Annotated in this window: 215 protein-coding genes, 3 tRNA genes, 2 pseudogenes and 2 riboswitches (2 of these 222 only partly in view); of the genes and pseudogenes, 110 read left to right on the forward strand and 110 right to left on the reverse strand. The window is 70.6% G+C overall.

Annotated features, from left to right (window positions below):
• The 3 genes in view from fdhF to GY170_RS13130 are tightly spaced (at most 10 nt apart) and all read left to right on the forward strand, a layout consistent with a single transcriptional unit that may run on beyond the window.
• Positions 1–630: the final stretch of a formate dehydrogenase subunit alpha gene (gene fdhF, locus GY170_RS13120; RefSeq protein WP_163894364.1), read on the forward strand. Its footprint begins 2304 nt before the window's first position; 630 of the gene's 2934 nt are visible here — the last part of the coding sequence; its start codon lies off the left edge, out of view; it ends in the stop codon at positions 628–630.
• Positions 631–640: 10 nt separating this feature from the next.
• The gene (gene fdhD, locus GY170_RS13125) at positions 641–1420 is read left to right on the forward strand and encodes a formate dehydrogenase accessory sulfurtransferase FdhD (protein WP_163894366.1); all 780 of its coding nucleotides are present in this window, start codon (positions 641–643) and stop codon (positions 1418–1420) included.
• The gene (locus GY170_RS13130; protein ID WP_163894368.1) at positions 1410–1631 is read left to right on the forward strand and encodes a formate dehydrogenase subunit delta; all 222 of its coding nucleotides are present in this window, start codon (positions 1410–1412) and stop codon (positions 1629–1631) included. The genes fdhD and GY170_RS13130 overlap by 11 nt, the downstream gene beginning before the upstream one ends.
• A 317-nt stretch (positions 1632–1948) precedes the next feature.
• Here GY170_RS13130 and GY170_RS13135 read toward each other — a convergent pair whose 3' ends face one another.
• Positions 1949–2410, reverse strand: coding sequence for an Lrp/AsnC family transcriptional regulator (locus GY170_RS13135; RefSeq protein WP_163894370.1), 462 nt, complete (start codon positions 2408–2410; stop codon positions 1949–1951).
• 138 nt (positions 2411–2548) lie between these two features.
• Here GY170_RS13135 and GY170_RS13140 point away from each other — a divergent pair, with 138 nt between their 5' ends.
• The 7 genes and pseudogenes from GY170_RS13140 to GY170_RS13170 all read left to right on the forward strand — a co-directional run bounded on the left by GY170_RS13140 (position 2549) and on the right by GY170_RS13170 (position 8820).
• Positions 2549–3583 carry an NAD(P)-dependent oxidoreductase gene (locus GY170_RS13140; protein ID WP_163894372.1) on the forward strand — a complete coding sequence of 345 codons (1035 nt, stop codon included), beginning with the start codon at positions 2549–2551 and terminating at the stop codon, positions 3581–3583.
• On the forward strand, positions 3580–3879 hold the full coding sequence (locus GY170_RS13145; RefSeq protein WP_163894374.1) for a DUF2849 domain-containing protein: 300 nt from the start codon (positions 3580–3582) through the stop codon (positions 3877–3879). Before GY170_RS13140 ends, GY170_RS13145 begins: the two co-directional genes overlap by 4 nt.
• Before the next feature lie 5 nt (positions 3880–3884).
• Positions 3885–5549 (forward strand): nitrite/sulfite reductase, encoded by a 1665-nt coding sequence (locus GY170_RS13150; protein WP_163894376.1) that lies wholly within the window; start codon positions 3885–3887, stop codon positions 5547–5549.
• Positions 5539–6258 (forward strand): annotated as a pseudogene (locus GY170_RS18560) (phosphoadenylyl-sulfate reductase); the annotation flags it as partial. The gene GY170_RS13150 and the pseudogene GY170_RS18560, both read left to right, overlap by 11 nt.
• Before the next feature lie 168 nt (positions 6259–6426).
• Entirely contained in the window at positions 6427–6756 is a 330-nt protein-coding gene (locus tag GY170_RS18565; RefSeq protein ID WP_268895096.1) for a DUF934 domain-containing protein, read from the forward strand.
• Between the two features lie 98 nt (positions 6757–6854).
• Complete coding sequence (locus GY170_RS13165) at positions 6855–7691, forward strand: ferredoxin--NADP reductase (RefSeq protein ID WP_163894380.1); 837 nt, start codon at positions 6855–6857, stop codon at positions 7689–7691.
• 280 nt (positions 7692–7971) lie between these two features.
• Positions 7972–8820 (forward strand): pentapeptide repeat-containing protein, encoded by an 849-nt coding sequence (locus GY170_RS13170; protein ID WP_163894382.1) that lies wholly within the window; start codon positions 7972–7974, stop codon positions 8818–8820.
• Positions 8821–8872: 52 nt separating this feature from the next.
• Here the strand turns inward: GY170_RS13170 and GY170_RS13175 are convergent, their stop codons facing one another.
• Together GY170_RS13175 and GY170_RS13180 are read right to left on the reverse strand one after the other, a co-directional pair.
• Positions 8873–10330: an NAD(P)(+) transhydrogenase (Re/Si-specific) subunit beta gene (locus GY170_RS13175; protein ID WP_163894384.1), complete on the reverse strand. Its 1458-nt coding sequence runs from the start codon at positions 10328–10330 to the stop codon at positions 8873–8875.
• 12 nt (positions 10331–10342) lie between these two features.
• Positions 10343–11914 (reverse strand): Re/Si-specific NAD(P)(+) transhydrogenase subunit alpha, encoded by a 1572-nt coding sequence (locus tag GY170_RS13180; RefSeq protein ID WP_163894386.1) that lies wholly within the window; start codon positions 11912–11914, stop codon positions 10343–10345.
• A 213-nt stretch (positions 11915–12127) separates the two neighbouring features.
• Here GY170_RS13180 and GY170_RS13185 point away from each other — a divergent pair, with 213 nt between their 5' ends.
• The 3 genes from GY170_RS13185 (at position 12128) to GY170_RS13195 (ending at position 13631) form a co-directional block, all read left to right on the forward strand.
• Positions 12128–12589: a MarR family winged helix-turn-helix transcriptional regulator gene (locus tag GY170_RS13185; protein WP_163894388.1), complete on the forward strand. Its 462-nt coding sequence runs from the start codon at positions 12128–12130 to the stop codon at positions 12587–12589.
• Positions 12590–12739: 150 nt separating this feature from the next.
• The gene (locus tag GY170_RS13190; RefSeq protein WP_163894390.1) at positions 12740–13141 is read left to right on the forward strand and encodes a DUF2177 family protein; all 402 of its coding nucleotides are present in this window, start codon (positions 12740–12742) and stop codon (positions 13139–13141) included.
• A gap of 100 nt (positions 13142–13241) precedes the next feature.
• Positions 13242–13631 (forward strand): hypothetical protein, encoded by a 390-nt coding sequence (locus GY170_RS13195; RefSeq protein WP_163894392.1) that lies wholly within the window; start codon positions 13242–13244, stop codon positions 13629–13631.
• On the opposite strand, the gene xseA is transcribed toward GY170_RS13195, so the two are convergent.
• The gene (xseA, locus tag GY170_RS13200; RefSeq protein WP_163894394.1) at positions 13628–15193 is read right to left on the reverse strand and encodes an exodeoxyribonuclease VII large subunit; all 1566 of its coding nucleotides are present in this window, start codon (positions 15191–15193) and stop codon (positions 13628–13630) included. The two genes, GY170_RS13195 and xseA, sit on opposite strands and share 4 nt — an antisense overlap.
• A 120-nt stretch (positions 15194–15313) precedes the next feature.
• Positions 15314–15874 carry a type 1 glutamine amidotransferase domain-containing protein gene (locus tag GY170_RS13205; protein WP_163894397.1) on the reverse strand — a complete coding sequence of 187 codons (561 nt, stop codon included), beginning with the start codon at positions 15872–15874 and terminating at the stop codon, positions 15314–15316.
• A 161-nt stretch (positions 15875–16035) separates the two neighbouring features.
• On the opposite strand from GY170_RS13205, the gene purD reads away from it, so the two are divergent.
• On the forward strand, positions 16036–17298 hold the full coding sequence (gene purD / locus GY170_RS13210) for a phosphoribosylamine--glycine ligase (protein WP_163894399.1): 1263 nt from the start codon (positions 16036–16038) through the stop codon (positions 17296–17298).
• Between the two features lie 106 nt (positions 17299–17404).
• On the opposite strand, the gene GY170_RS13215 is transcribed toward purD, so the two are convergent.
• The 5 genes from GY170_RS13215 to GY170_RS13235 form a co-directional block, all read right to left on the reverse strand.
• Positions 17405–17914: a CarD family transcriptional regulator gene (locus GY170_RS13215; protein WP_163894401.1), complete on the reverse strand. Its 510-nt coding sequence runs from the start codon at positions 17912–17914 to the stop codon at positions 17405–17407.
• Positions 17915–18135: 221 nt separating this feature from the next.
• Entirely contained in the window at positions 18136–18471 is a 336-nt protein-coding gene (fdxA, locus tag GY170_RS13220) for a ferredoxin FdxA (protein WP_163894403.1), read from the reverse strand.
• Positions 18472–18544: 73 nt separating this feature from the next.
• The gene (locus GY170_RS13225; protein ID WP_163894405.1) at positions 18545–18847 is read right to left on the reverse strand and encodes an RNA-binding S4 domain-containing protein; all 303 of its coding nucleotides are present in this window, start codon (positions 18845–18847) and stop codon (positions 18545–18547) included.
• Positions 18848–18872: 25 nt separating this feature from the next.
• On the reverse strand, positions 18873–21770 hold the full coding sequence (locus GY170_RS13230) for a helicase-related protein (RefSeq protein WP_163894407.1): 2898 nt from the start codon (positions 21768–21770) through the stop codon (positions 18873–18875).
• Positions 21771–21816: 46 nt separating this feature from the next.
• On the reverse strand, positions 21817–22284 hold the full coding sequence (locus tag GY170_RS13235) for a tetratricopeptide repeat protein (protein WP_163894408.1): 468 nt from the start codon (positions 22282–22284) through the stop codon (positions 21817–21819).
• Positions 22285–22452: 168 nt separating this feature from the next.
• Here GY170_RS13235 and GY170_RS13240 point away from each other — a divergent pair, with 168 nt between their 5' ends.
• From GY170_RS13240 to GY170_RS13250, 3 genes are all read left to right on the forward strand, one after another.
• Entirely contained in the window at positions 22453–22743 is a 291-nt protein-coding gene (locus GY170_RS13240) for an SCP2 sterol-binding domain-containing protein (RefSeq protein ID WP_163894410.1), read from the forward strand.
• A gap of 10 nt (positions 22744–22753) precedes the next feature.
• Positions 22754–23683 (forward strand): alpha/beta fold hydrolase, encoded by a 930-nt coding sequence (locus GY170_RS13245; protein WP_163894412.1) that lies wholly within the window; start codon positions 22754–22756, stop codon positions 23681–23683.
• Positions 23684–24602: 919 nt separating this feature from the next.
• On the forward strand, positions 24603–26441 hold the full coding sequence (locus tag GY170_RS13250) for a M3 family oligoendopeptidase (protein WP_163894414.1): 1839 nt from the start codon (positions 24603–24605) through the stop codon (positions 26439–26441).
• Between the two features lie 433 nt (positions 26442–26874).
• Here the strand turns inward: GY170_RS13250 and GY170_RS13255 are convergent, their stop codons facing one another.
• The gene (locus GY170_RS13255; protein ID WP_163894417.1) at positions 26875–27987 is read right to left on the reverse strand and encodes a S1C family serine protease; all 1113 of its coding nucleotides are present in this window, start codon (positions 27985–27987) and stop codon (positions 26875–26877) included.
• Positions 27988–28062: 75 nt separating this feature from the next.
• On the opposite strand from GY170_RS13255, the gene GY170_RS13260 reads away from it, so the two are divergent.
• Positions 28063–28866 (forward strand): lytic murein transglycosylase, encoded by an 804-nt coding sequence (locus GY170_RS13260; RefSeq protein WP_163894419.1) that lies wholly within the window; start codon positions 28063–28065, stop codon positions 28864–28866.
• A gap of 25 nt (positions 28867–28891) precedes the next feature.
• On the opposite strand, the gene GY170_RS13265 is transcribed toward GY170_RS13260, so the two are convergent.
• Entirely contained in the window at positions 28892–29455 is a 564-nt protein-coding gene (locus GY170_RS13265) for a TetR/AcrR family transcriptional regulator (protein WP_163894420.1), read from the reverse strand.
• A gap of 152 nt (positions 29456–29607) precedes the next feature.
• Between GY170_RS13265 and GY170_RS13270 the strand changes: the two genes are divergently transcribed.
• Entirely contained in the window at positions 29608–30852 is a 1245-nt protein-coding gene (locus tag GY170_RS13270; RefSeq protein WP_167803318.1) for an efflux RND transporter periplasmic adaptor subunit, read from the forward strand.
• A gap of 6 nt (positions 30853–30858) precedes the next feature.
• Positions 30859–34083, forward strand: a complete 3225-nt coding sequence (locus GY170_RS13275) for an efflux RND transporter permease subunit (protein WP_163894425.1) — start codon at positions 30859–30861, stop codon at positions 34081–34083.
• Between the two features lie 149 nt (positions 34084–34232).
• Here GY170_RS13275 and GY170_RS13280 read toward each other — a convergent pair whose 3' ends face one another.
• The 3 genes from GY170_RS13280 to GY170_RS13290 form a co-directional block, all read right to left on the reverse strand.
• A complete protein-coding gene (locus tag GY170_RS13280; protein ID WP_163894427.1) occupies positions 34233–35372 on the reverse strand; it encodes an iron-containing alcohol dehydrogenase in 1140 nt (379 codons plus the stop codon).
• Positions 35369–36730 carry a glutamine synthetase family protein gene (locus tag GY170_RS13285; protein WP_235937846.1) on the reverse strand — a complete coding sequence of 454 codons (1362 nt, stop codon included), beginning with the start codon at positions 36728–36730 and terminating at the stop codon, positions 35369–35371. Before GY170_RS13285 ends, GY170_RS13280 begins: the two co-directional genes overlap by 4 nt.
• A gap of 81 nt (positions 36731–36811) precedes the next feature.
• Positions 36812–36961, reverse strand: a complete 150-nt coding sequence (locus tag GY170_RS13290) for a hypothetical protein (RefSeq protein WP_163894429.1) — start codon at positions 36959–36961, stop codon at positions 36812–36814.
• A gap of 108 nt (positions 36962–37069) precedes the next feature.
• On the opposite strand from GY170_RS13290, the gene GY170_RS13295 reads away from it, so the two are divergent.
• Positions 37070–38206, forward strand: coding sequence for an aromatic ring-hydroxylating oxygenase subunit alpha (locus tag GY170_RS13295; RefSeq protein ID WP_163894430.1), 1137 nt, complete (start codon positions 37070–37072; stop codon positions 38204–38206).
• 106 nt (positions 38207–38312) lie between these two features.
• Here the strand turns inward: GY170_RS13295 and GY170_RS13300 are convergent, their stop codons facing one another.
• From GY170_RS13300 to rlmB, 3 genes are all read right to left on the reverse strand, one after another.
• On the reverse strand, positions 38313–38738 hold the full coding sequence (locus GY170_RS13300) for a CoA-binding protein (RefSeq protein ID WP_163894432.1): 426 nt from the start codon (positions 38736–38738) through the stop codon (positions 38313–38315).
• A 214-nt stretch (positions 38739–38952) separates the two neighbouring features.
• Positions 38953–39408, reverse strand: coding sequence for a YHS domain-containing (seleno)protein (locus tag GY170_RS13305; RefSeq protein ID WP_163894434.1), 456 nt, complete (start codon positions 39406–39408; stop codon positions 38953–38955).
• Positions 39409–39617: 209 nt separating this feature from the next.
• Complete coding sequence (gene rlmB, locus GY170_RS13310) at positions 39618–40403, reverse strand: 23S rRNA (guanosine(2251)-2'-O)-methyltransferase RlmB (protein WP_163894436.1); 786 nt, start codon at positions 40401–40403, stop codon at positions 39618–39620.
• 114 nt (positions 40404–40517) lie between these two features.
• On the opposite strand from rlmB, the gene GY170_RS13315 reads away from it, so the two are divergent.
• The 4 genes from GY170_RS13315 (at position 40518) to GY170_RS13330 (ending at position 43330) form a co-directional block, all read left to right on the forward strand.
• Positions 40518–40601: transfer RNA gene (locus tag GY170_RS13315), tRNA-Tyr, on the forward strand.
• A 143-nt stretch (positions 40602–40744) separates the two neighbouring features.
• Complete coding sequence (locus tag GY170_RS13320) at positions 40745–41635, forward strand: mechanosensitive ion channel family protein (RefSeq protein ID WP_163894439.1); 891 nt, start codon at positions 40745–40747, stop codon at positions 41633–41635.
• A 1-nt stretch (position 41636) separates the two neighbouring features.
• Positions 41637–41894, forward strand: a complete 258-nt coding sequence (locus GY170_RS13325) for a hypothetical protein (protein ID WP_163894441.1) — start codon at positions 41637–41639, stop codon at positions 41892–41894.
• A 77-nt stretch (positions 41895–41971) separates the two neighbouring features.
• Complete coding sequence (locus GY170_RS13330) at positions 41972–43330, forward strand: diguanylate cyclase domain-containing protein (RefSeq protein ID WP_163894443.1); 1359 nt, start codon at positions 41972–41974, stop codon at positions 43328–43330.
• Here the strand turns inward: GY170_RS13330 and rpiA are convergent.
• The 3 genes from rpiA to metZ all read right to left on the reverse strand — a co-directional run bounded on the left by rpiA (position 43327) and on the right by metZ (position 46920).
• Positions 43327–44115, reverse strand: coding sequence for a ribose-5-phosphate isomerase RpiA (gene rpiA / locus GY170_RS13335; RefSeq protein WP_163894445.1), 789 nt, complete (start codon positions 44113–44115; stop codon positions 43327–43329). The genes GY170_RS13330 and rpiA overlap by 4 nt on opposite strands.
• 398 nt (positions 44116–44513) lie before the next feature.
• On the reverse strand, positions 44514–45638 hold the full coding sequence (gene folE2, locus GY170_RS13340; protein ID WP_163894447.1) for a GTP cyclohydrolase FolE2: 1125 nt from the start codon (positions 45636–45638) through the stop codon (positions 44514–44516).
• 79 nt (positions 45639–45717) lie between these two features.
• On the reverse strand, positions 45718–46920 hold the full coding sequence (metZ, locus tag GY170_RS13345) for an O-succinylhomoserine sulfhydrylase (protein ID WP_163894449.1): 1203 nt from the start codon (positions 46918–46920) through the stop codon (positions 45718–45720).
• A 64-nt stretch (positions 46921–46984) separates the two neighbouring features.
• A riboswitch (SAM riboswitch) is annotated at positions 46985–47062 on the reverse strand.
• Positions 47063–47206: 144 nt separating this feature from the next.
• On the opposite strand from metZ, the gene GY170_RS13350 reads away from it, so the two are divergent.
• A complete protein-coding gene (locus GY170_RS13350; RefSeq protein ID WP_163894451.1) occupies positions 47207–48082 on the forward strand; it encodes an alpha/beta hydrolase in 876 nt (291 codons plus the stop codon).
• Between the two features lie 462 nt (positions 48083–48544).
• Here GY170_RS13350 and GY170_RS13355 read toward each other — a convergent pair whose 3' ends face one another.
• Together GY170_RS13355 and GY170_RS13360 are read right to left on the reverse strand one after the other, a co-directional pair.
• Positions 48545–49159: an inner membrane-spanning protein YciB gene (locus GY170_RS13355; protein WP_163894453.1), complete on the reverse strand. Its 615-nt coding sequence runs from the start codon at positions 49157–49159 to the stop codon at positions 48545–48547.
• Between the two features lie 9 nt (positions 49160–49168).
• Positions 49169–50071, reverse strand: coding sequence for a DMT family transporter (locus GY170_RS13360; RefSeq protein ID WP_163894455.1), 903 nt, complete (start codon positions 50069–50071; stop codon positions 49169–49171).
• Positions 50072–50181: 110 nt separating this feature from the next.
• On the opposite strand from GY170_RS13360, the gene GY170_RS13365 reads away from it, so the two are divergent.
• Complete coding sequence (locus tag GY170_RS13365) at positions 50182–50685, forward strand: MgtC/SapB family protein (RefSeq protein ID WP_163894457.1); 504 nt, start codon at positions 50182–50184, stop codon at positions 50683–50685.
• 204 nt (positions 50686–50889) lie between these two features.
• Positions 50890–51447 carry an EF-hand domain-containing protein gene (locus GY170_RS13370; protein WP_163894459.1) on the forward strand — a complete coding sequence of 186 codons (558 nt, stop codon included), beginning with the start codon at positions 50890–50892 and terminating at the stop codon, positions 51445–51447.
• Between the two features lie 125 nt (positions 51448–51572).
• On the opposite strand, the gene ftsY is transcribed toward GY170_RS13370, so the two are convergent.
• Positions 51573–53012 (reverse strand): signal recognition particle-docking protein FtsY, encoded by a 1440-nt coding sequence (gene ftsY / locus GY170_RS13375; RefSeq protein ID WP_163894461.1) that lies wholly within the window; start codon positions 53010–53012, stop codon positions 51573–51575.
• Positions 53013–53335: 323 nt separating this feature from the next.
• Positions 53336–56791, reverse strand: coding sequence for a chromosome segregation protein SMC (smc, locus tag GY170_RS13380; RefSeq protein ID WP_163894463.1), 3456 nt, complete (start codon positions 56789–56791; stop codon positions 53336–53338).
• Positions 56792–57037: 246 nt separating this feature from the next.
• On the opposite strand from smc, the gene GY170_RS13385 reads away from it, so the two are divergent.
• The 12 genes from GY170_RS13385 (at position 57038) to GY170_RS13440 (ending at position 70109) form a co-directional block, all read left to right on the forward strand.
• Complete coding sequence (locus GY170_RS13385; RefSeq protein WP_167803319.1) at positions 57038–57511, forward strand: hypothetical protein; 474 nt, start codon at positions 57038–57040, stop codon at positions 57509–57511.
• 158 nt (positions 57512–57669) lie between these two features.
• Positions 57670–57892: riboswitch (cobalamin riboswitch) on the forward strand.
• A 31-nt stretch (positions 57893–57923) separates the two neighbouring features.
• Complete coding sequence (cobW, locus tag GY170_RS13390; protein WP_163894467.1) at positions 57924–59027, forward strand: cobalamin biosynthesis protein CobW; 1104 nt, start codon at positions 57924–57926, stop codon at positions 59025–59027.
• Positions 59024–59485 (forward strand): GNAT family N-acetyltransferase, encoded by a 462-nt coding sequence (locus GY170_RS13395; RefSeq protein ID WP_163894469.1) that lies wholly within the window; start codon positions 59024–59026, stop codon positions 59483–59485. The genes cobW and GY170_RS13395 overlap by 4 nt, the downstream gene beginning before the upstream one ends.
• 121 nt (positions 59486–59606) lie before the next feature.
• Entirely contained in the window at positions 59607–63290 is a 3684-nt protein-coding gene (gene cobN, locus GY170_RS13400; protein ID WP_163894471.1) for a cobaltochelatase subunit CobN, read from the forward strand.
• Entirely contained in the window at positions 63287–63895 is a 609-nt protein-coding gene (locus tag GY170_RS13405; protein WP_163894473.1) for a nucleotidyltransferase family protein, read from the forward strand. Before cobN ends, GY170_RS13405 begins: the two co-directional genes overlap by 4 nt.
• A 189-nt stretch (positions 63896–64084) precedes the next feature.
• A complete protein-coding gene (locus GY170_RS13410) occupies positions 64085–64471 on the forward strand; it encodes a GFA family protein (protein ID WP_163894475.1) in 387 nt (128 codons plus the stop codon).
• A complete protein-coding gene (locus GY170_RS13415) occupies positions 64429–64926 on the forward strand; it encodes a GNAT family N-acetyltransferase (protein ID WP_235937847.1) in 498 nt (165 codons plus the stop codon). The genes GY170_RS13410 and GY170_RS13415 overlap by 43 nt, the downstream gene beginning before the upstream one ends.
• Before the next feature lie 152 nt (positions 64927–65078).
• Positions 65079–65690 carry a cob(I)yrinic acid a,c-diamide adenosyltransferase gene (gene cobO / locus GY170_RS13420; RefSeq protein ID WP_163894477.1) on the forward strand — a complete coding sequence of 204 codons (612 nt, stop codon included), beginning with the start codon at positions 65079–65081 and terminating at the stop codon, positions 65688–65690.
• A gap of 3 nt (positions 65691–65693) precedes the next feature.
• On the forward strand, positions 65694–66431 hold the full coding sequence (locus tag GY170_RS13425) for a class I SAM-dependent methyltransferase (RefSeq protein ID WP_163894479.1): 738 nt from the start codon (positions 65694–65696) through the stop codon (positions 66429–66431).
• Between the two features lie 186 nt (positions 66432–66617).
• On the forward strand, positions 66618–67928 hold the full coding sequence (gene aptA / locus GY170_RS13430) for an omega-aminotransferase AptA (protein WP_163894481.1): 1311 nt from the start codon (positions 66618–66620) through the stop codon (positions 67926–67928).
• Between the two features lie 336 nt (positions 67929–68264).
• Positions 68265–69446 (forward strand): kynureninase, encoded by a 1182-nt coding sequence (gene kynU / locus GY170_RS13435; RefSeq protein ID WP_163894483.1) that lies wholly within the window; start codon positions 68265–68267, stop codon positions 69444–69446.
• A 96-nt stretch (positions 69447–69542) separates the two neighbouring features.
• A complete protein-coding gene (locus GY170_RS13440; RefSeq protein WP_203531322.1) occupies positions 69543–70109 on the forward strand; it encodes a GNAT family N-acetyltransferase in 567 nt (188 codons plus the stop codon).
• A gap of 64 nt (positions 70110–70173) precedes the next feature.
• Here the strand turns inward: GY170_RS13440 and GY170_RS13445 are convergent, their stop codons facing one another.
• The 5 genes from GY170_RS13445 to GY170_RS13465 all read right to left on the reverse strand — a co-directional run bounded on the left by GY170_RS13445 (position 70174) and on the right by GY170_RS13465 (position 73436).
• Positions 70174–70860, reverse strand: coding sequence for a D-lyxose/D-mannose family sugar isomerase (locus GY170_RS13445; RefSeq protein WP_163894485.1), 687 nt, complete (start codon positions 70858–70860; stop codon positions 70174–70176).
• 152 nt (positions 70861–71012) lie between these two features.
• On the reverse strand, positions 71013–71240 hold the full coding sequence (locus GY170_RS13450) for an N-(5'-phosphoribosyl)anthranilate isomerase (protein ID WP_163894486.1): 228 nt from the start codon (positions 71238–71240) through the stop codon (positions 71013–71015).
• Positions 71241–71275: 35 nt separating this feature from the next.
• Entirely contained in the window at positions 71276–72049 is a 774-nt protein-coding gene (locus tag GY170_RS13455; RefSeq protein WP_163894488.1) for a gamma-glutamyl-gamma-aminobutyrate hydrolase family protein, read from the reverse strand.
• Between the two features lie 141 nt (positions 72050–72190).
• The gene (locus tag GY170_RS13460) at positions 72191–72667 is read right to left on the reverse strand and encodes a TspO/MBR family protein (RefSeq protein WP_163894490.1); all 477 of its coding nucleotides are present in this window, start codon (positions 72665–72667) and stop codon (positions 72191–72193) included.
• 82 nt (positions 72668–72749) lie between these two features.
• Positions 72750–73436 (reverse strand): SIMPL domain-containing protein, encoded by a 687-nt coding sequence (locus GY170_RS13465; protein WP_163894492.1) that lies wholly within the window; start codon positions 73434–73436, stop codon positions 72750–72752.
• 198 nt (positions 73437–73634) lie between these two features.
• On the opposite strand from GY170_RS13465, the gene GY170_RS13470 reads away from it, so the two are divergent.
• A complete protein-coding gene (locus GY170_RS13470; RefSeq protein WP_163894494.1) occupies positions 73635–77606 on the forward strand; it encodes a hypothetical protein in 3972 nt (1323 codons plus the stop codon).
• A 241-nt stretch (positions 77607–77847) separates the two neighbouring features.
• Positions 77848–79779, forward strand: a complete 1932-nt coding sequence (locus GY170_RS13475; RefSeq protein ID WP_163894496.1) for a monovalent cation:proton antiporter-2 (CPA2) family protein — start codon at positions 77848–77850, stop codon at positions 79777–79779.
• 118 nt (positions 79780–79897) lie between these two features.
• Here the strand turns inward: GY170_RS13475 and GY170_RS13480 are convergent, their stop codons facing one another.
• The 4 genes from GY170_RS13480 to purE form a co-directional block, all read right to left on the reverse strand.
• On the reverse strand, positions 79898–80509 hold the full coding sequence (locus tag GY170_RS13480) for a (d)CMP kinase (protein ID WP_163894498.1): 612 nt from the start codon (positions 80507–80509) through the stop codon (positions 79898–79900).
• A gap of 319 nt (positions 80510–80828) precedes the next feature.
• Complete coding sequence (gene aroA / locus GY170_RS13485) at positions 80829–82181, reverse strand: 3-phosphoshikimate 1-carboxyvinyltransferase (RefSeq protein ID WP_163894500.1); 1353 nt, start codon at positions 82179–82181, stop codon at positions 80829–80831.
• Positions 82182–82268: 87 nt separating this feature from the next.
• Entirely contained in the window at positions 82269–83354 is a 1086-nt protein-coding gene (locus GY170_RS13490) for a 5-(carboxyamino)imidazole ribonucleotide synthase (protein ID WP_163894502.1), read from the reverse strand.
• Positions 83347–83823 carry a 5-(carboxyamino)imidazole ribonucleotide mutase gene (gene purE / locus GY170_RS13495; RefSeq protein WP_163894504.1) on the reverse strand — a complete coding sequence of 159 codons (477 nt, stop codon included), beginning with the start codon at positions 83821–83823 and terminating at the stop codon, positions 83347–83349. Before purE ends, GY170_RS13490 begins: the two co-directional genes overlap by 8 nt.
• Before the next feature lie 116 nt (positions 83824–83939).
• On the opposite strand from purE, the gene pgeF reads away from it, so the two are divergent.
• The 3 genes from pgeF to GY170_RS13510 all read left to right on the forward strand — a co-directional run bounded on the left by pgeF (position 83940) and on the right by GY170_RS13510 (position 86007).
• Entirely contained in the window at positions 83940–84707 is a 768-nt protein-coding gene (gene pgeF / locus GY170_RS13500) for a peptidoglycan editing factor PgeF (protein WP_163894505.1), read from the forward strand.
• A 113-nt stretch (positions 84708–84820) separates the two neighbouring features.
• Positions 84821–85003 carry a hypothetical protein gene (locus GY170_RS13505; RefSeq protein WP_163894507.1) on the forward strand — a complete coding sequence of 61 codons (183 nt, stop codon included), beginning with the start codon at positions 84821–84823 and terminating at the stop codon, positions 85001–85003.
• 320 nt (positions 85004–85323) lie between these two features.
• Positions 85324–86007: a Hint domain-containing protein gene (locus GY170_RS13510; protein ID WP_163894509.1), complete on the forward strand. Its 684-nt coding sequence runs from the start codon at positions 85324–85326 to the stop codon at positions 86005–86007.
• A 514-nt stretch (positions 86008–86521) separates the two neighbouring features.
• Here the strand turns inward: GY170_RS13510 and GY170_RS13515 are convergent.
• Positions 86522–87016, reverse strand: coding sequence for an Lrp/AsnC family transcriptional regulator (locus tag GY170_RS13515; protein ID WP_163894511.1), 495 nt, complete (start codon positions 87014–87016; stop codon positions 86522–86524).
• Positions 87017–87214: 198 nt separating this feature from the next.
• On the opposite strand from GY170_RS13515, the gene trxB reads away from it, so the two are divergent.
• The 3 genes from trxB (at position 87215) to GY170_RS13530 (ending at position 90479) form a co-directional block, all read left to right on the forward strand.
• Positions 87215–88207 (forward strand): thioredoxin-disulfide reductase, encoded by a 993-nt coding sequence (gene trxB, locus GY170_RS13520; RefSeq protein WP_163894513.1) that lies wholly within the window; start codon positions 87215–87217, stop codon positions 88205–88207.
• The gene (locus GY170_RS13525; protein ID WP_163894515.1) at positions 88204–88635 is read left to right on the forward strand and encodes an RES family NAD+ phosphorylase; all 432 of its coding nucleotides are present in this window, start codon (positions 88204–88206) and stop codon (positions 88633–88635) included. The genes trxB and GY170_RS13525 overlap by 4 nt, the downstream gene beginning before the upstream one ends.
• A gap of 125 nt (positions 88636–88760) precedes the next feature.
• Entirely contained in the window at positions 88761–90479 is a 1719-nt protein-coding gene (locus tag GY170_RS13530) for a bifunctional sulfate adenylyltransferase/adenylylsulfate kinase (RefSeq protein ID WP_163894517.1), read from the forward strand.
• A 121-nt stretch (positions 90480–90600) separates the two neighbouring features.
• Here the strand turns inward: GY170_RS13530 and GY170_RS13535 are convergent, their stop codons facing one another.
• From GY170_RS13535 to GY170_RS13550, 4 genes are read right to left on the reverse strand one after another with little or no spacing between them, the layout of a single operon-like run.
• The gene (locus GY170_RS13535; RefSeq protein WP_163894519.1) at positions 90601–90903 is read right to left on the reverse strand and encodes a DUF1648 domain-containing protein; all 303 of its coding nucleotides are present in this window, start codon (positions 90901–90903) and stop codon (positions 90601–90603) included.
• 14 nt (positions 90904–90917) lie between these two features.
• The gene (locus GY170_RS13540) at positions 90918–91409 is read right to left on the reverse strand and encodes a cytochrome b (protein WP_163894521.1); all 492 of its coding nucleotides are present in this window, start codon (positions 91407–91409) and stop codon (positions 90918–90920) included.
• Between the two features lie 18 nt (positions 91410–91427).
• Positions 91428–91652 (reverse strand): DUF1150 family protein, encoded by a 225-nt coding sequence (locus tag GY170_RS13545; protein ID WP_163894523.1) that lies wholly within the window; start codon positions 91650–91652, stop codon positions 91428–91430.
• Positions 91649–92086, reverse strand: a complete 438-nt coding sequence (locus GY170_RS13550) for an Hsp20 family protein (protein WP_163894525.1) — start codon at positions 92084–92086, stop codon at positions 91649–91651. Before GY170_RS13550 ends, GY170_RS13545 begins: the two co-directional genes overlap by 4 nt.
• Positions 92087–92252: 166 nt before the next feature.
• Between GY170_RS13550 and GY170_RS13555 the strand changes: the two genes are divergently transcribed.
• The gene (locus GY170_RS13555) at positions 92253–92474 is read left to right on the forward strand and encodes a YdcH family protein (protein ID WP_163894527.1); all 222 of its coding nucleotides are present in this window, start codon (positions 92253–92255) and stop codon (positions 92472–92474) included.
• Between the two features lie 81 nt (positions 92475–92555).
• On the opposite strand, the gene GY170_RS13560 is transcribed toward GY170_RS13555, so the two are convergent.
• Positions 92556–93605 (reverse strand): class I SAM-dependent methyltransferase, encoded by a 1050-nt coding sequence (locus GY170_RS13560; RefSeq protein ID WP_163894529.1) that lies wholly within the window; start codon positions 93603–93605, stop codon positions 92556–92558.
• Entirely contained in the window at positions 93602–94489 is an 888-nt protein-coding gene (lgt, locus tag GY170_RS13565) for a prolipoprotein diacylglyceryl transferase (RefSeq protein ID WP_163894531.1), read from the reverse strand. Before lgt ends, GY170_RS13560 begins: the two co-directional genes overlap by 4 nt.
• A gap of 99 nt (positions 94490–94588) precedes the next feature.
• Here lgt and GY170_RS13570 point away from each other — a divergent pair, with 99 nt between their 5' ends.
• Positions 94589–94840, forward strand: coding sequence for an accessory factor UbiK family protein (locus tag GY170_RS13570; protein WP_163894533.1), 252 nt, complete (start codon positions 94589–94591; stop codon positions 94838–94840).
• Positions 94841–94855: 15 nt separating this feature from the next.
• On the opposite strand, the gene GY170_RS13575 is transcribed toward GY170_RS13570, so the two are convergent.
• Entirely contained in the window at positions 94856–95713 is an 858-nt protein-coding gene (locus GY170_RS13575) for a LysR substrate-binding domain-containing protein (protein ID WP_163894535.1), read from the reverse strand.
• 113 nt (positions 95714–95826) lie between these two features.
• Between GY170_RS13575 and GY170_RS13580 the strand changes: the two genes are divergently transcribed.
• From GY170_RS13580 to trmB, 3 genes are all read left to right on the forward strand, one after another.
• Entirely contained in the window at positions 95827–96666 is an 840-nt protein-coding gene (locus tag GY170_RS13580; protein ID WP_163894537.1) for an EamA family transporter, read from the forward strand.
• Positions 96667–96851: 185 nt separating this feature from the next.
• Positions 96852–97355: a type III secretion system chaperone family protein gene (locus GY170_RS13585; RefSeq protein ID WP_163894538.1), complete on the forward strand. Its 504-nt coding sequence runs from the start codon at positions 96852–96854 to the stop codon at positions 97353–97355.
• 57 nt (positions 97356–97412) lie between these two features.
• A complete protein-coding gene (trmB, locus tag GY170_RS13590) occupies positions 97413–98171 on the forward strand; it encodes a tRNA (guanine(46)-N(7))-methyltransferase TrmB (RefSeq protein WP_163894540.1) in 759 nt (252 codons plus the stop codon).
• 4 nt (positions 98172–98175) lie between these two features.
• Here trmB and GY170_RS13595 read toward each other — a convergent pair whose 3' ends face one another.
• From GY170_RS13595 to GY170_RS13605, 3 genes are read right to left on the reverse strand one after another with little or no spacing between them, the layout of a single operon-like run.
• Entirely contained in the window at positions 98176–99177 is a 1002-nt protein-coding gene (locus GY170_RS13595; RefSeq protein ID WP_163894542.1) for a YcjF family protein, read from the reverse strand.
• Positions 99174–99608, reverse strand: a complete 435-nt coding sequence (locus GY170_RS13600) for a GNAT family N-acetyltransferase (protein WP_163894543.1) — start codon at positions 99606–99608, stop codon at positions 99174–99176. The genes GY170_RS13595 and GY170_RS13600 overlap by 4 nt, the downstream gene beginning before the upstream one ends.
• Entirely contained in the window at positions 99605–101014 is a 1410-nt protein-coding gene (locus GY170_RS13605) for a YcjX family GTP-binding protein (RefSeq protein WP_163894545.1), read from the reverse strand. Before GY170_RS13605 ends, GY170_RS13600 begins: the two co-directional genes overlap by 4 nt.
• A 96-nt stretch (positions 101015–101110) precedes the next feature.
• Here GY170_RS13605 and truA point away from each other — a divergent pair, with 96 nt between their 5' ends.
• From truA to GY170_RS13630, 5 genes are all read left to right on the forward strand, one after another.
• Positions 101111–101878: a tRNA pseudouridine(38-40) synthase TruA gene (truA, locus tag GY170_RS13610; RefSeq protein WP_163894547.1), complete on the forward strand. Its 768-nt coding sequence runs from the start codon at positions 101111–101113 to the stop codon at positions 101876–101878.
• Between the two features lie 191 nt (positions 101879–102069).
• On the forward strand, positions 102070–103182 hold the full coding sequence (locus GY170_RS13615) for a DNA polymerase III subunit delta' (RefSeq protein ID WP_163894549.1): 1113 nt from the start codon (positions 102070–102072) through the stop codon (positions 103180–103182).
• 23 nt (positions 103183–103205) lie between these two features.
• Complete coding sequence (locus GY170_RS13620; RefSeq protein WP_163894551.1) at positions 103206–103979, forward strand: TatD family hydrolase; 774 nt, start codon at positions 103206–103208, stop codon at positions 103977–103979.
• Positions 103979–104782, forward strand: coding sequence for an MBL fold metallo-hydrolase (locus tag GY170_RS13625; protein WP_163895375.1), 804 nt, complete (start codon positions 103979–103981; stop codon positions 104780–104782). Before GY170_RS13620 ends, GY170_RS13625 begins: the two co-directional genes overlap by 1 nt.
• The gene (locus tag GY170_RS13630) at positions 104779–105708 is read left to right on the forward strand and encodes an AEC family transporter (RefSeq protein ID WP_163894553.1); all 930 of its coding nucleotides are present in this window, start codon (positions 104779–104781) and stop codon (positions 105706–105708) included. The genes GY170_RS13625 and GY170_RS13630 overlap by 4 nt, the downstream gene beginning before the upstream one ends.
• 312 nt (positions 105709–106020) lie before the next feature.
• Here GY170_RS13630 and GY170_RS13635 read toward each other — a convergent pair.
• The 13 genes and pseudogenes from GY170_RS13635 to GY170_RS13695 form a co-directional block, all read right to left on the reverse strand.
• A pseudogene (locus tag GY170_RS13635) lies at positions 106021–106866 on the reverse strand (ABC transporter permease); the annotation flags it as partial.
• A gap of 67 nt (positions 106867–106933) precedes the next feature.
• Positions 106934–108544 (reverse strand): ABC transporter permease, encoded by a 1611-nt coding sequence (locus GY170_RS13640; protein ID WP_163894556.1) that lies wholly within the window; start codon positions 108542–108544, stop codon positions 106934–106936.
• Between the two features lie 99 nt (positions 108545–108643).
• Positions 108644–109753 carry an extracellular solute-binding protein gene (locus tag GY170_RS13645; protein WP_163894558.1) on the reverse strand — a complete coding sequence of 370 codons (1110 nt, stop codon included), beginning with the start codon at positions 109751–109753 and terminating at the stop codon, positions 108644–108646.
• 89 nt (positions 109754–109842) lie between these two features.
• Positions 109843–110940: an ABC transporter ATP-binding protein gene (locus GY170_RS13650; RefSeq protein WP_163894560.1), complete on the reverse strand. Its 1098-nt coding sequence runs from the start codon at positions 110938–110940 to the stop codon at positions 109843–109845.
• Between the two features lie 188 nt (positions 110941–111128).
• Complete coding sequence (locus tag GY170_RS13655; RefSeq protein WP_163894562.1) at positions 111129–112625, reverse strand: calcium-binding protein; 1497 nt, start codon at positions 112623–112625, stop codon at positions 111129–111131.
• A gap of 156 nt (positions 112626–112781) precedes the next feature.
• Positions 112782–113933: a calcium-binding protein gene (locus tag GY170_RS13660; RefSeq protein ID WP_163894563.1), complete on the reverse strand. Its 1152-nt coding sequence runs from the start codon at positions 113931–113933 to the stop codon at positions 112782–112784.
• A 132-nt stretch (positions 113934–114065) separates the two neighbouring features.
• Positions 114066–114452, reverse strand: coding sequence for a Na+/H+ antiporter subunit G (locus tag GY170_RS13665; RefSeq protein WP_163894565.1), 387 nt, complete (start codon positions 114450–114452; stop codon positions 114066–114068).
• 10 nt (positions 114453–114462) lie between these two features.
• Complete coding sequence (locus GY170_RS13670; protein ID WP_163894567.1) at positions 114463–114732, reverse strand: K+/H+ antiporter subunit F; 270 nt, start codon at positions 114730–114732, stop codon at positions 114463–114465.
• Complete coding sequence (locus GY170_RS13675; protein ID WP_163894569.1) at positions 114729–115220, reverse strand: Na+/H+ antiporter subunit E; 492 nt, start codon at positions 115218–115220, stop codon at positions 114729–114731. The genes GY170_RS13670 and GY170_RS13675 overlap by 4 nt, the downstream gene beginning before the upstream one ends.
• Complete coding sequence (locus GY170_RS13680; protein WP_235937848.1) at positions 115217–116884, reverse strand: monovalent cation/H+ antiporter subunit D; 1668 nt, start codon at positions 116882–116884, stop codon at positions 115217–115219. Before GY170_RS13680 ends, GY170_RS13675 begins: the two co-directional genes overlap by 4 nt.
• A complete protein-coding gene (locus GY170_RS13685) occupies positions 116881–117303 on the reverse strand; it encodes a Na+/H+ antiporter subunit C (protein ID WP_163894571.1) in 423 nt (140 codons plus the stop codon). Before GY170_RS13685 ends, GY170_RS13680 begins: the two co-directional genes overlap by 4 nt.
• Positions 117304–120201 (reverse strand): monovalent cation/H+ antiporter subunit A, encoded by a 2898-nt coding sequence (locus GY170_RS13690; protein WP_163894573.1) that lies wholly within the window; start codon positions 120199–120201, stop codon positions 117304–117306.
• A gap of 489 nt (positions 120202–120690) precedes the next feature.
• Positions 120691–123150: a heavy metal translocating P-type ATPase gene (locus GY170_RS13695; protein WP_163894575.1), complete on the reverse strand. Its 2460-nt coding sequence runs from the start codon at positions 123148–123150 to the stop codon at positions 120691–120693.
• A gap of 70 nt (positions 123151–123220) precedes the next feature.
• Between GY170_RS13695 and cueR the strand changes: the two genes are divergently transcribed.
• Positions 123221–123613, forward strand: a complete 393-nt coding sequence (gene cueR, locus GY170_RS13700; RefSeq protein WP_163894576.1) for a Cu(I)-responsive transcriptional regulator — start codon at positions 123221–123223, stop codon at positions 123611–123613.
• Here cueR and GY170_RS13705 read toward each other — a convergent pair.
• Together GY170_RS13705 and GY170_RS13710 are read right to left on the reverse strand one after the other, a co-directional pair.
• Positions 123610–124446 carry a protein-methionine-sulfoxide reductase heme-binding subunit MsrQ gene (locus GY170_RS13705; protein ID WP_163894577.1) on the reverse strand — a complete coding sequence of 279 codons (837 nt, stop codon included), beginning with the start codon at positions 124444–124446 and terminating at the stop codon, positions 123610–123612. The two genes, cueR and GY170_RS13705, sit on opposite strands and share 4 nt — an antisense overlap.
• A 762-nt stretch (positions 124447–125208) precedes the next feature.
• Positions 125209–125295, reverse strand: a tRNA-Leu gene (locus tag GY170_RS13710).
• Positions 125296–125521: 226 nt separating this feature from the next.
• On the opposite strand from GY170_RS13710, the gene GY170_RS13715 reads away from it, so the two are divergent.
• The 4 genes from GY170_RS13715 to GY170_RS13730 all read left to right on the forward strand — a co-directional run bounded on the left by GY170_RS13715 (position 125522) and on the right by GY170_RS13730 (position 129515).
• Entirely contained in the window at positions 125522–126334 is an 813-nt protein-coding gene (locus GY170_RS13715; protein WP_163894578.1) for a LytTR family DNA-binding domain-containing protein, read from the forward strand.
• On the forward strand, positions 126327–126986 hold the full coding sequence (gene lipB / locus GY170_RS13720; protein ID WP_163894579.1) for a lipoyl(octanoyl) transferase LipB: 660 nt from the start codon (positions 126327–126329) through the stop codon (positions 126984–126986). Before GY170_RS13715 ends, lipB begins: the two co-directional genes overlap by 8 nt.
• A 265-nt stretch (positions 126987–127251) precedes the next feature.
• A complete protein-coding gene (locus tag GY170_RS13725) occupies positions 127252–128928 on the forward strand; it encodes a cytochrome c oxidase subunit I (protein ID WP_163894580.1) in 1677 nt (558 codons plus the stop codon).
• Positions 128928–129515, forward strand: coding sequence for a DUF2244 domain-containing protein (locus tag GY170_RS13730; protein ID WP_163894581.1), 588 nt, complete (start codon positions 128928–128930; stop codon positions 129513–129515). Before GY170_RS13725 ends, GY170_RS13730 begins: the two co-directional genes overlap by 1 nt.
• Before the next feature lie 171 nt (positions 129516–129686).
• Here GY170_RS13730 and GY170_RS13735 read toward each other — a convergent pair whose 3' ends face one another.
• Complete coding sequence (locus GY170_RS13735) at positions 129687–130145, reverse strand: GatB/YqeY domain-containing protein (protein WP_163894583.1); 459 nt, start codon at positions 130143–130145, stop codon at positions 129687–129689.
• 233 nt (positions 130146–130378) lie between these two features.
• Between GY170_RS13735 and carA the strand changes: the two genes are divergently transcribed.
• Together carA and GY170_RS13745 are read left to right on the forward strand one after the other, a co-directional pair.
• A complete protein-coding gene (carA, locus tag GY170_RS13740) occupies positions 130379–131554 on the forward strand; it encodes a glutamine-hydrolyzing carbamoyl-phosphate synthase small subunit (protein ID WP_163894585.1) in 1176 nt (391 codons plus the stop codon).
• 62 nt (positions 131555–131616) lie between these two features.
• On the forward strand, positions 131617–133353 hold the full coding sequence (locus tag GY170_RS13745) for a glycosyltransferase (RefSeq protein ID WP_163894588.1): 1737 nt from the start codon (positions 131617–131619) through the stop codon (positions 133351–133353).
• Positions 133354–133443: 90 nt separating this feature from the next.
• Here the strand turns inward: GY170_RS13745 and GY170_RS13750 are convergent, their stop codons facing one another.
• Entirely contained in the window at positions 133444–134100 is a 657-nt protein-coding gene (locus GY170_RS13750) for a GntR family transcriptional regulator (RefSeq protein ID WP_163894590.1), read from the reverse strand.
• 115 nt (positions 134101–134215) lie between these two features.
• Between GY170_RS13750 and GY170_RS13755 the strand changes: the two genes are divergently transcribed.
• Positions 134216–134890 (forward strand): pyrimidine 5'-nucleotidase, encoded by a 675-nt coding sequence (locus GY170_RS13755; RefSeq protein ID WP_163894592.1) that lies wholly within the window; start codon positions 134216–134218, stop codon positions 134888–134890.
• Positions 134891–134899: 9 nt separating this feature from the next.
• A complete protein-coding gene (locus GY170_RS13760; protein ID WP_163894594.1) occupies positions 134900–136078 on the forward strand; it encodes an FAD-dependent monooxygenase in 1179 nt (392 codons plus the stop codon).
• 349 nt (positions 136079–136427) lie between these two features.
• Here GY170_RS13760 and GY170_RS13765 read toward each other — a convergent pair whose 3' ends face one another.
• Both GY170_RS13765 and GY170_RS13770 read right to left on the reverse strand, forming a co-directional pair.
• Positions 136428–136883 (reverse strand): Lrp/AsnC family transcriptional regulator, encoded by a 456-nt coding sequence (locus GY170_RS13765; RefSeq protein ID WP_163894596.1) that lies wholly within the window; start codon positions 136881–136883, stop codon positions 136428–136430.
• On the reverse strand, positions 136880–137335 hold the full coding sequence (locus GY170_RS13770; protein ID WP_163894598.1) for an Lrp/AsnC family transcriptional regulator: 456 nt from the start codon (positions 137333–137335) through the stop codon (positions 136880–136882). The genes GY170_RS13765 and GY170_RS13770 overlap by 4 nt, the downstream gene beginning before the upstream one ends.
• 129 nt (positions 137336–137464) lie before the next feature.
• Between GY170_RS13770 and ilvC the strand changes: the two genes are divergently transcribed.
• On the forward strand, positions 137465–138487 hold the full coding sequence (ilvC, locus tag GY170_RS13775; protein WP_163894600.1) for a ketol-acid reductoisomerase: 1023 nt from the start codon (positions 137465–137467) through the stop codon (positions 138485–138487).
• 109 nt (positions 138488–138596) lie between these two features.
• On the opposite strand, the gene GY170_RS13780 is transcribed toward ilvC, so the two are convergent.
• The 4 genes from GY170_RS13780 to GY170_RS13795 all read right to left on the reverse strand — a co-directional run bounded on the left by GY170_RS13780 (position 138597) and on the right by GY170_RS13795 (position 142669).
• Positions 138597–139907: an ABC transporter permease gene (locus tag GY170_RS13780; protein ID WP_163894601.1), complete on the reverse strand. Its 1311-nt coding sequence runs from the start codon at positions 139905–139907 to the stop codon at positions 138597–138599.
• Positions 139900–140628, reverse strand: coding sequence for an ABC transporter ATP-binding protein (locus GY170_RS13785; RefSeq protein ID WP_163894604.1), 729 nt, complete (start codon positions 140626–140628; stop codon positions 139900–139902). The genes GY170_RS13780 and GY170_RS13785 overlap by 8 nt, the downstream gene beginning before the upstream one ends.
• A 10-nt stretch (positions 140629–140638) precedes the next feature.
• Entirely contained in the window at positions 140639–141070 is a 432-nt protein-coding gene (locus GY170_RS13790; RefSeq protein ID WP_163894606.1) for a twin-arginine translocation signal domain-containing protein, read from the reverse strand.
• Between the two features lie 99 nt (positions 141071–141169).
• Positions 141170–142669, reverse strand: coding sequence for an alkaline phosphatase (locus GY170_RS13795; RefSeq protein WP_163894608.1), 1500 nt, complete (start codon positions 142667–142669; stop codon positions 141170–141172).
• A 229-nt stretch (positions 142670–142898) separates the two neighbouring features.
• On the opposite strand from GY170_RS13795, the gene GY170_RS13800 reads away from it, so the two are divergent.
• Genes GY170_RS13800 through GY170_RS13810 form a run of 3 tightly spaced genes read left to right on the forward strand, consistent with a single transcriptional unit; the run spans position 142899 to position 146077 of the window.
• The gene (locus tag GY170_RS13800) at positions 142899–144122 is read left to right on the forward strand and encodes a putative DNA modification/repair radical SAM protein (RefSeq protein WP_163895379.1); all 1224 of its coding nucleotides are present in this window, start codon (positions 142899–142901) and stop codon (positions 144120–144122) included.
• 3 nt (positions 144123–144125) lie between these two features.
• The gene (locus tag GY170_RS13805) at positions 144126–145535 is read left to right on the forward strand and encodes a UdgX family uracil-DNA binding protein (protein WP_163894610.1); all 1410 of its coding nucleotides are present in this window, start codon (positions 144126–144128) and stop codon (positions 145533–145535) included.
• Entirely contained in the window at positions 145532–146077 is a 546-nt protein-coding gene (locus tag GY170_RS13810; RefSeq protein ID WP_163894612.1) for a uridine kinase family protein, read from the forward strand. Before GY170_RS13805 ends, GY170_RS13810 begins: the two co-directional genes overlap by 4 nt.
• Positions 146078–146083: 6 nt before the next feature.
• Here the strand turns inward: GY170_RS13810 and GY170_RS13815 are convergent, their stop codons facing one another.
• Entirely contained in the window at positions 146084–146683 is a 600-nt protein-coding gene (locus GY170_RS13815) for a TetR/AcrR family transcriptional regulator (protein ID WP_167803320.1), read from the reverse strand.
• 58 nt (positions 146684–146741) lie between these two features.
• Here GY170_RS13815 and GY170_RS13820 point away from each other — a divergent pair, with 58 nt between their 5' ends.
• The gene (locus GY170_RS13820; RefSeq protein ID WP_163894615.1) at positions 146742–147212 is read left to right on the forward strand and encodes a cupin domain-containing protein; all 471 of its coding nucleotides are present in this window, start codon (positions 146742–146744) and stop codon (positions 147210–147212) included.
• Between the two features lie 73 nt (positions 147213–147285).
• Here GY170_RS13820 and rpsD read toward each other — a convergent pair whose 3' ends face one another.
• Both rpsD and GY170_RS13830 read right to left on the reverse strand, forming a co-directional pair.
• Positions 147286–147906, reverse strand: a complete 621-nt coding sequence (gene rpsD / locus GY170_RS13825) for a 30S ribosomal protein S4 (RefSeq protein WP_163894617.1) — start codon at positions 147904–147906, stop codon at positions 147286–147288.
• A gap of 254 nt (positions 147907–148160) precedes the next feature.
• Positions 148161–148607 carry a cupin domain-containing protein gene (locus GY170_RS13830; RefSeq protein WP_163894619.1) on the reverse strand — a complete coding sequence of 149 codons (447 nt, stop codon included), beginning with the start codon at positions 148605–148607 and terminating at the stop codon, positions 148161–148163.
• Positions 148608–148741: 134 nt separating this feature from the next.
• On the opposite strand from GY170_RS13830, the gene GY170_RS13835 reads away from it, so the two are divergent.
• From GY170_RS13835 to GY170_RS13855, 5 genes are all read left to right on the forward strand, one after another.
• Entirely contained in the window at positions 148742–149485 is a 744-nt protein-coding gene (locus tag GY170_RS13835) for a TVP38/TMEM64 family protein (RefSeq protein WP_163894621.1), read from the forward strand.
• Positions 149473–150879, forward strand: a complete 1407-nt coding sequence (locus tag GY170_RS13840; protein ID WP_163894623.1) for a dihydrolipoyl dehydrogenase family protein — start codon at positions 149473–149475, stop codon at positions 150877–150879. The genes GY170_RS13835 and GY170_RS13840 overlap by 13 nt, the downstream gene beginning before the upstream one ends.
• Positions 150880–150891: 12 nt before the next feature.
• The gene (locus GY170_RS13845) at positions 150892–152289 is read left to right on the forward strand and encodes a sensor histidine kinase (protein ID WP_163894625.1); all 1398 of its coding nucleotides are present in this window, start codon (positions 150892–150894) and stop codon (positions 152287–152289) included.
• Entirely contained in the window at positions 152286–153347 is a 1062-nt protein-coding gene (locus tag GY170_RS13850; protein WP_163894627.1) for a glycosyltransferase family 61 protein, read from the forward strand. Before GY170_RS13845 ends, GY170_RS13850 begins: the two co-directional genes overlap by 4 nt.
• A 51-nt stretch (positions 153348–153398) precedes the next feature.
• Positions 153399–153475 (forward strand) — tRNA-Arg (locus tag GY170_RS13855).
• A gap of 160 nt (positions 153476–153635) precedes the next feature.
• On the opposite strand, the gene GY170_RS13860 is transcribed toward GY170_RS13855, so the two are convergent.
• On the reverse strand, positions 153636–153947 hold the full coding sequence (locus GY170_RS13860; protein WP_163894629.1) for a cupin domain-containing protein: 312 nt from the start codon (positions 153945–153947) through the stop codon (positions 153636–153638).
• Between the two features lie 146 nt (positions 153948–154093).
• Between GY170_RS13860 and GY170_RS13865 the strand changes: the two genes are divergently transcribed.
• The 9 genes from GY170_RS13865 (at position 154094) to GY170_RS13905 (ending at position 164980) form a co-directional block, all read left to right on the forward strand.
• A complete protein-coding gene (locus GY170_RS13865) occupies positions 154094–154519 on the forward strand; it encodes an Lrp/AsnC family transcriptional regulator (RefSeq protein ID WP_163894631.1) in 426 nt (141 codons plus the stop codon).
• A gap of 736 nt (positions 154520–155255) precedes the next feature.
• Positions 155256–156002 (forward strand): hypothetical protein, encoded by a 747-nt coding sequence (locus GY170_RS13870; RefSeq protein WP_163894633.1) that lies wholly within the window; start codon positions 155256–155258, stop codon positions 156000–156002.
• Positions 156003–156006: 4 nt separating this feature from the next.
• Positions 156007–158382 carry a UDP-forming cellulose synthase catalytic subunit gene (gene bcsA, locus GY170_RS13875; protein ID WP_163894635.1) on the forward strand — a complete coding sequence of 792 codons (2376 nt, stop codon included), beginning with the start codon at positions 156007–156009 and terminating at the stop codon, positions 158380–158382.
• Positions 158379–160631, forward strand: coding sequence for a cellulose biosynthesis cyclic di-GMP-binding regulatory protein BcsB (locus GY170_RS13880; RefSeq protein ID WP_163894637.1), 2253 nt, complete (start codon positions 158379–158381; stop codon positions 160629–160631). The genes bcsA and GY170_RS13880 overlap by 4 nt, the downstream gene beginning before the upstream one ends.
• Complete coding sequence (locus tag GY170_RS13885; RefSeq protein ID WP_235924176.1) at positions 160628–161740, forward strand: family 8 glycosyl hydrolase; 1113 nt, start codon at positions 160628–160630, stop codon at positions 161738–161740. The genes GY170_RS13880 and GY170_RS13885 overlap by 4 nt, the downstream gene beginning before the upstream one ends.
• A complete protein-coding gene (locus tag GY170_RS18415) occupies positions 161725–163305 on the forward strand; it encodes a hypothetical protein (protein ID WP_203531323.1) in 1581 nt (526 codons plus the stop codon). The genes GY170_RS13885 and GY170_RS18415 overlap by 16 nt, the downstream gene beginning before the upstream one ends.
• A 79-nt stretch (positions 163306–163384) precedes the next feature.
• Complete coding sequence (locus GY170_RS13895; RefSeq protein WP_163894640.1) at positions 163385–163573, forward strand: hypothetical protein; 189 nt, start codon at positions 163385–163387, stop codon at positions 163571–163573.
• 201 nt (positions 163574–163774) lie between these two features.
• On the forward strand, positions 163775–164485 hold the full coding sequence (locus tag GY170_RS13900) for a hypothetical protein (RefSeq protein ID WP_163894642.1): 711 nt from the start codon (positions 163775–163777) through the stop codon (positions 164483–164485).
• Positions 164486–164488: 3 nt separating this feature from the next.
• Positions 164489–164980, forward strand: coding sequence for a hypothetical protein (locus GY170_RS13905; protein ID WP_167803321.1), 492 nt, complete (start codon positions 164489–164491; stop codon positions 164978–164980).
• Here the strand turns inward: GY170_RS13905 and GY170_RS13910 are convergent.
• The 7 genes from GY170_RS13910 to ubiA all read right to left on the reverse strand — a co-directional run bounded on the left by GY170_RS13910 (position 164977) and on the right by ubiA (position 171129).
• A complete protein-coding gene (locus GY170_RS13910) occupies positions 164977–165786 on the reverse strand; it encodes a division plane positioning ATPase MipZ (RefSeq protein WP_163894646.1) in 810 nt (269 codons plus the stop codon). The two genes, GY170_RS13905 and GY170_RS13910, sit on opposite strands and share 4 nt — an antisense overlap.
• A 285-nt stretch (positions 165787–166071) precedes the next feature.
• On the reverse strand, positions 166072–166500 hold the full coding sequence (locus GY170_RS13915; RefSeq protein WP_163894648.1) for a hypothetical protein: 429 nt from the start codon (positions 166498–166500) through the stop codon (positions 166072–166074).
• A gap of 20 nt (positions 166501–166520) precedes the next feature.
• Positions 166521–166742 carry a 50S ribosomal protein L31 gene (rpmE, locus tag GY170_RS13920; protein ID WP_163894650.1) on the reverse strand — a complete coding sequence of 74 codons (222 nt, stop codon included), beginning with the start codon at positions 166740–166742 and terminating at the stop codon, positions 166521–166523.
• An 11-nt stretch (positions 166743–166753) separates the two neighbouring features.
• Positions 166754–167140, reverse strand: a complete 387-nt coding sequence (gene rplS / locus GY170_RS13925; RefSeq protein WP_163894652.1) for a 50S ribosomal protein L19 — start codon at positions 167138–167140, stop codon at positions 166754–166756.
• Positions 167141–167749: 609 nt separating this feature from the next.
• Positions 167750–168076 (reverse strand): hypothetical protein, encoded by a 327-nt coding sequence (locus GY170_RS13930; RefSeq protein ID WP_163894654.1) that lies wholly within the window; start codon positions 168074–168076, stop codon positions 167750–167752.
• 39 nt (positions 168077–168115) lie between these two features.
• The gene (locus tag GY170_RS13935) at positions 168116–170119 is read right to left on the reverse strand and encodes an OmpA family protein (protein WP_163894656.1); all 2004 of its coding nucleotides are present in this window, start codon (positions 170117–170119) and stop codon (positions 168116–168118) included.
• 56 nt (positions 170120–170175) lie between these two features.
• Complete coding sequence (gene ubiA, locus GY170_RS13940) at positions 170176–171129, reverse strand: 4-hydroxybenzoate octaprenyltransferase (RefSeq protein WP_163894658.1); 954 nt, start codon at positions 171127–171129, stop codon at positions 170176–170178.
• Between the two features lie 29 nt (positions 171130–171158).
• On the opposite strand from ubiA, the gene GY170_RS13945 reads away from it, so the two are divergent.
• The 4 genes from GY170_RS13945 (at position 171159) to GY170_RS13960 (ending at position 175055) form a co-directional block, all read left to right on the forward strand.
• A complete protein-coding gene (locus GY170_RS13945) occupies positions 171159–171881 on the forward strand; it encodes a 16S rRNA (uracil(1498)-N(3))-methyltransferase (RefSeq protein ID WP_163894659.1) in 723 nt (240 codons plus the stop codon).
• The gene (locus GY170_RS13950; RefSeq protein ID WP_163894661.1) at positions 171878–172729 is read left to right on the forward strand and encodes a GNAT family N-acetyltransferase; all 852 of its coding nucleotides are present in this window, start codon (positions 171878–171880) and stop codon (positions 172727–172729) included. The genes GY170_RS13945 and GY170_RS13950 overlap by 4 nt, the downstream gene beginning before the upstream one ends.
• Positions 172722–173246, forward strand: coding sequence for a hypothetical protein (locus tag GY170_RS13955; protein WP_163894663.1), 525 nt, complete (start codon positions 172722–172724; stop codon positions 173244–173246). The genes GY170_RS13950 and GY170_RS13955 overlap by 8 nt, the downstream gene beginning before the upstream one ends.
• A 438-nt stretch (positions 173247–173684) precedes the next feature.
• The gene (locus GY170_RS13960; protein WP_163894664.1) at positions 173685–175055 is read left to right on the forward strand and encodes a glutamate--cysteine ligase; all 1371 of its coding nucleotides are present in this window, start codon (positions 173685–173687) and stop codon (positions 175053–175055) included.
• A gap of 109 nt (positions 175056–175164) precedes the next feature.
• Here GY170_RS13960 and GY170_RS13965 read toward each other — a convergent pair whose 3' ends face one another.
• The 3 genes from GY170_RS13965 to GY170_RS13975 form a co-directional block, all read right to left on the reverse strand.
• Positions 175165–175860, reverse strand: a complete 696-nt coding sequence (locus GY170_RS13965) for a midas domain-containing protein (protein ID WP_163894666.1) — start codon at positions 175858–175860, stop codon at positions 175165–175167.
• 90 nt (positions 175861–175950) lie between these two features.
• Positions 175951–176400, reverse strand: a complete 450-nt coding sequence (locus GY170_RS13970; RefSeq protein ID WP_163894668.1) for a DUF805 domain-containing protein — start codon at positions 176398–176400, stop codon at positions 175951–175953.
• Positions 176401–176432: 32 nt separating this feature from the next.
• Entirely contained in the window at positions 176433–177431 is a 999-nt protein-coding gene (locus GY170_RS13975; protein ID WP_163894670.1) for a polyprenyl synthetase family protein, read from the reverse strand.
• A 75-nt stretch (positions 177432–177506) separates the two neighbouring features.
• Between GY170_RS13975 and GY170_RS13980 the strand changes: the two genes are divergently transcribed.
• The 3 genes from GY170_RS13980 (at position 177507) to GY170_RS13990 (ending at position 178757) form a co-directional block, all read left to right on the forward strand.
• On the forward strand, positions 177507–177716 hold the full coding sequence (locus GY170_RS13980) for a putative signal transducing protein (protein WP_163894672.1): 210 nt from the start codon (positions 177507–177509) through the stop codon (positions 177714–177716).
• Positions 177700–178467, forward strand: coding sequence for a tRNA1(Val) (adenine(37)-N6)-methyltransferase (locus GY170_RS13985; RefSeq protein ID WP_163894674.1), 768 nt, complete (start codon positions 177700–177702; stop codon positions 178465–178467). Before GY170_RS13980 ends, GY170_RS13985 begins: the two co-directional genes overlap by 17 nt.
• Before the next feature lie 122 nt (positions 178468–178589).
• Complete coding sequence (locus GY170_RS13990) at positions 178590–178757, forward strand: YdcH family protein (RefSeq protein ID WP_163894676.1); 168 nt, start codon at positions 178590–178592, stop codon at positions 178755–178757.
• 226 nt (positions 178758–178983) lie between these two features.
• Here the strand turns inward: GY170_RS13990 and GY170_RS13995 are convergent, their stop codons facing one another.
• The 4 genes from GY170_RS13995 to GY170_RS14010 all read right to left on the reverse strand — a co-directional run bounded on the left by GY170_RS13995 (position 178984) and on the right by GY170_RS14010 (position 181566).
• On the reverse strand, positions 178984–179427 hold the full coding sequence (locus GY170_RS13995) for a molybdenum cofactor biosynthesis protein MoaE (RefSeq protein ID WP_163894678.1): 444 nt from the start codon (positions 179425–179427) through the stop codon (positions 178984–178986).
• Positions 179427–179672: a molybdopterin converting factor subunit 1 gene (gene moaD, locus GY170_RS14000; protein WP_163894680.1), complete on the reverse strand. Its 246-nt coding sequence runs from the start codon at positions 179670–179672 to the stop codon at positions 179427–179429. The genes GY170_RS13995 and moaD overlap by 1 nt, the downstream gene beginning before the upstream one ends.
• A complete protein-coding gene (gene pgsA, locus GY170_RS14005) occupies positions 179669–180334 on the reverse strand; it encodes a CDP-diacylglycerol--glycerol-3-phosphate 3-phosphatidyltransferase (protein WP_163894682.1) in 666 nt (221 codons plus the stop codon). The genes moaD and pgsA overlap by 4 nt, the downstream gene beginning before the upstream one ends.
• 80 nt (positions 180335–180414) lie before the next feature.
• Complete coding sequence (locus tag GY170_RS14010) at positions 180415–181566, reverse strand: WD40/YVTN/BNR-like repeat-containing protein (RefSeq protein WP_163894684.1); 1152 nt, start codon at positions 181564–181566, stop codon at positions 180415–180417.
• Between the two features lie 160 nt (positions 181567–181726).
• Here GY170_RS14010 and GY170_RS14015 point away from each other — a divergent pair, with 160 nt between their 5' ends.
• The gene (locus tag GY170_RS14015; protein WP_163894686.1) at positions 181727–182179 is read left to right on the forward strand and encodes a hypothetical protein; all 453 of its coding nucleotides are present in this window, start codon (positions 181727–181729) and stop codon (positions 182177–182179) included.
• Entirely contained in the window at positions 182176–183078 is a 903-nt protein-coding gene (locus tag GY170_RS14020; protein ID WP_163894688.1) for a cation diffusion facilitator family transporter, read from the forward strand. The genes GY170_RS14015 and GY170_RS14020 overlap by 4 nt, the downstream gene beginning before the upstream one ends.
• A gap of 88 nt (positions 183079–183166) precedes the next feature.
• Here the strand turns inward: GY170_RS14020 and GY170_RS14025 are convergent, their stop codons facing one another.
• The 5 genes from GY170_RS14025 to GY170_RS14045 all read right to left on the reverse strand — a co-directional run bounded on the left by GY170_RS14025 (position 183167) and on the right by GY170_RS14045 (position 187344).
• The gene (locus GY170_RS14025) at positions 183167–183463 is read right to left on the reverse strand and encodes a hypothetical protein (RefSeq protein ID WP_163894690.1); all 297 of its coding nucleotides are present in this window, start codon (positions 183461–183463) and stop codon (positions 183167–183169) included.
• A 139-nt stretch (positions 183464–183602) separates the two neighbouring features.
• Positions 183603–184508 carry an ornithine cyclodeaminase family protein gene (locus tag GY170_RS14030; protein WP_163894692.1) on the reverse strand — a complete coding sequence of 302 codons (906 nt, stop codon included), beginning with the start codon at positions 184506–184508 and terminating at the stop codon, positions 183603–183605.
• On the reverse strand, positions 184505–185131 hold the full coding sequence (locus GY170_RS14035; RefSeq protein WP_163894694.1) for an HAD-IA family hydrolase: 627 nt from the start codon (positions 185129–185131) through the stop codon (positions 184505–184507). Before GY170_RS14035 ends, GY170_RS14030 begins: the two co-directional genes overlap by 4 nt.
• Positions 185128–185559 carry a (R)-mandelonitrile lyase gene (locus GY170_RS14040; protein ID WP_163894696.1) on the reverse strand — a complete coding sequence of 144 codons (432 nt, stop codon included), beginning with the start codon at positions 185557–185559 and terminating at the stop codon, positions 185128–185130. Before GY170_RS14040 ends, GY170_RS14035 begins: the two co-directional genes overlap by 4 nt.
• A 279-nt stretch (positions 185560–185838) precedes the next feature.
• Positions 185839–187344 (reverse strand): ABC-F family ATP-binding cassette domain-containing protein, encoded by a 1506-nt coding sequence (locus tag GY170_RS14045; protein WP_163894698.1) that lies wholly within the window; start codon positions 187342–187344, stop codon positions 185839–185841.
• Between the two features lie 372 nt (positions 187345–187716).
• Between GY170_RS14045 and rsfS the strand changes: the two genes are divergently transcribed.
• From rsfS to GY170_RS14080, 7 genes are all read left to right on the forward strand, one after another.
• Positions 187717–188124 carry a ribosome silencing factor gene (rsfS, locus tag GY170_RS14050; protein ID WP_163894700.1) on the forward strand — a complete coding sequence of 136 codons (408 nt, stop codon included), beginning with the start codon at positions 187717–187719 and terminating at the stop codon, positions 188122–188124.
• Complete coding sequence (gene rlmH, locus GY170_RS14055; RefSeq protein WP_163894702.1) at positions 188124–188588, forward strand: 23S rRNA (pseudouridine(1915)-N(3))-methyltransferase RlmH; 465 nt, start codon at positions 188124–188126, stop codon at positions 188586–188588. Before rsfS ends, rlmH begins: the two co-directional genes overlap by 1 nt.
• 569 nt (positions 188589–189157) lie before the next feature.
• A complete protein-coding gene (gpmI, locus tag GY170_RS14060) occupies positions 189158–190753 on the forward strand; it encodes a 2,3-bisphosphoglycerate-independent phosphoglycerate mutase (protein WP_163894704.1) in 1596 nt (531 codons plus the stop codon).
• On the forward strand, positions 190750–191961 hold the full coding sequence (locus GY170_RS14065) for a murein hydrolase activator EnvC family protein (protein ID WP_163894706.1): 1212 nt from the start codon (positions 190750–190752) through the stop codon (positions 191959–191961). Before gpmI ends, GY170_RS14065 begins: the two co-directional genes overlap by 4 nt.
• 39 nt (positions 191962–192000) lie before the next feature.
• A complete protein-coding gene (locus GY170_RS14070; RefSeq protein WP_163894708.1) occupies positions 192001–193365 on the forward strand; it encodes a S41 family peptidase in 1365 nt (454 codons plus the stop codon).
• A complete protein-coding gene (locus tag GY170_RS14075) occupies positions 193362–193829 on the forward strand; it encodes an RNA pyrophosphohydrolase (RefSeq protein WP_163894709.1) in 468 nt (155 codons plus the stop codon). Before GY170_RS14070 ends, GY170_RS14075 begins: the two co-directional genes overlap by 4 nt.
• Positions 193826–194323: a hypothetical protein gene (locus GY170_RS14080; RefSeq protein WP_163894712.1), complete on the forward strand. Its 498-nt coding sequence runs from the start codon at positions 193826–193828 to the stop codon at positions 194321–194323. The genes GY170_RS14075 and GY170_RS14080 overlap by 4 nt, the downstream gene beginning before the upstream one ends.
• 23 nt (positions 194324–194346) lie before the next feature.
• Here the strand turns inward: GY170_RS14080 and GY170_RS14085 are convergent, their stop codons facing one another.
• From GY170_RS14085 to GY170_RS14115, 7 genes are all read right to left on the reverse strand, one after another.
• Positions 194347–194604, reverse strand: a complete 258-nt coding sequence (locus GY170_RS14085; RefSeq protein ID WP_163894714.1) for a spike base protein, RCAP_Rcc01079 family — start codon at positions 194602–194604, stop codon at positions 194347–194349.
• A gap of 99 nt (positions 194605–194703) precedes the next feature.
• Positions 194704–196152 (reverse strand): mannose-1-phosphate guanylyltransferase/mannose-6-phosphate isomerase, encoded by a 1449-nt coding sequence (locus tag GY170_RS14090; protein ID WP_163894715.1) that lies wholly within the window; start codon positions 196150–196152, stop codon positions 194704–194706.
• Between the two features lie 331 nt (positions 196153–196483).
• On the reverse strand, positions 196484–198658 hold the full coding sequence (locus GY170_RS14095) for a GumC family protein (protein WP_163895383.1): 2175 nt from the start codon (positions 198656–198658) through the stop codon (positions 196484–196486).
• A 256-nt stretch (positions 198659–198914) separates the two neighbouring features.
• Positions 198915–199736 carry a 3-deoxy-8-phosphooctulonate synthase gene (kdsA, locus tag GY170_RS14100; protein WP_163894717.1) on the reverse strand — a complete coding sequence of 274 codons (822 nt, stop codon included), beginning with the start codon at positions 199734–199736 and terminating at the stop codon, positions 198915–198917.
• Positions 199733–200521 (reverse strand): 3-deoxy-manno-octulosonate cytidylyltransferase, encoded by a 789-nt coding sequence (locus tag GY170_RS14105; RefSeq protein WP_163894719.1) that lies wholly within the window; start codon positions 200519–200521, stop codon positions 199733–199735. The genes kdsA and GY170_RS14105 overlap by 4 nt, the downstream gene beginning before the upstream one ends.
• The gene (locus tag GY170_RS14110) at positions 200518–201504 is read right to left on the reverse strand and encodes a KpsF/GutQ family sugar-phosphate isomerase (protein WP_163894721.1); all 987 of its coding nucleotides are present in this window, start codon (positions 201502–201504) and stop codon (positions 200518–200520) included. Before GY170_RS14110 ends, GY170_RS14105 begins: the two co-directional genes overlap by 4 nt.
• Before the next feature lie 48 nt (positions 201505–201552).
• Entirely contained in the window at positions 201553–202500 is a 948-nt protein-coding gene (locus GY170_RS14115) for a LysR family transcriptional regulator (protein ID WP_163895385.1), read from the reverse strand.
• Between the two features lie 95 nt (positions 202501–202595).
• Between GY170_RS14115 and metF the strand changes: the two genes are divergently transcribed.
• Positions 202596–203456, forward strand: coding sequence for a methylenetetrahydrofolate reductase [NAD(P)H] (gene metF, locus GY170_RS14120; RefSeq protein ID WP_235924177.1), 861 nt, complete (start codon positions 202596–202598; stop codon positions 203454–203456).
• A 329-nt stretch (positions 203457–203785) separates the two neighbouring features.
• On the opposite strand, the gene GY170_RS14125 is transcribed toward metF, so the two are convergent.
• Entirely contained in the window at positions 203786–204736 is a 951-nt protein-coding gene (locus GY170_RS14125) for a T6SS phospholipase effector Tle1-like catalytic domain-containing protein (protein WP_235924210.1), read from the reverse strand.
• A gap of 97 nt (positions 204737–204833) precedes the next feature.
• The gene (locus GY170_RS14130) at positions 204834–207125 is read right to left on the reverse strand and encodes a xanthine dehydrogenase family protein molybdopterin-binding subunit (RefSeq protein WP_163894727.1); all 2292 of its coding nucleotides are present in this window, start codon (positions 207123–207125) and stop codon (positions 204834–204836) included.
• Between the two features lie 236 nt (positions 207126–207361).
• Between GY170_RS14130 and mobA the strand changes: the two genes are divergently transcribed.
• Complete coding sequence (mobA, locus tag GY170_RS14135) at positions 207362–207952, forward strand: molybdenum cofactor guanylyltransferase MobA (protein ID WP_163894729.1); 591 nt, start codon at positions 207362–207364, stop codon at positions 207950–207952.
• Positions 207949–208527 carry a GNAT family N-acetyltransferase gene (locus tag GY170_RS14140; protein ID WP_163894731.1) on the forward strand — a complete coding sequence of 193 codons (579 nt, stop codon included), beginning with the start codon at positions 207949–207951 and terminating at the stop codon, positions 208525–208527. Before mobA ends, GY170_RS14140 begins: the two co-directional genes overlap by 4 nt.
• A gap of 66 nt (positions 208528–208593) precedes the next feature.
• Here GY170_RS14140 and GY170_RS14145 read toward each other — a convergent pair whose 3' ends face one another.
• From GY170_RS14145 to GY170_RS14155, 3 genes are all read right to left on the reverse strand, one after another.
• Positions 208594–209499, reverse strand: coding sequence for a LysR family transcriptional regulator (locus tag GY170_RS14145; protein ID WP_163894733.1), 906 nt, complete (start codon positions 209497–209499; stop codon positions 208594–208596).
• Between the two features lie 146 nt (positions 209500–209645).
• Positions 209646–211637, reverse strand: coding sequence for an NADPH-dependent 2,4-dienoyl-CoA reductase (locus GY170_RS14150; protein WP_163894734.1), 1992 nt, complete (start codon positions 211635–211637; stop codon positions 209646–209648).
• A 345-nt stretch (positions 211638–211982) separates the two neighbouring features.
• Entirely contained in the window at positions 211983–212735 is a 753-nt protein-coding gene (locus GY170_RS14155) for an SDR family oxidoreductase (RefSeq protein WP_163894736.1), read from the reverse strand.
• Between the two features lie 137 nt (positions 212736–212872).
• Between GY170_RS14155 and GY170_RS14160 the strand changes: the two genes are divergently transcribed.
• From GY170_RS14160 to GY170_RS14170, 3 genes are all read left to right on the forward strand, one after another.
• Positions 212873–214399 carry a DUF2125 domain-containing protein gene (locus GY170_RS14160; protein WP_163894738.1) on the forward strand — a complete coding sequence of 509 codons (1527 nt, stop codon included), beginning with the start codon at positions 212873–212875 and terminating at the stop codon, positions 214397–214399.
• A gap of 84 nt (positions 214400–214483) precedes the next feature.
• Complete coding sequence (locus tag GY170_RS14165) at positions 214484–216040, forward strand: DUF2125 domain-containing protein (RefSeq protein WP_163894740.1); 1557 nt, start codon at positions 214484–214486, stop codon at positions 216038–216040.
• The gene (locus tag GY170_RS14170) at positions 216037–217389 is read left to right on the forward strand and encodes a TldD/PmbA family protein (RefSeq protein WP_163894742.1); all 1353 of its coding nucleotides are present in this window, start codon (positions 216037–216039) and stop codon (positions 217387–217389) included. Before GY170_RS14165 ends, GY170_RS14170 begins: the two co-directional genes overlap by 4 nt.
• A gap of 7 nt (positions 217390–217396) precedes the next feature.
• On the opposite strand, the gene GY170_RS14175 is transcribed toward GY170_RS14170, so the two are convergent.
• Entirely contained in the window at positions 217397–218203 is an 807-nt protein-coding gene (locus GY170_RS14175) for a protein-disulfide reductase DsbD domain-containing protein (protein WP_235937850.1), read from the reverse strand.
• A gap of 93 nt (positions 218204–218296) precedes the next feature.
• Here GY170_RS14175 and GY170_RS14180 point away from each other — a divergent pair, with 93 nt between their 5' ends.
• The gene (locus tag GY170_RS14180; protein ID WP_163894744.1) at positions 218297–218971 is read left to right on the forward strand and encodes a YqgE/AlgH family protein; all 675 of its coding nucleotides are present in this window, start codon (positions 218297–218299) and stop codon (positions 218969–218971) included.
• Positions 218972–218980: 9 nt separating this feature from the next.
• On the opposite strand, the gene rnc is transcribed toward GY170_RS14180, so the two are convergent.
• The 6 genes from rnc to GY170_RS14210 form a co-directional block, all read right to left on the reverse strand.
• Positions 218981–219670: a ribonuclease III gene (rnc, locus tag GY170_RS14185; protein ID WP_163894746.1), complete on the reverse strand. Its 690-nt coding sequence runs from the start codon at positions 219668–219670 to the stop codon at positions 218981–218983.
• On the reverse strand, positions 219667–220503 hold the full coding sequence (gene lepB / locus GY170_RS14190; RefSeq protein WP_163894747.1) for a signal peptidase I: 837 nt from the start codon (positions 220501–220503) through the stop codon (positions 219667–219669). Before lepB ends, rnc begins: the two co-directional genes overlap by 4 nt.
• A 146-nt stretch (positions 220504–220649) precedes the next feature.
• Positions 220650–221060: a holo-ACP synthase gene (gene acpS / locus GY170_RS14195; protein ID WP_163894749.1), complete on the reverse strand. Its 411-nt coding sequence runs from the start codon at positions 221058–221060 to the stop codon at positions 220650–220652.
• A 64-nt stretch (positions 221061–221124) separates the two neighbouring features.
• A complete protein-coding gene (locus GY170_RS14200; protein ID WP_163894751.1) occupies positions 221125–221424 on the reverse strand; it encodes a Dabb family protein in 300 nt (99 codons plus the stop codon).
• Positions 221421–221882, reverse strand: a complete 462-nt coding sequence (locus GY170_RS14205; RefSeq protein WP_163894753.1) for a hypothetical protein — start codon at positions 221880–221882, stop codon at positions 221421–221423. The genes GY170_RS14200 and GY170_RS14205 overlap by 4 nt, the downstream gene beginning before the upstream one ends.
• 35 nt (positions 221883–221917) lie before the next feature.
• Positions 221918–222091, reverse strand: coding sequence for a hypothetical protein (locus GY170_RS14210; RefSeq protein ID WP_163894755.1), 174 nt, complete (start codon positions 222089–222091; stop codon positions 221918–221920).
• A 95-nt stretch (positions 222092–222186) separates the two neighbouring features.
• Between GY170_RS14210 and GY170_RS14215 the strand changes: the two genes are divergently transcribed.
• Positions 222187–222583: the 5' end (the start) of a LysR substrate-binding domain-containing protein gene (locus GY170_RS14215; protein WP_163894757.1), read on the forward strand. Its footprint extends 512 nt past the window's final position; 397 of the gene's 909 nt are visible here — the first part of the coding sequence; the start codon lies at positions 222187–222189; its stop codon lies beyond the right edge, outside the window.

Below are 222583 nucleotides of genomic sequence, written 5' to 3' on the forward strand. Positions count from 1 at the left end.
TCCCAGGTCATGGACGAGATCGCCTTCACCACCCCGGGTTTCGCCGGCGTGAACTACGAGATGCTGGAGGAGCGCGGTTCTGTCCAATGGCCCTGCAACGAGGCGGCGCCCGAGGGCTCGCCCGTGATGCATGTCGATGGCTTCGTGCGCGGCAAGGGCCAGTTCATCCACACCGAATACGTGGCGACGGATGAGAAGACCGGCCCGCGGTTCCCGCTCCTGCTCACCACGGGACGCATCCTCAGCCAGTACAACGTCGGCGCCCAGACGCGGCGGACGCAAAACGTGCGCTGGCACGAGGAGGACCGGCTGGAGATCCACCCCTTCGATGCCGAGAACCGCGGCCTGAAAACGGGCGACTGGGTGCGCCTCGCCTCCCGCTCCGGCGAGGTCTCCCTGCGCGCCGAGGTGACGGACAGGGTGGCGCCGGGTGTGGTCTACACCACGTTCCACCACCCCTCGACGCAGGCTAATGTGGTGACGACCGACTATTCCGACTGGGCCACGAACTGCCCGGAATACAAGGTGACGGCAGTGCAGGTCGGCGCCTCCAACGGGCCGACGGACTGGCAGGAAAGCTACGAGGCCGAGGCCGAGCTGGCCCGGCGCATTCTGCCGGCGGCGGAGTGACGGGGCCCGCATGAGCCTGCCGCCGGTCAGCCGCGTCGTCGCCGGGCGCCCCCTCGCCGAGGAGGTGCCCGTCGCGCTCGTGTTCAACGGCACGACGCAGGCGGCGATGATGGCGACCCCGGCTGATATCGAGGACTTCGCCACCGGATTCGCCCTGACGGAGGGGCTGGCGGCGCGGGAGGAGATCGGCGAGGTCGAGGTCATCACCCAGCCGAACGGCCTCGAGGCCCGCCTCTGGCTGCCGGAAGAGCGCGCCGCCGCCCTCGCCGCCCGCCGCCGCGCCATGGCCGGCCCGGTCGGCTGCGGCCTCTGCGGCATCGACTCGCTGGAGCAGGCGGTGCGCCCCCTGCCCCGCCTCGCCGCGGGCACCCTCTCCCTCTCCACCGCCGAGGCCACCTCTGCGCTCGACGCGCTCCGCCAGCTCCAGCCGCTCCATGACGAGACCCGCGCCGTCCATGCCGCCGGCTTCTGGCACCCCGACTCGGGCGTCACGCTGGCGCGCGAGGATGTCGGCCGCCACAACGCGCTCGACAAGCTGATCGGCGCGCTCCTCCGCTCGGGAGCGGAGGTCTCCACCGGCGCCCTCATCGTCACCTCCCGCCTGTCGGTGGAGATGGTGCAGAAGGCGGTGATGGCGGGCGCGCCGCTGCTCGTCTCCGTCTCCGCCCCCACCGCCCATGCGGTGCGGCTGGCGGAGGAGGCCGGCCTCACCCTCGTCAGCCGCGCCGGCGGCCGCCTGACGGCCTTTTCCCATGCCCACCGCTTCAGCGAGGACGCCCATGCAGGGTGAAAACAAGCAGGCCGAAAAGCTCGTCCGCATGACCAACCAGATCGCCACCTTCTTCGCCACCCAGCCCTCCGGCGACCCGGCGGAGCGCACTGCGGGCCATCTGCGAGACACCTGGTCCCCCCAGATGCGTCGGGACCTCAAGGCGATCCTCGCCGAGGGCGGCGAGGGCCTGTCGCCCGTCGCGAAGGACGCCGCGGGCCGGCTGGCCTAGGAGGGGGCGCTGCCCCCGCTGCCTGCGGCAGCCCCCCGGAGTATTTGCAAAAGGGCGAAAGCAAGGAAGCTCGCCCCGCCTCGACCGCTCATCGAGCTCGAAGCGGGGCGCGCCCTTTACGGCCACCGGCTCTCCAGCCTGTCCCGCGAGTCCCAAGTTGCCCGATGTTGGTTATCAACGCGTAAACGCTACCGTCTGCTTGCTTTCGCCCTTTCTCAAATACCTCTCGGGGGGGTCGCCATTGAGTGCGCCATTGGTCCGAGCACCAATGGCGACGGGGGCAGACAGCCCCCCCGGCCTCTCCACCCGCGCCGTGGTCACAGCGGCAGCGCCACCGTCGACTTGATCTCTTCCATCGACAGCAGCGCCGTCACGTTGTGGATCTTCACCTCCGAGATCAGCGCCTGGTAGAAGGCGTCGTAGGCGCGGGCGTTCGGGACGCGGACCTTGAGGATGTAGTCGATGTCGCCCGCCAGCCGGTGCGCCTCCTGCACCTCGGGGCGCTCCTTCAGGGCCTTGAGGAACTTCTGCTGCCACTCCGCCTCATGCTCGGCGGTGCGGATCAGCACGAAGAAGCAGGCCTCGAACCCAAGCGCCTCGGCATCGACCAGCGCCACCTGCGCGCCGATCACGCCCGCCTCCTTCAGCTTGCGTATGCGGTTCCACACCGGGGTCTTGGAGGAGCCGACGGCACGGGCGATCTCCTCCAGCGGGCGGGAGGCGTCGCGCTGCAATTCGGCAAGGATTTTCCTGTCGGTCTCGTCGATGCGGAATGCCATTCCGGCTTGTCCTCCTCTTTGGGACATCCGGCCTGCAGCGCACTCCGGCCGAAACGAGCGTCCTTATTTCCTGCCAGACGTGGCGCGCGAAGGGAACAGCGTTCTATATTGCCACTCAACGAGAACGGAGACGCCGCAATGCAGCACTTCCCGATCTACCTCGATCTCGACAACCGCCGCGTCGTCCTCTCCGGCGGCGGCGAGACGGCGCTCGCCAAGCTGCGGCTGATCCTGAAGACGACCGCGCAGGTGGAGGTCTTCGCCGAAACGGCCAAGCCCGACCTGCAGCGGCTCGCCCGCGCCGGCAAGCTGACGCTGCATTTCCGCCGGATGACGGCCAACGACGCCGCCGGCGCCGCGCTCGTCTATGCCGCAGAGGATGACGCCACCCTCGATGCCGAGACGGCGCGGCTGGCCCATGCCTCCGGCGCCATGGTCAATATCGTCGACAACCTCGAGGCCTCGGACTTCATCACGCCCGCCATCGTCGACCGCGACCCGGTGACCATCGCCATCGGCACCGAGGGCGCCGCCCCCGTGCTGGCGCGGATGATCAAGGAGGATCTGGAGGCCCGCCTGCCCAGCGAGCTCGGTCTGATGGCCCGCGTCGGCAAAGCCTTCCGCGCCATGGCCGACCGGCTGCCCATGGGCCGCAAGCGGCGGGACTTCTGGGCCGAGTATTACCAAGAGATCGGCCCGCGCCTGTCCGAGGGCGGCGCCGCGGCGCTGGAGGGCGGGCTCGAGACCCTCCTCGACAAGCACCTCGCCGCCGAGGAGCGCAGCGGCCACCTCGATCTCGCCGGCACCGGGCCGGGCGACCCCGAGCTGATGACGCTCGCCGCGCGCAAGGCGCTCGACGCCGCCGACCTCGTCATCCACGCCCCCGGCACGCCCGGCGGCGTGCTGGAGCTGGCGCGCCGCGAGGCGTGGCGCGTCGAGGCGACCGACGAGGAGGCCGCCGTCGCCCGCGCCGGCCGCGCCATCGCGCGCGGGCTGCAGGTCGTCTGGCTGGTGCCCGGCGCCCCGCCCCGCGCGCTGGCCGCAAGGCTGGCGGGCGAGGGCTGGTCGTTCCGCCTCATCCCCGGTATCGCCGCGCCGGTGCAGGCCCGCACGCCCGCCAACCAGCCGGGCCGCCCGCCCGCCTCCACCACAGACAGAGAGACCGCACGATGAGCCGCCGCTTCACCCCCAAGGTCGTCACCGCCAACGCCCTGCTGGAGGGCGATGCAGTCTGGCTGCGCGCCGATGGCGGCTGGAGCCGCGACATGCACGACGCGCAGCTCTTCGAGGAGGAGGAGCTGGCGAACGAGGCGCTCCGCCACGCGCTCGCCCAGCCCGATCTCGTCGTCGGCGCCTACCTCGCCGATGCGAAGGCCGGCCCCGAGGGCCCGGTGCCCACCCATTTCCGCGAGGATTTCCGCACCCGCGGCCCCTCGAACTACCATCTTGGCAAGCAGGCGGAGGCCTGACCCTTATGTATCGCTACGACGATTTCGATGACGCCTTCGTGCGCACCCGCGTCGCCCAGTTCCGCGGCCAGGTCGAGCGCCGGATCGACGGCTCGCTGACGGAGGACGAGTTCAAGCCGCTGCGGCTGATGAACGGCCTCTACCTGCAGCTGCACGCCTACATGCTGCGCGTCGCCATCCCCTACGGGACGCTGCGCGCCGAGCAGATGCGCCAGCTCGGCATGATCGCCGAGCGCTGGGACGAGGGCTACGGCCACTTCACCACGCGGCAGAACATCCAGTTCAACTGGCCGAAGCTGAAGGACGTCCCCGACATCCTCGAGGCGCTGGCGGACGTGGAGATGCACGCCATCCAGACCTCCGGCAACACGATCCGGAACGTCACGGCCGACCATTTCGCCGGCGCCGCCGCCGACGAGATCGAGGATCCGCGCCCCGCGGCGGAGCTGCTGCGCCAGTGGTCGACCGACCACCCGGAATTCCAGTTCCTGCCCCGCAAGTTCAAGATCGCCATCACCGGCAGCCCGAACGACCGGGCCGTGGTGAAGGCGCATGACATCGGCCTCAGGATGATCCGGAACGAGGCCGGCGAGCCGGGCTTCGAGGTGCTGGTGGGCGGCGGCCTCGGCCGGACGCCGATGATAGGCAAGGTCATCCGGGATTTCCTGCCGAAGGAGGATCTCCTCCCCTATTGCGAGGCCATCGTCGCCACTTACAACCTGCTTGGCCGGCGCGATAACAAGTACAAGGCCCGCATCAAGATCACCGTCCACGAGAACGGGATCGACACGTTCCGCGACCTCGTGGAGCAGAAGTTCATCGAGACGCGCGCGGCCTTCGGCGGCGCCGACCAGGAGCTGCTGCGCGAGATCGAGGCGGCGTTTGCGCCGCCCGCTTTCCGGGCCGTGGACACGGCCCCGTTCGAGGCGGCGCGCGAGGCCGACCCGGTCTTCCGCGCCTGGGCGGATACCAACCTCGCCGAGCACAAGGACGCCGGCCACGCCATCGTCACCATCAGCCTGAAGAAGCCGGGCGCCACGCCGGGCGACGCCACGGCCGAGCAGATGCGCGTGATGGCAGACCTCGCCGACAAGTACTCCTACGGCGAGCTGCGCGTCAGCCATGAGCAGAACATCATCCTGCCGCACGTCGCCAAGGACGATCTGCCCGCCCTGCACGACGCGCTGAAGAGCGTTGAGCTCGCCACGGCGAACCTCGGGCTGGTGAGTGACATCATCGCCTGCCCCGGCATGGATTACTGCGCCCTCGCCACCGCCCGCTCGATCCCCATCGCGCAGGAGATCGCCGAGCGCTTCGAGGAGCTGAAGCTGGAGCACGAGATCGGCGAGCTGAAGCTCAAGATCTCCGGCTGCATCAATGCCTGCGGGCACCACCATGTCGGCCATATCGGCATCCTCGGGCTCGACCGGGCGGGGGTGGAGAACTACCAGATCACCCTCGGCGGCGACGCCACCGAGACTGCCGCCATCGGCGAGCGGGCCGGCCCGGGCTTCCCGGCGGAAGAAATCGTGGGCGCCATCGAGCGGCTCGTGCTCGGCTACCTCGACGTGCGCGAGGGGCCGGAAGAGACGTTCCTGCAGGCCTACCGCCGCCTCGGGCCCGATCCGTTCAAGGCCGCGCTCTACCCGGACACCAAAGATGCCGCTTGATGCCCCCATAGGTGAGCGGGTGGCGGCCCTGAACGGCCGCTACCGCCACCACGGCGCCACCGCCGTGCTCGGCCATGCGCTGAAGGACCCAGACGTGGGCCGCGTTGCCCTTGTCTCCTCCTTCGGGGCGGAGTCGGTGGTGCTGCTGCACATGGTGGCGACCCTGCAGCGCGACCTGCCGGTGCTCTTCATCGACACCGAGATGCTCTTCCCCGAGACGCTGGAATACCAGCGCGAGCTCTCCGAGCGGCTGCACCTGACCAACGTGCAGGTCATCAAGGCCACGGAGGCGGAGATCGAGAAGCGCGATCCCTTCGGCCTCCTCCACAAGGCCAATCCCGATGCCTGCTGCGACCTGCGAAAGACGGTGCCGCTCGAGACGGCGCTCTCGCAGTACGGCGCATGGATCACCGGGCGGAAGCGCTACCAGGGCGGCAAACGGGTGACGCTGGACTTCTTCGAGGAAGAGGACGCCAAGCGGATCAAGATCAACCCGCTCGCCCATTGGACTCCGAAGGACGTTCAGGAGTACATCGCCGAGAACCGCCTGCCCCGGCATCCGCTGGTCGCGCAGGGCTACCCGTCGATCGGCTGCGCGCCCTGCACCAGCCGCGTCGCCGACGGGGAGGACCCGCGGGCCGGGCGCTGGCGCGGGCGGGACAAGGATGAATGCGGCATCCATTTCATCGGCGGCAAGCCGGTGCGCGGCATCCCCGCGCCGGGCGAAGAGCCGCATGAGGAGATGTCGGACGAGGGCGTCGAAGTCCTCACCACCGAGTATGAGGCCGAGGGCGGCGAGCACGCAGCCGAGGAGACCAGCATGAACGTCATCGTCACCGATACCGGCTTCGGCCCCGAGACCTACAATGACGAGCCCATGGATCTCGGCTCCGACACCAACCCCGCCGAGCTGCCGGAGGGCTGGGAGCAGGCGGGGATGATCCGCATCGCCTTCCCCTCCTTCAACGACGGGCGCGGCTTCACGCTGGCCTCGGGCCTGCGGGCGAAGGGCTACAAGGGTCGCCTGCGCGCCGCGGGCCATGTCATCGCCGACCAGTACGCGATGGCCCGCCGCTCGGGCTTCGACGAGGTGGAGATCTCGCCGGAGCTGGCCGAGCGGCAGCCGGAGGCGCAGTGGCTCGCCCGCGCCGACTGGCAGGCCCACAACTACCAGGCCCGCCTGCGCGGCCGGCGCCCCGCCGCCTGAGCCCCCCGGAGCCCGAGCCGAGACCGCCGACGCGACACCGCCACACCCCAAGGAAACCCGCCAACAGGCGCCCATTCGGGGCGCGAGCCGAGAGAGCCATGACCGACCAGACCGCCGCCAGCCAGCCAGCCCCCGCCGCCAAGATGGCCCTGCCCGATGCGCAGACCGTCACCTCTGTGCGCCATTACACCGACCGTCTCTTCGCCTTCCGCGTGACGAGGCCGGCCTCCCTGCGCTTCCGCTCGGGCGAGTTCGTGATGATCGGCCTGCTCGGCGACAACGGCAAACCCCTGCTGCGCGCCTATTCCATCGCCTCGCCCTCCTGGGACGAGGAGCTGGAGTTCTATTCGATCAAAGTGCAGGACGGTCCGCTGACCTCCAAGCTCCAGCACATCCAGCCGGGCGACCAGGTGATCCTGCGGCCGAAGCCCGTGGGCACGCTGGTGCATGACGCGCTGCTGCCCGGCAAGCGGCTCTACCTCTTCTCGACGGGCACGGGCTTCGCCCCCTTCGCCTCGCTCCTGCGGGACCCGGACACCTACGAGCGCTTCGAGGAGGTCATCGTCACCCACACCTGCCGCGGCGTGGACGAGCTGACCTATGGCCGCGAGATGATCGAGGGCCTCAAGAGCGACGAGCTGATGCAGGAGCTGCTCGGCGACGGCCTCGACAAGCTGCGCTACTACCCGACGACGACGCGCGAAGAGAGCGCCAAGATGGGCCGGATCACGACGCTGATCGAGAACGGCGAGCTCTTCGACGACCTCGGCGTGCCGCCCCTGAACCCGGAGACGGACCGTGCGATGATCTGCGGGAGCCTCGCGTTCAACGTCGACCTGAAGGCGCTGCTGGAGAAGGCGGGCCTGACCGAGGGCGCCAACTCCGACCCGCAGCAGTTCGTGGTCGAGAAGGCGTTCGTGGGCGAGGGGGTCTGAGGAGGCGCCGGCGGCTAGGGGGAACGCAAGGTGGGTTGAAAACCCACCCTACGTAGGGTGGGTTGGTAACCCACCATCCGGCCTTCCCTCACCTCGCCCGCCTGCGGGCCGTGGTGAGGCCACACGACCGCCGCACCGGCGTAGGGTGGGTTTATAACCCACCTGCCGGTCGCCCCTCCTCTGCTGCCGGACCGGACACCGTAACGCGCCAAGGCCGCATCCGTCGCACTCCCCACCCCAAACCCTTGATCCGGCGGCCCTGCCCGGTCCAGCATCTGTCATGCTCTGGATCGCCCTCGCCGCCACCGCCGTCGCTCTCCTCACCGTCACCTGGCTGATCCTCCGCCCCGCCTGGATGGGCCTGTCCGGCCGGACGATGTGGGACTGGATCAGCCTCCTTGCCGTGCCCAGCATGGTGGCGCTCGCCACCGTCCTTCTCACCACCGCGCAGTTTCGCAGTGAGCAGGATCGCGCCGCCGAGGAGGCGCTGCTCAGCTACGTCGAGAGGATCAGCACGCTCGCCCTTGCCCGGCCGGAGGGCCTCGATGTCGCCGGCGCCGCGGTGGCGCGGGCGCAGACGGATGTGATCCTGCACCTGCTGGAGGGCGAGCGCGCCGGGCGGGCGATCTCCTTCCTCGCCGAACTCGGCGTGCTGGGGCTCGTGCGCCCCCGGCTGGAAGAGCGCGCGCTGGCCGGGGCTGATCTGAAGGGGCTCGACCTGACCGGGGCGGATCTGGAGGGCTCCGACCTGACCGGCGCCGAACTGGAAGAGGCAGTGCTGGCCGGGGCCGACCTGGAGTCGACCGATCTCATGGGCGCCGACCTCAAGGATGCCGATCTCCGCGCTGCCGAGCTGGCCCATGCCCGGCTCGCCCGCGCCAACCTCGACCATGCCGATCTGCGCGGCGCCGATCTGCACCTCGCCTCCGGGCTGACCCGGTCGCAGCTCGCCGTGGCCTGCGTCGATGCCTCGACCCGGCTGCCGGACAGGTTCGACCGCCCCCAGGGCGCCAGCGCCGGCTGCAGCGGCCGCGCCGAGGCGACGGACATCATCGACCTCCCGGAGGATGATGACGACGACGATGATGATGACGATGATGATGACGATGATGATGATGACGACGACTGAGGCCGCCTCATGAAGCCGGCGGGGCAGCCCTAAGCCGCCCCGCCGCGAACGCCTAGCTGATCTTCGTCAGCAGCTCTTCGACGCTCTTCTTCGCGTCGCCGTAGAGCATCCGCGTATTGTCCTTGTAGAAGAGCGGGTTCTCGATCCCCGAGTAGCCCGTCCCCTGCCCGCGCTTGGAGACGATGACGTCCTTCGCCTTCCAGACCTCCAGCACCGGCATGCCGGCGATGGGGGAGTTGGGGTCGTCCTGCGCGGCCGGGTTCACGATGTCATTGGAGCCGATGACGATGGCGACGTCCGTCGAGGGGAAGTCGTCGTTGATCTCGTCCATCTCCATGACGATGTCGTAGGGCACCTTCGCCTCTGCCAGCAGCACGTTCATGTGCCCCGGCAGACGGCCCGCGACGGGGTGAATGGCGAAGCGCACCTTCTTGCCCTTGGCGCGCAGGCGGCGCGTCAGCTCCGCCACCGGCTGCTGGGCCTGCGCCACGGCCATGCCGTAGCCCGGGATGATGATGACGCTGTCGGCGTCCTCCAGCAGCGAGGCCACGGCATCGGCATCCGTCGCCACCATCTCCCCTTCCACCGCCTGCGCGGGGCCGGAGGTGCCGCCGAAGCCGCCGAGGATGACGGAGACGAACTTGCGGTTCATCGCCTTGCACATGATGTAGCTCAGGATCGCCCCGGAGGAGCCGACGAGCGCCCCCGTCACGATCAGGAGGTCATTGCCCAGCGTGAAGCCGATCGCCGCCGCCGCCCAGCCGGAATAGCTGTTCAGCATCGAGACGACGACGGGCATGTCCGCCCCGCCGATCCCCATGATCAGATGCCAGCCGATGAAGCCGGCGAGCAGCGCCATGAGCAGCATCGTCCAGATGCCGGCGCCGGCGACGAACATAATCAGCAGGACGAGGCAGAGCACCGCCGCCGCCAGGTTGAGCATGTGCCCGCCCGGCAGCTTCGACGGCTTGCCGTCAACCCGCCCGGCCAGCTTGCCGAACGCGACGACGGAGCCGGTGAAGGTGACGGCGCCGATGAAGATCCCCAGCGCCACCTCGACGCGGAAGATGTTCAGCTCCGCCGCGTCCTTCAGCCAGAGCGCAGCGCCGAAGGCGGTGATGTCGCGGCCCAGGATAAGCACGTCGAGGTCGGCGCCCGACAGCTGCAGGTTCTCCACCCGCGTCAGCATGATGTCGGCCGAGAGGCCGATGAAGACCGCCGCGAGGCCGACGAAGGAGTGCAGAGCAGCGACGAGCTGCGGCATCTCCGTCATCTGCACCCGGCCGGCGACGACGTAGCCGGCATAGGCGCCCGCCGCGATGGCCACGAGAATGAGGAGGACGTTGTAGACCCCCGGCGCGAAGATGGTGGCGAAGACCGCCACCGCCATGCCGGCGATGCCGTACCAGATGGCGCGCTTGGCACTCTCCTGACCGGAGAGGCCGCCGAGCGACAGGATGAAGAGGATGGCTGCGATGAGGTAGCAGGCCGAAACGAAACCGATGCTCATGGGTGCGGCTCCTCAGGACTTCTGGAACATGGCGAGCATGCGCCGGGTGACGAGGAACCCGCCCACGATGTTGATCGAGGCGATCAGCACCGAAACGAAGGCGAGGATGACGACGATCCAGTTTCCGGATCCGATCTGCAGGAGCGCGCCGAGGATGACGATGCCCGAGATGGCGTTCGTCACCGCCATCAGCGGCGTGTGCAGCGCGTGGGAGACGTTCCAGATCACCTGGAAGCCCACGAAGCAGGCGAGTGCGAAGACGATGAAATGCGCCATGAAGCTCGCCGGCGCGAAGGCGCCGATGATCAGCATCACCAGCGCGCCGACGGCGAGCACGGTGATCTGCGTCTTGGTCTGCTGCTTGAAGGTGGCCAGCTCCTTCGCACGCTTCTCCTCGGGCGTCGGCTCCTTCACCTTCTCCTTCGGGCGCGCCGCGATGGCGGGCACCTTGGGGGGCGGCGGCGGATAGGTGATCTCGCGCTCGCGCACCACCGTGGCGCCGCGGATCACGTCATCCTCCATGTTGTGGTTGAGCGCGCCGTCTTTCCCGGGCGTCAGGTCCGTCAGCATGTGGCGGATGTTGGTGGCGTAGAGCGTGGAGCTCTGCGCCGCCATGCGGCTGGGGAAGTCGGTGTAGCCGACGATGGTGACGCCGTTCTCGGTCGTGATCTTCTGATCGGCCACCGTCAGCTCGCAATTGCCGCCCCGCTCGGCGGCAAGGTCGACGATGACGGAGCCGGGCTTCATCGCCTCCACCATGTCCTTCGTCCAGAGCACGGGCGCATCCCGACCGGGGATCAACGCGGTGGTGATGACGATGTCCATGTCCGGCGCCAGCTCGCGGAATTTCTTCAGCTGCGCCTCGCGGAATTCAGGCGACGAGGGCGCGGCGTAGCCTCCGGTGGCGGCGCCGTCCTGCGAGGCTTCCTCGAAATCGAGGTAGACGAACTCGGCGCCCATGCTCTCGATCTGCTCGGCCACCTCGGGGCGCACGTCGAAGGCATAGGTGATGGCGCCGAGCGAGGTCGCCGTGCCGATGGCGGCAAGGCCGGCGACACCGGCGCCGACGACCAGCACCTTGGCGGGCGGCACCTTGCCGGCGGCGGTGACCTGCCCGGTGAAGAAGCGCCCGAAGTTGCTGCCCGCCTCGATCACGGCGCGGTAGCCGGCGATATTGGCCATGGAGGAGAGCGCGTCCATCTTCTGCGCGCGGGAGATGCGGGGGACCATGTCCATCGCGACGATGGTGGCGCCCTTCTCCCTGGCGCGCTCCATCAGCTCGCCGTTCTGCGCCGGGTAGATCATCGAGATCAGCGTCTGCCCCTCGCGAAGGCGGTCGACCTCCGCCTCCACCGGCGGGCGCACCTTCACGACGACGTCGGCGGCCGCGAAGACCTCCTCAGCGCCCGGCAGCACCTCGGCACCAGCCTCGCGGTACGCCTCGTCGGTGAAGCCGGCCTTCAGCCCCGCCCCCGCTTCGATCAGCGGCGCGTGGCCGAGTTTCGCGAGGTCCTTCGCGGAGGCGGGCGTCATCGCAACCCGCGCCTCGCCCTCGTGCGTTTCCTTCGGTGCCCCGATTTTCATGCGGCGCCTCCCCATTGCGGCATCCAAGTTGGCGCGGAGGATAGAGCCTTGGAGGGGTTTCACAAGCCGAACCCTCGGCGGGACAAATTCCGGACTTTTCAACGCCTTCTTGCGCGGCGGCGGAAAAGGGGCGCGCCGCCCGCCGCGCCTGCGACGGACCGTCATATGCCGCGCCCCGTTGACGACTTGCGTTGATATTAACATGTAGACCGGATGGCTAACCCCCGCCCTCCCGATCACGCCGACACGCTGGAGGTTCGCGACCGCTGCCTCTGCCTGCATGCCCAGCGCGCCGCCCGGGCCCTCGCCCGGCGCTTCGACCTCGCCTTCCGGCCGCTGGGGCTGACCAACGGGCAGTTCTCGCTGCTGATGGCGCTCAACCGCCCCGAGCCGCCCCGCATGGGCGATGTCGCCAACCTGCTGGCGATGGACCGCACGACCCTCACAGCGGCCCTCAAGCCGCTGGAGCGGCGCGGCCTCCTCGCCGTGGAGCCCGACGATAGCGACCGCCGCGCCCGCCGCCTGCGGCTGACGCAGGAGGGCCGCATGCTCCTCGGCGAGGCGCTGCCCATCTGGCGGGAGGAGCATGCCTCCCTCGACGCACAGGTGGACGCGCCGGGCCTCGTCGCCACCCTCATGGCCGTCACCGCGGCAGCCGACCGGGGCGAGGACTGACGGCGCCCGCGCCCACCCCGCCCGGGCCCGGGCGCGCGGGGTGGGCGGGCGGGAGCGCGGCCGGGGCCCGAGCGGGGTGGGCGCGTGGTGGGCGCGCAAAGTGATCCAGCGGCGGCGCCGGCACGTCTGGCAGGCAAAGGAGCTTGTCCCATGACCGCCGTCGTCCTCTACGCCGCCACCGCCGCGATCTTCCTCATCGCCGATGCGCTGATGCTGTCGCTCGTCATGCGCCCGCTCTTCGAGCGGCATCTGGGGCCGGAGCTGCGGGAGAATATCCGCATCGCTCCCGCCGCGCTCTTCTACCTCGCCTATGTCGCCATCCTCGTCTGGATCGTCACCTGGCCGGCGCTGCGCGACGAGACCAGCCTCGGCTCCGTCGCGCTGACCGCGGCGCTGATGGGCTTCTTCGCCTATGGCACCTACGAGTTCACCAGCTTCGCCGTCATGTCGCGCTGGCATGTCTCGATGCTGATGACCGATCTCGCGTGGGGCACGCTCCTGACCGCCGGCTCGGCCACCGCCGGCCTCTGGATCGCGCGGCTGCTGACCTGAGCGGCCGGGGGCTGAGGCACCCCCGTCACCGGCCCCCGTCACCGTGACGTGACCGCGCGCCTCCCTTCCCGGGGGGCGCGAATTCTGCAAGTCTGAGCGCATGAGACACCTCGCCCCCTTCGCGCTTCTCGCCCTCCTCGCCGCCCCGGCCGCCGCGCAGGAGGCGCTGACGGCGGAGGAATTCGAGGACTTCGTCACCGGAAAGACGCTGGGCTATGCCCTAGGCTCCGAGCCCTACGGCGTGGAGCGCTATACCGAGGGGCGCCGGGTGCTCTGGGCCTTCGTTGGCGATGAATGCGTCGAGGGGGAGTGGTATCCGAAGGGCGAGGATATCTGCTTCTACTATCCCGATTACGAGGACGAGCAGTGCTGGCGCTTCTCCTTCGCCGCCGACGGCGGCCTGCAGGCGCGCTTTAGCGGCCCCGGCAGCAGCGACGTGCTCTATTCCCTCAGTGAGGTGCCGCTGATTTGCCCCGGTTACGGGGTCTAGAACAGGCTTCCCTGCTCCGGCGGCTTCGGCGCCGGCTTGCGCCTGGGGCTGCCGCCTGATCCGCCGCTATCCGAACCACCCCCGTCGCCCTCGGGCACGAAGCGGCCATCGGCAAACTCGATTTCCAGCCGCTCGGCAGTCGCCGCAGCGGCGGTCGTGGTGATCACCCGCTCGCCGTCGCGCACCACGGCATAGCCCCGCTGCAGCGTCGCCTTGTAGCTCAGCGTCTCGAGCAGCCGCGCCGCGCTCTCCAGCCGGCCTTGCCGTCGCTCAGCCAACCGCCGCTCCGCCCCCTCCAGCCGTTCCGCGGCGCGGGCGAGGCGCGCGCGGCCGTCCGTCACCTGCCGCTCCAGCGGCTGGGGCGAGAGGCGGAGCCGCTCCAGCCGGTGCCGCCGCGCGGTGACGACCGTCTGCAGGCCGGGCGCGAGGCGGGAGGAGACGCGATCCAGCCGCGCCGCCGCTCCCTCGCGCACCCGCGTCAGCAGGCCGGGGGAGAGGGGCACGCGGGCGAGGGCGAGCTGCTTGCGGTCCACCACCCGCGTCAGGGCTCCGGGCAGGCGCTCTCCGGCGATGTCGAGCCGCTGGCGGGGCGTGGCGAGCAGCGCCTCCGGCCGGGGCAGCGCGCGGGCGATGTCGGCCAGGCGCTGGCGGCGGCGGGTGACGGCCGCCTCGGTGCCGGCGGCGAGGCGCAGGCCCAGCTGCTCCACCGCGCGCATCAGGTCGGCGCGCACCGGCACCGCCATCTCGGCGGCGGCGGTGGGCGTCGGCGCGCGGCGGTCGGAGGCGTGGTCAATCAGCGTGATGTCGGTCTCGTGCCCGACGGCGGAGATCAGCGGGATGCCGCTCGCCGCCGCTGCCCGCACCACGGCCTCTTCGTTGAAGCCCCAGAGATCCTCCACCGAGCCGCCGCCGCGGGCGACGATCAGCACGTCGGGCCGGGGAATCGGCCCGCCCGGCTGCAACGCGTTGAACCCCTCGATGGCCCGCACCACCTCCGGCGCGCAGGTCTGCCCCTGCACCGCCACGGGCCAGACGAGCACGTGGCGGGGGAAGCGGTCGGCCAGCCGGTGGAGGATGTCGCGTATGACGGCGCCCGTGGGCGAGGTGATCACGCCGATCACCTGCGGCAGGTAGGGCAGCGGGCGCTTGCGCTCCGCCGCGAAGAGGCCCTCCCCCTCCAGCGACTTGCGCCGCTTCTCCAGCATCGCCATCAGCGCGCCGGCGCCGGCGGGGGCGATATCCTCCACCGTCAGCTGGTAGCGCGACTGCGGGCCGAAGGTGGTGACCTTGCCGGTGGCGATGACCTCCATCCCCTCCTCCGGCATGTGGGAGAGGCGGGCGACCTGGCCCTTCCAGCTCACCGCCGAGAGGGTGTTCCGCTCATCCTTGAGGTCGAAATAGAGATGCCCCGACCGGGCATGGGTGACGCGGCCGACCTCGCCGCGCACGCGCACGCGGCCGAACTCACCCTCGATCACCCGCTTCACGGCTCCGGTGATCTCTCCCACCGAGTAATCGTGGGCGTTGCCGGGGCCCGGCCCTTCGTCTTCGAACAGCTCCATGCGCCCCTTTTCGCCCGCCGCCGGGGCGCCTGCAAACGAAAACGGGCGGCCCCGAGAAGGGACCGCCCGTGCAAGAGCCTAACAGGACTGAGGGAAGACTCTCGCTCGTACTCGCGCGCCTTACGCGGCGCGCTTCTCGTGCTTGCCCTCGGCAATCTCCTCGATCATCTTCGCGCAGAATGCGTCGAGGTCACCGGGGTTGCGGGAGGTGACGAGCGCCTGGTCGCAGACGACCTCGCTGTCTTCCCAGAGCCCGCCGGCGTTGATCACGTCGGTCTTGATCGACTTGAAGGACGTCACGTGACGGCCCTTCACGATGCCCGTCTCGATCAGGAGCCACGGGGCGTGGCAGATCGCGCCAATGGGCTTCTTGGCCTCCCAGAACGTCTTGACGAAGGCCAACGCGTTTTCATCGACACGCAGGACGTCGGGGTTGATCTGGCCGCCCGGCAGGACGAGCGCGTTGTAGTCGGACGCGGAGACGTCAGAGAGCTTGCGGTCGACCTTCACGGGATTGCCCCAGTCGGTCTTGTCCCAGCCCTTGATCTCACCCTCCTCAGGCGAGACGACGTGGACTTCCGCGCCCGCGGCGCGCAGTTGCTTCAGCGGCTCCTCGAGCTCGGATTGCTCGTAGCCGTGGGTGGCGAGGATAGCGATGGTTTTCCCGTTGAGCGTCGGCATGGTTGCCTCCTTTCGTGGGTCATGTGCTGTTTGGTGGGTCAACACGCGAGGAGCGGTTCGGGTTTCGTGATTGACGGCGCGTCGGGCATTCTCTTGCCTCACGTTCCCGTGCCTTCTAGACGGCGCCGTGAGCAGTCAGCGGTGACGGCAAGGGAGCGGCCATGAACATCCTCATCCTCGGCTCCGGCGGGCGCGAACACGCTCTCGCCTGGGCGGTGAAGCAGAACCCCAAGTGCGACCGCCTGATCTGCGCCCCCGGCAATGCGGGCATCGCCGCAATTGCGGAATGCCCCGCGCTCGACATTCTCGACGGTGACGCGGTGACCGGCTTCGCGGTGGAGAATGCGGTGGATCTGGTCATCATCGGCCCCGAGGCGCCGCTGGCCGCGGGCGTGGCCGACGCCTGCCGGAATGCCGGGCTTTCCGTTTTCGGACCGTCCGCTGCCGCGGCGGAGCTGGAAGCCTCCAAGGCTTTCACGAAGTCGATCTGCGACGCCGCCGGCGCCCCCACCGCCGCCTGGGCGCGCTTCGACGCGCTGGAGCCGGCGGAGGCGCATGTGCGCCGCGAGGGCACGCCCATCGTCATCAAGGCCGACGGCCTCGCCGCCGGCAAGGGCGTGACCGTGGCGATGGACGAAGAGGCGGCCCTCGCCGCGCTGGAGGAGTGCTTCGGCGGCACCCATGGCGGCGCCGGCGCGGAGGTGGTGATCGAGGAGTTCATGGCCGGCGAGGAGGCGAGCTTCTTCGTGCTGGTCGACGGCGAGGAGGTGCTGCCCATCGGCACGGCGCAGGACCACAAGCGCGCCTTCGACGGCGACGAGGGGCCGAACACCGGCGGCATGGGCGCCTATTCCCCCGCGCCGATACTTACACCCGAGCTGCAGGAGCAGGTGCTGGCGGAGATCATCCGCCCCACGATGGCAGAGATGGTGCGCCGCGGCACGCCCTACCAGGGCGTCCTCTACGCCGGCCTGATGATCGAGAACGGGCGCGCCCGGCTGGTGGAGTACAACTGCCGCTTTGGCGACCCGGAGGCGCAGGTCCTGATGATGCGCCTCGGCGCCCAGACGCTGGACCTGATCCAGGCCGCCGCCGAGGGACGTCTGGCGGAGGTGGCGCCGAGCTGGGCCGACGATCACGCGCTGACGGTGGTGATGGCGACGAAGGGCTACCCGGGCAGCTATGACAAGGGCAGCGAGATCCGCGGCCTCGCCGCCCTGCCCGAGACCTCCCGCGCCTATACGTTCCACGCCGGCACACGCGCGGAAGGGGGGCGCATCCTCGCCGCCGGCGGTCGGGTGCTGGCCGTGACCGCGCGGGGCGCGAGCCTGCAGGAGGCACGTGATACCGCCTATGAGCTGGTCGGGCAGATCGACTGGCCGGAGGGCTTCTACCGCTCCGACATCGGCTGGCGCGCGCTCTGAGCGGAGCGCGACGCCGGGCTGGCCGGCGCTGGCAGAGAGGCCTCAGACGCAAAAAAGCCGCGGCAGATCCGCGGCTTCCTTGTTGTCCTGAAGAGGGGCGGGGTGCTCAGGCGGCGCGGCCGACCAGCACTTCGTCGATCTCGCGGGCGGCCTGCGTCTCGTCATTGCCGAGGGCGGCAGCGATCTCTCGCGTCAGCCGCTCCAGCGCCGCCTCGTAGAGCTGACGCTCGGAATAGCTCTGCTCGCGCTGGTCGTCCGCCCGGTGCAGGTCGCGAACCACCTCGGCGATGGCAATGAGGTCACCGGAATTGATCTTCTGCTCGTATTCCTGCGCCCGGCGCGACCACATGGCCTTCTTCACCTTGGCCTTGCCCTTGAGCGTCTTCATCGCGTGGGCGACGACGTCGGGAGAGGAGAGCGCGCGCAGCCCGGCCTCGGTGGCCTTCTGCGTCGGCACGCGGAGGGTCATCTTGTCCTTCTCGAAGGAGATCACGAAGAGCTCCAGCTTGAAGCCCGCGACCTCCTGCTCCTCGATCGAGACGATCTTGCCCACGCCGTGCGCCGGGTAGACGACGAAGTCATTGGGACGAAACTCGTTTTTCTTGGTCTTGCTCATGGTGTCCTTTCCGGCCGACCCACGCCTCACCCACCCGGACGGACGAAACCCGGCGGAAACCACGGGTTCCGTCGGGTTGGGCGGCCTCTTGGGCGATGTCAGCTATTCGGCAGCATTTTGCAGACCCTACCACAAAACAGGCACGTCTGGAAGTCGCATCGCGGAAGCGATTGATCGTGCGGCAGAAACAGGCGCCGCAGGCTACGGCACGGGGGCGCGAATCAGCCGCCCTCGCCGGCCGCCTCGGAGAAGAGCTCCATCTTGCCCTGCTTGCCGTCCATCTCCTCGGCGCCGGGCAGCGGATCCTTCTTGGTGACGATGACGGGCCACATCTCGGAGTACTTGCGGTTGAACTCCACCCACTTCTCCATGTCCGGCTCGGTGTCCGGGCGGATGGCATCGGCGGGGCATTCCGGCTCGCAGACGCCGCAGTCGATGCACTCGTCGGGGTGGATGACGAGCATGTTCTCGCCCTCGTAGAAGCAGTCGACGGGGCACACCTCCACGCAGTCGGTGTATTTGCAGGCGATGCAATTGTCGTTGACGATGTAGGTCATATCGCTCGCTGCCCGTCTCTTGGTTGTGCCTGTCTTCCGCTCCGGCCCCACTTAGTCCGGGCTGCCGGATCATTCAAGCGGAGGTCTTGCCGCCCTCCGGCCCCGTCTCCCCCAGATCCTCGTAGAGCGCCGCCGCCTCGCTCGCCGGGCCGCGGCGCTCGCCGCAGGCGAGGACGCGGACGACACGGATGTTGCCGGCCTGCGGAAAGGTCAGGACGTCGCCGGCGCCGATGGCGCGGGCGGGCTTGTCCGTGCGCTGGCCGTTGACGCGGCACTTGCCGGCGGCGGCAAGCGAGGCGGCGAGGCCCCGCGTCTTGAAGAAGCGGGCCTGCCAGAGCCACTTGTCGAGGCGGATCGTCTCCCGCCCGCCGCTCAAGAGCGCCCCGCGGAGGGAGCCGCCGTCACTTCGGCTTGAAGCCCGAGAGGGCCGCGGCGAAGGGGTTGTCGGGGTCGATCTTCTGCTCGCGCTTGGGTGGGCGAGCGGAGGCGGTCTTGGGGCCGCGATCCTCCGGCTTGCCCTTCTTGCCACGCTTGGGGCCGCCCTTGCCTGGCTCGCCCCGCGGACGGCCACCGCCGCCCTCGCGGCGGGGCTTGCCGCCGCCGGTCTGGCGCCGGCCACCCCAGGTGAAGGTGTAGAAGGTCTCGATTTCCGGCTCGGCCTCGCCTTCGGCGGCGGGCGCTCCGGGCGCCGGCTCTTCGCCCCCTTGCGGGGCCACCTCGCCTGCCGCATCCGGCGTCGCCTCCACCTCCGACGCGCCCTCGGCGCCGGGATCGGCCGCGGGCGCCTCGGCGGCATCGGGCGTCGCTTGCGTCTCCGCAGCGCCCTCGGCGCCGGGTGCCGGCTCCTCCGCCGCTTCGGCGGGGGGCTGCTCGGGGGCAGCGTCAGCCTCGGAGGCCGGCGTCGGCTCGGGCTTCTGCTTGGGGCGCTCGCCCTTCTCGGCCTTGTAGCCGAGGCCCTCCATGAGGCCGGCGAACTGCTCCAGCGTCAGGCCGGTGATCGAGAGCATGTCGGGGTTGGCCTCGAAGCCGCTGCGGCTGTCCTTGTCGCGCAGCATGTCGGCGAGGCGCTCGGCCATGTCGATGCGGATCGCCCGCTCGCCGGCGCGGCGGTAGCCCTGCATGGCATCCTGCCCCTCCGGCCCCTGCTGCGCGGGGATGGTAACGAGGCCCGGCGGCGGCGAGGAGGGGAAGTCGTCGAGCCCGTTCCAGAGCGACCACAGCACCAGCCGCAGGCGCGTCGGCGCCGGCTTGAGGAGCAGCGGCATGAAGATCGTGTACTGGCCGAAGCGCACGCCATGCTTGCGCAGGGCGCCGCGGGCATCCTGATCGAGCGACTTGACGTCGTCGGCCACCTTGGCGCGCGGAATGACACCGAAGGCCTCCACCAGCCGATATGCGAAGCCCTTGGCGAGGCCGGAGAGCGCCTCGTCCTTCTGCAGCGCCACCAGCGGCTCGAAGGCGGCGGCGATGCGGCGGTCGATGAAGTGCTGCAGTCGGCGCTGCACCTTGGCGGCGACATCCGGGCCAGCCTCGTCATCGACGAAGGGGACGACCTCGGGCCGCAGCGCTTCGGGACCCTTGGCGAGACGTCCGACCGCGGCGTCGCCCCACATGAGGCCGCCCTGCTCGGTCACGTCGATCTCGCCATCGGGCGCGTTGTAGAAGCGATCCGCCCGCAGGTTGAACAGCGGCGCCAGCGCCTCGCGCGCGGCGCGGGCGATCGTCTTCTGCTCATCGGGGCTGCCGGCCTTGTCAGCCCGGAAGCGGAACCCCTCCAACCGGCCGACGAACTCGCCCTCGACCGTCACTTCACCGCTTTCCGTCACCTCGGCCACGAGGCTCTCCTTCTCTTTCAGCCGCCGGGCGAGCACGCTCGTCCGCCGGTCGACAAATGCAAGCGTCAGGGCGCTGTGCAACGCATCCGACAATCGGTCTTCTACCGCGCGGGTCTCCCCCCGCCAATGGCCTTCGTCCTCGAGCCACCCGGCCCGCTGGGCCACGTATGTCCATGTCCGGATGTAGGCGAGGCGTTTCGACAATGTGTCGATGTCACCCTCCGTCCGGTCGATCCGGTGCACCTGTTCGGCGACCCACGAGGTGGAGACATGCCCGTACTCGTGCAGATCGTTGAAGATACGCGCGAGCAGCGTCGCATGTTCCCCGCGGGAGATGCCTCGGAAGTCCGGCACCCGGCAGACATCCCACAAAAGCCGCACCGAGGGGCCGTCGGTGGCGCGCGCCGTGACCTCCGCCTCGCCCGACAGCGCCTTGAGCGCGGCGAGGTCGTCGGATTCGCGGACCCGGGAGAGCCAGGGATTCTCCGTGCGCTCCTCCAGCCGGCGGATGAGGCGGGTGGGCGAGCCGAACTCCAGGTTGGCATTGCGCCACATCAGCCGGCGGACGGGGGAGAAGCGGTGCTCCTCGATGGCCTCCACCACCTCGGGCTCCAGCGGCTGCGCCTCGCCCGTGGTGCCGAAGGTGCCGGGCCGCTGGTGGCGCCCGGCGCGGCCGGCGATCTGCGCCAGCTCGTCCGCGGCAAGGGGCCGCATGCGGTGCCCGTCGAACTTGGTGAGGCCGGAGAAGGCGACGTGGTTGATGTCGAGGTTGAGCCCCATGCCGATGGCATCGGTGGCGACGAGGTAATCGACGTCGCCGTTCTGGTACATCTCCACCTGCGCGTTGCGCGTCCGCGGTGAGAGGGCGCCCATCACGACGGCCGCCCCGCCCCGCACCCGGCGCAGCAGCTCGGCGATGGCATAGACATTGTCGACCGAGAAGCCGACGATGGCGCTGCGCTCGGGCATGCGGGAGAGCTTCTTGACCCCTGTGTAGGTCAGCGTCGAGAAGCGCTCGCGCCCCATGATCTCGATGCCCGGTACCAGCGCGGAGACGGCCGAGCGCATGGTGGCGGAGCCGAGGAAGAGCGTCTCGTTCCGGCCGCGCGCGTTCAGCAGCCGGTCGGTGAAGACATGGCCGCGCTCGGGATCGGCGCAGAGCTGGATCTCGTCGACGGCGAGGAAATCGGCGCCCATACCCTCGGGCATCGCCTCCACCGTGCAGACCCAGTACTGCACGCGCGGCGGCACGATCCGCTCCTCCCCCGTCACCAGCGCGACGACGGAGGGGCCGCGGAGGGCGACGATGCGGTCATAGACCTCGCGGGCGAGGAGGCGCAGCGGCAGGCCGATAATGCCGCTGCGATGGGCGAGCATCCGCTCGATGGCGTAATGCGTCTTGCCCGTGTTGGTGGGGCCCAGCACGGCGGCGATGCGGCCCTGCCTGTTGTTCGGCGCGTTCATTGGGATGTGCTCGCTCCGCTCCGCCCCGGCCGGGGCGCCGGACTTGTCAAAGGCTCTGGCCGCCCAGCATCTGCTCCAGCCGGTCGATCGACTGCTCGGACTCAGCATCGCCCGGATAATACTCCAGCACAACGCGATAGACCTCGAGCGCCTCCTCCGGGCGATCCAGCTCCTCCAGGATGACGGCGAAGCCGCGCATGGCGATGAACTGGTCGGGATTGATCGACAGGGCGACCTGAAGGTCCGCAAGCGCCGGGCCGACATGGCCGAGGTAGTAGAAGGCCTCCGCCCGGGCATGGTAGGCCTCGGCGAAGTCCGGGTCCCAGTCGATGGCGGCGGTGAAATGCTCCACCGCGCGCTCCGGCTCGCCGGCGGAGAGGGCGTCGCGGCCGCGCTGCAGCAGCAGGTCGATCGTGGGGGAGCCGGACTTGGACCATTCGGTCACCAGCTCCTCCAGGATCCGCCCTTCCTGCCCGTGGGGTGCCTCGCGCAGGGCGGCGAGGAGATCGTCCACCTGATCGGCGAAGGAGGGGGCCGGTAAGGAAAACCCGACTGCGAGCGCGAGCGACGCAGCGATACGTTTGATCGGAGTGAGGCACGCTTCCATATCATCGGAGTGTAAGCTGGGACTCGTCCGAAACAAGGACGGGTCCTTCACAAAGATGATGGAAGGGAAGAGAGCATGAGCGACGTTGTGACCAAGGCCGTGGCCGCCTTGAACGAGAAGATGGGCGGCGAGGGCCTCGACGGCACCGCCAAGTTCGTCATCGAGGACGAGGGGACCATCATCGTCGACGAGGCCGGCGCCCGCGAAGCCGATGGCGATGCCGACGTGACGCTGACCGCCTCGGCCGAGACCTTCGACGCCATCGTCTCCGGTGACGAGAACCCGACCGCCGCCTTCATGTCCGGCAAGCTCGCCGTTGACGGTGACATGGGGATGGCGATGAAGCTGTCCAGCCTCCTTGCTTGACGCGGCACCGATGAAGGCCCCGTTCTACGCGGACGTGGCCGATGCCCCCGAGGGGGTGTCCTGCCACTGGCTGACGACCTCCGACGGCGTGCAGATCCGCGTCGCCTCCTGGCGGGCGGAGGGTGAGCGCGGCACCGTCCTGATGATGCCGGGGCGGACCGAGTACATCGAGAAATACGGGCCCCTCGTGGGCGATCTCGTGCGGATGGGCCTGTCGGTCATCGTGGTCGACTGGCGCGGACAGGGCATCGCCGAGCGGCTGCTGCCGAACCGGGCGCTCGGCCACGTCAAGCGCATGTCCGACTACCAGCTCGACGTGGCGGCGATGATCGCCCATGCCGACGAGATCGGCCTGCCCCGGCCGCATTACCTGCTGGGGCATTCGATGGGCGGCGGCATCGGCTTCCGCGCGCTGGAGGAGGGGCGGGACATCGCCGCCGCCGCCTTCACCGCGCCGATGTGGGGCATAAAGCTCTCCGCCGCCATGCGCCCGGTGGCATGGGGCCTGTCGAGCCTCGCCCGGCCGTTCGGCCTCTCCGCCCTTCTGGCGCCGACGCAGCAAGCGAAGGCCTACGTGCTGCGCGTTGCGGCCGAGGAGAACACGCTGACGACGCACTTGCCGAGCTACGAGCGCCTGACCCGCCAGGTCGTCGCGCACCCCGATCTCGCACTGGGCGGGCCGTCCCTGCACTGGCTCAACGAGTCGCTGCGCGAGATGCGCCGCATCCAGATGGCGCCGGCGCCGAAGGTCCCCTGCCTGACATTCATCGGGGAGCTGGAAGCCATCGTCGACCCCGCCGACATCGCCCGCCGCGTCGAGCGCTGGCCGGGCGCGGAGCTCGTCATCTGCCCCGGCGCGAAGCACGAGCTGCTGATCGAGCGCCCGGAGATCCGGCAGGACATCCTGAGCCGCCTCGACCAGCATTTTCGGCCGCACTGAGGGGGCGGGTTTCCCCTTCCGGGCGCTATGGCCTCGGTAGGAAGAACGGGTCGGCCGCCATACCAGCGGGTGAGTTGGGGCCGGGGAGCGCCCCGCGCCTCCTCGCCCCGTAGGGTGGGGTTCCACCCCACCGCCGCCGCGCACCACGCTTGAAGGCGCGGGGCGAGCGCCGGCTCGTGGGGTGGCGCCCCAACGCTGGCCGCCGTGCGCTTTATCTTGCAGCCACTTCCCTGCTCCCAGCTCCACGCAAATGGCAACAGAGCGCCAGCCCGCGGGACGGGCCGGCGCTCGCCCTGCGCCTTTGGCGCGTACCGGGCGGGGGAAGAGCACGAGCGTTTCGCTCATGGCGTCTTGCGAGAAGCGACTTTTCTTCCATGCCGTCGATACGCGTGAAGGCCGGGAAGGTGGGGTAAAACCCCGCCCTACGAGGATACCACTCTCTGCCCTGGTTCGGCCCGCGGAGCCGTTTCCACTCGCACGAACACTGCAGGCACCGCACGGGCCGGCCGTCCCCCATAGGGTGGGTTTCCAACCCACCTTCCCCGTTCGCCATCCACACCTTCGTTCGCCGGCGCAGGGTGAGCGCCTGCCCGTGGGGTGGCGCTCCAACCGTCCCGCTGCGCGCTTTATGCCGGCCACGCCCCTCCCCGGCCCGAGCCGATCACCTTGCTTCGCCAGAGCGCCAGCCCGCCGGGGCGGGCAGGCGCTCGCCCTGCGCCTTTGGCGCGTACAGGGCGGGGGAAGCTCCGACCGGAGCTCCTCGCTGGAGGAAAGGGAAGCGACCGCATCGCCCCAGCCAGCCTGCACCCGCCCGGGTCCCGTCCCCCCACCCTTTCCCCCGCGGGCGGCCCGGCTTATCTAGGCCGCACCACCGTGCCCCGAGGGGCCGCCGCGCCTCGCCAGGTGAAAGGATCGCCAGATGACCGCCATACGCCCCGCCACCGCCCGCCGCCCGCTCCTCGATGCCGCCGCCGAGAAGGGCTCCAACGCCTTCGGCCCGCTGCCGGAGTGGGACCTGACGGATCTCTACCCCTCCATCGACGCGCCGGAGCTGCAGGAGGACATGGCCTTCGTCAAATCCGCCTGCGCCGACTTCGCCGCCCGCTACCAGGGCAAGCTGGCCGATCTCGATGCCGCCGGCATGCTCGGCGCCGTGGAGGCCTACGAGGAGATCGACATCAAGGCCGGGCGCGTGATGTCCTACGCCGGCCTCGCCTATTACCAGCGCACCACCGACGCCCAGCGCGCCAAGTTCCTCTCCGACTGCCAGGACAGGATCACCGAGGACACGACGCCGCTGGTGTTCTGGAGCCTCGAGGTCAACCGCCTCTCCGACGATCACGTCGATGCGCTCTTCGCCGCCAATGACGATCTTGCCCGCTACCGGCCGGTCTTCGAGCGCATGCGCGCCATGAAGCCCTACCAGCTCTCCGACGAGCTGGAGCGCTTCCTGCACGATCAATCCGCCGTCGGCGCCGCGGCGTGGAACAAGCTCTTCGACGAGACGATCGCCGGCATGACCTTCGAGGTGCAGGGCGAGCGGCTCGGCATCGAGGGCACGCTCGACCTTCTGTCCGAGCAGGACCGCCCGCGCCGCGAGGCGGCCATGCGTGCGCTGGCCAAGGGCTTCCAGAAGGACCTGAAGATCTTTGCCCGCGTCCACAACACGCTGGCCAAGGACAAGGAGATCGAGGATCGCTGGCGCGGCCTGCCGACACCGCAGACCGGCCGCCACCTCGCCAATCATGTCGAGCCGGAGGTCGTGGAGGCCCTGCGCGACGCGGTCGTCAACGCCTACCCCCGCCTCTCCCACCGCTACTACGCGCTGAAGGCCAAGTGGATGGGCCTCGACCAGCTGGAGGTGTGGGACCGCAACGCCCCGCTGCCCATCGAGGAGATGCGCACGATCCCCTGGGACGAGGCCTGCGACATCGTCCGCCAGGCCTACGCCGGCTTCTCTCCCGAGATGGCCGAGCTAGCGGAGCCCTTCTTCACCGAAGGCTGGATCGATGCGGGCGTGAAGGAGGGCAAGGCCCCCGGCGCCTTCGCCCACCCGACGGTGACGACGGTCCACCCCTACGTGATGCTCAACTACCTCGGCAAACCGCGCGACGTGATGACGCTGGCCCACGAGCTCGGCCACGGCGTCCACCAGCGCCTCGCGGCGGGCCAGGGCGAACTGCTCTCCGCCACGCCGCTCACGCTGGCGGAGACGGCGAGCGTCTTCGGCGAGATGCTGACCTTCCGCAAGCTGCTGGCGGAGGCGCCGAATGCGACGGCGAAGAAGGTCCTCCTCGCCGGCAAGGTCGAGGACATGATCAACACGGTCGTCCGCCAGATCGCCTTCTACGATTTCGAGTGCAAGCTGCATGACGCCCGCCGCCAGGGCGAGATGACGCCCGACGACATCAACGCGCTCTGGATGTCGGTGCAGGCGGAATCGCTGGGGCCGGTGTTCAACTTCGCCGAAGGCTACGAGACCTTCTGGGCCTACATCCCGCACTTCGTCCACTCGCCCTTCTACGTCTACGCCTACGCCTTCGGCGACGGCCTCGTGAACGCCCTCTACGCCGTCTACGAAGAGAGCGGCCCGGCCTTCCAGGAGAAGTACTTCGACATGCTGAAGGCCGGCGGCTCCAAGCACCACAAGGAGCTTCTGGCGCCCTTCGGTCTGGATGCATCCGACCCGGCATTCTGGAACAAGGGCCTGAGCATGATCGAAGGCTTCATCGACGAGCTGGAGGCGATGGAGGACTGAGTCTCTTCCCGCCCGGTCCCACCGGGCGGGGATGACATGACGGCACGTCGGTCATGGCTTGCAAAGCCCGCCCCGGCGAGACTTCGTAGGGTGGGTTTCCAACCCACCGACACACTCGCCACCCGTCACCCCACCTGCACGCGGGGCGAGCGCTGGCTCGTGGGGTGGTGCTCCGACGGTCCCGCCAAGGCGCTTTATGCCCGCCACCCTCCTCCCTGCTCGCCGCTGAGCACGAAGCCCCGCCAGAGCGCCAGCCCGCGGGACGGGCCGGCGCCCGCCCTGCGCCTTTGGCGCGCACCGGGCGGGGGCAGCAGCTCGGGCGTGTCGAAGGTGGGTTACAAACCCACCCTGCGCGGCCCGTTGGGTGGATTTCCAACCCACCGCTCCGTCACATCCCGCACCACCGCTGCACCGGGGAACGATCCGCCCCCCCTCACCCGCCCGGCAACAGCTCCAGCGTCACGTCCCGCTCGCGGCGGCCGCGGGAGACGGTGATCTCCACCTCCTCGCCCACCTCGCGGCGGTCGATGGCGCTCATCAGGTCCTCCAGGCGGGTCACCGGCATCCCCTCGACCGCCACCACCACGTCGCCCGGCGCGATCCGGCCGGAGGCGCTCAGGCGGGCCGGCTCGAGGCCCGCGGCCTCCGCCGCCGTGCCCGGCTCGACGTAGAGCACCAGCGCGCCCTCCAGCCCCTGCCGGTTCACCGCCGCGTTGATGCGGGGGTCGAAGGTTATGCCCAGCGAGGGCGGCGTGTAGCGGCCCGTCTCGATCAGCTGCGGCACGACGCGCTTCACCACATGCGCGGGAATCGCCAGCCCGATGCCGGAGGAGGAGCCCGAGGGCGAGAGGATCGCCGTGTTCACGCCGATCATCTGCCCCCGCATGTCCATCAGCGGCCCGCCGGAGTTGCCGGGGTTGATCGCCGCATCCGTCTGGATGAGGCCGGAGATGGTGTATCCCGTCGCCTCCTGCAGATCCCGGTCGAGGGCGGAGACGATGCCGGTGGTCAGCGTCCAGTCCAGCCCGAAGGGGTTGCCGATGGCCATGACCCCCTGCCCCACCCGCAGCGCCGCGCTGTCGCCCACGGGCAGCGGCGCCGGCAGATCCTCCTCGGCGATCTTGAGCACCGCCAGATCGTGCGAGGGATCCGTCCCCACCAGCTGGGCATCCACGCTCCGCCCGTCGGCGAGGCTGACGGAGACAGTGCTGGCGCCGGAGAGGACGTGGGCATTCGTCACCACGTGCCCCGCCTCGTCCCAGAGAAAGCCGGAGCCGGAGGCGAGCGGCGCATCGACGCGGGCGCGGGTGAATGGGTTCAGCCGCTGCTCCGCCGTGGCGATGGCGACAACCGAGTCGCGGGCCGCCTCGAAGAGACCGATGAGATCGGCCTCCTCCTCCGACAGGATGATCGGCGCCGGGGGCACCGGCTCCGGCGCCTGCGCCTCCGACCAGCCATAGCCGATGAAAACGCCGAGCGCGCAGGAGAGCAGGAGCCCGGGCACGACGAGGGCGCCGCCGAGGGATCTGTGCCGTCGCCGTGCCATGTCTCACCTTGTTGGTTGCGCCGCCCCGGGCATGGTAGAGACCAGCTAGACCCAAGACGGCCCGTTCTCAAGGAGATGTCCCCCGTGTTCACCCGTATCGCTTTCGCCCTGTCCCTGCTCTCCGCCGCTCCGCTGGCCGCCGCGCCCTGCGGCAACGATGGCTCCGGCTTCGCGGCCTGGAAGAGCGCCTATGCGCAGGAGGCCTCCGCTCAGGGGGTCGGCGCCGCCGGCCTCTCCGCGCTGGCGAATGCAAGCTACGCACAGGCCACCATCAACGCCGACCGCAATCAGACCGGCGTGCGCTACTCGCTCGACGAGTTCATGCGCATCCGCTGGTCCGACGCCTACACCAGCCAGGCGCGCGGCTACCTCGCCCAGTACCCCGACTTCTGGGCCTCGCTGGAGAATGCCTATGGCGTGCCGCCGGAGGTCATCCTCGCCATCTGGGGCATGGAGACGGGCTTCGGCGGCAACTGGGGCAATGCCAATGTCGTCAACGCCATCCTGACGCTCGCCTATGATTGCCGCCGGCCGGAGTTCTTCGGGCCCCATGCCATCGCGGCGCTGAAGCTCGTGGACCGCGGCACGATCTCCGCCGGCTCCATCGGGGCGATGCATGGCGAGCTGGGGCACACCCAGTTCCTGCCGGGCAACATCCTCGCCTACGGTGTGGATGGCGACGGCAACGGCCGGCTCGACATGACGAACATGACCGACGCGCTCGCCTCCACCGCCAATTACCTGCGCCAGAAGGGGTGGCAGCCGGGCCAGCCCTACCAGGAGGGCACGGCCAACTTCCGCGTCATCGAGGAGTGGAACGCCGCCACCGTCTACCAGCGCGCCATCGCGCTGATCGCCAGCCGCATCGCCCAGGGCTGAGTCGCCACGAACCGACTGGCCGCGGTCATTCCGCCGCGGCCAGCTCCTCCGCCGAGCCCTCGAAGATCGGCGCCAGCACGGCGATGTTGGCGGCGGTCATCTCTTCCGGGGTCTCGCCCTCGCCGTCGATCCACCGCTCGAAGGCATTGCGGATCGCCGCCGTGGTCAGCGCCGCCATCAGGCTGGCCCGCGCGCCGCCGACATGACCGCCCCGCGCGTGGAAGAGCTGCGTCAGCTGCTCCTCCACCTCGCGCAGGAAGTCGAAGTTCATCGCCATCAGGCGGGAATTCTCGCTGGCGATGAGCTTGCACATGCGCAGCATCTCGCGGTTCTGCGGCAGGTTGGGCCGGGCCGCCTCCATCAGCTGCAACAGGTCCTCCGCCACGGTGCCCCGCGCCTCGCAGAAGCGGCGGCGGTCCTCCTCCGGCAGCACGATGCGCGCGGGGATGAAGGCCGCCTCCTTGAAGGGGAAGTAGTTGAAGAAGGTCCGCGGGCTGATCCCTGCCTCGGCAGCGATCATTTCGGTCGTCACCTGCTCGAATCCCGCCTTTTCGGCGAGCGTCAGGGCGGCGTGCTGGATCGCCTCCATCGTCCGCCGCCTGTTTTTCTCTCTTAAACTTGACAAGGGTTAGTCCTGCACTTAGGTCGCCTGCAACTGCACATAGTGCAAATATTGCATAGAGTGCAATCTGCAAGCGTCCTCCTCTGGACAAGACTCTCGGAAAGTCGCCCATGCGTGCTTTGAAATCATACGGCCTCGCGTTCCTTCTGGTTCTCATTGGAGCCGTCTGGCTCTCCACCGGCGTGTTCGTGCAGGGCGGGCAAGGCCCGCATGACAGCGAAATGACCGTCGCCCAGCTCATCGATGGCGAGGATGGCGGCCCGGTGACGGAGATGGTCGACGCCACCGGCATCGCCCGCGACGTCGAGCACGAGGGCGGCCCGGAAGACCCGGCGCTCTCCATCGCCGAGCGCAACGCGATGCTGGAGGAAGAAGACCCGGAGGCTCGCTCCGTGCGCACCGTGCTCTACCCCCTCAAGCAGATGTCGCTCGACGTCACGCTGCGCGGCACAACCCGCACGCCGGCGACCCGCGACGCGGTGGCGCAGACCTCCGACACCGTGGCCGAGATGCATGTTACCGAAGGGCAGCGCGTCCAGGCCGGCGACCGGATCTGCACGCTGAGCACCGGCACCCGCGAGGCCGCCGTCGAGCAGGCCGCCGCGCAGGTGGCGCAGGCCGAGGCGGCGCTGAACCAGGCGCAGACGGATTACGACACCAACACGCGCCTGCGCGAGAGCGGCATCGCCAGCCCCAACTCGGGTGAAGCGGTGGCCTCGCAGCTGCGCCTCGCCGAGGCTAACCTCGAGAGCGCCCGCGTCGCCTACCGCCGCGCGCAGGACGATCTCTCCCATACCGAGCTGACGGCCTCCGCCGACGGCGTGGTGCAGCGCCCCGTCGCCAACGTGGGCGACCTGATCCCCGTCGGCGGCTCCTGCGCGCAGATCGTGCAGCTCGACCCGATGCGCTTCACCGGCTCGGTGCCGCAGGCCTATATCGACCGCGTCTATCTCGGCCTGCCGGCCGACATCCGCACCATCAACGGGCAGGAGGCCCTCGGCGAGATCACCTATGTCGCCGTCTCCGCCGACCCGGCCACCCGCAGCTTCGAGGTGGAGATCGAGTTCCCCAACCCCGGCGGCGAGATCCGCGACGGGGTGACGGCGGAGGCCGATGTCTCCCTCGGCGAGGTGCCGGCGCACCTTCTGCCGCAATCGGCCCTCACCCTTGACGAGGAGGGGCGGATGGGCGTCCAGATCGTGGAGGACAACGTCGCCCGCTTCGTGCCGGTGGAGGTGCTCAACGACACGACCGAAGGCATCTGGGTTGGCGGGCTCCCCGCCGAGGCTCAGGTAATCACCATCGGGCAGGAATATGTTACGGATGGACAGGTGGTGAACGCCACTCTGGTCACTGAGGGGTAGGCCCTTATGGTCGATTTCATCGAAAAGCTTCTGCGGATGCCGCGGGCCGTGCTCACGATCATGGTCCTGCTCATCATCGGCGGCGTCTCCGCCTACACGTCGCTGCCGAAAGAAAGCTTTCCGGCCATCGACGTGCCGTATTTCTACGTCTCCGCCACCCAGACGGGGATCTCCCCCGGCGATGCCGAGCGCCTGATCGCCAAGCCCATCGAGGACCGGCTGCAGGATCTCGACGGGCTGGAGGCGGTGACGTCGACCTCCACGCAGGGGCACGTCTCCGTGTTCCTGGAGTTCAACGTCAACACCGACAAGGACGAGGCCTACTCGGACATCACCGACGCGCTCGACGGGGTGACGGCCGAGCTGCCCTCCGATGCCGATGACCCCACCGTCCACGAGATCGCGCTGACGGACGTCCCCGTCCTCTCCGTGGCCCTCTACGGCGACGTGACCGAGCGGACACTCATCAACCGCGCCGAAGAGCTGCAGGAGGCGCTGGAGAACATCGAAGGCGTCCGCGAGGCGGAGCTGCGCGGCATCCGCGACGAGGTGCTGGAAGTCACCATCGACCAGCTGACGATGGAGGCCTACAACCTCACCGCCCCCATGCTGGTCAACGCTCTCCAGCAGAACAACACGATGGTCCCCGGCGGCACGCTCGACACCGGTCAGGGCTCCTTCAACGTGCAGGTGAACGGCCTCGTCGAGACGGCGAGCGACGTCTACAACATGCCCGTGAAGACGGAGAACGGCACCGTCGTCACCTTCGGCGACATCGCCACCGTCACGCGCACCTTCGAGGACGCGCAGGAATACAGCTACGTCAACGGCTCCCCCGCCATCACAATCGAGGTGAAGAAGGAGCTCGGCTCCAACATCATCGAGGTGGCGGACGTGGTGCGCAGCGTCACCGCGCAGACGACGGCCGACTGGCCGGACGGCGTGCAGACGGCCTTCCTGCTCGACCAGTCGGTCTCCACGCTCAACCTCTACCGCTCGCTCGAGGCGGCGGTGCTGACGGCCGTGGCGCTGGTGCTCATCATGTGCGTGGCCACGCTCGGCCTGCGCCCGGCGGTGCTGATCGGCATGTCGATCCCGCTGTCCTTCATGATGGCGTTCCTCGTGCTGCAGATCATGGGCATCACGGTCAACATGATGGTCATGTTCGGCCTCGTGATCGCCGTCGGCGTGCTCGTCGACGACCCGATCGTGGTGGTGGAATACGCCGAGCGGAAGCTGGCGGAGGGCGTCTCGCGCAAGGAGGCCTTCATCATGGCCGCCCGCAAGATGTTCGTCCCCGTCGTCTCTGCCACGGCGACGACGCTCTCGGCCTTCGTGCCCCTGCTCTTCTGGCCGGGCATCATCGGCAAGTTCATGAGCTACCTGCCCATCGTGGTCATCGTCACCATGGTCGCGTCGCTCGTCTCCGCCCTGCTCTTCATGCCGATCATCGGTGCCTTCATCGCCAAGAACGAGACGACGGAGGAAGAGCGCGAGGCGGCCGACATCGTCATGTACCCCGAGAAGTTCCACCCCTCGAAGGTGCCGGGCGTGATCGGCGTCTACGTGCGGATGATGAACAAGCTGCTGCACCACCCGGTGCTGACGCTGGTGGCCGGCTTCGCCATCATCGGCGCCATCTTCATGCTCTACGTCAAGAACCCGACTGGCGTGGAAGCCTTCCCCTCGATGGAGCCCGAATACGGCACCGTCTCCGTCGTCACCCGCGGCAACTACTCGCCAATCGAGGTGCGCGACATGCTTCTGGAGGTGCAGGACGAGGTGCTGCAGGTGCCGGGCATCCAGGAGGTCGTGCTGGCCTTCGGCGGCGGCGACAGCTCCCCGCCCGACACCATCGGCAACCTCTCGCTGCAGCTGCAGCCGTGGTCGCAGCGCCGCACGGCGGACGAGATCTTCACCGAGATCCGCGAGCGCACGGCCGACATCTCCGGCCTCGAGATCCAGATCTCCGAGCAGGAGAGCGGCCCGCCGGCCGGCAAGGCCATCAACCTGCGGGTCGAGGGCTCCAGCTACGAGGAAGTGGAACAGGCCGTCGGCGTCGTCCGCGCCCATCTCGAAGAGATGGAAGGCACGGTGGACATCGAGGATGGCCGCCCCGCCCCCGGCATCCAGTGGGATCTGGAGTTCGACCGTGCGGAGGCGTCCAAGTACGGGCTCGGCCTGCGCGACATCGGCCCCTACATCCAGCTGGTGACCTCGGGCGTCACCATCGGCTCCTACCGGCCGGAGGATGCGACCGACGAGATCAACATCGTCGTCCGCCTGCCCGAGGCCGACCGCACGCTGCAGACGCTCGACGAGCTGCGCATCGTCACGCCGCAGGGGCAGGTGCCCGTCTCCAACTTCGTCACCCGCCGGGCCGAGCCCAGCGTGGGGGAGATCCAGCGCCGCAACGGGGTCTACGCGATCAGCGTCGCCGCGAACCTGCTGCCCGGCTACGACACCGCCGCCTCGGTGGATGCCGTGCAGGCGTGGGACCAGTCGCAGGACTGGCCGGGTGACATCGAGCTGATTTACGGCGGCGCCGAGGAGCAGATGGGCGACACCAACGCCTTCATGGTGCAGGCCTTCACCGCGGCGATGTTCCTGATCTTCCTGGTGCTGCTGCTGGAGTACAACTCCTTCTACCAGGTGATCGTGACGCTCTCGACCGTGCTCATGTCCATCGCCGGCGTGCTGCTGGGGATGGTGGTCACGGGCATGTCCTTCTCGGCCATCATGTCCGGCCTCGGCATCGTCGCCCTGACGGGGATCGTGGTGAAGAACGGCATCGTGCTGATCGACACCTACAACCACTACCACCGCGACGACGGGGTGGATGCGATCACCGCCATGCTGCTTACCGTGGCCCAGCGGATCCGCCCGGTGCTGCTGACGGCGACGGTGACGGCGCTGGGGGTCATCCCGATGGCGCTGAACGTGGAGTTCGATTTCATCCGCCGGGAGATCCAGGTGGGCGGCCTCGCCGGCCAGTTCTTCATCCACCTCTCGGCGGCGCTCGTCTCGGGCCTCTTCGTCTCCACCCTGCTGACGCTGGTCATGGTGCCGGTGATGGTGACGGCGCCGACCGTCATCCGCGACGGCGCGGTGCGCGGCTGGCAGCGCATCCGCGGGCGCAAGCCCGAGCCGGAAGCGGAGGAGGAAGAGCGCAAGGAACCCTTCCGCCTCGGCCCGGAGCACAAGCCGGCGCCCCCGCTGGCAGCGGAATAGAGCAGGACGAGAACGCCCCGGCCCAGCGCCGGGGCGTTTCGCTTTTGGGGGGAAAGAGGTGGGGGCTCTGCCCCCACGCCCCCGAGGGTATTTTCGGCCAGATGAAATGGCATCGAGGCGCTGCCCGGAGCATGGCGCGCGCGAGGAGGCTACATCGCTGCCTCGAAGAGGGCATGGAGGCCCGGCGCATCGAGCGGCACGGGGTTGCCGCCGCAGGACGGGTCCGCGAGCGCCATCTCGGTGAGGCGCGGCAGGTCCTCCCGCTGCACCCCCATCGCCCCGAGGCCGGAGGGGAAGCCGAAGGCGGCGTTCATCTCCTCCACCCGCGCCAGCAGCCCGTCGAAGCCGCCCGCCACGCCGAGATAGGGCGCCGCCTCCGTCAGCCGCGCCTCCACCGCCGGGCGGTTGAAGCGCAGCACCGCGGGCATGACGACGGCGTTCGTCGTCCCGTGATGGGTGCCGTAGACCGCGCCGACGGGATGGGAGAGTGCGTGGATCGCACCCAGCCCCTTCTGGAAGGCGACCGCCCCCATCGCGGCCGCGGCCATCATCTGCCCCCGTGCTTCGATGTCCGCCCCGTCCGCAAAGGCGCGCGGCAGGTAGGTCAGCGCCAGCCGCATCCCTTCCAGCGCGATGCCCTGGCTCATGGGGTGGAAATGCGGGCTGCAGAAGGCCTCGAGGCAATGGGCCAGCGCATCCATCCCCGTCCCCGCCGTCAGCGCCGGCGGCAGGCCGAGCGTCAGCTCGGGGTCGCAGATCACCGCCGCGGGGAGGAGGCGGGGGTGGAAGATGATCTTCTTCTCATGGCTTTCAACCCGCGTCAGCACCCCGGCGCGACCGACCTCCGAGCCCGTGCCCGCCGTCGTCGGCACGGCGACGATGGGGGCGATGCCCTCCAGCTCCGCCCGCGTCCACCAGTCGCCCACGTCCTCGAAGTCCCAGACCGGCCGGTGCTGCGCCACCATGAAGGCGACCAGCTTGCCGAGATCGAGCCCCGAGCCGCCGCCGAAGGCCACCACCCCGTCATGCCCGCCGGCGCGGAACGCCTCCACCCCGGCCGCGAGGTTCGCCTGCACCGGGTTGGCATCGACCTCGGCGAAGAGCCCGGCCCCCAGCCCGCCGCCGCGCAGCACCTCCGTCGCCCGCGCAGTGATCTCGGCCCCGGCGAGCCCCCTGTCCGTCACCAGCAGCGGCCGCGCCATCCCGGCGGCCCGCGCCACCTCCGCCAGCTCTGCAATGCGGCCGGCGCCGAAGCGGATGGCGGTGGGGTAGGACCAGTCGCCCCTCATGCCCGCTCGAAGCCCCGGCGCAGATCCCAGTCGGTCACCACGCGGTCCGTCTCGGCGATCTCCCAGCGGGCGGCGTGGAGGTAATGCGCCACCACCTCGTCCCCGAAGGCGGCGCGGAGCATGGTGGAGCCATCAAGGCACTCCGTCGCCTCGCGCAGCGTCCTCGGCACCTCCGGCACGCCGCTGGCGCCGTACATGTCCCCCGTCTGCTCCGGCGCCAGCTCCAGCCCCTCCTCGATGCCGGCGAGCCCGGCCGCGAGCAGCGCCGCGAGGGCGAGGTAGGGGTTGAGATCGGCGCCGCCGATCCGGCACTCGACCCGCACGCCCGGGCCCCCGGCGCCGACGACGCGGAAGGCGGCGGTGCGGTTGTCGGTGCTCCAGACAACCTTGGTGGGCGCGAAGAGCCCCTCGGTGAAGCGCTTGTAGCTGTTGACGTAGGGCGCGAGGAACACCGCCACCTCGCGCGCGTATTTCAGCTGTCCCGCAAGGTAGCTGCGCATGATGGGCGACATCGCCCCGGCCTCACCCGGCGCGAAGAAGGCAGGCCCCTCCTGCCCCGCCAGCGACTGGTGGACATGGGCGGAGGAGCCGGCCCTGCCCGTTGCGTACTTGGCCATGAAGGTGGCGGCGCGGCCATGCGCCTCGGCGATCTCCTTCACCGCCAGCTTGGTCAGCGCGTGGTTGTCGGCCACCTGCATCGCCGGCCCGTAGCGGGAGTTGATCTCGTGCTGGCCGACCTCCGCCTCGCCCTTGCTGTTCTCCACCGCCACGCCGGCGCCGTAGAGCCCGTTGCGGATCGCCCGCATCACCGGCTCGTCCTTGCCCGTGCCCTGCAGCGAGTAGTCGATGTTGTGGCGCACCGTCGGCTGCAGCCCCCGCCAGCCGGCGGCGGCGTGGGCCTCGTAGCCGCCCTCGAAGAGAAAGAACTCCAGCTCCGTCGCCATCATCGGCTCGAAGCCCATCTTCCGCGCCCGCGCCACCTGCCCGGCCAGCATCGAGCGCGGCGCGATCGGCACCGGCGCCCCCTCCGGCCCGAGGAAATCGCAGAAGACCAGCGCCGTGGCCGGCTGCCACGGGATCAGCCGCAGCGTCGAGAGGTCCGGGCGGTGCGCGTAATCGCCGTAGCCGCCCTCCCAGCCGGTGGAGGCGTAGCCCTGCACCGTCTCCATCTCCAGATCCGTGGCGAGCAGATAGTTGCAGCCGTGCGAGCCCTCCTCGGCGACGTCGAGGAAGTGGGCGGCGTGGAAGCGCTTGCCCATCAGCCGGCCCTGCATGTCGGCGACGGCGGTGAGCACCGTGTCGATCTTGCCGTCCTCGACGCGGGCTCTCAGCCCCTCCGGCTTCAATGGTTCCTGCACGCCGCGCTTCCCTGCCTCTGCGCCGGCACGCCAGCCGGCGGCGCCATGATGGCGGAGCGCGGCAGCAAACGGAAGGCGCCGTCAGCCGCGCCGGCCGCTGCCGCCGCCCGGTTGCGGCTCGCCCTCGAAAGGGCGGGTCTGGGCGGTGCGCGTGGCGCGGTAGCCGAGGTAGGCGCCGAGCGAGAAGAGCAGCACGAAGCCGAGGATGGCGATGAGGATGATCGTCGTCACGTGGCGCGGCTCCCTGTGGTGCGGTGGGCGAACCCGGCGGGCGCCCCCTCGACTTTCCGGCAAAAAGACCAAAGTCTTGCGCCGAAGACTAGGCGGGAAGGACCCCTGATGAAAGACTCTCCGTCGCAGCCCGCCGCGCTGGAGGAGCTGCGTGCCACACTCGCCGCCCCCTTCGAGGAGGGGCGGGCCATGCCCAAGAGCCTCTACACCTCCCCCGAAGTGCTGGCGCTGGAGCAGGAGCGGCTCTTCGCGCGTGAGTGGGTCAGCGCCGGCCGCGCCTCGCGCCTCGCGGTGCCGGGCGACTACCTGACGATGGAGATCGCGGGCGAGCCGGTCATCGTGCTGCGGGATAGGGAGGGGCGCCTGCACGCCCTCTCCAACGTCTGCCGCCACCGCATGGCCCTGCTGCTGGAGGGGGAGGGCAACACCCGCACGATCACCTGCCCCTACCACGCGTGGAGCTACAACCTCGACGGCACGCTCCGCGGCGCGCCCGGCATGGGCCGCAACGCCGCCTTCTCGCGCGAGGGGATCGCCCTGCCCGAGATCGCTTGCCAGGAGTGGAAGGGCTGGATCATGCTCTGCCTCGACCCGCAGACGCCGCCCCCCTCGGAGCGGCTGGGCGCCCTTGATGATCTCATCGGCCACTACCGCATGGAGGATTACGTCGAGCTCTTCCACGAGACCTTCCGCTGGAAGACCAACTGGAAGGTCCTCGGCGAGAACTTCATGGAAAGCTACCACCTGCCCGCCTGCCACGCCGGCACCATCGGCGGCGCGGTGGACCTCGAAGAGATGACCTGCCCGCCGGGGGAGGAGGGCTTCAACTATCACTGGATCCTGAAGGACGAGACCGCCCGCCTCGCCCTCGCCCACGACAAGAACACCTGGCTCACCGGCGAAGACCGCCGCAAGACCTGGCTCGTCTCGATTTACCCCTCACTCTTCATCACGCTGACGCCCGGCTACTTCTGGTACCTCTCCCTGACGCCCGTGGCGCCCGGCGAGGTGGACGTCCTCTACGGCGGCGGGCTAGCCCCCGAGTTCCTCGGCGAGACGGAGGCGGAGGAGAACTTCACAGCCCTCAAGACCCTGCTGGACGAGGTGAACATGGAGGACAAGGCCTGCACCGAGGCCGTCTATCGCGGCCTCTCCTCCCGCCTCGGCGCCCCCGGCCCCCTCAGCCACCTCGAGCGTCCCAATTGGGATTTCGCCCGCTACATCCTCTCCCGCCTCACCGACTAGCCGCGCGCGCCCCCTCGCTTTTCCCGAAATATTCCTCGGGGGGGCCAGCCCAGCCGGCGGGGGGCAGACAGCCCCCCTTCTACCGCTCGCCTCCCCGCGGAGACGGTCAGTCCATGAGCCGCGGGATCTCGATGGCCGGGCAGCGATCCTGCACCACCTTCAGCCCCTTGGCCCGAGCCACCTCGGCGGCGGAGAAGCTGGTGATGCCGAGCTGCATCCAGATGCTCTTGAGCGTCTTGAAATGCGACATGGCGGCGAGCGCGACGGAGGGGACGTCCTCCGACTTGCGGAAGATGTCGACCATGTCGACCTCCTCCTCCACCTCGCGGATGTCGCCGTAGACCGTCTCGCCCAGCAGCTCCTTGCCGGCGATGCGCGGGTTGACCGGGATCACCCGGTAGCCGCGCGATTGAAGGTAGCGCATCACCCGGTGCGACGGGCGATCCTCCTTGTCGGAGGCGCCGACCATGGCGATCACCTTCGCTTCGGTCAGGACCTCGCGGATGTAATCATCGGGCTGAATCAAGCGCATGGGTCTCCTCCCTCTCTCCCTTTCCACCGGTGTTCAGAAAAAAGCGCCCGAAGCCAAGAGGCCCGGGCGCAAAGGTGTGGAACGAGGGACAGTGATCGAAAGCGCGCATGTTCCATTGAGGCGCCTTCATGAGACAATATTGGCACAGGCAAGAAGAAAGGAAAGGGCGCTCAGAGAATCGTGATCACTGTGGCCGCTCGGCCGCCCTTGCCGCTCAGCCGAGGATGGTCGGCCAATGCTGGTTGGCCGCGGCGATGTTCCCCTCCGCATCGGTCCGCCAGCGGGCGCGGATATCCAGCGAGTAGTTCAGGTAGAGCCGCCCCTCGTGGATCGTGAAGGCGTCCGGCACCGTGGGCGCGAGGGCGCCCTTGGCCAGCGCGAAGGCGCAGTAGCCGCCGTAGCGAGGGGCATAGCGGGCCGGGTTCATCTCGAAGGCGGCGCGGGAGGCGTCGGAGGCGAAGTGCCAGACCGCGCCGCGCCACATCAGCGCCGCGCGCGGAGAGCCGGAGCGCGGCCCCCCGTCGGTGAAGTAGGAGACGGGATCGGTGCCGCCAATGGCGATGCCGCCGGGCGCGTAGATCTCCGCCGTGCCGGCGAGGGCCGGACGGGCGGCGGCGAGGGCGAGCGGGCTGAGCGCGAGCGAGTGCAGCAGGTGGCGGCGCGTGGGCATATCTGTCCTCCGTTGCGCCGAGAATGTGCCGCCCGGGCGCATCCGACCAGCCCCGCTCGCGCGGAGGTGACAGGGGGCCGGCGTGGCGGCGAAGCGGCGCGCCCGGAGATTCGCTTGCGATGCAGGGGGTTGTGCTGCCGCCCCGCCTGCCGCCCCTCGCGGGATCGTGCCCGGCGGATGGGCGGGGCGGTAACAATTCGCCCCCGGGGTCAGCCGGCCCCTTGCGCAGCACTGGCGGCGTAGAGCGCCACCGCGGCGGCGTTGGAGACGTTGAGCGAGCCGAAGGTGCCGGCCGCCTCGATCCGCACCAGCGTGTCGCAGAGCTCGCGGGTCCGCTCACGCAGGCCCGGCCCCTCGGCGCCGAGCACCAGCGCCACTTTCTCCGAGGGCCCTTTCGACAGCGCGGCGGCGAGGCTTACCTCCCCCTCCCCGGCGAGGCCGAGGAGGAGCCAGCCCTCCTCGCGCAGCCGCTCCATCGTGTCGGCGAGGTTGCGCAGCCGCAGGTAGGGCTGCCGCTCCAGCGCGCCCGAGGCCGTCTTGGCCAGCGCCCCCGTCTCCGGCGCCGAGTGGCGGGCGACACCGATCACGGCGCGCGCCCCGAACACCTCCGCCGAGCGCAGCACGGCGCCGACGTTATGCGGGTCGCTCACCCGGTCGAGCAACACGAGGAGGCCCGGCCCCGGCTTCGCCAGCACGTCATCCAGCCCGCCCCAGTCGAGCGGCTTGGCCTCAAGCGCCGCGCCCTGGTGGACGGAGGAGGGATCGAGCGGCGCATCGAAGCGGCGGGCATCGACGATCTCCGGCTCGATGCCGGCGGCGGAGACCGCGTCCCCCAGCCGGTCTGCGGCGTTCTGGGTGAGCATCAGCCGCAGCTTCTCTCGCGCGGGGTTCATCAGGGCATCGCGCACGGCGTGCAGGCCGAAGAGCCACACGGTCTCCGCCGCCGACGCCCGGCGCGCCCGTTCCTTCTCGATGACCCACTTCGGCTTCTTCATGCGCCCTGACTGCCTTGCCCCGCGCGCCTCCGCAAGGGCCTGCAGGGGCGGGCGCTGCCGCCGCCAAAACCTTGTTGACCTCTCGCCGAGGGCCGACTATTCCGCCCCAGCGTCGGGCGACGAGCTGCAAGGTGCGGCAGCGGACTGTAACTCCGCCGGGGAGACCCACGCCTGGTTCGATTCCAGGGTCGCCCACCACCTCCCCCCCGTTTTTCCCAGCACCGAGCCCTCGTTGCTCTCCACGCTCGATGAGCGTCCCGCCGCCCGGTTGCTCCTCCGCCAGGGCCACCCGAGCGCAATCGTCCCTTGCCTCGCGCCCTGCCCCGCAACAGATTTGCCCCATGTTCCAAGACTTCAGATGGCCGCGTCTGCCCTTCGATCCGGCGCTCCTGCCGCATGTCGACCTGCTCGTGTCGCTGCTCCTCCTCCTGCTGCTCTGGGTCGCGCGGAAGATCGTCGTGCGCTCCATCCGCGCGCGGGCGGAGCTGGCGCCGCAGGATCAGCGGCGGCTGCTCACCTCCACCCGCAACGCCTTCCTGCTGCTGCTGCTGATCGGCCTCGTGATGATATGGGCGCCGCAGCTGCGCACCTTCGCGCTGTCGCTCACTGCCGTGGCCGTGGCCATCGTCGTGGCGACCAAGGAGCTCATCCTCTGCCTCTCGGGCGCCGTCCTGCGCGCCACGACCGGCGCCTTCGCGGTGGGCGACTGGATCGAGGTGGGGGACAACCGGGGCGAGGTGACCGACCACACGGTGCTGGCGACGACGCTGCAGGAGTTCGGCGCCGGCCCCTATGCCTACGTGCCGACCGGGCGCACCATCGTGTTCCCCAACAGCCTGTTGCTGACCACCCCGGTGCGCAACCTCTCCGCCATGCGCGAGGCGACCTACCACCGCTTCACCGTCACGCTCGATCCGATGCCCCGCATCGAGGGCGCCCATGCGGCGCTCTCGCAGATCGTCGCCCGCCACTACGAGCCCTTCCGCGAGAGCGCCGCCCGCGTGAACGCCGCCATCGAGCGCCGCACCCACACCGACCTGCCCGACCCGGCGCCGCTGGTGCGGCTGCGCACCTCCGATCTCGGCAAGCTGCGCGTCGAGGTGACGCTCTTCTGCCCGCCGCAGGCCGCCGAGCGGCTGGAAAGCGAGATCACCGCCGAGATCCTCGCGGCGATGGATGCCGAGCGACAGAAGGGCGCCGCCGGCACCGTCGAGCCGACAGAGGCGGAGTGACATGCTCTACCACCTGCTCGACCTCGCCGCGATCGTCAGCTCCCTCCTCGCCGCCGGGCTCTGGTACCAGGCCGGCGCGCGGACCATCCGCCGTGTCTCGCGGTTCGAGACGCTGGATCACGCGGACCTCAACCGCATGGTCGTCGCCATGAACCGCAGCGCCATCCTCAACCGGCGGGCGGCACTCGCCTCCGCGGCGGCGGCGATCTGCATCGCGTTGCGCTTCGCGGCCTCGCTCGTGCTGGATGCATCGAGTTGACGGCGCCGGCTGGACGCGGCGACCCGCGCTGACTATCCGCTTGGCGATTGTTTGCCTTTGGCAGGGGGAGACCGGGCATGGCTGAGGGGCATCACGGGGGCCTGCGGGGCTGGTTCCGCAGCCTGTCGCTCCGCACCTGGCTCATCGTCGGCATGGGCGTCGCGCTCCTGCCGATCTTCATCGTCGGCGCGCTGACCTTTGCCACCTACCACAGCCAGATCGCCCAGCCTTTCCGCGAGGTGCTGAATACCCAGCACCGCATCCTGCTGCCGCTGGAGCGCCTGCAGGGAGAGATGTGGGGCCTCTCGGCGGCCGTCAACGACTTCGCCGAGACGGGGGAGGAGGCCTACCGCAGCACCTTCGAGGCGACGGAGCGGCAGATCGCCACCCACCTCGCGCAGCTGGAGCTGGCGGCGGGCAGCTCCCCCGCCTTCCGGCCCATCCTCGATGCCGCGCTGCAGGACTGGGCGCTACTCGTGCAGGTCGCCGCCGAGGTCGCGCCCGGCACCGCCTCCAGCGCTGATCCCGCCCTCCTGCGCTTCGAATCGCTCGTCGCCGAGACGGGCCGGGCGCTGGAGGCGCTGTCGGAGACGCTGCGCCAGCAGAGCGAGCAGAGCCATGCCGAGGCGCTGGCGGCGATGCGCCGGCTGGAGATCATCGCCGCCGTGGCCGTGGCGCTGACGCTGCTCTTCACCTTCCTCGCCATCCAGATCATCGACCGGGCGCTCATCAACAGCACCGACGAGCTGGTGGCCGGCGCCATGAGCATCACCGCCGGCGACCGGGAGCGGCAGATCGACGTGCAGGTCCCGCCGGAGCTGGCGGCGGTGGCGAGCGCCTTCAACAAGATGACCAAGCAGATCCTCGAGCAGGAGCGGGCACTCTCCCTCGCCGCCAGCACCGACAGCCTCACCGGCCTGCGCAACCGGCGGGCGTTCGACCGGGAGCTCGCCGCCTGCCTCGACATCGCCGAGCAGAGCGGCCAGCCCGGCGCACTGCTGATGATCGACGTCGACAACTTCAAGGAATTCAACGACGCCCACGGCCACCTCGCCGGCGACGCCGCGCTCCGCCAGATCGGCGAGGCGCTCACGGGCGCGGCGCGCGAGGGCGACCTCACCTTCCGCTACGGCGGCGAGGAATTCGCGATCCTCGTGCCGAACATCACCCCCGCCGACGCTCTCGCCGCTGCGGAGCGGGCGCGGGCGGCGGTGGAGCGGCAGGGCGTCTCGCTGCCGACGGGCGAGGAGCAGCGCATGAGCGTCAGCATCGGCGTCGTCACCTTCGGCGGCCATGCCCGCGGGCAGGAGGTCGTCGGCCGCGCCGACGTGGCGCTCTACAAGGCGAAGGCGGCGGGGCGCAACAGGGTGCGGCTGGCCGGGTCCGGCGCGGGCGCGCGGGGGCCCAGGGGCGCGGGCGAACCCGCGGAGGCCTAATCGGAGATGTCGGTGAAGACGTTGCCGTCGTCGAGGAAGTCGTAGCGATCCTCGCTGACGAGCCCGGCGGCGAAGTCCCGCACCTCCACCCGGCCGTCGCCATGGCCGAGCACCACCTTGTCGCAGATGTCGATGAAGAGCCCGTTCTCCACCACACCCGGGATCTGGTTGAGCACGAGGGAGAGCTGCCGGGCATTGCCGATGCGTTTGAGGTGCAGATCGAGGATGTGGTTGCCCTCGTCGGTGACATAGGGCGCGTCGCCGTTCATCCGCAGCTGGGTGGTACGGCCGAGCACGTCGAGGCCGATCAGCGTCTCCTCGACGAGCAGCTTGGTGGTCTGCCAGCCGAAGGGGATGACCTCCACGGGGAGCGGGAAGGCGCCCAGCGTCTCCACCTCCTTGCCGCTGTCGGCGATGACGATCATCTGGTCCGACGCGGTGGCGACGATCTTCTCCATCAGCAGGGCGCCGCCGCCGCCCTTGATGAGGTTCATCTTGCCGTCGAGCTCGTCGGCCCCGTCGATGGTGAGGTCGAGCCAGCGGGCCTCGTCGAGGCTGATCACCTCGATCCCCACCTCGCGCGCCAGTTCGGCGGTGCGGGTGGAGGTGGGCACGCCGGTGATCTTCAGCCCCTCCTCGCGGACCATCTCCCCAAGGCACTTCACCAGCCAAGCGGCGGTGGAGCCGGTGCCGAGCCCGACCCGCATTCCCGATTCGACAAACTGCGTGGCCCGGCGGGCGGCCACGAACTTGGCCTTGTCGATGGGGGAGAGATCGGCTGCCATGAGAGAGGTCCTTTCCGCGGCGCCTCCTTATAGGAAGAACGGCCGAAGAGGGCGAGAGGGGACTTAGGGCTGCGTGGCCCCCGACCGGACGCCCCTTCGTAGGGTGGGTTTCCAACCCACCGCCCCACCCGAACCCAGGCGATCCCCTCGCAGGCGCAGGGCGAGCGCCGGCCCGTGGGATGGCGCTCCGACGGTCTTGCTCTGCGCTTTATACCGGCCAAGCCCTTCCCCGACCGGAGCGGAGCACCAAGCCCCGCCAGAGCGCCAGCCCGCCGGGACGGGCAGGCGCTCGCCCTGCGCCTTTGGCGCGCACCGGGCGGGGCGAGGCTCAACCCGGGCGCAATTCCGGGCCGCCCCTAGGCCGGACTTCAGCTTGGCACCGCGCCGCCTGCCCCCACTCACCCCCGGTGGTGCAATGTCCCGAACAACTGCGGGTCGAGGCTCTCCGCCGCGAAGGTCGGGCCTTCGGTGAGGATCGAGACGGCGTCGTGGCTATGCAGGCTCTCCTGATGGCTCGCCACCACGCGGAAGTCGCCGATGCGCGGCTCGTCCTTCAGCTCGGCGGCGAAGAGGCGCACCGCGTCCTCCACGAAGATCGGGTTCGCGGCGTTGAGCTCAGCGAACGCCTGCTCGTCCTCGCGCTTGACCATCACCTGCGTCTCCGTCGGCACGGCCCGGCGCGCCAGGCCGATCAGGTCCTCGAACCAGAGCCGATCCCCGGCATCCAGCGCCTCCACCGATATCCGCGCCACCGAGCGCTGCGAATGCGGAGTCGCCAGCTGCCCGCGGGAGGCGCGGGCATGCTCGGAGAGCTCCAGCGAGCAGGGGCAGGTCGAGGAGTAGACGTAGTCGAGATGCATGATGCGCTTGGGCACCCCCGCCTGTTCCACCAACTCCAGCGCCAGGTCGTAATATTGAAAGCCGGTGAGGCCGGAGCGCAGGGATTTGACCCGCTCGGGGTAGGAAAAACGCATCTGGATGCGGGCGTCGAAGGTGTCGTGATCGGTCTTGTAGATGTTCAGCGCCTGCTGGATCACGTCGAAGCTGAAGGCCTCCTCCGCATGGGCGTAGAAGCTGCGCATGATGCGGCTCATGTTGATGCCCTTGCGGTTGGCATCGAGGCTGACGGTCCCCGTCACCGAGGTCTCCAGCGTGATCTCCCCGCCGCCCTTGGTGCGAAAGCGCACCGGCAGGCGGAAGTTGGAGATGCCGACATGCTGGATCGGCGCGCGGGCGCCGCGGATTAGGCTCTCCGGCCCGTTCTGAAGATCCGGCAGGGTGGCGAGGTAGTCGGTATCCGCCTCGAACTCCTCGGGGTATGCGCGGGCCAGCGCGGGGTAATTGCCCCGCGTCGGGTCGGCGATGAGGCGGGAGATGGCGGGGTCGAGATCCGCCACCTCCTCCGCCAGGGCGTGATGGGCCCAGGCGCGCAGGACGCCGAGCGCCGCCTCGGCCTCACTGCGTCCGGGATCGGGGCGCCCGGGATCCTTCGCCGCCGGGTCGGACTTGCTGGTGACAGTCATCGGCGCCTCCTGTGGGCGACTTCGCGCGCTCCCCCCAATCTAGGGGCTCGGGGGGCCGGAGAGAAGCCGGCCCGCCCTCTCAGGCCTCCGCCGCCACCCGCGCCGCCGCCTCCAGCGCGCCCTGCAGGTCGGCGATGAGGTCGGCCGGATCCTCGAGCCCAATGGAGAGGCGCACGAGCCCGGGCGTGATGCCGAGCGTCGCGCGCTGCTCTTCGGCGAGGCGCTGGTGGGTGGTGGTGGCCGGGTGGGTGACGATGCTCTTGGCGTCGCCGAGGTTGTTGGAGATCAGGACGATCTCCAGCGCGTCGAGGAAGCGGAACGCCGCCTCCTTGCTGCCGAGATCGAACGCCAGCACCGTCCCGCCGGAGCCCATCTGCTCCATCGCCAGCGCGTGCTGGGGGTGGGCGGGAAGGCCGGGATAGATGACGCGGGCGAGCCGGTCGTCCGCCTCCAGCGCCTCGGCGATCTGCTGGGCGGACGCCGCCTGCGCGCGCACCCGCAGCTCCATCGTCTCCAGCCCCTTGAGCAGCAGCCAGGCGGAGAAGGGGGACAGCGCGGCGCCGGTGTGCTTGAGGTAGGGCTCCGCCGTCTTGCGGATGAACTCCTTGCTGCCGAGGATCACCCCGCCGAGCACGCGGCCCTGCCCGTCGATATGCTTGGTGGCGGAGTAGACGACGACGTCCACGCCCTGCTCGATGGCCCTGGAGAAGACGGGCGTGGCGAAGACGTTGTCGGCGATCACCAGCGCGCCGGCGGCATGGGCGATCTCGCTGACGGCGGCGACGTCGATGAGGTCGAGCGCCGGGTTGGAGACGCTCTCGAAGAACACCGCCTTGGTGCCCGGCGTGACGGCGGCGCGCCACTCGTCGAGGCTGGTGCCGTCGACGAAGACCACCTCGACACCGAAGCGCGGCAGGATCTCCTCGAGGATATAGAGGCAGGAGCCGAAGAGCGCCCGGCTGGAGACGACGCGGTCGCCGGCCTTGAGCATGGAGACCAGCGCGCCGTTGACGGCGGCCATGCCCGAGGCGGTGGCGAAGGCATCCTCGGCGCCCTCGAGCGCGGCGATGCGCTCTTCGAACATGCGCGTCGTGGGGTTGCCGTAGCGGGCGTAGATGAACTCATCCTCGCCGGCCTTGATGAAGCGCTGCTCGGCCTGCGCGGCGTCGTCGTAGACGAAGCCCTGGGTGAGGAAGATGGCCTCGCTCACCTCGCCGTACTGGCTGCGGCGGGTGCCGCCATGGACGGCTTTGGTGCGGCGGGAAAGATCGCGTTTCGACATCGTGTCGCCTCCTTCGGGGCCTCTGCCCCAATGAAAAACCCCGACACCGGTAAAGGCATCGGGGCCAGCGACCCGTCAGACCTCTTTAGCGGCATGTTTTACGTGGCCCGCAATCCGGTAACAAATCGCCACGACGCGAGCAGTAGGCCTCCTCGGCGGAACGGTCAAGTCCGAGCGGCTGTGACCATCCTGCCGCGGCGGGGCCGCGTCATCCAAGCGTCACGCAAGAGTAACCTGCCTGTTGCGAAGACGCGGCAAGGGAAACACCACATCTAGTGGGTGCGCAATGGCATTGCTGCGAGCGAATGCGGATGACCTCCCCTCCGGCCACACGATCGCCGGAGCCCTTCGGGGACTCCACCCCGGCGCGCCGATCGTCGTGATGATCCACGGCTACCGCTTCTCCCCCGCCGATGCCTCGCACGACCCGCACCGCCACATCCTGTCGCCCGCCCCCAGCCTCGGCGGCTGGAAAGCCGTCTCCTGGCCGCGCCACCTGCGCCTGCAGGGCGAGGCGGGCCTCGCCGTCGCCTTCGGCTGGGAGGCGCGGGGGACGCTGTTCGCGGCCCATGCGCGGGCGGAGGCGGCAGGGGCGGCGCTGGCCGAGCTCGTGGGGAGGCTGCGGGTAGCGGCGCCGGACCGCCCGATCCACCTCCTCGGCCACAGCCTCGGCGCGCGGGTGGCGCTCGCGGCGCTGGCGCGGGCGCGGCCGGGCGACATCACGCGGGTGCTGCTCCTCTCCGCCGCCGCCTTCCGGGGCGAGGCGCGGCGGGTGCTGGAGACGCCCGCTGGGCGGCGGGCGGAGATCGTCAACGTGATCTCGGGCCAGAACCTCCTCTTCGACACCCTCCTCCGCCTTGCCCTGCCCCACCACGGCGTGACGCTGGGGGGCGGGCTCGGGGCGCGGTCGCCGGGATGGGTGCCGGGCTGGGTGGACGTGCCGATGCGCCGCCTGCCGGACCTCGGCTACCGCCTCGCCCCGCCGACGGCCCGGATCTGCCACTGGTCGAGCTACCTGCGCCCCGGCGTTTGGCGCTTCTACCGGGAGGTGCTGCTGACCCCGGAGGCGACGCCCCTCGCGGTGATGCAGGCCCGCCTCGCCCCGGAGCGGCGCCGCTGGCGCCTGCCGGCGATGCGGTTCGGGGCGCGGGGACCGGTTTAGGCGGCGCGCTCGGCCTGTCGACGCAGGGCGGGTTTTCAACCCGCCGAGGTGCACCCTCTCCGCTCTGTCCCCCGCCCGGTGCGCGCCAAGGGCGCAGGGCGAACGCCGGCCCGTCCCGGGGGCTGGCGCTCCGAAACGTCGACCCACCCTGGGAAGCAGAGCCGGTGCACCGTCGCCGCTTCTTCCCCCGCCCGGTGCGCGCCAAAGACGCAGGGCGAGCGCCCGCCCGTCCCGCGGGCTGGCGCTCCGGTGAGGTCAGCGCGGAGATCTGAGCGGGGAGGTGGTGGCGCCATAAAGCAAGGAGCGGAAACGTGGGAGCGCCACCCCACGGGCCGGCGCTCGCCCTGCGCCTGTCGATGGTGCGTGCGGTAGAAGTGGGACGGTGGGTTATAGGCCCACCCTACGCCTCACGTAGGGTGGGCCTATAACCCACCTTGCCTCGCGAGCCGCAGAGCCGCCCCCTCAGGCGCTGCCCTTCTCCTCCTCGACGCCGTACTCCTCCAGGAGCTTGCCCTGCGTCATGAAGAAGAGGAACAGCGCCGCCGTCAGACCAAAGGTCTTGAAGCTCACCCAGACCTCCGTCGAGAAGAGCCTCCAGACCAGCTCGTTCGCCACGGCGAGGCCGAAGAAGAACCACATGATGCGCTTGGTCAGAAGCAGCCAGCCCTCGCGCTTCAGCGGCATCGCCTCCCCCATCAGCCCTTCGAGATAGCTCTTCCCCCGTGCCAGCCCGATCGCCAGCGCGGCGCCGAAAATCACGTAGATGATCGTCGGCTTCATCTTGAAGAACCGCTCGTCGTTGAACCACACGGAGAGGGAGCCGAAGACGACCACCAGCACCGCCGTCACCACCTGCATCTTCGAGAGCTTGCCGGTGAGCCACCAGAGGATCCCGGTGCACAGCAGCAGCAGCGGCACGAAGAGGGCCGTCACCACGATGAAGCCCTGGTACTCCGTCCCGCCGATCTCGAAGACACGATCCTTCATCCGCCCATAGGCGAGGAAGAACAGCAGGATGGGGCCGAAATCGAGGCCGATCTTCAGCCAGGCGGGGACATGTCTGGGGGTGTCGCTCATGGCCTCTATCTAACCTGCGAATTCCACGATGACAGCCCCCGCCGCGATCATCGCCATCAACATCAGGCGACGGGGCCCCACGCCCTCGCCGAGGATGAACCAGCCGATCAGCCCGGCGAAGACGGTCGAGGTCTCCCTCAGCACCGCCGCCTCGCCCACCTTGTCAAGGTAGGTCGCCAGCATGACGCCGCCGAAGCTGATCCACGCGATGAAGGCGCCGATGATGCCGCGCAGCGCCAGCGGCCCCAGCCGGGGCGGTGCCGGCATCCTGCGATAGCGGATCGCGGCCAGCACCGGGAAGTCGAGCGCCGTGATGAAGAAGAACCACGCGAGGAACATCATCGGCGAGGGCGCGGTGCGGATGCCCCAGGCGTCGTAGGTGGTGTAGATCGCCACCATCACCCCGCCCCAGAGCGCGAAGGCCAGCCCCATCTGCATCGCCCGCCGGCCGAGGCTCACCTCCGCGAGGTTGCGCAGCGCCAGCAGCAGGATCCCGCCGGAGAGCAGCGCCACCCCGCCCCATTGCAGGGGCGTGAACCTCTCGTGGAAGATCAGCGAGGCGGCCGCCACCGTTACCACGGGGCCCGAGCCGCGCACGACGGGATAGACGAAGGAATAGGCCGCCCGCTCGTAGGCCAGCGCCATCGCCAGCTTGTAGAGGAAGTGGATCACCAGCGAGCCGGCGAGGATCGCCCACATCTGCGCATCCGGCGCCGGCACGAGGAAGATCGCCACGGGCGCCGAGATCACCACGAGGAAGAAATCGATCGAGCCGCGCGACAGCCAGGGATCGTGCGCGCCCTTCTGCAGCGCGCCGAAGACGGCATGGGCGATGGCGGACATGAGCGCCAGCAGGGTGGCGATCTGCGCCCCCTGCCCCGTCCCGGCCATGCTCGAGAGCCACTCGCTCATCGCCCTCCTCTGGCCCGGCCGGCGGGCGAAGGCAAGCCGCCCGGACGGGAGGCGGAACCCCCGGGGCGGCGCGGCATTGACCGCTCAGACCGAGAAAGGGGGGGACCTGGATGCTGCAAGCACTGCTCGACGAGCTGCGCCCGAACTTCACCGCCGTGACCTTCACGGCGACGCTGGTGCGCCTGCTGGCCGCGCTCCTCCTCTCCAGCCTGATCGGGGTCGAGCGGGAATACCGCGAGAAGACGGCGGGCCTGCGCACCCACATGCTCATCGGCGTCGCCGCCTGCCTCTTCGTCATCGTCGGCGAGGAGCTGGCGATCCTCGATTTCGGCGGCGATTCCAAGCAGACGGATCCGATCCGCCTGATCGAGGCGGTCACCGCCGGCGTCGCCTTCCTCGCCGCCGGGCTGATCTTCAACTACAAGGGCGAGGCGCGGAACGTCACCACCGGCGCCTCGATGTGGCTCGCCGGGGCCATCGGCCTCTCCTGCGGGGCCGGGCACGTCCCCCTCGCCGCGGTGGCGACGCTGGTGACCATCGTCGTCGTCTGGTTCGTCGGCGCCGTCGAGCGCCGCCTCTCCCCCCGAAAACGCCCCGCGCGACCGGAGGAGTGACAACCCCTCAACCAGCCGTGAAGAGCGCGAAACCCACGCATGGCGCGCATAGGCGCCCTCGTCCGGCGGCAGCCCGAAAGCCTCGGAACGCAGGCGGAGGGGGCGGGGTTGGTCTGGCATCGGGCAGGCGGGGCACACCCGCCCGCCCACTTGAAAAAGGAGGAAACTGCCATGAATACGCAGCAACTCAAAACCTTACGCGCCGTGGCTCTCACGTCCGCGCTCGCCCTTCCCGCCGCCGCCACCGCGCAGGCCACCTGGACCTACAGCGACTGGGACAATGACGGGAACCTCGAGGTCTCCGATCAGGAATTCCAGACCGGCTTCGCCGAAACCGGCACCTACAATGCCTGGGACAGCGACGAGACGGTCGGCCTGAGCGAAGGCGAGTTCGCGACGGGCGTCTATTCCTCGTGGGACACGGATAATGACCTGCAGCTCACCGAGCAGGAGTACATGACCGGTACCCAGAATTGGTACGGCGACGAATACAACACCGCCTTCTCCGACTGGGACACCGACACGTCCGGCTACATCGACACCAACGAGTTTGGTGCCGGCTGGGACAACACCCTCTACAGCGACTACGACACCGACAGTGACGCGCTTCTGACCGAGGACGAGTTCAACACCGGCGTCTACAGCAGCGCCGACCTCGACCAGAACGAAGTCATTACGGTGGAGGAAGAGGGCTGGTTCGAAGGCTGGTTCGATGGCGACGACGTCGAGGCCGAGATCGAGCAGGTCGGCGACGTGATCTGAGCGACCGTGGCTTGCGGCGCCCGAGAGGCGCGCCGCACCACAGTTTAACAGGGAAAAGGGCGGGTGCAGACCCCGCCCTTTTTCTATGCCTGGCTCTTTTCTGTTTCTGAGTGGCGGGCGCCCTCTCAGGCCGGCTCCAGCTCCGTCCCCACCAGCGCGGCGGCGAATTCATCCGGGTCGAAGGGCGACAGGTCGTCGATCTGCTCGCCCACCCCGATGGCGTGGATCGGCAGGCCGAAGCGGTCCGCCAGCGCCACGAGGACGCCGCCCCGCGCCGTGCCGTCGAGCTTGGTCATCACGAGGCCCGAGACGTCGGCGATCTTCTGGAAGATCTCCACCTGCGTCAGGGCGTTCTGGCCGGTCGTCGCGTCCAGCACCAGCAGCGTGTTGTGCGGCGCATCCGGGTCCTTCTTGCGGATGACGCGGACGATCTTCGCCAGCTCCTCCATCAGGTCCTGCCGGTTCTGCAGGCGGCCGGCCGTGTCGATCATCAAGAGGTCCGCCCCCTCGCTCTTCGCCCGCGTCATCGCGTCGAAGGCCAGCGAGGCTGGGTCGGAGCCCTCGGGCGCCGTCATCACCGGCACCCCGGCCCGCTCACCCCAGATCTGCAGCTGCTCGACGGCGGCAGCGCGGAAGGTATCCCCCGCCGCGACCACGACGCTCTTGCCGGCGCCGCGGAACTGGCTGGCCAGCTTGCCGATCGTGGTCGTCTTGCCGGAGCCGTTGACGCCCACGACGAGCACCACCTGCGGCTTGGAGGGGTAGAGCGGCAGCGGCCGGGCCACCGGCTCCATGATGCGGGCGATCTCCCCGGCCAGCGCCTCCTTGATCTCGGCGGAGGTGAGGCGGCGCCCGATGCGCCCCTCGGCGATGTTCGCCGTCACCCGCTGGCTCGTGGTCACCCCCATGTCCGAGGCGATGAGCAGCTCCTCCAGCTCCTCCAGCATGTCGTCGTCCATCAGGCGGCGGGGCGCCTCGGCGGCGGCCCCGCCCCGGCGGAAGAGCCGGGTCATCAGCCCCCCGCGCGCCGCCGGCGCCTCGGGCTCCGGCTCGGGGACGGGCATGGGGATCGGCTGCGCGAGGCGCGGGGAATTCTCCTCCGTCTCCTCGGGGTCGTCGTCCACCGGCGCGGCGCCCGGCGGCGTCACCGGCGCCTGCGGCCCCCCGGGCGGAACGGGCGTGTCCGGCACCTCGGGCACCTGGTCCGGGGCCGGCGGCTGCGGCGGCTCGGTGACCGGCGGCTCGGGCGCCTCGGGCGGCACCGGCTCGGGATCCACCGGCTCGGGCGGCATCTCGTCCGGGCCCGGCAGCGGCGGCTCCTCGGCCGGGTCGGGGATCGGCGCCTCGTCGGGTCCGGGGAACGGCGGCTCCCCCGGCGCAGGCGTGCCGAGGGGGTCCGTTTCGGGCGGGCGCGGTGGTTCGGGCGCCTCCGGCACGTCCGGGGCGGAATCGACCGGCAGGGCCTGCTCTTCTCCCTCCCCTTCGCCGACGATGGCGTCGATGCCGGCGTCGAGCTTGGAGGAGGAGGTGAAGAGCCTGTCTTTCAGCTTCGTGAAGAATGACATGGGATGAGCCTCCTTTGACCTCGAGGTAGTGCGTCCGGCAGACGAGGGAAAGCCGCAGGAGCCCCCGCCGCGCCGCGAGTCGCCCCGGGTCAAGGACGCCGCAGGCGCCGCCAACGGCGGGCGAAGCTCCTTGACGCGGGGCGACTCGCCCTCACCATCGAGGAGGCCTGTTTGCAGGCAGACCTGCCAGCAAACGGCCTCTCAGCAGATGGAGACTCCCCTTCAACCCACCGGACGCTGGAGTCAGCGCGGACAGGGATATGGAGGGCGGGCGGGCGATTGCCGAAGGCGAGGCCGCCCCGCACTCCCCCGCAGAGCTCAGCTCACGCCACCAGCGCCTCGGCCTTCTTCAGATCCACCGAGACGAGCTGGCTCACCCCCTGCTCGCCCATCGTCACGCCGAAGAGCCGGTCCATCCGCGCCATCGTCACCGCGTGGTGGGTGATGATCAAAAAGCGCGTCTGCGTCCGCCGCGTCATCTCGTCGAGCATGTCGCAGAAGCGGGTGACGTTGGCATCGTCCAGCGGCGCGTCCACCTCGTCGAGCACGCAGATCGGCGCCGGGTTCGCGAGGAACACCGCGAAGATCAGCGCCAGCGCCGTCAGCGTCTGCTCGCCGCCAGAGAGCAGCGACAGCGTAGAGAGCTTCTTGCCCGGCGGCTGGCAGAGGATCTCCAGCCCCGCATTGAGCGGATCGTCCGATTCCACCAGCTCCAGCCGCGCCTCGCCGCCGCCGAAGAGGTGAGTGAAGAGCATCGAGAAGTTGCCGTTCACCTGCTCGAAGGCCGTCAGCAGCCGCTCGCGCCCCTCCTTGTTGAGCGCCGCGATGCCGTGGCGGAGCGTGTGGATCGCCTGCTCCAGATCGGCTTTCTCTTTAACCAGCAGGTCATGCTCGGCGGAGACCTCCTGCGAATCCTCCTCGGCGCGCAGGTTCACCGCGCCCAGCGCGTCGCGCTGGCGGCGCAGCGCGCCGATGCGCGTCTCGATCTCCTCGGCGCTCTCGGCGCCGTCCACGGCCGCGCCCAGCTCGGCCCGGAGGTCCTCCGGGCTCTGCTCCAGCGCCTCCTCGATGCGCGCCTCGGCCCCGGCGACGGCCTCGCGCGCCGCGTCGCGCCGCGCCTCCGCCCCGGCCCGGGCCTCCCGGGCCTGCCCCGCCGCCGCCTCCGCCTCGCGGGCGGCCACGGTCGCCTCGCGGAGCGCGGCCTCGCCGCCGGTCAGCGCCTCGGTCGCCGCCGTCTTGCGCGCCTCGGCCTTGGCGATGCTGCCCTCCAGCGCCTCGCGCTTGGCCCCGATAACCCCCGGCCGGCCCTCGGCGGAGGAGAGCTCGCGCCCCGCCTGCTCCTGCCGGGCGGCGAGGTCGGCGCGCCGGCTCCCGGCGCTGGCCAGCCGCTCCTGCCAGCTCGTCTGCTCGCGGGCGATGGTGCCGGCGCGCTTCGCCCGCGCCTCGCCCTCGCGGCGGAGCTCGTCATGCGCCGTCCGGCGGGCGATCATCGCCAGCCGCGCCGCCTCGACACCCGTGCGCAGCTCCTCCACCGCCGCCTTGGCCGCGGCCAGCTCCGCCTCGGGGATCGCCGCACTCTCCGCCTCGCGCAGGGCCTGCTCCGCCTCGCGCGCCTCGGCCTCGTGGCGGTCGCCGGCGAGCTGGGCGCTCTCGCGCTTGCCTTCCGCGATGTTGCGCTCCGCCTCGGCGCGGGAGGCCCGGCGGCTCGCCTCGGCCACGCGCCCCTCCGCCTCGCGCCGCGCCGCACGGGCCAGCTTCTCCGCCTCGGTCTGCTCGGCCAGCGTCGTCGCCAGCGCCCCGTGCGCCGCCCGCGCCTCCTCCGCCCGCGCCTCGGCTTCGGAGAGGTCGCGCCGCAGCTCCGCCAGCCGGTTGAGCTGCTGCAGGCGCAGCGCGGCGGCGGAAGGGGCATCCTCCGCCCCGGCGCGGTAGCCGTCCCAGCGCCAGAGATCCCCCTCGCGGGAGACGAGCCGCTGCCCCGGCTGAAGGCGCTCCTGCAGCGCCGGCCCCTCGGCGGCCGCCACCAGCCCGACTTGCGCGATGCGCCGGGCGAGCACCGCCGGCACCTCCATGTGATCGGCCAGCGGCTCGGCGCCGCCAGGCAAGGGCTGGTCCGCCTCGTAAGGCGCCAGCTCGGCCCAGCCCGTGGCGTCCCCGGAGCCCACTTTCGGCGCGCGCAGGTCATCGGCCAGCGCCGCGCCCAGCGCCTTCTCGTAGCCCGGCGCGACGGAGAGGAGGTCGAGTACCTGCCCGCCCTCCGCCGTGTCGCGCGCCACGAGACGCTCCAGCGCCCGCACCTCGGCCGTCAGCGCGCTGGCCTCGCCCTCGGCGCCGGAGCGGGCGGCCCGCGCCTCCGCCTCCTGCCCTTGCGTCTCCGCCCGCGTCGCCTCCGCCTCGCCCAGCGCCGCCTCGGCCGCGGTGGCCGCCGCGCCGGCGCCGGCTTCTGCGTCCCGCGCCGCGGCATATTCCGCCTCGGCCCGCTCCAGCGCCTCTGCGGCCTCGCCGCGCGCCGTCCGGGCGCGGGCCATCGCCTCCTCCGCCTTGGCCTTCAGCGCCCGCCGATCCTCGATCAGCCGCTGGGCGGACTGGTGGCGGGCCGCGAGCCGCGCCGCATCCTCGGTGCGCTCGGAGAGGGCGGATTCGCGCTCCGCCAGAGCCTCGGCCGCCGCGCGCGCCGCCTCCGCCTCCTCGGTCAGCCGCGACTCGTGGCCTTCGCCGGCGGCGGCCAGCTCCTCCGCCTCGGCGGCGAGGCGGGCCAGCGTCTCCTCGGCATCGCCGGTCAGCTCCGCCTCGCGGGCGCCGTCCTTCTCCACCTGCGCGAGCGTGGCGCGCAGCCGCTCGATGGCGCGGCGGGCCCTCGCCTCGTCCTCCCGCAGCGCCTGCGCCTCCAGCGCCAGCCGCTGGGCGAGGGCGGCGGCGATCGCCTCCTCCTCGCGCAGCGCCGGCATCGCTTCCTCCGCCATGTCACGCGCCGCCTCGGCCGCGCGCGCCTCCGCCTCGGCACGGGAGGCGCCGAGCACCCGCTCCCGCAGCCCCTGCTCGGCCGCCTCCAGCGCCGCGCCGGCCTCTCGCCAGCGCCGCCAGAGGAGCAGCCCCTCCGCCTCGCGCAGCTTCGCCCCGATCTCCCGGTACCGCGCCGCCGCCTTGGCCTGCCGCGCCAGCTGCGCGAGCTGGCCGGCCAGCTGCTCCACGACGTCATCGACGCGGGCGAGGTTCTGCTCCGCCCCGTTCAGCTTCAGCTCCGCCTCGTGGCGCCGCTGGTAGAGGCCGGAGATGCCCGCGGCCTCCTCGAGGATCCGCCGCCGCGCCGCCGGCTTGGCATTGATCAGCTCGCTGATCTGCCCCTGCCGCACGAGCGCCGGCGAATGGGCGCCCGTCGAGGCATCGGCGAAGAGCATCTGCACGTCCCGCGCCCGCACCTCCTTGCCGCCGAGGCGGTAGGCGGAGCCGACGTCGCGGGTGATGCGCCGGGTGATCTCGATCTGGTCGGTATCGTTGAAGGCGGCGGGGGCGAGCCGGTCGGAGTTGTCGATATGCAGCGCCACCTCGGCATGGTTGCGGGCGGAGCGGGTGGCGGCGCCGGCGAAGATGACATCCTCCATCCCGCCGCCGCGCATCGCCGTGGGCCGCGTCTCGCCCATCACCCAGCGGAGTGCCTCAAGGAGGTTGGACTTGCCGCAGCCGTTCGGCCCGACGACCCCCGTCAGCCCGTCATGGATGACGAGGTCCGTCGGGTCGACGAAGCTCTTGAAGCCGTTGAGGCGAAGCCGGGTAAAGCGCATCGGGCGGGCTGCTCACGATTCTTCTGGGTGCCTAAGCTTGGCAACGGCGGCCCCCACCCGTCAACGCTGCTGCGCCATATCAAGCGACTCCCCGCTGTTTATCCACAAGATATTGCCCATCTCCACTAGGCTTGGTGCGGCACTGGTGCAACAGGGCGCTCCCCCGGAACCTGCACGGTTGACCCAACGGCGAGCGGTATCTTTGTTTGGGCCCCGTTCAAAACGGAGACCAGAATGACATTTTCAATGATCCGCCCGGCCGCTCTCGGCTCTGCCCTTTTCCTGCTCGCCGCCTGCGGCTCGACCCCGGATGAGGGGAGCTCGGCGGGCAGCGAGCCCGTTCAGCCCGCCGCCGCCGAACAACCGGCGGCCGCCGCCCCGGCGACGTCGACCCCTTCCTCCCCTGCCACGGCCTCCCCCGCACCGGCCGGAGGGCCCATCGGGCCCGCCGACGTGACCGATGAGCTCGCGGCCGACATGGCCGCCTTCGGAGAATCCGGGGCCACGATCAATGATTTCATCGCCCGCTACGGCCAGCCGGCGGAGCGGCAGGAGGACGTCCGGTTTTTCCGGCTCGTGGGCGAGACGCTCTATTACGGCTCTCCCTATGGCAGCGACGGCCCGAGCATCTGGGTGGAGTTCGACCCGGTCGCCTACGTGTCCACGATGATCCACGTCCCCCAGGGCGGCAACGCTGCCCCCTACGACCGGTTCTTCTGAGCCCTACGGGCCGGGCGGGCCTGCCCGCCCGGGCCCATGCGGTCCTCCCGCCTCACCCCCGGGGCTCCGGCCCCGGACGCGCCGGGGTGGGCGGGCGGGAGGCGCGGCCGGGGGCCGGAGCGCCGCTTTCGCCCCTTGACCCCTTTCCTCCCCACGCCCACAAACGGCCCCAGCAAGGTTCCCCGCCGTGCGGCGCCACGCCGCCAGGGGTGAAACGGGAATGCGACGGGCCTGATCCACGCAGGAGGGCCCGGAATGCAGCCGCCCCCGCGACTGTCCGCGGTGAGCGCCCGGCGACATGCCACTGGGAGGAGACCCCGGGAAGGCCGCCGCGTGCCACGATCCGCCAGCCAGGAGACCGGCCTTGCCATGACGCAACCAACCCCGTCGGTGGGACGGGAAGGAGATAGACATGGCACTGACCCAAGGCTCTACCGGAGCCGCCTCCCCCCGTGCGGGCCGCATCCCGGCCACCATCGTCACCGGCTTCCTCGGCGCCGGGAAGACGACGCTCATCCGCCACCTGCTGGCGAACGCGAACGGCAGGCGCATCGCGCTCATCATCAACGAGTTCGGCGATCTCGGCGTCGACGGCGAGATCCTGCGCGGCTGCGGCGACGCCACCTGCCGCGAGGAGGATATCGTCGAGCTCTCCAACGGTTGCATCTGCTGCACCGTGGCCGATGACTTCCTGCCGATGATGGAGACGCTCCTCGCGCGACCCGACCGGCCCGACCACATCGTCATCGAGACCTCCGGCCTTGCCCTGCCGCAGCCGCTCGTGCGCGCCTTCGCCTGGCCCGGCATCGCGACGAAGGTCACGGTCGACGGCGTCATCGTGCTGGTCGACGGCCCGGCGGTGGAGGCCGGCCGCTTCGCCCATGACCATGCAGCGCTCGAGGCCCAGCGCGAAGCCGATGACAGCATCGACCACGAGACGCCGCTCTCGGAGCTTTTCGACGACCAGCTCGCCTGCGCCGACATGATCGTCGTCTCCAAGACCGACCTGATGGACGACGCCGGCCCTCTAACGGCCCGCCTCACCGCCGCCGCCCGCCCGGGCGTCAGCGTCGTGAAGGGCACGCCGCCGGTCGATGTCCTGCTCGGCATGGGCGCCGGCGCCGAGGGCGACATGGAGGCCCGCGGCGAGGTCCACCACCATCACCACGACGATGATGATGAGGAGGACCACCACCACGAGCACGAACACGGCCACGACGAGTTCGAGAGCTTCGTCGTCGACCTCCCCGAGGTGAGCGACCCCAAGGCCCTCACCTCCCGCCTCGCCGAGGTCATCGCCGCCCACGGCATCCTGCGCCTCAAGGGCTTCGCCGCCATCACCGGCAAGCCAATGCGCCTGGCGATCCAGGCCGTCGGCCCGCGCGTCGACAGCTACTTCGACCGCCCCTTCGGTGCCGACCCCCGCGCCGGCCGCCTCGTCGTCATCGGCCTCTCCGGCCTCGACCGCGCGGCGATCACCAAGGCCATCGCCGGCGAGCGCGCCGAGGCGGCATGACCGAGGCGCCCGCGATCACGCTCCGCCGGGTCTCGCCACGCGAGCCCGGCGCCGAAGCGCTGCTGAACGAGAGCCAGGCGCTGATGCGCGCCATGTTCGAGCAGAACCACTTCCTCAGCCATGATGCTTTGGCCGCGCCGCATATCCACCTCTACCTCGCCGAGGCGGGCTCCCAACCCCTCGGCACCGGCGCGCTGGCGATCTTCGAGGGCTACGGCGAGATCAAGTCGCTCTACACCTCCGAGGCCGCCCGCGGCCGCGGCGTCGCCGCCGCCCTCCTCGCCCGGCTGGAAGAGGTCGCCCGCGCGGCCTCCCTCCCCTGGCTGAGGCTGGAAACCGGCCCCGGCCTCGACTCCGCCCAGCGCCTCTACCGCCGCTTCGGATACACGCTCTGCGGCCCCTATGGCGCGTATAAGGAGAGCCCGTCCTCGATCTTCTACGAGAAGGCGCTGACGTGACGCGGCCGCCCCGCGCAGAGGTCTCCGCCCTGTCCCTCCGCCCCCTCTCGCTTTTCTCCAAATATCCCGGGGGGGCCGAAGGCGGGGGGCAGCGCCCCCCTCTGCGCTCTCCGCTCGTCCCATGCACCTGATCGCCGCCACCCCCGGCGCCATCGGCGATGGCCAGAGCCCGGTGGACACCACGCAGTCGCCCGCTGATCTGGTGGTCATCTCCGCCGCCGATACCGAGCTCGCCGCCCTCTCCATGGCCCGCGCGGAGATGCCGGAGGCGCCCCAGCTCCGCCTCATGCGCCTGCAGCACCTCTCGCACCCCATGAGCGTCGACCTGCACCTCGAGAGCTGCGCCACGAAGTCCCGCCTCGTCGTCGCCCGCCTCCTCGGCGGCTCGGCCTACTGGCCGCACGGGCTCGCCCAGTATTCCGCCCGCCTCGCCGAGGCCGGCGTCGCCTTCGTCGCCCTGCCCGGCGACGACAAGCCCGACGAGGAGCTTGCCGCCCTCTCCACCGTCAGCGCGGAGGATTATCGCGCCCTCCACGGCTTCCTCACCGAGGGCGGCCCCGCCAACGCCGCCGGCTTCCTCGCCCATGCCCGCGCCATGATCGCCGACGCCCCGCGCCCGCCCGGCCCGAAGCCCTTCCTCAAGGCCGGCCTCTACTGGCCAGGCCAGCCGGAGCCCTCCCTCTCCGACCTCCGCGCCCACTGGCCGGCGGACGCCCCGATCATCCCCCTCGTCTTCTACCGCGCCCTCCTGCAGGGCGGCGGCCTCGCGCCCATCGACCGGCTCACCAAGGCCCTGCTCCGCGCCGGCCTCGCGCCCATGCCGGTCTTCGTCACCTCCCTCAAGGACGACCTGTCCGCCGCCACCCTCGAATCCCTCTTCACCGAGGCCCCGCCCTCGGTGATCCTCAACCTCACCTCCTTCGCCACCGCCGCCCCCGGCGAGACCGGCCGGAACCCGCTCGCCTCCGCCGCCGCGAACGAGGCACCTGTCCTGCAGGCCATCCTCGCCGCCGGCAGCCAGGAGACGTGGGAGGCCTCCGCCGCCGGCCTCTCCGCCCGCGACGTGGCGATGAACGTGGCGCTGCCGGAGGTCGACGGCCGCCTCATTACCCGCGCCATCGCCTTCAAGGACGCCGCCTTCCGCGACGATGACACCGAGTGTGAGATCGCCACGTGGTCGGCCCACGGCAGCCGCATCACCTTCCTCGCCCGCCTCGCCGCGAACTGGGCGCGCCTGCGCGCCACGCCTCCCGCCGAGCGCCGCATCGCGCTGATCCTCGCCAACTACCCCAACAAGGACGGCCGCCTCGCCAACGGCGTCGGCCTCGACACGCCCGCCTCCACCGCCGAGGCGCTCCGCTTGATGGCCTCCGCCGGCTACGACACCGCCGGCGCCCCGGAGACCTCGGCGGATCTCATGGCCGCCCTCATGGCCGGCCCCACCAACTGGCTCACCGACCGCTCCGAGCGCGCCGGCGGCACGCGCTACCCCCTCTCCGCCTACAGGCAGGCCTTCGCCGCCCTCCCCTGGGAGGCCAAGGAGCAGATCCTCACCCGCTGGGGCCCGCCCGAGGCCGATCCTTTCATCTGGCCCCAAATACCTCCGCCGGAGTCCCCCGAAGGCTCCGCGCCCTCTCAGCCAGAGCCGGCCTTCGCCCTCGCCGCCCATCGCTTCGGCAATACCGTGGTCGCCATCCAGCCCGCCCGCGGCTACAACATCGACCCCGACGAGACCTACCACTCGCCGGACCTCCCCCCGCCACACCACTACCTCGCCTTCCACTTCTGGATGCGCGAGGAGTTCGGCGCCCATGCCGCCGTCCACATGGGCAAGCACGGCAACCTCGAATGGCTGCCCGGCAAGGGCCTCGCCCTCTCCGAGGCCTGCTGGCCCGAGATCGCCCTCGGCCCGCTGCCCAACCTCTATCCCTTCATCGTCAACGACCCCGGCGAGGGCTCCCAGGCCAAGCGCCGCACCGCCGCCGTGGTGCTCGACCATCTCACCCCGCCGATGACCCGGGCGGAGACCTACGGCCCCCTCGCCGACCTCGAAGCACTGGTGGACGAGTATTACGAGGCCGCGAGCCTCGACCCCTCGCGCGCCGCCCGCCTCTCGAAGGACATCCTCTCCCTCGCCGAGACCACCGGCATCGCCGCCGATGCCGGTCTGACGGCGGCGGATGATCTCTCCCGCCTCGACGCGTGGCTCTGCGAGATCAAGGAGGCGCAGATCCGCGACGGCCTGCACATCTTCGGCCTCTCACCCACCGGCCCGCAGGCCCGCGACCTCGCCCTCGCCCTCGCGCGCCTGCCCCGCGGCGAGCGCCCCTCGCTCCTCCGTGCCCTCGCCGACGACCTCTCGCTCGCCTTCGACCCGCTCACCGCCACCCTCTCCGACCCGTGGCTCGGCCCCCGCCCCGAGGTCCTCGCCGCCTCCGCCCCGTGGCGCAGCACCGGCGACACGGTCGAGCGCCTCGAATCCCTCTCCCTCCGCCTCGTGGATCGCGAGACGCGCCCGCCAGGGCCGGCGAGCAGCGCCGTCCTCGCCGAGCTTCAATCCGAGCTCGCCCCCGCCATCGCCGCCTGCGGCCCGGCGGAGGCCCAGTCGCTTCTCGCCGCCCTCGACGGCCGCGCAATCCCCCCCGGGCCCTCCGGCGCCCCCACGCGCGGGCGGCCCGACGTGCTGCCGACCGGCCGCAACTTCTACTCCGTCGACGCCCGCGCCGTCCCCACGCCGACCGCTTGGCAGATCGGCCGCCATTCCGCCGACCTTCTCGTAGAGACCTACCTGCAGGAGCATGGCGACTGGCCGCGCGCCATGCTGCTCACCGCCTGGGGCACGGCCAACATGCGCACCGGCGGCGATGACATCGCGCAGGGCCTCGCCCTGATGGGCGTGAAACCGACGTGGGACGCCGCCTCGCGCCGCGTCACCGGTTTCGAGATCCTGCCCCTGTCGCTCCTCGGCCGCCCCCGCGTCGACGTCACCCTCCGCGTCTCGGGCTTCTTCCGCGACGCCTTCCCGCAGCTCATCGCCCTCTTCGATTCAGCTGCGAAGGCGATCCAGGCGCTCGACGAGCCCGCCACCGAGAACCCCGCGACCGCCTCCCCCGGCCCCCGCGTCTATGGCTCCAAGCCCGGGGCCTACGGCGCCGGCCTGCAGGCGCTCATCGACGAAGGCGGCTGGTCCTCCCGCGACGATTTTGCCAAGGCCTATCTCTCCTGGGGCGGCTACGCCTACGAGGCCGGCCGCGACGGCGCCGAGGATCGCGCCGGCCTGCAGGCCCGCCTCTCCCAGACCGACGCCATCGTCCAGAACCAGGACAACCGCGAGCACGATCTGCTCGACAGCGACGATTACTACCAGTTCGAAGGCGGCGCCGCCGCCGCCGTCTCCATGCTGCAGGGGGCCGACCGGCCGATCTATCACAACGACCATTCCCGCCCCGAGCGACCGGTCATCCGCCGACTGGAGGAGGAGATCTCCCGCGTCATGCGCGCCCGCGTGGTGAACCCCAAATGGATCGAGGGCGTGAAGCGCCACGGCTACAAGGGCGCCTTCGAGATCGCGGCGACGGTCGACTACCTCTTCGCCTTCGCCGCCACGACCGGCGCCGTGAAGGCCCACCATTTCGACCTCTGCGAGGCCGCCTTCCTCGCCGACGACGACACCCGCGCCTTCATCGAAGAGGCCAACGCCCCCGCCCTCGCCGAGATCGCCCGCCGCCTGCAGGAGGCCATCGACCGCGGCCTCTGGGTGCCGAAGTCCAACTCCGCCCGCGCCCGCATCGCCGCCCTCCTGTGACCCACCTGCGCTACGCCGACGCCTCCCTCGAGGCCCAGCGCGCCGCGCTCATAGAGATCGTCCGCGTCTCGCCCAAGCTCATGCGCGCCTTCCACATCGCCCGAGAGCTCGGCCTGCCCGACTGGTGGATCGTCTCCGGCGCGCTCTACAATCAGGTGTGGAACGCTCTGACCGGCCGGCCCGAGCTCCATGGCGTCAAGGACATCGACCTCTTCTACTTCGACCCCGACACCAGCTGGGAGGCGGAGGACCGCGTCATCCGCGCTGGCGCCCGCCTCTTCCCCGCCGACCCTCCGGTCGAGATCCGTAACCAGGCCCGCGTGCATCTCTGGTACGAGCAGCACTTCGGCCAGCCCTGCCCGCCCTACCGGAACGCGCGCGAGCCGATAGCCGCCTTCGCCTGCCGCACCCATGCCGTGGGGATGCGCCTGACATCAGATGACGATTTCGAGGTGGAGGCCCCTTACGGGCTGGGGGACATTTTCAGCTTCCGGGTGACGCCGAACCCGATCCGCCCGAATCGCCTCACGCATGAGGCCAAGGCGGCGCGCCAGAAGGCGCTCTGGCCAGAGCTCAGGATAGAGCCCTGGCCAGAAGACCTTTAAGCCGCGGCCAGCGCCGCGACGCCGACATAGGCAAAGAGAAGAGCAATGGAAAAGTACATCATCTTGACTGTCCGATCCTGCTTGTTTGCTTAGCGCGATACGCGCGCTGTTGCGCCAATAGCGCAGAAACCCGCCGATCGGTTCCACCTGCTCTTGCGCTTTTCCGCTGACGGCGACTCACATCGGGCCATGACGATGACCGGTCACTGCCTCTGCGGCGCCACCTCCTTCTCCTATGAGGGCAAGGAAAACTGGCGCTCCTATTGCCATTGCGACAGCTGCCGCCGCTTCACCGGAGCGCCCGTTGCCGCCTATCTGGCCGTGCCGCATGGCGCCTGGGCGTGGACGGGGGCCGAGCCCCGCAGATATGAAAGCTCCCCCGGCACCGGCTGGCTGAGCTGCGCCACCTGCGGCAGCGCCATCGCCTACGATTCGGACAGGGAGCCGGACGAGATCCATTTCATGGCAGCGCTGCTGGACGATCCCTCGGGCATCGTGATGCAACACCACAGCCATCACGAGGAACGCCTGGCGTGGTTCAACCTGCACGACGACCTGCCGAAGCACAGGGGCTGAGGCGCCTCTCTCCCGGCGACCCCGCCCTCGCCGAGGTCCTGGCTCTGATCCGCGCCGAGTTCTCCTATATGGAAGGCCGCATCGACCCGCCCTCCTCCATGCTGCGGCTGACGCTGACAGAGGTCGAGGCGCAGGCCGCCGGCGGCGAGGTCTGGGCCATCGGCGCGCCGGTCACCGCCTGCCTCTTCCTCACGCCCAAGCCGCCGTCCCTCTACCTCGGCAAGCTCGCCGTCGCCGCCAGCGCACGGGGCCGCGGCCTCGCCCGCACCCTCATCTCCGAGGCGGAGGCGCGGGCCCGCGCCCTCGGCCTCGCGCAGCTGGAGCTCAGCACCCGCGTCGAACTGGCGGACAACCACGCCGCCTTCGCCGCCCTCGGCTTCACCGAGGCCGCCCGCACCTCCCACCCCGGCTACGCCCGCCCCACCTCCATCACCTACCGCCGCCCCGTCGCCTGACCCCGGGGCGCAGCATCGCCGCCCCGCCCCGCCTGTCTTTGGTCCCCAAAATCCTCCGGGGGTCCGGGGTGGAAAACCCCCGGGTCCTGCCCTCTCCTCCCTTGCCGCCGCCCGCCCCGTCGCCCAGACTCCCGGCCAAAAGGAGAGCCCCGATGACCGACGATGACAACGCCCGCCACGCCGCGAAGATGGCGAAGAAGAAGGCCGCGCGCGACAAGATCATGGCCACCAAGACCGGCGAGAAGGGGCTGATCGTCGTCCATACCGGCAAGGGCAAGGGCAAGAGCACCGCCGCCTTCGGCATGATCTTCCGCTGCATCGCCCACGACATGCCCTGCGCCGTCGTCCAGTTCATCAAGGGCGGGATGGAGACGGGCGAGCGCACGCTGATCGAGGGGCAGTTCTCCGATCTCTGCGACTTCCACACCATGGGCGAGGGCTTCACCTGGGAGACGCAGGACAAGGCGCGTGACACCCAGATGGCGCAGGCCGCCTGGGCCAAGGCGAAGGAGCTCATCGCCTCGGGCGAGCGGCACATGGTGCTTCTTGACGAAATCAACATCGCCATCCGCTACGGCTACGTCGATGCCGCCGAGGTGGTGGCCTTCCTCGCCGCAGAGAAGCCCCCGATGACCCATGTCGTGCTGACCGGCCGCAATGCGGCGGAAGAGATCATCGAGGCCGCCGATCTCGTCACAGAGATGGAGCTGGTCAAGCACCCCTTCCGCTCCGGCGTGAAGGCGCAGCGGGGCGTGGAGTTCTGAGGCATGCCGCTCTTCTCCCGCAAGGGCGCCGACATCGCCCATTGGGAGGGGGCGGCGGAGGACTGGATCGCCTGGGCGCGCCGGCCCGGCCATGACGCCTACTGGGCCTACGAGCCGGTGCTGCGCGCCTTCATCGGGGCGGGCGCCGGCGCGGCGATCGACATCGGCTGCGGCGAGGGGCGCGTCTCCGCCCTCCTCGTCGCGCTCGGCTACCATGTCACCGCCATCGACCCGGTGGAGCGGATGGTGGCGGCGGCGCGCGAGAAGGGCTCGGCGGATGCCTATGCCATCGCGCCCGCCGCGCAGATCCCCTTCGCGAGCGAGAGCTTCGATCTCGCGCTGATGTACAACATCCTGACGGTTCTGGAGAATATCCCCAAGGCCCTCGCCGAGACGCGCCGCCTCCTGCGCCCCGACGGCCGGCTGGTCATCTCCGTCACCCACCCTTTCAGCGAGCGGGCGGAGAAGGAGGGCGAGGACGGCGCCACGATCCTCCGGCTGGAGGAGGGCTACTTCGGCCGCGAGCGCTACTCGATGCGGGCGGAGCGCGCCGGGCTGCGGATGGACTTCGCCGGCTGGACGCAGCCCCTGAGCCTCTACACCGAGGCGCTGGCCCGCGCCGGCTTCGCCATCACCCGGATGATCGAGCCGCAGCCCTCCCCCCGCTCCCCGTGGCGGGGCCGCGAGCGGTGGACGAAGTTCCCGCTCTTCCTCTGGATCGAGGCGCGCCCGCTCGGCTGAGCCGCCGAGACCGTCCGCCCCCAACATCGCCCGTCCCGGGTTTGCGCCCCGAGAGCGTTCAGCCGCGAGCCATCGGCAGGCCAGACCCATCACGGTTCGTCATATGATCCATCGCGGCTCGCCCCCTTTCGCCGGCCTGTCGGCAGGTCTACGCTCCTGCCGACTCCAGACATCCAGAGGTGAGACATGCCCGATACAGCCCGCGCCCCGAACGATCTCGACAGCTTCTGGATGCCGTTCACGCCCAGCCGGACGTTCAAGGACAACCCGCGCATGATCACCGGCGCCAAGGGCATCCACTACACCGACGTCTCGGGCAAGGAGCTGATCGACGGCACCGGCGGCCTGTGGTGCTGCAACGCCGGCCACGGCCATCCGGGGATCACCAAGGCGATCCAGGATCAGGCGGCGACGCTCGACTACGTGCACAATTTCAACCAGGGCCACCCGATCGCCTTCGAGGCGGCCTCCCGCGTCGTGGCGCTGGCGCCGGGCTTCGACCACATCTTCTTCACCAACTCCGGCTCCGAGGCCATCGACACGGCGATGAAGATCGCCCTCGCCTACCACCGGGCGCAGGGCCAGGCGGAGCGGCGCATCCTCGTGGCGCGCGAGAAGGCGTATCACGGCATCAACGTCGGCGGCACGTCCCTCGCCGGCCTGCCGCTCAACCGTGCCCAGTTCGGCACGCTCTACCCGCATGTGCACCACATGCGGAACACCGGCACCGAGGCCAACCGCTTCTCCCGCGGCCAGCCGGAGAGCGGGGCCGAGATGGCGGAGGACCTGCAGCGCCTCGTCGACCTGCATGGCGGCGGCAACATCGCCGCGGTCTTCGTCGAGCCGGTCGTGGGCGCCGGCGGCGTCTACCCGCCGCCGAAGGGCTACCTCGAGCGCCTGCGCGAGATCTGTGACACGCACGGCATCCTCTTGGTCTTCGACGAGGTCATCACCGGCTTCGGCCGCACCGGCGAGGCCTTCGCCTATCAGGCCTTCGGCGTCACGCCGGACCTGATCACCTGCGCCAAGGGCATCACCAACGCTACCGTGCCCATGGGCGGCGTGCTCGTGCCCACCCGCGTGCGCGAGGCTTTCCTCAAGGGCCCGCATGCGATGCCGGACCTCTTCCATGGCTACACCTACTCCGGCCACCCCCTCGCCGCCGCCGCCGCCATCGCCACGCTGGATGCCTACCGCGACGACGAGATCTTCGAGAACGTCAAGCGCGTCGCCCCGGTCTGGGAGGACATGCTGCACGGCTTGGCGGACCTGCCGGGCGTGAAGGACATCCGCAACTACGGCCTCCTCGGCGCGGTGGAGCTGGAGACCCAGGGCGACGTCGGCGCCGCCGGCAAGGCGGCCCACGCCGCCCTCTGGGACGCCGGCCTGATCGTCCGCCCCATCGGGGACAGCTGCGCCATGTCCCCGCCGCTGATCCTGACGGAGGACGACATCGCCCGCATCGGCGACATCTGGCGGACCTACCTGAAGGGGTAAGCCCTTCGCGGGAGGGGAGCCGGGCGAGCGCCGGCGGTCACTCCACCGTCCGGCCCCGTCCAACCTCGCCGCTCATCCCCCCTCCCGGTACGCGCCAAAGGCGCAGGGCGAGCGCCGGCCCGTCCCCACGGGCTGGCGCTCCGTCGACGTCAGCGCATCGCTCGGAGCGAGTACGTGGCGGCACCATAAACCGCCCCGCAGCCACGTCGCAGCGCCACCCCACGGGCCGGCGCTCGCCCTCCGCCTGCACCCGGCGCGCCCATCCCCGCTGGACCTCGCCCCGCAATCCAGCGCATCAAGCCCCGACCAACCGGAGCCGCCCCCAGGAGCCCCAAGATGATCCCCAAGCGTGATGCCTTCCTCCTGCCCGAGGGCCAGGCCTATCTCGACGGCAACTCCCTCGGCCCCCTGCCCGCCGCCGCCCCGGCGCGGATGGAGGAGGTCATGCGCTCCGAATGGGGCGAGATGGCCGTCACCGGGTGGAACCGCGCCGGCTGGATGGCCCTGCCGGAGACGCTGGGCAACCGCATCGCTCCCCTGATCGGCGCCGGCCCGGGCGAGGTGATCGTCGGCGAGACGCTCTCCATCCGCCTCTGGCAGGCGCTCGCCGCCGCCCTGCAGCTCACCGACCGCAAGGTGGTGCTCACCGACAGCGGCAACTTCCCCTCCGACCTCTACATGGCAGAGGGCCTCCTCCAGCAGCTCGGCCAGGGCCATGAGCTGCGCGTCGTCGCCCCCGAGGAGGTGGCGGGCGCCCTCACCGAAGAGGTGGGCGTCCTCATGCTGACCGAGGTCGACTACCGCATTGGCCGCCGCCACGACATGGCCGCCCTCACCGCCGCCGCCCACGACACCGGCGCGCTGGCGCTCTGGGATCTTGCCCATTCCGCCGGCGCGGTGGATGTCGACCTCCGGGGCTGCGGCGCCGACTTCGCCGTCGGCTGCACCTACAAGTACCTCAATGGCGGCCCCGGCGCCCCCGCCTTCCTCTGGGCCGCGCCCCGCCACCACGGCGCGCTGCACAACGCCCTGCCCGGCTGGCTCGGCCACGCCGCGCCCTTCGACTTCGAGCTGGAGCACCGCCCCGCCCCCGGCATCCGCGGCATGCGCGTCGGCACGCCCTCCATCCTCGCCATGGCGGCGCTCGACGCGGCGATGGACGCCTGGGAGGGTGTCGACATGGCGGAGATCCGCGCCGCCTCCCTCCGCCTCTCCGAGCGCTTCATCGCGGGGGTTGAGGCCGCTTGCCCGGACCTCACCCTCGCCTCCCCGCGCGATCCGGGGCAGCGCGGCAGCCAGGTGAGCTTCCGCCATCCGGAGAGCTACGCCATCTGCCAGGCGCTCATCGCCCGCGGCGTCGTCGGAGACTTCCGTGCGCCCGATCTCGTCCGCTTCGGCATCACGCCGCTCTACATCGATGAGGCAGAGATCGACCGCGCCATCGCCGCACTGGCCGAAGTGATGCAGGGCCGCCTCTGGGACGACTCCGCCTACGCCACCCGCGCCGCCGTCACCTGAATCTCCCGTTGATTTCGCTCAAATCCGCGATGTGGAACCGGTCTTAACCCGCGCCCCCCCAAAGTCACCCCCGGGTGATGAAAGGGGCGTGGGACGATGAAAGACGATTTTCTGCGGGATGGCGGGGCGTCTGGGCCTCAGGGCAGCGGGCCGCCGCTGGCCATCGCCCGGATGGGCCAGCTGACATTCCGCCCGGCGCGAGCGGGCGACATGCCGCTCCTGCAGGCCATCCGGGCGGCGGCCTTCGCCCCAATCTTCGCCAGCTTCCGCGCCCTCACCGGCCCGGCCATCGCCGAGGTGGCGCTGGCGACCGCGGAGGCCGACCAGAAGGCCGAGCTGGCCCGCCTCTTCTCGGCGGGGAGCCCGGAGGAACTCATCGTCACGCGCCTCGGCTCGGCGACCATCGGCTTCCTGACGCTGGCCCTCAACGAGACCAGCCGGATCGGCGAGATCGGCCTCAACGCCGTCGACCCGGCCTATGCCGGCCGCGGGTTTGGGACGCAGATGTATCGCTGGGCCCTCGCGGAGATGGCGGCGCGCGGCATGACGGTGGCCACCGTCGGCACCGGCGGCGATGCCAGCCACGCGCCCGCCCGCCGCGCCTACGAGAAGGCCGGCTTCGGCCCCCACCTGCCGGCGATCTGGTACTACGCGAAGCTCTGAGGCCCGCTGTCTTCCAGCGACGCCCTGGTGGGCGGGCGGCGGGGGCGAGCGCCGCCCCCGCCGCTCAGCTCAGCCAGCGCGCGTAATCCGACACCAGCAGGTGCACCGGAGCCTCGTCCTCCTCGATCTCCGAGAAGCGGCCGATGGGCTCGCGGAAGATGTTGTCCGTCTCGTCGTCGTTGACGGTGGAGACCTCGCCGATCAGCACGTCGCCGCCCTCGCCCCAGAAGGCGTGCCAATCGCCCGGCATGAGCGTGACGCTCTCTCCCGGCGCCAGCTGCAGCTTTTCGCCGGGCGCGAAGTCCCGCGCGATGCCGTCGCACCAGACGCGCCCGCCCCTGTCCTCCGCGAAGGCGCCCGCGTCGTCGGAGCCGTAGAGCTCCACCACCAGGGTCGCGCCGCCGCGGTTGATGATGTCCTCGGCCTTCAGCACGTGGGTGTGCATGGGCGAGAGCTGATCCTGCTTGGAGATCAGGAGCTTCTCGGCGTAGCACATGCCGGTGCCGCGCTTCAGGTCGTCGAGCCGGCCGTTGCGGAGCGTGAAGAGGAAGAGCCCCATCTCGTCGTAGCGCCCGGCGCCGTAATCGGTGATGTCCCAGCCGCAGCGCGCGTCGATGACATGGGCGGCGGCCTCCTTGCGGGCCTGGAACTCCTCGGGGCTCCAGTTCGCGAAGGGCGGCAGGACGAAGCCATGCGCGCGGATCATTTCCGCGGCCTCGGCCATGATGGCGTTGATGCGCGAGCGTTTCATGTCTGTCCCCTCCTGCCGTGTGCCGCAGCGATGCGGGATTTCGCCGCGGCTGGCAAGAGGTTCGGGCATCGCGAGACGGCGCCGCCGGGGAGCGGAAACCATATGGTTTCCGCCCGCGATTTCCATATGGAAATCGCCGCTCGCGGCCGGCGTCACACGATACGGCGCACCGGCGCGCTGTTGCAGAAGATGACGAACTGCCCCGCGTTCTCCACGACGCTGTAGCCCCGGCGGCGCATCTCGCGCACGAAGATCTCCCGCCCGACGTAGCGCTCCACGACGCGCACGTTGCGGCGCACCACTTCCCCCCGCCGAGCCGCGCGGGAGGAGAGCAGCTCGTCGAAGAAGACCTGCGGCGTCACGGGAGCGAGGGCGGCCATGCCCCCGCCCTCACCTACCCAAGGTAAACGCCCCCTTAAGCGCTCATCCGCAGCGGCTGGCGCCCGCGGGCCCAGGCCCGGGCGGCCTCGCCGAAGGCCTCGAAGAGCGGGCGGGAGACGGGGTCCTCCGCGGCCCGGTACTCCGGGTGCCACTGGACGGAGAGGGTAAAGCCCAGCGCGCCCTCCACGTAGGTCGCCTCGGGCGTGCCGTCGGGCGCATGGCCGTCGATGACGATCCGGCGGCCGGCGCGGTTGATGCCCTGCCCGTGCAGCGTGTTGGTCATCACCTCGGTCGCGCCGAAGAGCCGGTGGAAGGGGCCGCCCTCGCTCACCGTCACCTTGTGGCGGAGTGCGAACTTCTCCTCGACCGTGCCGTCGGGCGGCATGCGGTGGTTCTCCCGCCCCGGCAGATCGCGGATCTCCGGGTGCAGCGAGCCGCCCATGGCCACGTTGACCTCCTGGAACCCCCGGCAGATGCCGAAGAAAGGCTGCCCCCGTTCCACCAGCGCGCGGATGAGCGGCAGCGTGACAGCGTCACGATTGCGGTCGAAGGCACCGTGGGCGGGCGTCTCCGCCTCGCCGTACTCCTCCGGGTGGACGTTGGGGCGCCCGCCGGTGAAGAGGAAGCCGTCGCAGGCCTCCAGCAGCTCCGGCACGCTGGCGCAGGCGGGGTCGGCGGGGACGATCAGCGGCAGCCCGCCGGAGACCTGCGCCACCGCCTCGGTGTTCATGATGCCGGCGGCCTGCGTCTGATAGGTGTCATTGATCAGCGTCGCGTTGCCGATGATCCCGATGATCGGCCGTGTCATGCGTGACCTCTCGTTCGAATGCCTTCAGCATAGGCGGCGCCCGGCGGCTCGAAAAGGCCGTCCGCCCGATTTCCCGGCACCGGCGGCGCGCTCCCCCGCCGATACGGCGCGGATTTGATCACTCCGCCCGGGCCGGCCCGGTCAGTTCAGCACCGCGATGGAGAGGTTGAGCGCCGAGGCATAGGAGACCCAGGCGAGGTAGGGCACGAAGAGCAGCGCTGCCACGCGGTCCGACCTCCAGCTCACGATGATATAGGCGAGGATCACCGCCCAGAGCGCGGCGATCACCGCCATCCCCGGCCAGAGCAGGTGCAGCGTGAAGAAGACGGGCGACCAGAGCCAGTTCAGCCCCAGCTGCCCCCACCAGAGCGCCATCCGCCGGCTGCTTCGCGCGCGCTGCCACGTGCGCCAGCCGGAAATCGCGACGCAGATGTAGAGCGCCGTCCACACCGGGCCGAAGAGCCAGTTGGGCGGCGTGAAGCCGGGCTTGTCCAGCTCGGCGTACCACGCGCCGGGCGCGGTGAGAAAGCCGATGGCCGTCCCGGCCCCGACGACGAGGAGGAGGAAGAGGGCCAGGCTGACCCAAGGATGCGGGCGGTTGAGAGCGGCATGTGTCATGCCTCATCTACGCAGCGCCGCCGGCTTTGGATGCATCCGGCCGGCGGGGAGGCGGCGGGCCTCGAAAGGCCCACCGGCGCCGTCACTCCTCGATCACCCAGGAGATGGTGACGCTGGCGCTCACGCTCAGCTCGCCGCCGGCCACGGGCATCGAGCCGGCATCCATCATGCGCATCTCCGGCACCGGCACCGGGCCACCGCCCATGCCGCCGCCCTCGCTGAAGCCGGCGATCGGCCCCAGCGTCACGCCCAGCGCCTCGGCATAGAGCTCGGCGCGCTCGCGGGCGTCGGCGACAGCGGCGCGGCGCGCCTCCTCCAGCGCGGCGGCGGAATCGGAGAGGCCGAAGCTGATGCCGTAGAGCTGGTTGGCGCCCTCGCCGACCAGCTCGTCGATCAGCTCACCGGTGCCCTCGACCCCCTCGATCCGCACCGTCAGCGTCGAGCCGGCGACGAAGCCGGTCTGCTCCGGGGGAGTGACCTCGTAATTCATCTGCGCATCGAGCCGCAGGCCGCTGGTCTGGATGTCGGCCGCCGGGATGCCGGCGGCGCGCAGCTGCTCGATCACCGGCGCCAGCCCGGCGCTGACGGCATCGAGCGCCGCCTCGGCGCTCTCGGCGCGATGCTCGACGCCGACGGTGATGATGGCCATGTCCGGCTTGGCGGCGGCCTCGCCGGTGCCGGTTACCGTGAAGAGCGACTGGGCGCTCGCCGCGCCGGGCACGAGGCCGGCGAGCAGGCCGAGCGAAAGGCAAACAGAAGAAAGGCGCATGAGGAAACTCCCTGACTTGAGCGCTTGTCCGATCCTTTCGACGCGCCCCGCAAGCCCTGCCTTGGCGGCTGGCCGCAAATATTCGTGTCCGCTCCGCCGCCGCCTGCCGCTTTGCCGCGGGCGGAAAGTTGCTCTATGGTCGGCGCGCGCCACCGCCGCTCTTTTCGCGCGGCGCGACAGGATGATAATGGCCCACCGATGAAGCCCGCATTCGCTCTTTCGCTCTCGGTGGAGGGAATCCGCCTTCTGCACCGCTCCGGCGCAGACTGGCACCTCGTGGGCGAGGTGCGGCTGGAGACGGGCGACCTCGCGGCGGACCTCGCGACGCTGCGCGAGACGGCGCTGGCGCTGGAGCCGAAGAACCTGCGCACCAAGCTGCTGATTCCCAACGACCAGATCCGCTACATCGCGCTCGACACCACCCGCGCCAGCATCGAGGATATCGAGACGGCGCTGGAGGGGGCGACGCCCTACGCGGTGAGCGAGCTCTCCTACGATCACACGCGCGGCGGCGGGCGCACCTACATCGCCGCCGTGGCGCGGGAGACGCTGGCGGAGGCGGAAGGTTTCGCGGTGGAGCATCGCTTCGCCCCCGTCTGCTTCGCTGCAGCGCCCGAGCCCTTCACCTTCATGGGCGAGCCCTTCTTCGGGGCGACGCAGGCGGCGGCCACGCTGCTGCCCCCGGGAGAGGAGCCGGAGCGCGACGAGGCCCCGGTGGACCCCAAGGCCCTCCGCACCCCCCGCGCCCGTCTCCCCTGGGAGAAGCCCGGCAGCCGCCCCGGCAAGGCCCCGTTGGCGCTGATGACCGAGGGCGACGGCACCGAGGTCTTGGAGGACGCACCCGAGGAGGAGGCTCCCGCGACCAGGCCCGCCGTGCTGCCCGTGATCGAGGACGACGCCCCCGAGTCGGGCTCAGAGCCGCTCGAGGATGACGCCCCGGCCGGTGTGTCGGAAGACGCCGCCGTGGCGGTCGACGACAAGCCGGGCGCCCCGGTCGAGCCGGCAGCGGACGCTCCCCGGGCGCCCGAGGTGAGCACGCCGGCCGCCGCGGACGCCTCCCCCGAGGAGCCGGAGCCGGCCGCGCCCGCAGAGCCCACCGAGGCGCCGGCCACTGACCCCGTGGCCGAAGCCCCCACCGAGACGGTCGCCGAAAAAGCCCCCGAGGCCGCCGCCCTCGGCTTCGCCAGCCGTCGCCGGAAGCCGGAGCCCGCGCCGGCCTCCACGCCCGAACCGGCGCCCGCAGAGCCGACTCTCGCCGAGGCCCCGGCACCGGCTCCGACCGCGGACACCCCGCTCTTCTCCTCGCGCGCCCGCAAGTGGGGCTCGGCCCCCCGCGACACCGCGCCGAAGGAGCCGCCGCCCATGTCGGCCGCGTCCAGGCCGGCCGAGCGCGCCCGCGCCGGCCTCGTGCCGACGCCGCCGGAGACGCTCTCCGCCGGCCCGCGCCCCATGCCGCAGCCGAAGGCGCGACCCGGCTCCGCGCTCGCCGCCAAGCCCTCCGACGGCGCCTCCGCGACCAGCCCCGCCCTCACGGCGGAGCCGGCCCGTGGCCCCGCCGCCCTCCGCACCGGCGCGCCCCCGCCGCCGCCGCCCGCCTCGCGGCCCACCGGCGGCGCGCTCCGCCCCCTCGCGCCGGCGGGCAAGGGCGCCATGCCGCCGCTCGTCGCCGCGCCCACATCCGCCCGGGCCCCCGAGGGTGCACTCGGCGCCGCGCCCGCCATAACCGGCCTCTCGCCCGAGGCGAAGCCGCCGGAGGAGGTGACGGCAGACGTCGCTCCCGACATCGCCGATTCGCTGACCGCCGAGACCGAACCGCCGATGCCGGAGCGCTTCACTGCCCGCACGGTCACCGCCCCGCGGAGCGCCCCGGCCTTCTCGCCCCCGGCCGCCGCCGCCCCCGCCCCCGCGGCGCCCGGCAAGGAGGCCACGCCGAAGCCGCGTCCCGCCACCGCTCCCCCACCCGAGCCCGGCGCTGCCGGCCCCGTGCCCTTCGAGACGGCCGAGCCGGCGAAGGCGGGCGTTCTCTCCTCCCTCCGCTCCCGCCGCGCCGCGCCCGAGCCGCAGGCGAAGCCCGACGCGGAGGAGCGCGCGCGGATGACCGTGTTCGGCGCCCGCGAGACGGCGCCGCGCACGACGCCCCGCTACCTCGGCCTGATCCTGACGGCCCTGCTCATCCTCGCGATGCTCGCCGTCGCCGCCTTCGCCGCGCCGCGCGTCATCTCCGCGCTCTTCTCCCCCTCCGAGGACGGGGCCGAGGCGGAGACGGAGTTTGCCGCCCTCCCCGCCCCCGAGGCGGAGGACGACAACAGCCTCGACGGCGCCATCGCCGCCACCTCCGCCCTGATCTCCGGCGCCGAGTCGGAGCCGGAGGAGGACGACGTCGCCAGCATCACCCTGCCGGAGGATGACAGCTCCCTGCTAACGCCCGAGGAGGGCTCCCTCGCCGCCGCCCCCCTGGCGCCGCGCGGGCAGGTGCCGAGCCCGGCGGAGGCAGAGCGCTTCTACGCCGCCACCGGCGTCTGGCTGCGCGCCCCGCGCCTGCCGCTGACGCCGCGCACGACCTCACTGGAGGCGATGCAGGTCGGCCTCGTCGAGCCGGCGCCGGAGTCCTCCGCCGCGCCGCAGATCGTCCGCGCCAGCCCCGATCCCGGCCTCGGCCCGCAGATCGACCCGCCGCCCCCGGGCCTGACCTTCGAGCGCGACGCCCGCGGCTTCTTCCTCGCGACGGAGGATGGCACGGTCACGCCGCAGGGCCTCGTCATCTACGCCGGCCGGCCGGACATCATGCCGCCGACGCGCCCCGGCACCGTAGCGCCGGAGGAGCCAGTCTTCCCGGTCACCTACGCCCCGCTCTCGCCGCCCGAGACCCGCCTGCGCGCCCGCCCCGCCGCCATCGAGGCCGCCGCCGCAGAGGCCACCGAAACCGAGGCGGACGCCGCTGCCGAGGAGGCGGGCGACACCGAGGGGGCGGAGGACCCGGCCGCAGACGCCCCGGCCCTCGCGTCCCCTGAAGCCGCCGACCCCGAGTCGGGCGCCGCCGCCAGCGAGCTCTCCGCGACCGACGCCGCGGCCATCGACGCCGCCGCCACCGACCCGCCCGTCACCGCCGGCGCGGTGGGCATCGGCGCCCTCGGCACCGTCTCCGCCGTGGAGGCCGGGCCCGGAGCGCCGGAGGCCACGTCGGACGACGCGGGGCAGAGCGCGTCCGAGATCCTCGCCCCTTGGTCGGGCCCTGCCCCGGAGGACCGCCCCGCCGACCTGGTGGAGGGCGAGGCCATGGCCCTCCTCGACCCCGCCACCACCGCCGGCGAGACGGCGGAGACCACGCCCACCGAGGTCGCCCTCTCCGGCGACGAACCCGCGCCCGAGATCCTCGACAGCCTCCCCGGCCCCGCTCCCCGGAACCGCCCGGCGGACCTCGCGCCCGTGTCCGCCACCGCCGACACTGCAGCCCAGGGCGATGAGCCGCCGCCGGAAATCCTCGCCAGCTGGGACGGGCCGACCCCGGCCCTGCGCCCCGCCGCCCTCGCCCCCGAGCCGCCGGCGGAGATCCTCACCGCCTGGGACGGCCCCGTGCCCGGCATCCGCCCCGAGGACCTCGCCCCCGCGACCGATGAAGAGCTGGCCGAGGAGGACGACGACGAGGCGGGCGACGAGGCTGATCCCTCCGGCCCGCCCGAGGGCGCCAGCCTCGCCACGGCGCTCCTCGAGATCACCTCCGGCTCCTCCGACCCGCTCGCCGGCGCGACGCCGCTGGCCGTCGCCACCGCCAGCCGCCCCGATGCCCGGCCGCGCAATTTCGACCGGGTGGTCGCCCAGCAGCGGTCCCGCCAGCAGACGGCGCCCGCGCCGAGCGCGCCCGCCGCCGCCGAGCCCGCCGCCCCGGCCGTCGTCGCCAGCTCGGCGGTTCAGCCCACCGGGCCGGTGCCCGGCTCCGTCGCCTCGGCCGCCACGATCGAGGACGCGATCAACCTGCGCGACATCAACCTGATCGGCGTCTATGGCCGCCCGGGCGACCGGCGCGCCCTCGTCCGCCTCGACAATGGCCGCTACGTGCGGGTCGGCGTCGGCGACAGCCTCGATGGCGGTCAGGTGACGGCCATCGGCGACGGCGCCCTCAATTACGTCAAGCGCGGCCGCACCTACGCCCTCGAGGTCGCCGAGGGCTGAGCGCCCTCCGCCGCCAATTCTTCCAGACAGCCTCGGCGGGGACCCCCTCCGCGCCCTCACCCCGCGCCGCCGGCGCCGCGGCATCCCGCAGCGGCGGGCGCGCCGGGGTGGGAGGGCGGGAGGCGGGCCTGCCGCTGCGCCGCCGGTCCCGGCGGCAACCCGCCGGAAGATCACGCTCAGCGGGCACCTGCACCGCCATGCCCTGTTGCCGCCATCCCTCCGGCAGGCAACAATCACCGGCATGGAAACCATGCTCGCCCAGGCCGTCATCTACCTCGCCGCCGCCGTCATCGCCGTGCCGCTCTCGGCGCGGCTCGGCCTCGGCTCCGTCCTCGGCTACCTCGCCGCCGGCATCCTCATCGGCCCCGTGTTCGGCCTCGTCGGCGGGGCGGAGAGCGAGGGGCTGCGGCATATCGCCGAGTTCGGCGTCGTCATGATGCTCTTTCTCATCGGGCTGGAGCTGGAGCCCAAGGCGCTGTGGGACATGCGCCACAAGCTGCTCGGCCTCGGCGGGCTGCAGGTGAGCCTCACCGCCGCCGCCATCGCCGCGGCGATGATCTGGGGCGCCGGCCTGCCGTGGCAGCAGGGGCTGGCCATCGGCTTCATCCTGTCGCTCTCCTCCACCGCCATCGTGCTGCAGACGCTGGACGAGAAGAAGCTCATGCAGACGGCGGGCGGCCGCAACGTCTTCTCCGTGCTGCTGACGCAGGACATTGCCGTCATCCCGCTCCTCGCGCTCCTGCCGCTCCTCGCCTTCGGCGGCGGCGGCGCCATCGGGATCTCGCCCGACGGCTCCATCGGCCATGGGGGCGGCGAGGAGCTGCACACCACCGCCCATTTCCTCGAGAACATGCCGGGCTGGGGGGTGACGCTGGTGACGATCGGCATCATCGCCGCGATCCTGCTCGCCGGCATCTACGGGGCGCGCCCCGTCTTCCGCTACATCCACCAGGCCCGCCTGCCGGAGATGTATACCGCCCTCGCGCTGCTCATCGTCGTCGGCACCGCGGTCCTCTGCCAGGCGGTCGGCCTCTCGCCGGCGCTCGGCACCTTCATGGCCGGCGTCGTCCTCGCCTCCTCGGAGTTCCGGCACGAGCTGGAGAGCGACATCGAGCCATTCAAGGGGCTGCTGCTGGGGCTGTTCTTCATCACCGTTGGCGCCGGCATCTCCTTCCAGGCCTTCCTCGCCGAGCCGCTGCTCCTCCTCGGCCTCACCTTCGGGCTGATCGCCCTCAAGGGCGCCGTCCTCTACGTGCTCGCCCTCGTCTTCCGGCTGGAGAGCCGCGACCGCTGGCTCTTCACCCTGTCGCTGGCGCAGGCGGGGGAGTTCGGCTTCGTCCTCACCTCCTTCAGCCTCGCGCAAGACGTCATCGCTCCCGTTCACGAGCAGCGGCTCCTGATGGTCATCGCCCTGTCGATGCTGATGACGCCGCTGCTCTTCATCCTCTACGAGCGGCTGGCGGACGGGATCCGCGGCGAGGTGACGCGCGAGCCCGACGAGGTGGAGGATGAAGGCCCGGTGATCATCGCCGGCATCGGCCGCTTCGGGCAGGTGGTGAACCGGCTGGTGCGCTCGGCCGGCTTCGAGACGGTGGTGCTGGACAACAACCTCGCCGCCATCGAAACGATGCGCACCTTCGGGATGCGCACCTGGTTCGGCGACCCGACGCAGCCCTCGGTGCTCAACGCCGCCGGCCTCATGCAGGCCCGGGTGCTGGTCGTGGCGCTGGACGACCGGGCGTCCTCGCTGCGCCTCGTCCGCCACGCCCGCCGGCAGCGGCCGGACCTGCACATCGTCGTGCGCGCCTACGACCGGGTGCACGCCTATCAGCTCTACCATGCCGGCGCGAACGACATCGTCCGCGAGCTCTTCGACAGCTCGCTGCGCGCCGGCCGTTACGTGCTGGAGGAGATGGGCCTGTCGGACTGGGAGGCGAGCGAGGCGGAGATGACCTTCTACCACCACGACCGCGCCAACCTGAAGGAGCTGGCCGAACTCTGGAAGCCCGGCGTCCCTGTTGGCAAGAACCCCGACTACGTCTCCCGCTCCCGCGAGCTGGATACGGAGATGGAGACGGCGCTCATGTCCGGAATCGCCGCCAACAAGCAGGCCGATCCGCCGACCGTCGGCTACCGCTCCAAGGGCGGGGAGCCGCGCGAGCGGCGGGGGTAAGGCGGCGCGGCGGGCGGGATCGCGCTTGGCGGGCGTCGGACCGGGGGGCTGTCTGCCCCCCGGACCCCCCGAGAGGTATTTGGAAAAGGGCGAGAGCAGCAGGGGCGGAGGGGCCCGGTCAGCGGGGGAGGCGGGCCTCGACATGGGCGGCGGCGGCGGCGAGGGCCTCGTCGATGCTCATCGCGGAGGTGTCGAGCTGGAGGGCATCCTCGGCCGCGATCATCGGAGAGGTGGCACGCTCGGCGTCGCGGCGGTCACGCTCGTGGACATCGGCGAGGACGGCGTCCAGCGTCGTGTCGGCGCCGGAGCCCGTGAGCTCCTTCCAGCGCCGCTCGGCGCGGACCTCGGGGCTGGCGGTGACGAAGAGCTTCACCTCCGCCTCGGGGCAGATGACCGTGCCGATGTCGCGGCCGTCGATGACGGCGCCGCCTTCGGAGCGGGCGAAGGCGCGCTGGAAGTGGACGAGGGCCGAGCGGACCTCGGGGATGGCGGCGACGCGGCTGGCCTCGGAGGAGATGGCGGCGGTGCGCAGGCCGGCTTCGGAGAGGTCGGAGGGGTCGAGGCCGCGGGCGGCATCCTCGGCGCTCATGCCGTCCAGCGCCTTGCGGGCAACGGCGCGGTAGAGCAGGCCGGAGTCCAGATGGGCGAAGCCGTAGCGCCCGGCGATGGCGCGGGCGATGGTGCCCTTGCCGGCGGCAGCCGGCCCGTCGATGGCCACGGTGAAGATCATGGCCCCCGTGCTGCACGGCCCCGGCTCCGCCGTCAAGAGCGCCGGGAAACTGCCTGCACCCGGCGTGCACTGGCCGTGCACCGGGCGTGCACCGCTGAGGGGCCGGGCGGAGCACTCCGCCAGAGGCGTCAAACGAGCCGAAACGAGGGATCTGGAGCGATCCCGTCCGGGGCCCGCCCCCTCTCGCCCTTTTTCAAATACTCCCTTTTCCCCGCCTGCCTCCCGCGACATCGCCAGCCTCCCTCACCCGACCGGGCGAGGCCGGCCCCGGCGCGCCGGGGTGGGTGGGCGGGAGGCGGGCCGGGGCCGGCCGGGGGCCTCAGGAATTGGCGCGGGTGATGGCGGCGCCGAGGCCGGACATGAGCGGCTCGAAGATCGGGAAGGAGGTGGCGATGGGGCCGCCGTCGTCGACGCGCATCGGCTTGTCGGTCGCGAGCCCCATGACGAGGAAGGCCATGGCGATGCGGTGGTCGAGCCGGCTCTCCACCGTCGCGCCGCCGGCCACGCTGCCCATACCGCGGCCATGGACGATCCACCAGTCCTCGCCCTCCTCCACCTCGACGCCGGCGGCGCGCAGGCCGACCGCCATCGCGTCGATGCGGTCGCTCTCCTTCACGCGCAGCTCCCTGACGCCGCGCATCACCGTCGGCCCCTCCGCGAAGGCGGCGACGACGGAGAGGACGGGGTACTCGTCGATCATCGAGGCGGCGCGCTCGGGGGGCACCTCGATGCCCTTCATGTTCGCAGAGAAGCGGGCGCGCAGGTCGGCGACGGGCTCGCCGCCCTCCTCGCGCTCGTTCTCGAAGGTGAGGTCGGCGCCCATCTCGCGGAGCGTCGTGTAGAGGCCGGCGCGCGTCGGGTTGAGGCCGATGCCGGGCACCAGCACGTCCGAGCCTTCCGCCAGCAGGCCGGCGCAGACGGGGAAGGCGGCGGAGGACGGGTCACGGGGGACGGCGATGCTCTGCGGCCGCAGCTCCGGCTGGCCCTGCAGGGTGATGACGCGGCCCTCGGCGCTGTCCTCCGCGAAGAGCGTGGCGCCGAAGCCGCGCAGCATCCGCTCGGTGTGGTCGCGCGTCGCCTCGGGCTCGATCACGATTGTCTCGCCGGGGGCATTGAGGCCCGCCAGAAGGACGGCGGATTTCACCTGCGCCGAGGCGACGGGGAGCGTGTAGCGCACCGGCGCCGGGGAGCGGGCGCCGACCAGCGTCAGCGGCAGGCGGCCGCCGGCGCGGCCATGCGCCTCGGCCCCGAAGAGCGCCAGCGGGTCGGTGATGCGGCCCATGGGGCGCGAGCGGAGGGAGGCGTCGCCGGTGAAGGTCGCCGAGATCGGCGTCGTCGCCATGGCGCCCATCACCAGCCGCACGCCGGTGCCGGAATTGCCGTGGTCGATCACGTCCTGGGGCTCGGCGAAGCCGCCGGTGCCGACACCATGGACGCTCCACGCCCCTGCCCCGTGGCGCACCACCTCGGCCCCGAAGGCCCCCATGGCGGCGGCGGTGTCGAGCACGTCCTGCCCTTCCAGCAGGCCGGTCACCTGCGTCTCCCCCACCGCCAGGGCGCCGAGGATCAGCGCGCGGTGGGAGATGGACTTGTCGCCCGGCACCTCCGCCACGCCCGTCAGCGCCGGGCCCTTGCGGGAGACCATCGGGATCGGATCGCCGTGTGCGGACATGGGGATGCTCCTCTTTGCCGGCCGGGTTCTAGACCGCGTCCGGGGCGGGGTAAATGACGGCCGGGCGCGAGCGCGGCCCCGGGGCGCTCAGGTGCCGGGGTGGCGGATCAGGCGGTTGACGTGGCCCATCTTGCGGCCCGGGCGCGTCTGGGCCTTGCCGTAGAGATGCAGGTCCGCCCCTTCGGAGAGAAGACGGGGGACGCGCTCCATGTCGTCGCCGATGAGGTTCTCCATCTCGACGTCGGAGTGGCGCGTCCCGTCGCCGAGCGGCCAGCCGGCTACGGCGCGGATGTGCTGCTCGAACTGGTCCACGAGGCAGCCGGCTTGCGTCCAGTGCCCGGAATTGTGGACGCGAGGCGCGATCTCGTTGACGACGAGGCCGGCGGGCGTGACGAAGAGCTCCACCCCGAGGACGCCGACGTAATCGAGCGCGTTGAGGATGCGGCCGGCCAGCAGCACGGCATCGGCGGCGAGGCCGGGGCGGATGTCGGCCGGCACGCGGGTGCGGCGGAGGATGCCGTCCTCGTGGCGGTTCTCGCCGGGGTCGAAGGCGGCGACGGCGCCGTCCGCCCCACGCGCGGCGATGACGCTGATCTCGCAGGAGAACTCGACGAACCCTTCGAGGATCGCCGGCGCGCCGCCCATCGCCTCCAGCGCCGAGGCGGCGTCTTCGGCGCCGGAGAGGCGCGCCTGCCCCTTGCCGTCGTAGCCGAGGCGGCGGCTCTTGAGGATCGCCGGGGTGCCGATCCGCTCCAGCGCCGCCTGAAGGCTGGCGGCGTCATCGACCGGGGCGAAGGGCGCGGTGGAGAGGCCGAGGGAGGCGAGGAACTCCTTCTCCACCAGCCGGTCCTGGCTGACGGCGAGGGCGCGGCGGGGCGGGTGGAGGGGGGCGACGGCCTCGATCGCGTCGAGCGCGGCCTCTGGGATGTTCTCGAACTCGTAGGTCACAACGTCGACCGAGGCGGCGAAGCGGGCCAGAGCCTCGGCATCCGCCCAGTCGGCCACCGTCAGCGGCGCGACCTGCCCCGCGGGGGCGCCGGGGGCGGGGTCGAGGATCGCCGGGGAGAGGCCGATCTTGCCGGCCGCCATGGCCAGCATCCGGCCGAGCTGGCCGCCGCCGAGGATGCCGATGCGGGCGCCGGGGGGGAGCGGCGTGGCGAGAGGTTCACTCATCGGAGGGCTCGTCGGGGATGGAGGCGGAGAGGGCCTCGCGCCACGCCTCCAGCCGCGCCGCCAGCGCGTCGTCCGAGAGGGCGAGGATCGCGGCGGCCATGAGCCCGGCATTGAGCGCGCCGCCGATGGCCATGGTCGCCACCGGGTAGCCCCGGGGCATCTGCACGATGGAATAGAGGGAATCGACGCCGCCCAGCGCCTTCGTCTGCACCGGCACGCCGATCACCGGCAGCCGGGTCTTGGAGGCCATCATGCCCGGCAGGTGCGCCGCCCCGCCGGCGCCGGCGATGATGACCTTCAGCCCCCGCCCCGCGGCGCCCTTGCCGTAGTCCCACAGCCGGTCCGGCGTGCGATGGGCGGAGACGATCTTCGTCTCCACCGCCACGCCGAGCTCGCCCAGAACCTCGGCCGCGGCCTTCATTGTCGGCCAGTCCGACTGGCTGCCCATGATGATGCCGACCTCGGCCATATCGCGCCCCCTGCCTTCGGAGGCGGCACTATACGCGCCCGCGCCTGCCCCGCAATGGGCGGGGGCGCGCCGCGTCCACCTTGACCACGGCCGCGGGGGCGGGCAGGCATGGGGGCATGTCCAGCCTCGACATCATCACCTCGGACGCGCTGCCGGTGCGGCACGGCTTCTTCGGCCGGGCCGGGGGGGCATCGTCGGGCATCTATGCCGGGCTGAACTGCGGCCGCGGCTCGGCCGACATGGCGGAGGCGGTGACGCTCAACCGGGCCCGCGCCGCCGGGGCGCTGGGGCTGGAGCCGGAGGCGCTGGCGGGCGTGACGCAGGTGCATTCGCCCCGGGTGGTGACGCTGGAGGCGCCGCCGGAGGTGCCGGTGGAGGCCGATGCGATGGTCACGGCGACGCCGGGGCTGGGGCTCGCCATCCTCACCGCCGATTGCCAGCCGGTGCTCCTTTCCGAGCCGGAGGCGGGCGTCATCGGCGCCGCCCATGCCGGCTGGCGCGGGGCGCTGGCGGGCGTGCTGGAGAACACGGTGGAGGCGATGGTGGCGCTCGGCGCCGAGCGGGGGCGCATCCGCGCCGTCGTCGGGCCGACGATCTCGCAGCGCGCCTACGAGGTCGGCCCGGAGCTGATGGAGGATGTGCGCGCCGATGACGAGGAGGCGATGCGCTTCTTCGCCGGGGGCGAGGGCGACCGCTATCTCTTCGACCTGCCGGGCTACGGGCTCTGGCGGCTGCGGCGGGCCGGCGTCGGGCAGGCGGAGTGGACGGGGCACTGCACCTATGCCGACACCTATGCCGACAAGGCGCGCTTCTATTCCTACCGGCGCGCGACGCACGAGGGCGAGGCCGATTACGGCCGGCTGATCTCCGCCATCCGGCTCTGAGGCGGGCCGCCGCCCCCGCCATCTCCATCATGCTGCCGGCCCGGGGCCGTAATCGCGCCCCTTTGATGGCGGAGCCTTGGGCGACTGCTCAAAGCCCGAGGAGGAGAGCTGCCATGAAGACACCCCCCCGCTGGATCGTCGCCCGCCTGCGCGACGCCGAGGCCTGCCGCCACCGCATGCCCTGGGAGCGCGGCCTGCGCCGGGCGGCGATGATCGCCCGCCGCAAGACGTCGCCGGCCGCCGCTCCCGTGCCCGTTCCGGCCGCCAGCGGTGCCCGCCGCCGCACCGGCAGCTAGGACGAATCGCGCCGGCCGGTCCGGACGGCGCTGTCCACGCGGGGCGGACAATCTTCCCGCCATCTGCCCGCTTGGCGCGGGAGATGAGAACAAATTTCAGAAATCTTTGACAGCCCGGCTCCTGTCTGTTTCCCTCCTGCCACGCAGCATCCGATCCTCAGCTGTTGTCGGTGGGGGCCGACAGGTGAGCCTTGAAAAGAGGCGCAACCATGACGATCCCCCTGCCTGCCACGGGCCCCGTGGCAGATCACACGAGCCTTCCGGCCGCGACCGACCGTCTATCACGCGTCGACGGGCGACCTCAGCGCACACAGCCTCTCTTGCGCAAGATTGAGGTCGCCTGCCTCGACGACCGGGGCGACATCCTCGACTTCACCCGCCTCGTGCCCGCCCATCCCGTCTTCGACGAGGCCTTCAGCGCCGTCGCGCGCGGCGCCCTGCTGCAGACGGATCGCGGAACCGTGGCCATCGAGGACGTGCTGCCGGGCGACAAGGTGCGCGTCGCGGGCGGCGACTTCGAGACGCTGCTCTGGAAGGGCTCCACCCTCATTCACGCGCAGTCGAAGGGCCAGTCGCGGGCCATGCGCCGGCTGATCCGCATCCCCGCCGACACGCTGGGCATCGCGCGCCCCATGTCCGACCTCGTGCTGGGGCCGGCGGCCCGCATCCTGCTCTCCGCCCCCGGCGTGCGGCGGCTGACGGGGGCCGACCGGGCCCTGATGCCGGCGCGCGACTTCCTCGACGATCTGGGCTTCATCGAGCTGACGCCACAGGTCCCGGTGCCGGTCTACCACCTCGCCTTCGAGGGGCATGAGCGCTTCGCGGTGAACGGGCTGGAGGTGGAGAGCTACCATCCCGGCCCGGCCAAGACCCTCGGTCTGCCGGGAGAGCTGGAGGAGATGTTTCTCTCCTGCTTCCCCCACCGCCGCAGCCTCGCCGACTTCGGCCCCACCTCCATGCCGCGCTTGCGACGGGCGGACCTGGAGATGGTGAACGTCGCCTGAGGGGCGGCCTTCAGCCAGAGCTGTCGGGGGCGGGCACGGTCCGATGCCCCGCGCCGCCGCGACTTCCCCCGCGCTGACTTAAGGCCGCAGGCGCCGCGCGAGGGCGGCCCGTCCCGGCGTGCGAGGGCGGTGCCTTTGGCGAGTGGTGTGGGAGGGAGCCTCACTCCAACAGAAGCCGGGAAGGTGGGTTGGAAACCCACTCTACGGGGGCTCGCCCGGGGCGAGGGCTCCGGAGACCCGGGCGCCGCTCTTCCCCCCGCGCGGAATCAAGCCGCCGGCGCCGCGCGAGCGCCGGCCCGTCCCGGCGGGCTGGCGCTCTGGCTTTCGTACGCGCTGAGCGGACCGCGGAGAGGGGCGTGGCTGGAATAAAGCGCACCGCGGCCAGGGCGGAGCGCCACCCCACGGGCCGGCGTGCGAGCGCGGCGCCTGTGGCGGGGGGCGTGGGACGGAGGTCTGGCGCTGTCGGAACCGGGGCGACGGGGCAAGGCAAGCCAGCGCAACCCCGACTCGCCCCTTACTCCGCCAGCCGCGCCTCCAGCACCTCGAAGGGCACGCCGGGCTCGTCCTTGGCGTCGCGGATGACGAGCGAGGTCTTCACCGAGGCGACGTTCGGCGCGGCCGTCAGCTCCTCCGTCAGGAAGCGCTGGAAGGTGCGCAGGTCGGGCGAGGTGCACTTCAGGAGGAAGTCGATCTCGCCGTTGAGCATGTGGCACTCGCGGACCAGCGGCCAGGCGCGGCAGCGGTTCTCGAAGGCGCTGAGGTCCACCTCCGCCTGGCTGACGAGGCCGACGCTGGCGAACACCGTGACCTCGAAGCCCAGCTGACGCGGATCGACATCGGCATGGTAGCCGCGGATCAGCCCCTGCTCCTCCAGCGCGCGCACGCGGCGCAGGCAGGGCGGCGCGGAGATGCCGACGCGGCTGGCGAGCTCGACGTTGGTCATCCGCCCGTCGGCCTGCAATTCGGCGAGGATCTTCCGGTCAATCGCGTCCAGTCTGGTCCCCGGCATCCAAGCCTCCGCTCACTCGCACATACATATCCTACGCCCCGGCCGGGGTTTGCGCAATAATATGTCTTTTATGCGCAATATCCGGTCTGACGCGGGCGGTGCTGATGGCGCGGCGGTGCGTGCGGGTCAAGGGGTTTCCCCGCCGCGCCGGCGACCCTATATCCTTGCCTCGATCCTCTCCCTGCCAAGGAGCCCGCCATGGCCGACGCCACGCATACCCGCCTTCTGATCATCGGCTCCGGCCCCGCCGGCTACACGGCGGCCGTCTATGCCGCCCGCGCCATGCTGGAGCCCCTGCTGATCCAGGGGCTGGAGCCCGGCGGCCAGCTGACGACGACGACCGATGTCGAGAACTGGCCCGGAGACCTCGAGCTCACCGGCCCCGGCCTGATGGAGCGGATGGAGGCCCACGCCAAGCAGATGGGCACCGAGATCGTCTCCGACATCGTGACCGAGCTCGACCTCAAGCGCCGCCCCTTCACCGCCAAGTGCGACAGCGGCGCGGTGGTGACGGCCGATGCCGTGATCCTCGCCACCGGCGCCCGGGCCAAGTGGCTGGGCCTGCCGAGCGAGGAGAAGTTCAAGGGCTTCGGCGTCTCCGCCTGCGCGACCTGCGACGGGTTCTTCTACCGCGGGCAGGAGATCGTCGTGGTCGGCGGTGGCAACACGGCCGTGGAAGAGGCGCTCTTCCTCACCAATTTCGCCAGCAAGGTGACGCTGGTGCACCGACGTGACAGTTTCCGCGCCGAGCGCATCCTGCAGGATCGGGTCTTCAAGCACCCGAAGATCGAGGTGCTCTGGCACCACGAGCTCGACGAGGTGAAGGGCGAGGACAACCCGCTGGGCGTCGAGGGCGTGACTGTGCGCCATGTCGAGACGGGCGAGGTCACCGAGATCGCGGCCAAGGGCGTCTTCATCGCCATCGGGCACGCGCCGGCCTCCGAGCTGGTGAAGGACCAGCTGGTGACGCATCACGGCGGCTACGTGAAGGTCGAGCCGGGCTCGACGCGCACCTCCATCCCCGGCGTCTTCGCGGCGGGGGACCTGACGGACCACATCTACCGGCAGGCGGTGACGTCGGCGGGTATGGGCTGCATGGCGGCGCTAGACGCCGAGAAGTTCCTCGCCGAGACCGAGGCCGATATCGACACCGCCCAGATCCCGGCGGACCCGGTGGCTGCGGCGGAGTGATCCGCCTCGACGCGCCGGCCTGGCGCATCCTCTGGGCCGCGCACCCGAACCCTCTGGCGCCGGTCCGCGCGCCGGAGGGGCGGTTCCACCACACCGGGCAGCCGGCGCTCTACCTCTCCCTCAGCGAGGCAGGCGCCGCCTCCGCCCTCGCCCGCTATCTCGGCCCGGACGATCCGCCCCGCCTGATCCAGAAGCTGCACCTGCGGACGGACGGCATCGCCGACCTGCGCAATGACGAGATTGCCCGCGCCGCGTGGCACGAAATGGACCGCCCTGCCCCGACCTGGGCGCTCTCCGACGCGGCCCGGAGCGCCGGCGCCCGCGGCCTCCTCTACCGCTCGCGCACGCGGCCGGAACTGGAACACGTGGTGCTGTTCGATTGGGCGGGCGCGCTCGAGGTGACGGGTTCTGCGGCGCCCTGGCCGTAAATTGTCGCCGCCGAGCCATTCCGCAGGCGCAATGCTGCAATTCCGGGCGGCCTCACTTGCACGGAAACCGAGCCTCAACTAGGCACCGCCTCGCAACAGCATTTCGCACGCAGGGCCGCACGCATATGACCACCGTATCAAATCTCGAACCCATTCCCGAACTCTACGTTTCCAACGACAGCGCCCAGAAACTGAAGGTTGCGGCCGGTGACCTGATCTCGTGGGACCTGACCCCCCGCCAGATCTGCGACCTCGAACTTCTGATGAACGGCGGATTTTACCCGCTGAAGGGCTTCCTCTCCGAAGGTGATTACGACAGCGTCGTCGAGACGATGCGCCTGAAAGACGGCTCGCTCTGGCCGATGCCGATCACGCTCGACGTCTCCGAGAAATTCGCGGAAGGCCTCGAGCCCGGGCAGGATATTGCCCTGCGCGACCAGGAAGGCGTCATCCTCGCCACAATGACCGTCACCGACAAGTGGGTGCCGAACAAGGCGAAGGAGGCCGAGATGGTCTTCGGCGCCGATGACAGCGCCCACCCGGCGGTGAACTACCTGCACAACCACGCCGGCAAGGTCTACCTTGGCGGCCCCGTCACCGGCATCCAGCCGCCCGTGCATTACGATTTCCGCGCCCGCCGCGATACGCCCAACGAGCTGCGCGCCTATTTCCGCAAGCTCGGCTGGCGCAAGGTCGTCGCCTTCCAGACGCGCAACCCGCTGCACCGCGCCCATCAGGAACTGACGTTCCGCGCCGCACGCGAAAGCCAGGCGAACCTGCTCATCCACCCCGTCGTCGGCCTGACGAAGCCGGGGGATGTCGATCACTTCACGCGCGTGCGCTGCTACGAGGCGGTGCTCGACAAGTACCCGCAGTCGACCACCACCATGTCGCTGCTCAACCTCGCCATGCGCATGGCCGGCCCGCGCGAGGCCGTCTGGCACGGCCTGATCCGCGCCAACCACGGCTGCACGCACTTCATCGTCGGCCGCGACCATGCCGGCCCGGGCAAGAACAGCCAGGGCGAGGATTTCTACGGCCCCTACGACGCGCAGGACCTGTTCACGAAGTACAAGGACGAGATCGGCATCGAGATGGTGCCCTTCAAGCACATGGTCTACGTGCAGGAACGCGCCCAGTACGAGCCGAACGACGAGATCGCCGACAAGGATGACGTGACCATCCTCAACATCTCCGGCACCGAGCTGCGCCGCCGCCTCGCCGAGGGCCTCGAGATCCCCGACTGGTTCTCCTTCCCCGAAGTGGTCGCCGAGCTGCGCCGCACCCGGCCGCCGCGGAGCCAGCAGGGCTTCACGGTGTTCTTCACCGGCTTCTCCGGCTCGGGCAAATCCACCATCGCCAATGCGCTGATGGTCAAGCTGATGGAGATGGGCGGCCGCCCGGTGACGCTGCTCGACGGCGACATCGTCCGCAAGAACCTCTCCTCCGAGCTCGGCTTCTCCAAGGAGCACCGCGATCTCAACATCCGCCGCATCGGCTATGTGGCCAGCGAGATCACCAAGAACGGCGGCATCGCCATCTGCGCCCCGATCGCGCCCTACGCCACGACGCGCCGCGCCGTCCGCGAGGACATCGAGGCCTTCGGCGCCTTCATCGAGGTGCACGTCGCCACCCCGATCGAGGAATGCGAGCGCCGCGACCGCAAGGGCCTCTACAAGCTGGCCCGTGAAGGCAAGATCAAGGAGTTCACCGGCATCTCCGACCCCTACGACGTGCCGGAGAACCCCGAGCTGCGGATCGAGACGGAAGGCACCGACGTCGACAACTGCGCGCATCAGGTGATCCTGAAGCTGGAAAGCATGGGGCTGATCTCCGGGAGCTGAGGCTCACCGGACGGCCGGAAGATCGAAGGGCGGCACCGCGGGTGCCGCCCTTTTCTTGTCTGGCATGCGTCTTGGCTGGTCGGCTGCTTGTCTGGCAGAATTCTTGTCTGGCAGGCGCCCGTCAGGCCTGCCCGAGCTGCCGGCCGATCATCCACAGATGCAGCAGATGCGCCGCGAGGAAGGCAACGATCACGACCGCACCGCCCGGCAGAGCCCCGCCGGAGGCGACGTAAATCACCGCGATGGTGACGACGGCGAGCGCCGGCATGAAGCTCAGCGCGGCAAGGCGCGGCGCCGACCACGTGGGACGGCCGGAGACACCCCATTGCATCGGCAGCCGATCCGCCGGTGGAAGCCTCCGGTTCGCGATGAAGGACGCGGCGATCATCGCGAGAATGACGGCAGCGCAGACGGCGACGGTCATCGATCCTCCCTCGGTCAACGCGCGCGCGGGGCCGGCATCATGCGGCGGAGCAGGCCGTCGTGGCGGATGAACTGGTGGTAGAGCGCAGCGCCGATGTGAACGGCGACGGTGATCGCCAACATCCAGAACAGCGTCTCGTGCAGCTCCGCCGCGCTCTCGATGGCGCCGACCCAAGCGATCAGGCCGAGGATCGGGATCATCAGGAGCAGCGCGTAGAGCGCAAAGTGCGAGGCCTGCGCGACGAGCAGCATCCAGCCGGGCATCTTCGGCTCCGGCGGAGCGCCGTGGCGCATGCGCAGGCCGACGCGCACCAGTGTCAGGGCCAGAACGGCGACCCCGGCGATGCGGTGGACGAGTCCCTGGGCCGTGAAGGGGCCCGTCGCCGCCACTTGTTCGAACGCCGCCTCCACCGCGTCATGGCTGACCCATGATACGATGAGAACGGCGAGGGTGAGCCAGTGGAGCAGGATCTGCCCGCTGGAATACTTGTCACGCGACCTTGGCACGGCCCCTCGCCTGTTATCTCAGTGAATGGTCAGGGGAACCATATCGTGCTCGCGCGCCAAGGCGAAAGCGAGCTTTTGATCGATGACGAGCGCCAGCTGGCGGCCATCGGCGTTGTGCACGGCAAAGAGCGTCTCGCGCCCCTCGGCCTGGGCCTGCACCTCTTCAGGCAGGTCGGCGACAGCGACGGGCTTCACATAGACGACGTTCTTGCCCATGCGCGACATATCGACAGGCGTGTTCATTGCGCGCTCCCCTTGGTGTGTCCGCCCTTGCGGATCTGAATGGTCTGCACGACGCTCTCCGGCGGCTTGCGGGTGAGGTCGATATGCAGCAGGCCGTTCTCCATCACAGCCTCGCCGATCTCCACCCCGTCCGCCAGCACGAAACTGCGCTGGAACTGGCGGGCGGCGATCCCACGGTGCAGGTAGACCCGCCCGTCCGAGTCTTCGCTCTGCCGGCCACGCACCACGAGGCTGTTCTCCTCCAGCGTGATGGCGAGGTCATTTTCCGAGAAACCGGCGACGGCGAGCGTGATCCGGTAGGAATGCGGTGAGGTCTGTTCAATATTGTAGGGGGGATATCCGTCCCCCGCGCTCTTGGCGGTGCGCTCCATCAGCCTTTCGAGCTCTTCGAAGCCCAGAAGGTAGGGATGCGCCCCAAGCGAGATCTTGGTCATGTGCGTCCTCGTAAGCGACTGGCGGCGTCGGGCCCCGAAGCGGCAACCCGGCCTTGCCCGCTGCAATATGGGCGCCGTTCCCCGGCCCCGCAAGGGTTGGCCGGGCTGGGAAAGGAGCCGCGGCGGGGATAAGGTGCGGGGCGGGACATGGCAGATGCGGGGCGCGATGAGCGGGTCTGAGAGGCTGGAGGAAGCGGAGGTTCTGAAGATCGAGCTCACGGTGCTGCGCCAGGAGCACCGCGATCTCGACTCGGCCATCGCGGCGCTGGAAGAGCGCGGGCCGCGGGGCGACGTGCTCACGATCAAGCGGCTGAAGAAGCAGAAGCTGGCGCTGAAGGACCGGATCTCGCGGATCGAGGATCGGCTGACGCCGGACATCATCGCCTGAGGCGGGATTGCGGGGAGGCGGGCGTGCGTGGGGTCGCTGCCCCCACACCCCCGGGATATTTCGAGAAAAGCGAGAAGGACGTCAGGGCTCGGCGAGGCCGGGCGGCGGGGCGCTGCCGTTTCGGTAGAGGCCGAGGACCTTGAAGAGGGTGCCCATCTCGTCCGGATGGCACAGGCGCCGGTGGGCGGCGGCAATGGCCTCCGCATCGCCTTTCACGGCGAGGGCACGGGCGCGCTCGGTGATGCCCAGGCGTTCGAGGAACGCCCCCTGCCCCTCCAGAGCCGTGGCGAGCGCCGGGGCGGCGGCGCGGGCGAGGGGCTGGAAGTCGACATGCGCCGTCAGGTCGGCGCGGCCGGGCTCCGCCAGCGGGTCCGCGAAGGCGCCCTGCTCCAGCGCCTGCAGCGTGTCGCCGCGGGAGAGCCAGCCGCCGTAATCGACGATCAGCGCCGCGCCGCCATGGGCGGCGATGCGGCGCCCCACCTCGGAGGCGATGGCGGGGGCCATGGGGCAGATCTCCACGAGGTCGCTCTCGGCCGTGTCATTGAGCCGGCCCGCCAGCGCGGCGACGGGGGCCGGCTCCGTCAGGCCGAAGGAGAGCGCGCCCTCCTTGAGCCCCACCACCCGCTCCGCCCAGCCGCGGCCGACGCGGATGAACTGGCGGATGGGCAGGGCATCGAAGAACTCGTTGGCGAGGAGGTAGAGCGGCCCCTCCGGCAGATCCTCCACGCGCTCGTGGTGGGTGGCGGCGGGCAGGCGCCGGGCCTGCTCGGCGCGCAGGACGGGCGAGGCCTCCACCAGGTGCAGCTCGGCCGCCTGCGCGAAGCCGGGCACGCCGCGGGTGGCGCGCAGGACATCCTCCATCAGCACGCCGCGGCCGGGCCCGAGCTCGGCGAGCACGAAGCGCTCCGGCCGGCCCTCGGCCATCCAGGCGGCGGCGAGGCAGAGGCCCAGCATCTCGCCGAACATCTGGCTGATCTCCGGCGCCGTGGTGAAGTCGCGGCTGCCGATGCCGGGGCGGGTGGAGTAGTAGCCGTGCTCGGGGTGGAACAGGCACTCGCCCATGTACTCGGCCACGCTCATCGGGCCGGCGGCGCGGATGCGGGCGGCGAGGATCTCCGCCAGCTCCGTCACGCGGGCGCGGCCCTGCGGCGAGAGTAGGAGAGCAGCCAGAGGCCGAAGAGGATCATCGGCAGCGACAGGAGCTGCCCCATCGTCAGGCCCCAGCCGTTCACCTGCAGGGCCAGCCCGAGCGGGTTGCCGGGCGAGACGAACTGCGCATCGGGCTGGCGCACGAACTCCAGCAGGAAGCGCGAGGCCCCGTAGCCGATCAGCAGGACGGAGAAGATCTTCCAGCGCTGCTTCAGCCAGCCCCAGCGGAAGCCGCCGAGGAGGAGGATCGCCCCGAGGAGCAGCCCCTCTAGCCCCGCCTCGTAGAGCTGGCTGGGGTGGCGGGCGCAGAGGGTGAGCATGTCGCCGCAATCTTGCGCGGCGGCGCCGGGGAAGATGACGCCCCAGGGCAGATCCGTCGGCCGCCCCCAGAGCTCGTTGTTGATGAAGTTGGCGCAGCGCACCAGCAGGATGGAGATCGGCGCCACCATCGCCACCATGTCCCCGACCGGCCCGAGGTGCACCTTGTGCCGGCGCGAGAACCAGACGAGCGCCACGACGACGCCGAGAAAGCCGCCATGGAAGGACATGCCGCCATCCCAGATGCGGATGATCTCCAGCGGATGGGCGAGGTAGTAGGCCGGCTGGTAGAAGAGCACGTAGCCAAGTCGCCCGCCGCCGATGACGCCGAGGACGATGGCGGTCAGCAGGCTCTCGGTCGCCTCCGGCTCCATCGGGGGATCGCCGGCCCAGAGCCGGGGGCGGCGCAGCGCGGCGACGCAGACCCGCCAGCCGATGACCATGCCGACGATATAGGCCAGCGCGTACCAGCGCAGGGCAAAGGTGAAGCCGCCCAGCTCGAGCGAGAAGATCTCCGGCGAGATGTCGGGGAAGGGGATGCCGTTCATGCGCCTTCCTTCCTCCGCGCGCGGGCGCAAGTCAATCGGGCGCCCTTGCGGCAGGCCCGGCCGGGGCCATATGGAAGGGAACAGACCCAGGAGGCCCAGATGCAGACCCGCAACAAGATCTTCGACGACCTCTCCGAGCTGATGTCCAACGCCATGGGCGTGGCGCAGGGCGCCCGCGGCGAGGCGGAGAATGCCATGCGCGGCATGATCGACCGCTTTCTGGCCGATCGCGACCTCGTCACCCGCGAGGAGTTCGACGCCGTCCGCGCCATGGCCCAGAAGGCCCGCGAGGAGAACGAGGCGCTGAAGGCCCGCGTCTCGGCGCTCGAGGCCAAGCACGCCGGCGAGTAAGCCAGCGGCAGGCCGTCAGCTCTCCGCCAGCCAGGCGGTGAAGATGGCCGCCGCGCGCCCCGATCCGGGCCGGCGCAGGACGACATAGCGCCGCCCCGTGCCAGCAAAGCCGAAGGGCGCCGCCAGCCGGCCCGCGGCGAGGTCGTCTCGCACCAGCACCTCCGGGGCGATGGCGACGCCGAGCCCGGCGACCGCCCCTTCCAGCATGAAATAGAAGTGCTCGAACTCCCGGCCGCCCCCCGTGCCGGGATCGGGCCAGCCCTTGGCGCGGCACCATTCCTCCCACGCCGTGGGGCGGGTCTTGGTGTGCAGGCGCGGCAGGGCGAGAAGGCTCTCCGGCGTCTCCACCCCCGCCAGCAGCTCCGGGCGGGCGACGGGCCCCGAGCAGTCAGGGAAGAGCTCTGTCACCTCCGCGCCCGGCCATGGCCCCCGGCCGACGCGGATGGCGAGGTCGAAGGGCTGGCGGGCGAAGTCCACCGGGCCGTCCGCCGCCGTGAGGCGGATCTCGATGGCCGGGTGCGCGGCCTGGAAGCCGACGAGGCGGGGGATGAGCCAGCGCATCGCCAGCGTCGAGGTGCAGGAGACGTCCAGCGCCTGCCGCTCCTGCCGGAGGGTGCGGGCCACGCCCGCCTCGATCAGGTCGAACCCCTCCTGCAGCGACGGGTGCAGCGCCCGCGCCGCCTCTGACGGCACCAGCCGGTTGCGCGGGCCGTCGAAAAGCCGGACGCCCAGCACCTCCTCCAGCCCCCGCACCTGCCGCGAGACGGCGCTGTGCGTCACGCCCAGCTCCGCCGCCGCCAGCCCCATCTGGCCGTGGCGCATCACCGCCTCGAAGGCGCGGAGAGCATTGAGCGGCAGGGCGCCTCGCTTCATGTGCGATTTCCTCACAGACGCCCAGAGATATCCTCGTTTTTCATCGGCCCGGCAATGGGCGAGGAGAGGTCATGGCACATGACCCCTCCCCTGCCCGCGAGGAGCGCTGAGCGATGCCCCTCCACGTCTTCGCCGCCGTGCTCGCCGCCGCGCTCCTCCATGCCGGGTGGAACGCCGTCATCAAGAAGGCGACGGGGCGGCAGGCCTCCATGCTGCTGCTGGCACTGGTGCAGGGGGCGATCGCGCTGCCGCTCCTGCCCTTCGTGCCGACGCCGGCGCCCGAAGCCTGGGGCTGGGTGCTGGCCGGAGGGGCGCTGCATGCCGGCTACAAGCTGATGCTGACGCAGGCCTATACCCACGCCGATCTCAGCCTCGCCTACCCGCTGGCGCGGGGGACGGCGCCGCTGATCGTCATGGCCGTCTCCGCGCTCTGGATGGGCGCGAGCTTCGGCCCCACGGCGCTGGCCGCCATCGTCGCCATCTCTGCCGGGGTGCTGCTGATGGCGGTGAAGGGCGGCAGCGGGGCGCGGGTCAGCAGGACGGCGCTCGGCTACGCGCTGGCCACGGCCGCCTTCACCGCCAGCTACACGCTGGCGGACGGGGTGGGGGCGCGGGTGGCCGGCACCGCCTCCGGCTTCGTGCTCTGGATGGTGCTGGTGGACACCGGGCTGATGGCCGCCGCAGCGGCGCTCACCACCGGGCGCGCCGCCTTCCGCGGGCTCGGCGCGGCGTGGCGGACGGGGCTGCCGGCGGGGGCGATGTCGCTCGGCGCCTACTGGATCGCCGTCTGGGCCTTCACGCAGGCGCCGCTGGCGCTCGTCGCGGCGCTGCGGGAATCGTCGATCCTCTTCGCGGCGCTGATCGCGGCGGTCGTGCTGCGCGAACCCGTGGAGCGCTGGCGCTGGGTCGCGGCCGGGCTGATCGCGGCGGGGGTTCTGCTGACGCGGCTGTGACGCTGCCGCATTTGGCGGCGGGGCGGCGGGCGCATCGAGTTGTCCCCAAGAATCTCCTTTACAGACGTGTCACGCTCTCCCACCATATCTCGTAGCGGAAGTGCAATCATTCACCTTCCGTAGAGCAGGCACATAGCGCTTGAGGCGGCTCGACGCGTCGGCGCTACAAAACATATGAGGCCGCCATGACGCTTTCCGAGCGATATTTCGAGGCAGACGAGATCGATCCGATCGATGTCGTCGAGCATCTGGCCGAACGCCATGAATGGGAATTCGACCGCATTGCCGACGACCAGATCGCCATGGCCGTGGAGGGCCAGTGGCGCACCTACTCGATCACCCTCGCCTGGTCGGCCTACGACCAGACGCTGCGGCTCATCTGCACCTTCGAGATGGAGCCGCCCGAGGCCCGGATGCCGGCGCTCTACGAGCTGCTCAACAGCGTCAACGACATGTGCTGGGCCGGCAGCTTCGCATGGTGGGGCGAGCAGAACCTGATGGTCTGGCGCTACGGGCTGGTCATGGGCGGCGAGCAGACGGCCAGCGCCGAGCAGATCGACACGATGATCGGCGCCGCCGTGATGAGCTGCGAGCGCTTCTACCCCGCCTTCCAGCTGGTCAGCTGGACGGACCGGACGCCGAAGGACTCGCTGCAGGTCGCCATCGCGGAGGCCTACGGGCGCGCCTGACCGGCGCGCCTGCACGGCCATTGCCGGGCCGCGCCGCCCTTGCTAGAGGGCGGCGCCATGTCCGACACCCATGACGATGAGAGCAGGGCCCCCGGCGAACCCCACGGGCCCGACAGCGACGGCGCCGGCCCCGACGGGACGCCCTGGCGCAACTTCTATGGCCGCATCCACGGCAAGACGCTCCGCCCGGGCCAGAAGGAGGCGCTGGAGAGCGATCTCGGCCCCCTCACCCTGCCCGGTGTCTCCCGCGAGGAGAACCCGGAGCGGCGGCCGCTGGACCTCGGCGCCCTCTTCCCCGGCCGCCCCGTCTGGGTGGAGATCGGCTTCGGCGGCGGCGAGCACCTCGTCCACATGGCGGCGCGGAACCCGCAGGTGCAGATCCTCGGCGCCGAGCCCTTCGTGAACGGCATCGCCATGCTGCTCGGCAAGATCCGCGCGGCGGGCGTGGAGAACCTCGCCCTCCACCCCGGCGACGTGCGCGACCTCTTCGACGTGCTGCCGGAGGGGCGGATCGAGAAGGCCTTCCTCAACTACCCCGACCCCTGGCCGAAGCGGAGGCACCACCGCCGCCGCTTCGTCAATCAAGGATACCTGACGGCGCTGCACCGGGTGCTGGCGCCGGGCGCGGAGTTCCGGGTGGCCACCGACATCCCGTCTTACGTCGAGCAGACGCTGCGCGAGGTGCCGAAGGCCGGCTTCACCCGGGTGGAGCACCCGATCGGGGAGGCCTGGCCCGACTGGCTCTCCACCCGCTACGAGCAGAAGGCGCTCCGCGAGGGGCGAGACCCCCATTACATGACCTTCCGCCAGGCCTGAGCCCCTACTCCGCCGGCGGCGCAGGCTCCTTGCCGACGCCGAAGAGGCCGGTGAGGCCGCGGGTCACGAGGTTGGTGACGGAGGGTTTGCGCAAGGCAACGAAGGGCAGCGGGCGGCAGATCTCCATCGCGGCGACACCGACGCGGGCGGTGAGCGCGCCGTTGACGATCCCCTCCCCGAAGCGCCGGGAGACGCGGGTGAGGATCGAGCCGCCGGCGACGGAATGGATGAGATCATCCCCCACCGCCACGGCGCCGGTGGCGACGAGATGCGTCATCACCGCCCGCACCAGCCGCCACGCGCCGAGCGTGCCGGCGCGGCCGCCGTAGATCTCTCCGATGCGGCGGATCATGCGCATGTTGGCGGCGAGCGCCGTGACGACATCCGCCAGCGCCAGCGGCACCAGCGCCGTCGCCGTCGCCACGGTGCGGGCGGAGACCTCGATCTCCCGCCGGGCGGCGTTGTCCAGGGGCTCCAGCAGCGCCCGCTCGGCCATCGCCATCAGCGCCGGGCCGTCCATGATATCGTCCTCGCGCTCCTTCAGCCGATCCAGCCCCCAGGCGACGTCCGCCCGGCCCTGGTAGAGCCGCTCCAGCGATTTCACGACCGTCCGCGCCTCTGCCAGCGAGGCGGCGGAGGCGGCGGCGGCCTGCAGCTCCTCCAGCCGGCCGAGACGGGCGAAGGCGGCGAGCTCCTTGATGGCAAGGAGGACGAGGAAGAGCACCGTCCCCGTCACCAGCACCGTCGCGATGAGGCCGAGGAGCGGGTAGGCGAGGACGAGCCCCTCCACCCAGCGCCACGCGGCGACGGAGAGCGCGAAGACGAGCAGCGCCCCGAGGAAGGAGAGGAACAGCCGCCGCAGCGGCGAGGGCCGGCGCGCGGCCAGCGCCGCGGCGCGCTGCATGGCGGCCCCCTGCGGGAGCGACTCCGGCACGGGGGGTGCCGTCTCGGGGCGCGCGGCCTCCGCCTCCTCGTCGAGGTCGATATAGACGGGGCCGCGGCTCATGCGGGCGCCTCCCATGTGAAGCGGATGTCGGGCAGGCCCTCGGCATTGTCGCCCGGCGTGCGGCCGGCCTCCTCGAAGCCCTCGCGCCGGTAGAAGCGGCGGGCGCCCTCGTTGGCCTGGAAGGTCCAGAGGCTGAGCCGGGCGCGGCGGGCCTTGGCATCGGAGAGGAGCGCGCGGCCCCGCCCCTGCCCCCGCGCCGGCGCGGCGACGTAGAGGCTGCCGATCTCCTCGCCGGAGAGGGAGAGGAAGCCCAGCGGCGGCTCGCCGGTGACGCGCACCTCACTCTGTTCGATGAGCCCGGCGCAGAAGGCGCGGTCCTCCGCCTCGTTATGCAGGCGGGGCATCCATGGCGTTGCGCGGACCCAGCCGCCGAGGATCGCCGCCATCGCCGCGGCGTCGGCCGGGCGAGCATCGCGGATGGGCGCGCTCACAACTTGTCCCCGAAGAGGAACTCGGCCGCCGAATCGAGCCGGATGTGCGGCGGCCCCTCCCCCGGTTTCAGCGTCACCCGGGCGGGGAGGAAGCTGGCGGCGGCGTAGCCGTCATCGGCCCAGGCCGCCGCCCCCTCCCGCGCGGGGTGGAGGAGATGGCCGGGATCGGACGGCAGCGTGCCGGGGTGGAAGGCGGCCTGCCTGTCGCCGGCGACGCGCCCCTTCACCACGGAGAGCTCGGCGCCCTGGTGGCTCACCTTGTCCTCCACCGTCGTGCGGAGGGAGGCGATGGCCATGGCGGCGGTCGTCGCCCCGGCGAAATCGGCGCGGTCCTTCGCCTCGCGCAGCATGGCGGCGGCAATTTCGGAGAGGGCGCCGTGCTGGGTGTGGTGCAGGTGATCGGCCTTGGTGGCGGCGAAGAGGATCCGCTCCACCCGCCGCCCGCCGAAGGCCCGCGTCAGCCACGAGGCGCGGCCGGGGCGGAAGGCGGAGAGGATGTCGGCCATGGCGAGGCGAAGGTCGTCGAAGGCCTGCGGGCCGGAATGGAGCGCGCCGAGCACGTCGATCAGCACCACCTGCCGGTCGATCCGGGCGAAATGCTCGCGGAAGAACGGCTTGACCACGTTGCGCTTGTAGCTCTCGTAGCGCCGCTCGAACTCATGCGCGAGCGAGCCGCGCGGCGCCTGCCCCGGGGGCAGCGGCGCGAAGGTGAGGACGGGCGAGCCCTCCATGTCCCCCGGCAGCAGGAAGCGGCCGGGGCCGAGATCGGCGTATCCCTCCTTGCGGGCGGCGTGCAGGTAGGCGGTGAAGGCGCCGGCCAGCGCCTGCGCATCCGGCTCCTCCAGCTTGGCGCCCGGGTCGGCGGCATCGAGCTCGGCGAGCCACGGCGCCGCCACGGGCCGGCGGCGGGCGCGGGAGATGACCTCGGCGGACCAGTCGGCGAAGCTCTTCTCCATCAGGCCGAGGTCGAGCAGCCACTCGCCGGGGTAGTCGACGATATCGAGATGCACCGTCTGCGGCCCTGCCAGCCGGCTGAAGAAGCCGGCCGGCTCGATGCGGAAGGACAGGCGCAGCTGGCTGATGCGCCGCGTCCCCTCCGGCCAGGCGGGGTTCTCGCCCGTCAGCCGGGCGCGGTGCGCCTCGTAATCGAAGCGGGGCAGCGTGTCATCGGGCTGCGGCTGCAGCCAGACGGAGCGGATCTCGCTGGCGGCGGCGGCGCGCAGGCCGGGCATGCGCCCCCTGTCGAGCAGGTTGGCGACGAGGGAGGTGATGAAGACGGTCTTGCCCGCCTCGCTGAGGCCGGTGACGCCGAGCCGCACCACGGGGTCGGAGAAGGGCGCCGTCAGCCGGTCCGTCGCGCCTTCGACGCCGCGGAGCAGCCCCTCGGCCATGTTGGAGATGACCACGCGGCCCCCTTTTTTCACCTACCTTGGCAAGATAGGGGCGCCGTCCGGGGATGTGTAGGGATTGAATTCGCGCGGCCGGCGCGCGACAGACGCGCCATGCCCCGCTACGCCCTTCGCATCGAGTATCACGGCGCCCCCTTCGCCGGCTGGCAGCGCCAGTCGGACCAGGCGTCCGTGCAGGGTGCCATCGAGGCGGCGCTGGCGAAGCTGGAGCCGGGGGAGCACACCATCGCCGCCGCGGGGCGCACCGATGCGGGCGTCCATGCCCGCGCGCAGGTCGCCCATTGCGACATGGCCAAGGCGTGGGAGCCGTTCCGCCTGTCGGAGGCGCTCAATCACCACCTGCGGCCGGAGCCCGTGGCCATCACCGCCTGCGCGGCGGTGCCGGAGGACTTCCACGCCCGCTTCTCCGCGACATGGCGCAGCTACACCTACCGCATCCTCGTACGCCGCGCGCCGCCGGTGCTGGCGGGCGGGCAGGTCTGGCGCGTGCCGGGCCCGCTGGACGCCGCGGCCATGGCGGAGGGCGCCGCCCACCTCCTCGGGAAGCACGACTTCACCACCTTCCGCTCCGCCATGTGCCAGGCCGCGAGCCCCGTGAAGACGCTGGACCGCTGCGAGGTGGAGGAGGTGGCGACAGAGGCGGGAACGGAGATCCGCCTGCATCTCTCCGCCCGCTCCTTCCTGCACAACCAGGTCCGCTCCATCGCCGGCTCGCTCGAGCGGGTGGGCCGCGGCGCCTGGCCCCCCGCCCGCATCGCCGAGGCCCTCGCCGCCGCCGACCGCGCCGCCTGCGGCCCGGTGGCCCCGCCGGACGGCTTGATCATGACCGGCGTCGGCTACGACCCCGACCCCTTCGCCTGACCCCGCTCCACCCCTCTGCCTCCCGAGAGCGCCGGGCCCGCCTCCCCCCCTCTCGCCCTTTTCCAAATACCTCTCGGGGGGCGCGGGGGGCAGACAGCCCCCCGCTCCGCCGCCGGCCTCCCGCGCCCCGCCTTCCCCCGTCTCGCGTTTCCCCGTAGCCTCCCCCCGACCGCCCCCGACGAGAGCCGCCCATGCCCGATCCGTCCGAGCTTCCCGACCCGACGCAGGTGGAGGGCGCCGCCCATCCCCGCATGGCGGAGACGCTCCATGGCCATGCCGCCGCCGAGGCGGCGGTGGTGGAGGCCATCTCCTCCGGCCGGCTGCATTCCGGCTGGCTGATCACCGGGCCGGCGGGCATCGGCAAGGCGACCTTCGCCTATCGCATGGCGGCAACGCTGCTTTCCGGCGAGGACCCGGCCGGCGGGCTCTTCGGCGAAGCGCCGGCCCTCGGCCTGCCCGTCAGCCACCCCGACGCGCGGCTCATCCGCTCCTCCGCCCATCCGCGGCTCGCGCTCGTCCAGCGCCGGCCCAACGACAAGGGCGACCGGCTCTCGGCGGAGATCCGGGCCGCCGACGTGCGCCGGCTGAAGGATTTCTTCCACCTCTCCGCCACCGACGGCGGCCGGCGCGTCGTCATTGTCGATGCCGCCGACGAGATGAACGTCACCGCCGCCAACGCCGTCCTGAAGGAGCTGGAGGAGCCGCCGGCGCGCACGACGCTGCTGCTGATCTCGCACCAGCCGGCGCGCCTGCTGCCCACCATCCGCTCGCGCTGCCGCCTGCTGCGGCTGGAGCCGCTGGGGGCGGAGGACCTCTCCGCCGTGCTCGCCGAGCAGGGCATCCAGACCGACGCGCCCGAGGCGCTGGCGGTGCTCGCCGGCGGCTCGGCGGGGCGGGCCATCCGGCTCACCTCCGATGGCGGGCTGCAGCTTTACGCCGAGATCGTGCGCCTCTTCGAGGGGCTGCCCGGCTTCGACCGCGCCGCCGCCATCGCCTTCGCCGAGAAGGTCGGCGCGCGCGGGGCGGAGGGGCGGTTCGACCTCGCGCTCGGGCTCCTCGACCTCTTTCTCTCCCGCGCCGCCCGCGCCGGGCTGGTGGGCGAACCGGACAGCCAGGGCGCGCCGGGGGAGGCGCGCCTGCTCGCGCGGCTGTCCCCGCATGACCGCGCGGCGCGCAGCTGGGCAGAGCTGGGGCAGCACCTGAGCGCCCGCGCCCGGGCGGCGAAGGCGGTCAACCTTGACCCTCCCTCCCTGATCCTCGATATGCTTTTCAGGATCGAAGAGGCGGCCCGCCGGGCGGCCTGACCTGTCCCAAGCCCCGGATTTCCATGCTCGTCGATGCTCACTGCCACCTCGACTTCCCCGATTTCGAGGGGGAGGTCGCCGACATCCTCGCCCGGGCCCGCGAGGCCGGCGTGGGCAAGCTGGTCACCATCTGCACCCGCCTCAGGAACGAGCCGCAGGTGCGCGCCCTCGCCGAGGCGAACGAGGCCGTCTACTACGCCGCCGGCACCCACCCGATGAGCGCCGCCGAGGAGCCCATGACGAGCGTGGCGGAGCTGGTGGCGCTGGCCGCGCACCCCAAGTTCGTCGGCATCGGCGAGACGGGGCTCGATTACCACTACACCGCCGAGAGCGCCGAGGTGCAGCGCAGCTCGCTGCGAATCCATATCGAGGCGGCGCAGGAGACAGGCCTGCCGCTCATCATCCATTCGCGCGCCGCCGATGACGACATGGCCGCGATCCTCGAGGAGGGCTACGCCCGCGCCCCCTACCCCCTGATGATGCACTGCTTCTCCTCCGGACCCGAGCTGGCCGAGCGGGCGCTGGCCATCGGTGGCTACCTGTCGATGTCGGGCATCGCCGCCTTCCCCCGTTCGCAGGAGCTGCGGGACATCTTCGCCAAGGCGCCGGTGGAACGCATCCTCGTGGAGACGGATTCGCCCTACCTCGCCCCGCCGCCGCATCGCGGCCGGCGCAACGAGCCGGCCTATGTCGCCGAGACGGCGAAGGTGGGGGCGGAGGTCTTCGGCCTCTCCCCCGAGGATTTCGCGGCGCAGACGACCGAGAACTTCCACCGCCTCTTCGCGAAGGCCGCATGATGGCGCGGCTGACGGCGCGCATCCTCGGCTGCGGCTCCTCCGGCGGGGTGCCGCGGCTCGGCGGGCACTGGGGCGATTGCGACCCGGCGAACCCGAAGAACCACCGCACCCGCTGCTCACTCCTGCTGACGCGGCACGGCGAGGGCGGGGTGACGCGGGTGCTGATCGACACCTCGCCCGACATGCGCTCGCAGCTTCTCGCGGCCGACGTGGGTCGGCTCGACGCCGTCGTCTACACCCATCCCCATGCCGACCACGTGCACGGGATCGACGATCTGCGGCAGGTGGTCTTCAACACCCGCCGGCGCATGCAGGTCTGGGCCGACGGGCAGACGAGCGACATGCTGCTGACCCGCTTCGCCTATGTCTTCGCGACGCCCGAGGGCTCCTCCTACCCGCCGATCTGCGATCTGAACCTGATCGAGGGGCCTTTCGAGGTCTCCGGCGCCGGCGGGCCGCTGACCTTCGAGCCGCTTCGTGTCCAGCACGGGGACATCCCGGCGCTCGGCTTTCGCATCGGCGATCTGGCCTACCTGCCGGACGTCAACGCGATCCCGGAGGAGACGTGGCGGCGCCTCGCGGGGCTCGACTGCCTGATCCTCGACGCGCTGCGCCGTGACCCGCACCCCTCCCACGCCCATCTCGACCAAGCGCTGGAGTGGATCGGGCGGGCGAAGCCGGAGCGGGCGGTGCTGACGAACCTGCATGTCGATCTCGACTACGACACGCTCGCCGCCGAACTGCCCGCAGGGGTCTCACCGGCCCATGACGGCAGGGAACTGGAGCTGGATCTGGCGCGATGATGACGTCGCTGCCGGTCATCCTGCCGGTCTTCATCGTTCTGGGGTTCGGCTGGGTGGCGCGCTGGCGCGGCTTTCTGAACGACGATCACATCGACGGGCTGATGCGCTTCAGCCAGGGCTTCGCGATCCCGTGCCTTCTGTTCAACGCCATCTCCACCCTTGATCTCGGTGCCCACTTCCACCCGCCGCTGCTCATCTCCTTCTACGTCGGGGCGCTGACGGGCTTCGCCCTCGGCCTCCTCGGCGCGCGGCTGCTCTTCCGGCGCAGCTGGGAGGATGCGGTGGCGATCGGCTTCGTCTGCCTTTTCTCCAACTCGCTGCTGCTCGGCCTGCCGATCACCGAACGGGCCTACGGCGCCGATGCGCTGGAGGCGAACTTCGCCATCATCTCCATCCACGCGCCCTCGCTCTACGCCATCGGCATCACGGCGATGGAGCTGGCGCGGGCCCGGGGGGAGAGCCTCGCGCGGCTGCCGGCGAAGGTGGCGCGGGCGATGTTCCGCAACGCGCTGGTGGTCGGCATCCTCCTCGGGCTGACGGTGAACCTGACGGGGCTGACGCTGCCGGCCATCATCACCGACGCGCTGGACCTGATGGTCCGCGCGGCGCTGCCGGCGGCGCTGTTCGGGCTGGGCGGCATCCTCTTCCGCTACCGCCCGGAGGGGGACATGCGGGCGATCCTCTACGTCTCCGCCATCTCGCTGCTGGTGCACCCGGCGGTGACCTTCGGCCTCGGCCGCTGGTTCGGGCTGGACGTCGACGCCTTCCGCTCGGCGGTGGTGACGGCGGCGATGGCACCGGGCGTCAACGCCTACCTCTTCGCGAACATGTACGGCGCGGCGCGCCGCGTCGCCGCCTCGGCGGTGCTGGTGGCGACGGGGATCAGTATCCTGACGGTCTCCGGCTGGTTGCTGCTGCTGCCGTAGGGCGGGCGCCGGGCGGCGGCTGCAGAACGAGCCCTCGTAGGGTGGGTTTGTAACCCACCTTCCCCTCACCACGCTCACAGGCACAGGCACAGGCACAGGCACAGGACGGGCGTCTGCCCGTGGGATGGTGCTGCAACGGTGCTGCGGCGTGCTTTGTGCCGGCCCAGCCCCTCCCCGCCCTGAGCGAAACGCCAAGCTCAGCCAGAGCGCCAGCCCTGCGGGACGGGCAGGCGCTCGACCTGCGCCTTTGGCGCGTACCGGGCGGGGGAAGAGCTCGGCCGTGGCGCCAAGGCGGCGCCCAGCAGGCCGGCCTCAGCTCGGGCTCAGGCCGCGGAGGCGTTCGGAGCGGCGGCGGAGGATTTCCAGCGTTGCGAGGAGGACGATGGAGATGGTGATGAGCACCGTGGCCGCGGCGAGGATCGTCGGGCTGATCTGCTCGCGCAGGCCGGTGAACATCTGCCACGGCAGCGTCTTCTGGCTGGCGGAGCCGAGGAAGAGCACCACGACCACCTCGTCGAAGGAGGTGATGAAGGCGAAGAGCCCGCCGGAGATCACGCCGGGCAGGATCAGCGGCATCTGCACGCGGAAGAACGTCGTCACCGGGCTGGCGCCGAGGTTGGCGGCGGCGCGGGTCAGCGAGGAGTCGAAGCCCACCAGCGTCGCCGTCACCGTGATGATGACGAAGGGGATGCCCAGCGCCGCGTGCGCCAGCACCACCCCGAAGTAGGTGCCCTGCAGGCCGATGCGGGAATAGAAGAAGTACATGCCGGCGGCCGAGATGATCAGCGGCACGATCATCGGCGAGATCAGCATCGCCATGATCGCCCGGCGCCCGGGCACGTGAGGCTGGCTGAGGCCGATGGCCGCCAGCGTGCCGAGGCAGACCGACAGCAGCGTCGCCGCCGGCGCGATCTTGATGGAGTTCCAGAGCGGCCCCTGCCAGTTCGGGTTCGTGAAGAAATCCACGTAGTGGCGCAGCGAGTATCCCTCGGGATCGAGGCGCAGCATCTCCGGCGTGAAGGTGAAGAAGTTCTCCGCGTTGAACGACAGCGGCACGATCACCATGATCGGCGCGATCAGGAAGAAGAAGATCAGACCGCAGATCGTCCGGAAGCCGTAGTGCCAGATTCTCTGGCCGGTCGAGGCATAGGGGGGAAGCGCGCTCATACCTGTCCTCCGTCGCGGCCCCGGCGGGGCAGGTTGTTACAGATGTCCATCATCTCGCTCACCCCAGCTTCACGTTGTCGATGCCGACGAGCCGGTCGTAGACCCAGTAGAGCGCCAGCACGACGACCAGCAGGATGGTCCCGAGCGCCGCGGCGAGGCCCCAGTTCAGCGAGGTCGAGATGTGGTAGGCGATCCGGTTGGAGATGAAGACCCCCCTGGTGCCGCCCACGATCTCGGGCGTGATGTAGTAGCCGATCGACATGATGAAGACGAGGATCGAGCCCGCGCCGATGCCCGGCACCGAGAGCGGGAACCACACGCGCCAGAAGGCCGTCCAGTCCTTCGCCCCGAGGCTGCGCGCGGCGCGCATGTAGCTGGGCGGAATGGTCTTCATCACCGAATAGAGCGGCAGGATCATGAAGGGCAGCAGGATGTGCGTCATCGCGATGATCGTGCCGGTGGCGTTGTTGATCAGCGCCAGTCGGTTCGTGTCGGAGACGATGCCGATCCAGACGAGGATGTCGTTGATCACCCCCTCGTTCTGCAACAGCACCTTCCAGGCCGAGGTTCGCACCAGCAGGGACGTCCAGAAGGGCAGGAGCACGAGGATCATCAGCAGGTTCGCGTGCCTCGCCGGCAGCGTCGCCAGCAGGAAGGAGATCGGGTAAGCCAGCAGGATGCAGGAGAAGGTGATGACGAGGCTCATCCAGAGCGTGCGCACGAAGAGCGTCATGTAGACACGCTCGTTCTCGGGCCGCAGCTCCACCCCCTCGGGCGTCGTCTGCATGTCGGCGGCGTTGAGGAAGTAGCCGGAGGTGTAGCGGGAGGAGTAGGCGCGGATCGTCTCCCAGACCTCCGGGTCCGCCCAGTCCTCGTCCTCCTCGATGAAGAGCTCGCGGATCGAGACGCTCTCGAAGCCGGAGACATCCACCTGCGGGAAGGGCGCGGGCGGAGCGGCGCCGTTCGCCAGATCGCGGTAGAGCGAGGTGTAGACGATATCCTCGGGGTCTTCCTCGGCCGGGTTGTCCTCGTCGAGCTCCACCGCGATGCCGGCCCAGGCGTCGTAGGCGTCGGTCGTCAGCGGCAGGGCGGCGCGGATGTCGTCATCGGCCATCCAGTCGGCCCATGCGGCGGGATCCTCGAAGGCGGGATCGGCGGCCTCGAACTGGTCGGCGTAGATATCCGTGTCGAAGCGCCCCACGGCGCGGCCCGTGCCGCGGAAGAGCGAGGAGATACCGGACATCTCGTAGTTGAGGCGGCTGCCGAGGCGGGTGTGTTCCTTGTATTCCTCGGCGATGTAGAGATCGGTGTAGAACTGGGCGAAGGTGCTCTCGCTCGGCACCCCCTCCTCTTCCAGCGGGTCGTTCGCCAGCGCCACGACGGTGCGCGGCAGCGTATCGGCGACGATATCGTTCTGAACGGAGCGGAACAGCATGTCCGCGATGGGCAGCACGAAGCTGATGAAGATGAACACCAGAAGCGGTGCGATCAGTGCCAGCGCGCGGAGCTTCTCGCGGCGCAGGGCGCGGGCGAGGCTCGATTTCAGCGGCCGGCCATCGGCTGCCAGCATCGGGCCGTCCTGGTCCCGCTCGGTCACCTCGCCGCCGGGCAGGGCCGCGACGGGGGATTGGGGGCTCTCGGGCCGGCCGGAGGCTGTCTGATCGCTCATGGTGTCTCCCGTTGCCGCTTGGGCGGAAGGGGGGCGAGGTGCCGCCCCCCTTCGATCTTGCCTGTCACGCGGCGGCTTTGGAGGCCGCCGGCGCGCTCCTTACTGGGCCAGCCAGGCCTGGAAGCGGGCGTCGAGGTCGTCGCGGTAGTCAGCCCACCAGGTGTAGGCGTAGACGAAGGAGTTCGACGCGTTCTCCGGGTTGGTCGGCATGTGCGGCGCCATCTCGATGCCGAGATCGGCATGCGTGGTCACCAGCGGGGCCGAGGAGGCGCGCGCCGGGCCGTAGGAGATGTACTGGGCCTGATCGGCCAGACGCTGGGTGTCCGTCGCGAAGTACAGGAAGTCCTTCACGCGGGCGAGCGTGGCGTCGTCCAGCCCTTCCGGGATGATCCAGCCGTCGAGGTCATACATCTGGGCGTCCCAGAGCATGGCGACGGGCTGGTCCTGCTCTTCGATGAGCGAGAACAGGCGGCCGTTGTAGGTGGAGCCGATCACGACTTCGCCGTCGGCGAGAAGCTGCGGCGTGTCGGCGCCGGCCGTCCACCAGACGACATCGTCCTTGATGGTGTCGAGCTTGGCGAGGGCGCGATCGACGCCTTCGTCCGTCTCCAGCATGTCATAGACGTCTTCCATCGCGACGCCGTCGCAATAGAGGGCCCATTCCATGTTGCCGATCGGGCGCTGCTCGAGGCTGCGCTGGCCGGGGAACGTCTCGGTGTCGAAGATGTCGCAGATCTCGGTCGGCACTTCGCCGCCCCACTCTTCAACATCGGTGCGGTAGCCGAAGGTCGTCGAGTAGGCGATCTGCGGGATGAAGCAATCGCTCACCAGCATGTCGCCGAAATCGTCCTCGACGGAGGAGCCGTCATCGCCGGGGGCGAGCGTCTCTTCGAAGTCGACTTCCATCGCGAGGCCCTCGTCGCACAGACGCATGGCGTCGGCGGCGGTCACGTCGACCAGGTCCCAGGTGATGTTGCCGGCTTCGTCCATGGCACGCAGGTTGGCCACGGCCTCACCCGAGCGCTCGTCCCAGGTCACGTCGAGCTCGGGGTGCATCTCGAGATAGGGCTCGACATAGGCGCGCAGCTGGCTGTTCTGGTAGGCACCGCCCCAGCTGACGATGGTCATCTCGTCGGCCATTTCCTGGGCGACAGCGGTGGTGCCGAGGGCGGCGACCGCCGTGGCGGACATAAGAAGCTTGAGTTTCATATTGTTTGTTCTCCCTGTGTATTTCAGGTTCCGGCCTGATGGGCTGTGTGGGGGAGCCGCCGGGAGGCGCCCCCGCCCTTTCCTCACGCTCAGGAGTCGAGCGCGCGGCAATCTTCGGGCAACCAGCCGATCTCGATCCGCTCGCCGGGCTTGAGCCGCGGCTGATCGGGGGCGTTGCGGGTTTTCACGACGAAATCCTCGTGCCCGGCGACGCGAAGCCGAGTGCGGTAGATGTCGCCCATGTAGATGAATTCCAGCACTTCGGCCTTCAGCGTGAAAGCGCCGTCCTGCAGACGCTCCATGTTCATTTCCACCCGCTCGGGGCGGATGGAGACACGGGTGCGCTCGCCGACTTCGGAGACGTTCACGGGCTTGGCCACGATCAGCTCACCGGAATCGAGGCGGACCTTGCAGGTCTCGCCCGAGATCTCCTCGACCTTGCCGAGGAGCGTGTTGTTCTCGCCGATGAACTGGGCGACGAAGCTGTTGTCCGGCTCTTCGTAGAGCTTGTCGGGCGGCGCGAGCTGCTGGATGCGGCCGTCATCGAAGACGGCGACGCGATCCGACATCGTCAGCGCTTCCGTCTGGTCGTGCGTGACGTAGACGGTGGTGATGCCGAGGTTGTGGGCGAGGCGCGTGATCTCGAACTGCATGTGCTCGCGCAGCTGCTTGTCGAGCGCGCCGAGCGGCTCGTCCATCAGCACCAGCTCGGGCTCGAAGACCAGCGCGCGGGCCAGCGCGATGCGCTGCTGCTGACCGCCGGAGAGCTGCGCGGGTCGGCGATTGCCGAACTCGCCCATCTGCACCATGTCCAGTGCGCGCTTCACCTTCGCCTCGCGGTCGGACTTGGAGATCTTGCGCACCTCCAGCGGGAAGGAGAGGTTCTCCGCCACCGTCATGTGGGGGAAGAGCGCGTAGTTCTGGAAGACCATGCCGATGCCGCGCTTGTGCGGCGGGATGTTGTTGATCGACTGCCCGTCGAGCTTGATCTCGCCATGCGTCGCCGTCTCGAAGCCGGCGAGCATCATCAGGCAGGTGGTCTTGCCCGAGCCGGACGGCCCCAGCATGGTGAGGAACTCGCCCTTCGGCATCGACAGGTTGAGGTCTTTGACGACCAGTGTCTCGCCATCGTAGCTCTTCTGTACGCGTTCGAAGGCCACGAATGCGGCGTTGCCCGATCCGTCCAAAGCAATCTCCCCTGCTAGGTCATCGAAGGCCCGGACGGGTCACGCCCGAGCCCTGCCACTTTTTGCAGCTGTTGCCCTGAACATCCCAAAGCGCTTCGGATTGTGCAACCCTTCAGCCGGGGCCTTACGCCCCGTTCCTGCCCTTGAACGTCGATTTTCGCCCTTTTGATGCCTGCGTGAGCGGCGGATCAGACGAAAAAGAGCTGCTGCGTGGCCCAGTCGACGTCGGCATAGCCGACGAGGGTAAGCATGTTCCCGTCCCCGAAATCGAAGTGAACGGACCCGCCATCGGGGTCGAGGTAGGCCGTCATCGACTCCGCCGGGCGGTAGACGCGCACCACTTCCTCGCCCGGCTGCAGGCCCGCGATGGTCATGTCGCCCCCCTGGAAGTGGAACTGATCCACCCCGTCATTGCCCGCCACCCACGACCGGCCGTTCTGGGCGATGAACTTGTCCACGCCCCGCCCGCCGTAGATGTCGATGTCGCCGGCATTGCGGATCAGGAACGTGTCATCCCCGTCGCCGCCGCCGAGATGCGCGACGCCGCCCTCGCGGATGTCGAAGTAGTCGTCGCCGTTATTGCCGTAGACCTCCGACGTGCCGGGCACGCGCAGCAGGAAGGTGTCATCCCCGGCATTGCCCTGCACGGTGCTGTGCCCGCCGCCGTCGAGGAAGAAGGTATCATCGTCGGTGCCGCCGTAGATGTCGCCGGGGTCGTAGACGAAGACCTTGTCGTCCCCCACTCCCGCGAAGACCGCCTCGCCGTTGCGGATGATGTCGTTGCCGGCGTTGCCGAAGATGGAATCGTGGCCCGAGCCGCCATCCATGCTGTCGTCGCCGCCGATGCCCTTGAGGACGTCATGGCCCTGCCCGCCGACGAGGAAGTCGCCCCCCGGCCCGCCGGTCAGCACGTCGCTGCCGTCGTCGCCGTAGAGGTGATCGCGCCCGCCCTGCCCGATCAGGATATCGTCGCCGTTGCCGCCATAGATGAAATCGTCGCCATCGGCGCCGGCGAGGGAGTCGACGCCCACCGCGCCGAAAATCTTGTCATGCCCGGCGCCGCCGTTGATGTCGTCGCGGCCGGTGCCGCCATAGATCTCGTCGAGGCCGTCGCCGCCGCGGATGACGTTGTCGCCGCCATCATCGCGGATGAAGTCGTTGCCGCCCTCGCCGAAGATCGTGTCGTCCTCGGCGCCGCCGAAGGCCTGGAAGAAGTCGTGGCCGTTGCCGAGGTAGAAGACGTCGCTGCCGCCCTCGTCCCAGACGACATCGCCCTGGTCGCCAGAGTAGACGAGGTCATTCCCCGGGCCGGCGTGGATCGTGTCGCTGCCCGCGCCGCCGTAGTGGGTGTCGCGCTTGCCGTCATCCGTCTCGCCGGGGTTCGTGTACGCGATGTTGCCGATGATCAGATCGTCGCCGTCGCCGCCGTCGAAGATGTCCCGCCCGCCGCCGCCGTAGAGCGTGTCGTCGCCGAGGCCGGCATCGAGGAGGTCGTTGCCGGGGCCGCCGATCAGCGTGTCGTTCCCCGCGCCGCCGTGCAGAACGTCGTTGCCCCCGCCGCCGCCGAAGAGCGTATCGTTGCCGCCGAAGCCGTAGAGCGTGTCGCTGCCGGCGCTACCCGGCAGGCTGTCGTCGCCCTCGGTGGGCATGGTGGGGGCGATGGCGGCGGAGAATCTGGGGGGCATGTCGATGTCCTGCTCTTGAGCGGGCCGCCCTCGTCTGACGCGCGGCGCGGCCGGTCAGCCCCCGCCCTAATCCCCCCGCCGCGGCGCGGTCAACTCACGCTTGCGTCGCATTGCGCGCGCCGGGCCGCCGCTGGCAGATTTGCCACCGGGGCGGGCTTACAGGAACAGAAAGTCGATCTCCGCCACGTCGCTCATCTCGAGCCCGACCAGCGTGATGCGGTTGCCGAGGCCGAGCTGCAGCTCCACCCCTTCGGGCACGTCGCGGGCCATGGCGCGGACCTCCGCCGCGCTCTTCGAGCCGCCGCCCCAGGCGGAGCGGAAGATGGCGAGGACATCCTCGGAGGTGTTGAAATCCTCGATGCGGTCGACGCCGATGAGGAAGCCGAAGTAATCCGTCCCTGCCCCACCGACCATCGTGTCGTTGCCCGACTGGCCGAAGACGATGTCGATTCCGTCGCCGCCGTAGAGCGTGTCGTCGGAGGCGCCGCCCTCGATGGAATCGTTGCCGGCGTCGCCGTAGAGTTCGTCCCGGTCGCCGCCGCCGTAGAGGATGTCGCCGCCGCTGCCGCCGTACATCGTGTCGTCGTCCTGCGCGCCGAGCAGGGTGTCGTCGCCCCGGCCGCCGTAGACGAAATCGCGGCCCACGTCGCCGGTGAGGAAATCGAGGCCGTCCTCGCCGAAGATCTCGTCGGAGCCGTCGCCGCCGGAGATGGAATCGTTGGCGCCGCCGCCATAGAGCGTGTCGTCGCCGATGTGGCCGCGGATCTCGTCGTTGCCGGGGCCGCCATAGGCGAGATCGTCGCCGAGCAGGCTGGAGATGATGTCATCGCCGCCGGCGCCGATCAGCACGTCGCCGCCATCCTCGCCGACCAGCGTGTCGTCGCCCTCGCCGCCGTCGAGCGTGTCATCGCCGACCCCGCCGTTCAGCACGTCGTTGCCGTCGCCGCCGAAGAGGATGTCGAAGCCGTCGCCGCCGATCAGGTAGTCGAAGGCGTCGCGGCCGTAGAGCGTGTCGCTCTCGTCGCCGCCGACCAGCATGTCGGTGTTCGTGCCACCATCGAGGAAGTCGCCCCCGGCGCCGCCGAAGAGCATGTCCCTGCCCTCGCCGCCGCCGAGGGAATCATCCCCGAATCCGCCATAGAGGGCGTCATTGCCGCCCATGCCGGCGATCGTGTCGTTTCCGGCCAGACCTTCGTAGACGTCGTCCCCCGGCGTGCCGGTGAAGCTGTCACTACCGTTCGTCCCCGTCTCCTCCACGGCCGGCATGGGCAGGCCGGGCAGCCGTAGCCGCCATCCGAAGCTCGTCATGATCGTCCCTCGTTAACCATTTACCGTTCAACCCTGCGAGCCTCACGGGGGAGAATAGGGCGCCCGGCGCCGGCGCGTTACCCGCCGGATATGGGGAGGGACGTAGGGAAACGAGCTGCCCGGAGGGGCCGATCAGAGGTCGGCCGGGTCCTTCGGCGGGTCATGGTAGATGGCCCAGCCGTACTTGCCGGTCGTTGGCGGCAGGTCGCTCTCCTCCACGCGGTAGACGAGGTAGGCCTTGGCGATGAAGTTCGCCGTCAGCGGCGCGGTGAGGAAGAGGAAGACGGTGATCAGGAGCTCGTGGAACGAGATCTGCTCGCCGGACATGCCGAAGTGGATCATCGAGGCGATGAGCACGCCGCCGATGCCCAGCGTCGTCGCCTTCGTCGGCGCGTGCAGGCGCTGCATGCAGTCGCGCAGCCGCACCAGCCCGAAGGAGCCGACGAGCGCGAAGAGCCCGCCGATCACGAGGAAGGCGGAGACGAGTATCTCGCCGATCAGCTCGATGTCCCAGTCCATCACGCGCTCCTCATTCGATGATGTCGCCGCGCAGGATGAAGCGGCAATAGGCGACGGTGGAGACGAAGCCGACCATGGCGATCAGCATCGCGGCCTCGAAATAGACCTGCCGGTCGATGGAGATGCCGTAGACGACGAGCAGGCCGATGGCGTTGATGACCATCGTGTCGAGCGCGAGGATGCGGTCGGCCGAATGGGGGCCGCGCACGACGCGCCAGAGCGTGAAGACAAGGCCGATCCCGAAGGCGGCGAAGGCGAACCAGAGGGCGTATTCGATCACTGAAAAAGCTCCTTCAGGCGGCGCTCGTAGCGGTGCTTGATCTCGTCGCGCACCGCCTCGGGGTCATCCGTATGGAGGCAGTGGACGAGCAGGCACCCCGCATCGGCGGAGAGCATGGCGGTGACGGTGCCGGGGGTGAGCGTGATGGTGCCGGCGAGGACGGTGATCGCCTCCGGCGACGTCAGGTCCAGCGGGACGGTGACCCATTGCGAGTTGATCTTGTCCTGCGGCTTGAAGAGCACGATCAGCGCCACCTGCACGTTGGCGACGATGATGTCCCAAAGGACGACGGCCACGTATTCGAAGCCGAGGAGCGGCTTCTTCAGACGGGCCCGGTTGGGCCAGTACGGCTCCGTCACCGCGGGGACGATGAAGGAGAGCAGGACGCCCAGCAGCAGGTTGCCGGTGGTGATCTTGTTGACCAGAAGCAGCCAGATCAGCACCAGCATCAGGCTGAGCAGCGGATGGGGGAAGAGGCGCTTGATCACTGGCCGACCTCCTCGATCACGCCGGTGGTGAGGCCATCCTCATCCTCCACCGTCACGTCCTCCTGTGCCGCAGCCTCCTCCGCCTCCAGCGCGATGCCGGCGTCGACGGGGCGGTCGCCATCCTCGGGCGGGGTCAGCACGGCGGCGATGTAGCCCTCGCGATCATAGAGCTGCGCGACGGCGACGCCCAGATAGCGCGTCACCGGGCCGGCGAGCGCGGAGAGGAGCGCCATCATCAGGATGCAGACGGCCGCCGGCGCGAGCGCCAGAGCGGTGGCGGGGCGCGGGGCGTCCTCCGGCTCGGGGGCGTCCTCCTCCGGCTCCGTCACCGGCTCGGCGGTGGACTTCCAGAACAGCATCGAGCCGGCACGCGCGAAGCCGACGATCGTCACCAGCGAGCCGCCGAGGATGACGACCCAGGCGATCTCGGCGTGCTCCCACGGGATCAGCGCCTTGAGCACCACCAGCTTGCCGAGGAAGCCCGAGAGCGGCGGCATCCCCGCCATGCCGATGGCGGCGGCGAAGAAGAGCGCCGCGAAGATGCCGTTCTGCACCGTCGGCGGGGAGGCGTGCAGCAGGTCCGCCGAGGGGCGGCGCGCGAGGATGTGGCAGGCGACGAGGAAGAGCGCCGCCGTCGCGAAGGTGGAATGGAGGAGGTAGTAGAGCGCCGCCAGCGTCGCATCGGGCGTGAAGGCGCTGATGGCGAGCATCAGCGTGCCCATCGAGAAGATGACGGAGAAGGAGATCATCGACATCAGCCGCCGCGCCCCCAGCACCCCGAAGGCGCCGATGACGGTGGTGATCGTGGCGCCGGCGAAGAGCCATTTCTCCGGCAGCGTGCCGGTGGCGGCGACATCCGGGCCGAAGACGATGATGTAGAAGCGCAGGATGGCGTAGGCGCCGACCTTCGTCATCACCGCGAAGAGCGCGGCGACGGGCGCCGGGGCGTTGGAATAGGTGGTCGGCAGCCAGAACTGCACGGGGAAGACCGCCGCCTTGATGGCGAAGACGATGAGCAGCAGCATGGCCGCGACGCGCACCAGCGCCGCATCCTCCGGCGCGATCTCGCGCACCTTCACCGCGAGGTCGGCGATGTTGAGCGTCCCCGTGGCGGCGTAGAGCGTGCCGAGCGCGAAGAGGAAGAGCGTCGAGCCGGCGAGGTTCATCACCACGTATTGCAGGCCCGCCTGCAGCCGCACCCGGCCGCCGCCGTGGATCATCAGCCCGTAGGAAGCGATGAGCAGGATCTCGAAGAAGACGAAGAGGTTGAAGGCGTCGCCCGTCAGGAAGGCCCCGCAGATGCCCATCAGCTGGAACTGGAAGAGCGCGTGGAAGTGCCGGCCGCGGTTGTCCCACCCCGTCGCGACGGCGTGGATCAGCACGATCAGCCCCAGCACCGAGGTCAGCAGCACCATGGCGGCGGAGAGGTGATCGAGCACCAGCGTGATGCCGAAGGGCGCCGGCCAGTCGCCGAGGCGGTAGACCTGCTCCCCTGAGCCGGCGGCGAGGTTGAGCAGCCCCACGGCGATGGCCACCAGCCCCCCGGCCCCGGCCAGCGAGGCGGAGCGGGCGAGCACGATGTCATGCCGCATCACCCATGCGAGCAGGGGCGCGAGGATCGCCGGCAGCACGACCGGCGCGATGATCCAGTGGGTTTCGATCACGGGTTGAACCTCACCGGCGCGTCATCCTCCAGCGGGTTGGGGGAGTGGCTGTTGCGCCCCTCCGGCCCGTCCGTCTCCCCCTCCGGGAGGGCGGCGCCCATGTTGATGTGGTCATCCCCGACGTCGAGATAGGCGCCGAGCGCGATCATCACGAGGACCGCCGTCATCCCGAAGGAGATGACGATGGCCGTCAGCACCAGCGCCTGCGGCAGGGGATCCGTATAGGGCCCGCCCTCGCCATGGTCGCCGAGGATCGGCGCGGCGTCCACCGCCAAGCCGCCGGTGGAGAAGAGGAAGACGTTGACGGCGTAGGAGAGCATCGCGATCCCGAGGATCACGGGGAAGGCCCGCAGCCTCAGGATGAGATAGACGCCGCCCGCCGTCAGCACGCCCACCGAACTCGCAACCACGATTTCCATTTACAGCTCCTCCCCCTCGGTGGGCACGCCGCGCTCCTGCGGGGCCCGCTCGGTCTGCACCGACTTCTGCGAGGGGTCGTAATCCATCGGCTCGAGGTTCACCGTCTCACCGGCATACCGGGCCATGCGGGAGAGCGAGTAGAGCATCAGCATGACGGCGCCGAGCACGGCGAGGAAGACGCCGACGTCGAAGGCCATGGCGGTCGCCCACTCGAACTCCTCGATCCACGGCCAGTCGATGTAGCCATAGGCGGAGGTCAGGAACGGCCGCCCGAAGATCCACGCCGCGGCGCCGGTGAGGCCGGCGATGATGACGCCCCAGCCAATCAGGGAGTGATACTCCCAGCGCTGGCGATCCATCGTCCAGGCGAAGCCGGAGGCCATGTACTGCATGAGCAGTGCGATGGAGAAGACGAGCCCCGCCACGAAGCCGCCGCCGGGATTGTTGTGCCCGCGCAGCAGGATGTAGACGCCGACGAGCAGCGCGATGGGCAGCATGACCCGGGTGCCGACGACCATCATCAGCGGGTGGCGGTCGCGCGAGCGGTCCTCCGAGAAGGCCCAGTTGCGCAGTCGCCGGCCGGCACGGCCCCGCAGCAGAACTTCCATCAGCGCGAAGATGATGACGCCGGCGATGCCGAGCACGATGATCTCGCCGAAGGTGTCATAGCCCCGGAAGTCGACGAGGATGACGTTGACGACGTTGTGCCCGCCGCCGCCCGAATAGGCGTTCTCCAGGAAGTAGTCGGAGATCGACGGCACGTCGCGACGCATGAAGGCATAGGCCAGCGCGCCGACGCCGACACCGGCGCTCACCCCGATCACCCCGTCGCGGATGCGCAGCGCGACGGAGCTGTCGGCCGGCGTCGTCTTCGGCAGGTAATGCAGGGCGAGGAGCAGAAGCAGGATCGTCACCGTCTCCACCGTGATCTGCGTCAGCGCGAGGTCGGGGGCGGAGAGGTAGACGAAGCCGATGGAGACCATCAGCCCGCAAATGGAGATGACGACCAGCGCGAGGAACCGCCGGCGATGCAGCAGGATGACGGAGAGCGTCGCCGCCACCATGAGCAGCCAGCCCGCCGCCGCGACGGGCGGGATGGGCAGCAGCGGGCGCGACACCTCCGGCAGGCCCCGCCCGAAGAAGGCGATGAGGCCCGAGGCCACCGTTGTCACCACGAAGACGGCCAGCGCGCGGGAGATGGCGCCGCTGTGCAGCCCCTCGGCGATCACCCGCGTGCCCCGCACGCTCGCCGCCATCGCCCCGTCGAAGAGGCGCTTCGCCTCCGGCCGCGGCGTGGCGAGCCACGCCCGGTCGAGCGGGGCATGGAGGGCGAGCAGGATCAGGCCGCCGAAGATGGCGATGCCCGACATGATGAGCGCCGGGGTGATCCCGTGCCAGAGCGCGAAATGCGTGTGGATCTCGGTGCCGGTGACGGCCGAGGCGGCCATGTCGACGATGGGCCCGGCGATCGCCGCCGGGAAGAGGCCGACGGCGACGACGATCACGCAGAGGAGCGCCGGCGGCAGCCACATCCCGAAGGGCGGGTCATGAGGGTGGTCGATGCTCTCGTCCCGCGGCTTGCCGAGGAAGGTGTGCACGATGAAGCGGAAGGAATAGGCGACGGAGAGCAATGCCCCGAAGGTCGCCAGCACCGGCACGATCCACGGCGATTCCCACCACGAGGTGTGCGAGGCCTCCTCCAGCATCAGCTCCTTGGAGAGGAAGCCGTTGAAGAGAGGGATGCCGGCCATCGACAGCGCCGCGATGATGCCGATGGCGGCCGTGATCGGCATCAGGGTCAGCAGACCGCCGAGGCGCTTGATGTCGCGCGTGTGGGTCGAGTGATCGACGATGCCGGCGGTCATGAAGAGCGCCGCCTTGAACGTCAGGTGGTTGAGTACGTGGAAGACCGCCGCGACGGCGGCCGCCTCCGTCCCGAAGCCGAGGAGCATCGTCAGCAGGCCGAGATGCGAGACGGTGGAGAAGGCGAGCAGCGCCTTCAGGTCGTCCTTGAAGAGGGCGATCAGGGCGCCGAGCACCATGGTGATCAACCCGGTGGTGGCGACGATGTAGAACCACGGATCCGTCCCCGCGAGTACCGGCCACAGCCGCGCCATCAGGAAGATGCCGGCCTTCACCATGGTCGCCGAGTGCAGGTAGGCGGAGACGGGCGTCGGCGCCGCCATCGCGTGCGGCAGCCAGAAGTGGAAGGGGAACTGCGCCGATTTCGTGAAGGCGCCGAGGAGGATGAGGATCAGCGCCGGCAGGTAGAGCGGGCTCGCCTTGATCGCCTCGCCCGCCTGCAGGATATCCGTCAGCTCGTAGCTGCCGGCGATGTCGCCGAGGATGAGCATCCCCCCGATCATCGCCAGCCCGCCGCCGCCCGTGACCGTCAGCGCCATGCGCGCGCCCTGCCGCCCTTCGGGCAGGTGGCGCCAGTAGCCGATGAGCAGAAAGGAGGCGAGCGACGTCAGCTCCCAGAAGACCAGCAACATCAGGATGTTGTTGGAGAGCACGATGCCCAGCATCGCCCCCTGGAAGAGCAGCAGATAGGTGAAGAACACCCCCGCCGGGTCCTCGTTCGAGAGGTAGAAGCGGGCATAGAGCGTGATCAGCAGGCCGACGCCGAGGATCATCACCGCGAACATCAGCCCCAGCCCGTCGAGCATGAAGCTGGCGGACAGGCCGAGCGGCGGGAACCACGAGAAGCTCTTCTGCAGCACCTGCCCGTCCATCACCCCCGGCGCCAGCGTGAGCAGCATCAAAAGGGCGAGGAATGTCGGGATGGCGGTGAAGGTGGCGGCAGCATTGCGCCCGGCGCGGATCATCACCCCGGGGACGAGCGCCCCCAGAAACGGCAGAAGTGCAATGATCGGAAGGAGGCCCGCGCCACCCATAGTCACACCCCGGTCGAATCGCTCCGGAACGTTCTAACGGGGTTGAAGAAGGGTGAAAACGCAAACCGGCCCGGATGCGACTTCCGATGACGCGAGCGGGAGCAGCAGCCGGGCGGCGGAGGGGGAGCGGCGCCCCCCCCGTGCCTCCGCGAGGGATCAGGCGCCCGGGGGCGCGCGAGTTGGACCGATGTCACGGAGAGCTACGAGCAGGGTGTGAAAAGAGCCCCTCTTCAACCCCACGCCGCCGCTCCATCCCCAAGCGCGGAATCAAGGCCGTCAGGCCGCCGCGCGAGCGCCGGCCCGTCCCGGCGGGCTGGCGCTCCGGCTGGGCTTGGTGCCTAGCGGGTGGCTGGGAGGGGTTTGGCTTGCATAAAGCGCATCTGCGGCACCGTTGCGGCGCAACCCCACGGGCCGGCGTGCGAGGGTGGCGCCAGCTTCGGGCCCCAGAGCTGCGTCGTCTGCTCCAGAAAGCAGTCTCGCAGGCGCCCCTTATAGCCGCGACCGCCGCAGCCGGAGCGCGTTGCCGATCACCGACACCGACGAGAGGCTCATTGCCGCGGCCGCCACGATGGGGGAGAGCAGCAGCCCGAAGACGGGGTAGAGCACGCCCGCCGCCAGCGGCACGCCGAAGCTGTTGTAGAGGAAGGCGAAGACGAGGTTCTGGCGGATGTTGCGCATCGTCCCCTCCGCCAGCCGCCGGGCGCGGAGGATGCCGGAGAGGTCGCCCTTCACCAGCGTGAACCCGGCGCTCTCCACCGCGACGTCCGCGCCGGTGCCCATCGCGATGCCGACATCCGCCGCCGCCAGCGCCGGCGCGTCGTTCACGCCGTCGCCGGCCATGGCGACGGACAGGCCCTCGCCCTGCAGCCGCTCCACCAGCGCCTGCTTGTCTTCCGGGGTCACCTCGGCCTCCACCTCGTCGATGCCGGTCTGGCGGGCCACCGCCTCGGCCGTCGCGCGGGCATCGCCCGTGGCCATGACGATGCGCAGGCCCAAGCCCTGCAGCTCGCGGATCGCCTCCGCCGCGCCGTCCTTCACCCGGTCCGCGACCGCGATCAGGCCCAGCGCGCGCCCCCCTTCGGCCAGCACCATCGCCGTCTTGCCCTCGGCCTGCAGCGCCGAGATGCGTCCCTGCAGCGAGCGGGTGTCGACGCCGAGAACGGCCATCAAAGCCGCGTTGCCCAGCGCCACGTCGCGCCCGCCGACGCGGCCCGTGACGCCGTGGCCGGTGACGGCCTCGAAATGCTCCACCTCCTGCAGGCCGAGGCCGCGCGCCTCGGCGCCGGCGACGATGGCCTCGGCCAGCGGATGCTCCGATCCGCGCTCCAGCGCCGCGGCGAGGGCCAGCACCTCCGCCTCGGCGCCCGCCAGCGCCACCACGTCGGTCAGGGCCGGCTTGCCCTCCGTCAGCGTGCCGGTCTTGTCGATGACCAGCGCGTCCACCTTCGAGAAGCGCTCCAGCGCCTCGGCATCGCGGATCAGCACGCCCGCCTGCGCGCCGCGGCCGGTAGCAACCATGATCGACATCGGCGTCGCCAGCCCCAGCGCGCAGGGGCAGGCGATGATCAGCACGCTCACCGCCGCCACGAAAGCGTAGGAGAGCGCCGGCGCCGGGCCGAGGAGAGCCCAGGCGATGAAGGCCAGCACGGCGATGCCCACCACCGTCGGCACGAAGTACCCGGCCACCCGGTCGGCCAGCGCCTGGATGGGGGCGCGGCTGCGCTGCGCCTTCGCTACCATCTCGACGATCCGCGAGAGCGTCGTCTCCGACCCCACCGCCTCGGCGCGCATCAGGAAGCTGCCCTGCTTGTTGAGCGTGCCGCCCGTGACGGCATCGCCCTCCGCCTTCTCCACCGGGATCGGCTCGCCCGTCAGCATGCTCTCGTCCACCGCGCTGCGCCCCTCGGTGAGCGTGCCGTCCACCGGCACCGCCTCGCCCGGGCGGACGCGGAGGATGTCTCCGGTCTTCACCTCGTCCAGCGAGACGTCGGCCTCCTGACCATCCCGCACCCGGCGGGCGGTCTTGGGGGCGAGGGTCATCAGCGCGCGGATGGCATCGCCCGTCCGCTCCCGCGCCGAGAGCTCCATGATCTGGCCGACGAGCACGAGGACGAGGATCACTGCCGCCGCCTCGAAATAGACGGGCACCATGCCCATTGCATCCCGCATCGCCGGCGGGAAGAGGCCCGGAAAGAGGAGAGCGACGACGGAGAAGATCCACGCCGCTCCGGTGCCGATGGCGATCAGCGTCCACATGTTGGGGCTGCGGTTCACGATGGAGGACCAGCCGCGCCGGAAGAATGTCCGGCAGAGCCAGAGCACCGGCGTCGCCAGTGCGAACTGCACCCAGCCGAAGGCGCGGTGGCCGATCCAGTCGGCAAAGGGCAGGCCCACGTGGCTGCCCATCTCCAGCAAGAAGACCGCCGCCGCGAGGGGCCCGGCGATCCAGAGTCGGCGGCGGAAGTCCACGAGCTCGGGGTTCGGCCCGGCATCGGCGGAGGGCATCATCGGCTCCAGCGCCATGCCGCAGATGGGGCAGTCGCCGGGATGGTCCTGCACGATCTCAGGGTCCATGGGGCAGGTGTAAAGAGCACCTTCGGGCGCGGGCTCGGGCTCCGGCCGGTCGCCAAGGAAGGTCTCCGGCTCCGCCTCGAACCGCTCCTGGCAGCGGGCGGAGCAGAAGTAGTGCCGCTGGCCCTCGTGCTTTGCCATGTACTTCGCGCTCGCGCGGTCGACGGACATGCCGCAGACCGGGTCCTCCGCCGTGCAATAGGCCTCCGGGTCGGAGACGAACTTGTCGCGGCAGCCGGCGCAGCAGAAGTGGTAGACGCGCCCCTCGACCTCGGCGCTCGGCTTGCCGGCATCCGGGTCGACGGTCATGCCGCAGACGGGGTCACGGATGACGTCACCGGATGTCTGGGCGGCGGGGGCGGTGCTGTCGGGGCGCATGGCGTGCCTTCTGGTAAATTCGGCCTCGACGGGCCAGATAGGGGTTCCAGTTACTGGAAGGTCAAGACTTATGAATATCGGCGACGTGGCAGAGGCCAGCGGCCTGCCCCCCAAGACGATCCGCTACTACGAGGAGATCGGGCTTATCCGCCCGCAGCGCAGCGGCAACGGCTACCGGGTGTTCTCGGAGGCCGATGCCCACAAGCTGATCTTCCTCGTCCGCGCCCGCTCCCTTGGCTTCTCGGTGGAGGAGTGCCGGACGCTCCTCTCCCTCTACGAGGACGACACCCGCGCCAGCGCCGATGTCCGCACCCTCGCCGCGGCGGCGCTGGAGCGGATCGAGGCGAAGATGCGCGAGCTGCAGCAGATGCAGGGCGCGCTCTCCGATCTCGTGCACCGCTGCCATGGCGACGACCGGCCCGACTGCCCGATCCTCGAGGACCTCGCCGCGCCGCGCGCCTAGGCCCGGCGAGCCCACGCGGCGGCGGTGAGGGCGAGGCCGATGGCCGCCATCTTGTAGGCGGGTGTCACCCCGATGACGAAGGTCCAGTTCATCGAGAGGGTGAAGGCCGGATCGGCGTCGCGGAGCGCCCAGGGGATCAGCACCTCGGAGGCGAGGACAAGCAGCGTCGTGGCCAGCGCGAGGAGGAGCAGCGCGCCGGGCGACGTGCCCTGCCGCCGCCGATCGAGCCAGCGCCAGCCCATGAGCCAGGCGAAGCAGCCGAGCACGAGGAAGGGCATGCCGGCATAGGAGCCGGGCGAGAGCAGGAAGTGGATCACCGCCAGCGCCGTGGCCGGGTACGTCCACCAGTGCAGCCGGCGCCACGCCGGCCCCATGGCCCGCACCGCCCGGTCGAAGCTGGTGACGCCGAGGGCGATGAGGATGAGGAGCGCGATCGTGGCGAGGATGAGGGAGAGGCGGGTGGCCGTCTCCTGGGCGATCTCTGCCCAGGCCCAGAAGCGCAGCCAGAAGTAGATGACGAGGTGGACGAGCGTGTAGAGCAGCGCCGAGACGCCCACCATCCGGCGGATCGCCAATAGGCGGCTCCAGCGGAGGATGCGCCGGAGCGGGGTGACGGCGAGGGAGGCGAGGAGCAGCCAGATCGCCCAGACGCCGGACCAGTAGGTGAGGTCCGCCTGCGGGATCATCCAGATGCGCTGGTCCCACCAGTAGAGCATCCAGCCGGCGGGGTAGAAGAGCGCGAGGAATGTGAGAAGCCGGAGCGGCGAGAGCCGCCCGTCCGCCTCCGTCCACGGCAGGGCGCGGCGCCAGCCGGGCGTGGTGGTCTGTAGCATGGGGTCCCCTCCCTCGGGATTCGCGGGAGGGAGGCTGGGGGTTCCAGCAGGTGGAAGGTCAAGGGGCGGCGGGGCCTCCGCTTGCCCCCTGGCCATGGGACCCAGCGCCGCACCGCCCGTGGCGCCCCGGTGACCCCTTGCCCCCCGCGCGGAATCAAGGCCGCAGGCCGCCGCGCGAGCGCCGGCTCGTCCCGGCGGGCTGGCGCTCTGGATGGGCTGGGTGCTGTGCGGGAAGCGGGGAGGGACTTGGCTGGCATAAAGCGCACCGCTCAGCCGTTGGAGCGCCACCCCCCGGGCCGGCGTGAGAGGGTGGTGCCAATGGCGGGCCGGGGATGGTGGGTTGGAAACCCACCTACGGGGCTCGCTCGGGGTGATAGCACCGGAGACCCGGCCGCCGCTCTTTCCCACGCGCGGAATCAAGCCGCAGGCGCCGCGCGAGCGCCGGCCCGTCCCGGCGGGGTGGCGCTCTGGTAGGGCTTGGCGCCTCGCTCGGAGCGGGGAGGGGTTTGGCGGGCATAAAGCGCGCCGCACAGACGTTGCTGCGCCACCCCACGGGCCGGCGTGCGAGGGCAGCGCCTGTGGCAGGCGGGGAATGGAGAGGGTTTGACGCGAGTCCGGCCGGGGTGTGGTGGGTTACAAACCCACCCTACGGCGTCGGGCGAACCCGGATCAGGGGCGCGCCGCTCGATGGTCAGATGTTGGGAGAAGGAGCTACCGACCTCCGGGGCCGAGGGATGCCTCTGGGCCGGAGGAAGGCCAGAATGGTGCGGTCGAGAAGACTCGAACTTCCACGGGAGTTACCCCACAGCGACCTCAACGCTGCGCGTCTACCAATTCCGCCACGACCGCACTGTCTTGGCTCGGTGCGCGGCTCTCTAGCGAAGCCCCGGGGCGATGTGAAGAGGGAAAGCGGACCGCTTGGAAATATTCCCGGCAGCCCCACGACGGGCCCCACCATCCCACCCCCGCCCTCCCGCTCACGTTTACGTGAGGTCGCTCCGCCGCCCTTTGCTCCGGCCCCCGCGCGATTTTTATCTGCGAGCGGGTGACATGCGTGAAAGGGGGCGAGGCATCCGTGAATGGCAAAGCGGTGCAGACGGCGCTGCGTGAGACGCAGCGCGCCCTCCTCAGCCGCCACGCGCTGGCGGTCATGGCCGGGCTCTCCGTCATCCTCGCCATCGTCGGCCCCTACGAGACCCACGCGCTGCTCACCCCCCTGCAGCGGCTCGGCTACTGGCTGCTGGCCGTCGGCCTCTCCGGCGTCGCCGGCACCTTCGCGCCGGCCTTCCTCACCCACGCCGTCCCGAACCTTTCGCCGCGGCTTCGCGCGCCGGCAGCGGCGGCGGGGACGGCGACGCTCGTCCTCTGCGGGGTACTGGTGCTCAACGGGGTGGTCTTCGGGACGTGGCCGGGGGCGCCGGGCTACCTGCGGCTGATGCTGCTCACCGTCGGCGGGGTGAGTTTCATCCTCAGCCTCGTGCTCTTTTACTACGAAGAGACGCGCCATGCCCCCTCGCCCGAGGCCCCCTCGCCCGAGGCCCCGCCGGCCACGGAGTCGAGCCCGCCGCGCCTCCTCTCCCGGCTGGCGGAGGACCAGCGGGGGGAGCTCGTTTCCATCTCGGTGCGCGACCACTATGTGGAGGTGACCACGACGCAGGGAACGGGACAGCTTCTGATGCGCCTCAGCGATGCCATGGCGGAGACGGCCCGCGGCGAGGGCCTGCAGGTCCATCGCTCGCACTGGGTGTCGCGCGCCCATGTCACCTGCGCCCGCCGCGACGGCGCCCGCGCCTGCCTGACGCTGAGCGACGGCCGCGAGATCCCCGCCAGCCGCACCTATCTGCCGGCGCTGAAGGAGGCGGGGCTGCTTCCGGCGACGCATGGTTGAGTGGCGCACCTCCCCCGGCCTCGTCCCCTACGAGGAGGCGCTGGCGGCCATGGAAGCGCGGGTGGAGGCGATCTCCCGCGGCGAGGCGGAGGAACTGGTCTGGCTCCTCGAGCACCCGCCGCTCTACACCGCCGGCACCTCCGCCCGGGACGAAGACCTGCTCGACGCCCGCTTCCCCGTCTTCGAGGCAAGACGCGGCGGACAGTACACCTACCACGGGCCCGGCCAGCGCGTCGTCTACGTCATGCTCGACGTCGGCCGGCGCGGCCACGACGTGCGCCGCTTCGTGCAGCAGCTGGAAGGCTGGGTGATCGCGGCGCTGGCGGAGTTCAACGTCACCGGCGTCATCCGCGAGGGGCGCGTCGGTGTCTGGGTCGAGCGGCCGGAGAAGCCTCCCCTCCCCGATGGCGCGCCGCGGGAGGACAAGATCGCCGCCATCGGGATCCGCCTGCGCAAGTGGGTGAGCTTCCACGGCATCTCGATCAACGTCGAGCCCGACCTCTCCCACTTCTCCGGCATCGTGCCCTGCGGCGTCACCGGGCACGGCGTGACCTCGCTCGTCGATCTCGGCCTGCCGGTGACGATGGACGACCTGGATGTGGCACTGCGCCGCAGCTTCGAGGCCGCGATGGGAGAGCGGGCGCCGGCGTGACGGCTGGATTGCGGAGCGCCTGCGGCGCGCGCCTTTGAGTGCGGTGGGGGCTCTGCCCCCACACCCCCGCGGTATTTCCGGCCAGATGAACGGGGATCCGGCGGGCGCGAGGGGGAGGCGCACGCAAACTTGACTTAGGGGGAGGGGACGAGGGGCGGGGAGCGGGCCGGCGGAATATTGCCCTTCCGGCGCCCAGCCTCTAGAAGGCCGTGAGCGAGTCCGGCGCACCACCTGCGCCCATCCCATGTGTCAGCAGGAGTTCCCCATGGCAGACGCCGCCATTCACGGATCGGAGCACCATGACGAGCGGGGGTTCTTCACCCGCTGGTTCATGTCCACCAACCACAAGGACATCGGGATCCTGTATCTCTTCGTGTCCGGCGTGGTCGGCTTCATCGCCGTGCTCTTCACCGTCTACATGCGGCTGGAGCTGATGCATCCGGGCGTACAGTACATGTGCATGGAGGGGATGCGCTTCTTCTCCGCCGCCGAGGCGGGCAGCTGTACGCCGAACGGCCACCTGTGGAACGTGATGATCACCTACCACGGCGTGCTGATGATGTTCTTCGTCGTCATCCCCGCGCTCTTCGGCGGCTTCGGCAACTACCTGATGCCGCTGCAGATCGGGGCGCCGGACATGGCCTTCCCGCGGATGAATAACCTCTCCTTCTGGATGTACGTCGCCGGCGTGTCGCTGGGCGTGGCCTCGCTGCTCGCCCCCGGCGGCAACGGGCAGCTCGGCTCCGGCGTGGGCTGGGTGCTCTATCCGCCGCTGTCGACCAACGAGGGCGGTATGTCGATGGACCTCGCCATCTTCGCCGTGCACCTCTCGGGCGCCTCGTCGATCCTCGGCGCGATCAACATGATCACGACCTTCCTCAACATGCGCGCCCCGGGCATGACGCTGCACAAGGTGCCGCTCTTCGCCTGGTCGATCTTCGTCACCGCCTGGCTGATCCTTCTGGCCCTGCCGGTGCTCGCCGGCGCCATCACCATGCTGCTGACGGACCGCAACTTCGGCACCACCTTCTTCCAGCCCTCGGGCGGCGGTGACCCGATCCTCTACCAGCACATCCTGTGGTTCTTCGGGCACCCCGAGGTCTACATCATCATTGTGCCGGGCTTCGGCATCATCTCCCACGTGATCTCGACCTTCTCGAAGAAGCCGATCTTCGGCTACCTGCCGATGGTCTACGCCATGGTCGCCATCGGCTTGCTCGGCTTCGTCGTCTGGGCGCACCACATGTACACGGTGGGCATGTCCCTCACCCAGCAGAGCTACTTCATGCTGGCGACGATGGTCATCGCCGTGCCGACCGGGGTGAAGGTCTTCAGCTGGATCGCCACGATGTGGGGCGGCTCGGTGGAGTTCAAGACGCCGATGCTCTGGGCTTTCGGCTTCCTCTTCCTCTTCACCGTCGGCGGCGTCACCGGCGTCGTGCTCAGCCAGGCCGGGATCGACCGCGCCTACCACGACACCTACTACGTGGTCGCCCACTTCCACTACGTGATGAGCCTCGGCGCCGTCTTCGCGATCTTCGCGGGGCTGTACTTCTACATGCCGAAGTTCTCGGGCCGGATGTATCCCGAATGGGCCGGCAAGCTGCACTTCTGGGCCATGTTCATCGGCGCGAACCTGACCTTCTTCCCGCAGCACTTCCTCGGCCGCCAAGGCATGCCGCGCCGCTACATCGACTACCCGGAAGCCTTCGGCTACTGGAACTTCATCTCGTCGATGGGCGCCTTCCTCGCCTTCGCCTCCTTCGTGTTCTTCATCGGCCTGACCTTCTACGTGCTCTTCGCCGGGCGCCGGGTCACCGTGAACAACCCGTGGAACGAGTGGGCCGACACGCTGGAGTGGACGCTGCCCTGCCCGCCGCCGGAGCACACGTTCGAGATCCTTCCCGAGCAGAAGGACTGGGACAAAAGCCACGCCCACTGATGCCCTATGAATGGGTCAGGGATTTCGACACGGCCCCGGACATCGCGTCCGGGGCCGTTTCGCATCGCCGGCAGGGCAACGGCGATCCGCCGCACTGCGCGCTGCGGGTCTGGCCGAACAACTCGCTGGAGCCCTCCGGCTTCGCCACCTTCATCGCCGCGACGGCCACGCTGATGGCGCTGCCGCTGGTGGCGGTGCTGGGCAGCCCGGTGCTCTGGGTGGTGCTGCTCTTCCTGCTGCCCGCTCTCGCCGCGATCTGGTGGGCGCTTCGGCACAACCAGTCGAGCCGGCAGCGGCTGGTGGAAGAGCTGACGCTCTGGGAGGACCGGCTGGAGATCGCGCGGCGAGAGGCCGGCAAGGCGGACCTGCAGTTCGCGGCGAATCCCTACTGGGTGGAGGTGACGCTGCACAAGGAAGGCGGGCCGGTGGAAGATTACCTCACCCTGCGCGGCGGGGCCCGCACGGTGGAGCTCGGCGCCTTCCTCGCGCCGGAGGAGCGGCGGATGCTGGCGGGGGACCTCGACCTTCGGCTCGCACGGATCCGCCATGTCGGGGCATCGCCGAGGCCGGCACCGGGGGAGGGCTGAGCGCGGGGAGGCGGGCCTGCGTGGGGGCCAGCCCCCACAATCCCGCGGTATTTATGGCCAGATGAAACAGGCGGGAGAGGCGCCGGCCCGCGAGCGAAGGGCGCTGCCCTGGCGCGCGGGGTGGGCGGGCGGGAGCGCGGCAGGGCAGCGGCCGGGGATGCCGGGCGGCGGTCAGCCCAGCCGGGACTTGACCTTGGAGCCGGCCTTGCCGAAATCCATGCGCCCGGCGAAGCGGCCCTTCAGCTCGGCCATCACCTTGCCCATGTCGCGGATGTTCTCCGCCCCCACGTCGGCGATGGCGGTGTCGACGGCGGCATCGGCCTCCGCCTCCGTCAGCGGCCGGGGCAGGAACTCCTCGATCACCTTAATCTCGGCCTCCTCGCGGGTCGCCATGTCCACGCGCCCCGCCTCGGCATAGGCGCGGGCGCTCTCGTGGCGCTGCTTGACCATCTTGCCGAGGATCGCGGTGATCTCGGCATCGGAGACACCGCCATCCTCGCCCTCGCCGCGGGCGGCGATGTCCCGGTCCTTGATGGCCGCATTGATCAGCCGCAGGGTCGAGAGGCGATCCGCCTCCCGGGCCCGCATGGCATCCTTGAGCGCCACATTGATGCGGCTGCGCAAATCCATTCGATCCGTCCCCTGCTGGTCCGACCACGAGGGGTCGGGGATGCGACAAGCCGCCCTTTTAACGCTTCCGTTGGGTCCTCACAACCGCCCCGCTCGGTCACGCGCCGTCACGCGTGCCGGCATGTACGAGGCAGCGCCGGGGCCGCGCCCGGGCCAGCCCCGCTTGACGCTCCCCGGGCACCTCCCTAGATGTCGCCGGAACACCCGACATCCCCTGCCCGAGGAGCCGCCCGATGACTCACGCCCCGGCCAAGCCGACCGCCTGCCTGGCTCTCGCCGACGGGACCGTCTTCTACGGCCGAGGCTTCGGTGCCACCGGCAAGGCGGTGGCGGAGCTGTGCTTCAACACCGCCATGACCGGCTACCAGGAGATCATGACCGATCCCTCCTATGCCGGGCAGATCGTCACCTTCACCTTCCCCCATGTCGGCAATGTCGGCACCAACCCCGACGACGACGAGACGGGGGACCCGGTCGCCGCCGGCCTCGTGGTGAAGTGGGACCCGACGGAGCCCTCCAACTGGCGCGCCGCCCAGCGCCTGCAGGACTGGCTCGCCTCCCGCGGCCGCATCGGCATCGGCGGCATCGACACGCGGCGGCTGACCCGCGCAATCCGGCAGCAGGGCTCGCCCCACGCGGCGCTGGCCCATGACCCGGACGGCAATTTCGACATCGCCGCCCTCGTGGCGGAGGCGCGCGCCTTCCCCGGCCTTGTCGGACTCGATCTGGCGAAGGACGTCTCCACCCGGCAGACCTACCGCTGGAACGAGATGCGCTGGGCGTGGCCGGCCGGCTATGTTCAGCAGGAGGCGCCGCAGCACCGCGTCGTCGCCATCGATTACGGCGCCAAGCGCAACATCCTGCGCTGCCTCGCCTCGGCCGGCTGCGACGTCACCGTGCTGCCGGCGACGGCAACGGCGGAGGATGTGCTGGCCCACGAGCCCGACGGCATATTCCTCACCAACGGCCCGGGGGATCCGGCGGCGACCGGCGAATACGCCGTCCCCGCCATCCGCGGGCTGGTGGAGAAGACGGAACTGCCGCTCTTCGGCATCTGCCTCGGCCACCAGATGCTCGCTCTCGCCCTCGGCGCCCGCACCGTGAAGATGAACCACGGCCACCACGGCGCCAACCACCCGGTGAAGGACATGGAGACGGGCAAGGTCGAGATCACCTCGATGAACCACGGCTTCACCGTCGACAGCCAGACGCTGCCCGCCGGCGTGAAGGAGACGCATGTCTCCCTCTTCGACGGCTCGAACTGCGGCATCCGCGTCGATGGCCGGCCGATCTTCTCCGTTCAGTACCACCCCGAGGCGAGCCCGGGGCCGCAGGACAGCTACTACCTGTTCGAACGCTTCGCCGCCGCCATGGCCGCGCGCAGCGGCGCGGCGGCGCCTGCGGGCTGAGGGCGGCTTAACCGGCACTTAACCAACCGGCGGCTAACCTCCTGTTAAAAGGAGGAGAGCCGATGGCGGAGGTCACCCCTGCCGAGATCACCGCGCCGGTCCGGCTGCGGCGAGCGAGCCCTCGCGCGCGGCTGCGGGTGGACCCGCTCGCCCGCCGGGCGGACCCGCGGCTGATCGCCCGCCTCGGGGCGGAGATCTGCCTGACCGACCAGGTGCTGCCTTGGCGGCGCGAGGGCGGGGCGACGATCCTGCTCGCGATGGATGCCGAGACGGTGCGCCACCGCCTGCCCGCCTACGAGACGGTGCTCGGCCCCGTGCGCCTCGCCGCCGCCCCGCCGGGGCGGCTGGCGGAGGCGCTGACCCGCGATGCCGGCGCGCTCCTCGCCCTGGAAGCGGAGGAGCGGCTGCCCCCGTCCCTCTCCTGCCGGGGCCTCGGCGCCGGCACCGGGCTACGCGGGGGCGTCGGGATAGCGCTCCTGCTGGCGCTGGCGGCGCTGCTCGCCGCGCCCGGGCCGGTCTTCCTGGCGCTCTGCCTGCTCACGGCCCTCCTCGGCGCAGCCTTCACGGTGCTGCGCCTGCTGGCGCTCTTCGCCGCCCCGCCCTCCCGGCCGGCGCTGCCGGCCCCGGTCGCGCCGGCGCCGGAGTTGTTGCCCCGCGTCTCCCTCTTCGTGCCGCTCTACCAGGAGCGGGAGATCGCGGGCGCGCTGCTGCGCCGCCTCGGCCGGCTGGACTACCCGACGGACCGGCTGGATCTCTGCCTGATCCTCGAGGCGGACGACCCGCAGACGGAGGCGGCGCTGGCCCGCACCGACCTGCCACCCCACGCGCGCGTCATCCGCGTGCCGGCCGGCGGGCTGCGCACCAAGCCCCGCGCGCTCAACTACGCGCTGACGCTGGCGCGCGGACAGATCATCGGCATCTACGATGCCGAGGACGCGCCTGCGCCCGACCAGCTGCGCCGGGTCGCCGCCCGCTTCGCGACGGCGCCGCCGCAGGTGGGCTGCCTGCAGGGGGCGCTCGACTTCTACAACAGCGGCAGCAACTGGGTCGCCGGCTGCTTCACGCTGGAATATGCGGCCTGGTTCCGGGTGCTCCTGCCCGGCCTTGCCGCGCTCGATCTGCCGGTGCCGCTGGGGGGGACGACGCTGTTCCTGCGCCGCGACGTGCTCACCCGCCTTGGCGGCTGGGATGCCCACAACGTCACCGAGGATGCCGACCTCGGCCTGCGCCTGCACCGCGCCGGCTACCGCACCGAGCTGATCGACACCGTCACCCAGGAGGAGGCGGCGAACCGCCCCCGCCCCTGGATCCGCCAGCGCTCCCGCTGGCTGAAGGGCTACGCGCTGACCTGGGCGAGCCACATGCGCCACCCGGCCGCCCTGCTCCGCGACTTAGGCTGGAGGGGCTTCTGGGCGGTGCAGCTGCTCTTCCTCGGCACGCTGGCGCAGTTCCTGCTGGCGCCCGTCGGGTGGAGCTTCTGGGCCCTCGCCCTCGGCCTGCCGCACGTGCTGGCGACGCTCCCCGCCGGGCTGATCCTCGGCATCCTCGCCCTGCAGCTGGTGACACTGGCGGTGAGCCTGCTCACCTTCGCCATCGCCGCCGCCCGCTCCGGCCGGCCGTGGATGATGCTCTCCTACCCGCTGCTCTGGGTCTACTTCCCGATGGCCACGCTGGCGCTTCTCAAGGCGCTACGGGAGCTGGTGGCGCAGCCCTTCTACTGGGACAAGACGTCCCACGGACACTCCCAGCCAGACGAGGTGCCCCGGCCCACTGCGCGCCATCGGCGGGTGGTGCGATGAGGGAGGCGGGCGCAGCAGAAGCGGTGCGCACTCGGCCCCAACGCCCCGTAGACCGGGCTTCAGCCCGGCACCCCCGATGCACGCCCCCCGTCAGAGCCGCGCCGCCTCCACCTTCTGCGCGTCCAGCTTCAGCCGCGTGATGAAGGCGCTCGAGATATGCTCCCGCAGCGCCGCATAGGCGCCCTCCCCGTCCCCCGCCTCGATGGCGGTGACGATGGTCTCGTGCTCGTCGAGCGTCCGCGCCCCCCGCCCTTCGGCGGCAATCGAGGTGCTGGCGAGCAGCGCCATGGAGCGGTGCACGAGGTCCAGCTGGCGCACGAGGAAGCGGTTGTGCGAGGCGAGGTGGATCTGCTTGTGGAACCGCCGGTTGGCCCGCGCCATCGCGTCAGGGTCGTCCACGAGCGCCCTATCCGCCTCCAGCATGTCGCGCAGCACGCGGATCTCTTCCGGCGTCGCGTTGCGCGCCGCCAGCCGCGCCGCCAGCCCCTCCAGCTCGCCGCGCACGACGTAGAGCTCGGCCAGCTGGTTGTGATCGAGCGAGGCGACGATCATCGAGCGCCCGTCCCGCGTCAGGATCGCCTGCGTCTCCAGCCGCTGCAGCGCCTCGCGGATGGGCGTGCGGGAGACGCCGAACCGCTCCGCCAGCTCGCTCTCCACCAGCCGGTCGCCGGGGCGGTAGGTGCCGGCGTCGATGGCATCGAGGATCAGCCGGTAGGCGTCCTTCTGCGGGGCCTTGGGGGTGGTCATGCGCACTCCGATGGGCGGGGCGAGGCGGCCCCGGGGGGCGCGGCGAGCCTAGGCCCCCGCCCCCGGCCGATCAAGCGCCCTTGCGCCGCACGTCCCGGCAGGGCACCACCGGCGCATGGTTGCCGCCTCCTTCGCCCATGTCAAAGTCTGGGTCTTCGACCTCGACAATACGCTCTACCCGCCCGAGGCCCGCCTCTTCGACCAGATCGAGCGGAAGATGAACGCCTATGTCATCCGCGAGCTCGGCGTCCCGCCGGAGGAGGCCGACCGCCTGCGCGCCGATTACTGGCGTGCCCATGGCACCACCCTCGCCGGCCTGATGGCCGAGCACGGGGTGGACCCGGACCCGTACCTCGCCGAGGTGCATGACATCGACGTCTCCGGCCTCTCGCCCGATCCGGCCCTCGCGGCCGCGATCCGCGCCCTGCCCGGCCGGCGGATCGTCTACACCAACGGCTCGCGCCCCTATGCAGAGCAGGTGCTGGCGGCGCGCGGCCTCGCCGGCTGCTTCGATGCCGTCTACGGCGTCGAACATGCCGGCTACCGACCGAAGCCCGAGCAGGCGGCATTCGAGGCGGTCTTCGCGCTGGACGGCATCGCCCCCGCCGAGGCGGCGATGTTCGAGGATGTGCCGCGCAACCTCGCCGTCCCCCACGCGCTGGGGATGCGCACGGTGCATGTCGCGCCGGAGCCTCTGCCGCCCGATCTGGCGGCGGAGCACATCCATCACCACACGTCCGACCTCACCGCCTTCCTGCAGGCCCTCGCCCCGGGCGTTGCGCCGGCCTAGATAGGGGGCATGGACAGCGATCTCCTCATCGCCGGCGGCGGCATCGCCGGCCTCACTGCCGCCGCCACCTTCGGCGCCGCCGGCTTTACCGTCACTCTGGTGGACCCGGCCCCCGCCGATGCGGCGCCCGACCGACGCTCCACAGCCTTCCTGCAGCCCGCCCGCGCGCTCCTGGAGGAGGCCGGCATCTGGGCGCACCTCGCCCCGCATGCGACGCCCCTGAGGGTGATGCGCATCGTCGATGCCGGCGGGGCGGAGCCGCTGGCCCGCATTGTGGCGGATTTCGACAGTGCCGAGTTCGGCGGCGAGGCGGCGGAGCCCTTCGGCTGGAACATCCCGAACGCCCTGATCCGTGAAGCCCTGCTCGGCCGCCTCGCCGAGCTGCCGACCGTCACCCTCCGCCAGGGCACCGGGTTCGCCGGCGTCACCCCGCGCGATGCCGAGGCCCTGGTGCGACTGAGCGACAGCACCCGTCTCGCCACCCGCCTGCTGATCGGGGCGGACGGGCGCAATTCGGCGGTGCGCGAGGCCTATGGCATCGGCGTGCACACCTTCCGCTACGGGCAGAAGGCGCTGGTCTTCACCGTCACGCACGAGCGCCCGCATGACGAGGTCTCCACCGAGATCCACCGCGCCGGCGGCCCCTTCACGCTGGTGCCGCTGCCCGATCACGAGGGGCGCCCCGCCTCCGCCGTCGTCTGGATGGAGCGGGCGGAGGAGGCGCTGCGCCTCGCCGCCCTGCCGGACGCCGCCTTCTCCGCCGCCGCCACAACCCGCTCCGCCGGGGTACTGGGGGAGCTGACGCTGGCCTCGCCGCGGCAGGCCTGGCCGATCATCGCCCAGCGGGCCGAGGCCATCGCCGAGAAGCGCATGGCCCTGATGGCCGAGGCGGCGCACGTGGTGCCGCCCATCGGCGCGCAGGGGCTGAACATGTCGCTCGCCGACCTGCGCGCGCTGCTGGAGCTGGCGACGCCGGAGGGCCTCGGCTCGGCCGAGATGCTCTCCGCCTACGCCCGCCGCCGCGAGCCCGACATCCGCACCCGCCTCCTCGGCATCGACGCCCTCAACCGCGCCGCCATCGCCGGCCTGCCGCCCCTGCGAGACCTCCGCGCCGCCGCGCTCCGCGCCCTCCACGGCGCGACTCCCGTGCGGCGCGGGCTGATGCAGCTGGGACTGGGGGCGCGGTAGGCAGGTACCCGGGCACGCCGCTAGCCAAAGGGCCGCTTTCAGCCAAGCGCCCCGCCCGAACGCCGGCCCGTGGGGTGGCGCTCCGACGGCACCGCTGCGCGCTTTATGCCCGCAAAACCCCTCCCTGCCCTGAGCGAGGCACCAAGCCCCAGCAGAGCGCCAGCCCGCCGGGACGGGCCGGCGCTCGCGCGGCGCCTCCGGCTTGATTCCGCGCGAGGTCACAGCGGCAAGAAAACCGCAGCGAAGAGACCCGGCCCCTCCCGCCCCCTGTTTCATCTGGCCAAAAATACCCTCGGGGGGCTCCGGGGGGCTGGCCCCCCGGTCCCGCACTCTCCGCCCGCGCCACCGCTCAGATCGGCCCCGGCCGCCGCTCCTCGCTCAGGAGCACGTTGGCCTCCAGCGCCCCAACCCCCGGCAGCGTCATGATCCGCCGCCGCAGCACCCGCTCGAAATCGCCGAGGTCGCGCGCCACCACCCGCAGACGGAAGTCGTAGAGCCCGAGGACGTGCTCCACGAGCTGCACCTCTCGGATGGCGCTCACCGCCCGCTCGAAGTCGGCGAGGTTGACCTGGCTCTTCGCCGCCAGCTTCACGCCGAGGAAGACCGTCACGCCGAAGCCCAGCGCCCCGGCATCGAGCCGCAGCCGCCGCCCGGCGAGCACGCCGGCCTCGCGCAGCCGCTTCACCCGTCGCCACGCCGCCGGCTGGGAGAGGCCGAGCCGCCGCCCCAGCTCCGCCGTCGGCAGGGCGGCGTCGGCGGCGAGCTCTCGCAGGAGCCTCCGGTCGATCTCGTCCAGTTCGATCACAGCGGCAGCGCCTCGTCGCGCTTCACCTCGGTGAGTGTCATGAGGCTCTCGATATCGGCGATGTGGGGGAGCGTCAGGATGCGCTGGCGGTAGATCTGCTGGTAGTGGCCGAGGTCGCGGGCGATGACGTGCAGGCGGACGTCGACGCGGCCGAGGAACGTCTGGATCTCCGTCACTTCGGGGATCGCCCGCGCGCCTTCGAGGAAGTCCTCGAAGGCCCGGGCCGCCGTCTTGTCCAGCGTCACGCGAAGCGAGACGGCGACGACGTAGCCCAGTGCCCGCCAGTCGATCACCGCCTCCTGCCCCTGGATCACGCCGGCCTCCTCCATCTTTGCCACCCGCCGCCCGGCCTTCAGCGCCGTCACCCCTGCTCGCTCGGCGAGATCGGCAAGGCTCAGCTCGGGCTCCGACTGCCAGATCCTCAGGAGCCGCCGGTCGGTGTTATCAAGCATGATCTCTGCCATTTTCGACCCCGCAGCGAATAGAACCATCGCACGAGACCTCAAATACCCGCCGAACGCCTCTCGAAGCAAGCGCCGACGCCGGCTACACAGCCCCCAGCACATAAACGGAGGGACGAGATGCGCGTCTATTACGATCGCGACTGCGACGTGAACCTGATCAAGGACATGAAGGTGGCCATTCTCGGCTACGGCTCCCAGGGGCACGCCCATGCGCTGAACCTGCGCGATTCCGGCGCCAAGAACGTCGCCGTCGCACTGCGCGAGGGCTCGCCGTCGAAGGCAAAGGCCGAGGGCGAGGGCCTGCAGGTCATGGGGATCGCCGAGGCCGCCGCCTGGGCCGACCTCATCATGTTCACCATGCCCGACGAGCTGCAGGCCGCGACCTACAAGAAGTACGTGCATGACAACCTGAAAGAGGGCGCCGCCATCGCCTTCGCCCACGGCCTGAACGTGCACTTCGGCCTCATCGAGCCGAAGCCGGGCGTCGACGTCATCATGATGGCGCCGAAGGGCCCCGGCCACACCGTGCGCGGCGAATACGTCAAGGGCGGCGGCGTGCCCTGCCTCGTCGCCGTCGATCAGGACGCGACGGGCCGCGCCATGGAGATCGGCCTCTCCTATTGCTCCGCCATCGGCGGCGGCCGCTCGGGCATCATCGAGACGAACTTCCGCCAGGAATGCGAGACCGACCTCTTCGGCGAGCAGGCTGTGCTCTGCGGCGGCCTCGTCGAGCTCATCCGCATGGGCTTCGAGACGCTGGTCGAGGCCGGCTACGAGCCCGAGATGGCCTATTTCGAGTGCCTGCACGAGGTGAAGCTGATCGTGGACCTGATCTACGAAGGCGGCATCGCCAACATGAACTACTCGATCTCGAACACCGCCGAATACGGCGAGTACGTGAGCGGGCCGCGGATCCTCCCCTACGAGGAGACGAAGAAGCGCATGAAGGAGGTCCTGACGGACATCCAGACGGGCAAGTTCGTGCGCGACTTCATGCAGGAGAACGCCGTCGGCCAGCCGATGTTCAAGGCGACGCGTCGCCTGAATGACGAGCACCAGATCGAGCAGGTCGGCGAGAAGCTCCGCGGCATGATGCCGTGGATCGGCAAGGGCAAGCTGGTAGACAAGGCCCGGAACTAAGTCGCGGCGGGGCAGCCCCGCCCGGATGCGACGACGGAGCGGCCCGGCAGCGATGCCGGGCCGCTCTGCGTTTGGGGGCGGTGGGTTGCAAACCCACCCTACGGGGCCCCTACGCCCGCAACTCCGGGACGATCTCCCGCCGCAGCGCTGCCCAGGCCGGCAGAAGCGCCAGCACCGCCGTCAGGCTCACGAAGCCTGCCGCCATGTGCACCTCCGGCCAGCCGAGGCTGGCGCGCACGAGGATGTCCGTCCGCGCCGTCACCACTGCCGAGAGTGCCGCCGCCGAGCCGAGGCCCAGCGCGAGGCCGAGCGCCGTGCCCAGCACGACCAGCCCCACGGCGTAGCTCCACACCACGGCCGCCACGAAGCGGCCCGGCGCGCCCAGCGCCCGCAGGAGCGCCAGCGCCCGGGCGAAGAGCCGCACGAGGATGGCCAGCGCCAGCAGGACGGCCAGCGTCACCAGCACCTGCGCCGCCACGGCCATGACGCTCATCGCCGCGCGCACGTCGCCCAGCCGGGCCTGCAGCTGCGCCAGCACGGCGCCCGGGAAGAAGGCCATGGTCTCCTCCGTCCCGTAACGGGAAAGAAGCTGGTAGGTGGCGCCCAGCCCCTCGCCGCGCAGGAGCACCGCAGGCGTGCCGGGGAAGTAGGCGGCGTCGAAGGGCGGGCCGAGCTGGTCGCCCGCCTCCGGCGCGTGGCCATTGGCGAGGCCGTGCACCTCCCAGATCGCTTCCACCGGCACGAGCACCGCCCGGTCCCAGGGGGAGCCAGTGCGGGCCATGCGGCCGACGACCTGAAATTCGTGGCCCGCGTGGGCATGGGCATCCGCCGCGTCGCCGACGCCGTGGGCCGGCGCGATCTCGTCGCCGGGGGCGAAGCCGGCCAGTGCGCCGACCACCGCCTCGTCATGCGCCGCGAAGAGCCGCCCCTCCGCCAGCTCGGGGGAGAGGTGGGCGGCGAAACCCGCCGTCGTGCCCACCACCGGCGCCGCGCCGACGCTGTCGCCGAAGGCCAGCGGCGCGGCGAGGGCGACGGCGGGGTCGGCCGCGATGCGGGCGTAGGTCTCGCCGGAGAGCAGCGGCATGTCCGCCGGCTGCAGGTAGACGGCCGCCAGCATCGCCGTCAGCTCGCTGCCGGGCGCGGCGATGATGAGGTCGAACGGGTCGGCGGCGCGGGCGGTGCCGGCGCGCAGGCCCCGCTCCGACGCCAGAAGCCCGGCGCCGATGGCGATGGCGCAGGCGATGAGCGCAACGAAGGCGACATTGGCGAAGAGGAACCGCCGCCCCATGTCACGGATCATCGCCCCGGGCGCGAAGCCGCGCAGCAGCGCCGCCGCGATGACCAGCGCCGGGAGGAGGAGGAGCAGGGCCGCGAGGAGGTCCTGCGCGGCCGGCGGCAGGGTGAACCAGAGGTCACGCATCGGCCAGGCCCCCGGCGGGCGCGCCGTCTCGGATCTCCAGCCGGCGGCCGAGGCGCGCCACCAGCGCCGCGTCATGGGTGACGGCCACTAGCGTCCGCGTGCCGGCGAGGCCGGCCAGATCGGCGATCAGCCGGTCGGCGCTGGCCCGGTCGAGGCTGGCCGTCGGCTCGTCGGCGAGGAGGATCGGCGGGTCCGCCGCCAGCGCCCGGGCGATGGAGACGCGCTGCCGCTCACCGCCGGAGAGGGAGAGCGCCCGCTGCGCCAGCTTGTCGCCGAGGCCGAGCCGCTCCAGCCAGTGCGCCGCGCCGTCGCGCAGGGCGGCACGCTCGGCCCGGGGGGCGTAGGCGGCGCCGAGGGCGGCGTTGTCGAGCGCCGACATCTCGTCGAAGAGCTGATGGTCCTGGAAGATGATGCCGAGCTGCCGCCGCCGCCAGTCGGCCCGGGCGGCGCCGCGCAGGGCGGTGATCTCCTCGCCGCCCCAGTCGATCCGCCCGCCGCTGGCGGGGATCAGCCCGGCGAGGGCGAAGAGCAGCGTCGACTTGCCGGCCCCCGACGGGCCGGTGACGGCGAGGGTGGCGCCGGGGGAGAGATCGAGCGCCGGCAGGCTCACCAGCCGCCGCCCGCCCGCCTCGACCGTGAGGCCGCGCACCGAGAGGGCGGCGCCGCCCGGCTCCGGGGCGCGCGCGGCCGGACGGGCAGCGGTGGGGGCGGCGGCGAGCATGGCAGCGGGCTCAGGCGCGGTCGAAGCTGGCATCGACGAGGCGCAGGCGGCTGACGAAGCCCGTCTCCTCGTCGCGCTCGGTGCCCAGCTCCAGCCGGCCGGTCGTGAGCAGCTTCACGCTGTAATAGACGACGTCGTAGATGCGCGAGGTGTAGACAGCGGCGATATCGTCCGGCCACTCCGCTTCCGTCTCGCAGAAGGGGCAGACGGTCATCGGCATCTTGGTGAGCACGAAGAAGGTGCTGTTCGCCTTCAGGGGCGGGGCCATGTAGCCCTCCAGCGTCACGCGCTGGCCCTCGAGCGATTGCGCGAGGTCGGAAAAGTCCATGCCGTTTGCGTACATGTCACGCAGCAACACGGCTTCGGCGGCGTTGGCCCGCAGGGGCAGGCCGGCGGCGAGGCCGGCAGCGGCGGAGTGGGTGAGGAAGGAACGGCGCTTCATCTTGTCTCTCCGTTTGCAGATCCGGGTGGGTGTCCTGCGGGGAAGGTAACGCAAAGGCGGGCCGCCTTGCAGGGCGGCCCGCCGATTGTCATCGAAACGTCACTCGGCGTTGAGCGCGTAGTTCATCACGTGGAAGAGCTCGTTCTGCTCCATCACGCCGTTGACGAGGTGCGACCAGGGGCCGATCGCGAAGGCCGCGACGTCTTCACCGGAGTGCGACTCGGAGCTGTTCGGGATCAGGGCCTGCTGGAGGTAATCGAGATCCGTCGCTTCCTCTTCCGTCAGCTCGGGGCGGGAGCCGACGAACTCGCCGCCTTCCTCGACCGGGGCTAGGATCGAGCCGGCGCCGTTGAGGTAGCCGGCAACGGTGTAGGGCTTGCCATCGGCGGCCAGCATCGGCTCGCCATTGGTCTCGATGCCCGCATCGTTCGTGTCCATGCACAGGCCGAGGATGTTGGAGCCGCGGCCGCAATAGCCGTTGAAGGCGATCGAGTGCTCGTGGTCGGCGGTGACGATGATCAGCGTGTTGGACGTGTCGACCATGTCGAGCGCGGTCTGCACGGCCTCGGCGAAAGCGACGCCGTCGGTCACGACGCGGGCGAGGTTGCCGGCGTGGTTGGCGTGGTCGACGCGGCCGGCCTCGATCTCGAGGTAAAAGCCCTCTTCGTTCTGGCTGAGCGTGTCGATGGCGAAGGCGGTCATCTCGGCGAGCGAGGGCTCGTCGGTGCGATCGGCTTCGTACTCCATGTGGCTGTCCTCGAAGAGGCCGAGGATCGGGCCGTTCTCGAGAGAGGGCGTCAGGCCTTCCAGCGTCTCGGCGTTCCAGGCGAACTGGCCGCCCATGCCGGTGACTTCCTCGACGATGTTGCGCCCGTCGGTACGCCGGCCGGCGTAGCCTTCGTCGCCGGTGACGTCCTCGGGGAAGAAGTAGCGGCCGCCGCCACCGAGGGCGAGGTCCACGAGGCCGCTTTCCAGCGCGTCGCCGAGCTGGGCGGCGATGTCACGCTGCTCGCAGCCTTCGGGCAGGTCGGCATTGCCTTCCCAGTTGCGGTTGGCGGTGCGCGAGTAGACGGCGGCCGGGGTGGCGTGCGTCAGGCGGGCGGTGGAGATGATGCCAACCTCCTTGCCCATGTCGCCGACGATCTCGGAGAGCAGCGTCAGGTTCGTCTCCAGCCCCGCGGCGCAGTCATCGACGGCGATTTCGGAGGGCAGGTTGATGACGGTGTTGCGCTGCTTGATGCCGGTGTTCATGGCGCCGGCGGTCGGCGCGGAATCCGGCGTCTGGCCGTTGACCGAGTAGGTCTTGACGAGCGCGGCGTTCGGGAAGGCCTCATAGGAGAGCACGTAATCGTCGCCGAGACCGCCCTCCTGCTGGCCGGCGAAGAGGCGCGTGGCATAGTTGGTGCCGACGCCGTTGCCGTCGGCCACGAAGAGGATGATGTTCTGGGCCTGGGCCGTGTTCACCTCGGCTTCGGCGCGGGCCATGACGGCTTCGGAGCCGGCGGTGAACCACTCGTTGTCGGCTTGGGCGATGTCCTGGGCGAAGGCCGGGGCGGCCAGCGCGACGAGGGCGACGCTCGCCTTGAGCGAAGTTTTCATGGGTAGTGCTCCCTGCGGGTTTGCTTCGTGCGGCGAGCGATAGGGGGGGCGCGACTCCGTTCCGTGACAGGGCGGTAAAGGTTTGATGACGGCCGCGGGTGACGATGCGGAAGGCCGAAAAGGCATCCGGTGCCGCCCCTGATGCGTATCTTTGGGGAAGCCACGCAGCTGTGACCGGGCCATGCTGGACGCATGGCGCGGCGGAACATAGAATGAACATCCCATGCCCATGACCCTGCAGGACAAGCTGGAAATTCTCTCCGACGCGGCGCGCTACGACGCTTCCTGCGCGTCGTCGTCGACGACGAGGCGCGACAGCTCCAAGGGCGGCATCGGCAGCACGACGGGCAGTGGCATCTGCCACGCCTATGCGCCGGACGGGCGGTGCATCTCGCTGCTGAAGATCCTGATGACGAACTTCTGCATCTACGACTGCGCCTATTGCGTGAACCGCGTCTCCTCCAACGTGCCCCGCGCCCGGTTCACGCCGGAAGAGGTCGTCACGCTGACGCTGGAGTTCTACCGCCGGAACTACATCGAGGGGCTGTTCCTCTCCTCCGGCATCATCCAGAGCCCGGACAAGACGATGTCCGACATGGTGCAGATCGCGCGGACGCTGCGCGAGCGCGAAGGCTTCAAGGGCTACATACACCTCAAGACCATCCCCGACGCCGCGCCGGAGCTGATCGAGGAGGCCGGGCGCCACGCCGACCGGCTGTCCATCAACGTCGAGATGCCGACGGACCAGTCCGTCCGCCAATACGCGCCCGAGAAGAAGCCGGAGACGATCCGCGGCGCAATGGGCGACGTTAAGCGCCATGAGCGGGCGGCGAAGGACCGCACGCACAAGGGGCGCAAGGCGCCGGCCTTCGCCCCCGCCGGCCAGTCCACGCAGATGATCATCGGCGCGGATGCGGCCAACGATGCGACGATCCTCGGCCAGTCCTCCCGCCTCTACGGCGACTACCGGCTGCGGCGGGTCTATTACTCCGCCTTCTCGCCGATCCCCGATTCCACCGCCAAGCTGCCCCTCATCAAGCCGCCGCTGATCCGCGAGCACCGGCTCTACCAGGCCGACTGGCTGATGCGCTTCTACGGCTTCGAGGTGGGGGAGATCACCGCCGCGCAGGCCGACGGCAACCTCGATCTGACGATCGACCCCAAGCTGGCATGGGCGCTCGCCAACCGTCACCGCTTCCCGGTCGACGTGCAGCGGGCGGAGAAGGAGCTGCTGCTCCGCGTGCCCGGCTTCGGCACCAAGAGCGTCGACCGCATCCTCACCACCCGCCGCCACCGGCGCCTGCGTTACGAGGATCTGCGGCGCATGGGCGCGAACCTGAAGAGCGCCAAGGCCTTCATCACGCTGACCGACTGGTCCCCCGGCGGGCTGACGGACGCGGCGAACCTGCGCGCCCGCTTCGCCCCGCCGGCGGAGCAGCTGTCGCTCTTCTAGGCCATGCACCGCGTCACCCTACCCGCCATCGGCACCGCCACCGCGTGGCGCGATGCCGCGCGCGGGCTGCTGGCAGCGGGCGTGCCGCCCGAGGCAGTGCTCTGGGCCGAGGAGGGCGCCGGCCAGAGCGATCTCTTCGCCGCCGACGCGCCGCCCCCGCCCGCCGGGGCGATCACCGTGCCGAAGAGCTTCGTGCCGCTGGCCCAGTCGGTCTGCTGGCATGCCGAGCCGGAGCGCTTCGCCCGGCTCTACGCCTTTCTCTGGCGGCTGCAGGGCAGCCCCCGCCTGATGGCCGACCGGGGGGACGAGAGCCTCGCCCAGCTCCGGCAGATGGAGAAGCAGGTGCGCCGCTGCGCCCACAAGATGACCGCCTTCGTGCGCTTCCGCGAGATCGAGGGGGGCGGCCCCCGCCGGCGCTTCGCCGCGTGGTTCGAGCCGACGCACCACACGCTGGAGCCGACGGCCCCCCATTTCGCCAAGCGCTTCGCCGACATGGACTGGGCGATCTTCACGCCCGCCCTCTCCGCCCATTTCGAGGGGGGAGAGCTCCGCTTCGCCGAGGGCGCCCCCCGGCCGGACCTGCCCGAGGATGCGGCCGATGCGCTCTGGGGCACCTACTTCCGCAACATCTTCAACCCGGCGCGGCTGAAGGTGAAGGCGATGACCTCGGAGATGCCGAAGAAATACTGGAAGAACCTCCCCGAGGCCCGCCACATCCCCGAGCTGATCGCCACGGCCGAGGCGAGGGCGGCAGAGATGGCGGCGAAGGCCCCCACCTTGCCCCCGGCCCGCGCCGCCCGCATCCTGCAGCGGCTGCACACGGAGGAGAAGGTGAGCTGGGAGGAGCTGGCCGCGAAGGCCGAGGAGGAGAACCGCCATGGCCGCGAGGGCTACGGCCGCTTCGTCATGGGCGAAGGCCCGCATGACGCCCGGCTCATCATCGTCGGCGAGCAGCCGGGCGACATGGAGGACGAGGCGGGCCGTCCCTTCGTCGGCCCCTCGGGGCAGCTCCTCGACAAGGCGGCGGAGGCGGCGGGGCTGAACCGGCGGGAGGCTTACGTCACCAATGCCGTCAAGCGGTTCAAGTTTGAGCGGCGCGGCAAGCGGCGCATCCACCAGTCGCCGGACCGCTCCGACATCGAGCATGCCCGCTGGTGGCTCTCCCGCGAGATCGAGCTGATCCGCCCCCGCCTGATCCTCGCCCTCGGCGGCACGGCGGCGGAGACTTTGACCGGCCAGCGCGCCGGCATCCTCAAGCGCCGCGGCCATGTGGAGGAGACGGAGTATGGCCCCGTCCTCCTCTCGCTCCACCCCTCCTACATCCTCCGCCAGCCCGATGCCGGCGCGCAGGCAGAGGCGCGCGCCGATCTGGAGGCCGATCTCGCCGAGGCCGCCCGCCGGATCGCCGCGTGACGCTCGTCGACCGCCTGCGCGCCCGGCCCCGCCCCCTGCGCATCGCCGTCGACGGGCGGAGCGGCAGCGGCAAGTCGACCTTCGCCAAGCTCCTCGCCAAGGATCTCGGCGCCACGCTGATCGAGGGGGATGACTTCTACATCGGCGGCACCGCGCTGCGGGACGAACCGCCCGAGGCGCTCGCCGCGTCTTGCATCGACTGGCGTCGCCAGCGGGACGTCCTCGACACCCTCACCGCCGGCCGCACCGGCCGCTTTCGACCCTTCGACTGGGCGGCCTTCGACGGCTCGTCAGGGCCGGAGACGCTGGTACCACCGGCGGAGATCATCATCCTCGAGGGGGTCTACTCGGCCCGGCACGAGCTCGCCGATCTCATCGACGCCGCCCTCCTCGTCACCACCGCGCCCGCCACCCGCGAGGCGCGCCTGCTGGCGCGGGAAGGCGAGATCACCGCGTGGGAGCGGCAGTGGCACCGGGCGGAGGAGTGGTACTTCGCCCACGCCGCCCCGCCGGAGCGCTTTGACCACATCATCGAGACCTGACGCGCCTCAAGTGCCGAGGTAGCGCGCGATCAGCAGGCCCGTGATCTCCTCCACCGTGGCGCGCGCGGCCGCGCGGTCCGCCTCCGCCACGTCCAGCAACCCGATCAGCGCCTCCGTGCCCGTGGTCGCCGTCAGCCCGCGCACCAGCGCCGCGGCGTCGGCGGCGCTCAGCCCGGCGCGATCCTCGCCCAGCGCCCGCTTGAACATCTCCACCCGCCGCGCCCCGCGCGTCGGCCCGCTGCCGGCCGCCCAGGCATCGAGCCAGCGGGCGAGGAAGTGGCGGAAGGCGGCCTCGTGCCCGGCCGCGAGGTCGAACATGTAGAGCGACACCGCCATCAGCCGCGCCCGCGGCCCCTCCGCCCCCGCCACGATCTGCTCGTAGGGCGCCACGGCGACATCGAGCCCCGCCTCCGCCGCCAGCACCGACGGGTCGGAGAAATAGCGGTAGGCCGTGGCGCGCGAGACGCCCGCCGCCTCCGCCACCGCCGGCACGCTCAGCGCCTGCCCGGCCGCCGCCAGCTCCCTCGCGGCGGCGAGGATCGCGTCGCGCGTTCGGCTCTTCTGGCCCTGCCTGCCCATTTCCACCTCATGAGACACTTGTCTCATAATGAGACCCGTGTATCATTTACCTGCAAGTTCATTTCCGACTCAAGGAGTTTCCCCCATGACGACTGCCCCCCGCCCGCGTCGGTACGAGACGCTGGGCATTCTTATGACCTTCCATGCCTTCCCCGACGAGGTGATGGGCAAGTTCTGCCTGATCGAGGCCGTGGTGCCTCCCGGCCTCGGCGCACCGCCCAACACCCATGCGGGCGAGACGGAGAGCTTCGTGGTGCTGGAGGGCGAGGTCGATTTCATGATCGAAGGCGAGGTGACCCGTGCCGGCGCCGGCGAGAGCGTCATCATCCCCGATGGCGCCGCCCATGCCTTCTCCGCCGTCGGCGAGAGCCCGGCGCGCCTGATGATCCTCAACGCCCCCGGCCAGATGCATGAGCGCTTCTTCACGGAGCTCGGCGTGCCGGTGACGGATGATCGGCAAGAGCCCGCCCCGATGGACGGCCCACCCGACGTCGCCCGAGTCGTGGCCGTGGCGCAGGAGGCCGGGATGACCATCCTCGTGCCCGCCGAGGCGTGAACGGGCCTGAACGGCCCCTCAAAACACAAAAGGCCGCCCCGGGGGGCGGCCTTCCGAACGGATCGACGATCGATCAGTTCTTGGCGTAGAATTCGACGACGAGGTTCGGCTCCATCACCACGGCGTAGGGCACGTCGGAGAGGCCGGGGGTGCGCACGAAGGTGGCGACCATCTTGTTGTGGTCGGCCTCGATGTAGTCGGGCACGTCGCGCTCGTTCAGGGAGACGGCTTCCAGAAGGGCGGCCATCTGCTTGGACTTCTCGCGAACCTCGATCACGTCCCCTTCCTTCACGCGGTAGGAGGGGATGTTCACGCGCACGCCGTTGACGGTCACGTGGCCGTGGTTGACGAACTGGCGGGCGGCGAAGACGGTCGCGACGAACTTGGCGCGGTAGACGACGGCGTCGAGGCGGCGCTCGAGCAGGCCGATGAGGTTCTCACCGGTGTCGCCCTTCACACGCTCTGCTTCGGCGTAGATGCGGCGGAACTGCTTTTCCGTCAGGTCGCCGTAGTAGCCCTTGAGCTTCTGCTTGGCGCGCAGCTGGGTGCCGAAATCCGACATCTTCTGCTTGCGACGCTGGCCGTGCTGGCCGGGGCCGTATTCGCGGCGGTTGACGGGGGATTTGGGGCGGCCCCAGATGTTCTCGCCCATGCGGCGGTCGATCTTGTACTTGGCAGACGTGCGTTTGGTCACGGCTGGTCTCCTTCGTTTTGTTGGCGCGCAGCTTGGTCCGAAAACCGGTAGCCACGTTTCGGGCTGCGCCTGGTCGAAGGGCGTTGTCCTCTCCCCGGATTTTGCCGGGTCGACAGGCTTGCCCTCGCGGGGGCCACCAACACCAATGAATGGCGGCTTCTAGGAAGGCCCGGGGCCGGAGTCAACGGCCTCCATCGGCCGCTCTCGCCCTTTTCGAAATACCTCCGGGGGGCCGAAGGCGGGGGCAGAGCCCCTCAGGTGTCGCCTTCCCGCGCCACCGTCCCGTCGTCGCGCAGCATCTGCCAGCGGGGCGGCGCCTGATGCAGCGTCAGACCGTCGTCGGGGTAGCGCACCGTGTCGATCTCCGCCTGGCTGCCGACGACGAGGTAGGTCAGCGGCGCGTCGGAGCGGTTGAGGACGTGGTGCGCGTTCTCCACGCCCGCCGGCCAGCAGCAGGCGTCCCCCGGCCGCAGGACATGCTCGCCATCATCCTCGACGACCACCGCCTCACCGGAGAGGAGGTAGAGGAACTCGTCCTCCTGCGCATGCCAGTGCCGCATGGCGGAGCGCTCCCCCGGACCGAGGGTGACGATGTTCACGCCGAGCTGCGCCAGCCCGCCGGCGTCGCCCAGCCGCACCTCCTGCCGGGTCGCCGAGCCCTCGACGCGCTGCGGCGCCACGCTGCCTGCCTTGAAGATCATGCCCGTCACCCCTGCCCTTTGCCCAAGCGTACCGCGCGCGCCGGACGGGCGAAAGGCGGGGCCGGACGCGCCTGCCCCTGTCAAGCTGCCGTGAAAGCGCTTCCCTTCCCACCCCTGCCGGGCAATGTGGGCGGATGGCCGAGGATGATCAGCGCGGCGAGCCGCAGCACAAGGAGGGCAGCCCCGCGCGCGCCCTGCTCCCCGCCGGGATCGGCGGCGTGGCGATCTGGGGCGCCTGGGCGCTGGGGGAGGCGCTGAGCTTCGACACCCTCTCCACCCACCGAGAGGCGCTGCTGGCCTACCGGGACGACCACTACCTCCTCACGGCGCTCGCCTTCATGGGCGCCTATGTCACCATCGTCGCCTTCTCGCTGCCCGGCGCCACCGTGGCGACGCTCACCGGCGGCTTCCTCTTCGGCGTCTTTCCCGGCGTGGTCTTCAACGTCCTCGCCGCGGGGACCGGCGCCTGCCTGATCTTCCTCGCCGCCCGCTGGGGCCTCGGCGGCCGGCTGGCGCGGCGGATGGAACAGGGGGAGAGGACGAAGAAGCTCAAGCAGGGGATCGACGCCAACATGTGGCCGGTGCTCTTCCTGATGCGGGTGATCCCGGTCGTGCCCTTCTTCGCGGCGAACCTGATTCCGGCTCTTCTCGCCGTGCCCCTCCCGGTCTTCGCGGTGACCACCTATCTGGGGATCATCCCCGGCGCGATCGTCTACACCTCCGTCGGAGCGGGGCTGGGCGAGGTGTTCGCCGCCGGAGGCCGGCCCGACCTGTCTCTCCTGCGCGAGCCGCGGGTCTTCCTGCCCTTCGTGGGCCTCGCGCTGCTCGCCTCCCTGCCGCTCTTTCGAAAGGCCTTCCTCTCAAGATGGACACGCTGACCTTCGACCTTTGCGTCATCGGCGCCGGCTCCGCCGGCCTCACCCTCGCCTCGGGCGCCGCGCAGACCGGCGTGCGCACCGTCCTCATCGAGGGGGGCGAGATGGGCGGCGACTGCCTGAACTACGGCTGCGTGCCCTCCAAGGCGCTGATCAAGGCGGCGGCGGAGCATCATGCCGGGGCCGATGTCTCCTACGAGACGGCGATGGGACGCATCGCCGATGCCATCGACGCCATCGCCCCGCATGACAGCCAGGAGCGCTTCGAGGGGCTGGGCGTGACCGTGCTGCGCGGCTGGGCGCGCTTCATCTCCCGCGAGGAGGTGGAGGTGGCGCTGCCCGAAGGCACGCGCCGCATCCGCGCGCGCCGCTTCGCCGTCGCCACCGGCTCCTCCCCCGCGGTGCCGCCCGTCGAGGGGCTGCGGGACGTGCCGTACCTGACCAACGAAAGCCTCTTCGCCCGCGAGCGGCTGGAGACGGCCAGCCTGCCCGGCCACCTCCTCGTGCTCGGCGGCGGACCCATCGGCATCGAGATGGCGCAGGCCCACCGCCGTCTCGGCAGCGAGGTTACGGTCCTGCAGGCCGGCAAGGCCCTCCCCCGGGAGGAGCCGGAGCTGCGCGCCGTCGTCCTCGCCGCCCTACGCGCCGAGGGCATCGACATCCGCGAGGACACGACAGCGACCCGCGTGCGGCAGGACGGCGAGGAGATCGTGGTGGAGACGGAGGCGGGCGAGGTTCGCGGCACCCACCTGCTCGTCGCCACGGGCCGCAAGCCGAACATGGACCGGCTGGATCTGGAGAAGGCGGGCGTCGAGGTCTCCAAGGCCGGTATCGTCGTCGATGACAGCCTGCGCTCCGTCACCCACCGCGGCCTCTTCGCCCTCGGCGACATGGCCGGGCGCGGCCAGTTCACCCACCTCGCCGGCTACCACGGCGGCGTTGCGCTGCGCCGCATCGCGTTCGGCCTGCCGTCGAAGGCCACCGCGCCCATCCCCCGCGCCACCTTCACCGCCCCCGAGCTCGCCCATGTCGGGCTGACGGAGGCGGAGGCGCGCGAGCGGCATGGCAGCCGCCTGACCGTGCTCACCCTGCCCTTCGAGCGCAACGACCGCGCTCAGGCGGAGCGGGCGACGGAGGGGCTGATCAAGGTGATGGTGGCCGGCGGGCGGCCCGTCGGCGCCGGCATCGTCGGCCCCGGAGCGGGGGACCAGATCGGCTACTGGCAGCTTGCCATCGGGCAGAAGATGAAACTTTCTGCCATGGCGGGAGCGGTCTTCCCCTACCCGACGCGGTCTGAAATTCACAAATCCGTGGCCGGGAGCTATTTTGGCCCCAAATTGTTCGAGAGTAATCTGGTAAAAAGGTCGGTGGGCGCCATCCAGCGCCTCCTGCCCTGATCGGGAGGGCCCATGCTCAAGACGCTGTCAGGCCGGTTCCTCGTCCTGACCGTCATCTTCGTCATGCTGGCGGAGGTGCTGATCTTCGTGCCCTCCGTCGCCCGCTTCCGGCAGGATTATCTCAACGAGCGGCTCGCCCGCGCGCAGATCGCCTCTCTGGCCCTGCTGGCGGACGACATGGTCTCGGCCGAGCTGGAATCGGAGCTGCTGGAGAATGCCGGTGTCTTCAACGTCGTCCTGCGGCGGGACGAGGTGCGCCAGCTCGCCCTCTCCTCGCCCATCCCGCAGCCGATCTCCGACACCTATGACATGCGCAACTCCGCCGCGCCGACGCTGATCGCCGATGCGCTGGGGGTGCTCTTCGACAACGAGAACCGCATCATCCGCGTCATGGGCAACCCGGTGCAGGAAGGGGGCCTGCTCATCGAGGTGACGCTGGAGACGGGGCCTCTCCGGGCGGCGATGTACGAATACGGCTTCCGCGTGCTCGTCCTCTCGGCCGTCATCTCCATCCTCACCGCGGCGCTGCTCTTCCTCGCCGTGCGCGCCCTGCTCCTGCGCCCCATCGCCGGGGTGATCCGCGCCATGCAGAGCTATGCCGCGGCCCCGGAAGATGCCCGCTCGCTCATCACCCCCACCGCCAGCGTCACCGAGCTGCGCGAGGCGGAGGAGGCGCTGCGCACCATGCAGACGCAGCTCACCGGGGCGCTGCGCCAGAAGGAGCGGCTGGCCCAGCTCGGCGGCGCCGTGGCGCGCGTCTCCCACGATCTGCGCAACATCCTGACCTCCGCCCAGCTCTTCGCCGACCGGATCGAGGGCTCCGACGATCCGCTGGTGAAGCGGCTGATGCCCAAGCTGCTGCGCTCCATTTCCCGCGCCATCTCCCTCGCCGAGACGACGCTCGCCTTCGGCCGGGCGGAGGAGCCGCCGCCGACACTGGCGCGCGTGCAGATCGCCGCGCTCATCGGCGATGTGATCGACAGCGAGCGGCTGGCGACGGGGGCGGACGACATCTCCTTCGGAGAGGACGTGCCGGCCGGGCTGATGGTGCGGGCGGATGGCGAGCAGATCCACCGCGTCCTCTCCAACCTCGTCCGCAACGCGAGGCAGGCGATTCTCGCCACCGGCAAGCCGGGGGAGATCTGCGTGCGGGCATGGGAGGATGACAACGCGTGGTGGATCTCCGTCTCCGACACCGGGCCGGGGCTGCCGCCGAAGGCGCGCGAGCACCTCTTCCAGCCTTTCCAGGGGGCCGTGACGAAGGGTGGCTCCGGCCTCGGCCTTGCCATCGCGGCGGAACTGGTGCGCGGCCATGGCGGCCGGCTGGACCTGCGGGATTCCGGCCCCGAGGGGACGGAGTTCGCCATCTGGCTGCCGAAGTCCGAGGCGGTGCTGCAGGCGGCGGAGTGACGGGAAAGGCCCTGGCGCTGGAGGAGATCGCCGAGGCCACCTCGCCGCCGAGCGAGGAGCGCCGGTCGGACGCGTTTCGCTTCATCCCGGGCGCCACGGCGGCGGAGCGGCCGGCCGAGCTGTTTGAGAATTTCGCCGCCCAGCTCTTCACGGAGAACCTGCCGATCCGCGCCCACCTGCTGCGCGACATCACCGTCAGCGGGCCGCACCTCTTCCTCTCCCGCGGCGAGGAGCTGCTGGCGGAGAGCGTCCACCCCCGCCACAGCGCCGGCGCCTGGGCGGAGATGGCGGGCGGGCCGGTGCGCACCCTCGGGGAGGAGCGGGTGTGGATCGTCGCCGGCAACGGCACCAGCAACAATTACTGGCACTGGCTGCGGCAGGCGCTGCCGGCGATCCTGCAGTCGCGCCGCTTCCTGCGCAGCGCCCTGCCCGGCCACCCCGCCGGCCTGCTGACGCCGCCGCTCGGCCCCTACCAGCGCGAGGCGCTCTCCCTCGCCGGCCTCGGCGCCCTGCCCCGGCTGGAGCTCGCCCCCGGCGAGCGCGTCACCGCGCCGCTGCTGGCCTATTCGGAGCATAACGGCGGCCGCGGCCTCTTCTCGCCAACGGAGGACCGCCTCGCCGTCCGCCGCCGCCTCCTCTCCGCTGTGCCACCCGGCCCGGAGCCGCCGCCGCTCTACGTCTCTCGCCGCGATGCCACGCGGCGGCCGATGGAGACGGAGGCGGAGCTGGAGGGGCTGCTTGCGGCGGAGGGGGTCCGGATCGTGACCGCCGGGGCGCTCGGCGTCGCCGGGCAGGTCGCCCTCTTCGCCCGCGCCCGGCTGATCATCGGCCTCCACGGCGCCGGGATGACCAACACCCTCTTCGCCCCCGCCGGGGCGCAGGTGCTGGAGATCGCGAACGCCTCCTATCTGAACGCCGGGCCCGCCACGGTGCGCCTCTCGCTGCCGACCCCGCTCTGGCTGGACATCTTCGACAGCCCCGGTGCCGGCGGGGCCGGCTGGCGGGCCGAGCCGGGGACCATTCTGGAGACGGTGCGGCGGCTGCGCAGAGAAGTCTGATTAGGCCCCTTGCATCACCCGCCCAGCCCCGCTACATGCCCCACACCCCGCGCGCTGGTAGCTCAGTTGGATAGAGTACTTGACTACGAATCAAGGGGTCGGGGGTTCGAATCCTCCCCAGCGCGCCACTTCCTCCCTATAAGATCCCAAGCAAAGCCGACGCTCCGGTCAGGTCTCTGATCGAGATCGCATTTGCCAAGCGGGACGCCAGACAGGGTTCACGTGATTGCCGCGAGCGGGTGCAGCCTGCCAGGACGCCTCGCCCCAGCCTCCCTCCGCACCCGAACATCAAATGCTTCCGGCCCGTTCGATGACGAGGATGCGGACAATCCCGACCGGGTGCGCAACATGCTCGTCGCCATTCGCCGCGTGGAACACATCGCCGACCTCGAGGCGGATGACCTCCTCGCGCCCGTCGATGCGGATGTGCATATCGACCGATCCGTCGAGGACGGCGAACACTTCCGGACCGTCGTTGATGTGCCATTCGTAGGGCTGATCGGTCCAGTGAAGGCGCACGGTCGCGTCGGAGATCCTCTCGATGTCGAGGGCCTTCCAGGCGCGAGTGCCGGTGAATTCCGTGGCTCGATAGGTCTGCATCGTCGGTCCTCCATGGCCGCTGGTCGTTCGGCCCCATTGCAGCAGTGACGAGGGAGACGCGGTACTTGCCGATCGACGTATCCTCCCCGCGGATCGCGGTTTATGGCTTGCGAAGGGCAAGCCTGCCCACGCGGAGAAAGAAGTCCATGAGCAAGGCCGACCTCGACCCGATGGCGCGGCGCCTCCTCGATCTGTTGCGCGCGGATGCGCGACGGACGGCGGCGTCGTTGGGGCGCGAGCTGAACTTGTCGCGCACGGCGGTCCAGGATCGGATTGCCCGGCTGGAGCGGGACGGGATCATCGGCGGCTATACGATCTGCGAGCCACCGGCGGATGCGGGGCATAGGGCCCTCGCCTCGATCACCATCGAGGTTCGCCCCTGCGATCCGGTCCTGCGCCGCATAAGCTCCGTCCCCGGCGTCGAGCGGGTGTTCTCGCTGGCGGGCGACGTGGATGCGATTGCGCTGGTTCGCGGGGTGGATGCCACCGCCATCAGCGAGCTGGCAGATCGTCTGAGCTCGATCGAGGGCGTCGGCTCCGTCACGCTCAGGACGATCCTGCGGGAGAGATGAGGGGCATCCAACGGCCCCGCTCCTGCCCCCTGACGCCGCCGAGTCACTCCGGCCGATGTCGCGCGCTGCCATCGCGCCGCTTTGGGGCAGGCCGCCCGAGGACTTAGGGGCACTGTGGCACAATCAACCAAATGTTGCCCTATTTCAGACACAAGGGCCTGTGCTCCGGCCTTGGTATAGGTAGGATTGCGCACGTTTCGACGTTGAGTGGGGGTACCGGCGTCTCTACCTCTTGCAGCCGTCGGCCTGACTTGGCCGGCCGCGACTTGCAGGAGCTCAAGGGCGAAAGGTGCGCGGTCCGAGTGCTGGTCGGTTTGGTAAGTGGTATGAGGGGTCCCGGCAGGCGCACTTGCAGTCGCGCTTCGGTGTTTGGACATAAATTTATTCCGTATTTTAACGAAATCTTAGAGATCAGGGATCCAAGGGCCGTACCATCGGCCGTCGTCCCACAGGGCGTTACGTGCACCGACGGACCGCCCACCACCCCTTGTTCCCTCGCCTCTCCGCGGCACCCCACCAGTCGGCTGCCCTTTGGGAAGGCTCCGAGAATCCTTCCCCGCACAGGCCCTCGCGCCCCCGTCGCCACACCGAATCGGGGCTTCCCGCCAGCAGCCTCCCCAACGTCCTTTGCCGTCCGTTAAAATTTGTGACGCCTTAGAAAAGCCAACGTCCGGCGCCTTTTTGCCCACCTTCGGGCGGCAGATTGGTTCCAGACCTAAAACAAGGAACCCGCGGCATGAGCGCCCGCATCTCTTACAGGTCAGACCTACCCGCCCAGACGGCCCTCGCGGCCCTCTGGTCCCGCAGCCTGTCCCGCCTGTCGGCGCGGCTGGGCGGTCGGGGCCGCGCTCTCGCGCTTGTCGTCGGCGTTGCCGGCTGCGCGACGATTCCCGTCACCGCCAACCTCGGGCTCGAGGTGCTGGAGGCGACGCAGCAGTTCCGCTCCACCCCGATGAGCACCGCCTGGGTCACACCCTCCGGCGCGCTCATCGCGATTGATCGGAACCTCTCCAGCGAGTTCGAGCAGAAGATCGGCCTCGTCAACGACACGACGCTGCCGGGCGACAACTTCGTCTGGCTGCGTGCCCGCGTGCCGAACGGCTACCCTGCCGGCCGGTTCCAGCTCGTCGATTTCCTGAGCCGCGTCGGGGAGATCCCTCAGCCGTTCACACAGGTGTCAGATGACAACCTGCGCTACGATGACGACTCCCTCGGGCGTTATTTCTACCTCGCCGAGCAGGCGAGCGGCGACACGAATTGCGTGCTCGCCTTCCGCCGGATCGACAATGCCGGGCGTCTCCTGCCCCGGAACACGTCGGTTCTCGAAATTCTTTTGCGCAATTGTGTGCGCGGATCGGTGGAGCAGGCGCTCCGTCCCATCACCGACCGGCAGATCGGCGTCTCCGCCGTGGCCGGGATCGGCGCGGTGGAAGGCGGAGACCGGATGCTCTCACCGCTCGCGGCACCTCCATTGACAGAGTAAGCCCATGCTGAAGCCCCGCCACAGCAACACCGCCACCTCCGCCCCCGCCAGCCGGGAGCGCAAGGGGGGATGGCTGAACGCCGACCTGTGGCTCTGGGTGGCGCTTCTGCTGCCGATCGCCACGCTGGTCAGCGTGCCGACGGATGTGGGCGGGCAGGCCTTCCTGTCCATCGTGGCGGTTCTGGCGGTGGCGGCGCTCAAGCCCTTCGCCCGGATGCTGGTGCCGCGCTTCTTCCTGCTGGCGACAGCGAGCGTCATCGTCATGCGCTACGCCCTGTGGCGCGTGTTCGAGACACTGCCGGAGCCGGGCTTCACCCTCTCCTTCATCTGCGCCGTCACGCTGCTGGCGGCAGAGGCCTACGCCGTCCTCGTCTTCTTCCTGAGCTCCTTCATCACCTCCGACCCGACGCGCCGGCCCTTCCCGCCCACCGTGGCGCCGGAGCGGCTGCCGACGGTCAACGTGCTCGTGCCTTCCTACAACGAGCCGACGGAGATGCTGCGCATCACGCTCGCCGCCTGCAAGAACATGGTCTACCCGGCCGAGAAGCTGACGGTCGTGCTCTGCGACGACGGCGGCACGGACCAGCGCTGCAACGACAGCGACAAGGCCAAGGCCACCGCCGCCCGCGCCCGCCGGGCCGAGCTGCAGGCGCTCTGCGCCGAGCTGGGGGTGATGTACTCCACCCGCGCCCGCAACGAGCACGCCAAGGCCGGCAACATGTCCGCCGCGCTGGCCCGTCTCGACGGTGACCTGGTCGTGGTCTTCGACGCCGACCACGTGCCGACGCGCGACTTCCTCGCCCGGACGGTCGGCTACTTCGTGGAGGACCCCAAGCTCTTCCTCGTGCAGACGCCACACTTCTTCCTCAACAAGGATCCGATCATGCGGAACCTTGAGCTGTCGGAGAACGTGCCGCCCGAGAACGAGATGTTCTACTCCTTCATCCACCGCGGCCTCGACCGCTGGGACGGCGCCTTCTTCTGCGGCTCCGCCGCCGTCCTGCGCCGGGCCGCGCTCGACAGCGTGGGTGGCTTCTCCGGCGAGACGATCACCGAGGATGCCGAGACGGCGCTGGACATCCACGCCTCCGGCTGGCGCTCGATGTACCTCAACCGCGCCATGATCGCCGGCCTGCAGCCGGAGACCTTCGCCTCCTTCATCCAGCAGCGCGGCCGCTGGGCGACCGGCATGATGCAGATCATGCTGCTGAAGAACCCGATGTTCCGCCGCGGCCTGACGATGGCGCAGCGCCTGTGCTACATCAACTCGATGGCTTGCTGGCTCTTCCCGATCATCCGCCTGATCTTCCTCTGCGCGCCGCTGGCCTACCTGTTCTTCGGCGCCGAGATCCTCGTCGCGACGTTCCAGGAAGCCATGGCCTACATGCTGGGCTACCTCGCCGTCTCCTTCCTCGTGCAGAACGCGCTCTACTCGCGCTTCCGCTGGCCACTGATGTCGGAGATCTACGAGATCGCGCAGACGCCCTACCTCGCGCAGGCCGTCATCAAGACGCTGATCAAGCCGCGCGGCGCCAAGTTCAACGTCACCGCCAAGGACGAGACGCTCGACAACGACTTTATCTCCCCCGCCCACTGGCCGCTGACCATCCTCTGGGGCCTCTGCGCCGCCGGCGTGGCTGCCCTGGTGGTGCGCTGGGTCAACTTCCCGGGCGACCGCTCGGTGCTCTCCGTCGTCGGGGGCTGGGCGGTGTTCAACTTCATCCTCGTCTCCATCTCCTGGCGGGCCGTGGCCGAGCGCAAGCAGCGCCGCGCCTCGCCGCGGGTGAACATGAACGTGCCCGCCATGGCCTGGCTGCCCGGCGCGCCGGACGAGAAGGTGGCGGCGCATATCCTCGATGCCTCCACTTCCGGGATGCGGGTGATGCTGGACGAGCCGCTGGGTGACACCCCCATCGGCAAGCGCAGCAGCGGCATGGAGCTGGTCGTGCGGCCCTACTTCGAGGGCTCCCCCCACCTCGAGGCTGACATCAACCTGACGGTGATCTGCTTCCACCAGCGCCCCGACGGGCCGCAGGCCGGCTCCGTCATCAATGCCGACCAATCGGTGAAGGCGCAGGAGGCCGTGGCCCACCTGATCTTCGGCGACAGCGAGAACTGGCGGAACACCCGCTACGTCTCGCAGGGCGGCATCGGGCTGATCCGCGGGCTGGGCTACGCGGCCTACCTCTTCCTCAACGGCACGCCGAAGCTGATCGCGGCCTTCATCCGCGAGCCGATGCGCCGCCGCACCGTCGTCGCCAAGCGCGACCCGTCCGACCAGGCGCACATCCTCGCCTTCGGTGTCGACATCGAGGAGCGCGAACGGATGCTTGCCCGGGCGCAGGATCATGTCGCCAAGCTGCAAGGACAAGCTGCGTGAAACCCGGCTGGATCGTACCTCTTCTCGTCTCCGCCGGCCTCTGGGCCGGCGGTGCGCAAGGGCAGGAGCTTATGGCCGAGGACGGGGTGATCGATCTCACCCCCATGCTGAACGCCATGCCCGGCACCGACACTCAGGTACAGACGCCGGAGCCCGAACAATCCGAACCGGCCGCCGTGGCCCCCGCCCCCGCGGCCACGCCCACGCCGAGCCCGGCGACGGACGGCATCTCGCCCGCCCTGCCTGCCTATGACCGGGCGAGCCAGCGTGGCGCCAGCGCCGCCAACCCGGTCGAGGCGACGGGGCAGCAGCTGCCCGAGACCATCCTGCTGCCCTTCGTCACCCAGCCCTTCCAGCGGGTGCTGCGCATCTCCGGCGAGGGCGGCAGCGCACGGCTGAGTGTACAGATCGAGAACCCGGCGCTGGCCCGCGAGCTGCGCCTGTCGCTGCGGTCCAGCGTCAACCTTCTGCCCGACCAGTCGGCGCTGACCTTCTTCCTCAACGGGGTGGAGATCGAGCGGCTGGAGCCCGACTTCTTCGACGGGTTCGAGACGGTCGCGCTGCCCTCCGACGCCCTCGTCCCCGGCGCCAACGAGCTCATCATCCGCGCCGACCATACCCACCGCATCTTCTGCGGGCCCGAGGCGAGCTTTCAGGTCTGGACGGAGATCGACCTCGGCAACAGCGGCCTCGTCGTGCCGCGCGCGGCCCTCTCCGGCGGCGCGCAGGGTATCCGCGAAGCGCTGGCGGCGCAGATCGTCTCCGCCGGTGAGGTGACCATCGAGAGCATCGGCGAGGTGCCGCCGGCGCTGCTCTCCGAGCTTGGCCAGCGCATGCGCGCCCTCGTGCCCGGCGCCGCGCCCTTGCTCACCGTCCGCTCCCCCTATGCCCCGGTGACCGAGGGGCAGCCGCTCTCGCTTGCCCGCATCGCCATCGTCCCCTCGCAGGAGCCGGTGGCGGAGCTGCGAGAGGGTGCCGGCGGCGCGCTGGTGCTGGTGCTGGGCGGGCCGCTCGACGTCTCCATGCTCGACACCTGGCTGCCGGCTCCGCAGCCGGCCGCCGACCTGCCCGTGCTGACGCCGGCGCAGTCCATCAGCCTCGCCGACATGGGGCAGGAGGAAGGCGTGAGCTTCGAGAGCCGCTACGCGCGCTCCGACATCCGTTTCTCCCTGCCGGAGGACTGGCTGCTGAGCGCTTCGCAGAAGGCGGAGATCGACCTGAGCTACGGCTATATCGAGGGCCTGCCCGAAGGCTCGCTTCTGCTCATCAAGGTCAATGACCAGACCGTCCGGCTGCTGCCGCTCTTCGGCCGCGGCGGCGAGACGCTGCCGCGCCTGCCCGTCGGCCTGCCGGCGCGCCTGCTCTCCGCCGGCGCCAACGAGCTCAGCTTCGAGGCCATCGTCCCCGGCGACCCGCCGGACCTGCCCTGCACGCGCCTCGGCGGGCCATACGTCACCATCGATCCGTCGACGGCGCTCGTCGTGCCGACCTCGCCGGCGATGGACTACCCCAGCGTGAGCGACGCGCTGCGCGACCTCACCCCCGGCTCGGCGAGCACGCCCCCGGGGATCGACCCGCGCAGCCTCGCCGGGCGCACCGTGTCGGCCCTGCAATCGGCCTTCCAGCCGATCGAGGGCGCCGGCGGCGCCAGCCTCACCGTCACCAGCCTCTCCGAGGTCGAGCTGGCGGCGCTCGCCCGGCTCGGCGTCACCCGTACCGCCATCGAGGGCCTGCTCGCCCCCGTCGGCGGCCGGACGCAGGAGCAGGCGCCCGCCGTCGGCCTCGTCGCCCGCGGGCGCGAGGGGGCGGAGTTCGTCTATGACTGGGTGACCGACTTCGCCATGCCCGGCGATCCGCCGCTCGGCGAGTGGCTGGCCGGGCGCCAGGGCAAGGCCTTCCTCTTCCTCGACGCGCCGGAGGAGACCTCCGCCGCCACCCTCGTCCTCGCCCCCGGCACCGAGCCGGTCGCCATCGCCGCCGCCCTCTCCGACGCGCGGTTCGATCCCTACGGGCCGAAGGGGGCCGCCGCCGTGCTCACCGAGGCCGGCACGTGGGAGAGCTGGCGCCCAGCCGCGCAGCCACCGCGCCTGCAGGAGCCACTGACGCTGGCGAATTTCCGCGACGTGGCAGGCAACTATGCCTCGTGGTCGCCGCTCCTCTTTGTCGGCCTCCTTGCGGGGCTGGTCATTCTCTCTGTATTGCTGGCACTGTCCTTCGTCGTCAGGACACGCGGGCGCAACAAGCGATGAGCGACACCAAGCCGATGAACCGCAGACATGCGCTAGCCGCCCTCCTCTCCGCCACGGCCCTGCCCCCGCTCGGCCTCTCCGGCACCGCCGCGCTCGCGCAGACGGTTGTCAGCCCGCATCCGCTCGCCGAGGCCTGGGCGCTGTGGAAGACCGGCTACCTCGCCGAGGACGGCCGCGTCGTCGACGAGCTGCAGCAGGGCGCCAGCCACTCCGAGAGCCAGAGCTACGGGCTGCTCCTCGCCGCCACCATCGGCGACGAGGCGGCGTTCGATCTCATCGACGACTGGACGATGCGCAACCTCGCCGTCCGCGAGGACCGGCTGCTCGCCTGGCGCTGGCTGCCGGACATGGCGAACAATGTGCCCGACCTCAACAACGCCTCAGACGGTGACCTCTTCTACGCCTGGGCGCTGATCCGCGGCGCCGAGCGCTTCGACCGCCCGGCGCTGCGCGAGCGGGCCGCCGGCATCGCGCGCGATCTCGCCGCCACCTGCATGCTGACGGCGACAACCGAGAACGGCGGCCAGCGGCTGCTCTTCGTTCCCGCCGCCGCCGGCTTCGAGCGGGAGGAGGGCAACGTGCTCAACCTCTCCTACTACATGCCCCGCGCCATGGAGGACGTGGCAGAGGCGACCGGCATCACCGCCTTCGCCGAGGCCTCCCGCGACGGCATCGGCATCATGACCGACCTCGCCATCCAGGGCCTGATCCCCGACTGGATCACCGTGGCCGCCGCCGGCGGCTATTATGCCGACGAGGAGCTGGCGGACCGCAACGGCTACGAGGCGATGCGCGTGCCGCTCTTCCTCATCTGGTCGGGCTTCGGCAACCACCCCGCCGTGCGCCGGCAGGCCGAAGCGCTCCACGCCGCCGAAATGGCGGAGATCCCGACCCCCACGGTGATGGACCGTGTGACCTACGCGGTGCGCGAGACGAGCCCCGATGCCGGCTACGCCGCGCTCGGCGGGCTTGTCACCTGCGCCTCCTCCGGTCAAAGCGGGGCCGCCATTCCCCGGTTCCGAGTCGACCAACCCTATTATCCGGCGACGTTGCATCTCTTCGCGCTGCTCGCCCAGATCGAGGCCACACAATCATGCGTCCCCATCTGATCCTCTCCGCCGTTCGCCACGCCGCCATCGCCGCCGCCATCCTCGGCGGCGTTGCGCTGCCGGCGACCGCGCCCCTGGCGCAGGAGGCGAGCGCCGCGGCCCCGGGGCCCGACGATCTGCGGGCGCTGCGCTATTACATCGAGCAGGACGAGACGGCCGCCATCACGGCGGAGATCCGGCGCCTGCAGATCGACTACCCCGGCTGGACGCCGCCGGAGGACCTCGACTCGCTGCTCATCACCGGCCCCTCGACGGAGGTCGACCAGATCTACGCCCGCATCGCCGCCGGCGATGTCGAGGGCGCGCGCCGGCTCATCGCCACGACGCAGGGTGCCTTCCCCAACTGGGAGCCACCGGCCGACATGACGCAGCTGCTCGAGCTCGCCTCGGCGCAGGAGAGCTTCGACACCGCCGTCAGCTCGCAAAACCTGACGCGGGCGCTGGAGATCGCCGTCGACACGCCGCAGCTGCTCAGCTGCAACCGCATCAACAACACGTGGGAGTTGGCGGCCCTGCAGGCACGCAGCGGCAACGACGCCGCCGCCCTCGCCGCCTACCGGCAGATCGTGCAATCCTGCTCCGGCTCGTCGGAGATCGTCTCGACCATCGAGAAGGCCAACGCCGTCTCCTCGGCGGACGAGATCCAGGCCCTCGTCTCCACCGCGCAGACCCGCCTGCCGGCGCTGTCGAGCACGCTGGAGACGCTGGAGGCCCGCCTCCTCGCCGGCCGCGGCATCACCCCGTCCGGCGACACGGCCGAGGCCCCGGAGGAGGACGAGGACGAGCCCGCCCCGGCCGCCGCCCCCGCGCAGACGCAGAGCGCCCCGCAGCAGGCCGCCGCTCCGGCGCCCGCGCCCGCCCCGGCGCCTGAGCCGGCCCCTGCCCCCGCACGACGGCCCGCCTCGGCGTCGCCCTCCGCCGCCCCGGCGCCGGCGCCCGCCGCCTCGCCCTCCACGGTGCCGCTCGGCATGGCCTCCTCGCAGAGCCCCTATGCCCAGCTGCCCCGCTCGGGCGACGGCCGGATCAATGCCGTGCGCGCCGCGGCGCAGGCGGAGAACTACCGCCAATGCGCCTTCTCCTCGACGCAGCCCCGCTCGCTTGACGTGGCCTATGAGCGCGCGTGGTGCGTCTACAACCTCGACCGCCCGCTTGAATCGCTCGCCCTCTTCACCGCCGCCGCCGACGGCCGCCTCGGCGCCGTCGTTTTGCGCGACGCGCGCTACGGCATGGCCCTCTCGATGCTGGAGCTGGAGATGACCGACGCCGCCAGCCAGGTCGCCGCGCGGACGGATTTCACCGCCCCACAGCGCCGGACGATCGAGACCATCATCCTCGATCAGCGCGGCGTGCGCGCCTACGAGCAGGGCGATTACCGCCAGTCGATCATCTATTTCAACGAGTTGGAGCGGATCGAGGGGAGCCTGCGCCGCGACCTTGAGCTGCTGCGCGGCTACGCCATGCTCAACTCCGGCGACCAGCGGGGCGCGATCAACGTCTTCCTGCGGCTCAACGACGAGCTGTCGACGCCGGAGACGCGGCAGGCGCTGGCGGCGGCGCGGGATTAACCCGCGCCCTCCCCGGCGTTTGGAGATCCGGCGATTCGGCCCTACATTCGGCTCACACCCGAAAACCAAGGAGGAGCCGATGACCAAGGATATTCTCGACCACCCCCGTGCCGTCAGCGGCACCCGCACGCGCGCCTATGCCGAGATCGAGCGCCGCAACGCGCCCGAAGGCTCGCATGAGGGGGCCAAGCGCCTGCACCGCCACAAGACGACGGCGGGCGGCCGCGTGAAGCCCTACACGCGCATCGAGCGCGGCCAGACGGCCTGACGATCAGGCGCGCCGGCCTCGCCCGGCGCGCCCCCTTGCACCGCTGGCCACCCGGCCGTGCCCCCGCTCCCTAAAATCCAAGCCTTTAGAATGCCGCGGATTTCTCCCCGTCATCGACGGGATTGATCGCGCCCCCGCCCAGAAATGGCCCGCTTTCGCCGGCCTTCTGGCGCGCGAGGCAGCGACAACGGATAATCCCGCATGCAGCATCTGAAGGGTCCGGCGATCTGGCTTCTGCGCCTTGTGGTGGCGGGGCTGGCGATCGAGCTTCTCTCCCCGCATCTCGCGGGCGGAGAGACCCAGCTCATGCGCGCGGCCATCGCCTTCGCCACGCTGGCGATGCTTGGTGCCATCCATGCTTCACCCGCCCCGGCGCCGGAGACCCTCGACGCCACTCCCGAGCTTGCCATCGAGGAGCTGCCGCAGCCGGACTACATCGCCCCCTTCCAGCCGGTGCACTACAAGAAGCCGGTGCGCTACCAGTTCCAGGCCGCGCTGGAGACCCGGGTGGCGCGCGAGGTTGAGGCGGCGCGGCTCTCTCACCGGGGCCGGCGCACCGCCGCCATCGGCTACCTCGTGCTGGCCATCCTCCTCGCCGGGCTCATCGCCGACCCGTCCTTCGGCCGCCAGCCGCTCGAGACCGGCCTTGCCGACAACCTCGGCCGCGCCGTCGCCGGCCTGTCGGACGTCGTGACCGCCCTCTTCGGGAGGGACTGGCGCGCCGCGCAAGCCTGGCTGGAGCGGGAGCTGCTGCTCCTCGCCGATGGCGACATGCGGGCGCTCTGGCAGCTCATCCCGATGTTGACCGTGGTCACCATGGTCCCCGCCCTGGCGCTGACCGCCCTCACCGGCACCGGCCGTGCCCGCCGCCGCCGCACCTCGCCCTTTGGCGAGCCGCTGGCCTGGCGCTGACCCATGCAAGGCGCACCCATGCAGAAATACGAGTTCCATGACCGCCTCGCCGCCCGGCTGGCCGAGCGAGACGCGCAGCCGACACCGGGGCGCCGCCCCCGCCGCGGCAACGGCGGCGGCCGGGCCATCCTGCTGCTGATCGCCATCGCGCTCGGCCTGGCCGCGCTGGCGCCGCTGGTCGCCCGCCTCGGCCCTGGCACTCTTTCCGCCACGGATCCCGCCGTCACCGCGGTGGAGGACGCCGCCACCACGCTCGCCGCGGCGCCGGCGGAGGCCGGCCTGCCCGATGCCGAGCGCCTCGGCGAGGCGCTCTACACCTGGGCGCGCGCCCATGTCGGCCCGTCCATCGAGGTGCTGGACCCGATGCAGTTCCTCGTCGCCGCCGGCACGGGGCTGCTCTTCGTGGTCATCTTCTCCCTGCTGATGCTGCGGCTGGTGCTCCGCCTCGTCTTCGGGCGGCGCCAGCACAACATCAAAGAGATGGGGATCCGCTAGAAATCCACCTTCACGCCCGGCAGCTTGAGGGACTTCACCGTCTCCCTCAGCTCCGCCCGCGCGGCGATGCCGGAGAGGGAGAGCCCCCGCACCCCGGCGTCGCGCAGGTCGAGCAGCGTCAGCCCGCGCGGGAAGAGCTCGCGGAAGATCACCCGCTCGCCGAAGCCGGGGCCGACGCGGAAGCCGATGCGCTTGGCCAGCCGCTCCACCGCGCTCTCGATCTTGGCCTTGTTGATCATGTGCTGCGCGCCGATCCGGTTGCGCATGACGATCCAGTCGAGCGGCTTCATCCCCGCGCTCGCCCGGCTCTGCCGCGCCGCCCAGACCATCTCGGAATAGACGGAGGGGCCGAGGATCTCCTCCCCCTCCGGGTCCATCCGGGCCAGCATGTCGAAATCGACGAAGCTGTCATTGAGCGGCGTCACCAGCGTATCGGCCAGCGAATGGGCCATCTGGGAGATGCGGGAATGGGCGCCGGGGCAGTCGATCACCGTGAAGGCGCAGACGCCGTCGAGACGGTCGATGGCCTCGGCGAAGCGCCGGTCGATCGCGTGCTCTCCGGCGGCGACCTGATCGGCGCCGATCTTCGGCAGCTCGGCCACCTCGGGCGTCGGCAGATCGAGCCCCTCGCGGGCGACGGTGGCGCGGCGGTTCTCGATATAGCGGGCGAGGGAGCGCTGGCGCAGATCGAGGTCGATCACGCCGGTGGCGTGCCCCATCCGCGAGAGGGCCGTGGCAATATGCATGGCGGTCGTGCTCTTGCCCGCCCCGCCCTTCTCGTTGCCCACGACGATCAGATGCGCCATGTCGTTTGCTGCCCCTTGTTCCCCCGCTGTTCCCGCTGAATATCCGCGCCTTGCAAAGATGGAAAGCCGCGCGTCCCTCGCCGGCAGGATATGTCAGGTGACATGATCCTTGCCTGATGCTCACGGATCCGTTACCAGCGCAGGCAAGAGCGGCACCGGGCCCGCGGTGGGCCGTCCAGGCCTCCTGCCCGTGTCGCGGCTTGCCTTCGGGCCGGAACTTTCGGTTCGTCGGGGTCGGCAGAGCGGCCTTTTTGCTGCTGACCGGCCCGCCCCCTGTCCGGCGCCTCAACTCAGGGGGAGGGGCGCCGGGCAGGCCATCGCGGGATGGGCGCATTGCAGGATGGTCTGGTCATCCGTGCGCCAGCAATAGACGCCAGTCTCGAGCAGCTGCAGCACCCAGAGGACCGGCTCCCCGTCGGGTCCGAGCCGGCTCTCCCCGTGCAGCGCCAGCGTCAGGCTTCGCTCCCCCTCCTCCAGCACGTCGTAGCCGCCGGAGAGGCGCTCGTTGCCCTCGTAATCGGTGATGGGCGCATCCCAGGTGACGATCAGCCGCGAGCGGTCGGCGGGGAAGCTGAAGCGATGCGGGTTGAGGCAGGTGGCATCGGCGGAGAAGTCGTGCCCCCAGGCCGTCGCCGCCAGCCGCTCCAGCACGTCGGCGGAAGCGGGGGCGGCGAAAAGCAGAAGGCCCGCGGCGACGAGCGCGCGGGCCTCCATTTGTCTCAAAGGTCTCAAGCTCAGAAGCCGAGGCCGGCGTACTTGTTCTTGAACTTCGACACGCGGCCGCCGGTGTCCATGAGGCGGGTGGAGCCACCCGTCCAGGCCGGGTGGGACGTCGGGTCGATGTCGAGGGAGAGCGTGTCGCCCTCCTTGCCCCAGGTCGACTTCATCTGAACGACGGTGCCGTCGGTCATCTTGACGTCGATGAGGTGATATTCGGGATGGATGCCGTCTTTCATCGTCTCTCTCCTCAGGCGCTGGCGTCGTCGGACAGCGGCTTGTAGTTCTGCACTTCGGCGATCCGGGCCTTCTTGCCGCGGCGCTCGCGCAGGTAATACAGCTTGGCACGGCGGACACGGCCGCGGCGCACCACTTCGATCGACTCGATGTTGGTCGAGTAGAGCGGGAAGACGCGCTCGACGCCCTCGCCGAAGGAAATCTTGCGGACGGTGAACGACCCGGCGATGCCCTTGCCGTGCTTGCGGCTGATGCAGACGCCTTCATAGTTCTGCACGCGGGTGCGCGTGCCTTCCGTCACCTTGTAGCCGACGCGGATGGTATCGCCGGCCTTGAAATCGGGAATGGCTTTCCCGAGTTCGGCGATCTGTTCCGCCTCCAGTTGTGCGATCAGGTCCATGCCTGACTCCTTCTCTCACGCGGGTTGGCCCGCTTGGTGGGGACGTCCGAGAGCTCCTGGTCTTCGACCGGGTCCGCCCGAATGGCGCCCGCCGGAGGATCGGATGTCGTCATTGCTGTCCATCGCCGGAAAGCGCGGGTACGGCGGAAGAAGGCCGGCGCAAACGGGCAACGGGTCCGCCGGCCGATTCCGACCGCGGACCGGCGGCGTATAGGACGCCCCGGCCCGCCGATCAAGCCCTTCGGGGGGTGGGGAGGCCGCGGGGCGCGGCTTTCGCTCACATAGGGTGGGTTTCCAACCCACCTCTCCGTCACCACTGAGCGCACAGCCTGCAGGCGCAGGGCGAGCGCCGGCCCTTGGGGTGGCGCTCCCACGGCGCCGCCGCGCGCTTTATGGTGCACCAACCTCCCCGCTCAAACTTCCGCGCCCACCTCACCGGAGCGCCAGCCCGCGGGACGGGCCGGCGCTCGCCCTGCGCCTTTGGCGCGCACCGGGCGGGGGAAGAGCGCGGATCGGTGGCCAGCAAGGGGCACGCCCCCGCCCCGGCGCGACCGGGGATGAGCGGGCGGGCGGGCGATTGCCGAAGGCGAGGCCGCCTCGCCCGTGCCGTCAGCTGGCGTTCTGCCGCTCGAGGTGGGCGCGCAGCTCCTCGGCTTCGCTGCGGGCGTCGCGCAGACCATCCATGGCGGCGCGCAGCTCCGCCTCCGTCTGGGCCAGCTGGGCGCCGATCTCGGCCTCGCGCTGCTGCATGTAGGTGATCGACTGGTCGCGCGTCTCCTCCGCCTCGTGGAGGGCCTGCGCCATGCGGTCGAGCTCGGAGATGTCGGCCTTGGTGACGCGGGTGAAGCGGTGGACGAGCCACGAGGCGAACCAGCCGAGGCAGAAGGCCACGAAGAGGATCACGGCCGTCGCGATGATGAATTCCGTCCTGTTCACGCGCCGATCCCCATTGCCGCCACCCCCTGCTGCCTGCCCCTAGTTGTCGCCGTCATCGCCCTCGTCCGCCAGCCCTTCCGGCCGCAGCTCCGGGCGTTTCTCCGGCGGCGCCTCCATGGCGGCGGGGAAGTCATCGCCCTCCGGCTCCGCCTCGCCCTCGTCGGCAGCTCCCTCCGGCGCCGCCTCGTCGCCCCCTTGCGGGTCCGCCTCGGAGGAGGAGGGCGGCGCCGGCGGGCCCTCGGGCTCCATCAGGCGGAACTCGATGCGCCGGTTGGCCTCGCGCCCGGCCTCGGTGTCGTTGTCGGCGATCGGGTCGGCCTCGCCGTAGCCCGAGGCATCGAAGGCGCCGACCGGCACGCGCCGGGTGCGCAGCGCCGCCAGAACCGCGTCGGCCCGCTGCTGGGAGAGCCGCTGGTTCATCTCCTCCCGGCCCTGGCTGTCGGTGTAGCCGGCGATCTCCAGCGGCAGGTCCGGGCAGGCGCGCAGGATCTCGGCGATCTGGTCGACGACCGGCCCCGTCTCCGCCGTCAGGTTGGCCGAGCCGGGCTCGAAGAGGATCTTCGTGGCGCTCGTCACCTGCGTGATGTGCTGCACGCATTCCTCGGGGCTCGGCAGGGCGGCGATCGGGTCCAGCGCCTCATCGTACTCGACGGCGACGTCCACCTCCGCCGCCGGGCCGAGCTTGTCGATCAGCAGGCGGGTGATGGCCGCCTCGCCGTCGGGGTTGCCGGTCCGGCCACGCACCGAGACGCTGCCCGGCTCCACCACCACGACGCCGTCGCCCAGCCCCGCCAGCGCCTCGATCCCCGCGAGGACGCGGTTCGACCAGCCGGAGGGCAGCCCCTCGCCTACGCGCGTCGCCATCCGCACCTCGCCGCCGACGAAGCGGGCGCGGGCGAAATCGCCGGCGATGTCGTTCATCAGGTCGCTCTCGACGCGGCCGCGCAGCTGCACCTGCCCGCCCTCCGCCAGCGTCGCGGTGAACTGCACCGGCCCCTGGTCGCCCTGCACCACCTCCGGCAGCTCGGCGCTGAGGGAGAAGATGTCGGGCAGCCGGTTCTCCAGCTCGCCCACCACGTTGTCGAAGCTGCTCTGCGCCAGCCCGGGCAGCGCCACGAGGCTGACATCGGCGTCCGAGAAGGTGATCGCCCCGCCGCCGAGCTCGGCCAGCGCGGCGATGCCGTCCGCCACGGCGGCGCCCCACTCGCGGCTGGGGGTGCCGAGGCCGAGCGCGCAGGTCACCTCGCCCTCCTGCCCCGCGGCGCGGGCGGCGGCGGTGATGCGGGTGCGCGCCTCCTCAGTGTCGGCGGCGCAGGTCTCGAAGCGGGTGCCCTCGGCATCGATCACGAAGCGCACGGCGAAGGGGGTGATGACCGGCCGGGGGGCGGAAATCTCCACATCCACGCGCAGGCCCGCGGGCAGGTTGCGGCGGAGCGACCGCTCCAGCTGGGCCTTCTCCTCCGCCCCTTCGGAGATGGCGGCGACCTCGACGAAGCCGGGCGCGACGGAGATCTTGGAGTGATCCAGCATCTCCAGCGCCCGCACCGCGTAGGTCAGCGCGCCGCGCCAGCCGTCAGGGATGGGATAGTCGGCGACGTCCAGCAGGTCCGTCACCTCGGCGGCACCGGCGGCGCGGCGGATCTGGGAGAGGAAGGCCTCGCGGTCCATTCCCGCCGGGATCAGCCCGATGAGGGAGACACCGCTGTCGCCCTGCAGGATCTCGACGTCGAAGGCGGGCGGCGTGATCTGGTCGGCCGCCTCCACCTGCATGTTGTCGATGACGCGGGAGGCGTCGACGATGCCGCCGGCGACGCTCTTGGCGCGGAAGCGCACCGCTTCGCTCGGCGCCTCGCCCTCGATGATCACCTGCAGGCCGTCGCCGATGACGGAGGCCCAGTCGTGCCCCTCGCCTTCCAGCGCCTCTTCCACGGCGGCCACGGAACTCTCCTCCACCGCCTTGGCGGCAAGGCGGGCGGCGAGGCCGCAGAGCAGCGCCGCGAGCAGGAAGGCGCAGATGGGCACGAGATGTCTGGAAAGGCGCATTGTTCCCCGGCCGTTATCCCCCGCCCCGTGATAGGCGCGGGCGCCCGCGCGATCAATCAGAGCAAAAAGGCGATGGCAAAAAACGGCAGGGGCAGCAAGCCTGCATCCCGGTTGGAGCGGAAGAGGCGGAGGCATTGCGCCGGGTCATCGGCGTCAAATCGCCCAAGCTGCCAAGCCAGATGCCACCCCAGCGCCCATGGCCCTCCCAGCGCGATCACGAGTGAGAGAACCGAGCGGTCTCCCGCCGCGAGCAGCACGGCGAGCCCCATCAGCAGCACGGCGGCGACGAGGAAGCCCCGCAGCCAGCGCCGGCTGCGCGAGCCGAAGAGCCGGGCGGTGGACTTCACGCCGATCAGCGCGTCGTCCTCCACGTCCTGGTGGGCGTAGATGGTGTCGTAGAACAGCGTCCACGCGATGCCGGCTGCGTAGAGGGCGAAGGCGGCCGGCTCCAGCCGGCCGGCATGGGCGGCGTAGAGCAGGAGCGCGCCCCAGTTGAAGGCGATGCCGAGGAAGACCTGCGGCCACCACGTGAACCGCTTGGCGAAGGGGTAGATGGCGACGGGCGCCAGCGAGACGACGCCGAGGAGGATGGCGACGGGCGGGAAGGTCAGCAGGATGGCCAGCGCCACCAGCGCCTGAGCCGCCATCCACGCCAGCGCCTGCCGCACGCTCACCTGCCCCGAGGGGATGGGGCGGGAGCGGGTGCGCGCCACGCCGGCGTCGATGTGGCGGTCTGTGATGTCGTTCCACGTGCAGCCGGCGCCGCGCATCAGGAAGGCGCCGATCCCGGCGCCGACAAAGAGCCAGAGATCCCCCGGCCGCGCCTGCCCGGTGGAGAGCATCGCCAGCGCCAGGCCCCACCAGCAGGGCAGCAGCAGAAGCCACGTCCCCGCCGGCCGATCGGCACGCGAGAGGCGCAGGTAGGGCTGCAGCGCCGCCGGCGCCCGCCGGTCCACCCAGTTGCCGACGGAATCGGAAACCCGCCCGGCGCTCGTTCCGGCCTCTGGCATATGGCCCCCTTTTGCCGCATCAACGCCGCATGGCACAGCGCGTCCGGCTTTATGTAGACCAGCCCCTCGCCGCGGGGCAATCGCTCGATCTGGCGGCGGATCAGGCGCATTACCTCTTCGCCGTCATGCGCCTGACCGAGGGAGCGCAGCTCGGCCTTTTCAACGGCCGCGACGGCGGCGAGTGGGAGGCGGTCGTGGCGGAGACGGGCAAGCGCAAGGGCCGGCTCAACGTGCTCTTCGAGGCGGCGCCGCCGCAGCCCCGGCCCGACCTCTGGCTGCTCTTCGCGCCCTTGAAGAAGGCGCGGACGGACATGCTGGTCGAGAAGGCGACGGAGCTGGGGGCGACCCGCCTTCAACCCGTGGCGACCGATTACACCAATGCCGAGCGGGTGCGGGAGGATCGCCTCGCCGCCATCGCGCGGGAGGCGGCGGAGCAATCCGGCGCCACCTCGGTGCCCGAGGTCTCGGGGCTGGAGAAGCTCTCCGCCCTGCTCGATGGCTGGGACCCGGCGCGCGAGCTGTGGTTCTGCGACGAGATGCGGGCGGAGGACCCGGCGGTGCCCGAGGCGCCGGCGGAGGGGCCGGGCGCCATCCTCATCGGGCCGGAGGGCGGCTTCTCCCCGGCGGAGCGGGAGCGCCTGCGCGCCCTGCCCTTCTGCCGCCCCGTCGCCCTCGGCCGGCGCATCCTGCGCGCCGAGACGGCCGCCATCTCCGCCCTCACCCTCTGGCTCGCCGCGCGGGGCTTCCCGTGACCCCGGCGCAGCCCGCCGACATCCCCGAGGTCGAGGCCTTCCTCGATGCGCGCCTGCCCCGCGCCATGTTCCCGCGCGCCAACCTCGCCCATTACGGGCTCGCCACGGGCGGCCCACAAATGCACCGCCACGCCATGCGCTTCTGGCTGCGCCGCGAGGACGGCACGCTGACGGATGTGCTCGGCGCCACGCGCGAGGGCTTCCTCCTCCCCGCCTGCCCCACCGGCCCCTGGGAGGCCGCGGCCGAGGCGCTGCGCGGCGAGGAGGTCGGCGCGCTGATCGGGCCGGAGGAGGAGGTGCGGCCGCTGCGCAAGGCGCTGGGGCTGCAGGACGTGCCCGGTGAGCTCGACGAGGTGCAGCCGCATTTCCTCCTCTCGCTGGAGGATCTGCAGATCCCCGAAGGGCCGGGCGGGATCGTGCCCTTCGCGGAGGGGCCGGAGGCGGTGCTCGTCGGCTGGATGCGCGACTACTTCGCCGAGACGCTGGGCACGCCGCTCGACCTCGCCGCCATCGAGGCGCGCCGCGCCGTGCAGGCAGCGGCGGAGGCGGAGAGCCACGTCGTCCTGATGGACGGGGAGACGCCGCTGGCCATGGCAGGGCTCAATGCCCGCCTGCCGGGCATCGTGCAGGTCGGCGGCGTCTACACCCCACCGGCGCTGCGCGGCCGTCACCACGCCCGCCGCGCAGTGGCGCTTCACCTCGCCGAGGCAAAGGGGAGGGGCGTGCGGGAGGCGACGCTCTTCGCCGCCGGCCCGCCCGCCATCGCCGCCTACAAGGCGCTCGGCTTCCGCCGCATCGGCCGCTGGACGCTCTGCCGCTTCGCTGCCCCGCAGGTGATCCATGGATGAGCTCCTCCGCCCCGAGGCGCGCGCCGCCCTCCTGCGCTGGCGCGAGGCGCTGCTCGGCGCGGCGCTCTGCGCGCTGGCGCTGCTGGGCGCCTGGCAGAGCTACGGGCTGACCCGCTGGGTCGCCCTCTTCCTGGCGCTGGTCGGCCTCGCGCTGGCGCTCGCCGGGCTGCAGCGCGGCCGCTTCCGCGGCGCCGGCGGCGGCCTCGGCGTCGTGGAGCTCGACGAGGGCCGGCTGAGCTGGCTCGGCCCGCGCGGCGGCAGCTCCGTCTCCATGGGCGAGCTGGCGGTGCTGGAGTACCATCCGGCCGAAGGGCTGACGCCGGAGCGCTGGCGGCTGACGGACAAGACCGGCAACGAGCTGCTGGTGCCGGCGAATGCCGCCGGCATCGAGCGGCTCTTCGACGCATGCGCCACCCTCCCCGGCCTCTCCCCCGCCCGCCTCGGCGCCGCCCGCCGCGCCGGTATGCCGGTGCGCCTCTGGCCCGAGCAGGTGTCCCTGGCGCGCCGGTTGCACTGAGAGGGAGGGCGCGCTCTTTGGCGCGCCCCCTGCGCTCTGCGTAGGGTGGGTTTTCAACCCACCTTCCCCGCCCGCCATCCCACACCTGCCCTTGCAGGCGCAGGGCGAGCGCCTGCCCGTGGGGTGGCGCTCCAACCGCACCGCTGCGCGCTTTACGCCCGCCAAGCCCCTCCCCGCTCCGAGCGGAGCACCAAGCCCCACCAGAGCGCCAGCCCGCCGGGACGGGCAGGCGCTCGCCCTTCGCCTTTGGCGCGTACCGGGCGGGGGAACAGCTCCAGCGGGTCGCCAATCCAGGCGGTCTCACCGAGCCACCCGTAGGCCGGGCATCAGCCCGCCCGCCCTACCCCGCACCGCCGCTCCATTGACAAGCCTCCGCCCTCCGGCCACCTAGACCGGACGGCCCAGGCGAGACGGCCAAAGCGAGACGGAGCGCGCCCCATGTCCATCCCCCAGTCCGGCGGCGGCCTGATCGAGAGCTTCGATGATCTCGCCGGCTACCTCGAATCCGGCTGCCGTCCCCGCGAGGACTGGCGCATCGGCACCGAGCACGAGAAGTTCGGCTATTGCCGCGACAGCCAGCGCCCGCTGCCCTATGACGGCCCCCGCTCCATCAATGCCATGCTCGAGGGCCTCAAGACCCGCTTCGGCTGGTCCCCCCTCACCGAGGGCGGCCACCTCATCGGGCTGGAGAAGAACGGCGCCAACATCTCGCTGGAGCCCGGCGGCCAGCTGGAGCTTTCCGGCGCCCCGCTCGAGACGATCCACCAGACCTGCGACGAGGTGAACGCCCACCTCGCCGAGGTGAAGGCGGTGGCGGACCATATCGGCGTCGGCTTCATCGGCCTCGGCGCGGCGCCCATCTGGCGGCATGAGGACATGCCGCTGATGCCAAAGGGCCGCTACAAGCTGATGGACGGCTACATGCGCGAGGTCGGCACCCTCGGCACCGCCATGATGCGGCGGACCTGCACCGTGCAGGTCAACCTCGACTTCGCCTCCGAGGCGGACATGGTCCAAAAGTTCCGCGTCGCCCTCGCCCTGCAGCCCGTCGCCACGGCGCTCTTCGCCAACTCCCCCTTCTGGGAGGGCCGGCTGAACGGCCAGAAGAGCTGGCGCGCCCATATCTGGCGGAACCTCGACGCCTCCCGCACCGGGATGCTGCCCTTCGTCTTCGAGGACGGCATGGGCTTCGAGCGCTACGTCGACTGGGTGCTCGATGTGCCGATGTACTTCGTCTACCGGGATGGCAAGTACATCAACGCCCTCGGCCAGTCCTTCCGCGACTTCCTCAAGGGCGAGCTGCCGGCGCTGCCGGGCGAGAAGCCGACGCTCTCCGACTGGGCCGATCATTGCACCACCGTCTTCCCCGAGGCGCGGATCAAGAAGTTCATGGAGATGCGCGGCGCCGATGGCGGCCCGTGGCGGCGGCTCTGCGCCCTGCCCGCCTTCTGGGTGGGCCTGCTCTACGACCAGTCGGCCCTCGATGCGGCGTGGGACATGGTCAAGGACTGGGATGCCGAGACGCGCGACGCCCTGCGCGTCGCCGCCTCCGTCCATGGGCTGCAGGGCAAGGCCAACGGTGTCTCGCTGCGCGTGGCGGCGGAAGAGGCGGTGACCATCGCCGAGAGCGGCCTCAAGGCCCGCGCCCGCCCCGGCGCCGGCGGGCTGATCCCCGACGAGACCCACTTCCTCGCCGCCCTGCGCGAGAGCGTGGAAAGCGGCAAGGCGCCAGCCGACGAGCTGATCGAGCGCTACGAAGGCGAGTGGTCGGGCGACCTCACCCGCATCTACGGCGAGTTCAGCTACTGACCCTGCGGGCCCGGGGCACCGCCTGAGCCAGGCGGAAGGCCAGCAAAGAGGAAGGGCCGGCGCGACGGCCGGCCCTTCCGCGATTTTCAGGCGAGAGGCATCAGTTGCCTCAGTCGTTCTCCGTCTCCATGTCGCCGTCCACCTCGGCGCCCATGTCCTCGGCAACGTCCATATCCATCTCGTTATCGGCGCCGGTCTCCATATCGGCATCGGCGTCCACCTCGGCGCCCATCTCCTCGGCGACGTCCATGTCCATCTCGTTGTCGGCGCCGGTCTCCATGTCGGCATCGGCGTCCACCTCGGCGCCCATCTCCTCGGCGACGTCCATGTCCATCTCGTTGTCGGCGCCGGTCTCCATGCCGGTCTCGAAGACGCCCGAGTACATGCCGTATTCCGTCTCGTCCCAGTCGCCGCTCATGTCGGCGTCATAGGCGCTGTAGACCCCGGCGGAGAACTCCTCCTCGCTGAGGTCGCCGCTGGCATCGGTGTCCCAGGTGGCGAAGTCGGCGCCGCTCCACGGGCCCTCGTCCATCGCCATCTGCTCGTCGTCGCTCATGTCACCGCTCATGTCGGCATCGTAGGCGCTGTCGATCCCGGCGGTGAACTCCTCCTCGGAGATCGTGCCACTGGCATCGCTGTCCCACGTGCCGTAGGCGCCGCCGGCGGAGAAGGAGGTGCCGAACTCCGTCTCGTCGATCATCATGTCGGCGTTGGTGTCGTAATCGCCCATCTCCTGCGCGAAGGTGGGGGCCGCGATCAGGGCGGCGAGTGCCGCCGTCGTGCTGGCAAGTTTGCGAATGGTCATGGTCTTGGTCCTCCTCGGCGGGCCTCCTGCCCGTCATCTGAGGATAAAACCCGCGCCCCGAGCCGGATGTTCCGGCCCGCCGGGCGCACGTCAGCGTGAGACATGCGGAACGGAGGTCCCGCCGGGCCCGGCCCCGCCGAGCGGGTCGCGCCCGTAGCGATTGGGGCCGACGGTGCCCTTGCTCGACAGCCAGACGATCAGCACGATCGCCCCGACCAGCGGGATCACCCAGAGCCACCACCACCAGCCCGACTTATCGAAGTCATGCAGCCGCCGCACCGTGACGGAGAGCGAGGGCAGGAGCGTGGCCAGCCCGAAGATCGAGGTGAAGGGCGTGAAGCGCGACCAGAGGACGATGCCGCCCGCCCCCTCGCCCACATAGGTCGCCGTCTCGCCGAAGAGCGCGAAGTCGACCCAGCCGAGCACGATGCCGGCGAGGAAGCAGAAGAGCACCCACCACCAGAACTCCGACCGCCGCGCCCGGCCGGAGAAGGTGACGTACTTGGAGAAGTTGGTCCTGACCGCCTCGGCGAAGCTCATGGCGCATCCCTCTTCCGGCCCGGAGGCGCTCGTCAATTGAGGCGGGCGACCACGTAATCGGCGAGGTCGGCGAGCATCTGGCGGAGTGGGCCGTCGGGCAGCACCGCCAGCGCCTCTTTCGCCGTCGCCGACCAGCGCAGCGCATCCTCGCGCGCCGCCTGAAGCGTGCCGTGGGCGGCGAAGAGGCGCAGCGCCTCCTCCAGATCTCCCTCCTCCACACGGCCCCGGCCGATGGTGCGGCGCCAAAAGTCGCGCTCGGCGGCGTCGGAGGCGGCAACGGCGCGGATCACCGGCAGCGTCATCTTGCCTTCGCGGAAGTCGTCGCCCCGGTTCTTGCCGATGCCCTCGTCGCCCTCGTAATCGAGCAGGTCGTCGGCGATCTGGAAGGCGAGGCCAAGCGCGTCGCCATAGACGAAGAGCGCCTCTTCCTCCTCGGCCGTCGCGCCGGCGATGACCCCGCCGGCGCGGGTGGCGGCGGAGAACAGCGCCGCCGTCTTGCCGCGGGCGATGGTCTCGTAGGTCTGCGCCGTGACGGAGAGGTTGCGCGAGGCGGTGAGCTGCAGCACCTCGCCCTCGGCGATGGTGGCAGCGGCATTGGCGAGGATGTCGAGCACCCGCATCGAGCCGGTCTCGACCATCAGCTGGAAGCTGCGCGCGAAGAGGTAATCGCCCACCAGCACCGAAGAGGTGTTGTCCCAGAGCAAGTTGGCCGTCGGCCGGCCGCGCCGCTGCTTGCTCTCGTCCACCACGTCGTCATGGAGGAGCGTCGCGGTATGGATGAATTCCACCGCCGCGGCGAGGTTGAGGTGATACTCCCCCTCGTAGCCCATCAGCCGCGCGGCGGCGAGCGTGAGCATCGGGCGCAGGCGCTTGCCGCCGGCCTCGACCAGGTGCGCCGTCACCTCGGGGATGCGGGGCGCGTGCTCGCTGGCCATGCGGGCGCGGATGAGCGTGTTGACCCCGGTGAGATCCTCGGCCAGCTCGGCTGCGAGGCGCTCATGCGGGCGCGTCGGCGTGCTGTCGAGACTCATCGGCACGGGGCCTCGATTGCCGCCCGCGCAGGGGCCGCCTCGACAAGTCCGGCGCCCGGGCCTACCTGCGCCACGATGAAAGAACTTCTGCGCACCAACGATCCTACAATCATCGCCTTCGCCACGGCGCTGCTCGGCGGCGAGGGTATAGACTGCTTCGCGATGGACGTAAATATGAGCGTCCTCGAAGGGTCGATCGGCATCCTGCCGCGCCGTCTTCTGGTGCGTGAGGAGGATCTGACGCGCGCCCAGCGAGTGATGACGGACAATGGCATCGTCCTCTGAGCCGCCGACGACGCGGGACGCCTTCCTCGGCGGCCGCCTGATGCTGCGCCAGCCGGCGCAGGGCTACCGCGCGGGGACGGATCCTGTGCTGCTCGCCGCCGCCGTGCCGGCCGAAGCCGGGCAATCGGTGCTCGACCTCGGCTGCGGCGTGGGCACGGCGCTCTTCTGCCTCGGCGTGCGGGTGCCGGGCCTCCACCTCGCCGGGCTGGAGCTGCAGGCCGCCTACGCGGCACTGGCACGGGACAACGCGGCGCAGAACGGTCTGGAGGCTCAGATCCACGAGGGCGATCTCGCCGCGATGCCGGCGGAGCTGAAGGCGCGGAATTTCTCACACGTCATCGCCAACCCACCCTTCTTCGCCGCCGGCCGCGGCAAGTCGCCGGAGGACCCCGGCCGCGCCACCGGCCGGCGCGAGGAGGCGCCGCTGGCCGAATGGGTGACGGAGGGCGCCCGGCGCCTGGCTCCCGGCGGGCACCTGACGATGATCCTGCGGGCCGAGCGGCTGGCGGAGCTGCTGGTGGCGGCGTCGGGGCGGCTGGGGAGCCCGGTGGTGCAACCTCTCACCTCACGAGAGGGCCGCGCGGCGGAGCGGGTGATCGTGCGGCTGCGCAAGGGCGGACGAGGCGGACTCAAGCTGCTGGCGCCCGTGATTCTCCACGCCGGCCCAAAACATGAGCAGGACCGTGACAGTTTTACGAATGAGGTTGCAGCGGTGCTGCGAGACGCAGCGCCCCTGCATGGCATGGCTTAACCTTGCGTCAACGGGTCGGCGACACGATGCTCATTGAGGGAGGGTTGCCCGGGATCGCGTGACACGGGCGCGATTGCGTGCTGCACTTGCCTTGTGAACCATCATCTCCAGGGAGATCAGGAATGAGCGTCACGTCCCACCTCAGTGAACTGCGCAAGAAGCACGAGCACCTCTCCGACCGCGTGGAGGAGGCTCAGCGCCGCCCCGCGACCGACGATCTTGAGATCGCCCGCATGAAGAAGATGAAGCTGGCCCTGAAGGAGGAGATCACCCGCCTCTCGGCCCACTAGCGCCCCGCCCGGCGGGCGCGGCGACAGATTGCGCTTGCCGGGCGTCACAGGCTGGACGAGCCCTCTGCATTGCGCGGCGACGATTTCCGCGCGGAAATCGTGACGGAAATCGCGAAATTTCCGTTCGCCGGCTGAGTGGTGGGATCTCCAATTTAAGCGAATGCGCTCGCGTCCGGCGCGAGTCGACTGCTGATCGCAGGCTTTGCTCCGATGCGCACCGAGCCTCTCAGCTCCAGCGGCCGAGCGCCTCCTCGTCGGCGTCCGTGGCGTCGACCCAGCTTTCGCCCGTCTCCGTCACTTCCTTCTTCCAGAAGGGCGCGCGGGATTTCAGCCAGTCCATCAGGAATTCCGCCGCCGCGAAGGCATCGCCCCGGTGCGGCGCGGCCGTGGCGACCATCATGATAGGCGCCCCCGGCGGCAGCCGACCGTATCGGTGGATCACCAGCGCCCCCGTCAGCGAGAAGCGGGTGAGCGCCTCCTGGCGCATCGCCTCCGCCGCCGCCTCCGTCATGCCGGGGTAATGCTCCAGCTCCATCCAGCGCAGGCCGCCCGCCACGTCACGGACGATCCCGGTGAAGCTCACCACGGCGCCCGCCCCTGCCTGCGCGGCGGTGAAAGCTTCCACCTCTACGCCAACGTCGAAGGCTTCCGACTGGATACGGGTGGTCATCAGCCGCCTGTCATGGGCGGGAAGAACGCAACCTCGCGGACCCCGGCGAGCGGCGCGTCGAAGGAGGCCAGTTGCTGATCGACGGCGACACGCAGCGCCCGCGTGTCGGCGAAGGCGCTGGCATGCCCCTCACCCCGGGCGCGCAGCTCGTCCACCAGCGCGCCGACCGTGGGCGCGCCGGTCTCGATCTCCTCGCTCGCGGCGCCAATGCGCTCGCGCAGCCATGCGAAGTAGCGCACGTTCATTTCGGCCCCTTCAGGTAGGGCAGCGATTTGCGGAAGTAGTCCCATCCGCTCATCACCGTCAGCAGCGCGGCGACCCAGAGGAGGCCTGTGCCCACCCACCAGGTGAGCCACATGCCGTAATGCCGCCAGCGCAGGCCCAGCTCGTCGGCCATGTCTCCAGCGAGAATGGCATCGGCCGCTCCCGGCTCCAGCCCGCGGGTGGCGACGCCGTAGTAATGCTCGAAGGCGCCGGCGGCGAAGAGCACCGCGATGGCGACCATCTGCGCCGTCGTCTTCCACTTGGCCAGCTTGGTGACCTTGAGCAGCCCGGCCGTGGCGCCGAGGAACTCCCGCAGACCCGCCACGAAGACCTCGCGGAAGAGGATCAGCGTCGCAGGCAGGAGAATCCACGGGTTGAGGCCGGACAGCCCCGTGATGATGAGCAGCGCAATGATGACCATCGCCTTGTCGGCGATCGGGTCGACCATGGCGCCGAAGCGACTCTCCTGTCCCCAGGCGCGGGCGAGGTAGCCATCGAAGAAATCCGTCACCGCCGCCAGCACGAAGAGCGCCAGCGCCACCCAGTCGGCAATCGGCCGGGCGAAGTAAAGGAAGAGGATGGCCACAGCCGGCGCCGCGAACAGGCGCAGGAGGGTCAGAATGTTGGGCAGGCTCCAGATCATGACCGCATACCTAGCGCGGGCAATGGGCGCTGGCCAGTTCCCGGCGCTCGAATCCGCTTGGTACCCCTGATGGGGGCGCCTCAGGGCCGCTCCAGCACCTCCACCGTCAGCACCGTCGGCAGGTGGCGGGCGATCTCCTGCCACGTCTCGCCCTCGTCGAGGCTGGCGAAGACCGAGCCGGAATTGGTGCCGAAGTACACACCCGCCGGCTCCGCCGTATCCCCAGTCATCGCCTGCCGCAGCACGGTGAAGAAGCAGCCCGATTGCGGCAGCCCCTCGCGCTGCGCCGCCCAGCTTTGCCCCCCATCGGAGGAGGACCAGACGGCCGCCGCGCCGTCCAGCGGCACGCGGTTGTCCTCCTCCAGTGGTATGACCCAGAGCTTCTGCGGGTCCCTCGGGTGAACCTGCACGGGGAAGCCGAAGGGCGAGGGCAGCCCCTCGGTGATGTCGTCCCAGCTGCGCCCGCCATCGGCGGAGCGCCAGACGCCATGGTGGTTCTGCTGGTACATCAGGTCCTCGCTGCCGGGCGCGAGGCGGATGTTGTGGACGCAGTGGCCGACATCGCCGCCCTCCGGCCCGGCGGGATGGTTGTGCCCCTCGCGCGCCCTAGCGTTCGACAGCCGGTTCCGGCGCTCCCACGTCTCGCCGCCATCCTCGGTGGCGAAGACGCCGGCGGCGGAGATGCCGACCCACATCTTGGCGGCCGCGTGCGCGTCACTGACGATCGAATGGAGGACGAGCCCCGCCGCGCCGCCGTGCCACGAGTCGGCGGAAGGATGGTCCGTCAGGCCGGAGACCTTCTCCCATGACCGCCCGCCATCGAGGCTCTTCAGCAGGCTCGCCGGCTTGGTGCCGGCATAGAGCACCCCATGGGCGTGGTGGAGCGACCAGATCTGCTTGAAGGCGTCGCCGAAGGGGAGCGGCTCGCCGGTGACGCCGAACATCTCGGCCATGCCCGGCTCGCTCTTGGCCCATTCGTCCATCTGCCCGGAGGTCAGGCGCGTGAGCTCCCAGCTCTGCCCGCCATCCTCCGACCGCCAGATGCCGGCGCCGAAGAAGTCGCCGCCGCCGCCGGCCCAGATCGTCCCCGTCTGGGGATCGCCCGCGAGGTGGTTGATCGGCCAGCCGTTGCAATGTGGCCCGCTGAGCGCCCAGCCGGAGCGATCCGTCCCGCCGGAGAGGAGGAAGGCGCCCTTGGTGGTGCCGACGAGGATGGTCAGGTCCTTGGACATCGGCAATCTCCCTATGCGCGCCCCAGTTTTTAAGTTGATATCAGACTATTTCTCGCCGGGCAATCTCGGAGGCGTCTCCGGGCCGCGCCCGGAACCCTCTCCGCCGTTCCGGATTTGAGCAGCAGAGACAACTGACCGCAGTCACAGACAGGAGCGCGCCATGACCATTCCGGGCCGGCCCTTTCTGCTTGCCGCCGTCCTGGCCACCTCCGCTCTGGCCGGCTGCGACAGCTTCCCGAAGGACCCCGACAACACGACCGAAGAGGTTCAGGAGCGCGGCGCCGTCCGCGTCGGCCTCGTCGGCGGCGGCGAGAGCGAGGCGGAGGAACGGCTCCTCGCCGAGGCCATCGCCAGCGAGGCCGGAGTCACTGTCGAGGCGCGCACCGACACCTCGGAGGCACTGATGTACCTGCTGGAGGAGGGCGAGATTGATCTCGTCATCGGCGAGTTCGCGGATAAGACGCCGTGGTCCGAGCGCGCCGCCTTCACCATCGCCCCCGGCATCGACTCGCCGCCGAAGGACCTGCCGGTCCTCCGTGCCGCCGTGCCGCTGGGCGAGAACCGCTGGCTGATGCTGGTCTCCGAAGCCATGCGAGAGGAGCGCCAGTCATGAACGTCGTCCCTGAAAAGCTGAAACCCGATCTCGCCCATGCCGTGCGCCTCGAATGGTGGACGCTGGGCTGGCAAATCTCCATCGTCGCGCTGATGGCGCTGGTCCTCGGCTCCAGCCAGGCGATGAAGACCGCGTGGATCGAGGATCTCCTCGGCCTCGTGCCGGCGATCGTCTTCCTTCTGGCCGTGCATTTCGAGCACAAGGCGCCGAGCCAGAAGTTCCCCTTCGGCTACACGCGCGTCAACAGCCTCGCCTTCCTCGGCGCGGCGACGGTGCTCGGCTTCATGGGGCTCTACCTGATCTACGATTCGGGCAGCAAGCTCCTGGCGGCGGAGCATCCGACGCTCGGCCCCGTGCATCTCTTCGGCCAGAACATCTGGATCGGCTGGCTGATGATCGCGGCGCTGCTCTATTCCATCGTCCCGCCGGTGATCCTCGGCCGCAAGAAGCAGCCGGTCGCCCGCGCGCTGGCGGACAAGGTGCTTCACACCGATGCTCTGATGCAGAAGGCCGACTGGATGACGGGCGCGGCCGGCATCGTCGGCATCCTCGGCGTCGGGTTCGGCTTCTGGTGGGCGGACAGCGCCGCGGCCCTTCTGATCGCGTTCGACATCCTGCATGACGGCTACCGCGCCACCCGCGTCGCCATGGCGGAGCTGATCGACGGCGCCCCCCGCAAGCTCGGCGGGCCGGCCATCTCCGACGACGCCAAGGCGCTGCGCGACCATCTGGCGGAGCGCTTCCCCGGCGCCGACGTGCGCCTGCGGGAGACGGGCCGCTACATCTGGGCGGAGGTGCATGGCATCCCCTCCCCGCCCGATCTTGCGCCGAAGGAGAGCTACTGGGCGGGCGACCCGGAGAAATCCTGGCGCCTCGCCGGCCTCTCCTTCTCCCCCTGAGCCGCCGCCCTCTCGGCGAGCAGCACCAGCCGCGGCTGGTGGCGGGCGCGGTAGAGATACCGCGCCCAGGCGGCGAAGAGCGGCGTCATCACTCCCGCCTCGATCTCGATCCGGTCAGAGAGCCGCGCGCCCCCGCCGGGCAGCGGTGTGAGCCGAAGCGTGTGATCCCACCGCTTGACCCCCGCCCCACGCTCGGCGGGCGCAGGACCATGGCGTCCTCGTCGCACTCCAGCACCTCCATCCGGTAGGGCTGCTCGGGCAGCCGACCGAAGAGGCTCACGCCCACCTCGACGACCTGCCCCGTCTCCGTCCGCCCCTTAGGTAGGCCGGAGAAGCGCATCCTCCCCTCCATCACCCGCGACAGCGCCCCGTAATCCGTCGCCACGGCCTAGACCGCCTCCGGCGGATAGGCATAATCGTGGCTCAGTTCGACAACCCGCGCTGCCCCTCTCCCTCTCGCTTGTCCCGAAATATCCTCGGGGGGGCGCCGAAGGCGCGGGGGGCAGACAGCCCCCCTATCCCGCTCACATCCCCTGCCAGACGCTCAGGATGTGCCGCGCCACCATCAGGTCCAGATGCGCGCCGCCGCCATTCTTGAAGAGGGTGATCTCGTCCCCCTCCCGCCGGAAGGCCGGCAGGTCGTAGTAATCCGCCACCAAGTCCCCCTCCCCCAGCACGCCGGCCTCCATCGGCAGCGCCAGCTCCCCGGTCTCCCCGGCGGTCTTGCGCGAATCGACGAAGAGCCGCCCCGCGGCGATCGCCGCATCATCCACCTCCCGCATGTCGGGCCGGTAGGCGCCGATGAGGTCGAGATGCTGGCCGGGCCGGAGCCACGCGCCCCGGATCAGCGGCTCGGTGGACATGGTCGCCGTCGCGACGATGTCCGCCCCTCGCACCGCCGTCTCCAGATCCTCCGCCACCGCCGCGCCGGTCTCGGCCGCGAGCGCCTCCGCCCGGCCCCGCGAGCGGTTCCAGAGCGTGAAGCGCGCCTCGGGGAAGGCAGCGCCGTAGGCCCCAACCAGCGAGGCGGCGACGGTGCCGGCGCCGACGATCAGGATGTCCCGGCTCTCCGGCCGCGCCAGCCTCCGGGCGGCAAGGAGCGAATCGCCCGCCGTCTTCCACTTGGTGACGAGGTGGAAATCCACCATCGCCTCCAGCTCGCCCGTCGCGTCGGAGAAGAGGGACGTCGCGCCGCCGACGCTCGGCAGCCCCTTCTCCCCGTTGCCCGGGAAGACCGTCGCCGTCTTCACGCCGATCCCCAGCCCGTCGATCCAAGCGGCGCGGGAGAGAACGGTGTCGCCCCCGCGGCGCAGGATGACATCCTCCACCTCCGCCCGCGGCCCCGCGTGGCCGGCGGCGATGGCATCGGTCAGCGCCAGCCAATCCAGCCCGCGCTCGCCTTCCTCGAAGGAGATGACCGGCAGGCTCACGCCGCCTCCTCCGCCGTCAGCAGCCCTTCCTCCACCAGCTTGGCGGCAAGGCCGGAGGGGCTGTTGAAGAGGTGGGTGTGCCAGCCGCGCGAGGCGGCCATCTCGATATTGTCCGCCCGGTCGTCGGTGAAGAAGAGCCGCTCCCCCGCCAGCCCCAGCTCCCCCTCGACATGGGCGTAGATCGCGCCGTCCGGCTTGGCCATGCGCAGCGGGCCGGAGAGGAAGACGCGGTCGAACTCCTCGAAGAACGGGTAGTTATCCGCCGCGATGGCGAAGGTCTCCTCGCCGATGTTGGAGAGGATGTGGCAGGGCACGCCCTTGCGCTTGAGCGCCCGGAACAGCCGCACGGAGCGGTCGATGACCGGCGAGGCGATGTCGGCCCAGCGATCATGCCAGAGCATGATGGCGGTGGCGTGGTCGGGGTTGGCGGCGGCCACCTCCTCGATCACGTCGCGAAAGGCCTCGCCGCGATCCACCCGCTCGTTCATGGCGTGCAGGTCGACCTCCTCGAACATCGCCCGCCGCGCTTCCTCGCCGATCTCGGCATCGTAGAAGCGCTCCGGCTGCCACTCGATCAGCACGTTGCCGACGTCGAAGACGACGGCCGCGATCCCCTCGCTCATGCCGTGCCCTCCGCTCCGGTCGCGAGGCCGGTGTCCGCCCCGTAATCGGCGTCGGTCACCTCGCCGAGCCAGGAGACGGTCTCGCCGTCCTCGGCCTCCTGCACGGCGATATGGGTCATCGGCTGGTCGGGCGCGGCGCCGTGCCAATGCACCTCGCCGGCGGGGAACCAGACGGTATCGCCCGCCCGCACCTCCTCCACCGGGCCGCCCTCGCGCTGGACGCGGCCGATGCCGGCGGTGATGAGGATGGTCTGGCCGAGCGGATGCGTGTGCCAGAAGGTCCGTGCCCCCGGGCCGAAGGTGACGTTGAGAAACGTCGCCCGTCCCTGCCCCTCGGCCTCGGCCAGCCACTCCATCCAGACGGTGCCGGTGAACCACTCGGGCGGCCCGGCCTTGGCCGGCTCATGGCCGGCGCGGATGATCTTCATGCTGTGCTCCCTTCGGGCTGTCGGCGGCAGAGTGACGGGGCCGGAGTGGGAGGTCCACCCCTTCCCGCGAGAGGCGGGGCGGGCCGGCCGGGGCCGGCCCGCATGGGGGCTCTGCCCCCACACCCCCGAGGGTATTTTTGGCCAGATGAAAAGGGATCCGGGACAGCTGCGTGGCCGGGCGCACAGCCCTGCACTCGGGAGCGAGCCGCTGCCCTGGCGCGCGGGGGTGGGCGGGCGGGAGCGCGGCAGGGCAGCGGCGGGGGGCGGCCGGGCGGGCGGCTACCCCTCGGCGAGGAGGGCGGCGAAGACCGGCTCCGGGTCCTCCACCTCGACGAGGCGACGGCCCTCGATCACCCAGAGGCGGCTGGCGACGTTGCGGATGAAGCTGCGGTCGTGGCTGACGATGAGGCAGGTGGCCTCCTTGTCCAGCAGCTCCTCCTGCAGCGTCTCCTGCCCGTCGATGTCGAGGTGGTTCGTCGGCTCGTCGAGCAGGTAGAAGTTCGGCTGCTGGAGCCGCAGAACCAGCATCGCCAGCCGTGCCCGCTGCCCGCCGGAGAGGGCGGGAAGCGGCGCCTTTTGCTGATCGGGCGTCAGGCCGGCGCCGGCCAGCAGGCTGCGCGCCCGGTCGTCGCCCACGTCGAACCGGCCGTTGATCGTGCCGAAGGCCGTGCCCGCGCCGTCGATCTGACCCAGATCCTGCGCCGAGTGGCCCAGTACCAGCGTCGCCGCGGCGCGGATCGTCTCGTCCTCGCCCCGGATGGCGCCCAGCACCCGGTTGACCAACTGCGTCTTGCCCGCCCCGTTCGGCCCCATCAGCACCACCCGGTCGCCCCGCTCGATCCAGGCCGGCCCGAAGCGGTAGAGCGGCCGCCCGCCCGGCGCCTCCACTGTCGTCTCGTCGAAGGAAACCAGCGCCTTGGCATGCGTGCCGGCATTGGCGAGGCGGATGAGGCCGGCGCCCCGCTCGCGATGGGCCGGCCGGGCCCCCTCCTCCAGCGCCGCGGCGCGCTCGGAGAGCTGCTTGGTCTTGGTCAGAAGCAGGTCGGAGCCGGAGTTGATTCCGATGTTCTTCAGCTTCGCGGCCTGCCGGCGGAGAGAGGAGGCCTTGCGCATCTCGTTCTCGAAACGCCGGCCGTCGGCGGCATCCTGCTCGTCCAGCGCCGCCAGCGCCGGGGAATAGGGGAGCGCAAAGCTGCGGCTGCGCTCGGGGCGCAGGAACAGCGTGTGCGTTGTCACGGCGTCGAGGAAGGCGCGGTCGTGGCTGGCGATCACCAGCGTCAGCCCGGCGGAGAGCACCCAGCGCTCCAGCGCGCCGATGCGGGCGAGGTCGAGGTGGTTGGTCGGCTCGTCCATCAGGAGCAGGTCGGGCTCCCCCACCACGGCGCGGGCGAGCATCGCCAGCCGCTGCCAGCCGCCGGAGAGGGCAGAGAGGGGTCCCTCCGCCGCCTCGATGGAGAAGCCGAGATCGGCCAGCGCCACGTCGGCGCGCCAGCCTTCGTACTCCGCCGCCTCGGGGCCCAGCCCCTCGGCGACCAGCTCGCGCACCGGGCGCGGATCGTCGGGGATTTCCTGGGCGAGATGGGCGATCTTCAGGCCGCGGGCGCGGGTGATGTCCCCCGCCGTCGGCTCCTCCTCGCCCGAGATCAGGCGCAGGAGCGTGGATTTGCCGTGGCCATTGGCGGCGACGAGGCCGAGGCGCTCGCCCTTCTCGAGCGAGAGATCGAGGCCGGAGAACAGCGGCAGGCCGCGGGAGTGGGAGAGGTCCTTCAGGGTGAGGAGAGGCATGGCAAGGCTCTTTTCGACAGGTCAGGCGTTCAGGCGCAAGGCACCCGGGAACAGGACCGAAAGAGCGGCAGGCGATCTCTCAGCCCTGCGGAGGAAAGGTCCGCAGGGCACAGACAGGGCCGCGTGTGCGGTGATGCACGGGACGCAATTGCACGTCCGAAGCTCCTCTGCCGTAGGTTGCCGTCACCGACCTGTTACCGCCGCCGGGCCCGATTGTCCATCATTGCGGGCGTGGGGGCGGAGGGCGCGCCCCGACTTTCATTGAAATGGAGGGACGGCGCGGTTACATTCGGGCTGTGCCCGGCGCCGGGGCAACGCGGACGGCGCGCCCCCGTGGAGGACCAACACCTGACACCGACCGACCAGGCGGCCATGACCGCCCCCCAAGGCCGCCAAGGCATGCCCGAGGCCGCCGACACCCCGAGCAGCGACAGGCTCCTCGAAGCCATCCTGACGTCCCTCGATGATGACAAGGCCGAAGAGGTCGTGCAGATCGATCTGCGCGGGCGCTCCGACATGAGCGATTACATGGTGATCGCCACGGGCCGCTCCTCGCGCCAGGTCGCCGCGATCGCGGAGAACCTGACCGACCGGCTGAAGCAGGCGCATGGCGTGCCCTGCAAGGTCGAGGGCAAGGAGAGCGGCGACTGGGTCCTGATCGACGTAGGCGACGTGATCGTGCATCTCTTCCGTCCCGAAGTGCGGGAGTTCTACCAGCTGGAGAAGATGTGGATGCCCCGCCCCGCTGACGCCAAGGGCCCCGCAGCCGCCTTCCGCTGATGCGGCTCGTCATCTGCGCCGTGGGCCGCCTCCGGGCGGGGCCCGAGCGCGCGCTGACGGAGGAGTACCTCGGCCGCTTCGCGAAGACGGGCCGGGGGCTGGGCCTCGCCGGCGCCGACGTGGCGGAGGTGGACGCCAAGGGCGCCGGGCAGGCCGCCGAGCACGAGCTTCTGGCCCGCGCCTGCCCTGCCGGTGCCGCCCGCGTGGTGCTCGACGAGCGCGGCCGCCAGATCACCTCCCCCGACCTCGCGGACAGGCTCGCCCGCTGGCGCGACGAGGCGCGTGACGTCGCCTTTGTGATCGGCGGCGCCGATGGCGTGACGGAGGAGATGCGCGGCGGCGCGGACCTCCTGCTCTCCTTCGGCCCCATGGTCTGGCCCCATGCGCTGGCCCGGGTCATGCTGGCGGAGCAGCTCTACCGGGCGGCAACGATCCTGGCGGGAACGCCGTATCACCGGGTGTGATTGGGAGGCCTCCTGTAGGGCGGGTCGTCAGGTCTGGAGCCCCTTTCGAGGCCTGAGCCTTTGCCGCCTACCGGGCGGAATACAGCTCAAGCCGGGGCCAAGACGCCAGACACGAACGCCATGCCCCCGTAGGCTGGGTTTCCAACCCACCACCCCCTCTCCCCAGCGCGCATCGGTTGCAGGCACAGGGCGAGCGCCTGCCCGTGGGGTGGCGCCTCAACGGCCCCGCTGATGCGCTTTATGCCAGCCAAGTCCCTCCCCGGGGCCCGTTCAGCGCCTAGCCCCACGAGAGCGCCAGCCCGCCGGGACGGGCAGGCGCTCGCCCTGCGCCTTTGGCGCGCACCGGGCGGGGAACAGCCCAAGCTGATCGCCATGGCCTGGTGGTACGGGGGGCGGGATGTCCTGCCGTTGATCCGCGTGGAAAGCGGGGCGGTGGGGTAGACCCCACCCTACGAGGCTTCCGACCGCCCAATGTTCCTGCCCCCCACCGTCGCCCCATCACAAGCCGGGGTTCACCCCGCCGCGCCCGGGGTCTATGGAAGGGGCGAGGTCTGGCGAAGGAGCAAGCGATGTCCGGCAAGTCCCCCGTGGTCCTGTGCATTCTCGACGGTTGGGGCAAGCGTGCCGACAGCCACGGCAACGCTCCGGCGCTGGCCGAGACGCCCAATTTCGACCGCCTCATGCAGACCTGCCCGCATGCCGAGCTCATCACCCACGGACCCGATGCCGGCCTGCCGAAGGGGCAGATGGGCAACTCGGAGGTCGGTCATACCAACATCGGCGCCGGCCGCGTCGTCGCCATGGATCTCGGCAAGATCGAGATGGCGGTGGAGGATGGCAGCTTCGCCGAGGAGGAGGCCCTGCAGGGCTTCATCTCCACCCTGAAGGACTCCGGCGGCACAGCGCATCTCTTCGGTGTCCTCTCCGATGGCGGCGTGCATGGCCATGTCGACCATATCGTCGCCGCGGCCGAGGCGATCCGCTCCGCCGGCGTGCCGGTGGTGCTCCATCCGATCACCGACGGTCGCGACGTCGCCCCCTCCTCCGCCAAGGACTACCTCGCCGACATCCAGCCCCTCCTGCCCGAGGGCATGCAGATCGGCACCGTGATCGGCCGCTACTACGCGATGGACAGGGACAACCGCTGGGAGCGGGTCGAGACCGCCTACCGCGCCATCGCCGAGGGCAAGGGCGAGGCCACCGCCGAGACGGCGGAGGCCGCCATCGACGCCGCCTATGGCAAGGACAAGACCGACGAGTTCATCCCCGCCACCGTCATCGGCGACTACGCCGGGCTCAAGCCCGAGGACGGCCTCTTCTGCCTCAACTTCCGCGCCGACCGGGCCCGCGAAATCCTCGCCGCCCTCGCCGACCCGGAGTTCGACGGGTTCGACCGCGGCCCGGCGCCGGAGCTCGCCGCCCGCCTCGGCATGGTGGAGTACTCCACCCGCCACAACGCCTGGTACCCGGCGGTCTTCCCCAAGCGGGAGCTGACGAACACCCTTGGCGCCTGGGTCGCCAGCCACGGCCTCACCCAGTTCCGCCTCGCGGAGACGGAGAAGTACCCGCATGTCACCTTCTTCCTCAACGGCGGCAAGGAAGAGGCCGAGGAGGGCGAGGACCGCTACATGCCGAAGAGCCCCGGCGTCGCCACCTACGATCTGGCGCCGGAGATGTCCGCCGCCGAGGTGACGGAGGCCTTCGTCGCCGCCATCGAGAAGGGCTACGACCTCATCGTCACCAACTACGCCAACCCCGACATGGTCGGCCACACCGGCGACCTGAAAGCTGCCATGCGTGCCTGCGAGGCGGTGGACGCCGGCCTCGGCCGCGTCCTCGCGGCGCTGGAGAAGGCCGGCGGCGCCATGGTGGTCACCGCCGACCACGGCAATTGCGAGGTGATGATCGACCCGCTCACCGGCGGCGCCCATACCGCCCATACGGTCAACCCGGTGCCCGTCGCCGTTTTCGGCGCCGCACCCGGCACCCGCCTCTCCAACGGCCGCCTGTGCGATCTTGCCCCGACGCTCCTCGCCCTCATGGGGCTGGAGCAGCCGCCGGAGATGACCGGCCGCTCGCTCCTCCTTCCGCCGGCGCCCCGGGCGGCGCACGAGGAGGAGCCCTCGGCCGCCACCGCCGGGGGCCACCTGCCGGAGCACGAATGACAGGCCGCCGCCGCCCTCCGGCTCCCCCTCTCGCCCTTTTCCAAATACTCCGGGGGGGCCGCAGGCGGGGGGCCGCGCCCCCCTCCGTCCTTGCCGCTCTCGCCGTCCTCACCCTCCTCGCCGCGCCGGCCGCCGCCCAGCAGGGCACGGCCGCCGCAGCCGAGGCGGCCGCCGCATCGCTCCGCGCCGCCGAATCGCAGCTCGCCGCCGCGGGCACGGCGAGCGACCGCGTCGCGGCGCTGACGGAGACGGTGCGCGCCTACGAGGAGGGCCTCGCCACCCTGCGCGAGGGGCTGCGCCGCGCCGCCATCCGCCAGCAGGCGCTTGAGGCGGAGCTGGACGCCTCCTCGGGCGAGATTTCCGCCCTCCTCGCCATGCTGCAGACGATGGGGCGGGCTCCGGCGCCGCTCCTCCTCCTCCACCCCTCCGGGCCGCTCGGCACGGCGCGGGCGGGGATGATGATCTCCGAGCTGACCCCCGCCCTCCAGCAGGAGGTGGAGGCGCTGCGCGCCAAGCTGACCGAGGTGGAGGAGCTGCGCCTGCTGCAGGCCGGCGCCGCCTCGACGCTGGAGGACGGCCTGCGCGGCGCGCAGGAGGCGCGGGCCGCACTCTCCTCCGCCATCGCCGACCGGACGGACCTGCCCCGCAAGTTCATCGAGGATCCGATCTCCACCGCTCTCCTCATCGCCTCCACCGACACGCTTGACGGGTTTGCTGCCGGGCTCGGGCAGGTGATCGACGAGGAGCTGGCCGGCGCCGCGCCCGACGCGGCGGAGCTGAAGGGCTCCCTGCCGCTGCCGGTGCCGGGCGAGGTGATCCGCCGCTTCGGCGAGGCGGATGCCGCCGGCATCGCCCGGCCCGGCCTCATCCTCGCCACCCGGCCCCGCGCCCTCGTCACCGCGCCCGCGGCGGCCACCATCCGCTTCCGTGGCCAGCTCCTCGATTACGGCAACGTGGTGATCCTCGAGCCGAGCCCCGGCATCCTCATCGTGCTCGCCGGGCTGGGGGAGGTCTTCGGTCAGGCGGGCCAGATCGTGCCGCAGGGCGAGCCGGTTGGCCTCATGGGAGGCGATCCTCCCGCGGCTGACGCGATTTTGACTGAATCCGCGCAAGGGCTGGGAGCCACCCGGCCCGAGACGCTGTATGTAGAAGTCCGGGACGCGCAGACCCCGATCGACCCCGCGGAGTGGTTCGATCTTGGCCAGTAACGGCCAGGACCGGGGACAGGGGCACACAGGAAGGCAGGCATGAAGAAATTCGCACTCGCCGCCGTCGGCGGCACGGCTCTGGGGCTTTTGGTGACGACGCAGGTCGCCGGCCCGCTGCTCGCACAGGACGCGGAGGGCAACTCCTCGATCTACGAGCAGCTCGACCTGTTCGGCGACATCTTCGAGCGCATTCGCGCCCAATATGTCGAGGAGGTGGACGAGACCAAGCTGATCGAGGCCGCCATCAACGGCATGCTCACCTCGCTCGACCCGCACTCCTCCTACCTCTCGCCCGAGGATGCCGCCGACATGCGCGTGCAGACCCGCGGCGAGTTCGGCGGCCTCGGGATCGAGGTCACGCAGGAAGAGGGCTGGGTGAAGGTCGTCTCCCCCATGGACGGCACGCCCGCCGATGCCGCCGGCATGATGTCCGGCGATTTCATCACCGCCGTCGATGGCGAGAGCCTGCTCGGCCTGACGCTCGACGAGGCGGTGGAGCTGATGCGCGGGCCCGTCGGGTCGGAGATCATCATCACCGTGGTGCGCGAGGGCGAGCCTGAGCCATTCGACGTCTCCCTCATCCGCGACACCATCCGCCTGACCGCCGTGCGCGCCCGCTCGGAGGGGGAGACGGTGGTGCTGCGCGTCTCCACCTTCAACGACCAGACCTTCCCGAACCTGCAGGACGGGCTGGAGGAGCAGATCGAGGCGGCCGGCGGTATTTCGAATATCAACGGCGTGGTGCTCGATCTGCGCAACAACCCCGGCGGCCTGCTCAACCAGGCGATCTACATCTCCGACGCTTTCCTCGAGTCGGGGGAGATCGTCTCCACCCGCGGCCGCGTCTCCAGCGACGAGCATTACAGCGCCACGCCGGGTGACTTGATCGACGGCAAGCCGATCGTGGTGCTCGTCAACAACGGCACCGCCTCCGCCTCGGAGATCGTGGCGGGCGCGCTGCAGGATCATCACCGCGCCATCGTCGTCGGCACCCAGAGCTTCGGCAAGGGCTCCGTCCAGACGGTCATGCCGCTGCGCGGTGACGGCGCCATGCGGCTGACGACGGCGCGCTACTACACGCCGTCCGGCCGCTCCATTCAGGCGCTCGGCATCTCGCCCGACATCATCGTCGAGCAGCCCGCCCCCGTGCCGGTGGACGAGGACGCGGAGGAGAGCCCGGCGCCCCGCCCCTTCGGCGAGGCCAACCTGCGCGGCGCGCTCGAGAGCGAGATGACCGACGATGACCTCACGCTGCTGGAGGAGGATCGCGCCCGCGCCGAGGCCGCCGCGCTCCTCCGCGAGGAGGATTACCAGCTCGCCTACGCCGTCGATCTGCTGCGCGGGCTGGAAGCGCTCGGCCCGGCCCTCGGCCCCCTGCAGCAGCAGGCGGCCGTCGCGGAATGAGCGGCAAGGACTACCGGCCCTGCGTGGGCATCATGCTCGCCGATGACGCGGGCCGCATCTTCCTCGGCCAGCGGGCGGACATGGCGACCCCCGCCTGGCAGATGCCGCAGGGCGGCATCGACCCGGGCGAGGGGGCGGAGGAAGCGGCCCTCCGCGAGTTGATGGAAGAGACGGGCCTCGGCCCCGACAAGGTAAAGATCGTGGCGCGGACGGCGGAGCCTCTGCGCTACGACTTTCCGGCGGAGCTCGACGGGGCCATCGCGAAGGGCAAATGGCGCGGTCAGGAACAGGTCTGGTTCCTCATGCGTTTCCGCGGCGAGGATGCCGACGTGCGGCTCGATGCGCACGAGGTCGAATTCTCCGACTGGAAATGGGCGGAGCGGGACGAGATCGTCCCCGCCATCGTCCCCTTCAAGCGCGAGGTCTACGCCCGCGCCCTCGCGGAACTGGAGCCCTATCTGTGAAGCCCCTCGCCCTCGCCGCCGCCACGCTCTCCCTCACCGCCACCAGCGCGCAGGCGCTCACCTGCCTCGCCCCCGACGTGGCGACGACCTATCAGGAGGTCGCCGCCGCCGAGGAGCAGTACATGGTACTCGAAGGCACGCTGACCTTCGACGCGGATCTGATGCCGCCGTCGACGCTTTCCACTGTGCCCGAGGGCGGGCTGCACCCCGATCCGGTGCCCGCGATCTTCCACGGCTCGCACCTTGCCGCCGACAACGCGTTCTCGGGCCCTTTGGAAGGCACGCCGGTAACGCTGGAGATCGATTGCGCCGCCGCCTTCTGCACCTCCCTCGCCTCGCCGATGGACGTGCTCGCCTTCGTCGAGGTCGGCGACGGCACCATGCGGCTCGACGCCCGCCCCTGCAGCGACAAGATCTTCATCAATCCCTCCGACGAGATGCTGCAGACGGTGCTCGACTGCCGCGCCGGCGAGAGCTGCGGCGAGGCGGGCTGAGGGCCCGCCCCGCCTTCCCACCTTCACTCCCAGGCGATCAGTTCCGCCGTCGTCCCCGTCGCCATGACGCGGACGGCACGGACAGGCAGCACCTGCCCCACCACCACCTCGTAGGCCACTTCCGTTCCCGCCTTGTCCCTGAGGACGGCGGTGCCGGAGCTGTTGGCGTAGAGCGCCCGGGGCAGCGGGTCGAAGTCGGCCGCGTCATTGGGCACGACCACCTGATGCCGGCTGGCGGGCGAGGTGAGGCTCTGGGCATGGGTGGCGAAGTTGTCGGCCATATCGGGCTCTCCGGTCGGTGCAAAACTGGCCGGATGCTCACCCGAAGAGGTTAATGCCGCCCGGAAGCACCGGGCGGCGTTCCTGCGATGCCGCAACGCCTAGCCGCGTTCGCCCTGCCCGCGGGAATAGACGTCCTGGTAGCGGACGATATCGTCCTCGCCGACATAGGCGCCCGTCTGCACCTCGATGAGGACCATCGGCACCTTGCCGGGGTTCTCCATCCGGTGGACGGCGCCGAGGGGGATGTAGACGGACTGGTTCTCCGTCACGAGCGTCACCTCCTCATCCACCGTCACCTTCGCCGTGCCCTCGACGACGATCCAGTGCTCGGAGCGATGGAAGTGGCTCTGCAGGCTGAGCGAGGCACCGGGATGGACCATGATGCGCTTCACCTGGAAACGCGGCCCGACGACGAGGCTCTCGAAATAGCCCCAGGGGCGGTGATCCTTCGGGAAGTGCGTCGCCTGCGACGAGCCCTTCTCCTTCAGCGCGGTGACGGCTTTCTTGACGTCCTGCGCGCGGGACATGTCGGCCACGAGCACGGCGTCGTTCATGGCCACCGCCATGATGTTCTTCAGCCCGATGCCGACGACCTCCAGCCGGTCGGATTCCGACCGCAAGAGCGTGTCGTCACAGTCGATCGCTGTGGCATCGCCGGAGAGGGTGACGCCCCGCCCGTCCGGCCCGCTCTCCCGCCAAACGGCATCCCAGCCGCCGAGGTCGGACCAGTGGGCGGAGAAGGGCACGACGGACAGGTTGTCCGCCTTCTCCATGACGGCGTAGTCGATGGAGATATCCTCCGCATTGGCCCAGGCCGCCGGATCGAGCCGGAGGAAGCCGAGATCGGTCGCGGCCTCGGTGACGGCCGTGCCCACCGGCTCCATCAGGCCGGGGGCGTGCGCCTCGAAGGCGGCGAGGATGTCGCGGACGCGGAAGAGGAAGATGCCGGCGTTCCAGAGGTAGTTGCCGGCGGAGAGCATCTCCGCCGCCCGCTCGGCATCCGGCTTCTCGACGAAGCGGGCTAGCGGCTGGGCGGCGCCATCTTCAGGCGGGCCCTCGAGCTCCAGATAGCCGTACCCGGTCTCCGCCCATGTGGGCGTGATGCCGAAGGTGACGAGCTTGCCCGCCTCCACCGCCGCGATGCCCCTGGCGATGGCGGCGCGGAAGGCGTCGGTGTCGGGGATGTGGTGGTCGGACGGGGCGACGAGCATGATCCGCTCGGGATCCTCCGCCGCCAGATGCAGCGCCGCCGCCAACGCGGCGGGGGCCGTGTTGCGCCCCTCCGGCTCGATCAGAACAGCGCCGGGATCGATCCCTACCTCGGCCAGCTGCTCGGTGACGATGAAGCGGAAGTCGGAGTTGGTGAGGACGACGGGTTTCGCAAAGCTCAGCCCCTCTTCCTTGCCCGCAAGCCGGAGAGCAGAAGCCTGGAAAAGGCTCTCTTCACCGAGCAGTCGTGAGAACTGCTTGGGATATGACTTGCGGGAAAGCGGCCAAAGCCGGGTGCCGGAGCCACCGGCAAGGAGAACGGGGGTAATGTCTGTCACGTTTTTCTGTCCCTGAAATAGCTTTTGTCTTTGCCTCTCCTCCGCGGCGGACCTTTGCCAAATTGCACAGGCAGGGCAAGGATCTAACCGCGAATTTCGAAGGCTTGCCGGAAACTGGCGATACTAAACAACTACTTTGGCAGGAGTCTGATCCCGCGCGCGAGACCTGCTGATCAAACGTGGTTCATCTCGAACGGGAACACGACGCTTTCGCCATGGTCGGAGCCGTTTGCTATCTGGGCAGACTGTCGTAACAAAAATACGGCCCGCACCGGTTTAGGATGCGGACCTTCTTTTCGAGCGTGCAACGTCATCGAAGCCGCCCTCAACCTCAGTTCGTGTAGTACTTGTTGCCGTAGCCGCCGTAGCCGTAGCCGTACTTCTCGCCGTAGCCATAGCGGCGCATGCCGCGGGGGTTAATCTGCGTGAGCACGGTGCCGGTGACCTGCTGGCCCACCGTCTCGAACATGCGCAGACCGTCCTGCACCTGGTTGCGGCTGGTCCTGTCCCACCGAACGGCGAAGACGACAGCATCGGCGTTGTTGGCGATGATCCGGGCGTCCGGCACGATCAGCACCGGCGGGGTGTCGATGATGATGTAGTCATAGGCTTGGCGGATGTGCCGGCAGAACTCCCGGAACCGCTCGGAGGAGAAGACGTCCGCCGCGTTGGAATGCGTCTTCTCGCCGGCGAGGATATCCGCGCCCAGCACCTCGCTGTGGACCACGGCATCTTCCAGCTGAACCGAGCCGGTGAGGACCGAGACGAGCCCCTTGTCGGACTTCTGCAAGATCTCCTCGAAATACTGCCCGAAGGTCCGCCGGCGGATGTCACCCTCGATCAACAGCACCTTCTTGTCCATCCCCCCGAGGTTCTGGGCGAGCGCGATGGAGCTGGTCGTCTTGCCTTCGCCCTGCAGCGAAGAGGTGACCATGATGAGCCGCGGCGGGTTGTCGATGTTGGAGAACATGATCGACGTGCGAAGGTTGCGGATCGCCTCGGCGGCCTGCGAGTTGGGCTTGTCGTGCAGGTAGGAGAGGATGCCGCGGCGCTTGCGCGTCGGGAAGATCGGCAGCTGCCCCAGCACCGTCCGCCCCGTCAGCCGTTCCAGATCCGCCGCCGTGCGGAAGGTGTTGCTGCGCATCTCCATGATCAGCACGATCGCGGTGCCGATCATCAGGCCGAGGAGGACAGCCACCGCGACGATCAACTGCTTGTTCGGCGCGCTTGGGTTCGTCGGGATCACGGCGTTGGAGAGGATGCGGCTGTCGGCCTGCTGGATGCCTTCCTGCGCCGCCGTCTCCTTCAGGCGGGTCAGGAAGTATTCGTAGAGCAGCCGGTTCGCCTCTGCCTCGCGGGTAAGCTGCTGAAGCTGCGTGAGCGCCTGCGTCTGGGAGACGTAATCCGCCTCGAGCTGGGCCTCGGCCTGCTCGAAGGAGTTGTACTGCGTCCGCAGCCGCTGCAGGTTGATCTGCTCGCGCGAGAGCACCTGCTCGAACCGCTCCTGCGCGGCCTCCGCCGCGCGCGGATCGGTCGCGGCGCGCGTCGCCAGCGTCACGAGCTGCGCATCGTCCGCGGCGGCGGCCTGCTCTTCGAGCGTCTCCGCCGCTTCGAGCCGCGCGATTCGGGCCTCGACCGTCTCCACCTGTTCGGCGGCGTCGGCGACGCGGGTGCGCATTTCCTGCAGCTGCCGCTCCAGCGCCATGACCGATTCGGGGGAGACGACCTCGTTCTCGGTCGTGAATTCCGACACGCGGGCCTCGGCGACCTGCAGCTGGTCCTCCAGCTCGGTCACCCGCTCGGTCAGCCAGGTCGTCGCCTGCTCGGTGGCGTCAAACTTCACCTGCAGCTGATTCTCGATGTACTGGTCGACGATGGTGTCGGCGATAAGGGCCGACTTCTCCGCCGAGGTGGTCGTCACCGTGATGGTGAAGACATATGAGCCGTTCGGTGTGTTCGACACCGACATGGCTTCCAGCAGATTGTTGATCGTGACGTCCTGCTCGCGCGCGGGTGTCCGCGCCGCGGCCGCTGCGGCCGGGTCAACCGGAGCCATGCCGAGCAGGGTCTTCACAAACGCCTTGGCGTCCTCGATCCCCTCGTTGATCCCGGTCGCGAGAGAGGGCTCGGGCGTCACCTCGATAAAGGTGTTGAACTCAGGGTCGCTCGTCAGGTCGAGCTCCTCGACCACCCGCGCCATCAGCGAGCGGGCACGGATCACCTCCATCTCGGAGGTCAGCTCGCCGTCGGTGCCGCCGAAGCCGCCGACCACGGCTTCCAGATCGATGACGTTGGACTGGTCCGGCTCCATGATGACAACGGAGCGCGCGGTGTAGAGCGGTACGGCCACGACGTAGGCGCGCCAGATCCCGATGATCGCAGCGATGAGCATGCAGGCGAGGATGATGTACTTGCCGCGCCAGATGGTCTGCAGCAGGGCCCCGATATCGATGACGTCATCGTCTTGAACGCTCGTATCCGGGGCCTGGGGCGCCACTGCACTCATCTTCACCATGTCCCGTACATTCCGCTATCGCTTCCAAAAACCGCTTAGCCGGCAGCCGCATACGACTCAACCGCAACAATCCGTGAATGCCTGCACATCGGAAATAACCCGCCCGGCATCCGCACCCTTAGAGCGCTGTTCCGCGATTGGAAGCGACTGGACATGACGCGGTTGACAGGACTCGAAAAGTCCTCACCAGTGTCGCTTTTTTAAGCAGCGAGGTCCAGACCCTGCGTGTTCGGCAGGCGCAGTCTTGTCAGCCGGCCTTCGTCAGATCGTCCAGAGCCCTCAATCGAGCCAGCAGCGCCGGCATCTCGGAGAGCGCCACCATGTTCGGCCCGTCGGAGGGGGAGCGAGCCGGCTCCTCGTGTGTCTCGATGAAGACGGCGCCGCAGCCCACGGCCACAGCGGCGCGCGCCAGAGGCGGCACGAACTCCGCCTGACCGCCGGAGGAGCTGCCCTGCCCGCCGGGCAGCTGCACCGAGTGGGTGGCGTCGAAGACGACGGGCCAGCCGGTCTTCGCCATGATCGGCAGGGCGCGGAAATCGCTCACCAGCATGTTGTAGCCGAAGGTGGCGCCGCGCTCGCAGAGCAGGATCTTGTCGTTGCCCGTGCTCTCGATCTTCGCCGCGACATTCTCCATGTCCCACGGCGCGAGGAACTGGCCCTTCTTGACGTTGATCGCCCGGCCCGTCTCCCCCGCCGCCAGCAGCAGGTCCGTCTGGCGGGAGAGGAAGGCGGGGATCTGCAGGACATCGACTACCTCGGCGGCGCGCTCGACCTGCGGGATATCGTGTACATCCGTGAGCACGGGGCAGCCGATCCGCTCGCGCACCTCGGCCAGCACCTCCAGCCCCCGCTCGATGCCGAGCCCCCGCTGGCCGCTCAGCGAGGAGCGGTTGGCCTTGTCGTAGCTGGCCTTGAAGATGAAGGGCGTCTTCGCCGCCTCTGCCGCCTCGGCCAGCGTTTCCGCCAGCATCAGCGCGTGATCCAGGCTCTCCAGCTGGCAGGGGCCGGAGATGAGCGCGAAGGGCAACTCGTTGCCGACGCGGATTTTCCCGATCTCGACGATCTTCATGACATCTCCTCCAGCGCCGCCTCGATCCGGGCCACGTCCACCGGGTTGTTCAGCTCCCAGAACACGCGGCCCCGCGCCTCGACCTCGACGCAGCGCATCGCCGCGCCGTTCTCGAGGAAGCGCAGCTGTTCGAGGCCTTCCAGCGATTCCAGCGGCCCGACCGGCCAGTCGAGATAGGCCGCCAGCGCCGCCGGGCGGTAGGCATAGACGCCGACGTGGTGAAACACCGGCACCGGCCCCTCGGCGCCGCGCGAGCCGGTGTAGGGAATCACTTCCTTCGAAAAGTAGAGCGCCTGCATCTGCCGGCCGAAGACGGCCGTGGTGCCGCCGACGAGGCCGTTCTTCCGGTCCTCCAGGAAGTTCGACAGCGTCGCCTCGTCGCAGCGCAGCACCGGCGTCGCCGCCTCCACCTCCGGCCAGCTGCACATCGCGTCGATCAGCGCCTCGAGAAACCAGACGGGCGTCAGCGGCGCGTCGCCCTGCAGGTTCACCACGATGTCGCTCTCGATCCCGGCCACGGCCACCGCCTCGGCGCAGCGCTCCGTTCCGTTGCGGCAGGCGGAGGAGGTCATGATGACCGAGGCGCCGAAGCCCTCCGCCGCGTCCCGGATGCGCGTGTCATCGGTCACAACGTGCACGGCATCGACGCCGGCGACGGCCTTCGCCACCTCCCAGCTGCGCTGGATCAGCGTCTTCGGCCCGTCCGGCCCCGTCAGCTCCACCAGCGGCTTGCCGGGATAGCGGGTGGAGGCATAGCGGGCCGGAATCAGTATCGTGGCGCTCATGCGACCCCCGCTCTCAGGCAATCGTGGATATGGATGAGGCCCTCGACCTCGCCAGACTCACTAACGGCGAAGAGGGCGGAGATCTTGCGCGCGTTCATCAGCGCCAGCGCCTCGGAGGCGAGCGCGTCCGGCGCGATGGTGGTGGGCGAGAGCGTGGCGATCTCGTCGGCCCGCTTCTCCATCAGCCCGGCGAGGTGGCGGCGCAGGTCGCCGTCGGTGATGATGCCGATCAGCCGTCCGTCCTCGATCACGGCGGCGGTGCCGAAGCCCTTGGCGGTGATCTCGATGATCCCCTCGCCCATCGGCGTCTGCGGCGCCAGCACCGGCAGCTCGGCGCCGGAATGCATCAGCGCCCGCACGGTCAGAAGCTGCGCGCCGAGCCGCCCGCCCGGGTGGTAGGCGTGGAAGCTCTCTTCCTTGAAGCCCCGCTCCGTCATCAGCACGACGGCGAGCGCGTCGCCCAGCGCCATCGATGCGGTGGTGGAGGAGGTCGGCGCCCTTCCCATCGGGCAGGCCTCGGGCGCGTCGGGCAACCGCAGGATCACGTCCGCCTGACGGCCGAGCGATGAGCCCGGCACCTTGGTCACCGCGATGAGCGGGATCGAGAAGCGCCGGGAATAGGTGACGAGGTCCGCCAGCTCCGCCGTCTCGCCGGAGTTGGAGATGGCCAGCACCACGTCGCCGGCGGCGATCATCCCGAGGTCGCCATGGCTCGCCTCTGCAGGATGGACGAACTGCGCCGGCGTGCCGGTGGAGGCGAAGGTGGCGGCGATCTTGCGCGCCACATGGCCGGACTTGCCCATGCCGGTGACGATGACCCGGCCGGGCGCGGCGCGGATCAGGCGAACCGCCTCCGCCGCGCTGTCCTCCAGCCCGCCGGCCAGCATCTCCAGCGCCGCGGCCTCGCAGCGCAGGACGCGGGCCATCTCGGCCTTGATCTCCGCCGCCGGGGCGGGGGCGAGCGGCTGGGGCTGGGCGGTCATCGGGCTCCCTCTTTGCCGGGCCGGGGTGCGGGGCGGCGCCGGGGCGCCTTATGCCCGCTGTCTGACGTTGCCGGCCGCGTCTGGCAAGCCCTGCCCCCGTTGCAGCTTCACCGCCTCCTGCCGGGCCAGCCGCACGAGATGCGCCATGAACGGCAGCCCCGCCTCCTCCTCGCGCACCGCGGCGTAGAGCCGCCGCGTCAGCCCCGCCTCCGTCACCGGCTTCACCACCAGCTCGGATGAGCTCTTCACCTGCCGCACCACCCAGTCGGGAAGCACCGCCACGCCCCGGCCGGAGGCGACGAGCAGCAGGATCACCGCCGTCAGCTCCACCTGCCGCACCGCCGCCGGCTCCACCCGGGCGGGGGTGAGGAGCTGGCTGAAGATATCGAGCCTCGGCCGCTCCACCGGGTAGGTGATCAGTGTCTGGCCGCGAAAATCCTCAGCCTCCACGAAGGGCTTTTCCGCCAGCGGGTGGCTCGCCGCGCAGACGAAGACGGGCGCGTAGTCAAAGAGCGGGGCGAACTCGACGCCGGGCAGGGTCTCGGGATCGGAGGACACGACGAGATCCACCTCCTCACGGCGCAGCGCCGGAAGCGCATCGAAGGCGAGGCCGGGGCGGATGTCGACATCGACGTCCGGCCAGGCCTTGCGGAAGGATTCCAGCACCGGCAGCAGCCATTCGAAACAGGCGTGGCACTCGATGGCGATGTGCAGCCGCCCCGCCTTGCCCGCCTGCAGCCCGGCGAACTCCGCCTCCAGCGCCGCCATGCGCGGCAGGATATCCTCCGCCGCCGCCAGCAGCTTCATCCCGGCGGCCGACAGCTTCAGCGGCTTGGAGCGACGCACGAAGAGCTCGACGCCCGCCTGCTCCTCTATCGTCTTGATCTGGTGGGACAAGGCGCTCTGCGTCATCCCCAGCTGATCCGCCGCCCGCGCGAGGCCGCCGGTCTCATGGATGGCGCGGATCGTGCGCAGATGGCGGAACTCGATATGCATCGCCATGAGCCAGCCTCATTACCTTGGTGAAAGTTATGAGTTTGTCTCACGCGGCGAGACCAGGCACAAGGAGGGCAACAAACGGAGTCCTCCCCATGCCGCGCATCAGTTTCGAATTTTTCCCGCCGAAGGACATCGAAGGCTCCTTCCGCCTGTGGCGCTGCGTGCAGACGCTGGCGCCCCTGCAGCCCGATTACGTCTCGGTCACCTACGGCGCCGGCGGCACCACCCGTCAGCTGACGCATGAGGCGGTGACAGCGATCCACAAGACATCCGGCCTGCCGGTCGCTGCGCACCTGACCTGCGTGGATGCCAGCCGCGCCGAGACGATGGAGATCGCCGAAAGCTACGCCGCCGCCGGCGTGACCGATATCGTCGCCCTGCGCGGCGACCCGCCGAAGGGCACCGGCGCCTTCCGCCCGCACCCGGAGGGCTTCACCTCCTCCGTCGAGCTGATCGAGGCGCTGGCGGCGACCGGCAAGTTCCGCCTGCGCGTCGGCGCCTACCCCGAGCCGCACCCCGAGGCGGGCTCGACACAGGATGACGTTGACCACCTCAAGCGCAAGCTCGATGCCGGGGCGGACGAGGCGATCACCCAGTTCTTCTTCGAGGCGGAGACCTTCCTGCGCTTCCGCGATGCCTGCGCCGCCGCCGGCATCGACAAGCCGGTCACCCCCGGCATCCTGCCGGTGGAGAACTGGGCGGGCGTGCGCCGCTTCGCCGCCGCCTGCGGCGCGACGATCCCCGACGACATCGCCCGCGCCTTCGAGAATGCCGAGCACGCCGGCGCTTCCGACCTGCTGGCCACCGCTCTGGCGACGGAGCTCTGCGAGGCGCTGGTGGATGAGGGCGTCGATGCCTTCCACTTCTACACGCTCAACAAGCCCGAGATGAGCCGCGACGTCTGCCACGCGCTCGGCATCGCTCCCCGCCCCGCCCTGTTGCAGGTGGCCTGAGGGGGCGCCCGGCCCCGCGCGGCGCCAGGGAGGAGCGCGCGGGGCCGACCTGACCGAGATCGCACACCCACCGCCCGCCCCCGGCGCGCCGCGAGTCGCCCCGGGTCAAGGACGCCGCAGGCGCCGCCAAAGGCGGGCGAAGCTCCTTGACGCGGGGCGACTCGCGCTCACCATCGACGAGGCCTGTTTGCGGGCAGACCTGCCAGCAAACGGCCTCTCAGCAGATGGCGACTCCCCCCTGAACCCAGCGGACGCTGGAGTCAGCGCGGACAGGGATATGGAGGGCGGGCGGGCGATTGCCGAAGGCGAGGCCGCCCCGCCCTCTCCCCCTACTCTCCCGGCTGCAACCCTTGCGCCGCCGCCCGCTTCCGGCTCGCCCACCAGCCGCTGGCGGGCGGGGGCAGCGTCGCCGTCGGGTGCAGGTGCTCGGAGGGGCCGGTGAGGGCGACGCGGCGGCGGCGATGGAGGAGCGCCTTGCCCCAGCCGCGGTTCTGGCCCAGCGCCGGCGCCGCCGGATCGGTCGGGAAGCGCTCCCGCCAGCCCTCCGGCAGCGGCAGCCCCTGCCCCTCCAGCTTCTCCAGCATCCAGACCAGCGGGATATTCGCGAGCGGCCGCGCCGGGGCATAGCCGTCCAGCTGGCCGCCGACGTCGCCGTGGGAGCCGCGGAACCAGACCTGCTCCAGCTCGCCCGGATAGCTCTCGTCCTCGGCAATCAGCACCGGGTGATAGGCCTCGCGCGTCTCGTCCAGTGCCAGCGCGTGCCAGGCGCGGCGGATATGCGGCGCCACCCCCAGCCGGTGGAAGGAATGGGCGTCAGCATTGCCGAAGCCCAGCGACTTCACGCTGTCCCAGAGCGCCAGCGCCTCGATCTCCACCTCCGGGTGGCAGAGATGCTGCCGGAAGGCCCCGGCTGCCGCGCTCTCCCCGCCGGCGCGGTAATGGCGCCAGGCCTGGCGGACATGGCGCACCGTCGCCGCCTCCGGCCGCAGCAGGCCCACGGCGCCGATCATCCCGGCCAGCGAGCGTGCCGCGAAGGCGCCGCGCGAGAAGCCGATGAGGACGATCCGGTCCCCCGGCCGGTAGCGGCCCGCGAGCACGCCATAGGCGCGGGCGATCTGCGTCTCGATGCCGCGCCCCGTCAGCACGTCCCAGGTGCGGGACCAGTCGCTCCACTGGATACCGGCGGCGTACCACAGGTGCACCTCCCCCCGCCCCGCCTCGCGCAGCAGCTTGAAGGTCAGCCCGGCGTTGCTCTCGTAGCCCTCCCGAAGGGAAGACATGGTGCCGTCGAGCACGATGACATGCGTGATCCTCCCGCGCCGTGGCCCCCGCGTCTCTGCAACGCGGGGGCCACGGCGGAAGAGGCCCCGTATGCCGTCAAGCAGCCGCAACCCTTGTCTCCTCGATCGCCCGCCACACCCGCTCCGGCGTGAATGGCATGGCGATGTCGCTCACGCCGAGCGGCGCGAGCGCCCCCAGCATGGCGTTGGAGATTGCGGCCAGCGCGCCGACGGTGCCGGCCTCGCCGCAGCCCTTCATCCCCATCGCGTTGAAGGTGGAGGGCGTGCCCTCGTGGTGGAAGGCGATCATCGGCACGTCCTCCGCCCGCGGCAGGGCGTAGTCCATGAAGGTCGCCGTCAGCAGCTGGCCCTCCTCGTCGAAGACCACCCGCTCCGTCAGCGCCTGGCCGATGCCCTGCGCCACGCCGCCATGCACCTGCCCCTCGGCCAGCATCGGGTTGATGAGCACGCCGAAGTCGTCCGTCACCGTGTAGCGGACGACCTTGGTCACGCCCGTCTCCGGGTCGATCTCCACCTCCGCCACATGGGCGCCGTTGGGGAAGGACATGTTGCGCAAGGAGCCCTTGTGCGTCTGCTTCAGGAGGTCATCCCGCCCCGCCTCGCGGGCCATCTCCGCGACCTCGAGCATCGTGGGCGAGAGGTTCGAGCCGGGCAGGCGGAAGCGTTCGTCGTCGAACGTCACCTCCGCCGGGTCCACCCCCTCGCGCTCGGCGAGGAAGGCGCCGAAGCTCTCCGCGATGCCGTCCTTTGCGGCCAGCGTCGCGGTGTTCTGCATGGTCACGGAGCGGGAGCCGCCGGTGCCGCCGCCCCATTCGATGATGTCGCTGTCGCCCATGACGACACGGATGCGGCTCATCGGGATGCCCGTCTGGTCGGAGAGGAACTTGGCAAAGACGGTTTCGTGGCCCTGCCCGTTCGACTGGGTGCCCACGTGCAGCTCAACCTCGTTCTCCCCGAAAACGACGGTGGCAAACTCCTGTTTGTCACCCAGAATGCTCTCGATGTAGTAACACAGGCCGAGCCCGCGGAGTTTCCCCGCTGCCTCGGACTCCGCCTTGCGCGCCTCGAAGCCGGCGACGTCGGAGTGCTCCTCCGCCCGGCTCAGCACCTTGGCGAACTCGCCGACGTCGTAGGTGACGCCGGTGGCCGAGGTGTAGGGGAAGCTGTCCGGCGGAATGAAGTTGCGGCGGCGCAACTCGAACGGATCGATCCCCAGCTGCAGCGCCGCGTGGCCCATCGCATGCTCCAGCACGAAGATCGCCTCGGGCCGGCCGGCGCCGCGATAGGCGTCCACGGGGGCGGAGTTGGTGTAGTAGCCCTTCGCCTTCAGCAGCGCCTTGTCGATGGCATAGGTGCCGGGGGCGACCTTCGAGAAGAGCTCCGACTGGATGAACTGCCCGTAGTTGGAATTGTAGGCGCCGAGGTTGGAGAGCGTCTCGACCTTGTAGGCCGTGATGCGCCCCTCGGCATCGAAGCCGAGCGTGGCGGTGGAGACGAGGTCGCGCCCGCCGTTGTCGGAGAGGAAACCCTCCGTCCGCTCGCCCATCCAGTGCACCGTCCGGCCCAGCATCTTGGCGGCGGCGGCGATGGCGAGCTGCTCGGGGTGCGTCGCACCCTTCAGGCCGAAGCCGCCGCCGACATCGGGGTTGGTGACACGAATCTCGCTCGCCTCCATCCCGAGGCAGGCGGCGATCTCGTCCTTCGCGCCCCAGACGCCCTGCCCGTTGAAGCACATGTGCAGCCGGCCGCCCTCCATCTCGACATAGCAGCCGCGCGGCTCCATCGGGGTGGCGGCGACGCGGTTGTCGGGCAGCTCCACGGTGACGACGCGGTCGGAGGCCGCGAGCGCCGCCTCCACCGCCGCCTCGTCGCCCATCGACCAGTCGTAGGCGAGGTTGCCGGGCGCTTCGGGGTGGATGTCCTCCCCGCCGGGGCCGGGGCCGAACCAGCAGGGCAGGTCGTCGACCTCGAGGCTGATCATCTCGGCGGCGTCGCGGGCCTGCGCCAGCGTCTCGGCGACGATCATCGCCACCGGCTCGCCGACGAAGCGAACGCGGCCGTCGGCCAGCACCGGGCGCGGCGGCGCGGCGCCCTCGCCGTCCTCCAGCTCGATGACGTCGAAATCCATCTCGTTGACGAAGCCGGCGGCCTTGAAGCTGTCGGCGGTCAGGACGAGCGCGACGCCCTCCGCCTCCTCGGCCATGGAGGTGTCCATCTCGGTGATGATGCCGTGCCCGACGGGCGCGCGCAGGAAGAAGGCCTGAAGCGCACCGGCGGGGACGATGTCATCCACGTAGCGGCCCTTGCCGGTGAGGAAGCGCACGTCTTCGACGCGGCGGACGGGCTGGCTCTTGCCGAATTTTTCCATGGGTCGCCTCCGGGAACGCTGGGGGGGCCGGCCTTCGGGAGGCCAGCGACTTTCGGGGCGCAGCCTATCCGCGCCGGCGCGCTTGTCCAGCGCCCCCGGGCGGCGGCGGCCGCGCCCGGGGGCCCGGGCTTTCCGGCAACGCCGGGCGGGGCCGGCGCATTTCGCCGCTGGCGGGCTCCGGGCGCGCGTGGCATTTCTGGCGGAATGGTTCGCCCGACGCCCTCAAAGACACGCGATTGCACCCGCTTGGCCTGATCCTCGCCGGCGGCGCCGGCCGTCGGATGGGCGGGGCGGACAAGGCCCTCCTGCCGCTGGCCGGCCGGCCGCTCTGGCGGCATGTCGAGGCGCGGCTGGGCCCGCAGGTGGCCGAGCTCGCCCTCTCCGCCGGCGGCGACGCGGCGCGGTTCGAGGGCTTCTCCGGCCCGGTGCTGGCGGATGCGGGCGCGGGCGGCCAGGGGCCGCTGGCCGGCATCCTCCAAGGGCTGCGCTGGGCGGAGCGGCTGGGCGCGGAGGGCGTGATTACCACCCCCGTGGACCTGCCCTTCCTGCCCGGCGACCTCGTCCCCCAGCTCTACCTCGCCGCCGAGGAGACGGGATGCGCCATCGCCGCCTCCGGCGGGCGGCGGCACGGCACCTGCGGGCTCTGGCCCGTCTCCGCCCTGCCTCGCCTCGCCGCGGCGCTGGCCGCCGGCGAGCGCAGGGTGATGGACTTTGCCGCCACCCTCTCCCCCGGAGAGGCCGCGTGGCCCGGCGGCACGGCGGACCCGTTCTTCAACATCAACCGGCCGGAGGACCTCGCCGAGGCGGAGGCGCGGCTGGCGCCATGAGGCTGGAGCGGGGCTTTGCAGAGGCGGAGCGGGCGGAGGTGGCACGCCTCTACTGGCAGGCCTTCGGGCCGAAGCTCGGCCGTGCGCTGAACCCCGAGGCGAAGGCGCTGGCCTTCCTCGCCTCCGTCCTGCGGCCCGACCACGCGCTGGTGGTGCGGGGGGCGGACGGGCGCATCCTCGGCGCCGCCGGCTTCAAGACGCACGAGGGGGCGCTGGCCGAGGGCGGGCTGACAGAGATGGCGCACACCTATGGCTGGGCCGGCGGCCTCGCCCGCCTCTCCCTGCTGGCGCTGATGGAGCGCGACCGGGACAACCACCGCTTCCTCGTCGACGGCATCTTCGTGGAGGAGGCGGCGCGCGGCGGCGGGGCCGGCACGCTGCTGATCCGCGGGCTGGCGGCGGAGGCGCGCTGGCGCGGCTACCGGGAGCTGCGGCTGGATGTCATCGCCAGGAACGCCAGGGCGCAGGCGCTCTACGAGCGCTGCGGCTTTCGCGTCATCCACCGCCAGCGCAAGGGCGTGGGCGGCCGGGTGTTCGGCTACGGGGAGGTGCTGGTCATGGTGCTGGCGCTCTGAGCTGGCGACCGACGATTTCCGCGCGGAAATCGTGCACGGAATTCGCGCGAATTCCGTGGCGGGGCGTCACCACTTGTCCGGCCCCTTCTCTGCGAAGGCGTTGACGAGGAAGTCGATGAAGGCCCGCACCTTGGGCTGCGTGAAGCGCCCTGGCGGATAGACGGCGTAGATGCCCTGCACCTCCACCGGCAGGTCCGGGATCGCCTCTTCCACCAGCCCCTGCTCCATCGCCTCGGCGTAGAGGAAGCTCGGCAGGTAGGCGATGCCGAGGCCCGAGATGCAGGCGTTGAGCAGCGACTGCCCGTCATTGACCGTCAGCCAGCCGGCGGTGCGCACCTGCCGCTTCTCGCCCGAGGGGGCTGTGATCTTCCACACCGCGCCATTGGACTGGTTGGAATAGTGCAGCAGTTTGTGCTCGTTGAGATCATCGATCCGCTGCGGACGGCCGAATTGCTGGAAGTAGCCAGGGCTGGCGATCATCCGCTTCGTCGTGTCCGTCAGCTTGCGGGCGCGGAGCGTGGAATCCTCCAGTTCGCCGATACGGATGGCGAGGTCGAACCCTTCGGAGATCAGCTCCACGAAGCGGTTGTTGAGCACCATGTTGACGGTGATGTCGGGGAATTCGCTGAGAAACTCGCCGAGGATGGGGGAGAGATGGTTGACCCCGAAATCGGTAGCGACCGAGATGCGCAGCAGCCCCGACGGCGCCGATTGCATGGCGGAGACGAGCGCATCGGCCTCGCCGGCATCGTTGAGCACGCGGCGGGCACGGTCGTAATAGGCCAGCCCGATCTCGGTGGGAGAGACGCGGCGCGTGGTGCGGTTGAGCAGGCGGGCGCCGAGGCGGGCCTCCAGCGCCGAGACATGCTTCGACACCGCGGATTTGGAGATCCCGAGCTTCTTCGCCGCATCGGTGAAGCCGCCCTGATCCACCACCGTGGCGAAAGCCTCCATCTCGGTGAGCCGGTCCATGTTCGTCCTTCCCTTCTCGTCCGCCCGGTTTCCCGGTCAAACGCGGCACAATCGGGGCGAGGCCCGGACAATATCGGGGAATGTCGGCGGATCGGTCCCGAGGGGGAAACGACGTTCGGTCGGTCTGGCCGCGTGAAGTGGGCCGGCTAGAGGCGCGCGGCGAGCCGGGTGCCCTGGTCGATGGCGCGCTTGGCGTCGAGCTCCGCCGCCACGTCCGCCCCGCCGATGAGGTGGGCGCGGGGGTGGGCGGCGGCGAGGGAGCGCTCTGGTTCCTGCCCAGCGCAGAGGACGATGGTATCGGCCTCGATGAGGCGGGGGCCGTCGGAGGTGGTGACGTGCAGGCCCTCGGGCGTGATGCGGTCATAGGTGACGCCGCCGAGCATGGTCACGCCGCGCATGGCGAGTCCGGCGCGGTGGATCCAGCCGGTGGTCTTGCCGAGCCGCTTGCCGGGCTTCTCGGCCTTGCGCTGCAGGAGCGTGACCTGGTGCGCGGGCCTGGGCGGCTGAGGGCCGTCCGGGGAGAGGCCGCCGGGGTGGAGGGCCGGGTCGGTGATGCCCCATTCGGCGAGCCAGTCCTGCGGGTGCAGGGTGGGGCTCTCGGCGGTGACGAGGAACTCGGAGACGTCGAAGCCGATGCCGCCGGCACCGATCACCACGACCCGGGGGCCGACGGGGGCGCCGTGAAGGACGTCGATGTAGGAAAGGACATGCGGCGCGTCCTGACCCGGGATCATGGGGTCGCGGGGGCGGACGCCGGTGGCGAGGATCACCTCGTCGGTCCCTTGCAGGTCCGCCTCGGAGGGCGCGGCGTTCAGGCGGAGGGTGATGGGGAGCCCGGCCAGGCGGGCCTCATAGTAGTGGACGAGGCCATGGAACTCCTCCTTGCCGGGGATGCGGCGAGCGAGGTTGAGCTGGCCGCCGATCTGGGCGGCCTTGTCCCAGAGGGTGACCTTGTGGCCTCGCTCCGCTGCCGTGATCGCCGCGGCGAGGCCGGCGGGGCCGGCGCCGACGACGGCAATGGTCTTGGGGGCGCTCGTGGGCGCGATGACCAGTTCGGTCTCGTGGCAGGCGCGGGGGTTCACGAGGCAGGTGGAGGTCTTGCCCATGAAGGTATGGTCGAGGCACGCCTGGTTGCAGGCGATGCAGGGCGCGATGGGGGCGCCGGACTTCGCCTTGGCGACGAAGTTCTCGTCGGCGAGGAAGGGCCGGGCCATGGAGACCATGTCGGCGCAGCCGTCCGCCAGCACCTCCTCGGCCACCTCGGGGGTGTTGATCCGGTTGGAGGTGATGAGGGGGAGCGAGACCTCGCCCATCAGCTTCTTGGTGACCCAGGCGAAGGCGGCCCGGGGGACGGAGGTGGCGATGGTCGGCACCCGCGCCTCGTGCCAGCCGATGCCGGTGTTGAGGATGCTGGCGCCGGCGGCCTCGATGGCGCGGGCAAGCCGCAGCACCTCCTTCCAGCTCTGCCCGCCTGGGACGAGATCGAGGAGGGAGATGCGGTAGATGAGGATGAAATCGGGGCCGACGGCCTCGCGCACCCGCCGCACCACCTCGACCGGCAGGCGCATGCGGTTCTCGTAGGAGCCGCCCCAGCGGTCGGTGCGCCGGTTGGTGCGCTCGGCGAGGAACTGGTTGAGGAAGTAGCCCTCCGACCCCATCACCTCCACCCCGTCATAGCCGGCCTCGCGGGCGCGGGCGGCGGCGGTGGCGATGTCGGCGATCTGTTTCTCGATGCCTGCTTCGTCCAGCTCCGCTGGTGGGAAGGGAGAGATCGGCGACTTGATGGCGGAGGGGGCGACGCAGGCGGGGTTATAGGCATAGCGCCCGGCATGCAGGATCTGCATCGCGATCCGCCCGCCCTCGGCATGGACGGCCTCGGTGACGATGCGGTGGTTGGCGATGTCCTTAGCGCTGTAGAGCCCGGCCGCGCCCTTGAAGACCCCGCCCTCGGCATTGGGCGCCATGCCGCCGGTGACGATGAGACCGGCGCCGCCCTTGGCCCGAGCCGCGTAGAAGGCGGCGATGCGGGACCAATCGCCGGTTTCCTCAAGATTGGTGTGCATCGAACCCATCAGTACCCGGTTCGGCAGGGTGACATGGCCGAGATCGAGCGGGGCGAAGAGATGGGGATAGGTCATGGGGCTCCTCCGGGGGGCAGAGTGGCGCGGGGCGGAGCGGCCGTCACCCTCAACGCGGCGTCACGAGGGTGGAGAGGCCGGGGGCCAGCCCGCCGTCGCCATTGGTGCTTGGACCAATGGCGCACTCAATGGCGACCCCACCAGGTATTTTTGGCCAGATGAAAAGGAGGCTGGAGGCGGGCCGCACCCTGAGCGACCGGCGTGGGGTGCGATGGGTCGCAGAGGGGAACGCGGTCCCCGGCAGGGCCCTGTCTGTCTTTGGTCCTGAAAATCCCGGGGGTCCGGGGGCTGGCCCCCGGTCCCGCAGTCTCGGGCAGCGCAGGGCCAGGATCGGTGCCGCCGGCCTCAGCCGAGGCCGATGGCGGCGCGGATGCTCTCGTCGCGCAGGCTGACCTCTCCGCCGAGATGGGCGTCGGAGTCCGGGCTGCACATCCACAGGAGCGCCTTCGCCGGCCAGTCGGGCGGGATATGCTCCGACCAGTCGAGGGCGGCGACGGGGCCGATGCCGCTCTCCTTGATCTGGCGCTGCATGTCCGTCGCCACGGTTCCGGGGGAGAGGGCGAGCGCGCGCAGGCCGCGCTGGCCGTATTCCTCGTGCAGGGCAGCGTTGAACATCGCCGCCGCCGCCTTCGAGGTGCAATAGGCCGACCAATGGTCCAGCGGGCGGTGGGCGGCGCCGGAGGAGAGGGTGAGGAAGGTGCCGCCCCCGGCGCCCAGCATCGACGGCAGGGCGGCGCGCGCGGTGTGGAAGAGGCCCTTGACGTTGACGTCCATCGCCTGGCCCCAGGCCTCCGGATCCGCCTCTGCGATGGGGGCGATGGGGCTGACCACCGCGGCATTGCCGATCACCACGGCCGGCGGGCCGAAGGCCTCCACCGCCGCCTTGACGGCGAAATCCACCTCCCACGAGCGGGAGACGTCGCAGGGGACGGCCAGCGCCTGCTCACTGCCGATCTCGCCCGCCAGCTCGGCGATCTCCGCCTCGCCGCGGGCCAGGAGCGCCACCCGGGCGCCCGCCCCGGCGAAGGCGCGGGCCGCCTCGGCGCCGATCCCCCGGCTCGCACCTGTGATCACCACGCATTTGCCGCCAAGCTCCATCGCCGCATATCCTTTTTCAATTCCGCCCGCCGGATGCTGGCACGCCAGAGGGGAATGGTCCAGTTTCCCTGACCTTGACTGACAGGGGGTGCCGGGCAAGGTGAGGCGCAACGCATCATCCCAGGGAGAGGCCGCTCATGCCCGCTACTCGTATCACCGCCGTCGCCGTTGCCAGAACCGCCGCTTCCGCCACCGCCCTCGCCGTCGCCGGCTCCGCCGCGATGGCCGATGTTACCGCAGAGGACGTCTGGACCCAGTGGCAGGAGGCCCTCGGCTCCTACGGCGAGGGCACCCTCACCGCCGGCGACGAGAGCCGCGAGGGCGACACGCTCACCGTCTCGGACATCAGCCTCGAGATGGAGGAGGAGGACATGGCCGTCTCCTCGCAGATCGGCACCGTCTCCTTCACCGAGAACGGTGACGGCACCGTCACCGTGACCCTGCCGGAGAGCTACGACGTGATGCTCGGCCAGCCGGGCAGCATGGAGGACAACCACGCGACGCTCACTGTCACCAACAGCGGGCTCGACGTGCAGGTCTCCGGCGAGCCGGAGGAGATCACCTACGACATCACCGCCGACAGCTACACCATCGAGCTGACGGAAATCGTGGATGCCGGGGAGACGGTGCCGGGCGAGGCCACGGCCACGCTGCAGGGCTTCACCGGCAGCGCCATGATGGCCACGGATGGCGAGATGCGGGACCTGGACGCCGAGATGAGCGCCGACATGCTCGACCTGCTCGTGGACGTGGACGTGCCCGGCGAGATGGTCGTCGACATCTCCGGCAAGTTCGAGAACATCTCGCTGACCGAGACCATGCGCACGCCGCTGGAGATGGATCCCGAGCAGCCCGAGATGCTGATGGAATCCGGCGCCATGATGGACCTTAACGTCGAGGCCGGGCAATCGGCGCTGATCTTCGCCTATGACGACGGCTCCGAGAGCGCCAGCGGCGCCTATTCCGCCGCCGGCAGCCGCCTCGCGATGGCCGTCAGCGCCGACCGCTTCACCCTCGACGAGGGCGCCACCGACATGGCGCTGCAGCTGCAGTCCGAGGGCATCCCCTTCCCCGTGAACGTGACGCTGGGGGAGCTGGGGCTCGCCATCGACATGCCGCTCTCCGCCTCCGAGGAAGCGGAAGACTTCTCCGCCGGCTTCGTCATCGACGAGCTGACGGTGAACGAGGAGCTCTGGATGATGGCCGATCCGTCGGGCGCCCTGCCCCGCGATCCGGCGAGCCTGATTGTCCGCTTCTCCGGCTCCGGCCGGCTGGACGAGGACCTGGCCAACCCGACGGGCGGCATGCAGGAGATGTCGCAGGAGCTGCCGGGTGAGATCTATGACCTCTCCATCGACGAGCTGACGCTGCGCCTCGTCGGCGCCGCGCTCAGTGGCACGGGCAGCTTCACCTTCGACAACAGCGACCTGACCACCTTCGAGGGGATGCCGCGGCCGGAAGGCTCGGCCACCTTCCGCATCGAGGGGGTCAACACGCTCCTCGGCCAGCTGGCCGACATGGGGCTGATCCCGCCGGACCAGATCATGGGTGCGCGCATGATGCTCGGCCTCTTCGCGGAGTCGGTCGGCGAGGATGAGCTGGAATCCCGCATCGAGGTCACGCCGGAGGGGTCGGTTCTGGCGAACGGCCAGCAGCTCCGCTAAGGATCGGGCATCGGCCCCGGGGTGCGCCGGCCACGGCCGCGCCCCGGGGCCGGCAATTGCCTGAAGACCCGGAAGGACCTTTTCATGACGCGTCTCGCCCTTGCCCCGGCCACCGCGCTGGCCGCGATCCTCGCCCTGCCCGCATACGCCGATGTCACGGCCGAGGAGGTCTGGCACAACCTCTCCCGGCCCATCGCCGCGATGGGCGTGAACGTCGCCGCCTCGCCGATGCGCGAGGGGGACGTGCTGCGCGTCGGACCGGTGATCTACAGCTACGAGCTGCCCGAGGATGCCGGCCGGGTGGAGCTGCGCTCCGTCGGGCCCGAGATCACGGAAGCCGGCGACGGCACCGTCACGCTTCTCTGGCCCGAGGAGATGGAGATCACGCTAGACGTCGATGCCGTGGTCGAGGGCGAGCCCGCGCACTTCCGCGCTGCGATGGACATGACGCTGGACCAGCAGGGGTCTGCCAGCGGCACCCCCGGCTCCATCACCTACGAGACGACCGGCAGCAGCCTGTCCCTCACGCTGACCGAGGTGGAGATCGAGGATCCGACCGGCCCGGATCTGCCGCCGGAGATGGACGGCCCGCCCAACTTCGCCTTCTTCATGGACTACGAGATGGACTCCACCAGCACCATCACCGCCGAGGGCGAAGGCCCGGTCTCGATGACCGCCGATGTCACGATGACGGACATGGTGCAGGACCTCATGATGGAGCTGCCCGGCGAGACCAGCACCCGCAGCGTCAGCACCGCGGAGCAGATGACGACGACCGCCCGCATCGAGCTGCCCGCCGAGGCGCCGGATATGACGAACCTCGCCGCCGCGCTCTCCCGCGGCCTCTCGCTGGAGGTGACGACCGACGGCAGCAACTCGCAATCTCAGTCGGTGTCGAGCGATTTCGATTCCCAGGTCACCATGGACCAGATGCAGAGCCTCGGACATCAGACGGGCACCGTGCGGCTGAATGCCGACGGGCTCTTCTTCGACGCCGCGGCCCGCGATTTCGCGCTCGACATCACGGCCCCGGACATCGGGTTCCCGATCAGCCTCACCGCGCAGTCGGGCAGCTTCAACATGACGGTCCCGCTCATGGCGTCGGAGGAGACGCAGGAGGGGCGCTACGCCTTCCGCTTCGAGGAGCTGAACGGCTCGGACGACCTCTGGGCGATGATCGACCCGACCGGCGCCCTGCCGCATGACCCGGTGACGATGGGCCTGGTTCTGACGGCGGACCTGGTGATCCTGCAGGACCTGCTCGACTTCGACGGGATGCGCGAGATGATCGATGCCGGGGAAAGCCCGATCGACCTCACCTCCATCGCCTTCGGCAACTTCGACGTGCAGGCGCTCGGCGCGCAGCTCACCGGTGACGGCAGCTTCGATGTCGACCTGACGCCGCTGATCGAGACGGGCGCCGAGCCCATCCTCGACGGCACGGCGGAGTTCGACCTGACGGGCCTCAACGCCGCGCTCGACACGCTCTCCTCCAGCGGCATGATCCCGCCGCAGGCGATCATGGGCGTGCGCATGAGCATCGGCATGTTCGCCGAGGTCTCGGGCGAGGACGCGCTGCATTCGCTGATCGAGGTGCGGCCGGACGGCTCGGTGCTCGCCAACGGGCAGCCGATCCGATGAGCGGCGCCGTCCCCTCCCCCGCCGAGATCGCCGAGGCGCTGCTCGCCGCTGCCCGCAGCGCCGGCGCCGAGGCGGCCGACGCGGTGGTGATCGAGGAGCGCTCCTCGGGCATCGACGTACGCGCCGGCAAGCTGGAGGAGGCGGGGCGCTCGGAATCCATGCAGCTTGGCCTCCGCGTCTTCATGGGACAGCGCAGCGCCATCGCCTCCGCCTCCGATTCGCGGCCGGACGGCTTCTCCGGCCTCGCCGAGCGGGCCGTGGCCATGGCCAGCGAGGCGCCGGAAGACCCCTATGCCGGCCTCGCCGGGCCGGACGAGCTCTCCGCCGCGCGCGATGCGGCGGGGCTGGACCTCGACGATCCCACCGAGGAGCCGGAGCCGGCGGCGCTGGAGGACTGGGCCCGCGCGATGGAGGGCGCTGCCACCGCCGCCTCCGGCATCGCCCAGGCCGAGGCCTCGGCCAGTTGGGGGCGCAGCACGCTGCACCTCGCGGCGAGCAACGGCTTCTCGGGGGGCTGGTCCTCCACCATGTCCTCGCTCTCCTGCACCGCCATCGGCGGCGAGGGGCTGGGGATGGAGCGGGACTACGACTACGACGTGCGCACCCACCTCGGCGACCTGCGCGGCGCCGAGGAGATCGGCGCCCGCGCCGCCGAGCGGGCGCTCGCCCGCCTCGGCCCCCGCAAACCGCCGACAGGCAAGGCGACGGTGCTCTATGACGAGCGGGTGGCGGGCAGCCTGATCGGCCACCTGCTGCAGGCCATCAACGGCGCCGCCATCGCGCGCGGCGCCTCCTGGGCGCGCGGGCTGATGGGCGAGGCGGTGCTGCCCGAGGGGCTGGACCTCCTCGAAGAGCCGCATCGCCCCCGCGTTCCCGGCTCCCGCCGTTTCGACGCCGAGGGCCTGCCGACGGCCGACCGCGCGCTGGTGGAGAAGGGTTTGCTGCAGAGCTGGCTGCTCGACCTCTCCAACGCCCGCAAGCTGGGCCTCTCCAGCAGCGCCAACGCCTCCCGCAGCGCCCGCTCCGGCCCCTCTCCGAGCGCCCATAACCTGCGCCTGACGCCGGGCAGCGCCACCCGCGAGGAGCTTCTGGCCGACATGGGCACGGGGCTCTGGGTGACCTCCCTCATCGGCGCCACGATCAACCCGAACACGGGCGATTACTCCCGCGGCGCCTCGGGCTTCTGGGTGGAGAACGGCGAGATTGCCTACCCCGTCTCGGAATGCACCATTGCCGGCTCCCTGCCCGACATGCTCCGCCGGATCATCCCGGCGAACGACGGCCGCGAGCACACCGGCCGCGTCATCCCCTCGCTGATGATCGAGCGGATGAGCATCGCGGGAGCCTGAGCCCCCCTCAGGGCGCGGGGCAGCCGCGGACGTCGACGGCGCGGCCGCCGCCGAAGAGCGTCAGGCGGAGGGCGGCGCGCTCTACCATGATCTGCCGGCCGGCGACGTCGATCAGCCGGGCGGTCAGGCGGAGGCGGTCGCCCTCGCGGCTCACCTGAGGCTCGGAGACCCAGATGCCGGGGCCGGCCTCGATGGCGGCCTCCTCGGCGGGCCCCAGCGGCGGCAGGGAGAGCTCGGCCACCAGCTCCAGCCCCTGCTCCGCCGGTCGCAGGCGGCAGGAGACGGCGGTGACGCCGGCCGCCGCCGCGCTCATCGGCGCATCCACCAGCGCGCCGACGATGGTGCCGTCGCGGGCGCCCTCCGCCGGCAGCGCGGCGGAGACGGAGAGGCGGACGGGCACGCAGATCTCCTCGCAGATGCCCAGCTCCACCTCGCCCTGCAGCGTGATCGCCCCCGGCCCGTCGGGCACCAGCTCCAGCGGCAGCACCAGCTCGCCGCTGTAGCCGATGGAGCGCATGTCGCCCTCCTCGAAGATCTCCGGCACCGGCCAGTGCGGGCGGATGGCGGAGAGGTTGTCCGAGGCGGCAAAGTGGAACTCCGGCGGGATGCCGGCATCGCCCGGGGCGCGCCAGTAGGTCTTCCACCCCGGCGCCAGCGAGATGCGCAGCGCCGCCATGTGGGTGCCGTCGTCCTGCCGCCAACCGGGGAGAACCGACAGCTCCACGGCGTCATCGACGTCCCACGCGGTGGCCGGAGCAGCGGCGAGGAGGAGGGCGAGGGAGGTGACGAGGGCGCGGATCATGGGCGTCGTCATCGGCAGGGAGGTGTGAAATGGGAAGTCACGTTGACGCGACAGGGGGCGTGAGCAGCCCTTGCACGTGGCGGGGACGCACCACATCATTCCCTCATGAGCACAGATGATCCATCCAAGGACGGCCCCTCCCGGGGCGAGCCCTCCCGCGAGCGGCCGGAGGCGGACGAGACGTCCGCCAGCGGCCCCGCCCGCAAGGATAGCGCCAGCGACGTGACCTCTCTCGCCGGGCAGCTCCTCGTGGCGATGCCCGACCTCAGCGATCCGCGCTTCGCCCGCGCGGTTGTCTACCTCTGCGCGCATGGCGAGGACGGGGCGATGGGCATCATCGTCAACAAGCCGACGCCGGAGATCCGCTTCGCCGACCTGCTGCGCCAGCTCGGCATCGAGCCGGCGGTAGGGATGGGCGACATCCGCGTCCATTTCGGCGGGCCGGTGGAGCCGCAGCGCGGCTTCGTCCTGCACTCGGCCGATTACGAGAGCGACGAGGCGACGCTGACGGTGGATGACGACGTGGCGATGAGCGCGACGACGGACGTCCTGCGCGACATCGCTTCCGGCCAGGGGCCTGCGCAGTCGATGATGGCGCTGGGCTATGCCGGCTGGGGCGCCGGCCAGCTGGAGGAGGAGCTCGCCCGCAACGACTGGCTGACGGTGCCGGCGCGGGGCGACATCCTCTTCGGCCGGGCGGCGGAGCATAAATGGGGCGCGGCGCTCAAGCAGAACGGGATCGACCCGGCCTCGCTCTCCTCCACCTCCGGCCGCGCCTGAGAGATTGGCCTAGCGGCCGCTCTCTTCCACCTGGCGCAGCAGCTGGGCGGCGGCTTCATGCTCCGCCGCACGCTTGGATCCGGCCTCGGCGCGGGCGGCGAGCCCGGTGTCGATGCGGGCCTCGATGGTGAAGACGGGGGCGTGGTCCGGCCCGGAGCGGCCGATCTCGGCATAGGCCGGCGGGGCGAGGCCCCGGGCCTGCGCCCATTCCTGCAGGGCCGTCTTGGCATCGCGCGCATCGCGCGGCGCCGCGGCCACCCGGCCGCCCCAGAGGCGGAGCACCACGTCCCGCGCCGCGCCCAGCCCGGCATCGAGGTAGACGGCGGCGATCACCGCCTCCATCGCGTCGGCGAGAAGCGCCTCCTTGCGGCGCCCGCCGGACATCGACTCGCTGCGCCCCAGCTTGAGCACCTCGCCGAGGCCCGCCTCGCGGGCGACCTCGGCGCAGGCCTCACGGCGCACCAGCGTGTTGAAGCGCGGGGCGATCTGCCCCTCCTTCGCCGTCCGGTCCGCCTCCAGCAGCGCCTCGGCCATCACGAGGCCAAGCACCCGGTCGCCGAGGAATTCCAGCCGCTGGTTATCCTCCTTGCCGGCGCCGGTGGCGGAGCCGTGGGTGAGCGCGCGGCGCAGCAGCGCCGGATCGGCGAACTCATGCCCCAGCGACCGCGCGAAGGCCGCCAGTTCTGCCGAAAGGCTCACTCCAACTTCTCGAAGAAGCGGTCCCCCCGCCACGTCCAGAAGGCGAGGATCGAGCGGCCGGCGGAGGAGAACATCACCCGGTCAGCGCGGCCGACGATGTCGGCCAGCGGCACGAAGCCCACCCCCCGCGCCGTCTGCGGCACGCGGCTGTCAGTGGAGTTGTCGCGGTTGTCACCCATGAAGAAGTAGTGGCCCTCGGGCACCGTGTAGACGCCGGTGTTGTCGAGGCCCTGCTCGCCGATATCGAGGATGTCGTGGCGCACCCCGTTGGGCAGCGTCTCGGTGTAGCGGGTCTTCAGGCATTCGCCGCCGAGTCCCACGGGGCCGTTGGAACAGCGCGGCATGCTCCCCTGCGGGCCCTGCGGCTCGAACGTTTCGGAAAAGACGCCGGCGGCCTCGATCTGCACCGGCTCGCCGTTGATCTGCAGCACGCCGTCCGTCACCTGAATCCGGTCGCCCGGCAGGCCGATCAGCCGCTTGATGAAGTCACGCCCGTCGACGGGATGGCGGAAGACGACGATGTCGCCCCGCTCCGGCTCGCTCCCCAAGAGGCGGTCGTTGTCGCCCTGCATCCAGCCGCAGAAGTCATCGGCCCCGATGTCGATGCCCAGCGCGGGCACGCGGATCGAGGGGCAGGAGGCGTAGGAATAGCCGTAGGCCATCTTGTTGACGAAAAGGAAGTCGCCGATCAGCAACGTGTCCTTCATCGAGGAGGAGGGGATCCAGAAGGGCTGGAAGAACAGCGTCCGGAAGATGCCGGCGATGAGCAGGGCATAGACGATGGTCTTGATGGTCTCCCACGTCCCGGCCAGGACGCCCGTCTTTTCGCTCATTGCGGTCTCGCATCAGGATGGATCGGCCCCGGCTTCATGGAGAGGGCGCGCGGACAAGTCAACCGAAGCCCCCTCACGCCCGCGGCAGCTCCGGCGGGGCCTGGAGGGGCGGCGCTGGCGGGTGCCGTGGCGGGAGTTCCGCTGGCTCAGCCGGAGGCGTCCGGCCGCGCCTCGATCATCACCATCGCATGGGCCCAGGGGTGGTCGTCCGTCAGCGTCACGTGGATGACGGCGCGGTGCCCCGGCGGCGTCAGCGCCTCCAGCCGCGCCTTGGCCCAGCCGGTCACATGCATCACCGGCTGGCCGCTGGAGAGGTTGGTCACAGACATGTCCTTCCACGCGATGCCCATGCGCAGCCCCGTCCCCAGCGCCTTGGAGCAGGCCTCCTTCGCCGCCCAGCGCTTGGCGTAGGTCGCGGCGGTGGCATAGGGCCGCCGCTCGGCGCGCGCCCGCTCCCGCTCGGTGAAGACGCGGGAGAGGAAGCGCTCGCCGAAGCGGGCGATCGTGCCCTCGATCCGCTCGATATTGGCAAGGTCCGTGCCGATGCCCAGGATCATGGCGCCCCCCTTTGGTCTCGTCGCGCCACCCTCGCCCATCCGGGCGGCGGGGGCCAGCCACCGGTCAGCTCTCCAGATCGGCGACGAAGATCCCCTCCGCCCCGCCGCAGAGCGCCACGAGCCGGGCGCCGAGGGCCTGATGGCCGGGATCGGCGGCATAGCGGGCCAGCGCGGCGCGATCCGCGAAGGTGACGACGAAGCCGTAGGAATAGCCCGGCGACTTGCCCTCCATGTCGAGGTTCGGGCCGTGGTCGAAACCGGTGAGCCCCTCCAGCGACAGGCCCGCCAGCCCCGCCATCACCTCCCCCAGTTCGCCGGCGTCATGACCCGGCTGCAGACGGAGGAGCACCACGTGGCGGATCATGCCGGCTCCTCCGTCACGGTGATCTGCCCGGTCGCCTGATTGAGGGTCACCGTGACGCGCACGGGCGGGAAGGCGCTCTCGTCCGGCAGCGGGGTGGCGCCCTCGATGGTGAAGGTCAGCCCCGTGGCCGGGTCATAGACCGCCTCCAGCGTTTCGAAATCGAGCGACCACCAGCCGAGCGCCCCCTCCCGCGTGATCAGCAGGCACTGGCGCAGGCCCAGCTCGTCGCGGGGCGGCGTGATGAGGGCGAGGTGAAAGGGCCCGCCCGCCGGCTCGACGAAATCGATGAGCGCGACGCGCACCTCGCCCTCGGCGAAGGTGGCGCTCGTCTCCGCCCAAGGTTCGACGAGGTCATCGATGCCGACCCGCCCGCCACAGGGCTCCGCCCCCAGCGCATGGGCGCCGGCGGGGGCGGCGAGGAGGGCCAGGGCTACAAGGCCGGCGGCGGGGGTGGGCATGTGGTGCACTCCGGAAGGACTGTTCGCGGCCGAGGCTAGCGGCTCCGCTCCCCCGCCGGAAGCGGACAGCTTCGCACACCCCGCCGCGGCAGCGGCAGGTCGGCAAGCTCCCGCCGGCTCATGGCGCGGAACATCGGGTGGTCGAGCGGGCCCGGCGGCTCCGGCGGGGCCGGCGGCGGGAAGAGGCGGCGGAGAAATCGGCGTGTCATGGAGAGGGACTCCTGTCTGGAACATGCCCTCTTCTCTCATGGCCCGCCCCCACCGGTCATTGCCGCATCGGTGGAGAGGGGTATAGCCTGGCTACATGAACCCGCTGAACCGCCTGCCCCTCCAATCGCTCCGCGCCGTCGAGGCGGTGGCCCGCCTGGGCAGCCTCGCCGCGGCGGCGGCAGACCTTGGCGTCACACCTGGCGCCATCAGCCAGCAGGTGATCCGGGCGGAAAAGATCCTCGGGCTGACGCTCTTCGAGCGTCGCCCCTCCGGCATGGTTCCAACTGCCCGCGGCGCGCCCGTCACGGCCCAGCTGCAGCGCGGCTTCGCCGAGCTCTCCGCCGCCGTCGCCCGCGCGGCCCGGACCGACGACGCGCTCACCGTCTCCGTCGCCCCGGTCTTCGCAGCCCGCTGGCTGATCTGGCGGCTCCCCCGCTTCCGCGCCCGCCACCCGGACACCCGTATCCGCCTCGATGCCAGCCTCGGCCTCA

The sequence above is a fragment of the Pseudoroseicyclus tamaricis genome (assembly GCF_012070395.1).
GTDB classification, from domain to species: Bacteria; Pseudomonadota; Alphaproteobacteria; order Rhodobacterales; family Rhodobacteraceae; genus Pseudoroseicyclus_A; species Pseudoroseicyclus_A tamaricis.

Bases quoted from the DNA above. Each gene is read 5' to 3' on its own strand.
- GY170_RS14020 (WP_163894688.1), top strand. From the start codon at position 182,176: ATGAACGTCGTCCCTGAAAAGCTGAAACCCGATCTCGCCCATGCCGTG.
- GY170_RS13425 (WP_163894479.1), top strand. From the start codon at position 65,694: ATGCCGCTCTTCTCCCGCAAGGGCGCCGACATCGCCCATTGGGAGGGG.
- GY170_RS13915 (WP_163894648.1), bottom strand. From the start codon at position 166,500: ATGGAGGCCCGCGCGCTCGTCGCCGCGGGCCTTCTGCTTTTCGCCGCC.
- GY170_RS13990 (WP_163894676.1), top strand. From the start codon at position 178,590: ATGAGCGTCACGTCCCACCTCAGTGAACTGCGCAAGAAGCACGAGCAC.
- GY170_RS13395 (WP_163894469.1), top strand. From the start codon at position 59,024: ATGACCGAGGCGCCCGCGATCACGCTCCGCCGGGTCTCGCCACGCGAG.
- GY170_RS13975 (WP_163894670.1), bottom strand. From the start codon at position 177,431: ATGAGTCTCGACAGCACGCCGACGCGCCCGCATGAGCGCCTCGCAGCC.
- pgsA (WP_163894682.1), bottom strand. From the start codon at position 180,334: ATGATCTGGAGCCTGCCCAACATTCTGACCCTCCTGCGCCTGTTCGCG.
- GY170_RS13820 (WP_163894615.1), top strand. From the start codon at position 146,742: ATGACGACTGCCCCCCGCCCGCGTCGGTACGAGACGCTGGGCATTCTT.
- GY170_RS13250 (WP_163894414.1), top strand. From the start codon at position 24,603: ATGACCGCCATACGCCCCGCCACCGCCCGCCGCCCGCTCCTCGATGCC.
- GY170_RS14160 (WP_163894738.1), top strand. From the start codon at position 212,873: ATGCCCGCTACTCGTATCACCGCCGTCGCCGTTGCCAGAACCGCCGCT.
- GY170_RS13515 (WP_163894511.1), bottom strand. From the start codon at position 87,016: ATGCCGGGGACCAGACTGGACGCGATTGACCGGAAGATCCTCGCCGAA.
- GY170_RS13785 (WP_163894604.1), bottom strand. From the start codon at position 140,628: ATGCTCGCCGCCGCCCCCACCGCTGCCCGTCCGGCCGCGCGCGCCCCG.
- GY170_RS13665 (WP_163894565.1), bottom strand. From the start codon at position 114,452: ATGGACTGGGACATCGAGCTGATCGGCGAGATACTCGTCTCCGCCTTC.
- GY170_RS13805 (WP_163894610.1), top strand. From the start codon at position 144,126: ATGCACCGCGTCACCCTACCCGCCATCGGCACCGCCACCGCGTGGCGC.
- GY170_RS13790 (WP_163894606.1), bottom strand. From the start codon at position 141,070: ATGAAGCGCCGTTCCTTCCTCACCCACTCCGCCGCTGCCGGCCTCGCC.
- GY170_RS13640 (WP_163894556.1), bottom strand. From the start codon at position 108,544: ATGAGCGATCAGACAGCCTCCGGCCGGCCCGAGAGCCCCCAATCCCCC.
- GY170_RS18565 (WP_268895096.1), top strand. From the start codon at position 6,427: ATGGATCTCGGCTCCGACACCAACCCCGCCGAGCTGCCGGAGGGCTGG.
- GY170_RS14010 (WP_163894684.1), bottom strand. From the start codon at position 181,566: ATGTCCAAGGACCTGACCATCCTCGTCGGCACCACCAAGGGCGCCTTC.
- GY170_RS13460 (WP_163894490.1), bottom strand. From the start codon at position 72,667: ATGACACATGCCGCTCTCAACCGCCCGCATCCTTGGGTCAGCCTGGCC.
- GY170_RS13580 (WP_163894537.1), top strand. From the start codon at position 95,827: ATGCCCCTCCACGTCTTCGCCGCCGTGCTCGCCGCCGCGCTCCTCCAT.
- GY170_RS13355 (WP_163894453.1), bottom strand. From the start codon at position 49,159: ATGAGCGACACCCCCAGACATGTCCCCGCCTGGCTGAAGATCGGCCTC.
- GY170_RS13140 (WP_163894372.1), top strand. From the start codon at position 2,549: ATGCAGCACTTCCCGATCTACCTCGATCTCGACAACCGCCGCGTCGTC.
- GY170_RS13170 (WP_163894382.1), top strand. From the start codon at position 7,972: ATGCTCTGGATCGCCCTCGCCGCCACCGCCGTCGCTCTCCTCACCGTC.
- GY170_RS13755 (WP_163894592.1), top strand. From the start codon at position 134,216: ATGGTTGCCGCCTCCTTCGCCCATGTCAAAGTCTGGGTCTTCGACCTC.
- GY170_RS13705 (WP_163894577.1), bottom strand. From the start codon at position 124,446: ATGCTACAGACCACCACGCCCGGCTGGCGCCGCGCCCTGCCGTGGACG.
- GY170_RS13365 (WP_163894457.1), top strand. From the start codon at position 50,182: ATGCTGCAAGCACTGCTCGACGAGCTGCGCCCGAACTTCACCGCCGTG.
- GY170_RS14130 (WP_163894727.1), bottom strand. From the start codon at position 207,125: ATGGAAAAATTCGGCAAGAGCCAGCCCGTCCGCCGCGTCGAAGACGTG.
- GY170_RS13945 (WP_163894659.1), top strand. From the start codon at position 171,159: ATGGCACAGCGCGTCCGGCTTTATGTAGACCAGCCCCTCGCCGCGGGG.
- GY170_RS13175 (WP_163894384.1), bottom strand. From the start codon at position 10,330: ATGAGCATCGGTTTCGTTTCGGCCTGCTACCTCATCGCAGCCATCCTC.
- GY170_RS13735 (WP_163894583.1), bottom strand. From the start codon at position 130,145: ATGGATTTGCGCAGCCGCATCAATGTGGCGCTCAAGGATGCCATGCGG.
- GY170_RS13905 (WP_167803321.1), top strand. From the start codon at position 164,489: ATGCAAGGCGCACCCATGCAGAAATACGAGTTCCATGACCGCCTCGCC.
- GY170_RS14210 (WP_163894755.1), bottom strand. From the start codon at position 222,091: ATGACACGCCGATTTCTCCGCCGCCTCTTCCCGCCGCCGGCCCCGCCG.
- cobO (WP_163894477.1), top strand. From the start codon at position 65,079: ATGACCGACGATGACAACGCCCGCCACGCCGCGAAGATGGCGAAGAAG.
- GY170_RS13470 (WP_163894494.1), top strand. From the start codon at position 73,635: ATGAAGCCCGCATTCGCTCTTTCGCTCTCGGTGGAGGGAATCCGCCTT.
- acpS (WP_163894749.1), bottom strand. From the start codon at position 221,060: ATGATCCTGGGCATCGGCACGGACCTTGCCAATATCGAGCGGATCGAG.
- rlmB (WP_163894436.1), bottom strand. From the start codon at position 40,403: ATGAAGAAGCCGAAGTGGGTCATCGAGAAGGAACGGGCGCGCCGGGCG.
- GY170_RS13795 (WP_163894608.1), bottom strand. From the start codon at position 142,669: ATGAAAACTTCGCTCAAGGCGAGCGTCGCCCTCGTCGCGCTGGCCGCC.
- GY170_RS13865 (WP_163894631.1), top strand. From the start codon at position 154,094: ATGAGCAAGGCCGACCTCGACCCGATGGCGCGGCGCCTCCTCGATCTG.
- GY170_RS13615 (WP_163894549.1), top strand. From the start codon at position 102,070: ATGCCCGATCCGTCCGAGCTTCCCGACCCGACGCAGGTGGAGGGCGCC.
- bcsA (WP_163894635.1), top strand. From the start codon at position 156,007: ATGCTGAAGCCCCGCCACAGCAACACCGCCACCTCCGCCCCCGCCAGC.
- GY170_RS13320 (WP_163894439.1), top strand. From the start codon at position 40,745: ATGTTCCAAGACTTCAGATGGCCGCGTCTGCCCTTCGATCCGGCGCTC.
- GY170_RS13725 (WP_163894580.1), top strand. From the start codon at position 127,252: ATGGCAGACGCCGCCATTCACGGATCGGAGCACCATGACGAGCGGGGG.
- GY170_RS13185 (WP_163894388.1), top strand. From the start codon at position 12,128: ATGGCTAACCCCCGCCCTCCCGATCACGCCGACACGCTGGAGGTTCGC.
- rsfS (WP_163894700.1), top strand. From the start codon at position 187,717: ATGACCGCCCCCCAAGGCCGCCAAGGCATGCCCGAGGCCGCCGACACC.
- GY170_RS13295 (WP_163894430.1), top strand. From the start codon at position 37,070: ATGAAAGACTCTCCGTCGCAGCCCGCCGCGCTGGAGGAGCTGCGTGCC.
- GY170_RS13620 (WP_163894551.1), top strand. From the start codon at position 103,206: ATGCTCGTCGATGCTCACTGCCACCTCGACTTCCCCGATTTCGAGGGG.
- GY170_RS13475 (WP_163894496.1), top strand. From the start codon at position 77,848: ATGGAAACCATGCTCGCCCAGGCCGTCATCTACCTCGCCGCCGCCGTC.
- GY170_RS14150 (WP_163894734.1), bottom strand. From the start codon at position 211,637: ATGACCTATCCCCATCTCTTCGCCCCGCTCGATCTCGGCCATGTCACC.
- GY170_RS13465 (WP_163894492.1), bottom strand. From the start codon at position 73,436: ATGCGCCTTTCTTCTGTTTGCCTTTCGCTCGGCCTGCTCGCCGGCCTC.
- GY170_RS13445 (WP_163894485.1), bottom strand. From the start codon at position 70,860: ATGAAACGCTCGCGCATCAACGCCATCATGGCCGAGGCCGCGGAAATG.
- GY170_RS13585 (WP_163894538.1), top strand. From the start codon at position 96,852: ATGACGCTTTCCGAGCGATATTTCGAGGCAGACGAGATCGATCCGATC.
- GY170_RS13230 (WP_163894407.1), bottom strand. From the start codon at position 21,770: ATGAACGCGCCGAACAACAGGCAGGGCCGCATCGCCGCCGTGCTGGGC.
- GY170_RS14065 (WP_163894706.1), top strand. From the start codon at position 190,750: ATGACAGGCCGCCGCCGCCCTCCGGCTCCCCCTCTCGCCCTTTTCCAA.
- GY170_RS13885 (WP_235924176.1), top strand. From the start codon at position 160,628: ATGAGCGACACCAAGCCGATGAACCGCAGACATGCGCTAGCCGCCCTC.
- kdsA (WP_163894717.1), bottom strand. From the start codon at position 199,736: ATGAAGATCGTCGAGATCGGGAAAATCCGCGTCGGCAACGAGTTGCCC.
- GY170_RS14200 (WP_163894751.1), bottom strand. From the start codon at position 221,424: ATGATCCGCCACGTGGTGCTCCTCCGTCTGCAGCCGGGTCATGACGCC.
- rlmH (WP_163894702.1), top strand. From the start codon at position 188,124: ATGCGGCTCGTCATCTGCGCCGTGGGCCGCCTCCGGGCGGGGCCCGAG.
- aptA (WP_163894481.1), top strand. From the start codon at position 66,618: ATGCCCGATACAGCCCGCGCCCCGAACGATCTCGACAGCTTCTGGATG.
- lgt (WP_163894531.1), bottom strand. From the start codon at position 94,489: ATGAACGGCATCCCCTTCCCCGACATCTCGCCGGAGATCTTCTCGCTC.
- GY170_RS13410 (WP_163894475.1), top strand. From the start codon at position 64,085: ATGACGATGACCGGTCACTGCCTCTGCGGCGCCACCTCCTTCTCCTAT.
- GY170_RS13985 (WP_163894674.1), top strand. From the start codon at position 177,700: ATGGCATCGTCCTCTGAGCCGCCGACGACGCGGGACGCCTTCCTCGGC.
- GY170_RS13385 (WP_167803319.1), top strand. From the start codon at position 57,038: ATGATCCGCCCGGCCGCTCTCGGCTCTGCCCTTTTCCTGCTCGCCGCC.
- GY170_RS13995 (WP_163894678.1), bottom strand. From the start codon at position 179,427: ATGACCACCCGTATCCAGTCGGAAGCCTTCGACGTTGGCGTAGAGGTG.
- GY170_RS13935 (WP_163894656.1), bottom strand. From the start codon at position 170,119: ATGCGCCTTTCCAGACATCTCGTGCCCATCTGCGCCTTCCTGCTCGCG.
- GY170_RS13830 (WP_163894619.1), bottom strand. From the start codon at position 148,607: ATGATCTTCAAGGCAGGCAGCGTGGCGCCGCAGCGCGTCGAGGGCTCG.
- GY170_RS18415 (WP_203531323.1), top strand. From the start codon at position 161,725: ATGCGTCCCCATCTGATCCTCTCCGCCGTTCGCCACGCCGCCATCGCC.
- aroA (WP_163894500.1), bottom strand. From the start codon at position 82,181: ATGTCCGCACACGGCGATCCGATCCCGATGGTCTCCCGCAAGGGCCCG.
- truA (WP_163894547.1), top strand. From the start codon at position 101,111: ATGCCCCGCTACGCCCTTCGCATCGAGTATCACGGCGCCCCCTTCGCC.
- smc (WP_163894463.1), bottom strand. From the start codon at position 56,791: ATGCGCTTTACCCGGCTTCGCCTCAACGGCTTCAAGAGCTTCGTCGAC.
- lipB (WP_163894579.1), top strand. From the start codon at position 126,327: ATGGTTGAGTGGCGCACCTCCCCCGGCCTCGTCCCCTACGAGGAGGCG.
- moaD (WP_163894680.1), bottom strand. From the start codon at position 179,672: ATGAACGTGCGCTACTTCGCATGGCTGCGCGAGCGCATTGGCGCCGCG.
- GY170_RS13770 (WP_163894598.1), bottom strand. From the start codon at position 137,335: ATGCTTGATAACACCGACCGGCGGCTCCTGAGGATCTGGCAGTCGGAG.
- purD (WP_163894399.1), top strand. From the start codon at position 16,036: ATGAACATCCTCATCCTCGGCTCCGGCGGGCGCGAACACGCTCTCGCC.
- GY170_RS14045 (WP_163894698.1), bottom strand. From the start codon at position 187,344: ATGCCTCTCCTCACCCTGAAGGACCTCTCCCACTCCCGCGGCCTGCCG.
- GY170_RS14070 (WP_163894708.1), top strand. From the start codon at position 192,001: ATGAAGAAATTCGCACTCGCCGCCGTCGGCGGCACGGCTCTGGGGCTT.
- GY170_RS13685 (WP_163894571.1), bottom strand. From the start codon at position 117,303: ATGGAAATCGTGGTTGCGAGTTCGGTGGGCGTGCTGACGGCGGGCGGC.
- gpmI (WP_163894704.1), top strand. From the start codon at position 189,158: ATGTCCGGCAAGTCCCCCGTGGTCCTGTGCATTCTCGACGGTTGGGGC.
- GY170_RS13860 (WP_163894629.1), bottom strand. From the start codon at position 153,947: ATGCAGACCTATCGAGCCACGGAATTCACCGGCACTCGCGCCTGGAAG.
- GY170_RS13530 (WP_163894517.1), top strand. From the start codon at position 88,761: ATGACCACCGTATCAAATCTCGAACCCATTCCCGAACTCTACGTTTCC.
- GY170_RS14095 (WP_163895383.1), bottom strand. From the start codon at position 198,658: ATGAGTGCAGTGGCGCCCCAGGCCCCGGATACGAGCGTTCAAGACGAT.
- GY170_RS14015 (WP_163894686.1), top strand. From the start codon at position 181,727: ATGACCATTCCGGGCCGGCCCTTTCTGCTTGCCGCCGTCCTGGCCACC.
- GY170_RS13980 (WP_163894672.1), top strand. From the start codon at position 177,507: ATGAAAGAACTTCTGCGCACCAACGATCCTACAATCATCGCCTTCGCC.
- GY170_RS13245 (WP_163894412.1), top strand. From the start codon at position 22,754: ATGAAGGCCCCGTTCTACGCGGACGTGGCCGATGCCCCCGAGGGGGTG.
- GY170_RS14085 (WP_163894714.1), bottom strand. From the start codon at position 194,604: ATGGCCGACAACTTCGCCACCCATGCCCAGAGCCTCACCTCGCCCGCC.
- GY170_RS14155 (WP_163894736.1), bottom strand. From the start codon at position 212,735: ATGGAGCTTGGCGGCAAATGCGTGGTGATCACAGGTGCGAGCCGGGGG.
- GY170_RS13840 (WP_163894623.1), top strand. From the start codon at position 149,473: ATGGACACGCTGACCTTCGACCTTTGCGTCATCGGCGCCGGCTCCGCC.
- GY170_RS13895 (WP_163894640.1), top strand. From the start codon at position 163,385: ATGACCAAGGATATTCTCGACCACCCCCGTGCCGTCAGCGGCACCCGC.
- cobN (WP_163894471.1), top strand. From the start codon at position 59,607: ATGCACCTGATCGCCGCCACCCCCGGCGCCATCGGCGATGGCCAGAGC.
- trmB (WP_163894540.1), top strand. From the start codon at position 97,413: ATGTCCGACACCCATGACGATGAGAGCAGGGCCCCCGGCGAACCCCAC.
- ubiA (WP_163894658.1), bottom strand. From the start codon at position 171,129: ATGCCAGAGGCCGGAACGAGCGCCGGGCGGGTTTCCGATTCCGTCGGC.
- GY170_RS13135 (WP_163894370.1), bottom strand. From the start codon at position 2,410: ATGGCATTCCGCATCGACGAGACCGACAGGAAAATCCTTGCCGAATTG.
- GY170_RS13455 (WP_163894488.1), bottom strand. From the start codon at position 72,049: ATGACACGGCCGATCATCGGGATCATCGGCAACGCGACGCTGATCAAT.
- GY170_RS13260 (WP_163894419.1), top strand. From the start codon at position 28,063: ATGTCCCCCGTGTTCACCCGTATCGCTTTCGCCCTGTCCCTGCTCTCC.
- GY170_RS13130 (WP_163894368.1), top strand. From the start codon at position 1,410: ATGCAGGGTGAAAACAAGCAGGCCGAAAAGCTCGTCCGCATGACCAAC.
- GY170_RS13835 (WP_163894621.1), top strand. From the start codon at position 148,742: ATGGCCGAGGATGATCAGCGCGGCGAGCCGCAGCACAAGGAGGGCAGC.
- GY170_RS14140 (WP_163894731.1), top strand. From the start codon at position 207,949: ATGAGGCTGGAGCGGGGCTTTGCAGAGGCGGAGCGGGCGGAGGTGGCA.
- GY170_RS13215 (WP_163894401.1), bottom strand. From the start codon at position 17,914: ATGAGCAAGACCAAGAAAAACGAGTTTCGTCCCAATGACTTCGTCGTC.
- GY170_RS13450 (WP_163894486.1), bottom strand. From the start codon at position 71,240: ATGGCCGCCCTCGCTCCCGTGACGCCGCAGGTCTTCTTCGACGAGCTG.
- rpmE (WP_163894650.1), bottom strand. From the start codon at position 166,742: ATGAAAGACGGCATCCATCCCGAATATCACCTCATCGACGTCAAGATG.
- GY170_RS13955 (WP_163894663.1), top strand. From the start codon at position 172,722: ATGGATGAGCTCCTCCGCCCCGAGGCGCGCGCCGCCCTCCTGCGCTGG.
- GY170_RS14035 (WP_163894694.1), bottom strand. From the start codon at position 185,131: ATGAGCGAGGGGATCGCGGCCGTCGTCTTCGACGTCGGCAACGTGCTG.
- GY170_RS13645 (WP_163894558.1), bottom strand. From the start codon at position 109,753: ATGAAACTCAAGCTTCTTATGTCCGCCACGGCGGTCGCCGCCCTCGGC.
- GY170_RS14125 (WP_235924210.1), bottom strand. From the start codon at position 204,736: ATGTCTTCCCTTCGGGAGGGCTACGAGAGCAACGCCGGGCTGACCTTC.
- GY170_RS13550 (WP_163894525.1), bottom strand. From the start codon at position 92,086: ATGACCAAGATCTCGCTTGGGGCGCATCCCTACCTTCTGGGCTTCGAA.
- GY170_RS14040 (WP_163894696.1), bottom strand. From the start codon at position 185,559: ATGAAGATCATCCGCGCCGGCCATGAGCCGGCCAAGGCCGGGCCGCCC.
- purE (WP_163894504.1), bottom strand. From the start codon at position 83,823: ATGGCCGAGGTCGGCATCATCATGGGCAGCCAGTCGGACTGGCCGACA.
- ftsY (WP_163894461.1), bottom strand. From the start codon at position 53,012: ATGTCATTCTTCACGAAGCTGAAAGACAGGCTCTTCACCTCCTCCTCC.
- GY170_RS14145 (WP_163894733.1), bottom strand. From the start codon at position 209,499: ATGGACCGGCTCACCGAGATGGAGGCTTTCGCCACGGTGGTGGATCAG.
- lepB (WP_163894747.1), bottom strand. From the start codon at position 220,503: ATGAGCGAAAAGACGGGCGTCCTGGCCGGGACGTGGGAGACCATCAAG.
- GY170_RS13305 (WP_163894434.1), bottom strand. From the start codon at position 39,408: ATGCCCACGCGCCGCCACCTGCTGCACTCGCTCGCGCTCAGCCCGCTC.
- GY170_RS13240 (WP_163894410.1), top strand. From the start codon at position 22,453: ATGAGCGACGTTGTGACCAAGGCCGTGGCCGCCTTGAACGAGAAGATG.
- GY170_RS13255 (WP_163894417.1), bottom strand. From the start codon at position 27,987: ATGGCACGGCGACGGCACAGATCCCTCGGCGGCGCCCTCGTCGTGCCC.
- GY170_RS13690 (WP_163894573.1), bottom strand. From the start codon at position 120,201: ATGGGTGGCGCGGGCCTCCTTCCGATCATTGCACTTCTGCCGTTTCTG.
- GY170_RS13205 (WP_163894397.1), bottom strand. From the start codon at position 15,874: ATGCCGACGCTCAACGGGAAAACCATCGCTATCCTCGCCACCCACGGC.
- GY170_RS13545 (WP_163894523.1), bottom strand. From the start codon at position 91,652: ATGAACACGCCTGTCGATATGTCGCGCATGGGCAAGAACGTCGTCTAT.
- GY170_RS13180 (WP_163894386.1), bottom strand. From the start codon at position 11,914: ATGAAAATCGGGGCACCGAAGGAAACGCACGAGGGCGAGGCGCGGGTT.
- GY170_RS13360 (WP_163894455.1), bottom strand. From the start codon at position 50,071: ATGAGCGAGTGGCTCTCGAGCATGGCCGGGACGGGGCAGGGGGCGCAG.
- GY170_RS13490 (WP_163894502.1), bottom strand. From the start codon at position 83,354: ATGAGTGAACCTCTCGCCACGCCGCTCCCCCCCGGCGCCCGCATCGGC.
- GY170_RS13800 (WP_163895379.1), top strand. From the start codon at position 142,899: ATGACCCTGCAGGACAAGCTGGAAATTCTCTCCGACGCGGCGCGCTAC.
- GY170_RS14110 (WP_163894721.1), bottom strand. From the start codon at position 201,504: ATGACCGCCCAGCCCCAGCCGCTCGCCCCCGCCCCGGCGGCGGAGATC.
- GY170_RS13190 (WP_163894390.1), top strand. From the start codon at position 12,740: ATGACCGCCGTCGTCCTCTACGCCGCCACCGCCGCGATCTTCCTCATC.
- GY170_RS13750 (WP_163894590.1), bottom strand. From the start codon at position 134,100: ATGACCACCCCCAAGGCCCCGCAGAAGGACGCCTACCGGCTGATCCTC.
- GY170_RS13325 (WP_163894441.1), top strand. From the start codon at position 41,637: ATGCTCTACCACCTGCTCGACCTCGCCGCGATCGTCAGCTCCCTCCTC.
- GY170_RS13760 (WP_163894594.1), top strand. From the start codon at position 134,900: ATGGACAGCGATCTCCTCATCGCCGGCGGCGGCATCGCCGGCCTCACT.
- GY170_RS13970 (WP_163894668.1), bottom strand. From the start codon at position 176,400: ATGAGCTTCGCCGAGGCGGTCAGGACCAACTTCTCCAAGTACGTCACC.
- GY170_RS13145 (WP_163894374.1), top strand. From the start codon at position 3,580: ATGAGCCGCCGCTTCACCCCCAAGGTCGTCACCGCCAACGCCCTGCTG.
- GY170_RS13960 (WP_163894664.1), top strand. From the start codon at position 173,685: ATGTCCATCCCCCAGTCCGGCGGCGGCCTGATCGAGAGCTTCGATGAT.
- GY170_RS13595 (WP_163894542.1), bottom strand. From the start codon at position 99,177: ATGAGCCGCGGCCCCGTCTATATCGACCTCGACGAGGAGGCGGAGGCC.
- rplS (WP_163894652.1), bottom strand. From the start codon at position 167,140: ATGGACCTGATCGCACAACTGGAGGCGGAACAGATCGCCGAACTCGGG.
- GY170_RS14180 (WP_163894744.1), top strand. From the start codon at position 218,297: ATGAGCACAGATGATCCATCCAAGGACGGCCCCTCCCGGGGCGAGCCC.
- GY170_RS13330 (WP_163894443.1), top strand. From the start codon at position 41,972: ATGGCTGAGGGGCATCACGGGGGCCTGCGGGGCTGGTTCCGCAGCCTG.
- ilvC (WP_163894600.1), top strand. From the start codon at position 137,465: ATGCGCGTCTATTACGATCGCGACTGCGACGTGAACCTGATCAAGGAC.
- GY170_RS14115 (WP_163895385.1), bottom strand. From the start codon at position 202,500: ATGCATATCGAGTTCCGCCATCTGCGCACGATCCGCGCCATCCATGAG.
- GY170_RS13965 (WP_163894666.1), bottom strand. From the start codon at position 175,860: ATGACCATTCGCAAACTTGCCAGCACGACGGCGGCACTCGCCGCCCTG.
- GY170_RS13150 (WP_163894376.1), top strand. From the start codon at position 3,885: ATGTATCGCTACGACGATTTCGATGACGCCTTCGTGCGCACCCGCGTC.
- trxB (WP_163894513.1), top strand. From the start codon at position 87,215: ATGGCCGACGCCACGCATACCCGCCTTCTGATCATCGGCTCCGGCCCC.
- GY170_RS13440 (WP_203531322.1), top strand. From the start codon at position 69,543: ATGAAAGACGATTTTCTGCGGGATGGCGGGGCGTCTGGGCCTCAGGGC.
- GY170_RS14205 (WP_163894753.1), bottom strand. From the start codon at position 221,882: ATGCCCACCCCCGCCGCCGGCCTTGTAGCCCTGGCCCTCCTCGCCGCC.
- GY170_RS13730 (WP_163894581.1), top strand. From the start codon at position 128,928: ATGCCCTATGAATGGGTCAGGGATTTCGACACGGCCCCGGACATCGCG.
- GY170_RS13535 (WP_163894519.1), bottom strand. From the start codon at position 90,903: ATGACCGTCGCCGTCTGCGCTGCCGTCATTCTCGCGATGATCGCCGCG.
- kynU (WP_163894483.1), top strand. From the start codon at position 68,265: ATGATCCCCAAGCGTGATGCCTTCCTCCTGCCCGAGGGCCAGGCCTAT.
- metZ (WP_163894449.1), bottom strand. From the start codon at position 46,920: ATGTCGAAACGCGATCTTTCCCGCCGCACCAAAGCCGTCCATGGCGGC.
- GY170_RS13815 (WP_167803320.1), bottom strand. From the start codon at position 146,683: ATGAGACAAGTGTCTCATGAGGTGGAAATGGGCAGGCAGGGCCAGAAG.
- GY170_RS13780 (WP_163894601.1), bottom strand. From the start codon at position 139,907: ATGCGTGACCTCTGGTTCACCCTGCCGCCGGCCGCGCAGGACCTCCTC.
- GY170_RS13300 (WP_163894432.1), bottom strand. From the start codon at position 38,738: ATGCGCTTGATTCAGCCCGATGATTACATCCGCGAGGTCCTGACCGAA.
- GY170_RS13480 (WP_163894498.1), bottom strand. From the start codon at position 80,509: ATGATCTTCACCGTGGCCATCGACGGGCCGGCTGCCGCCGGCAAGGGC.
- GY170_RS13570 (WP_163894533.1), top strand. From the start codon at position 94,589: ATGCAGACCCGCAACAAGATCTTCGACGACCTCTCCGAGCTGATGTCC.
- xseA (WP_163894394.1), bottom strand. From the start codon at position 15,193: ATGGAGCTGTTCGAAGACGAAGGGCCGGGCCCCGGCAACGCCCACGAT.
- GY170_RS13745 (WP_163894588.1), top strand. From the start codon at position 131,617: ATGGCGGAGGTCACCCCTGCCGAGATCACCGCGCCGGTCCGGCTGCGG.
- GY170_RS13870 (WP_163894633.1), top strand. From the start codon at position 155,256: ATGAGCGCCCGCATCTCTTACAGGTCAGACCTACCCGCCCAGACGGCC.
- folE2 (WP_163894447.1), bottom strand. From the start codon at position 45,638: ATGACTGTCACCAGCAAGTCCGACCCGGCGGCGAAGGATCCCGGGCGC.
- pgeF (WP_163894505.1), top strand. From the start codon at position 83,940: ATGTCCAGCCTCGACATCATCACCTCGGACGCGCTGCCGGTGCGGCAC.
- GY170_RS13280 (WP_163894427.1), bottom strand. From the start codon at position 35,372: ATGAGGGGCGACTGGTCCTACCCCACCGCCATCCGCTTCGGCGCCGGC.
- cueR (WP_163894576.1), top strand. From the start codon at position 123,221: ATGAATATCGGCGACGTGGCAGAGGCCAGCGGCCTGCCCCCCAAGACG.
- GY170_RS13695 (WP_163894575.1), bottom strand. From the start codon at position 123,150: ATGCGCCCCGACAGCACCGCCCCCGCCGCCCAGACATCCGGTGACGTC.
- GY170_RS13630 (WP_163894553.1), top strand. From the start codon at position 104,779: ATGATGACGTCGCTGCCGGTCATCCTGCCGGTCTTCATCGTTCTGGGG.
- rpiA (WP_163894445.1), bottom strand. From the start codon at position 44,115: ATGGCAGCCGATCTCTCCCCCATCGACAAGGCCAAGTTCGTGGCCGCC.
- GY170_RS13625 (WP_163895375.1), top strand. From the start codon at position 103,979: ATGGCGCGGCTGACGGCGCGCATCCTCGGCTGCGGCTCCTCCGGCGGG.
- GY170_RS13900 (WP_163894642.1), top strand. From the start codon at position 163,775: ATGCAGCATCTGAAGGGTCCGGCGATCTGGCTTCTGCGCCTTGTGGTG.
- GY170_RS13845 (WP_163894625.1), top strand. From the start codon at position 150,892: ATGCTCAAGACGCTGTCAGGCCGGTTCCTCGTCCTGACCGTCATCTTC.
- GY170_RS13575 (WP_163894535.1), bottom strand. From the start codon at position 95,713: ATGAAGCGAGGCGCCCTGCCGCTCAATGCTCTCCGCGCCTTCGAGGCG.
- GY170_RS13660 (WP_163894563.1), bottom strand. From the start codon at position 113,933: ATGACGAGCTTCGGATGGCGGCTACGGCTGCCCGGCCTGCCCATGCCG.
- GY170_RS14170 (WP_163894742.1), top strand. From the start codon at position 216,037: ATGAGCGGCGCCGTCCCCTCCCCCGCCGAGATCGCCGAGGCGCTGCTC.
- GY170_RS14075 (WP_163894709.1), top strand. From the start codon at position 193,362: ATGAGCGGCAAGGACTACCGGCCCTGCGTGGGCATCATGCTCGCCGAT.
- GY170_RS13555 (WP_163894527.1), top strand. From the start codon at position 92,253: ATGAGCGGGTCTGAGAGGCTGGAGGAAGCGGAGGTTCTGAAGATCGAG.
- GY170_RS13265 (WP_163894420.1), bottom strand. From the start codon at position 29,455: ATGGAGGCGATCCAGCACGCCGCCCTGACGCTCGCCGAAAAGGCGGGA.
- GY170_RS13655 (WP_163894562.1), bottom strand. From the start codon at position 112,625: ATGCCCCCCAGATTCTCCGCCGCCATCGCCCCCACCATGCCCACCGAG.
- GY170_RS14105 (WP_163894719.1), bottom strand. From the start codon at position 200,521: ATGAGCGCCACGATACTGATTCCGGCCCGCTATGCCTCCACCCGCTAT.
- GY170_RS13195 (WP_163894392.1), top strand. From the start codon at position 13,242: ATGAGACACCTCGCCCCCTTCGCGCTTCTCGCCCTCCTCGCCGCCCCG.
- GY170_RS13165 (WP_163894380.1), top strand. From the start codon at position 6,855: ATGACCGACCAGACCGCCGCCAGCCAGCCAGCCCCCGCCGCCAAGATG.
- GY170_RS13505 (WP_163894507.1), top strand. From the start codon at position 84,821: ATGAAGACACCCCCCCGCTGGATCGTCGCCCGCCTGCGCGACGCCGAG.
- GY170_RS13275 (WP_163894425.1), top strand. From the start codon at position 30,859: ATGGTCGATTTCATCGAAAAGCTTCTGCGGATGCCGCGGGCCGTGCTC.
- carA (WP_163894585.1), top strand. From the start codon at position 130,379: ATGACTCACGCCCCGGCCAAGCCGACCGCCTGCCTGGCTCTCGCCGAC.
- metF (WP_235924177.1), top strand. From the start codon at position 202,596: ATGCCGCGCATCAGTTTCGAATTTTTCCCGCCGAAGGACATCGAAGGC.
- fdhD (WP_163894366.1), top strand. From the start codon at position 641: ATGAGCCTGCCGCCGGTCAGCCGCGTCGTCGCCGGGCGCCCCCTCGCC.
- GY170_RS14175 (WP_235937850.1), bottom strand. From the start codon at position 218,203: ATGACGACGCCCATGATCCGCGCCCTCGTCACCTCCCTCGCCCTCCTC.
- GY170_RS14165 (WP_163894740.1), top strand. From the start codon at position 214,484: ATGACGCGTCTCGCCCTTGCCCCGGCCACCGCGCTGGCCGCGATCCTC.
- GY170_RS13910 (WP_163894646.1), bottom strand. From the start codon at position 165,786: ATGGCGCATCTGATCGTCGTGGGCAACGAGAAGGGCGGGGCGGGCAAG.
- cobW (WP_163894467.1), top strand. From the start codon at position 57,924: ATGGCACTGACCCAAGGCTCTACCGGAGCCGCCTCCCCCCGTGCGGGC.
- fdxA (WP_163894403.1), bottom strand. From the start codon at position 18,471: ATGACCTACATCGTCAACGACAATTGCATCGCCTGCAAATACACCGAC.
- GY170_RS13350 (WP_163894451.1), top strand. From the start codon at position 47,207: ATGGCATTGCTGCGAGCGAATGCGGATGACCTCCCCTCCGGCCACACG.